Consider the following 221,603-nt stretch of genomic DNA (forward strand, 5'->3'; position numbering starts at 1 on the left):
GCAGTTCGTGCCCGCCGACGAGCCGGAAAAGAGCACGGAGGTCGCCGCAGCCTTCGACGAGGAGCGTCCGCCGGTGCGCGTGCGCGGCGACCTGCCGAAGGCCTATGACGGCATCTACCGCGCCGCCTACTCCTACGGCATGTCGCGCGACATGACCAAGCAGCTGATCCGCATGCTGGCGGCCGACGTCGATTTCCAGTCGCGCATCGGACCGTCCGACCGGATCGACGTGTTCTTCTCCGAGCCGAACGAGGACAACACGGCGTCGGAGGAGTCGCAGCTTCTCTATGTGCAGGCGACGTTCGGCGGCAACAAGCGGACCTTCTACCGGTTTCAGATGACGGACGGGACGATCGATTATTTCGATACCGAAGGGCGCAGCGCCAGGCAGTTCCTACTGCGCAACCCGCTGCCCAACGGGCGCTTCACCTCCGGCTTCGGGCGGCGGCGGCATCCGATCCTCGGTTATACCAAGATGCACACGGGCGTGGACTGGGCAGCACCGGTCGGCACGCCGATCATCGCGGCGGGCAACGGCACGGTGGAGAAGGCCGGATGGGCGGGGGGCTACGGACGCCAGACGATCATCCGCCATTCCAACGGCTACAAGACCTCCTACAACCACCAGAGCCGCATCGCGAAGGGTGTCGTGCCGGGCGCCAAGGTGCGGCAGGGACAGGTGATCGGCTTCGTGGGATCGACGGGACTGTCGACCGGCGCGCACCTGCACTACGAGCTGATGGTCAACGGGACCCGGGTGGACCCGATGCGGGTGCGCCTGCCGACCGGCCGGGTGCTGAAGGACGAGGAACTCGTCGCCTTCAACCGCGAGCGGGAGCGCATCGATGCGCTGCTGAACGAGGACTTGGACGGCTCGCTGAAACTCGCGAGCCGCTGAGGCCTTCGCCCGACCGCCCGGTCAGTCGATGAACTGCACGAAGATGCCGGGCTTCACCATCTTGGCCAGTTCGCGGGCGTCCCAGTTGGTGAGGCGCACGCAGCCGTGGCTGTTGGTCTTGCCGATCTTGGACGGCTCGGGCGTGCCGTGGATGCCGTAGGTCGGCTTCGACAGCGCGATCCACATGGAACCGACGGGGCCATTCGGCCCGGGCGGGATGCGCAGGACCTTGTCGTTGTCGCCCTGCTTGAAGTTGATCTTGGGATTGTAGGTGTATTCCGGATCGAAGGCGATGCGCTCGACCGTCACCGTGCCAGAAGGCGACGGCATGTCGGTCGAGCCGATCGTTGCCGGATAGGCGGCGACCAGATTGCCCTGCCGGTCGTAGGCACGGACCTGCTCGCGTCCCTTGTCGGCGACGATGCGCTCGACTTCCGCGGCCTTCGGAGACCCGGGATTGGCGACCTTGACCTGGGTGCCCGGCCGGCTGAAATCCGCACCGGGATTGATCGACTTCAGATAGTTCTCGTCCATGTGGAAGCGCTCGGCCAGCATCTCGGCGGTCGAGGTGAAGGAGAGCTGCTCAAGCTTGGCCTTGTCGCCGTAATCGGCCGGAACCGACGCGACGTAGGGGCCGGCGGCGTCCTCTGGCGTGATGGTGTAGGTGGTGAAGGCGTCGCCGCCGGTGTCGACGAGCCAGTCGGCGATCATCTGCGGGTCGGACACGTCGAGCCGCTTGCCGGTCATCTCGGTATAGGCGTCGAGCGCCTTCTGCACGTTGCCGCCCATCTTGCCGTCGATGACGCCGGGCGACAGGCCGGCGCGGTCGAGCAGGATCTGGAGTTCGGCCACGTCCTCGCCGGCGGGCTGGCGCGGAGGCGCGGGCTGGATTTCCTCGCCGACGCCGGGGGTCGATCCGGTGACGGGGTTTTCCGCGAAAGGATCGGTGGGCAGCGGCGCGCGCTCGAGCGGCTCGCCGCGCGCATATTCGGGAGGCTCGCGGTACTCCGGCACATCCTCGTATTCGGGAACCTCGCCATATTCGGGAAGGCCGCGGCGTTCGATGCGATCGTCCTGCGGATAGCGCTGAAAACCGTCCTCGACAACAGCCTCGTCGGGCGCCTCGCGCAGGCCGAGCTGGTATTCGCGGTAGCGGCGGTAGCGCTCGGCGGCGACATCCGGATCGCCGGGGCGCGCCGAGAGCACGCCGGATTCGTAAAGGCGATCGTATTGCGGCCACTGGCGCTGGCGCGCGCCCGGCTCCTCGATCGCGATCACCTCGCCGGTGCGCGCATCGAGGATCACGCGACGGCCGCGCGCGTCGAAGAAGATGTCGACTTCACCGTTCTGGGCGAGCAGCAGTTGCGGACGGGAGCCGGCGGCGGGGGAATTCGTCGCGTCGCCGCTTTCGGCGGGTCCGACCGCGGCGGCGGCGATCGAGACGGTTCCCGCCGCAAGGAGGCCGGCGGCCGCGCTGAGGATGAGGTTCCGTCCAGTCATGTCCCGTTCTTCTCCGTGAATCCGCTTCCGAAATGCATCGTCATCATGCACCGTTCCAGATGAACGGGACATGAAGATGGCGCCCCGGCGCTCAAATGCCGAGCGCCGCCCTCGCCTTCTTCGAGAGCTTCGCGGCGACCAGCCGGTGGCTTTCGCGCAGATAGTCGCACAGCGCCGCGTCGTCCATGGCATCGGCCGAAACTCGCTGGATCCACGTCATGCCGCGCGAGGCGAGATAGGGCGCCGGCCTCAGCCCCGGCTGTTCCTTCAGGACGTCGAAGGCCATTTCGGAGCACTTGAAGGTGACGGCGAGTTCCGCGCCGCTGCTCCAGCCGGCGATGGCGAAGACTTTTCCCGCGACCTTCCACACATGCGCGCCGCCCCACTGCACGACATGGCTCGTGTGCGGGAGGGAGGCGCAGAAGGCATTGTATTCGTCGAGCGTCATGGGGAGCACTTTATCCGGGCGAGCCGGACAGGACAGGCGCCCGGACTGTTTTTCTCGGGGCGTTCGTCCGGAACGTCCGCAAACGGCATGGGCCTTTTCGACCGGCGCGCATGATCGTCCGGTCACCCTCGGCGGCCGAGCCTGGTTTCTGCTGGAGAGGGACTGCGGACATCCGGTGGCGCTCACGAGGTGTCGGGAGAATCGAGCGCCCGGCGCGCAAAAAAACTCAGGTCGCGCAGGATTTCGTGGATTTCGTGTTCGGGCCGGCGGCCATTTGCCCGGATCTGGCCCGGTGGACGGCCGCCGCGCAGCGGCGAGATGCGGCGCCACGCTCCTTGCGCCCGGGCGCGGGCGCGCAGCGCCTGCCAGCGGACGAAACGACGGGCCTGGCGCGGCAGGTCGTCGAGGGCGGCGGCCAGCGCCCGCAGCCGCAGCACCAGCCGGGTAGCGTCGAGCCGATCCGTGGGTGACGGCGGCGGTGGCAGGCGATGCGGCACCGCGCCGTCGAAGGAGAGGATGCGAGGGGCGGCATGCGGCGGTACGGTGCGCGGGCGCGGATCGGGATTGCGCAGCGGGTCGGCGAGCGGCAGCGCGATGGAGGCAGCGGGACGGCGCACGACCGGAACGGAACGCTTCGGCGCGCTGGTCGGCGGGACGACGACCGCGATGCCGAGGCTGCGCAGGACGGCGGTCGCGGGATTCTGCCTTGTCCCGACGGGGCAGGCCGGCGGCGGGACGGGCTCGGGTTGCGGCGGCGTCTTGGGAAGGGTTTTGGCCGCGAGGATGATCAGCCGGCGGACGGCGGATTCGGTGGGTCGCAGCAGGCGCAGCACCGCGCGGTGGAGACGGCGGGGGAGAGTTGCGGCAATCGGCAGTCGGCAGTCGGCAGTCGGTGGAGAAGAACCCGACTGCCGACTGCCGATTGCCGACTGTCCGAGACCTGTCATGGCGACGAGCGCGGCCAGCACGCGCTTCAGCGCCGCCTCGTTCCCCTCGATCAGTCCATGCCAGTCCATAGTTGCCTTCCGTTTGTTCGGGCGGGAGGATTATGGGGCGGGGTGGTGGGGGTGTGGACAGAAATAGGGATCAGGAGCGCGAAACACCCCGCAAGACGAAGCGTAGATCCCTTACACGAAGAGCGGCAAGTCAGGCGGCGCACAGAAGCGAGTTGTCGTCGGTCGGGTCGAGCGCGGCGGAAAGGCCCGCATGTTCCACCTGAACGACGCCACGAAGGATACCGTCCGCGACGTGCTGGTCCGCAATGCTGACCGCAAGTCCATCCTCTACGCACACTCGTCGCGCCTCTACACCGTCACCGGAACCGAGTACGCATCTCACAAGACCACGAACCACTCCGCTGGCGAGTACGCCCGCCCCGAGGGTGATGTGGTCGTCCATTCCAACACAATCGAAAGCGTGTTCTCGGTGATTAAGCGCGGCATGGTTGGTGTCTATCAGCATTGCGGCGAAGCCCACTTGCACCGCCACCTTGCCGAGTTCGATTTCCGCTACAATCGCCGCGCCGCGCTCAATGTTACCGACACCGAACGCCATGACGATCTGCTTTCAATGATCGGGGGCAAGCGCCTGACCTATCGGCGGATTGGTGAAACCGCGAACGCCTAAGCAGATGGCGCGAAGACTCCTGCATTTACGAAAACGCGGAAAGGGCTAGCTGGCCAATTCGGCCGCCTTATGCGCCTTCTTTGCGAACATGTTTGCCTGTCGCTCCAGCTTGGCCGCGGCAGGCGGCGCAAAGAAACGGTATACTAGCGCGTCTTCAATATGAATGCCGTTGAGATTGCTACGTCGGATCCTTGCGCGTGACGCACCACTGACACTCACGGCACCCCGCATAATGACATACCATTGCTCGCGGGGCGAGACGAGGTGGACGTCCATAGAAGTAAGATCATCGCCGAAATCGAAGACTTCGAACAGGTCGATTATCGCACCATAGATTTTGCGACGGCCGACCACATCGATGGCGGCACTGGCAACGAGATAGCGCCAGTCGCTCCGCGCGGTGTCATACAGCCAGCCCGCCGACTCCGGAGATAAGCCGAATTCATCAAGTTTTGAGAGGAAAGAGGCGCCCGCCTCGATCATCCCGTCTGATAGATGTTTCTCAGCCATGGCATCACACCGGAAGTGGGATTGTTCACCGCCAAGCACATGTCCTTGGCGTCCTGCGCGCTTACGCGCTGATAGCGCGAGTTATTGTCCCAATCACAGACTGTTCGCCAGTTCATATGGAACGCACGGTTGCCCCTAATGGTTCGCTTCAGTTCTTCGACCAAGCCACAATGCACGGCGATCTTATTCAGATCATGGTGGGGTGTCACCTTGTGGTAATCCGGACTGGTTAACATGGCACGACGTACCCGGATGGCCCAAAGCGCATGCTCCACTGCTAGCCCCGACAGGTAATAGATGTTTGGCCAATCTCGACCATTTTGCCGCAATCGATCGGCGGTCAGTAACGTTTCCTCGGCTCGACCGAACGTCCAATCAGCATGTCCCTCGCCCATAGAACGCAACGCTAGGTGAACACAAAGCCAAGCGCAAGCACACCTTACTTGGCGGGATTCTCACCTTTCGGTTTAGATTTGTCTTTTTTCTTAACCTGTTTAGGCTTGGGCGGCGTTTCGAGCATCCGCTTTAGCGTCTAATTGAATTTCTTTTCGTCGGACTTCTTATCGGTGTCAGACATGCCTCAACCTTTGCGGCCGCCCTCCAGTGAGGGACAGGCAGGAACATCGGTGTCGTTCGGACCGAATGTCATACTACAGCGCCCGGAGCTTGCCGCGCAAATCGGCAACATCATAGCCAACTGGACCTTAGTGGAAGCTGACCTTCTCAGCCTATATGCCATCATGATGGGCGATTACCTTTCTGTGCCGGTACCCGCGCCTGAATGGTCGGCGCCGCCTAGTCACCCAGTTGCTCGACAGATTTTTGAGCAGGTACAATCATTCAATGCTCGCCTCGACCTAGTTGAAGCACTTTTGAAGTGGCGAGGGTTGCCCGAGGAGATCGAGCTTTTCTCGCAAACCCTACGCAAGCGTATCAAAACTGCTTACCACTCCCGAAACAGCGTCGCGCATGACGGATGGGGCATTAGTTCTGCACACACAAATGCTCTGATCCTCTCCAGTATCCACGGACACCCGGTAATCTACAAACTACGTGACTTCGAACAAATCTCTCAAGCGATCTGCGACGTACACCTGGCGCTTGGGAAGTTTTCACATTCTATGTACGAGAGACGTTTGATCACTCGACGCGGATAACAGTGATGATCTCCCGAACAACGCGTTATGCCCTATCGCGCTCCAACTCCGTGATAACCCCATCTACAGAATATGTAGAAAGCAAGATATCAACTCCCCCTCAATCATCTGAGGCATGATCTCGATTCGTTCTAAGTCCTTTGCCGTCCTGTCGGACTCCGTGTCGCACATCGGTCTTACTTTCTCACGTACAAAATTAGGATAATTTTCCTATCGGCGCTATATTGATCGCACGCCACCGTTTAATCCGCACCTATGCGATAAGAGATGCGGATGGGCATCATACATCGCCGCGGTATCGCGCTAACGGGCTCCCCTCCCCCTTTGGGGGGAGGGATTGGGGGTGGGGGTTGGCCCGAAGAGCCAGCGAAGAAGGGGTGTTTTCCTGCGCTGTTCAGGCGAGGTGGAGAGGGCCCCCACTCCGTCTCGGGCTGCGCCCGAGCCACCTCTCCCCCACTCACGTGGGGTTGAGGATGGGCATCGGGCGTTGCCGCGGTATCGCGCTAAAGGCTCCCCTCCCCCTTGAGGGGAGGGGTTGGGGTGGGGGTTGGCCCGAAGAGCCAGCGAAGAAGGGGTGTTTTCCTGCGCTGTTCAGGCGAGGTGGAGAGGGCCCCCACTCCGTCTCGGGCTGCGCCCGAGCCACCTCTCCCCCACTCACGTGGGGTTGAGGATGGGCATCGGGCGTTGCCGCGGTATCGCGCTAAAGGCTCCCCTCCCCCTTGAGGGGAGGGGTTGGGGGCAGGGGTTGGCCCGAAGGGCCAAGGAAGAGACCTAGTTTCCTGCGGTTCAGGCGAGGCGGAGAGAGCCCCCACTCCGTGTCGGGCTTCGCCCGAGCCACCCAGGGCGAGCCACCGGTCTCGCCCGTCCTTCGGACCCCCCACTCACGTGGGGGCGAGGAAAGGCCCCCGAGCCGCCCTCAGTTCACCTGCTTCCAGGTCGGGTTGAGGTACCAGAGCTGGCCGGAATAGTTGGCGCAGGGGGTGAGGTGGGGCTGGTTGTTGTCGGGGCCGCCGTTGAAGATGTCGAGGCACATGCCCGGGCCGCGGAAATCGGTGGTCAGGCGGTAGGCCTGCCCCTCGGGGCGCAGCGCCCAGAACTGGCCCGTGTAGTTGGCGCAGGGCGTCAGGTGCACCTGATTGTCCCGCGCACCGCCGTTGAAGACGTCGAGGCACATGTTGGCGCCGCGGAACATGGTCGACAGGCGCCAGTAGCCGTTTCCGGCCGGCGTGAAGCGCCAGTACTGGCCCGACAGGTCGGCGGCGGGCGCCAGGTGCGTCATGTCGTTCTTCGGACCGCCGTTGAACACGTCGAGGCGCATGTCGCCGCCGCGAAACTCTGTCGAAAGCGTGTAGTAGTGGCCCGTGTCGATGCCCTGCGCCGACGCCTGACCGGCAACCGTTGCGAACGCCGCGGCCGCGGCGATGATAATCCATTTCATCGATTGATTTCCCCACGTGATAAGTCGAGCGTACCGGCGCTCCCGCCGGCCGGGCTCGGTGTTGCCCCAACGGCACCTTGCTAGGACCTCACCTTGCGGAAGTCTATTCCTAAATCACCATCGCCTTATATTTGCGGAGCCCCTCGCCTCAATCCGTCGCCCTGCCCTCGCGCAGGATGACGACCACGCCGCTGGTAATGATGACGGCGGCACCGAGGAAGGTGGCGGTGTCGGGGACTTCCCTCCAGATCAGCCAGCCGAAGGCGGTGGCCCAGACGAGCGCGGTGTAGTCGAGCGGCGCGATGAGGGCAGCCGGCGCCAGGCGGAAGGCCTGGGTCATCATGGTCATGCCCACAGTGCCGAAGAGAGAGATCGCGAAGAAGAGCAGGATATGTTCGGACTGGATCTCCCGCCACACGAAGGGCGCGGCGAGAGCGGCGACCAGGGTGCCTGCGCCGGTGAGGTAGAGGAGCAGGGTCCACACGCTCTCGCGCGGATCGAGCCAGCGCGCGCTCAGCATCAACAGGGCATAGAGGAACGCGGTGGCGACCGGCAGCAGCGCGACGGGCTGGAAGCTGGCGGCACCCGGTCGCACGACGATCAGCACGCCGACGAAGCCGGCGATGACCGCCGACCAGCGCCGCCAGCCGACATGATCGCGAAGGACGAGGGCGGACATGGCGGTGATGAAGAACGGCGCCGCGAAGATGAGCGCGGTGGCCTCGGCGAGCTTCAGGTGCATGATGCTGGTGAAGAACAGCACGGCGGCGGCGAGCCACAGGACGCCGCGCGCAAGGTGGGCGAGCGGCCGGCGCGAGCGCAGCGCCGGCGCGCCGCCCATCCCATAGGCGACGGCAAGGGCGAACGGCAGGGCGATGACATTGCGGATGAACAGGATCTGCACCGGCGAATAGGTGGCCGTCAGCGATTTCGCCAGCGCGTCGTTGACGCTGAGGCACGCGACGCCGGCCAGCATCAGGAGGATGCCGGTCAGCCGGTTCTGCCGCGTCTCCACGATGCCGTGCACTTAGAAACTCCGCGCCTGTCCTCCGCCGCCCGGTTCCGGCCGGCGGCCGGAGCGGGGATCTTTCAGGACCGACGCATAGACGAACGCGACCGCAGCGTCTGCGAAAAAGGCGGCCTGGCACAAGGCTTCGCCGGCGGACGGTTGACGGGGGCAGCCGGTGCCGGGACAATGCCCGGCTGACATGCAAAGGGGTGGCATGCGACTGGTGTGGTATCTTCTGGCGGCGCTCTTCACGGGCCACGCCGTCGCGATGATCGTGCTCGGACCGCCGAAGGGGCCGCTCTACGCCTACTTCTTCGGCGAGGAGCAGGCGGCCGTGGAACTGCGCGGCGGCGACTGAGCCGGAGCGATCCGGGAAAAAGAAACCCCCGGCATCGCTGCCGGGGGCATGTCTTCCAGGCGGTGAGGCAGGCCGGTCAGGCCGCCTCGGCTTCGTTGGCCGCCTGCGGGCGAGGACGGAAGAGAAGGCGATCCGAACCCGCGGCGATGACGATGGTCTGGCCGTCGCGGATGTCGCCCTGCAGGATCTTTTCCGCCAGCGGGTCCTGCAACTCCTTCTGCATGACGCGCTTGAGCGGGCGCGCGCCGTAAGCAGGATCGTAGCCCTTCTCGGCCAGCCATTCGATGGCGGTGCGGTCGAGGTCGAGCGTGATCTTGCGGTCGGCGAGCAGCTTCTCCAGCCGCTTGAGCTGGATTTCGACGATCGCGCCCATGTCCTGCCGGCGCAGGCGGTCGAACAGGATCACCTCGTCGATGCGGTTCAGGAACTCCGGACGGAAGGAGGCCTTGACCACATCCATGACCACGTCGCGCACGCCGTCGACGTCCTCGTTCTCCTTCAGGTTCACGAGATATTCCGCGCCGAGGTTCGACGTCATGATGATCAGCGTGTTGCGGAAATCGACCGTGCGGCCCTGGCCGTCGGTCAGGCGTCCGTCGTCGAGCACCTGCAGGAGCACGTTGAAGACGTCGGGGTGCGCCTTCTCGATCTCGTCGAACAGCACGACCTGGTAGGGCCGGCGGCGGACGGCCTCGGTGAGGGCGCCGCCCTCCTCGTAGCCGACATAGCCGGGAGGCGCGCCGATGAGGCGGGCGACCGAGTGCTTCTCCATGAACTCCGACATGTCGATGCGCACCATGGCGTTCTCGTCGTCGAACAGGAACGAGGCGAGCGCCTTGGTAAGCTCCGTCTTGCCGACACCGGTGGGGCCGAGGAACATGAACGAGCCGATCGGCCGGTTCGGATCCTGGAGCCCTGCCCGTGCCCTGCGCACAGCCTTGGAAACCGCCTGCACGGCCTCGCCCTGGCCGACGACGCGCTTGGCGACCTCGTCTTCCATGCGCAGGAGCTTGTCGCGCTCGCCCTCCAGCATCTTGTCGACCGGGATGCCGGTCCAGCGCGAGACGACGTTGGCGATGTTGTCGGGCGTCACCTCTTCCTGGACCATGGCTCCGGTGCCGTCCTGGGCCTCGGCATCGACGAGCTTCTTCTCAAGCGCCGGGATCTGGCCGTAAGCGAGCTCGCCGGCGCGCTGGAACTCGCCCTTGCGCTGGGCGATGGCGAGATCGTTGCGGGCCTCGTCGAGCTGGCGCTTCAGGTCGGCGGCCAGCCCAAGCTTCTGCTTCTCGGCCTGCCAGCGGGCTGTGATGCCGTCGGACTTCTCCTCGAGGTCGGCCAGTTCCTGCTCGAGCCTTTCCAGCCGGTCCTTCGAGGCGGCGTCCTTCTCGGCCTTCAGCGCCTCGCGCTCGATCTTGAGCTGCATGATGCGGCGGTCGATCTCGTCGAGCTCCTCGGGCTTGGAATCGACCTGCATCCTCAGCCGCGAAGAGGCCTCGTCGACGAGGTCGATCGCCTTGTCGGGCAGGAAACGATCGGCGATGTAGCGGTTGGACAGCGTCGCGGCAGCCACCAGCGCGGAGTCGGAGATGCGCACCTTGTGGTGCTGCTCGTACTTCTCCTTCAGGCCGCGCAGGATCGAGACGGTGTCCTCGACCGTCGGCTCGTCGATGAAGACGGGCTGGAAGCGGCGCGCGAGCGCTGCGTCCTTCTCGACGTGCTTGCGGTACTCGTCGAGCGTGGTGGCGCCGACGCAGTGCAGCTCGCCGCGGGCGAGCGCGGGCTTCAGCAGGTTGGAGGCGTCCATGGCGCCGTCGGCCTTGCCGGCACCGACCAGCGTGTGCATCTCGTCGATGAACAGCACGATCTCGCCCTCGGCGGAAGTGACCTCAGACAGCACGGCCTTCAGCCGCTCCTCGAACTCGCCGCGATACTTCGCGCCGGCGATGAGAGAGCCCATGTCGAGCGCCATCAGGCGCTTGTCCTTGAGCGATTCGGGCACGTCGCCATTGACGATCCGGAGCGCCAGGCCCTCGGCGATGGCGGTCTTGCCGACGCCGGGTTCGCCGATCAGCACGGGATTGTTCTTGGTGCGGCGCGACAGGACCTGGATGGTGCGGCGGATCTCGTCGTCGCGACCGATGACGGGATCGAGCTTGCCGGCGCGGGCGTCGGCCGTCAGGTCGCGCGCATATTTCTTCAGCGCGTCGTAGCCCTGTTCGGCGGAGGCCGAATCGGCAGTGCGTCCCTTGCGGATGTCGTTGATCGCGGCATTGAGCGCCTGCGCGGAGACGCCCGCCTTGGACAGGATGTCGGCGGTCTTGGCGGACTTCTCGATGGCGAGCGCGGTGAGCAGGCGCTCGACGGTGACGAAACTGTCGCCGGCCTTCTTTGCGAGGTCTTCCGCGGTGGAGAATACCTTGGCGAGCGGCTGGGCCATGTAGAGCTGGCCGTTGCCGCCCTCGACCTGCGGCATCGCCTTCAGCGCCGCCTCGACGCCGAGCTGGACGTCCTTCGGCCGGCCGCCGGCGCGTTCGATCAGGTTCGCGGCCAGTCCCTCCTCGTCGTCGACGAGAACCTTCAGGATATGCTCGGGCGAGAACTGCTGGTGATTGCGCGACAGCGCCATCGTCTGTGCGGACTGGATGAAGCCCCGGACCCGCTCGGAGTATTTCTCGATATTCATCTTGTGGTCTCCATTCCTTCCCCGGCCCGCCTGGCGGCACCGGTTCGGCTCAAGGTGACGGCCCGCTTCGATCGAAGCCGGACCAACTCGGCCGGATATGGATATTAGGAGAACAATCCTCAAGATGGGTTGATGCGCGTCAATGACGCAAAAAGGGCGAAGCCGACGGCTCCGCCCTTTCGCGATACGCGGTTATGGGTCGGGACTACTGCGCCGCGACGGCGGGCTCGTCGGAGTTCGCGTCCTGGTCCTCGTTCGCGCCTTCGCCGGCTTCGGCATTGGCGTTGCGGGGGCGGCGGGGGCGGCGCGGCTTGCGCGGCGCGGCTTCCTCGCCCTCGCCCGGCTTGGCCGCCTGGGCGTCATCCTTAGTGGCCTCGGCCTGCTCGGGAGCGGCTGCGGCGTTACGCGGCGGACGCCCGCGGCGCGGACGCGGCTGGCTGGCCATGGCCTCCTGCTCAAGAGCGACCTCGACCGGCATGCCGTCGATCACCGGCTGCGGGCCCGAACCGTCGTTGTTGGCGCGCGGCTGTTCGCGGTTCTGCGCCGCGACGTCCTGATCGTTGCGCGGCGGACGTGCATTGTTGTCGCGCTGGCGATCGTCGCGCCGCCCGTCTCGCTGCTGGTTGTCGCCGCGCGGCTGGTTGTCGCGCTGGCGGCCATCACGACCGTCATTCTGGCGACCCTCCTGCTGACGACCGTCGTTCTGCCGGCCCTCATTCTGGCGGCCGTCGTTCTGGCGCCCATCACTCTGGCGATTGTCGCGGCCATCGTTCTGGCGGCCGTCCTGCTGACGCCCGTCGTGCTGGCGATTCTCGGGCTGCTGGTTGTTGCCCTGATCGAAGTTGTCGTCGCTGTCGTTGTCGTCGTCGTCATACTCTTCGCGCTGGTCGCGCGCCGTGTTGTTGACCGGCATCTGACCCTGGGCGGCGGCAATGATGCGGTTGTAGTGCTCGGCGTGCTGGAGATAGTTCTCCGCCATGACGCGGTCGCCGGCGCTGTGCGCATCCCGTGCGAGCGTGGCGTATTTCTCGGCGATCTGCTGGGCGGAGCCCCTGATCTTGACGTCCGGACCGTTGCTTTCATAGCTGCGGGTCAGTGGATTGGGGCCCTTGCGGTTGTTGTTGTTCCGACCGCGCATGCGCCTGTTCTGCTGTTGTGGCCTCATCCGATACTCTTCATTTTCGATCGCGTTGAGAAAAAGGGCGCTGCGGCCAGAAAAGAGCTCGCCTACGCCATCCGGTTATGGGCAATACGGCGCGTCGAGCCGCTGGCCCTGCCATCTCGCTTCTGGTTTCGTACCGTGGCCGGAAGAGCCCCATACGAAGCAAGTGCGTCCATCACGCAGTCGGCAGTCTGTTTCCTGAAGGGACCGAACCGATACAGCACTGCCTGCTTCGTCTCATCCGGTGGCCGGAAACTATCCGTATTCGAAAGCTATGCCAAGCATTTTTTCGCATGGCACAATTTCAGGTATTCACAGGGTGAACGAGACCGCCCTGTCGCGGCCGCCCAGGTCGCTCTTTTCCGCGTCGAGCCCGAAGCCGAATTCGGAGAAGATCGCGATGACGTCGGCCTTTTGCCGGCTACCGATCTCGACCGCCACCACGCCTCCCGGTTCCAGGTGGCTGGCGGCGTCTTTCGCGATGGCACGATAGGCGTCCAGCCCGTCCGAGCCGCCGGACAGAGCCCGCAAGGGGTCGTGATCCTTCACGTCGGCCGGGAGATCGGCGAGTTCACAGTCGGTGATATAGGGCGGATTGGAGACGATTGCATCGAATCGGCCCGAAATTTCTCCGAACCAGTCGGAAAGTGCCGTATCGAACCGGTCCGCCAGTCCATTGGCCTCGGCGTTCGCATTTGCGGTTTCGAGCGCGCCTTGCGCCACGTCGGCACCGAGGGCACGCGCCTGCGGAACGGTTGATAGGAGTGCGAGCGCGATGGCGCCGGTGCCCGTTCCGAGGTCGAGGATCGAACAGCTTCCCTTCTTCGCGGCGGTGGCGCGGATACGCGGCAGGACGAGGTCGACCAGAGCCTCGGTGTCGGGACGCGGCTCCAGCGTGTCGGGCGAAAGCGACAACCGCATGCCGTAGAACTCGCGCCAGCCGAGGATGCGATGCACCGGTTCGCCGGCAAGCCGGCGCTCCACCGCCTTTTCCAGTTCGGCCGATTGTTCGGGCGCGATGATTCGTTCGGGCGCGCGAATCAGGTCGAGCCGGGTCGTGCCGGTGCAGTGTTCGAGGAGCAGGCGGGCGTCGAGGTCGGGTGTTTCGAGGCCGGCGGCGACGAACCGGCGGCGGGTCCTCTGGTGGAGGTCGGAAAGGGTGGTCATGGGGATGGATGCACCGCCGTGCTGCGAACTTGGTACCAGCGGGCATTGGGGTCGACGGTCCGGTTTCGTGGGCTGGAAGGACCCCCACCCCCCACCCCTCCCCTCAAGGGGGAGGGGGATTTGATCGCGCCCGCTCGGCTTGCCGCCGATGGTGTGGAAGCCGTTCCGCGGGAGTCCCCCTCCCCCTTGAGGGGAGGGGTTAGGGGTGGGGGTCGACGGGCAGGGCCGATAAGCGATCGCGAACAATGCCCGAGCCTCATGCGGAGGTTCGATATGTATCGGGGCAGGATGAAAACCGCCTCAGGCATTCCCGCTCATGTCGGCCAAGAGCTTCGACTGGTGGTCGGAGATGAGCGCGTCGATGATCTCGTCGAGGTCGCCGACCATCACGCGGTCGAGCTTGTAGAGCGTCAGGTTGATGCGATGGTCGGTGACGCGTCCTTGCGGAAAATTGTAGGTGCGGATGCGCTCGGAGCGGTCGCCGGAACCGACCTGCAGGCGGCGCGCTTCGGAGCGTTCGTCGGCGGCGCGGTTGCGCTCCATGTCGTAGAGACGCGAGCGCAGGATCTGCATGGCGCGGGCACGGTTCTGGTGCTGGGACTTTTCCGCCGACACGACCATGATGCCGGTGGGCAGGTGGGTGATGCGCACGGCCGAATCGGTGGTGTTGACGTGCTGGCCGCCCGCGCCCGAGGCGCGCATGGTGTCGATGCGGATGTCCTCGTTGCGGATCTCGATGTCGACGTCCTCAGCCTCCGGCAGCACGGCGACGGTCGCAGCGGAGGTGTGGATGCGCCCGCTCGCCTCGGTGGCGGGCACGCGCTGCACGCGGTGGACGCCCGATTCGAACTTCAGCCGCGAGAACACGCCCTTGCCCGAGACGGTTGCGATGATCTCCTTGTAGCCGCCCGCGTCGCCTTCGCTGGCCGAGACGAGCTCGACCTTCCAGCCGTGGTCCGCCGCGTAGCGCTCGTACATGCGGAACAGGTCGCCCGCGAAGATCGCCGCCTCGTCGCCGCCTGTGCCGGCGCGGATCTCGAGGATGGCGTTCTTCGCGTCGGCCTCGTCCTTGGGCAGGAGCAGCACCTGGATTTCCGCCTCGACGGCCTCGATCCGCTCCTCGACCTCCTTGAGTTCGGCCTCTGCGAGTTCGCGCATGTCGCGGTCGGTCGAGCGGTCTGACAGCATGGTCTTCATGCCGTCGCGGTCCTTCTCCAGCGCCCGCAAGGTCCTGATTCTCGCCGCGAGTTCCTGGATGTCGGAGTATTCGGAGGCGAGCTTGACGTATTTGTCGGCGTCGGGCCCGGCCGCCATCTGCGCCTCGAGCATGTCGAAGCGCTTCAGAACCTGGTCCATCCGGTCGGCGGGGAGAGTGGTCATGTCTGTCGAACTGATGACTTCATTGAGGTGCGGGCGCGCGGAAAACATCGGGCGGCAAACGAGTTGCCGCTGATTACCCATATTTGACCGCGAGTCTAGCCGACCGTCTCGGCGGCAGGCTGTTCCAGCGCCGCCCTTACCGCCGAGAGAACCTCGCCAACGTCATCGTCGGTCGGCAGAGCATCGAGGTCGCCGTGCACGATTCGATTGCGCAGTTCTATCAGCGGCCGCAAGGCGTGCTCGGATTCATAGGAAATGTCTCCGTTCATGGATAGAGCCTGGACAACCGTTCCCGGCAGGCGCGGTCGCTTGTCGGCGTTGGGATGGAGACTGTTGAACGCAGCTTCGAGGAGGCTCCATGCCACGACGAATGCCGCGGCTACGTCTCCCGTTTCCGCGAGTTTCTGGACTTGTTTCACCCGCTCCAGAATTGCTTCCTTTCCCGGAACAGGCATTTCCTGCGTATCGGAAGGTTCCCGACCCATGTTCACGATCGTCAGCCGCCAGTCCGGGCGATCCTCGAACAGGTTCCGAATTCCAGCGATGGACGAGTGAGCTGACGGCGTGGCGCGGGAGATGACTTCGATTGCGACATTATCGCCGTCCTTCATGGCTATGGCGTCGGGAATGTAGGAGTCCAGAAACTCAGGAAGCTCGGACCGGAGCGGATGGACGACGTATCGATATCCCTGTTCCTCGTAATGCGATCGCATGCGCTCCAAGAACGCAGCTTCGGCATCTCCAACGGAACGGTTCGCGGCCAGCGACATCAGATTCGTCTCCAGGCGAGGTCGTCGTCGACACGGACATAAACGACGTCGTCAGTGGTCATTAATGCGGCTTCCAACATCTCGCTAGGCTGGCTGAAGGACCATTCGAGGGCGGGTTCGAACTTCTGCGCGACCACCCTTTCGATCAAACGGTCGTCAGGATACACCACCGCGACCAATGCATCCAATATCGGCTTTATGATGTTGTCCACGTCGCCGTCCATCGGGGCGGACGGGAAGTAATAGATGGTCAGCGCCAGCGGACGCTGGTCCAGCCAGGATTGTTCGACCAGTTCTTCCACTCGGCGCTTCGCGGCCTCCCGCAGACGCTCCTTCCAACGTTGCAGGGATTTTGAACTCGCCTGCACGGACCGCGGCGTTTCGCGGACGATGAATTCGAAGGGGAACAGGCTGGCCGCCACGTGTTCGTCCTCAAAGCGGGATGTCGTGCGCTGCCGCGAAGTCGCGCAGGACGGCGCGGGCGTCGCTCGTGGCGCCGCCTTCGGCGAGGACCGGCTCGATGGCCCGTTCCAGTTCCCGCACCGGAAGCTCGACCAGCATGGCCTTGACCGGGCCGATCGCGGCGGCGGACATCGAGATGGAGCGGAAACCGACGCCGATCAGGGCCAGGGCCGAGATCGGGCGGCCGGCGAGTTCGCCGCACAGCGTGACCGGCTTGCCCGCGCGCGCGCCGGCGTCGATCACCTGCTTCAGCGCGCGCAGGAAGGGGGCCGATATCGGGTCGAAGCGGCCCGACAGCATGCCATTGCCGCGATCGGTGGCGGTGAGGAACTGGAACAGGTCGTTGGAGCCGACCGAGACGAAATCGACGACCCGCATCAACTCGTCGAGCTGGAACAGCAGCGACGGGACCTCGAGCATGGCACCGAGCTTGAGGCTGGTCGGCAGCAGATGGCCGAAGCGGGCAAGGTGGTTGACCTCGCGATCGATGAGCTGGCGCGCCTTGGTGATCTCCGCGATCTCGGTGACCATGGGCAGCATGAGGCGAAGCTCGCCGCCGCCGGCCGCCTTCAGGAGCGCCCTCACCTGGGTCCTGAGAAGGCCCGGACGGTCCAGCGTGAGCCGGATGGCGCGCCAGCCGAGCGCCGGATTCTCCTCCTTCTCGCCGCCGCGGAAATAGGGCAGCACCTTGTCGCCGCCGATGTCGATGGTGCGGAAGGTGACCGGCTTGCCGCCCGCCGCCTCGATCACCTGGCGGTAGAGCGCCTCCTGCGCCTCGGCGCGCGGGAAGGTCGCGGCGACCATGAACTGAAGCTCGCTGCGGAACAGGCCGATGCCCGCCGCGCCCGAATCGGCGAGCTGCGGCAGGTCGACGGCGAGCCCCGCGTTCATCATCAGGTCGACCCGCACGCCGTCCTTCGACACCGAAGGGCGCTCGCGCAGTTCCCTGTAGAGCTCCTGTCGGCGGGCGCGGAAGCGGACCTTTTCGGCATAGGCGGCCTCGACGTCGGGCTGGGGACGCAGGTGCACCTTGCCCTCGTCGCCGTCGACGATGGCCGCATCGCCGTTTTCCGCCATGGAGACCGCGCCCTTGGCCTGGCCAGAGACGGGGATGCCCATGGCGCGCGCCACGATGACCACGTGACTGGTGGCGGCCGCATCCTCCAGCACCAGCCCGCGCACCTTGTCGCGCGGATAGTCGAGGAGTTCGGCAGCACCCATCGAGCGCGACACGATGATCGCGTCCTTCGGCAGCGTGGTCGCCAGCGCGTCGGCGCCGCCGCCCATCAGCTGGCGCAGCAGCCGGTAGGCGAGATCGTCGAAATCGTTCATGCGCTCGCGCATGTAGGGGTCCGTTATGTGCATCATGCGCGCGCGCATGTCGCTCTGGACCTTCTCGACCGCGGCCTCCGCGGTCAGTCCGTTGCGCACGGCTTCCTCCAGCCGGCGCACCCAGCCGCGATCGTGCGCGAACATGCGGTAGGCCTCGAGAACGGCGCGGTGCTCGCCCTCGGAGGCGACCTCGCGGCGCGACAGCATGTCGTCGATCGACAGGCGCAGCGAGCCGAGCGCGTTGTCGAGCTTCCTGAGCTCGACGTCTGCGTCCTCGTTGAAGAGGTTGGTGACGACGATGCGGGGCTCGTGCAGCACGACGTGGCCGAGGCCGACGCCTTCGTTGAAGGGCATGCCCTCGATGGTGACGGGCCGGCTGAGGTCGAGCTCCATGCCCGGCCGGGTGAGGCGGCGCAGGTCTCCGGTGGCGATCATTTCGGCGATGACCATGGCCGTGGTCTCGAGCGCCTCCACCTCGTCGTCGCCGTAGTTGCGCATGGTCTTGTTCTGGACCACGAGTACGCCGAGAGTGCGGCCCGCGCGCAGCACCGGCACGCCGAGGAAGGAGTGGTAGATCTCTTCGCCCGTCTCCGGGAGATAGGCGAACGCCGGATGCTTCTGCGCGTCCTGGAGGTTGAGCGGCCTGGCGCTCGCGGCGATCGTGCCGACGAGGCCCTGTCCCAGGCGCAGTTGCGCGAGGTGGACCGATCCGGGGTTCAGACCTTCGGTGGCGTAGAGTTCGAGCACGGAATCGGCGCGCAGCACGTAGAGCGAGCAGACTTCCGCCACCATGTTGGAAGCGATCTCCCGCACGATCCGGTCGAGCCGGGCCTGCGGCTCCAGCGCCTCCGCCATGAGCTCGCGCAGCCGTCTCAGCAGGACCCGCGGGCTGCCTGCGATTTCACGCATGGGCATGGGCTCCAACGGCCCCGCGCCGCGCCCGCGCGAATCGCGAATACGGCAGGCCGCCCCCTCGAATAGTTACTCTATTGCTTATCCAGACCGTAGACGGAATGCAAAGTCCGCACGGCAAGCTCCGTATAGGCGCCGTCGATCAGGATGGAAATCTTGATTTCCGACGTCGTGATCGCCCGGATGTTGATGCCCTTCTCGGAAAGGGCCTTGAAGGCGGTGGCCGCCACGCCGGCATGGCTGCGCATGCCGATGCCGATGACCGAGATCTTGGCCATACCCTCGTCGTGCTGGAGCACGTCGAAGCCGATCTCGCCGCGTGCCTTGTTCAGCACGGAAAGCGCCTTGTCGACGTCGCCGGACGGCACCGTGAAGGTCATGTCGGTGCGCGACCCGTCCTCGGAGATGTTCTGGACGATCATGTCGACGTTGATGCCGGCCTCGGCCAGCGGTCCGAAGATGCCCGCGGCCACGCCTGGCCGGTCGGCGACGCGCCGCAGCGATATCTGGGCCTCGTCCTTGGCGTAGGCGATGCCGGTGACGACCTGCTGTTCCACGATTTCATCCTCGTCGCAAATGAGCGTTCCGGGCGGGTTCAGGAGATCACCCATGCCCGGAGCATCGGGATCGTCGAAGGAGGAGCGGACGAAGGTCCGGACCTTGTGTACCATGGCGAGCTCGACCGAGCGCACCTGCAGCACCTTGGCGCCGAGCGAGGCCATTTCGAGCATTTCCTCGAAGCTGATCTTGGCCAGGCGCCGCGCCTTGGGGTCGATGCGCGGATCGGTGGTGTAGACGCCGTCGACGTCGGTGTAGATGTCGCAGCGGTCGGCCTTCACCGCCGCGGCGATCGCCACCGCGCTGGTGTCTGACCCGCCGCGGCCGAGCGTTGCGATGCGCTTGTCGGGGCCGATGCCCTGGAAGCCGGCGATCACGGCCACCTGCCCCTCGCCGAAGCGCTCGATCAGGAACGAGCCGTCGATGTCGAGGATGCGCGCGGCACCGTGAGCATTGTCCGTGCTGATGGGGATCTGCCAGCCCTGCCAGGAGCGGGCATGGACGCCCATCGACTGGAGCACGATGGCGAGAAGCCCGGCGGTGACCTGCTCGCCCGATGCCACCACGGCGTCGTATTCGCGCGCGTCGTGCATGGGCGAGGCCTCGCGCGTCCAGGAGACGAGCTCGTTGGTCTTTCCGGCCATGGCGGAAACGACGACCGCCACCTCGTGGCCGGCGTCGACCTCGCGCTTGACATGCCGCGCCACGTTGCGGATGCGCGGAATGTCGGCAACGGACGTCCCGCCGAATTTCATCACGATGCGCGCCATGGAAGCGGAAAGCCTTTGCGGGGACGCGGCGCCGGGCCGCGGGACTATCAATGGAAACGCCGCCTCCCCGGCGGCGCGAATGCGCGGCCTCCATAGCCAAACGGCGGGGCAATCGCAAGCGCAGGGACGGCCCTTGCGCACCGCGGCGGCCTGCGTAAGCTCGGTACGACGAGGATGGAGCGGGACGGCGGAATGGCAGATCGGAGTGCGGCGCGGGAAATGCGGCTGACGCGGCGGCATGTGGAGAGGCTGGTGCGCGAGATCTCCGATCCAGGTTTCCAGCCCTTTCCCGGCGTGCGACCGGCAACGGACGAGGATTTCGACCGTTTGGCGGCCGAACTGCGCCAGGGCGCGCCGGACGAGGCGTTCTGGGTTTTCGCCTACGGATCGCTGATCTGGAATCCGGCTTTCGAATTCGTGGAGAAGCGGGTTGCGCTGGCGCGCGGCTGGCGTCGCATCTTCTGCCTCGGCTGGGACCGCCGCTTCCGCGGCAACAGCGAGAACCCCGGCCTGATGCTGGCGCTGGACCGCGGCGGCCAGTGCAAGGGCATCGCCTTCCGGCTCGAGCCCGAGACGCTGAAGGAGAGCATGGACCAGCTGGTGCGGCGCGAGATGTCGATGGTGCCGAGTTCCTTTCCGCCACGCTGGATCAACGTCGAGACGGAGGAAGGCCCGCTCCGGGCGCTGACCTTCGCCATGGACCGCAAGAGCGGGCGCTACATCGGACACCTGGGCGATGAGGAGACGGCGCAGATGCTGGCGACAGCCTGCGGCTTCCGCGGCTCGATGGCGGAGTATCTGCACGCGACGGTCGAGCACCTGGAACAGCTGGGGATCCACGACCGGCATCTGTGGAAGTTGCAGCACCTGACAGCCGAGAGGATCGAGGCGATGCACGGGGCATGAGAGGTCGGATCGTCTTCCTCAACCCTTGAGCAGGTTTTCCGAGCTCTCGGGGATCTCGCCTCGCGGCCTTTCGGCTGCTTCCCGCGTCTCGCTCTGGAGGTTTCCCTCGCCGATGGTGACGGCCTGATCATCGACGGGCGGGGATTTCTTTTGCTTTGTGGAGGCCGGTGATTTTTCCGCCGGGCGGTCGCGGCGATAGAAGGGGACACCTTGTGGGAAGACAACCTCGCGGGCCGGGTCGGGCAGTTCGATACCACCCGACAGGAGCGCGTTCTTGGAGAGCCTGAGAAGGGCCGAGTTGATCTTGGCCGGAGAATAGGTCGCGCTGTCGAACCAGTACTGAACCTTCAGATCGACGGTAGCGGCGCCGAGTTGGTCGACCAGCACCAGCGGTTCGGGGGTCTCCAGCACGGCCGGATGCTCGCGCAGCACCTCGCTGATCAGGGCCTGCGCCTTTGCGGTGGAGGAATCGTAGCCGATCCCGACCAGGAACTCGGCGCGCCGGCTCGGGATGCTGGAATAGTTCTTGATGATGCTCTTGAACACCATTGCGTTGGGGATCTGCACGTGATTGCCGTCGAGCGTGAGCAGCACGGTGCTGCGCGTATTGAGGTTCTGCACGATGCCGACATGGCCGGCGACGTCGATCAGGTCGCCGGAGCGGAACGGATTGCGTATCGAGAGCAGCAGGCTCGCCAGGAAATTTTCGGCGATGTCGCGGAAGGCGAAGCCGATCACGATGCCGATCAAGCCTGTGCCGCCGAGCACGGTGACGGCGAGGCTGGTGAGGCCCGCGACCCGCAGGACGAAATAGATGCCGAGCAGGAAGACCGGAATGGTGATCGCCCGCACGACGACCGAGCGCAGGAGCGGCGAGGAGATGCGCGTGGACAGGAAGCCGCGTGAGAAGCGGCCGATCAGCGCGGCGACGAGGAAGGTGGCGAGTGCGATGACCAGCGCCAGCAGGACCAGCGGCCAGGCCTGCACCGCCTGCCCATAGAGCCGGGTCGATTCTTCCCCTGCCCTGCCGAAAGTGGAGCGCAGGTCGGCGCGCACCTCGATGCGGTTGACGACGGCGACCGTGCCTTCGGTGTTGGCTGCGAGTTCGCCGGCCCAGCGGCGGTGGTCCTGCGAGCCCGCCGCTCCGTCGAGGAAAACGACGCCCTCGCGAACCTCCACGGTGGCATTCTCGAACCAGCCAGTGGACGAGAGGATGTCATCGAGGCGCTCTGCGATCGCGCGATCCTCGACCGCATTTTCGATGCTGACCGGCTGCCGCGGCGCGGCCGGCGCCTCGCCGGGATCGACGGCAGGCTCCTGGGCGCGCAGGGCCTCCGCTGAAGAAACCATCAGGCATAGCGACAACAGGAGGAGCCCGACCGCCTTGCGGAGACCGCCTACCCGGCATCGGTTTCCCGATCCGCTCCCTTGCCGCGACAGCTTCATCATTGCCGAACGCTCGCGGGCGCGCTGCGTTCCGGTCTCGCCCGTGCTGGATCGGCGATTGCCCGGCGGGCGATCGCAGCGGGCGCGATGGCGGACTTGACATTCCCCCTCGCGCGCCCGACCTCTTGCGCTCGCGAGAGGAGACCCCTGCGATGCCCGAGGCCCGACGAACGACCATCGACACCGCGGAAGTCGAGCGTTTCTCCGCGCTCGCCGCCGAATGGTGGAATCCGAACGGCAAGTTCAAGCCGCTGCACAAGTTCAACCCCGTGCGACTGGCCTATATCCGCGACAAGGTCGCCGAGCGTTTCGGCCGCGACCCGCGCTCCACGCGCCCCTTCGAGGGGCTGCGCTTCCTCGACATCGGCTGCGGCGGCGGGCTGCTGTGCGAGCCCATGGCGCGGCTCGGCGCCACGGTGGTGGGCGCCGACGCCTCCGAGACAAACATCGAGGTGGCGAAGCTGCATGCCGCCCAGAGCGGCGTGTCGATCGACTACCGCGCCACCACGGCCGAGGACCTGGCCGACGCCGGGGAAAAATTCGACGTGATCCTCAACATGGAGGTGGTCGAGCACGTCTCGGACGTCGGGCTCTACATCGGCAAGTGCGCCGAGATGGTGAAGCCCGGCGGCATCATGTTCGTGGCCACGATCAACCGCACGCTGAAGGCGCTCGGGCTGGCGATCGTCGGTGCGGAGTACGTGCTGCGCTGGCTGCCGCGCGGCACGCACCAGTTCGGCAAGCTGGTGCGGCCCGACGAATTGCAGAAGGCTCTGGGCGATGCCGGCATGAGCATCATCGACCGGACGGGGGTGGTCTACAGCCCGCTCTCCGACCGCTGGCAGCGCTCGCGCGACATGGACGTCAACTACATGGTTCTGGCGGAGAAGCCGGCGAACGAGTGAGGCCTCGCGGCGGCAGCCGTCACGCGGCCGCGATGTCGGTCAGCGGAAAGTCGCTTCCCTTGAACAGCAACGGTTGGCCGAAATGCCGGGCGCAGGCGTAGGCGAAGCAGTCGCCCATGTTGAGGCGGGCGGGGTGCCTGCCCTTGCCGAAGCGGTCGAAGGCATCGAGGGCGATTGCGGCGATCTCGGGGGGAAGCGGCAAGGTTCGAATCTCGGCCAGGTCCAAGAACCGCTCCAAAGTCATCCGCGTTTCGGTGACGGATTTCTCCGTCAGGCGCGACAGGGCGACCGACGCCTCCCAGACGGCGATCGCCGATGTCATCCGATACCTGCTTCGCCGCATCCTGGTCATGAGTTCTGCGCCGTCGGCTTCCTCGGCAAGCATGGCGGTCAATGCCGACGCATCGACGAACATCAATCGTCCTCGTAGAGACTGTCGATGAAGTCCTTGTCCACCGGCAATCCGCGGGTCGGATCCACAGTCGAGCGAAATTCGCGCGCGAACTGAATCCAGCGATCGATGTCGCTCGGCTTTCCCTGCTCGCGCTCCAGTTCATGCTGAAGCGCGGTATGGACCGTCTCCGTAAGGCCGGTCTTCTTCAGCGACGCCACCTTGCGGGCGAGAGCGTCGGTCTCTGGGTTCTTGATGTGAAAAGCCATCGCCGTGTGGGTTCAGCTGCTACGGTGTATCCTTATATAGCACGGAGGATACACCGATGCGAGCCGGTCAGCTTTCCCGGCTTTGAGCCTTCGTCGTCATGACGACGCCGATGCCGACGGTCGCGGCACCCGCCCAGGTGAGCAACGCATAGCGCTCGCCGAGGAAGAGCGTGCCCGAGACCAGCCCGACGGCGGCCGCGACGTAGCCGATCTGGCTGAGATAGACCGGGCCGCCGACCGCCTGGAGGCGGAAGAAGAAGACGAACATGCCGGCCGAAGAGGCCGCCTGTGCGACGACGGCGAGCGGCAGGTCCGCCAGCGGCGCGAGATCGAAGTTCGCGGCAGGGACGAGCCCGACGAGGAGAAGGATGACCGCCGCGGCGTAGTGGCTGCCGATGGCGAGCTCGATCGGCCCGGCATGCGCCGGCCAGTCGATGGTGCGGTAGATGTTGCCGATCGCGAGCGCCACCGGGATCAGAAGGCCGAGTGCCACCCAGCCGAGCGCGGCGGGCTGACCGAGTTCGCCACGCGTGGCCGCCACGATCACCGCGCCGACGAAGCCGACCGCGATGCCGGCGATGCCGAGCGGGCTCGGGCGGCGCAGCCCGATCAGCAGCGACAGGGTGAGCGTGATGACCGGAGACAGCGTCAGCATGATCGCGGTGAAGCCGGCGCCCAGATGCGGGATGGCGGCGAAGACGATGATGTTGGGAATGGCGTAGGAGATTGCGCCGGCGATCGCGAAATAGCGCAGCTTGTGTCGATCGAGTTGCGGAAAGTCGCGGCGGACAATCTGGACGAGGATGAGGATCGTGCCGACGCCGAAGGAGATGACGAAGGACCAGACGACGGCGGACACGCCGGCGCCGGTGGCGATCTTGCCGAGCGGGAAGATCATGCCGAGCAGGCCGCCGGTGACGATGAGCAGGGCGGCGGCCGAATCCCAGAGCTGCCTCATGGCCGGGCGGAAGGTTTCATGTGCAGGCGATCCGGGGTCGTTTCGACGTCAGTTCCGGTCGTCCGGAAAGACCGGGATCGGCATGAACTCGACGCCATCCTCGACGAGGCTCCTCGCCTCTTCGCGCGTGGCCTCGCCGTAGATGCCGCGCGCCTCGACCTCGCCGAAATGGATCTTGCGCGCCTCCTCGGCGAACTTGTCGCCGACGTAATCGGCGTTGGCGCGGACCTTTTCGGACAGCTCCTTGAGCTTGGCCAGAACCTGCTTCTGCTCCTCGCCGGCTGCGAGCGCGATCTTCTCGCGCTTGCGCCCGGTGGAGACGGCCGGCGCCATCAGCGACTTGCCGACATGGAGCGAACCGCAGACCGGGCAGGAGACGAGCTTGCGCTCCGCCTGGGCGTCGAATTCCTCGTTGTTGCGGAACCAGCCGTCGAAGGCGTGGCCGTTGTCGCAATGGAGGGAGAAATTGATCACGAGGCGGCTCTCCGGGCGGCAGCCGGGGTTCCGACGTCGCGGACCGTGAATTCGCGGGCGTTCTTCAGGTTCGGGATCTTCTTGCGCGCGGCGGAAACCGCTTCGGTGTCGATCTCGGCCACCAGTACGCCGGGCTCGTCGTGGTCGAGTTCGGCGACGACGCGGCCCCAGGGATCGATCATCATGGAATGGCCGTAGGTCTCGCGCCCGTCCTCGTGCTTTCCCCCTTGCGCGGCGGCGATGAGCCACGTGCCGTTCTCGATGGCGCGGGCGCGCAGGAGGACGTGCCAGTGCGCCTCGCCGGTCTGGCGGGTGAAGGCGGCGGGCACCGTGAGCACCTCGGCGCCGGCCATGGCCTGGGCGCGGAAGAGTTGCGGAAAGCGCAGGTCGTAGCAGACCGACATGCCGAGCTTCGCGAAGGGAAGATCGGCAACGATGGTGCAGACGCCGGGCTCGTAGGTGTTGGATTCGCGCCAGCTCTCGCCATTGTCGAGATCGACGTCGAACATGTGGATCTTGTCGTAGGTGGTGACGAGCGCACCGTCGGGGCCGAAGAGAAAGCCGCGGTTGGCGACCTTGCCGTCGTCGCGGGCGATCGCGGTGGAGCCGACGTGGATCGTGACGCCGAGTTCGGCGGCGAGCCGGCCGGCGGTGGCGGCGATGACGTCGTCCTTCTCGTCGCGGAGGACGGAGCGGAGCGTGGCGCGGTCGCGCACCAGGGCGCCGGTCATCTCCGGCGACTGGATGTAGGTGGCGCCCTGCCCGGCCGCGTCGCGGACCATCGCCTCGAAGGTCTGCGCGTTCGCGTCCGGGTCCATGCCGGTGCGCATCTGGATGGCGGCGGCCTTGAAGACACTCATGATGCCGGCTCCGTCAGGCGCCGCCCTGCAGCATGGCATCGAGGCGGCCGTTGGCCTCGAGCGCGTGCAGGTCGTCGCTGCCGCCGACATGGGTGTCGCCGATGAAGATCTGGGGGAAGGTGGAGCGTCCGGAGCGCGACATCATCTCCTGCCGCAGGTCGGGGGAGAAGCTGGCGTCGTGCTCGGTGTACTGCACGCCCTTCCTGTCGAGCAGGCGCTTGGCGGCGGAGCAGTAGCCGCACATGGCACGGGTGTAGATGGTGACGTCTTGCATGGCGTTTTCCGTGGTGATGCCGCTCTATATAGAGTTGCCGCCGCCGTCTAGGAAGTCCTCCGGAAGCACGCGCGCGAAAGTCAGCACGTCGACGCCGGCCGCGCCCGCCCGCCTCAGCGATCGCGCCATCGCCGAAACCGTCGCACCGGTGGTGTAGACGTCGTCCACGGCGAGCACCCGGCGGCCCCTCAGCCGCTCGCGGTCCGCCGCCGGCACCTTGAAGGCGCCGCGCACGTTCTGCTCGCGTTCGGCGAGGCCGAGGCCCACCTGCTGGCGCGTCGGCTTCGCGCGCACGACAAGGGCCGGCTCGAAGCCGAGGCCCGATAGACCGGCGAGCGCGCGGGCGAGTTCGGCCGACTGGTTGAAGCGGCGTCGCAGGAAGCGCCGCGAATGCAGCGGGACCGGGACGATGACGTCGGCGTCGCGGATCAGCTCGGAGCCCGCGCGCATCATCCACCGCGCCATCCATGGCGCGAGATCGGTGCGATCGTTGTACTTCAGCGCCTGCACCATGCGGCGTGCCACACCGGTGTAGGCGACCGCCGAGCGGGCCCGGTCGAAGGGCGGCGGATTGGCAATCGCGGCCGGCGAGAGGGCGCCTTCGCCCATCTCTACGGTGAAGGGAACACCGAGAACCTCGCACCAGGGGCGTTCGAGCAGCCGCAGTTCGCGCCAGCACGAACCGCACAGCGTGGCGGGCAGGCTGACCGTGCGGCGGCAACCGCCGCAGAGCGGCGGAAACAACGCCCTCCCCGCCTGGGCGGCTGCGACCGAGAATAGGCGCTTGAACTCGAGAGGCAGATCGGCCACGACGCTCACCTTGTCTTAGGGACGCTAGCAGAAAGTCGCGGTGGAGCCTACGGCCGCCGCGACCGTTTCGGCCCGACGAGGAGCGCAGGAAGGCTATGGATCTCATCTTCGAACCAGGACTGGCCGTCCGCCGCAAGAGGCGCGCGCTGTCGGCGGCCATCGCGGGCGCGGATTTCCTAATGCGCCGTGCCGCCGAGGATCTCGAGGAGCGTCTGGGGGCGGTGGAGCGGAACTTCGCCTCGGCCGCGGCGATCCACTGCGTGACGCCGCACGCCGCCGACGTGCTGGCGGCATCGCCGAAGGTCGGCGAGGTAACGCGCGTCGAGGCCGATCCGGCATTCCTAAAAGGCGCTGACGGGGTGGTCGCATCCGGCGACGCGCTGGGTCTGGCGCCCGAAAGCCTCGATCTGGCGGTGTCGCTGCTGGCGCTGCACGAGGCCAACGACCTGCCGGGACAGCTCATCCAGATCAGGCGCGCGCTGAGGCCGGACGGGCTGTTCCTCGCCTGCCTGGCGGGTGCCGGCACGCTTTCCGAGCTTCGCGAGAGCCTGCTCGCGGCGGAGACCGAACTGACCGGCGGCGCGAGCCCCCGCGTCTTCCCCTTCGCCGACGTGCGCGACGTGGGGGCGCTGCTGCAGCGGGCGGGCTTCGCACTTCCGGTCGCCGACGTCGAGACCGTCACGGTCCGCTATGCCGACATGTTCGCGCTGCTGCGCGACCTGCGCGCCATGGGAGCGACGAACGTGCTGGCCGGGCGGTTGCGGCGGCCGACGCGGCGGGAGGTCTTCCTGCGCGCCGCCGAACTCTATGCCCAGCGCCATGGCGACCCGGACGGCCGGGTTCGCGCCACCTTCTCGATCGTCTGGTTGTCTGGATGGGCGCCGCACGAGAGCCAGGCGCGGCCGGCCAAACGCGGCTCGGCGAACGTGTCGCTGGAACGGTTCCTCAACCAGGACAAGCCCGGCTGAGCGACCCGTCAGTTCAGGGTTTGCTGGACCGCCGCGGTGGGCTCGGCAAAGAGATATGCAATGGCATCCTGAACCCTGCCGATGCCGGCCACGATCGAAAGCGACAAAACGGCCGCGATCAGACCGTATTCGATCGCCGTGGCCCCGTCCTCGTCGTGCAAGAATGCCTTGAGCGTCCTCATCGTGCTTTCCTCGATCGCGTGTCCGCTTATAGACGGGCGATCCGCTAGAAAACCTTAAGGCGCCTGGTTAACGGGCGGTTGCGGCCGGCCGTGCCTCAGCGGCAGTCGCCGGAGCGGCGGCCGTCCGTGTGCATGATGCAGACCGCGGTCGGGGAGCTCTGAAGGACGCTGCGGCGCATGGTGTAGATGTCCCGGCTGCCGATCGAGCCGGTGGTCATCCTGTCCACCCCGCCCAATCCGGCGCTGCGCTGCAGCTGCTTTTCGGCGATGGGGGCCACGATCAGGCCGAGCGCGACGGCGGCGGAACCGAAGAGCAGCGCGATGCGGATCGCGCCCATGCCCGCCGAATTCAGACGCGACGCCTGGGTGACCTCCGGATAGTCCCAGTCCTGATCCACGCGCATTTTTCGAATTTCCCCGCCTGAACGTGACACGAAGCCGTTTGTCGACAGCCGCCATGATGGCAAGGCGAGCTAAACGATCCATTAACGCTGTTTTCAAGGCGTTTGGAGGGTCCGTGCGGAGAGTTCGCCGTGAGGGATAGACCGCGCGGCGACTACAGGAGATCGATGAGGAAGGGAATCAGCGGTTCGTCGGCCGGCGGCATGGGGTAGTCGCGCATGGCGCGCGCGCGCACCCACTTCAACTGCTGGCCCTCAAGGCTGCGCGGCGTGCCTTCGAACTTCCTGCACACGAAGAGCGGCATCAGCAGGTGGAAGTTTTCGTAGGCGTGGCTGGCGAAGGTGAGCGGCGCCAGGCACGGCTCGCGCGTGACGATGCCGAGTTCTTCCTTCAGCTCCCGTACGACGGTCTCCTCCGGGCTCTCACCCGTTTCGACCTTGCCGCCCGGGAACTCCCACAGACCGGCGAGCGCCTTGCCTTCGGGCCGCTGCGCCAGGAGCACCCGGCCGTCGGCGTCGACCAGGGCGCAGGCGGCAACGAGGAGAATCGGGCGTTGCGCCGTCACGGTCAGGTTCCGGCCCTGCGGCGGTAGTGGTAGCGGTAGGCTTCGCTAAAGCCGATCGAGCGGTAGAGGCTGGTCGCCGGATCGTTGTCCGCCTCAACCTGGAGCCAGGCCTCGCGCGCGCCCCTGAGCCGCGCCCATTTCAGCGCAGCGAGCACGATGCGCCGGCCGTGGCCGCCGCCGCGCACCGCAGAGGCGGTCGCCACCTCGAACAGCCCGGCGAGATCGCCGTCGTGGACGCAGATGGCGGTTGCGACGGGCTTGCCCTCCGCCTCCATGACGAAGAGACCGGTCTCGGGCTCGATCGAGCCGATGAGTTCGGAGAGCCCCGGCCTGTGGGCCGGCTTCGTGCCGTGGACTTCGAGTGCCGAGCCGACGAAGCGGCCGACGTCCTTGAGCGGGATCTGGTCGAGCACGCCTTCCAGCGGAAGGCGGTCGAGCGGACAATGCATGACGATGGAATCGGCGAAGGAAACCCAGCCTTCGCGGTCGAGATGGAGCGACAGGGTACCGCCCGCAAGCGGGGATATCCGGAAGGTGACGGGACGCCCGTAGGCGTCGAACCGCCGCGCCGCCCGCTCGATGCGCTCGCCGATGTTGAGGCTGTCGGCGGGATCGAGCGGATTGACCGAATTCAGGCGCTTGGCGGGGAGACCGGCGGTAAGGCGGATCGCCCAGGTGCCGTCATAGATGACCGACGAGGCCGGCCATGCGCGAAAGCCGGCCGCTTCGTACCGCCTTACGGTTGAAAGTTCCGGCATGCTGCCGCCGAGTCCCGTCCTCAACATCCGCCTCGTCAGCTTCGGTAGTCGCCGTTGATGGCAACATATTCCTTGGTCAGGTCGCAGGTCCAGACCGTGGCCTTGCCTTGCCCGATGCCGAGTTCGACTCCGATCCTGATGCGGTCGCCCTTCATGTATTCGGAAACCGCCTCTTCCGAATAGGACGGATCGCGTTCGCCCTCGTGGGCGACACGGTGGTCGCCGAAGGAGATCGACAGGAGATCCCGCTCGGCCGGCTCGCCGGCCTTGCCGACCGCCATGACGACGCGCCCCCAGTTGGCGTCCTCGCCGGCGACGGCGGTCTTGACGAGCGGGGAGTTGGCGATCGACAGCGCGATGCGCTTTGCCGAACGCGACGACTTCGCGCCCGCGACGCTGATCTCGATCTCCTTGCGCGCGCCTTCCCCGTCGCGCACCACCTGCAGGGCAAGATCCTTCAGAAGGCGGTTCAGCGCCCGCTTGAACGGGACGAGTTGCGGATCGTCGAGCGCCGTGATCGACGGAGCGCCGCGCCGGGCGGCGGCGCCGGTGGCGAAGATGAGCAGCGTGTCGCTGGTCGAGGTGTCGCTGTCGACCGTCACCGCGTTGAAACTGCGGTTGGCGCCGCGGGTCAAAAGGTCCTTGAGAACCGGCGCGGCGATCGGTGCGTCGGTGGCGACGAAGGAAAGCATGGTCGCCATGTCGGGCGCGATCATGCCCGCGCCCTTGGCGATGCCGTTGATGGTGACCTCGACATCACCGAGCGCCACCTTCGCGGTGGCGTATTTCGGGTAGGTGTCGGTGGTCATGATCGCCTTGCCGGCGTCGGCCCACCGGTCGGGCGAGGCGTCGGCGGCGAGGCTTTCCAGCAGGTGCGAGAACTTGCCCGCGTCGAGCGGTTCGCCGATGACGCCGGTAGAGGCGAGGTAGACCTCGTTCTCACCGCATCCGGCAGCCGCGGCGGCGGCCTTTGCCGTCGCGGCCGTGGCCGTCTTGCCCTTCTTTCCGGTGAAGGCGTTGGCGTTGCCGGAATTGACGACGAGGATGCGCCCCTTGCCGCCGGCCAGGTTCTCACGGCAGAAATCGACCGGCGCGGAGGGGCACTTCGAGCGCGTGAGCACGCCGGCGACCGACGTGCCCTCGTCGAAGGCCATGACGAGGAGGTCGGTGCGTCCCTTGTACTTGATGCCGGCCTCGGCCGTGGCGATCCTGACGCCGTCGACCGGCGGCAGGGTGACGAATTTCTTCGGAGCGAGCGGAGAGACGGAGCTGGACATGGGCGTCGGTCCGGGCGTCGCGAACTACTGCGCCGCGTCGATCTTGCCGACCGCCTCCTTGAGCGCGGGGTCCTTGACGTCGATCTCGGCCGCCGAGCGAGCGGACTGAACCATCTCGAAGTACTTTTCGCGGAACAGCAGCGAGCGGACCTGGTCCTTCACCTGATCGAAGGCCGGAGGCTGCTGCGTGCGCTTGTCTTCCACCTTGATAACGTGGAAGCCGAAGTCGGTCTCGACCGGCTCCTTCGAGTACTCCCCGACCTCGAGGGCAAAGGCAGCCTTCTCGAAGGCAGGCACCATCTGCCCAGGGCCGAAATAGCCGAGGTCGCCGCCCTGCGGCGCCGCGCCGTCGGTGGACTTCTCCTTGGCGATCGCCTCGAAGTCGCCGCCGCCCTCGAGCTGCGCGATGATCGCCTCGGCTTCTTCCTTGGTCTTGACGAGGATGTGCCGGGCGCGGATCTCGTTGGTCGGCGGGGTCGCGGCGACTTCCTTGTCGTAGCGCGCACGGACCGCCTCGTCCGTCACCTCGGCGGCGACCTTCTGCTCGACGAAGGCGCTGTGCAGGGCGCGTTCGCGCAGGAACGCCATGCGCTGCTTGAACGCCTCGTTCTCTCCCAGTCCGGCGTCGGCCGCCTGCTGGGCGAGAAGCCGGATCTCGATGACCGCCGACAGCGCAGCCGCCCGCTTCTGCTCGGCCGGCAGCTGTGCGAACTGCTCGCCCAGGTCGTTGAGCGCCATATCGAGTTCGCCCTCCGTGACGTCGGCGCCGTTGACGGTCGCGATCACGGTGTCGGGCGACGGGGTCTCGGGTGCCGCCGCGGCCGGGGTCTCCTGGGCCGGGGCAGTGCTGTCCTGCGCGAGCGCGCCGAGCGGCGCTGCGACGGACAAGCCCGCGGCCAACGCACATGCGGACAGGAGACGAAGGTCGAAAGGCACACGCATGGAGTTTCTCCAGATGGAAATGACGAAGGCGCAGCCTGTCGCGCCCGAATGAGGCGGAAATTGGCGGCCCGGGCCGCTCGCGGTCAGCGTTGACATCGCTTTCGCCCCCTCTTATCTGTCCTTCGTCCCTGCGTCCAGAACCGTTTCCGGGCGCTTTTTTGATTGTGGATCTGCCCTAAACTCCATACCAGGCACGGTCCTGCCGGTTCCGGCCGGAAGATGTTTCTGTTCGAAAGGACCAGCTGATGGTCAGTCTCGGTGCTCTCGCCCGCAAGGTATTCGGCTCCTCCAACGATCGCCGGATCAAGGGACTTCGTCCCCGGGTGGAGGCGATCAACGCGCTCGAAGCGGAGATGACGGCGCTGTCCGACGAGGCGCTGAAGGGCAAGACGGCCGAGTTCCGCGCCCAGATCGCCGAAGGGCGGTCGCTCGACGATCTCCTGGTGCCCGCATTCGCCGTCGCACGCGAGGCGGCGCGCAGGGCGCTGGGGCTGCGGCCCTTCGACGTCCAGCTCATCGGCGGCATGGTCTTGCACGACGGCGGCATCGCCGAGATGCGCACCGGCGAGGGCAAGACCCTGGTGGCGACGCTTCCGGTCTACCTGAACGCGCTGGGCGGCAAGGGCGTGCATGTCGTCACCGTGAACGACTATCTCGCCACCCGTGACTCCGAATGGATGGGCCGCGTCTATTCCTTCCTGGGGCTTACCACCGGCGTCATCGTGCATGGCATGTCGGACGAGCAGCGCAAGGCCGCCTATGGCTGCGACGTGACCTACGGGACCAACAACGAGCTCGGTTTCGACTACCTGCGCGACAACATGAAGTACGAGCGCGCCCAGATGGTGCAGCGCGGTCACAATTACGCGATCGTCGACGAGGTGGACTCGATCCTGATCGACGAGGCGCGCACGCCGCTGATCATCTCCGGGCCGCTCGAGGACCGCTCCGACCTCTACAACCAGATCGACACGTTCATCCCGCTGCTCAGCGATCCAGACTTCGAGGTCGACGAGAAGCAGCGCACGGCGACCTTCACCGAGGAAGGCACCGAGAAGCTGGAGAACCTCCTGCGCGACGCCGGGCTGCTCAAGGGCGCGTCGCTCTACGACGTCGAGAACGTTTCGATCGTCCACCACGTCAACAACGCGCTGAAGGCGCACCGGCTGTTCCAGCGCGATAAAGACTACATCGTCCGCAACGGCGAGATCGTCATCATCGACGAGTTCACCGGGCGCATGATGCCCGGCCGCCGCTATTCCGAGGGCCTGCACCAGGCGCTGGAGGCCAAGGAGCACGTCAAGGTCCAGCCCGAAAACCAGACGCTGGCCTCGATCACCTTCCAGAACTACTTCCGCATGTATTCCAAGCTGGCCGGCATGACCGGCACGGCCTCGACGGAAGCGGAGGAGTTCGGCAACATCTACGGGCTCGGCGTCTCCGAGATCCCCACCAACCTTCCCGTGGCGCGCCTGGACGAGGACGACGAGGTCTACCGCACCGTCGAGGAGAAGTTCCGCGCCATCGCCCGCGAGATCAAGGACGCCCATTCCCGGGGCCAGCCGATCCTGGTGGGCACCACGTCGATCGAGAAATCCGAACTGCTCGCCGAGCGGCTGCGCAAGGAAGGGGTGTCGACCTTCGAGATCCTGAACGCCCGCCACCACGAGCGCGAGGCGCAGATCGTCGCCCAGGCCGGCAAGCCGGGCGCCATAACCATCGCCACCAACATGGCCGGACGCGGCACCGACATCCAGCTCGGCGGCAATGCCGACATGCGCATCGCCCAGGAACTGGCCGACATGCCCGAGGGCGCCGAGCGCGCTGCGAAGGAACAGGCGATCCGCGACGACGTGCAGCGGCTGAAGGCCGAGTCGCTCGCCGCCGGCGGGCTCTACGTGCTGGCGACCGAACGCCACGAATCGCGGCGCATCGACAACCAGCTGCGCGGCCGCTCCGGCCGCCAGGGCGATCCCGGCCGGTCGAAGTTCTTCCTGTCGCTACAGGACGACCTGATGCGCATCTTCGGCTCCGACCGGATGGACGGCATGCTGCAGAAGCTCGGCCTCAAGGAAGACGAGGCCATCATCCATCCCTGGATCAACAAGGCGCTGGAGAAGGCTCAGAAGAAGGTCGAGGCGCGCAACTTCGACATCCGCAAGAACCTGCTCAAGTACGACGACGTGATGAACGACCAGCGCAAGGTCGTGTTCGAGCAGCGCAAGGACCTGATGGACGGGGAGAACCTCTCCGAGACCGTCGGCGAGATGCGCCAGGACGTCATCGACGACCTGGTGGCCAAGCACATCCCCGAAAACGCCTATGCCGAGCAGTGGGACGTCGCCGGCCTGAAGGAAGGCGTGCGCTCCTTCCTCAACCTCGACCTGCCGGTCGAGGAGTGGGCGCAGGAGGAAGGCATCGCCGAAGAGGCGATCCACGAGCGCATCACGGCCGCCGCCAACGCGGCGGCGAGCGAGCGGGCCGAGCGCTTCGGCGGCGACGTCATGGTCTATGTCGAGAAATCGATCCTGCTGCAGACGCTCGACCATCTGTGGCGCGAGCACCTGGTCAACCTCGACCACCTGCGCTCGGTGGTCGGTTTCCGCGGCTACGCCCAGCGCGATCCGCTGAACGAGTACAAATCGGAAGCCTTCGAGCTGTTCCAGGCGATGCTGGGCAACCTGCGCCAGGCGGTTACGGCACAGCTGATGCGCGTCGAACTGGTGCGCGAGGCGGCCGACGCCCCTCCCCCGCAGGTCCCGCAGGGCGAAGGCCACCACACGGACGCGACGACCGGCGAGGACGAGTTCGACGAGGCCGGAGACACGGCGATGCTGGTGCGCCAGGAGTCCAACCGCATCGTGCCGGCCGAGCAGCGCGATCCCAACGATCCCTCGACCTGGGGCAAGGTCGGCCGCAACGAGGCCTGCCCCTGCGGCTCGGGCAAGAAGTACAAGCACTGCCACGGTACCTTCGCCTGAGGCGAGGCGCTCCCGCCGCGCCCTTCGATCCGGTTCCCCGTACAGCAGCCACCCATAGGCGCTGGTAGCGTTGGGCGTCCGTGTTCGCTGGCGAATGTCTCAGTGGAACTGGTTGTTCACGCTGAAGTCGCAGCCCGACTGCCCATATTGATAGCCGCGCGTGGAGTTGTCGTAGCAGTCGAATCCGTCGACAAGCTCGGATTCGTAGAAGCCGATCGAAGTATAGTTACTGACCAGATTGAGCAGACGATTGCCGGCCACGGTAATGGCGGTGGTATCCCTCGCATGGATTCCGAAATTGCCCCCATAAGCCGCGCCTACATCAAGAATAGTGTTGTCGGATATTTCCACCATCGAGCTGCCGTTCACCGACACGCCGCGAGCTTGGCTCGTCCCGAGGACGTAGCTGATCAGGTTGCCGCGAACGACGGCCCGGCTGGAATCCTTGAGCAAGATACCTATCGCGGTATTGTTCACCAGCGATGCCAATCCGGTGTTCGTGACCAGATTGTTGCGGACGATCCCGTTCGTGCCACCGACTTCGATGCCCGTCTGTGTGTTGCCCTCGATCCGCAGGTCCTCGAGGACATACCCCGTCGAGTCCGTGGTGCCGTCGATGACGATCCCGCGCCGGAACCCCTGGACCGTGCCGTTTCGCAGAGTGATGTTGCGCCTGTTGGTGGCCGCTATGCCCACCGCCTGTGTGTTCGCGCCGGCCGTGAACCCGCCCAGCTTGCGGCCATTCATGTCGATGGTGACGTTGCTGGCGTTGATCTGGATGATGTTTCCGGAGGCAACAGAGGACGTCAGGTCCTTCTTGAAACAATAGATCCCCTGCGCCTTTATCGTGACGGGGACCGAGGTGATCTCGGTACAGAGGGTCGTTTCCGCCGTGGCAGAGCCACACCAGATGGATGTCAATACTGCAAGGCCTGCTGCATATGCATACCGCATGTTCGTGTTTCCGGGGGCGCGACGCACGTTCTGGCTCAGCCCGCCCTCGCTAAACTAGCTTGCTGAAACCTGTTCTTGTCAATCGGCTTGCTGAACCGGCGTGCCGTAGCCGCGCGGCAAGGTCCGCCGAACCGTTTCTTAAACTGTCCCTGCTATCGCTCGACCAAGCACTCGCATGGTTTGGAGTACGGGTAGCGTGCGTTTTTCCGCGGCAACGACAGCCGAGAGACTGCTGCCGGAGCGACTGGCTTCGGCGGTGCAGCCCTGGCTGCGCCATGCAGACGAGCTGTTCCTGGCCACCGACGAGCGCGGCGAAGCCGGCCGCATGTCGGTGATCGCCTTCGCCATCCGCATCGTCAACGCGGCCATCGCCTTCATCAGCCAGGTGCTTCTCGCCCGCTGGATGGGTTCGTTCGAGTACGGCATCTTCGTGCTGGTCTGGGTGACGATGATCATCCTCGGCAACCTCGCCTGCTTCGGCTTCCACACCTCCGTGATCCGCTTCATCCCCGAATACCGGGAGCGCGGCATGTGGGCGGAAATGCGCGGCATCCTGTTCGCCAGCCGGGTCTTCACGCTGCTGTCGTCGACGGCGGTGGCCGGGGTGGGACTGGCGGGGCTGTGGTGGTTTTCCCCGTCGCTCGAAAGCTACTACGTCGTGCCGTTCTATCTCGGCCTGATCTGCCTGCCGATGATCACCCTGTCCGATACCCTGCAGGGCATCTCGCGCGCCAACGCCTGGGCGCTGTCGGCGCTCTCGCCGACCTATCTCGTCCGTCCGATCCTGATCCTGCTGTTCATGGCGACCGCGCTGGCGCTGGGCTTTTCGCCCGACGCGAAGACGGCGATCACGGCGGCCATTCTCGCCACCTACGCCACCACGCTGTGGCAACTCGTGACGGTTTCGACGCGCGCCGACCAGCGGGCGGAACCCGGCCCGCGCCGCTATCTGCCGCGGGCGTGGATCGCGGTGTCGATGCCGATCTTCCTGGTCGAGGGGTTCTTCTTCCTGTTGACCAACGCCGACGTGCTGATGGTCGGCCGCTTCATGGCTCCCGACGACGTCGCGATCTACTATGCGGCCGTGAAGACGCTGGCGCTGGTGCATTTCGTCTATTTCGCGGTCAAGACCGGCGCCGCGCAGCGCTACGCCCGCATCTCGCACGGCAGCGGCGCGGAGGAACTGAGCGACTTCGCCCGCGAGACGGTGTCGTGGACCTTCTGGCCGTCGCTGTTCATGGCGTTGGTGGTGCTGGCGATCGGCGACCCGATGCTGCGGCTGTTCGGACCCGGCTTCGAGGCCGGCTACCCGCTGCTCTTCGTGCTGGTGATCGGCGTGGTGGCGCGTGCCGCCGTCGGACCGGCGGAAAGCCTTTTGACCATGACCGGCAACCAGAACGTCTGCGCCGTCGTCTTCGCGGTGACGCTGGCGCTCAACGTCGCCCTCAACTTCGCGCTCATCCCCTCCTACGGCCTGTGGGGGGCGGCGCTCGCCACCAGCCTGGCGATGGTCGTGGAGGCCTGCGCGCTGGCGCTGGTCGTGTGGAAGAAGCTCGGCATCGTCATGATGATATTCGTCCCAGCCCACCAGAACGGAAAATCCTGACATGGCGGCGGTCCCCATCCTCGAAGAAGCGAGCGGCAGCCCATCGGGCGCGATGATCGCGAGCCTGGCCGGCATCACGACGCAGCCGGCCGAGCAGGCGGCTGCGGAGCTGACCGCGGCCGGCGGCGCGCAACGGCGGCTGGCCATCTATCCGGCCTCGGCGGGTTTCGACCTCGTCGAGGAACTCGACTTCCTGTGCGCGCGCACCATCGAGCCCAACGTCTTCTTCAACCCGCGCTTCATGGCGCCCGCGATGCCGCGGCTCGAAGACCGGGAGGTGCGGTTGGCCGTCATCCGCGACGGCGACGAACAGAGGAACCGGCTGCGCTTCCTGGCGCCGTTCTCGGTCGAGCGGCCGCCGGTGCCGCTCGGCGTGCGCATCATGCGCACATGGTCGAGCCCGTTCGGGCCGCTCGGCACGCCGCTGGTCGACCGCGACGACCCGGTCGGCGTGATCGACGACCTTCTCTCCATGCTGGCGCGACCGCATCTGGGCCTGCCAAAGGTTCTGGTGGTGCCCGAGATCCGCACCGCCGGGCCGGTCGCGGGGCTGATCCGCACGGTGGCGATGAACCGCGACCTGCCGGTGATCGAGACGATGAAAATCGAACGGCCGTTCCTGGAGAGCACGCTCGACGGCGAGGAATACCTGAAGGCCTCGTTGCGCCCGCACCACTACCGCGAGTTCCGAAGACTGAAGCGCAGGCTGGCCGAAATCGGCAGGTTGGAACATCACGTCGCCCGCCAACCGGAGGAAATCCGCCTCGCGACGGAGGAATTCCTATCGCTCGAAGCGTCCGGCTGGAAGGGCCGGGAGGGCACGGCGATGGTAATCGACCGCTTCCGCGCCGCCTTCGCCCGCGAGGCGATCCACCGGCTTTCCCAGCAGGATCTCTGCCGCGTCCATTCGTTGGTGCTGGACGGCAAGACGATCGCCAGCCTGATCGTCTTCATCGAGGCGGGACAGGCCTACACGTGGAAGACGGCCTATGACGAGACCTACTCTACCTATTCGCCCGGCGCGCTGCTGACGATCGAGATGACGAAGAGCCATCTCGAGGACCCCAACATCGTCGCGACCGATTCCTGCGCGGTGCCCGACCATCCGGTGATGAGCCGGCTGTGGAGCGAGCGTCGCGAGATGGGCACGCTGGTGATCGGCCTCACGCCGGGTTCCGACAAGCTCGCCCGGCAGGCGGCGGGGCAGCTTCACCTGCACAAGGAGACGCGCAACTTCGCGCGCATCGTGCGCAACCGCATCAAGGGCCTGCTGTCGCGGCGCTGAGCCGTCAGCCCTCCGCTTCGCGCCGCGCCCGGTCGCGGAAGATGCGGCGGATGACCTTGCCGGTCGTTGTCAGCGGCATGGAATCGACGAAGGCGACCTCGCGCGGATATTCGTGCGCGGAAAGCCGCTCGCGCACCCAGGACTTGATCTCCTCGGCGAGCGGGGCGGACGGCTCCACCCCATCCCTCAGCACCACGTAGGCCTTGACGATCTCGGTCCTGACCGGGTCTGGCTTGCCGACGGCGGCGGCGAGCGCCACGGCCTCGTGACCGGTCAGGCAGTCCTCGATCTCGCCGGGGCCGATGCGGTATCCGGCGGAGGTGATGACATCGTCGTCGCGCCCGAAGAAGTGGATGTAGCCGTCCTCGTCGGCGACGCCCTGGTCGCCGGTGACCATCCAGTCGCCGATGAACTTCTTCTCCGTCGCCTCCGGGCTCTGCCAGTAGCCCAGGAACATCACCGGGTCGGGGCGGCGGATGGCGATCTGGCCCGGCGTTCCGGTCGCGACCGGCTGCCCCTCGGCGTCGATGAGACCCACGTCGTGGCCCGGTACCGGCTTGCCGATCGCTCCGGCTTTGCCGACCCCCAGCGCGCCGCAGGAGCCGATGACCAGATTGCACTCTGTCTGGCCGTAGATCTCGTTGACGGTGATGCCGAGTTCCTGGCGCGCCCATTCCCAGGTCTCGCGGCCGAGCGCCTCGCCGGCAGACTCGATGGTGCGCAAAGTCTTGGGAAAGCGTCTGGCGATGCCGACGGTCGATTTCATCATCCGGAGCGCGGTCGGCGGGATGAAGGCGTTGCGCACCTCCATGCGGGCCATGAGATCGCAAGCGGCCTCGGGTTCGAACTTTTCCGAGCGCGACGACACCACCGGCAGGCCGAGATAGAGCGCCGGCAGGAGCACGTTGAGCAGCCCGCCCGCCCATGCCCAGTCCGCCGGCGTCCAGAACCGGTCGCCCGGCCGCGGTGGAAACTCGTGCGCCATCTCGGTGCCCGGCATGTGGCCGAGCAGGACACGGTGGCCGTGCACGGCGCCCTTGGGCGGGCCGGTGGTGCCGGAGGTGAAGATCATCATCGCCGGATCGTCGGGCGCGGTGTCCTCGGGCGTGAAGGCGACCGGATGGTCGGCGATCAGGCGGTCGAAGCCGATCGCATCGCCATCGCCGCCCTCCACGAGCACGACCGTCTCGAGGTCCCGCAGGCGCCCCTTGATGGCGGAAATCCGGGCATTGCCCGATGCATTGGTGACGATGGCGCGCACGCCGGCGGTCACCAGCCGGTATTCCAGCGCCTCGACGCCGAAGAGCAGCGCCAGCGGCACGGCGATCGCGCCGAGCTTGTAGATGGCGACATGGCTGATCGCGGTCTCGAAACCCTGCGGCAGCAGCAGCGCCACGCGGTCGCCGCGGCGGATGCCCTGGGCTCTCAGCCCGTTCGCCAGTGCGTTCGATCGCTCTGCCAGGTCCGCGAAACTGAGCGTCGCCGGCCCGCCCGAGGGCCTGTCCTCCAGAAGCGCGATGCGGCCGGGATCGCGCGCAGCCCAGGCGTCGGATACGGCGACGCCGATGTTGAAGCGGTCGGGAATCGACCAGCGGAAATCGGAGCGGAGGGCTTCGTAGCTGTCGCGTCGTTCGAGCATCAATGCGGCGCTGCCCTCATCGGCGCGAGAATGGTGCCCCTGGCCGGGATCGAACCAGCACTCCTTGCGGAACTCGATTTTGAGTCGAGCGCGTCTACCAATTCCGCCACAGGGGCACGCGGCGTCCGGAGGTGGCCGGACGGGTGCGGACTATACGGGCAGGCCCCGGCGCGTCAACTGGTCTCGCGCATGCCACGTGCGCAGCGTGCGACGCTTCCTGGCCCTAGAGTGCGGCACGACGGACAGTGAGGGCAGCGAAGCGCGCGGCGCGGCGGATTGTCCGTTGCGCCACGGGCGCATTCCGGCTTAGACAACCGCCGTCACGGGGAAACCTCCATGCTTCGCAGGCTCTACGACTGGACCATGTCGCTCGCCGCCACGCGGCACGCGGAAAAGGCGCTGGCGGGCGTGTCGTTCGTCGAGAGTTCCTTCTTCCCGATCCCGCCCGACGTTCTGTTGATCCCCATGGTGCTCTCGGAGCGGAGGAAGTGGATCCGCTACGCGCTGATCTGTACCGTGTCCTCGGTGATCGGAGCGCTGCTCGGCTATCTCATCGGTGCGTTCCTGTTCGAGGTGATCGGCCAGCCGATCCTGGAACTGTACGACGCGCAGGAATCCTTTGCCCGCATGCAGGGCTGGTACGCGTCCTGGGGCGGGTGGGGCGTGCTGTTCGCCGCCATCACGCCCTTCCCCTACAAGGTGCTGACGATCTTCTCCGGCTTCGTGGGCATGAACATCGTCTCCTTCATCATCGTGTCGATCATCGGCCGCGGGCTGCGGTTCTTCCTCGTGTCGTGGCTGCTCTATCATTTCGGGGCGCCGATCCGCGCCTTCATCGAGCGGAACCTCGGCCTTCTTTTCACCCTGTTCATGGTGCTGCTCGTCGGCGGCTTCGTCGCCGTGAAGTACCTGTTCTGAGGCTCGCATGACCCTGACCGCGCCCGCCGGCCGCCGCCAGACGCTGACCGCCGGCTTTCTCGCCATCGCCATGGCCGGCGTCGTCGGCGGCGCCCTGCTGTTCGAGCATGTCGGCGGCTACATTCCCTGCAAGCTGTGCCTGGAACAGCGCCTGCCCTACTACATCGGGGCGCCGCTGATGCTCGTGGCCCTCGCCGCGTCGGCCATGCGGATGCCGGGCATCGTGGTGCGGCTGCTGATCCTCCCCGGCGCGCTGCTGATGACCTGGGGGCTCTATCTCGGCGTCTACCATTCGGGCGTCGAATGGGCCTGGTGGGCGGGACCGACGGATTGCGGCGCCGTCAGCGGCGGCTCCGACACCGGCGGCAACGGGGTGCTCGATGCGCTGAACAACGTCATCCCGCCGTCCTGCGACGAGGCGGCACTGCGCATCCTCGGGCTGTCGCTGGCCGGCTGGAACGCCATCGCGAGCCTGGTGCTCGGCGCGGTCGCCTATTGGGGCGCGCTTTCGAGGGCGTGAACCCGCCCGGGGTTTCCCAGCGGACTACGGCTCCAGTTCCACGTCCCAGTAGAGATAATCCATCCAGCTCTCGTGCAGATAGTTCGGCGGGAATAGCCGGCCGTTGTTATGCAGGTCGTGCACGGTCGGCGGGAACGGCTTCTGCATCGGGAACATCTTGGCCTGCGCGGGCATCATGCCGCCCTTCCTGAGGTTGCAGGGCGAGCAGGCGGCCACGACGTTCTCCCAGGTCGTCTCGCCGCCGCAGCGGCGCGGGACCACGTGATCGAAGGTCAGGTCCTCGTGCGTGCCGCAGTATTGGCACTGGAAGCGGTCGCGCAGGAAGACGTTGAAGCGGGTGAAGGCCGGATGACGAGACGGCTTCACGTAAGCCTTCAGGCACACCACGCTCGGAAGCCGCATGGAGAAGGACGGCGAGGAGACGGCGTGTTCGTATTCGGCGACGATGTTGACCCTGTCGAGGAAGACGGCCTTGATGGCGTCCTGCCAGGACCAGAGCGACAAAGGATAGTAGCTGAGCGGACGATAGTCCGCGTTCAGGACGAGCGCAGGCAGGCTATCCGGCGAGACGGCAACCGTCACTTCCATCCACTCCTTTTCCCGAGAACGGAACGGCGCGGATACTGTAAGCGACAGATGTCAGGAATGTGAAGCATGCAAATCGTGCTGAGCGTCGCGGGAATGCCTTTTTGACCCGGCTATTTTTCAATGACTTGGGCCGGAACGGCCGCCGGAGCCCCTTCCCTGCCCTTCATCTCGCGATAATACGCCCAAAACAGGCGCGCCGCCACGCCCCTGTGCGGGCGCCATGATTCGGCGATGACCGACAGCGCCTTCGGGGCGGGGCGCGGCGCGATGCCGAGCGCATTCCCGACCGCGCTCTGGAGCGCGATGTCGCCGGCCGGGAAGATGTCGGGATGGCCGGCGGCGAACAAAAGGTAGATCTGCGCCGTCCAGGGGCCGACGCCGTGCAGCGCGGTCATCGCAGCGATCGCTTCGCCGGCTTCGAGGCGCACCACCGCGTCGAGATCGAATCCCCGGTCGAGGATCGCCGCGGCGATGGCGCGCAGGGTCTTCTCCTTAGGACGCGACAGCCCGGCGGCGCGGTAGAGGTCGTCGCCGGCGGCAAGGAGCGTCTCCGGGGTCAGCGGATCGGCAAGTGCCACCAGCCGGCCCATGATGGCGTCGGCGCTTGCCCGCGAGACCTGCTGCGACACGACGATGGAGACGAGGCTGGCGAAACCCGGCTCGACGCGGCGTAGCGGCACCTCGCCCGCCCGCTCGCGCACCGGCACCAGGCGCGGGTCGGCGAGGCAGAGCGCATCGAGCCCGGCGGCGACGTGCTCCAGCGTTTCGATCCTCTGCATGGGTTTCCCTTTCGCGGCGGGAAGGTTAGCAACCGGGCGACGTTCCTCCAATCCGCCGCGCGAAACCTGATGACAGTCCCGACATTCCGCTTCGCACCGAGCCCGAACGGCGAACTGCATCTCGGGCACGCCTGTTCGGCGCTCCTGAACGCCCGGATGGCCGACGAGGCCGGAGGCAGGTTCCTGCTGCGCATCGAGGACATCGATACGGAGCGCTGTACCCCGGAATACGAGCGGGGCATCTTCGCCGACCTTTCCTGGCTCGGGATCGCGTGGGAAAAGCCGGTGCGCCGGCAGTCGGAGCATTTCGACGACTATGGCGAGGCGTTGCGCCGGCTGATCGACGAGGACATCGTCTATCCCGCCTTCATGAGCCGCGGCGAGGCGCGGGCGTGGATCGCGGAGGAAGCAACCGGCGAAACCTGGCCGCGCGATCCGGACGGGGCGCCGCTGTACCCGCCGCGCGACAGGACGCTGTCAGAGCGCGAGCGCCGGGCGCGGATGGACGCGAGCGCACCGTTCACCTGGCGGCTCGACATGGCAGCGGCGATGGAACACGTCTCGGGGGCCATAGAGTGGCAGGAGACTGGCGCTGGGCCGGAAGGCGAGACGGGCGTGGTGCGCGCGAGGCCTGAGGCCTGGGGCGACGTCGTCCTGGCCCGCAGGGACACGCCCGCCAGCTACAATCTGTGCGTGGTAGTCGACGACGCGATCCAGGGCATCACCGACGTCGTTCGCGGGCGCGATCTGTTTCACGCGACCTCGGTCCACCGGCTGCTCCAGGAACTGCTCGGCCTGCCGGTGCCGATCTACCACCATCATGATCTCGTGCTGGGAGACGACGGGCGCAAGCTCTCCAAGAGCCGCCGCGACACCGCACTTCGGTCGCTACGCGAGGCGGGCGCAATGCCGGACGACATTCGCCGCATGGTCGGGTTGTAGCGGGGATCAGAAGCGACTGACCGCGGCCTTGAGCAGGAGCAGCGTCATCAGGATGATGAAGGCGCCGACCACGCCGGCGAACACGGCTTCCTGCAACTGGTAAAGCCGCACGCCGTAGTAGTTGACGCCGTAGATCGAGGCGAAGAAGCCGCCCGTGACGATGCCCATCGTTCCATACGGCCCGAACCCGTCGCGCCCGATGATGGCGTTGAGCCCGAGCGCGAAGATGAACGAGAGAATGGAAACGGTCGCGACCGCCAGGAACAACCACCAGGGGCTAAGATTCCAGATCATCACCTGTTCCTCGAGCTTGCCGGGCCAGTTGCTGGCTCTCCGGAAACCTCACACTGGAGCCTAGCGCGAAAATCTTTCCTTTTGCTTATGCGGTCCACAATGATCGGACGGAACGTCGAATGAACCTTTCGCGCCTGGCGCCGGCCCTGTTCGTGGTCCTGTGGGCCACCGGATTTATCGGCGCGCGTTACGCCATGCCATGGTCGGAGCCCTTCTCCTTCCTCGCGGTGCGTTTCGCGATCGCCTTCCTGCTTCTGGCCGGACTGCTCGCCTTCGTGCGCGCCAAACCGACGCGCCCGCGTGACCGGCTGCATGCGGCCTTCGCGGGCATGCTGATGCACGGCGTCTACCTGGGCGGCGTCTTCTGGGCGATCCGCCACGGCATGCCGGCGGGACTTTCGGCGCTGATCGTGGCGCTGCAGCCGCTGATCACCGCGGTGGTGGCCGGCTTCTCCCTCGGCGAACGCATCCTGCCGCGACACTGGCTGGGGCTGGCGATCGGCTTCGTAGGCGTGGTGATCGTGCTTCTTCCCAAGCTCGGCACGGTCACGAGCGGGGTGACAGCCGCGACGCTGGCCGCCTCCGTGATCTCGGTGGTGGGCATGAGCGCGGGCACGATCTGGCAGAAGCGCTTCATAACCGGCGTCGATCTCGTGCCGGTGACCCTCTACCAGTATCTCGGCGCCACGCTCCTGATGGTGGTCGGATCGTTCGCACTCGAGACGCGCACCTTCGTGCCGACCGGCGAACTCCTGCTGGCGCTGGCATGGTCGGTGCTGGTGCTGTCGCTCGGCGCGATCTTCCTCCTGATGTACCTCATCCGCCACGGCGAGATGTCGAAGGTCTCCTCGCTGTTCTACCTGGTGCCGGCGGTGACGGCACTGATGGCCTGGGCGCTGTTCTCGGAGGAACTGACGGCCCTCCAGATCGCCGGGATGGCAATCGCCACCCTTGGCGTGGCGCTGGCGACCGTTCAGCTGCCGATGCGGGCGCGCGCCTCCCGGTAACGGCGGATCGCGGCGTTGAGTTCGCCGCCGAGGATGAAGATCACCGAGATGATGTAAAGGAAGATCACCGCGATCATGATCGAGGCCAGTCCCGCATAGGTCGAAACATAGGTGGAGAACTGCTCGAGATAGGTGGCGAAGATGGTGGAGCCGGCGACCCAGCCGACCAGGGTGAAGACGATGCCCGGCAGGATGTCGCGGATCCTGCGCTTGCCGGCGGGTAGCCAGAAATGGACGCAAACCAGCCCCACGACGATGACCGAGGACGCGATGATGTATCGCCACAGCGTGATCGTTCCCATGTAGGGCGCGAGCCAGATGAACTCCCTTTCCGCGATCCGCGCCACCAGGGGCGCCAGCACGAGCAGGATCGAGATGGCGAGGAAGCCCATGGTGGCGATGAGCACGAAGGCGAAGCTCTGCAGCCGCCGCATGATGAGGGAGCGGCTTTCGGCGACGCGGTAGGCGCGGTTGAGCGAGACGCGCAGCGCCTCGATGCCGTTGGAGGCGAAGAAGGCCGCGAAGATGACGCTGATGGTGAGGAAGTCGCCGCGCTGCACGGTGAGCACGTTGGTGACCTCGCGCGCGATCGGCTCGGCGATCTCCCGGGGCCAGGTGTCGAAGACGAGATGCACCGCGGTGTCGGCGAAGGCGTTGGCGCCGAGGAAGGAGGCGAGCGCGGTGGCGAAGATGAGGAAGGGAAACAGCGCAATGAGAGCGGAAAGCGCGAGATGGCTTGCCATAGACCAGCCGTCGTCCGTATCGAAATGGCCGATTGCGTCGGCCAGGATCCGCCGGGTCGCGGCGACCTTGCGCATGAAACCTCCTTGCGGCTGCCGTCCAGTGCCGACTATGTGAAGTTCAACCGCCAGCAAGGCAAGTCGCTCCCTCACTCCAGGAGAAAAGATGGCTTCCAGCCGAACGATCATCGTGACCGGCGCCTCATCGGGGATCGGCGCATACTGCGCCCGGGCGCTGAAACGGGACGGCTGGCGCGTCTTTGCCACGGCGCGCAAGCCGGCGGACCTGCAGCAGCTGGAAGCAGACGGCATCGAAGCCTTCTACATGGACTACCGCGAGGCGGAATCAATCGCCGCGCTCATGGACGAGGTGCTCGAGCGGACGGGCGGGACGCTCGACGCGCTCTACAACAACGGCGCGCACGCTCAGGCCGGCGCGGTCGAGGACCTGCCGATGGCGGCGCTGCGCGAGCAGTTCGAGGTGAACTTCTTCGGCTGGCACGACCTGACGCGGCGCACCGTGCCGGTCATGCGCCGGCAGGGTCACGGCCGCATCGTGCACTGCTCGTCGATCCTGGGACTGGTGCCGGTGAAGTTCCGCGGCGCGTATGCAGCGTCCAAGTATGCGATCGAGGGGCTGATGCTGTGCCAGCGTGCGGAGCTCCAAGGCAGCGGCATCCATGTCAGCCTCATCGAACCGGGCCCGATCGAATCGCGGCTCGCCGCGACCGGGCTCGGCTGGTTCGAGACCCATATCGACGTCGAGAACTCGCCGCACCGCGAGGAATACCAGGCGCAGCTCGCACGCCTGAGGGCCGGCGGCTCGAAATCGCGGCTCAAGCTGAAGCCGGACGCCGTCTACACCGCGCTGAAGCACGCTCTGGACAGCCGCGCACCGCGACCGCACTACCTGGTCACCACGCCGGCGCGGATCGGCGCGGCGATGAAGCGGCTGCTGCCGGCGCGGCTTTTCTACCGCATGCTGACTTCGCAGGCCTGACGCCCTAAATCGTCGCCATCGTCCCTCCGAACCGGAAAGAACGCCATGTCCACCGTCTTCAACATCCTTGCCATCCTCGTGATGGTGGCCGTGGTGGTCGTGCTGGTGCGCGGTCTCGTCAACATGATGCGCGGCGGCTCGGGCAACACCTCCAACAAGCTGATGCAGGCGCGCGTGTTCCTGCAGTTCATCGCGCTGGTGCTGATCATGCTGGCGCTGTGGTACAGCCGCAGCGGCGGCCCGGCCTGAGGAGGCCGACGGCATGGTCAAGCTCAACAAGATATACACCCGCACCGGCGACGACGGGACCACGGGACTGGTGCACGGCGCGCGGCGGCGGAAGTCCGATCCGCGCATCGAGGCATTCGGCACGGTGGACGAGGCCAACGCCTGCATCGGGCTGGCGCGTCTTCATACCGGGACGGACCACCCCGAGATCGACCGGATGCTGGCGCTGATCCAGAACGACCTGTTCGACCTCGGCGCCGACCTCGCCACGCCCGGCGACGACCCGACCCAGGGCTACGAGCCGCTACGGATCGTGGCCGCGCAGGTGGAGCGCATCGAGGCCGACATCGACCGGCTGAACGAGAGCCTCAGCCCCCTGCGCTCCTTCGTGCTGCCGGGCGGATCGCCGGCGGCCGCGGCGCTGCACCTGGCGCGCACGGTAGCGCGGCGGGCCGAACGGGCGATGGTCGAGGCGGGCAGCACCGATGAAGCGCCGATCGGCGCCGAGGCGATGAAGTACATCAACCGCGTGTCCGACTTCCTCTTCGTGGCCGCCCGGGCCGTCAATGGCAACGGAACCGCGGACGTGCTATGGGTTCCGGGGGCAAATCGCTGATTCCGGGAGGGGGCTTCGGGGAATGTTCATTCCACTTCACGATGCGAACAACCTGAAGCACATCAAACTCCAGTACATCACCTTCGGGCTCATCGCCGCAAACGTCCTGGTTTTCCTGACCATGTCGATCGCGGGCAGCGGAAGCTCGCAGGCCGCCGCCTACGGCTTCGGCTACATCCCCGCCGTGGTCAACGACGTGGCGGAACTGCCGCCGAACCTGGTGCTCCTGCCCGAGGGCTTCACCTACGTCACCTATGCCTTCCTGCACGCCGACATCATTCATCTCGGCGGCAACATGCTGTTTTTGTGGGTGTTCGGCGACAATGTCGAGGACGCGCTCGGGCACTTCCGCTTCCTGCTCTTCTACTTCGCCTGCGCGGCGGCGGGTGCCGCGCTGCACGGGGCGATCGATCCCGGCTCCGGCATCCCGCTGATCGGCGCCTCGGGCGCGGTGGCCGGCATCGTCGCGGCCTACCTCATCCTTCACCCGAAGGTGAAGGTGTGGGTGCTCGCCTTCGGCCGCATACCGCTCAGGATTCCCGCCTTCATCCCGCTCGTGCTGTGGGTCGGCTTCCAGGTGCTGATGCTGGGCGCGGGAGACGACAGCGGGATTTCGTGGGCGACCCATGTCGGCGGCATCGTCGCCGGCGCCGTCCTGATCCTCATCTTGCGCCGGCCGGGCGTGCCGCTCTTCGACCGCGCCATCGTGACGCCCGATGCCGTGGTGACTGAGGCGGATGCGCCCCCTGTGGTACGATCGGGGAAGGTGCCGCGCTGGGGGCGGTGAGGTCCTCGAATGGTCGCCCCTTTCGGGACGTCACGAAAACACTATCGCGCCGTCCATTTCCCCGTGCCGTTGTGACATTGCACATTTCCCGAGGAGGCGAATTTGCACCAGCCTCCGGGTGTCTTGATCGAGATCATGCTTTTGGTGTGCCCGGTGACGGGCCGGTCCTTCAGCATGTTCCGCTTTTCATTGTAGCGAAGACGGAACGTCTGGCCTTTCAGATTGCCGGTCGAGAACGATGCCACCACCGTTTGGCCGTCGCGCAGCAGCGGGCCAGCGATCGCGGGCGCCGATGCGAAAGCAGTCGCAGCGGCGAGAACGAGTGCCGGTAGAACTCTTGTCATCAAACTCCCCTTCGATGTGCGATCCGGCAGGGAGAGTGACTTGACGGTGCCGGCCTGTCACTACCGAACTGCGTGAAAATAGGAAGGCGACGGAAAAAATTCGGCAAAAGCATAGAAAATCCAGTTGGATATCCTAAGATCGGCGTAAGGGTGCAACGGGAGGGTGAAGCTTTGGGGGAAAGGACACCGTGGGGCCACCACCAGCGGTGGCACGAACTGCTCGATGCCGTCTGCATCGAAGAAGGTCATGACGACAACATGGCGCTCGCCAACGACCTGAGCGCGGTTTCGGGCAACCGCAGCGGCGAGGCCTTCGAAGCCGCGCTGAAGAACCTTCGCAATTGGCGCAATGGCACTCACCTGCCCCAGAGACGCAATTTCATCCTTCTGACGAAGGCGCTGCATGTCGATTCCCACGAGGGTTTGAAGAAGCACTGGACGCATCTCTATGCGGAAGCGCGACGGGATGCGAAGCGGGAACCCGCGCATTCCAGAGCGGTCCCATCGATGCGCGCCTTGCCCGCCGCGACGATGCTTGCCACGATTGCGGTCCCCATGATGATCGTCGGGGCGGGTCTCGTCTTCATCATGGGATTCGAGGTTTCCGCGCAGGACGGGGCATCGGCGGACGTCGAATACCGCAAGGCCGTATCGCTGAAAGTCGGCGAGTCCATCGTCGTCCACGGGGCGCGGGGCAAATGCGGCGAGGAGCCGCCCGTATGGGAGAAGGTGCTCCCGATGTTGCCGGAACTGGAGATCGGTCACTGGTCGGAAGGCAATATCGGCACACGCTACAGCCGCAAATGCGGCGGCCCGACCCCCGCCCGGGGAATCGTGCTGAATGCAACGAGATCCGGCCAGGCGGAGGTCACGCTGTTCGGGGATCCGGTGAAGATCGAAGTCGACTAGGGCGAAGTTTCGTCGTGCCGGCATCAGGCTCGTCGATCCAGGCGAAGTCCACCGGACGGCCGATCTGCGCTGAACTCGTCGGGTCTGCGGGCAAGGCAATCGGGTGTCGTCTGGGCCGCCCTTTCCAGCCCCCGTATTGACGTAAACGTCAATGGACCATAGGTTCCGCCGCGATGGTGCGCGGGCGCACGGCCGGTTTTCGGGGCCGAATGTCGGGTTCGGGCTAGCGGGCGCCGCGGTGGCAGTGTTAAACGCCGCCCAGCATATTTCACGAGAAAGGTTCGACGCCGATGAAAGTACTTGTCCCCGTGAAGCGGGTGGTTGATTACAACGTCAAGATCCGCGTCAAGTCGGACGGCTCGGGCGTCGAGCTGGCGAACGTCAAGATGTCGATGAACCCGTTCGACGAGATCGCCGTGGAAGAGGCGATCCGCCTCAAGGAGGCCGGCAAGGCGGACGAGATCATCGCCGTCTCCGTTGGGCCCCAGCAGGCGCAAGAGACCATCCGCACCGCGCTCGCCATGGGTGCCGACCGCGGCATCCTGATCAAGACCGACGGCGTGGTGGAGCCGCTGACGGTGGCCAAGCTGCTCAAGGGCGTGGTCGAGGCCGAGGGGCCGGAACTCGTCATCCTTGGCAAGCAGGCGATCGACGACGACGCCAACCAGACCGGCCAGATGCTGGCGGCGCTGCTCGGCTGGAGCCAGGGCACCTTCGCCTCCAAGCTGGAGCTCGACGGCGACAAGGCCAAGGTGACGCGCGAGATCGACGGCGGCCTGCAGGTCATCGAGCTGAAGATGCCGGCGATCGTGACGACGGACCTGCGCTTGAACCAGCCGCGCTATGCCTCGCTGCCCAACATCATGAAGGCCAAGAAGAAGCCGCTCGACGAGAAGAGCCCGTCCGACTACGGCGTGGAAGTGGCGCCGCGGCTCAAGGTGCTGAAGACCGAGGAGCCGGGCGGCCGCAAGGCGGGCGTCAAGGTCAAGACCGTCCAGGAGCTCGTCGACAAGCTCAAGAACGAAGCCGGCGTGCTTTGATTTCGGTGCCAGGAAAGGAATAGAACAATGGCCATTCTCCTCGTCGCCGAACACGACAACGAAACCGTCTCCGACCAGACCGCCAAGGCGCTCTCGGCCGCGCTGAAGATGGGCTCGGAAGTCGACATCCTCATCGCCGGCAAGGGCGCGAAAGCCGCCGCCGACGGCGCGGCGAAGCTCCAGGGCGCCTCCAAGGTGCTGCTGGCCGAAGCCGACGAACTCGCCGAGCGCCTCGCCGAGCCGCTGGCGGCGCTGGTGGTGTCGCTGGCCGGCAAGTACGACGCGCTGGTCGCGCCCGCCACCACCATGGGCAAGAACGTCATGCCGCGGGTCGCCGCGCTTCTCGACGTCATGCAGGTGTCGGACGTGATCGAGGTCGTGTCGGCCGACACGTTCAAGCGCCCGATCTACGCCGGCAACGCCATCCAGACCGTCCAGGCGACCGATGCGAAGAAGGTGATTACCGTGCGCACGGCGACCTTCCAGGCGGCGGGCGAAGGCGGCTCTGCGTCCGTCGAGAGCATCGCGGCGGCAGGCGATCCCGGCCTCTCGTCTTTCGTCGAGAACAAGATCGCCCACACCGACCGTCCCGAACTGACCTCGGCCCGGATCATCATCTCGGGCGGCCGCGCGCTCGGCTCCTCGGAGAAGTTCCAGGAGGTGATCACGCCTGTGGCCGACAAGCTGGGTGCCGCGATCGGAGCAAGCCGCGCGGCCGTCGACGCGGGCTACGCTCCCAACGACTGGCAGGTCGGCCAGACCGGCAAGGTGGTCGCGCCCGACCTCTACATCGCCTGCGGCATCTCCGGCGCGATCCAGCACCTGGCCGGCATGAAGGATTCCAAGATCATCGTCGCCATCAACAAGGACGAGGAGGCACCGATCTTCCAGGTGGCCGACTACGGCCTCGTCGGCGACCTGTTCCAGATCCTGCCGGAACTCGAAAAGGCGCTTTGACGTCCGTCACGCGCAACGCGTAGAATGACTCCAGGCCGGAGCGGCGGACAGCCGCTTCGGCTTTCGCTTCGCGGCTGACTAGGATAGAAGCGCAGGGGTTCACAGGGTCACCCAGATGGCAATCCAGACCGTAGGCATCATTGGCGCTGGACAGATGGGCAGCGGCATCGCCCATGTCGCGGCGCAAGCCGGCTACAAGGTCCTCCTGCACGACATTTCCGGCGATCGCATCGAGAAGGGCATCGCCACCATCAACGGCAACATGGCGCGGCAGGTATCGTCGGGAAAACTCGACGAATCGGTACGCTCGCAGGCCATGGCCAGCATAAGCTCCGCGCCGAAGATCGAGGATCTCGCCGGCGCCGACCTCGTGATCGAGGCGGCGACCGAGGACGAGACGGTCAAGCGCAAGATCTTCACGCAGTTGTGCCCGGTGCTCAATCCCGAAGCGCTGCTGGCGACCAACACCTCGTCCATCTCGATCACCCGCATGGCAGCGCAGACGGACCGACCGGAACGCTTCATCGGCATTCATTTCATGAACCCGGTGCCGCTAATGAAGCTGGTGGAGCTGGTGCGCGGCATTGCGACGGAGGATTTCACCTTCGAGGCTGCGAAGTCGTTTGTGGTCAGCCTCGACAAGACGGTGACGGTGGCAGAGGATTTTCCCGCCTTCATCGTCAACCGCATCCTCCTGCCGATGATCAACGAGGCGATCTACGTGCTTTACGAAGGCGTGGGATCGGTCGAGGCGATCGACACGGCCATGAAGCTCGGCGCCAACCATCCCATGGGACCGCTGCAGCTGGCCGATTTCATCGGACTGGATACCTGTCTGTCGATTATGCAGGTGCTGCACGACGGGTTGTCGGATTCCAAGTACCGCCCCTGCCCGCTGCTCGTGAAATATGTCGAGGCGGGCTGGCTCGGCCGCAAGGCCGGCCGGGGCTTCTACGACTATCGCGGCGAGAACCCGGTTCCCACGCGCTGAATCGATAAGGATTTGAAAAGGCTATAGGGGCCGCGGCGGGCTGCCGCGGCCTGGGCGGTCAGTGGAGCGGCTGCCTGAGATCGTTCGAATCGTAGGCCTGGACGTGGGTCAGTTCGATGCGGTTGCGGCCGCCGTTCTTGGCCTGGTAGAGACGCCGGTCTGCAATGCGATAGAGCTCGACGAACTCGAGCTGGTCCTCGAAGCTCACCCCGCCGACGCTCACCGAGAGCGGATGGTGCGTGCCGCGCGGCCGGAACGACATCTCGTTGACGGCCCGGCGGATGCGCTCGGCGACGGCCACGGCGTTCTGCTGGCTTGCGCCGGGCAGGAACACGCCGAACTCCTCGCCGCCGAGTCGGCCGACGAGATCGCCCTTGCGGACCTGGCCGCGGATTTCGGCGGCGATGATGCGCAGCGCCTCGTCACCGTGGTCGTGGCCGTAGGTGTCGTTGATCGCCTTGAAGTGATCGGCGTCGATGATGAGCAGAGCGCCCTTGATCCGCTTGGACTTGCCGCTGTGCTCGCCGAGCTGGAGGTCGACCTTCTCGGAGAAGCTTCCCCGGTTGAGGCAGGCGGTCAGGCTGTCGGTGGAGGCTACCACGCCCAGGCGCTGGTTGGCGATGCCGAGCTCGCGCAGCTTTAGCACCAGGAACAGCAGGATTGGCCCCGCCAAGATGACCGAAAGCGCCACCGCTCCAGCCAAACCGTGCGTGAACTGCAGATCGCCCAGACCCGAGCGCCAGAGATACTCGTAGCTGCTCGAGACGACGACGCACCACAAAGTTCCCAGAACCGTCCACCGGAACAGCCTCGAAGCTGCAAGCCGGGAAAGACTGAAATCGAATATTCCTCTTAACGCCTCAGGCATGCCTGCACCCCCTTCTGGTAATGACTTACCGCAGGATAAGGAACGCCGATAAACACCCGATTAGCGATTCGGTAAGGTTTTGAACCGTGCTGCTAACCGGTGGTTAAGCAGATCCGCAAGTACGGCATGGGCATGGCTCCGGCAGCGTCGGCGCGGCCGGCGTTTCCAAGTGGAATCGGGCGGCCCGGCACCGTCACTCGCGGCGGTACAGGAGCCAGTTCTTGGAATTCTTGAGATCGGGAAGGGAGGAGTAAAGCGTGGTCTGGTTGCGCCCGTTGGCCTTCGACATGTAGAGGGCGCGGTCGGCCTTGGCGTAGAGGTCCTCGGGGTTCTTGGCCATGGAACCCATGCAGATTCCCACCGAGACCGTCACTGCGCCGCCGTTGGCGGCGATCTGGCCGTTCAGCGGAACCAGTTTCTCGATCGCGGCCCGGAGGTTTTCGGAGAAGTCGAAGACCGCCGTTTCGGTCAGGCCTTCGACGATGACCGCGAATTCCTCGCCGCCGGTCCGGGCGACGATCATGTTCGGAGAGGCGGAGGTGCGGATCAGGCCCGCCACGTGCTGGATGATCTTGTCGCCGACGGGATGGCCGTAGCGGTCGTTGATCTGCTTGAACCGGTCGATGTCCAGGATCATCAAGGCGCTGAAGACCGCCTTCTTCGCATCGTCGTAGACCTGCCCGATCGCCTTGTCGAAGGCGCGGCGGTTGAAGAGCTGCGTCATCGGATCGGTGTCGGCGAGCCGCTTGTACTCCTCGAGCTTGGTCTTGACCTCCTCGAGCTCCGCCGACTTGTCGATCATGGCATTGGCGAAGTTCCTGCCCTGCTCGACCTTGGAATCGGTGGCGGACGACATGATGCCGGCGATGCGCTGCAGGATCTCCTGGGTGACGACGTCGCGTTTGCGCAGTCCGTCCGAACTCTGGGTCAGGATCGAACCGTAGCGCTCGAGCTGGAGCCGTTCCTTGTCGAAGAGGATCATGACCTCCTCGACCTTGTTGGCGATCTGCTCGCGGACATTGTCGACGAACAGCTGGTTGCTCGTCTGGATGAAGTACTTGATGCTGAGACGGTCGAGGTCCTCCTGGCGCGGACGGTTTCCCAGCGCGCCCAGATCGGCATTCAATGCTGGGTTGCAGCCGGCAAAGACCTCGTAGAAAATTTCGTAGTTCCTGGGTGAACCGATGACACCCATTGCGCGCATGGCGAGGGCGATCTTCGTCGCGATATCGGAAACCGGAGCGGTAGGAGCGTTGCCGCCCGACGACCTTGCACTGGAGACCTGCGTATTCATCCGCCCTCACCCGAATATCACGCGGGATGGCCGGCGGCGGATCCATATCCACCACTCGACCCCACATCCCGTCGAGGACGGAACATGTTCTGCGCGTCAGTCCGGGTCCCCACCCACCAGGTTCCCTCGCTGCATCTGACGTTAAGGTAAGCTGCCTAATTCTCCGTAAACGGTACCAACAAATCGACGGGAGCGCTCGTAATCTAATCGTAGAGGTTGCAGTCTTCAGACCCGCAGCGGCTTCGCTACCCTCTCCTCGGTGCCGAAAACGCGCAGGTATCGGGCGATCGCCGCCGGGTCCCCGGTTGCCTTCTCCGGATTGTCGGAAAGCTTCACCGCCGGCCGGCCGTTCGCCTCGCTGACCTTGCAGACGATGGAGATCGGCTTCAGCCCCTCGATCTCGACCGGCGCGCAGCCTTCGAAATCATTGGTCAGGTTGGTGCCCCAGCCGAAGGTCATGCGGACCTTTCCGTGGAAATGGTGGTAGGCGCGTTCGATCGTCTCCACGTCGAGCCCGTCGGAAAAGACGATGAGCTTCTCGCGCGGGTCGCGGCCATGCTGCTTCCACCACGCGATGATCCGCTCGCCGCCCTCGATCGGCGGGGCGCTGTCGGGCCGGAAACCCGTCCAGTCGGCGACCCAGTCGGGCGCGTGGCGCAGGAAGGAGGCCGTGCCGAAGGTGTCAGGCAATACGATCAGGAGGTTGCCGCCGTAGTAGCGGTTCCAGTCCTGGAGCACCTTGTAGGGGGCTGCCACGAGCGCCTCCTCGCTGTCGGTCAGCGCGGCAAGCACCATGGGCAGTTCGTGCGCGTTGGTTCCGAGTGCCTCGAGATCGGCGTCCATGGCGAGCTTGACGTTGCTGGTGCCGGTCAACGCGGAGCCCAGGCCTTCCTTGAGCGCCTCCACGCACCAGCGCTGCCACAGGAAGGAATGCCTCCGGCGGGTGCCGAAGTCGGAGATGCGCAGGTCGGGAAGCGCGCGCAGCCGCTCCACCTTGGACCACATGCGCGCCTTGGCGCGGGCGTAGAGCACGTCGAGCGTGAACGGCCCCATGGATTTCATTGCCGCGCGCGAGCGCAATTCGTTGATGATGGCGAGCGCGGGGATCTCCCACATGCTCGTTTCCTTCCACTTGCCGTGGAAGTGGAGCTCGAACTGGCCGTCGCGGCGGGTCAGTTCGTATTCGGGGAGCTGGAAATCGGCGAGCCAGGCGAGGAACTCGGGCTGGAATATCTGCTTGCTGCCGTAGAAGGTATTGCCGGCGAGCCAGATCATCTCCTTCTTCGACATGCGCAAGGTGCGGGCGTGGTCGAGCTGCTCGCGAAGTTCGCTCTCGGCGATCTCGTCGGAAAGCCGCACCGACTGGGTCCGGTTGATCAGCGAGAAGGTGGCGTCGACCTCCGGATAGAGGCCCCAGATCATCTGGAGCATCAGGAGCTTGTAGAAATCGGTGTCGAGGAGGCTGCGGATGATCGGGTCGAGCTTCCAGGTGTGGTCGTGCACCCGCTTGGCGATGTCGTTCTTGGTCAAGTCAGCACCCTCCTCCGGAGCCGGCATACGGCGCCCGAACCGCGCGAGCGGTCTAGGATGAATTCCGACATGCGGCAAGGCACGGCTGGGCGGATCGAGCCCACGGCGCGCGTTCAGCGGGTGTGCAGGCGCACCTTCTCGCGGATCTGGGCCAGCGTGAACGGCTTCGGCACCACCTCGACGATGATGTCGCGCAGATCCTCGGCCTGCTCGCGCTGTTCGGCATAGCCGGTGACGAGCATGATCTTGAGCTTCGGAAAGAGACGGGCCGCTGCCTTCGCCATCTCGATGCCGTCCATGGCGGGCATGCGGATGTCGGAGACCACAAGGTCGTAGCCGCCGTCGTTGTGGCGAATGCGGTCCAGGCCGAGTTCGCCGTCCTCGGCGGTCTCGACGTCGTGTCCGTCGCGCTCGAGGGCGCGGGCGGCGAGGGTGCGGACGGGTTCGTCGTCTTCGACGATCAGTATCTTGCTCATATCGCTAAAATGCAGCGTAGAATCTTGTGGTTCCGTAAAGCAAGAGCCGAAAATGGCTCAACCGGCGGCGTCGCCCTTGACCACGCCGACGAATGGAAGTTCGCGGAAAGCGTGCGCCACGTCCATGCCGTAGCCGACGACGAAGTAGTCCGGGCAGTCGAAGCCGACATAATCGGCCGCGATCTCGGTCTGGCGGCGGCTGTGCTTGTCCAGAAGCACGGCGATGGAGACGCTGCGGGCGCCGCGCGACAGCATGAGCTCGCGCGTGAACTTCAGCGTCTTGCCGGATTCCAGGATGTCGTCGATCAGCAGGATGTCGCGGTCGGCGACATCGTTGTCGATGTCGCGCAGTACCTTGACCTCGCCGCTGGTGGTTCCCGTGCCATAGCTGGAGATGAAGATGAACTCGACTTCCGGCGAGGCGCCGGCATCGTGCATGGCCCGGATCAGGTCGGCGGCGAAGATGAAGGAGCCCTTGAGGATCGAGATCACAAGGAGGTCCTTGTAGTCCTTCGAGGCGATGTCCTTGGCGAGTTCGAGGTTGCGCCGCGCGATCGCGGAGGCGCTGAAAAGGATCTCGATGTCTTTTCTGCGCACCACCGGCATCGGCCTTACCTTTCGCTCATCTTCACGGACACGCCAGCGACGCCTCCGATCGGCACGTCGACCCGGCTGGAAAACCTGACTTCGGCGCCGGGTGCGATTCCCGTTCCCGCCGGGTCGAGGGTGTAGCGGGTCACGCGGCCGCCGTCACCCGTTACCTCGATCAAAAGCGGGGGAACGGCGTCGGCCACGGTTCCCTGGTTGACGACGGCGCCGTCGATGACAAGCAGCTTGCGGCCGCCATGGCTCTCGACGCGCGAACTGAGTTCGGCGATCCGCAGCCGCTCGGGCTTGGCGGCGAAGCTGGCGAGAACGGGTCCGGCCAGCACGTGGCCGCCGGAGATCCAGAAGGCCGCCAGCACCATGAACGCGCCGCAGGTCCAGAAGGCGACGCCGCCGCGACGGCTTGGCCGCTCCTCTGGCGCGCCGGCGGCGCGGCGCAAGATGTCCATGCCGGCGACCGAGCCCTCTGCGCCGGGCCGCGGCACGTTTTCGGAGGAGGCGCGTGTCTCCTCCCGCAGCGGCGGGCGCGGCTCCTGCGCGGCAACGGTTTCATATTCGGCGTCGACGATGTCGTCGCCGGCCGCGCGGGCGGACCTTGCGTCGCGCTCGGCCGTCATGATTTCGCCCGAGACAGGGCGGACTTGTCGTTCGACCATCGGGGGCGGCAATCCTTTCGCGAATCCCTTACAAGGGGTAAATGGAATTGGTTAACGTTTCGCTGCCCGCACCAACGCTCGCGACGCGGTGCCGGACAGCGATTTTACACTCCGTTAACCATGCGGCGGGAATGTCGTCGGCTCCGCACCAACCGCGCAAGGACAAGTCGAGGCCGCAGACAAAGTGATCCGATTCGAAAACGTCGGCTTGAGATATGGAATGGGTCCGGAGATCCTCCGCGACATCTCGTTCCAGATTCCGAAGGGCTCGTTCCAGTTTCTCAGCGGTCCCTCCGGGGCCGGCAAGACGACGCTGCTCAGGCTGCTTTTCCTGGCGCTCGCGCCGACGCGCGGGCTTATCACCGTGTTCGGCAAGGACCGCACGCTGATCAAGCGCAACGAACTGCCGCATCTGCGCCGCAAGATCGGCGTCGTCTTCCAGGATTTCCGGCTTCTCGACCACATGACCACCTACGAGAACGTGGCCCTGCCGATGCGCGTCCGCGGCCGCGACGAATCGAGCTACCGCAACGACGTGGTGGAGCTACTGAAATGGGTGGGGCTCGGCGAGCGGATCAACGTGCTGCCGCCGGTGCTCTCTGGCGGGGAGAAGCAGCGCGCCGCGATCGCGCGCGCCCTGATCGAGCAGCCCGAGATCCTGCTCGCGGACGAGCCGACGGGCAATGTGGACCCGACCCTGGCGCGCAGGTTGCTGCGGCTCTTCATCGAGCTGAACCGCTCGGGCACGGCCGTCGTCATCGCCACGCACGACCTGCAGCTCATGGACCAGGTCGACGCGCGGCGCATGGTGCTGGCCGAGGGGAGGCTCACCCTGCATGACTGACACCGGCGCCGCGAGCGGACCCCGCACTTCGACGGACGCGACGTTGCGCCGCCGCACGCCGATCGTGCCGCAGCAGAGCGTGGCAGGACGGGCCCTCATCATCGTCATCGCCATCATGACCTTCCTGTCATGCCTGACGCTCGGCGCCGTCACGCTCGTGCGCGATACCGCCGCCGTCTGGCAGACGCAGATCGCACGGGAGGCCACCATCCAGATCAAGCCCGACGACGATTTCGACATCGAGCAGGCGCTGGTGGAGGCGCGCGACGTCGCGGCGGGTTTCGCGGGCGTGCGCTATGCCACCATCGTGGACCGGGAGGCGACGGCGCGGCTGCTCGAACCCTGGCTCGGCGCGGGGCTCGACATCGACGAGCTTCCTGTGCCGCGCCTGGTGATCGTGACGATCGACGAATCGGCACCGCCCGATTTCGCCGCCATGCGCAGTTCGCTGCAGGCCGCGGTCGAGAACGTGAGCCTGGACGATCACCGCAACTGGGTCGACCGGCTGATAACCATGGCGCGCACGACCGTCACGATCGGATTGGCGGTGCTGGTCCTGATGCTGTCGGCGACGATCATGACCGTCGTCTTCGCCACCCGCGGCGCCATGGCCGGCAACGAGCCGGTGATCGAGGTGCTGCATTTCGTCGGGGCCGAATCACGCTTCATCGCGGCGGAGTTCCGGCGCCATTTCCTCTGGATCGGGCTCCAGGGCGCGGCCGTCGGGGGCCTGGCGGCGGTCATCGTCTTCGTCGGCTTCGGCTGGTGGTCTTCGATGAACCTCGCAACGCCGGAGGCGGACCAGGCGACCGCGCTGTTCGGCAATTTCGCCATCGGTGCGACCGGCTATGCCGGCGTGGTGATCGTGCTGGCGATCGTGGCGGCACTGACGGCGGCGACGTCGCATGCCACCGTGGTTTCGCGGCTGAACCAGATCGAGATCGGCCGTACCGACCATGGCTGAGGCGCCGAGATCGCTGGCAGCAGATGAAGAGCCGTCCGATCGTCCGGGCGAACCCATCCGGCATCTACCGAAAGCCGCAATTGCGGGATATGTCTTCGACATGGCGAGCGAAACGACGGGCGACGGCGCCGATCGTGTGGAGAATCAGGGCAAGAAGCACCCCTCGGGCCGCGGGTCGCGCGGGCTGATGTGGCGCGGCGCGCTCGTCTGCCTGGCCCTCGCCTCGCTCTGCTTCGTGATCGGCTTCGGCTGGTTCGCCAACAGCATCAGCCTGCTGAAGACCCCCGCCGACCCGCCGCCGGCCGACGCCATAATCGTGCTGACCGGCGGACAGTTCCGGCTGGATGCCGCCATCGACCTGCTGAGGTCCGGCAAGGGAGAGAGGCTTCTGATCAGCGGCGTCAATCCGGTGGCGCGCGACGCCGAACTGCGCGAGGTGACCGGGCTCGACGAGAGGCTCTTCGCCTGCTGCGTCGACATCGACCGCGCGGCGCTCGACACGATCGGCAACGCGACCGAGAGCGCCAAATGGGTTCACGAGCATGCCTACCGCTCGGTGATCCTCGTCACCAACAACTACCACATGCCGCGCAGCCTGCTGGAAATGCGCCGGCTGCTCGGCGACACCCGTCTACAGCCCTATCCCGTCGTCAACAGCCGGCTGGACGGAGGCGACTGGCTGATGAAGCCGGATGCCGTACGGGTGCTGTTCACCGAATACACGAAGTTCCTGACGGCGGTGGCCCGCAGCGTCTTCATCGCCAGCGATGGGCACACGACGGTCGCATCCTCGCGCATGAGCGGGGATTGACGGACCGTCCGCTGTTCCCCTGAGCCCGGGTGGGTGATACCAACCCGCAGAACGAACCGGACCGGGCGCCTTTCATGATTGTTCTGCGATCGCTGGCATTCAACATCGCATTCTATGTCAGCCTCATTTTCCAGATGATCTTCTGGACGCCCTTCTATTTCATCTCGCCGCGCCGCATCGCCTGGTTCGTGCCGAAATTCTGGTCGCGCTCCAGCATGTGGCTCCAGACGGCCATCGTCGGCACCAGATTCGAGATCACCGGGCTGGAGAACCTGCCGGAGGGTTCCTTCATCCTGGCGCCGAAACACCAGTCCTTCTGGGACGCCATCGCCTTCTTCCCGTACCTGAAGGACCCGCTCTACATCCTGAAGCGCGAACTGATGTGGATCCCCTTCTTCGGCTGGTACATCGCCAAGATGCGCATGATCCCGGTCAACCGCGGCAAGCGTTCCGCGGCGTTGAAGGCCGTGACCGAGGCGACACGCCGTGAGTTCGCCCGCAATCCGCGTCAGCTGATCATCTACCCCGAAGGGACCCGCCGCGCGCCCGGCGCGGAGCCGAACTACAAGTGGGGCATCGTGGAGCTCTACTCCGAACTGGGCATACCGGTGGTACCGGTCGCGCATGTGGCGGGGCTCTACTGGCCGCGGCGCAAGTTCATGCGCTATCCCGGCACCATCAAGGCGCGTTTCCTGCCGGCGATCCCTCCTGGCCTCAGCAAGGAGGAGTTCATGAAGCGTCTGATCGCCGAGACGGAAGCGACGGTGGACGAACTGCTGATCGATGCCGCCGAGGCCCCCGACGCCCCGCCCCTGCCGCCGACCGCGGTCGACCGGCTGGAAAAGCTCGGGCGCTCGCCGCGCGCTTCTTCCGCGCCGGCTGCGTGAGGCGGACGTCATGTCCGACGGTCGGCTTCTGACCACGATCGGCTTCGATGCCGACGACACGCTGTGGCAGAACGAGCAGTTCTTCCGCATGACGGAGAAGCGCTTCGCCGAACTGCTTGCCGACTTCGCCGAGCCGGACCATCTTTCCGAGCGGCTGCTGGAAGCCGAGCGGCGCAACCTCGGCGTCTACGGCTTCGGCATCAAGGGCTTTACGCTCTCGATGATAGAGACGGCCATCCAGGTGACCGGCGGCCGCGTGCCGGCCGGGGTGATCGAGAAGATACTGGATGCCGGGCGCGAGATGCTGTCGCATCCGGTCGAGACCCTGCCGCATGCCAGGGAGGCGCTGGAGCGGATCGCCGGCAGCCATCGCATCCTGCTGATCACAAAGGGCGATCTCTTCGACCAGGAGCGCAAGCTGGCGCAATCCGGCCTCGGCGAGCTGTTCGACGGGGTCGAGATCGTCAGCGACAAGAAGCGCCAGACCTACGAGCGCGTCTTCGCCGAGTACGGGGACGGCCCCGAACGCGCGATGATGGTGGGCAATTCGCTGAAATCCGACGTGGTACCGGCGATCGAGGCCGGCGGTTGGGGCGTGCACGTACCGCACGAACTCACCTGGGTGCTCGAGCATGTCGAACCGCCGAGCGGCGAGCCGCGCTTTAAGGCGATCGAGCATCTGGGCGAACTCGCCGGGATCGTCGAAGAGATCGGCTGAGCGGCGATGGCGCGCGCATGATCCGGGCGCTGATGCTCGACGTCGACGGCGTGCTGGTCACCGGCCGGCCAGAAGACGGACTGAACTGGGCCACCGATCTCGAACGGGATTTGGGCGTGTCCGGGAGACCTGCATAAGGAATTTTTCGCTCAGCACTGGGACGAGATTATCGTCGGGCGGGCCGACCTCCCGGAGCGCCTTTCGGCTTCTCTGACGAGGATCGCTCCGCATGTCTCGTGCGACCGGCTCATTGCTTACTGGTTTGAAAAGGATTCCGGGCTGGACACCGCCATCGTGGACGACATCGCCGCGAGCCGGGCCGCTGGACTGAAGGTCTGGCTCGCGACGAACCAGGAGCATATGCGCGCCAGATACCTGATGGATGTGCTGGGCCTGGCGGAACGCGTCGACGGGATCTTCTACTCCGCCGCACTGGGCTGCCGGAAACCCGAAGGGCGGTTCTTCCGCGCGATCGAGGCAGCGACCGGGTTCGCGCCGGAAGAGCTGCTGCTGGTGGACGACACGCCCGCGAACGTCCATGCGGCCAGGGAGGCCAAGTGGCACGCCGTCCGCTGGGACGGCAAACGACCCCTCTCGGCTATTTTGGACGACTATCGCTAACCGGTCGCGCCGCCCGGCTGGATCTGCGCAGACGGAAGCAGCCTGGCGACCTCTTCCAGCCAGTGGTCGCGGATGCCAAGGGCCTTGAGGTGCTCGACCGTGTTGAGAACGTATTCCTCGTTGGGCCCCGAGCGGCCGACCGCGCCGTTTACGCGGGCGGCGGCGTCTTCGGCGGCGAGGGCGCCGGCATATTGTTCGTGCTTGCGATCGACCACGTAGGACACCCCTGTGACCCGCTCGCCGGTCTGGAGCGTGAGCGGCAGTTGCCGCTCGAGATAGACGGCGGTGACCAGTTCACGCTCGCGCAGATAGGCCATCACCTCGTCGCGCAGGTCGCCCGGAACGCGGAAGGCGAGCCCGATGCATGAGCCGCCGCGGTCGAGACCGAGCACCAGGCCCGGCCGTTCCGGCGAGCCGCGATGCACGAAGGAGCGTACGCAGAGCGCGCGCCGGAAGCCGTGTAGACGGGCGCGGACCGTCTCGGTATGGGCGAATCCGGGCCGCCAGATCAGCGAGCCGTAGCCGAACACCCAAAAATCGCCCATATGCAGACACCTGATCGCCGAGGAACCGGAGCAATCCGGCCGGCGAGGGTTAGCGAGGGCAAACCGATGGCGTCAAGCGAAAGACCCGCGAGGAGCTACAGCCGGAGGTTCGCCTGGCTGGCGGTAGCGATCGTCGCCGTCATCGGGCTCTACACCGCCGGCTGGTTCTACGTGGCGTCCCTGCTGGAAGCGGAGGCCGGCGAGGCGATCGCCCGCGTCGAGCGCGATGGTGGCGTGGCGCTTTGTGCCAACCGGGAGACGCGGGGCTATCCCTTCCGCATCGGGCTCTTCTGCGACCGCATCGGCGTCACCGATGCCGAGGGCAAGGTGGAGATCAGGGGCGAGGGCTTGAGGACCGCCGCGCAGATCTACGATCCATTCCGGATCGTCGGGGAACTGGACACGCTGCGGATCGGCTATCCCGGCCGGCAGCCGGGCGTGAACGCCAGCGCGAGCGACATGCGGTTCAGCGCATCGGTGGCACAGCCGCTGCCCGAACGCGCATCCGTCACGTTGCGCGGGATCTCCGTGGACGCCGAGGCGACGGGGAACGATCTTCCCGTCTCGCTGAAGGCCGCGACGGGCGAGGCCCACATGCGGCGCAACGCCGGCGACCTCGACGTGGCCATGCAGGCGCAGGACGTCAGCATCACGCCGCCGGGCATGGACGGAGCGGTGCTGTTGCCGCTGGTCAGCCTCGACCTGACCGTCGAGGACGGGGTGGAGCGGATCGCGCAACGTATGGAGAGCCTCCGCGGCACGAGCATCGTGCTCAGAAGCGTGACGGTGTCGCTCAGCGAGGACGCGGGCGTAACTGTCTCTGGTCCGGTCGCGATCGATTCGCAGGGGCTGGTGGACGCGAGCCTCCAGATCACCGTCAACAAGCCGGCGGTCGTCGCTGCCCGGCTCGGCGAGGCGCTGCCGGCGCAAAAGGACACCATCCAGTCGGCGATGAGCGGCTTCGCGATGCTGGGCGACAGCCCTTCCCTGCCGCTATCGATCGAGAAGGGCGTCGCACGGATCGGATTCATCACCTTGGGGCGGGTGCCGGCGCTGAAGTGAGACTGCCTTGACCCTGCCGCTCCCAACGGTCGATCCGTCGAGCTCAGACCTTCTCCGGATGCGCCGCCACCTGGCGGCCGAAATCGGGGGCGTCGATTTCCTGGCCGGCTTCGATGATGGAACGGCGGATGGCGCGGGTGCGGGTGAAGAGGTCGAAGAGCTTGTCGCCGTCGCCCCAGCGGACCGCGCGCTGCAGCGAGGCGAGGTCTTCGGAGAACCGCGCCAGCATTTCGAGGATGGCGTCGCGATTGTGCAGGCACACGTCGCGCCACATGGTGGGGTCGGAGGCGGCAAGGCGCGTGAAGTCGCGGAAGCCGGAGGCCGAATACTTGATGACCTCCGACTTGGTCACCGATTCCAGATCGTCCGCGGTGCCGACGATGTTGTAGGCGATGATGTGCGGAAGGTGGGAGACGATCGCTAGCACCATGTCGTGGTGCTCGGGGTCCATCGTGTCGATGTTGGAGCCGCAGCGGCGCCAGAACTCCGACAGCCTCGCCACGGCTTCGGGATCGGCGCCGGGGGGCGGGGTGAGGATGCACCAGCGGTTCTCGAAGAGTTCGGCGAATCCCGCATCCGGACCGGAGCGTTCCGTGCCCGCGATCGGGTGGCCGGGGATGAAGTGCACGCCGTCCGGCACCTCGGGCATCATCTGCGCGATGACGGAGGCCTTGGTGGAGCCGACGTCGGTCAGGATCGCGCCGGGCTTGAGGGCCGGCGCGATGGCGCGCGCGACCTCGCCCGACGATCCGACGGGCACGGAGACGATGACGAGGTCCGCGCCTGCGACGGCGTCCTTCGGGTCGGCGTGGTACTCGTTGCCCAGGCCGAGCTCTTCCGCGCGGGCAAGCGTGGCGGCGCTGCGGCTCGAGATCGAGACCGTCCCGGCGAGGCCCTCGCGGCGGATGACATGCGCCAGCGAGGAACCGATGAGGCCGATGCCGATGAGCGCGACGCGGGCAAAAAGCGGCTCGGCCATCACGGTTTCAGGAACTCGGTCAGCGCCGAGACGACGCCCCGGTTCGCCTCTTCGGTGCCGATCGTCATGCGCAGCGCGTTCGGGAAGCCGTAGCCTCCGACGCGGCGCAGGATGTAGCCGCGCTGCGTGAGATAGTCGTCGGCAGCCGCGGCGGAGTGCGCCTCGTCGGGGAAGTGGATGAGAACGAAGTTGCCGACGCTCGGGGTGACCCGGAGGCCGAGCTTGGTCAGTTCCTCCGTCAGCCAGACGAGCCATTTGTCGTTGTGGGCGACGGCCTCCTCGACATGGGCGCGGTCGCGGATCGCGGCGATGCCGGCCTCGATCGCGACGGCATTGACGTTGAAGGGACCGCGCACGCGGTTCAGCGCGTCGATGATGTGGGCCGGGGCGTACATCCAGCCGAGGCGGGCGCCGCCGAGGCCGTGGATCTTGGAGAAGGTGCGCGTCATGACGACGTTCTGGGAGGACGCGACGAGTTCCATGCCGGACTCGTAGTCATTGCGCCGCACGTACTCGGCATAGGCGGCGTCGAGCACCAGGAGGACGTGCTTCGGCAGGGCGGCGTGCAGACGGCGCACCTCCTCGAACGGGATGTAGGTGCCGGTCGGGTTGTTCGGGTTGGCGAGGAAGACGATCTTCGTCTTCTCCGTGACCGCTGCCAGGATGGCGTCGACGTCCGCCGTCTCGTCGGTCTCCTTGACGGCGACCGGAACCGCGCTCGCGGCTTGGGTATAGATGCGGTAGACGAGGAAGCCGTGCTCGGTGAAGATCGCCTCGTCGCCCGGCTGCAGGTAGGTGAGCGCCAGCAGGCCCAGCACCTCGTCCGAACCGTTGGAGCAGATGATGTTGGCCGGGTTCAGCCCGTGCACCTCGGCGATCGCTTCGCGCAGGCGCGTGGCCGAACCGTCGGGGTAGAATTCGAGCTTGCCGGCGACGTCGCGCACCGCGTCAACCGCCTTCGGCGAGGCACCGAGCGGGCTCTCGTTGGACGAGAGCTTGTAGACCGTCTTCACGCCGGCCGGCGCCGCGCTCTTGCCGGGCACGTAGGCCGCGATGTCCATGACGCCGGGTTTCGGCTCGGGGCGCTGTAGCTCGGTCATGATGGCGGTCCTGTCGGATGGAGCTGGCTGTGCCGGAAGGCGGCTTCCTCTAGCAAAGCTTTGAAGTTGACGCAAAGGGACGGCGGGGATATTAAGCGGGCGAACGTCGTGGTGATTTGGCCGGTCGGCTTGCAGCCACGTTAAACAACTCGCTAAAGGGCCGATTGCGGATCGTAACCGGCTTGCCTTAGCGCAATGCCGGTTTTTTTTGGTCGGCAGAAGGAAGCACCATGGCCGCCCCGCGCGTCCGCACCTCGAACAACGAAGCCAACGAGCCGACGAGCCTCGTCGTTCGCTTCGGACCCGACCACCCGCTCCGGCTCGATTCCGGCAAGACGCTGTCGCCGTTCCAGATCGCCTACCAGACCTACGGCACGCTGAACGAGGCGCGGTCCAACGCCGTGCTGATCTGCCATGCGCTGACGGGGGACCAGCACGTCGCCAACCCGAATCCGGTGACGGGCAAGCCCGGCTGGTGGGAAGTGCTGATCGGCCCCGGTAAGATCATCGACACCGACCGCTTCTTCGTCATCTGTTCCAACGTCATCGGCGGCTGTCTCGGTTCGACCGGACCGGCCTCGATCAATCCGCATACCGGGAAGCCCTGGGGGCTGGACCTGCCGGTGGTGACCATCCGCGACATGGTGCGCGCCCAGGTCATGCTGGTCGACCATCTGGGCATCGACAGGCTGTTTTCGGTGATCGGCGGCTCGATGGGCGGCATGCAGGTGCTGGAATGGGCGGCGAGCTATCCCGAGCGCGTTCTGACGGCGCTGCCGATCGCCACCGGCGCGCGGCATTCCTCGCAGAACATCGCCTTCCACGAGGTCGGACGGCAGGCCGTGATGGCCGACCCGGACTGGTGCGGCGGGCGCTATATCGAGGCCGGCAAGCGGCCCGAGAAGGGGCTGGCGGTGGCACGCATGGCCGCGCACATCACCTACCTCTCCGAGGCGGCGCTGCACCGCAAGTTCGGCCGCAACCTGCAGGACCGGGAGGCGCTGACCTTCGGCTTCGACGCCGATTTCCAGATCGAGAGCTACTTGCGCCACCAGGGCATGAGCTTCGTCGACCGCTTCGACGCGAACTCCTACCTCTACATGACCCGCGCGATGGACTATTTCGACCTCGCCGCCGACCATGGCGGACGACTGGCGGACGCATTCACGGGCACGAAGACGCGTTTCTGCCTGGTCTCCTTCACCAGCGACTGGCTGTTCCCGACCGAGGAAAGCCGCACCATCGTGCATGCACTCAACGCCGCCGGCGCCTCCGTCTCCTTCGTCGAGATCGAGACCGATCGCGGCCACGACGCCTTCCTGCTGGACGAGCCGGAAATGTTTGCCGCCGTCAGCGGCTTCCTGCGTTCCGCCGCCCGCGCGCGCGGACTGGAGGAACTCGCATGACCGGCCGCAACGGACCCCGCATCGACCTCAAAGTCATCGCAGACTTCATCAAGCCGCGCGCGCGTGTTCTCGACGTCGGCTGCGGCGACGGGGAACTGCTGGAGTATCTGGAACTCGACAAGCAGGTGGACGGGCGCGGCGTGGAAATCTCCCAGCGCGGTGTCAACGAGAGCGTCGCCCGCGGGCTCTCGGTGATCCAGGGCGACGCCGACACCGACCTCGTCTTCTATCCGGACAAGGGCTTCGACTACGTGATCCTGTCGCAGACGCTGCAGGCGACGCGCAATCCGAAGGAGGTACTGACGGATCTCCTGCGCATCGGCGAACGGGCGATTGTCTCCTTCCCCAATTTCGGCTTCTGGCAGGTGCGTCTCTCGCTGCTGTTTCGCGGCCGCATGCCGGTGACACGGGAACTTTCCTACAGCTGGTACAACACCCCCAACATCCACTTCTGCACCATCCGCGACTTCATCAACCTGTGCGACGAGATCGGCGCGACGGTGGAGAGCGCGATGGCGCTGGATCGGGACGGACACCCGATCGGGGTGTCGATGCCGTGGTGGTTCTGGAATTTCTTCGGCCAGCAGGCCGTGTTCGTGCTGAAGCGCTGAATGGCGCTCAGGCGGCGACGGGGTCGCGATCGGCGAGCTCCTTCGCCACCTCGTCGAAGCACTCCCGCAGAAGGTCGAGGTCGACCGGCCCGATCTCGCAGAGCCTCACGTCCATGTCGTCCAGCGACACGCCGCGCGCATGAAGCTCGCGCACGATGGTGAGGAGTGTCGTCTTCTGATCAAAGCGCCAGAAAACCATCGCCGATTCCCCCGGAAGCCCGAAGGAATGATCCGGAAACATGGTTAACGCTGCGTTAAGTCTCCCTCGCGCGCCGCGCTTGCGCCTTGGGGTGCGAGTACGGGCACGAAGACGCGGCGCGAGGCACGCTGCGCGACCGGCAGGCCCTGGTAGAGGCGCTTCTGGGCTTCCACGATGAGCACGCCGCAGAACATCGGCCAGAAGCGGCGCCCGCTGCGTTCCAGTATCTGGTGGAAGCGCAAGACCCAGCGCTTGCGGGATGGCGGGAAGAGCAGCGCCTCGCTCCAGGCCGAGGGCGTGAAGTTGGTTTCGCGCAGCAGCGTGGTGAGCTGGCCGCGCGACCAGGGGCGACCGGTGCCGAAGGGCGTGTGCTCGAAGCGCGCCCAGACGCCGCGCCGGTTGGGCACGACGATGATGAGCCGTCCGCCCGGCGCCAGCACGCGCCAGATCTCCATCAGGGTCTCGCGCGGATTTTCCGCGTGTTCGAGCGCGTGCACCAGGAGCATGCGGTCGATGGAGGAATCGAAGAGCGGCAGTTCTTCGTCGAAGACCAGCGCGGTCGCGGAAGGGCCGTTGGGCGGCCAGTTGATGGCGCCCTGGGAGGCCGGCATGAAGGCAAAGACGCGCTCCGCCTCGGTTCCGAAACGGTCGAGCCACGGCAGGGCGTAGCCGAGCCCGACGAGGCGTTCGTTCGGCAGACCGGCCCAGACGCTGGACAGGGCCATGGCGATCGATCGCTCGGCGAGGCGGCCGAGGGTGGTAGAATAGAAGGAACGCAGGTCGACGATGTCGGAGTACATGGTCCGGGACGGTATCCGTGCCCGCCGCGCTCCGCAAGGAAGGGGTGGCGCGACCGGGGAACGCGCCCTATCGTTTCATCGAAATCACGAGGAGATGCGAATGGCTCTGCAGATCGAGCAGTTCATGTGCCGCAGCGACAATTTCGGGGTGCTCGCGCACGATCCCGAGAGCGGCGAGACCGCGATCATCGACGCGCCGGAGGAACGTCCGATCCTGGCGGCGATCGAGCGCACCGGCTGGAAGCCGACCATGATCCTGACGACGCATCACCATGGCGACCACGTCGAGGCCAACATGGCGCTGAAGGAGAGGTTCGGGCTGACCATCATCGGGCCGGAGGCGGAAGCGGCGAAAATCCCAGGCATCGACCGCACGGTGAAGGACAACGACACCTTCATGTTCGGCAAGGAAGAGGTGCGGGTCATTTCCACGCCGGGGCATACGGCGGGACACGTTTGCTATCACTTTCCCGAATCGCATGTCGCCTTCACCGGCGACACGCTGTTCGCGCTCGGCTGCGGGCGGCTGTTCGAATGCAAGCCACCGCAGATGTTCGATTCGCTGAAGAAGCTGGCGGCACTGCCGCTGAGCACGGTGGTTTATTGCGGGCACGAATACACGCAGGCGAACGCCCGCTTCGCGCTGTCGGTCGATCCGACGAACTCGGCGCTGAAGGAGCGCGCGGCGGGGATCGACCGCTTGCGGGCGGAGGACAAGCCGACGCTTCCGACCACGCTGATGGAGGAGATGGCGACCAACCCCTTCATGCGCGCGCACGACCCGGTCATCCGGCGCAACCTCGGCATGGAGAGCGCCAGCGACGAGGCGGTGTTCGCCGAGATCCGCAAGCGCAAGGACGTGTTCTGATGGGCGAGGCCGATCCGCGCCGGATCGTGGAAGCGCTCGGCATGCAACCGCACCCCGAGGGCGGCTGGTATGTCGAGACCTTTCGCGACGGGGCGGGCGGCGAGCGCGGCCATTCGACGGCGATCTATTTCCTGCTCGAGCGCGGGCAGGTATCGGCCTGGCACAAGGTCAGGGACGCGGCTGAGGTCTGGCATTTTTACGCCGGTGCGCCACTGGAACTGCTAGTTTCGGACGGCCAGGCGCCGGCAAGAGCGACTGTCCTCGGGCCGGACATTCTCGGCGGGCAGCGACCGCAGGCGGTGGTTCCGGCAGGGGCGTGGCAGGCGGCGAGAAGCCTCGGCGATTTCACGCTGGTCGGCTGCACCGTGGCACCGGGTTTCGCGTTCGAGGCCTTCGAGATGGCGCCCGAGGGGTGGGAGCCGGGGATCAGCCGAGCAGGAAGCCCAGCGTGATCGCCACCTGCGCGAGATAATAGAGGATCCACACCGCGGGGCGGACGATTGCCTGCCGCGGCGAGGTTTCGGCGATCAGGAACCGACCGGCGGCCAGAATGGCATCCGACGCCATGAACAGGACCGCACCGGCGATCACCACCCATGATGGAAGCGTCAGCGCGAAGACGCCCATGCCGAGGATCGCGGCAACATAGACGGCGACCGGTGCGAGGAGGCCCGGCGGCAGCACCGGCCGAAGCTGCCGGAACATGACCACGGAAAAGGCGAGCATCAGCAACGCGGCGGCAAGACGCCATGGTTCGGCGGCCAGCGCGGCGAGACCGGCACCGGACTGCGCGAAGAGCACGATGTAGGCGAGGTGGGCGGCAAGGAAGCTGCCGAGCCCGGCCATGAAGGCGGGTTCGCCCTCATGGGCGAGAAAGGCGTCTCCGGCCGCGCTCAGCGCCAGCGCCACGACGAGCAGGACGGGTCCACCGACGAGGAAGGCGAGCACTGCGAGCAGCGCCGTGGATGCGGTCTTGGCCAGCGTGCGCCGCCAGGAGGGCTCGCGCCCCGTCATGAAGAGGTAGAGCACGGCCGCCACGACCGAGAGCAGCAGCGTGCCGTTGGGCAGCGCTTCCGGGCCTCCGGGGAACGGCATCATTCGCCCGGCTCCGCCACGGCGGATCTCGCCGGTCTGAAGAGCATATTCTTTGCCGCGAGCGCCGCGCCTGCTGTGATGAGCAGGCAGGCGCCGACGATCGGGAGAGTGGGTTCGGCGAAGCCGAAGGCGATCAGGATGACGGTGGAAAGCAGCGGAGCGGCATAGCTCGCCGCGCCCAGCACCTGGATGTTGCCGCGCTTGACGCCGTGGTCCCAGGCGTAAAAGGCCGCACCCACCGGCATGAGGCCAAGACCCGCGACCGCCAGCCACTCGCCCGCGCCCGCCGGCCAGACCGTCTCCTCGAGCGCCAGATGGCAGACGAGCGACAGAAGCGCGGTCGCCGCGCAGAACCAGGTCACGATGGCGGTCGGCACGTCCTCGAAGCGGCGCGACAGCAGCGAATAGGACGACCAGAAGAGCGCGCAGATGCCGGCCATGGCATAGCCGAAGGCATAGCGGCTCTCGAACTCGAAACCACCGCCCTTCGATACGATCAGCCCGGTGCCGGCGAGCCCCATCAGCGCGCCGACGACGTGATGCCAGCCGAGCCGCTCGCCCGGCATCAGGGCGGAACCGAGCACGATGAGCAGCGGCCACAGATAGGCGATCAGGCTCGCCTCGACGGCCGGCGCGTTTCGTAGCGCAGTGAAGTAGAAGAAGTGGTAGCCGAACAGGCCGCCGATGCCGACCACCCAGACCACCGGCGGGATCGGCGCCGCGGCTTTCGCCGACGGACCGAAGGCGCGCGCCACGAGACCGACGCCGGCGCCGATGGCGAAACACATGGCAGAGAGCTGGAACGGCGGCACTGCGCCGGAGGCATCGGTGAAGAGCGCCAGCAACGCCCACATCATCACCGCCGAGAAGCCGATCAGCGTCGCCCGTCCCATTCCATGCTCCAGCAGGGCCGGAGCGGCTGGCTCCCGGCTATTCGATGGCTTCGAAGCGCAGCGCCCTGACCTTGACCGTGCCGATCTGGGTCGAGACCGAGGCTTCGACGGGCGCATATACACCTGTCGCGCCGACCGGCGCAAAGGCCACAGTCATGCGGGCCCTGTCGCGCAGGTATTTGATGGAGTCCTTGCCCTGCTGGAAGCCGGAGACCGGGACGAAGCTCGCCGTGCACCGGACCGTCGCGCCCTCGTAGCCCGGGATGGAAATCTCGCCGCGGCCGGCCGGCGCCAGCCGCAGGTCGGCCCGCATGGCCCCGTCGAAGATGCGGATGGTGCGCCGGCAGACCTCGTCGGGACTGCCGGCCGGCACCAGGGTCGCGGACAGGGGATCGGCCACGTTGGCGAGATGTCCCGAAGCGATGGGAATCCAGCCCGGCCGGTTGGTGCGCACCGGCGGCGTGTTCTGCGCGCTGACGACGTTGCCGCCGGCAAAGGTGATACGGGTGTTCTTCTTCTTCTTTCCCGAAACGTAGTCGACGGTATAGGCGTCGGGGCGCGGCATCTCGGCGCCGAAGCGACCGCTGACCCGGACGGTGCCGACGGTGTCGTCGAAGACGCTGGCGAGCCCCGCGCTGCGCAGCGTCCCGTCGAGTTCGTAGCCCGATGAGGTGATCGTGCTGCGGAAGCTCGATTTGGCCAGCGTCAGGCCGTACAGCGAGACGGCATATTCCGACTGGACGGTAGAGGGCGCCGCCACGGCGGCCTGGGGTCCGGCGGCGACGAGCAGGGCCGCAAGCGCGGGACCGGCGAGAAGGGGCGATCGTGTCATTCTGTTCATGGTTCCGGAAATAGGGCGCGACCGGCCCGGTTCATCCCTTCCGAGCATCCCGAATAACGGCTTGAATGCGGCAAAGGTTTGGATATCCATGCGCACGATGCGAAATGCACGGACCTTTCGCATGCGGGCTGTCTTCGGAGGCGCGGGTACGCTTGACGATCCGGCCGTTTGCCACTATGCAGGCGCGACTTTTTCCAATGAGGCCGCCTGACATATCCCGCGCGCCAACCGGTCTGGCGCGGGTGGGTCGATTGGTCCGGCAGAGAACCGAAGGTAAGAAACCATGTCACGCGCTTGCGAACTGACCGCCAAGGCCGTCCTCTACGGCAACAATGTGAGCCACGCCAACAACAAGACGCGTCGCCGCTTTCTCCCGAACCTCGTCAACGTGACGCTGATTTCGGAAGCGCTGAACCAGAACGTGCGCCTGCGCATCTCCGCCAACGCGCTGCGTTCGGTCGAGCATCGCGGCGGCCTCGACGCCTTCCTGATGAAGGCCGACAACACCGAGCTCTCGCAGCGGGCGCGCCTGCTGAAGAAGCAGATCACCAAGAAGCTGGCGGAACAGCAGGCGGCCTGATCCGCCCTCTTCCGTCCGATTCATCGCGCAAGGCGGGCTCTCGGCCCGCCTTTCTGGTTCCATCACCCAGGATAAAAAAATGACCAGCACGCATCGCATACTGCCGTTCGTCGCGGCCATGGCGGCCGTGGTCGCCGCCTCCAACTTCCTCGTCCAGTATCCGTTCGCGCATTTCGGGCTCGGCGAGATCCTGACCTGGGGTGCCTTCACCTATCCGGTCGCCTTCCTCGTCAACGACCTGACCAACCGCCGCTTCGGCCCCCGCGCCGCGCGGAGGGTGGTGCTGGCCGGCTTCGTCATCGCCGTCGTCCTCTCGGTCTGGCTGGCGACGCCGCGCATCGCCATTGCCTCCGGCACGGCTTTCCTGGCGGCGCAGTTCCTCGACGTCTCGGTATTCGAGCGGCTGCGCGGCAACGCGTGGTGGCAGGCGCCCTTCATCTCGACGCTGATCGGCTCGGTACTGGACACGGTCCTCTTCTTCGGGTTGGCCTTCTCGGCTGCCTTCTCGGGCATCGATGCCGTGTTCGGCATGGAGGACGGGTCGCTCGGCTTCCCGGTGGCCTTCCTGGGCGGCGAGGTGCCGCTGTGGGTTTCGCTGGCCATCGGAGACTTCTGCGTCAAGATCCTGATCGGCCTCGCCATGCTAGTGCCGTACGGCGCGCTGCTTTCGGTGCTGCGGCCCGAGCCTCACGCTGCGTCGCGGTAGCCGGATAGGCTGTGATCCCCTGGGTCCATCTCGCCTCCGCGGCCGTTCCGGGAGAACCCGGAACGGAATTGCGCCTCAAGCGGCGCGGCGCCGAGTTCTCCATCATGCTGGGCACCAACGAGCTGATGAACAGCCGCATGGGCGGCTCGGAGGAGGCGCTGGCGAGGCTGGCGCTCGCAAGGCTCGGCGACCGCCCGGAGCCGGCGGTCCTGATCGGCGGGCTCGGCATGGGTTTTACCTTGCGCGCGGCGCTCGCGGAGCTCGGGCCAGCCGGCGTGACAGTGGCCGAACTGGTGCCGGCCGTGGTTGCCTGGGCGCACGGACCGATGGCCGAGGTTTTCCAAGGCTGCCTTGACGACCCGCGGGTGAGGGTCGAGGAGACGGATGTCTGCCTTCTGATCCGCGCCGCCGAGAGCGCTTGGGATGCCATCCTTCTCGACGTCGACAACGGCCCGGAAGGTCTCAGCCGCAGGTCGAACGACGCGCTCTACGACGCCGCCGGCCTCGCCGCCGCCTTCCGCGCGCTGCGGCCGGGCGGAGTGTTGTCGGTCTGGTCGTCGGGACCGGACGCGGGCTTCACCCGGCGGCTGCGGCGGGCGGGCTTCGAAGTCACGGAGGAGAAGGTACGCGCCAGCGGCAAGCGCGGCGCGCGGCATGTGGTGTGGGTGGCGGTCAGGCCGGCGTAGCGGAAGGCGGGCGCGCTCGGCGCTACAGGTGCGCCAGCACGTTGACCAGGCGCCCGAACGGATCGCGCACGAAGAACCGTCGTACTCCCCAGGGCTCGTCGATCGGACCGTATTCGATCGCGTAGCCGCCTTGAACGACGCGCGCCAAGGTCTCGTCGAGGTCGGCGACTTCGATCGATATGTCGGGAACCGGCGTCCCGGCACCGCCCTCGGTCATGACGCTCAACTGCACCTGCATTCGCTCTTCGGAACCAAAGGTGACGATCCAGCCGAGGTCCATCAGGATATCCAGTTCGAAGACACCGCCGTAGAAACGTGCAGCCGCTTCGGCATTGTCGGCGGCGATGTTGGCAACGATCCGCCTGACTGTCATTCGCTGTCTCCGATGGATCCGCGCGGCAAATCTTCCGCGCATGTGCGAAGAACGTAGACGGATCGGCGGGTGAGGGCTTGAAGAATTGTAACCGGTAATTCAGACCGGGCGCGGCGTCGGATAACCGGATGGTGCCAGCCGGTTTCCCGCGTCAGGACCGGGAAGCCAACCGCTCCCACATTACTTGCCGATCCGATCGAGATCTTCGCATCATTCCTCGTGCAGGACGAACTCCAGGTAGAGGTTCCTCTGAAGGAGCGAGTGGTTGTCGTCGGAAACGACTGACACCATCAGGGCGCCGTCGCCGCGGCGCCAGACGTCCATGCCTTCCATGTTGTCGATCTGGTAGCCCATGTCGGCTTCCATCAGGATCGGGCCGTCGGCCAGCGCGCCGGGCATGATGCTTTCGCCGTGAATGCGACGCAGGCGCATCCCGACGCCCTTGCCGACGGAGTAGCTGCGTTCCAGCAGGAGGAGGTCGCCGCCGGGCAGGAATGCCCCGTCGGTGATGTCGAACTCGCCCCGGCGCGCGACCGTGAAGACACCCTTGGCCGGACCCTCGATGATGGCGGCGAAGATGTTGCCTCGTCTGTCGAGGCTCTTTTCCGACACCACGACGCGGGCGCCCTCGTGAATGCCGTGCGGGTGGGCGAAGGCAATCGTCTCGAAGCCGCGATTGCGGCGCAGTTCGTGGGCCGGGACGAGGAAGTCGAGGTCGCGCAGCGGCGCCTTCATGTCCTCCGGCGTCAGGCGGAACTCGGAGACGCGGTGCTCTCGTTCGAAGCCGACGGTGGCGACGCCGTCCCGCACCGCGAGACCCTCGGCGTCGGTGTTCCACTTTTCGCCGATGATGTCGCCTTTCTCGTCCACCATCTGCTGCATGGTGAAGTCGTCGAAGCCGACGGGGCGGCCGGTCTCGTCGCGCGCGACGGTGCCGAAGAACCAGAAGCCGGTATCGGCCACGCCGACGAAGCGGGTTCCGGCTTCGAGGAAGCGGAAGGCCGACAGCGCGCCGAAATCCCAGTCCGAGGAGGACATTTCGAGGCCGCCGACGAATTCCAGCGGGCCGAAGCGCGTCTCGTCCGAACCGATCCTGAAATGCCCGATGGGCCAGGCCCTGATGGCGGGGTGTTCGACCTCGGCGGGCTTCGCGGCCGCCGGCAGCGGCGCCAGGGCGCAGGACGCGGCCAGCGAGACAGCGACGAGGCGCAGGAGCGGCCGGGGCACCAAGCGGGTCAGCCCGCGCGGCGCATCGGCACGCCGCCGCGCCGCGGAGCGTCCGCCCCTTGCTCGGCGAAGAGCGAGGCGAGCTGCTCGGTCATGGCGCCGGCGAGTTCCTCCGCGTCGACGATGGTCACCGCCCGGCGGTAGTAGCGCGTCACGTCGTGACCGATGCCGATGGCGATGAGTTCGACCGGCGAGCGGGTCTCGATCAGGTCGATGACGGCGCGCAAATGGCGCTCCAGATAGTTGCCTGGATTTACTGACAGCGTGGAATCGTCGACCGGCGCGCCGTCCGAGATCATCATCAGGATCTTGCGCTGCTCGCGCCGCGCAATCAGGCGGTGATGCGCCCAGAGCAGCGCCTCGCCGTCGATGTTTTCCTTGAGCAGGCCCTCGCGCATCATCAGGCCGAGATTGCGCCGGGCGCGGCGCCATGGCGCGTCGGCCGACTTGTAGATGATGTGGCGCAGGTCGTTGAGGCGGCCCGGATTGGCCGGTTTGCCGTCCTTGAGCCACTTCTCGCGGGCCTGTCCGCCCTTCCAGGCGCGCGTGGTGAAACCGAGTATCTCGACGGAGACGCCGCAGCGCTCCAGCGTGCGCGCCAGGATGTCGGCGCAGGTGGCGGCGACCGTGATCGGCCGGCCCCGCATGGAGCCGGAATTGTCGAGCAGCAGCGTCACCACGGTGTCGCGGAAGCGGGTGTCGCGCTCCTGCTTGAAGGAGAGCGGCTGCATGGGGTCGATGACGACGCGCACGAGCCGCGCCGGATCGAGATACCCCTCTTCCAGGTCGAAGTCCCAGGACCGGTTCTGCTGCGCCATCAGGCGGCGCTGCAGCCGGTTGGCGAGCCGGCCGACGACGCCCTGCAGGTTGGTCAGTTGCTTGTCCAGGAAGGCGCGCAGCCGATCGAGCTCCTCCTCGTCGCAGAGTTCCTCCGCGCCGATCATTTCGTCGAAGGCGGTTGTGAAGACCTTGTAGTCGAAATCTGGCGGCAGGTTGGCATATGGAAAGTCGGGACGCTTGGATTCGCCGGGCGTCTCGGCGTCGACATCCTCCTCCTCGGCCAGATCCTCGGCCGTGGCGTCGCTCGCCTCGCTCTCGCCGGCCTCCTGGTCCTCGCTCGATTGATCGGACTCTTCCGATTCGGACTGGTCGGCGCCCGTGTCCTCCTCGCCGCCCTCCTCGCTCTGGTCCTCGCCCTCGGGCTGGTCGTCTGAGTCGTCGCTCTCGTCCGACTGGTCCTCGTCGCCGAGTTCCTCGGCCATGTCCATGGAGGCCAGCATGTCTCGTACAACGCGGGCAAAGGCGTTCTGGTCTTCCAGCTTGCCGGCCAGACCCTCGATGTTCTCGCCGGCCTTGTCTTCGATCCAGTCGCGCCACAGGCCGACAAGGTTCTCGCCGCTCTTCGGCGCCGCGCGCCCGGTCAGCTTCTCGCGCACCATGAGGGCGATGGCGTCCTCGAGAGGCGCGTCGGCCTTTTCGGTGACGCCGGCGAGGTTGGCCTTCTGGAACTTGTCCTCCAGCATGGAGGCGATGTTGTCGGCGACGCCCGTCATGGCGCGCGAGCCGATCGCTTCCACGCGCGCCTGCTCGACGGCGTCGAAAATGGCGCGGGCCTGCTTGCCCTCGGGCGCGAGGCGGTTGTGGACGGCGCTGTCGTGGCAGGCGCGGCGGAGCGCCATGGAATCGCCGAGCCCGCGGGTGATGGCGATGTCGGCCCTGGTTGGACGCTTGGGCAGCTCGGGCAGGCGGGCGCGCGCGCCGGCCAGCGCCGGCTTGTCCTTGGCGAAGGAGATTTCCATGTCGTGGTCGCCGGAAATCGCGCGCATGCACACGGTCACGGCGCGCTTGAAGGCCTCGCCCTCGCCGCCCGATTTCGGCTTGCCGCCGCGCTGATTGTCTCCGGGACCTGCCATCTCGTCGTTCTTACTCTGCAGCTACTGCTTTTTGCGTCGAAGGCGCAGGGACCCGCTCGCCATCGTTCATTGCCGCATGGGCCCATTCGAGCGCTGCCAGCCTGACATCCTTGATCGCTTCCATTTCGGTTTCCCCATCGCCGGTACAGCCGGGCAGCGCCGGAATGGTCGCAAGCCAACCGCCTCCTTCCGAGGCGCCGAGTGGCCGCAATACAACCTCATAGGCGGTCGGGTCGAACAGAGATCCATCCGATACGGTGACGTTCGAATTGTCCATCATCGTGTTCCCTCCTCATCAAGGAACTTCACCAGCATCACTATGTATACCGGCTTTATCGGGCGTCGTGCCGGTATCGTAAGCCGACGACCACCCTGCGGATTGCCGATCTTGTAATGTGAACCGCCGCTTGGTTTCCGACAGGCGATACCAGCTTCCGCGCAAGCCCTTTCCACATCCTTGATCCGCCAATCGGCGAGTGGATTAGACCGCATCCGCTCGATAGTCTTACCCATCGCAGCGAACCGCGTGAACCATCCTACCCCAGCACCACGTTCGCCGCGCTCTCCTTCAGTTCCTCGCCGAAGACGCGTTGGTAGAACTCGGCGACCAGGGCGCGTTCGAGTTCGTCGCACTTGTTGAGGAAGGTCAGGCGAAAGGCGTGGCCGACGTCGCCGAAGATCTCGGCATTCTCGGCCCAGGTGATGACGGTGCGCGGGCTCATGACGGTGGCGAGATCGCCGTTCATGAAGGCCGAGCGGGTCATGTCGGCGACGCGGACCATGCGGTTGACGATGTCGCGGCCCTTGTCGTTGCGGTAGTGCTTGGCCTTGGCCAGCACGATGTTCACTTCGTTGTCGTGCGGCAGGTAGTTCAGCGTGGTGACGATGGACCAGCGGTCCATCTGCGCCTGATTGATCTGCTGCGTGCCGTGGTAGAGGCCGGTGGTGTCTCCGAGGCCGACCGTGTTGGCGGTGGCGAAGAGGCGGAAGGCCGGGTGCGGCCGGATGACGCGGCTCTGGTCGAGCAGGGTGAGGCGGCCGGAGGACTCCAGCACCCGCTGGATGACGAACATGACGTCCGGCCGGCCGGCGTCGTACTCGTCGAAGCAGAGCGCAACGTTGTGCTGGTAGGCCCAGGGCAGGATGCCGTCGCGGAACTCCGTGACCTGCTTGCCCTCCTGGAGAACGATCGCGTCCTTGCCGACCAGATCGATGCGGCTGACGTGGCTGTCGAGGTTGACGCGCACCATCGGCCAGTTGAGGCGGGCCGCAACCTGCTCGATGTGGGTGGACTTGCCGGTGCCATGGTAGCCCGAGATCATGACGCGCCTGTTGAAGGCGAAGCCGGCCAGGATGGCCATCGTCGTCTCGCGGTCGAACAGGTAGTCCGGGTCGACGTCCGGCACGTGCGGGTCGGCGACCGAATAGGCCGGGACCACCATGCTGGATTCGAAGCCGAAGACCTCCTTGACCGAAACGGTGGTGTCGGGAAGATTGGCGATATCGCGGTCGATCTTGTTCATCATGCCTCCGGCGCACCGGCCGTACGGGCGCTGCCGTTCATATTGTCCTTGCTTTTCGGGGGCTGTCCTTAGCAGACGCCGCGCTCAACAGAAACCCGATTGTTTGAGCACACGGTAGGCCTGGACCACGTCGCGGAACCGGTCTTCCGAACCCCGGTCGCCACCATTCGCATCGGGATGATGGCGCTTCACCAGTTCCTTATAGCGCGCCTTGATGTCGGCGCCAGTCGCTTTGTCATCAAGTCCAAGCGTTTCCAGCGCCTTGGCCTCAAGCGGCTTGGCGCGGCGCTGTTTGGGCTGCGGGCGCTCCTCGCCGCCGAACAGGTTGAATGGATCGCGCACGCTCCTGTAGTAGCCGGCACGGCCCGACCGCTTCTGCGCGATGTCGGGGCTGCTCCTGGTGCTGCTGTTGATCCCCATCGTCCAGGTCGGGCGATGGCCTGTCAGCGCCTCCTTCTGGAAGCGCGCGATGTCGGTGTCGCCGAGCCCGGAGAAATAGTTGTAGCCCTTGTTGTAGGCGCGCACGTGGTCGAGGCAGAAGCGGAAATACTCCCCTTCCTTCATGCGGCCGACCGGAGCCTTGTGCAGCCCCGCTTCCGCACAGCCATCCCACTGGCACTGCGGCGCGCGCGACTTCACCTCCGCATCCGGGTCGGGCCGGATGCGAATCCGGTCGAAGAGTTTCGAGTTCGGCTTCATGGCGGATCGATTATGGGTGCTTCGCACTGCGATACAAGAATTGACTTTTCGGGAAGGATGACCCTAACCCCCGATTTGCGCCCCCCGGCGCAGAGTTTTTTCGCATATGGTGGGAGCACTTCATCATGTCCATCCAGTCGCGCATCGAATCCAAGCTCCGGGACAGGTTCTCGCCCGAACGCCTGACGGTGATGAACGAGAGTCATCTGCACGCCGGCCACCACCATGCAGAGTCCGGCCACCACGAGGAATTCGACGGCAAGGGCGAAACCCATTTCCGCGTCCGCATCGTCGCCCCCGCCTTCTCGGGGATGAGCCGTATCGAGCGCCACCGTGCCGTCAACGAGTTGCTGGCCGACGAACTGGCCGGCGGGGTGCATGCGCTGGCCGTGGAACCCGCCGCGCCGGGCGAACCGACACGGTGGTGAGCGGGGACTACCAGATGGTCCTTACATGCTCGTAATGAAGGATCTTGTCGTCGGCCGTCACCACCGGAACACCGATGTGGCGGCTGGTGGCCACGATGAAGCGGTCGGCCGGATCCTTGTGAAAATCGCCGGGCAGGCGAGTGGATTGGACGGCGATCGAATTGTCCAAGGGCACAAATTCGACGGCCTTCGACCGACCAACCTCATCGAGCCATGCCTGCGGCTCCAGAGCCAGACCGATCCGGCCGCGAGCCACTAGTGCCGCGATCTCCCAGGCGGAAATCGCCGAGACATATATTCGCCCGTCGTCCTGCGCGGCCGCCAACGCACGCGAAGCCTGTTCGCTCAATTTCTGGATGTCGCCTCCTGCCCACCATACCAGAACGTGCGTGTCCAGCAGGATCATCCGAGCGATTCCCACTCCTCCTCGTCCACCGCAGGAGCGAAAGGATCATCATACCAAAGCACGCTTCCCTTGAGTGCTTCGCTGGGACCAGGTTGCTCGGCTTGAAGGCGCCGTAGTTCGAGCGTCGGCTTTCCCCGCTCGGTGATGACGATGGGTTCGCCACTGGCCTCCACTCGCCTGAAATACTCGAGCGCCTTTGCCTTGAACCTGGACTTTGAGACATGCTCGGTCATCGCCGCATCCCTTCCGTCCCATAAGGGTAAGGCTAGAAGTGACCATGGTCAATGACCATGGTCACAAGATCAGAAAGCGCAGCAGGCCGCCCTAGACCCCTTTCACCAGGTTAGTTTCCAGCGGCCGGATCCTGAGCTTTACGATGCGGTTGCGGTTGCGTTTCATGACGATGAAGCGCTTGCCGTGGAAGGTGAAGGCCTGCTTCTCCTCCGGGATCATCTGCGCCTCGTGGATGACGAGGCCGGCGATGGTGGTCGCCTCGTCGTCGGGAAGCTCCCAGTCCAGCGCGCGATTCAGGTCGCGAATAGGCACGCCGCCGTCGACCACCACCGATCCGTCCGCTTCCTGCTTGACGCCCTGCATGTCAACGTCGTGCTCGTCGGCGATCTCGCCGACGATCTCCTCGATGATGTCCTCGAGCGTCACCAGCCCCTCGACCTCGCCGTACTCGTCGACGACGATGGCGATATGGGCCTTGCGGCGCAGGAAGGCGTTCAGCTGGTCGCGCAGCGTGGTCGTGTCGGGCACGAACCAGGCTTTCCTGGCCACCGCCATGATGTCGATCTGTGCCGGATCGTTGCCGACCTCGTGCAACGCCCGCAAAAGATCCTTGGCGTGGACGACGCCGACGATGTTGTCGGTCTCGCCCTTGAAGATGGGCATGCGGGTGTAGGGGCTTTGCAGGATGTCGCGGACGACCACGTCCGCCGGGGCGTCGGCATTGACCATCCGCATGGCCGTGCGGTGGATCATGATGTCGGAGACTTCGAGTTCGGCGAGGTCGAGCAGCCCGCCGACCCTGTCGCGGTCCTGCTTCACGAAGGCGCCCTCGCGGTGCAGGACCTCGACCGTGCCGCGCAGTTCCTCATGGGCGGAGACCATGGGCGCATCCCGCCCAAGGTTGATGCCGAAGAGCTGCAGGAGGCCGCGCACGACGAAGTTCGCCATGCTGGAGACCGGACCGAAGATGAAGACGACGACCCGCGCGAAGGGCGAGACGAAGAGCGCGAACTGTTCCGGCCTAAACAGCGCCAGCGACTTCGGCAGGATCTCGGAGAAGATGACGAGAAGCACGGTCATGCCGATGGTGGCGTAGACCACGCCTCTGTCGCCAAAGATCGACAGGAGCACGCTGGTGGCGAGCGCCGATGCAAGGATGTTGACGAGGTTGTTGCCGATGAGCAGCGCCCCGACCAGCCGGTCCTTGCGCTCGATCATGCGCTCCACGGTCGTGGCGCGGGGATCACCCCCCGCCGCCAGCGAGTGGAGGCGCGCCCGCGAGACGGCCGTCATGCCGGTCTCGGTGCCCGAGAAGAGGAACGAGAAGATGATCAGCACCAGGATGATACCGCCGATCACCCACAATTCGGTCGTCATCCTGGATGGTTCTCCCTGAGGAACGATAAGACTTCCGAGGCCGGCACGTCCTTCGCGACGAAGGATTGCCCGATCCCGTGGGTCAGGATGAAGGTTAGTGCGCCGCGCGTGACCTTCTTGTCCTGCGCAATATAGGAAAGAAGCCGCTCCGCGTCAGGGAGGCTGCCGGGAATGTCTTGCATGCGCGTCGGCAGGCCGACGGCGGAGAGATGTCTTTCCACCCGCGTGGCATCATCCGGGCTGCACTGGTTGAGCCGCGCCGAAAACCGGTGCGCCAGCGCCATTCCGATCGCCACGCCCTCGCCGTGCACGAGGCGCGCTCCGTCGTAATCGACGGCCGCTTCCAGCGCATGGCCGAAGGTGTGGCCGAGATTGAGCAGAGCGCGGTCGCCCGTCTCGAATTCGTCGCGCGCCACCACCTCGGCCTTGGCGCGGCAGGATTCGGCGATTGCTTGCGTGCGCGCCTGACCGCCGGCGAAGACCTCGCGCCAGTTTGCCTCCAGCCATTGGAAAAACTCCGGCCGGTCGATCAGCCCGTATTTGGCGACTTCGGCGTAGCCGGCGCGGAACTCGCGCTCCGGCAAGGTGTCGAGCACGCCGGTGTCGGCGAGCACGAGTTGCGGCTGATGGAAGAGACCGACGAGGTTCTTGCCCTGCGCCGTGTTGATGCCGGTCTTGCCGCCAACGGAGGAATCCACCTGGGCGAGCAGCGACGTCGGCACCTGGACGAAGCGCATGCCGCGCCGCACGATGCCGGAGGCGAACCCCGCGAGGTCGCCGACGACGCCGCCGCCCAGCGCTACGACGATATCTCGGCGCTCCAGACGCGCTGACAGGATGCCGTCGACCACGTCCTGGAGGCGTTCGAAGCTCTTGGTGCGTTCGCCGGGCGCGACGACGATGGAGGTGGAGGCAATGTCGGCCGCCGCGAGGCCGGCCGCAAAGGCTTCCAGATGGGCGCCCGCGACGTTCTCGTCCGTGACGATGGCCGCGCGCACGCCGGGCATGCGCGCCGCGATCTCGGCGCCCGCCCGCTCCGTCAGGCCGGGGCCGATCAGGATGTCGTACGCGCGATCCCCGAGCCCGACCTCCACGCGCACGGGTTCGCTACCGACCGGGTCGCCCGTCATGCGTCGTCCTTCACCGTTTTCGATCCGTCGAAATACGCGGCCAGCGCCGCAATCGCCTCCGCGGCGATGACTTCCTTGGACTCCGCGCGGGTCGGCACCGTGACGTCCGCCAGTGCGTAGACGGGATAGCGGTCTTTCATGAGCCGCTGCATCACCGCCCTCGGGTCCGGGTTCTTGAGCAGCGGCCTGTTGCGGTTCTTGACGACCCGTTCCATGAGCACGTCGAGGTCCGCCTTCAACCAGATCGAGACGCCGTTCGCGGCGATCGCGGCACGCGTATCCTCGTTCATGAAGGCGCCGCCACCGGTGGACACGACACGTCCGCCTTCCTCGATCAGGCGCGCGATCACGCGGCGCTCCAGCGACCGGAACTCCGGTTCGCCATAAAGCTCGAACAGGTCCGGCACGGTCAGGCGCGACACGCTCTCGATCTCTTGGTCGCTGTCGATGAAGGGCATGCCCAGCATCTGCGCGACCTTGCGTCCGATCGCCGTCTTGCCAGCGCCCATGAGCCCCACGAAGACGATCGAGCGGCCGCCGAGTTTTTCTCGCAGCTTCAGGTCGATGGCTTCGGCCACGGCGTTCATCGGTCTCGTTCCCTCAAGCGGCGTATGCACATGAAAAGGCCGCTGGCGTCAAGCAAGCCGCGCCGGAACCGCCACCCCTGCCAGGGTTGAATTAGGTCGACCCGCGACGCATAAGGAAGGCGGCGGGACATGAATGGGGTTAGAAAAAGCAGTATGCCGACCCTTTTTCGGTTTCTTGTGACGATCGCAATACTGGTTGGGATCGCCTACGGCGCAATGTTCGCGCTTGTTACGTTCGTCGAGCCCAACAAGGGCGAGATGACGGTTCGCATCCCCGCCGAAAGGCTCAATCCGCGCGAGTGACGCGCGTCCCGCACCGATGAACAGCAACGCCGCGATCGAAGCATTCCTGGAAATGATGAGCGCCGAACGCGGCGCGGCGGCCAACACGCTCGACGCCTATCGCCGCGACCTCGAGGACGCCCATGGCGCGATGCCGAAGGACCGCGGCCTAGCGCACGCTTCGGTGCTCGACGTGCGGGCGCACCTCGAAGGGATCGCCGCGCAGGGCTTTGCCGCCTCGACCCAGGCGAGGAAGCTCTCCGCGCTGCGGCAGTTCTTCCGCTTCCTCTATTCGGAAGGCATCCGGCCCGACGACCCGACCGGCACGGCGGAGGCACCGCGGAAGCCGCGCTCCCTGCCCAAGACGCTGAGCGAAGCCGAAACCGGCCGGCTGATCGAACGCGCCGAAGCGGAGGCGGCAGCGCCCCCGCCGGGCGTTTCCAGGGAAGCGGCGGTCCGGCTGCACGCCCTCGTCGAGGTGCTCTACGCTACGGGCCTGCGCGTTACCGAGCTCGTCGGGCTGCCGCTCGGCGTGGCGCTGCGCGACGACCGCTTCTTCGTCGTGCGGGGCAAGGGCGACAAGGAGCGCATGGTGCCGCTCTCGGCCAAGGCGCGCGCGACGATGTCCGCCTGGCTGCGCGTGAGGGCGGAGAATCCGGCGAGCGCCGAAAGCCCCTGGCTGTTTCCGGCCCGCTCCGAGACGGGATACCTGCCGCGCCAGGTCTTCGCGCGCGACCTCAAGGCGCTCGCCGCGCGGGCCAGCGTTCCGGTGTCGGCTATATCCCCGCACGTCATCCGCCATGCCTTTGCCAGCCACCTGCTCCAGAACGGCGCCGATCTGCGCGCCGTGCAGTTGCTGCTCGGCCACGCCGACATATCCACCACCCAGATTTACACCCACGTGCTGGAGGAACGGCTGGTCAGGCTGGTGAACGAACACCATCCGCTTGCCGACTAGCCCCCCGAACGCTATGTGGAGGCAACTTTTCAGCCCGTAGGGACGTTCAGCCAGCGTTCCGGTACGCGATTTCACGGGCTCGAGGCGGCGTCGGTCCAGTAGCGAATGTACAATTATCTAGAATTCGAAAAACCCGTTGCCGATCTTGAAGGCCAGATCCTGGAGCTGAAGAAGCTCTCGGAAAGCGGCGAATCCGTGAACGTCGCGGACGAGATCGCGCGGCTCGAGAAGCGTTCGAGCGACGCGCTGCGCGACATCTACAAGGCGCTCCAGCCCTGGCAGAAGGCGCAGGTGGCCCGCCATCCCGACCGGCCGCATTGTCTCGACTACGTCGGGTCGCTCTTCACCGACTTCACGCCACTCGCCGGCGACCGCCTCTACGGCGACGACGAGGCGATCATCGGCGGATTCGCCCGCTTCCGTGGCGAGCCCGTCGCGATCCTCGGCCAGGAAAAGGGCGCCGACACCAAGAGCCGGCTCCGGCACAATTTCGGCATGGCGCGGCCGGAAGGCTACCGCAAGGCCGTGCGGATCATGGAGCTCGCCGACAGGTTCAAGGTGCGCCTGGTGACGCTGGTGGACACGGCGGGAGCCTATCCCGGCATCGGCGCGGAGGAGCGCGGACAGGCCGAGGCGATCGCGCGCTCCACCTCGGCCTCTCTCGGCCTCAAGGTGCCGGTGGTGTCGGTCGTCATCGGCGAAGGCGGCTCGGGCGGCGCCATTGCCATTGCCACCGCCAACAAGGTCTACATGCTCGAGCACTCGATCTATTCGGTCATCTCGCCGGAGGGAGCAGCCTCGATCCTGTGGCACGATTCGACCCGCGCCCGCGACGCCGCGACCTCGATGAAGATCACCGCCAAGGATCTGCTCGACATGAAGGTCATCGATGGCATTGTCGCCGAACCGCTAGGCGGCGCCCATCGCGGGCCTGAGGCGGCGATCAGGTCGGTGGGCGAACAGATCGACAAGGCGTTCGTCGAACTCGCCGGTTCCAACATGGACTACCGCGAGCATCGCCGCGACAAGTTCCTGGCGATCGGGCGGAACATATAGCCGTCAGCGCCGGGCGCGCCTTCGCTATTTCGCAAGCTTTCCAGCGCTCCCGCCATAAAATCGACAATCCTGTGGCCCTATGACGTTTGCGTGAGAGGGGCGGACGGGACCTTGCGGTAAGCAATTCTCAAGGTTAACGGCCGTAACGTCCCCGCGGATCGGTCGCGGCAACTGCCCGGCCTCCCGTACCGCGAACGCAGGTTTTGAAGTCTTGAGCATGATTGCCAGCCTTACCCGGATCAGCATCCTCGCCGCCGCGCTCGCGGTTGCGGGCTGCACCGAAACCGCCCTGAATTCCGCCGGCATCAAGGCCAACAAGCAGCTTCCCAGCCAGATCCTTGCCTCCATGCAGGCCAAGGGCATGGAGAAGGACGCCCCGGTGATGGCGCGCGTCTTCAAGGAAGAGGGCAAGCTGGAAATCTGGAAGCAGAAGAAGTCGGGCCGCTACGACCTCATCGCGACGTACGACATCTGCAAATGGTCGGGCAAGCTCGGGCCGAAGTTCGTCGAGGGCGACCGGCAGGCCCCGGAAGGCTTCTACGACGTGCGGCCTTCGCAGCTGAACCCGCAATCCAACTATCACCTGGCGTTCAACATGGGCTATCCCAACGCCTACGACCGCGCCCATGGCCGCACCGGCTCCAACCTGATGGTGCACGGCGCCTGCTCGTCCTCGGGCTGCTATTCCATGACCGACGCACAGGTGGAGGAAATCTACGCCTTCGCCCGCGACGCCTTCCGCGGCGGCCAGACAGAATTCCAGATCCAGGCGTTCCCGTTCCGCATGACGCCCGAGAACATGGCGCGCTACAAGGACGACCCGAACTACGAATTCTGGACCATGCTGAAGGAAGGCTACGACCACTTCGAGATCACCAAGGTTCCGCCGAAGGTCGACGTCTGCGAGAAGCGCTACGTCTTCAACCGCATCCCGGGAAACGGCGCGGTCTTCCAGCCGACGGCAGCCTGCCCTCCGATGAGCCAGCCAGACGCCCTGATGTCGGCCTACCAGAGCTACAAGAGCCAGTTCGACAGCGCCTTCGCCTCGCATGCTGCCAGACGCGCGTCCAATCCGCCGAGCCCCACGATCGCCGGCCTCCAGGAGGCGAAGCTCGTGGCCGAATGGTCGAAGAAGCGCTCTCGCGGCGAACGCGTGCCGGTGGAGCCGCCGTCGCTCGCACCCGACGGCACCGTGGTTTCCACCACGGCGCGGATGGGCCGCATCGATTCGCCCGCCGGACGCCGCATGGCCGAGATCGAGGCCAAGGAAGCCGAAAAGAAAAAGGCCGAAGAAGAAAAGAAGGCTGCCGCCGCGCTGAAGGTAGCGGAGGCGGAAGCGGCCAAGGTCGCGGCAGCCCAGGCGGCGGAAGCCGCGAAGGCCGCCGAAACCGCGGCCGCCGAACCGGCGCCGGCGGCCGAGACGGTTGAGACCGACGAGGCCGGCGGCGGCCTCTTCGGCGCGGTGCGCAAGCGCGTCGGATCGATCGGCAATCTCTTCGGCAGCTGACGCCGTCCCCGTGACCGGGTCCGAAGACGTCTACGACCTCAGGGGACTCAACTGCCCCCTGCCCGTGCTGAAGACGCGGCGGCGGCTGGCCGACCTGCCCTCGGGCGGCCTGCTCTGGGTCGAGACCACGGACCCGCTCGCCGTCATCGACATCCCCGCCTTCTGCACCGAAGCAGGCCACCGGCTCGTCGAGAGCCTGAGCGTGGCGGGCGGGCACAGGTTCTTGATAGAACGGGCCTGAGCGGCGGCTGAACTCAGCCCCTGAAGCCGGCGATCGCGAGCGGATTGTCCTCAAGCGCGGCGCGATCGGGAGTGTCGATCCGCGGCTGGCCGGCGAAGGCGTCGAACAGGCGCCGAACGTAATCCTGCGGCATGTCGAGCGTGATCATGACGATTCGCACCCCGCGCGGGCCCTCAGGCCACCTCTCAAGCCGCACCGGCGGATGCAGCACCTTCTGGACGCCGTGGATGACGAGCGGCCGGTCGCGGTTCTCGACCGTCTCGATGATGCCCTTCATGCGCAGCAGCTGATCGCCGTGGGTGGAGCGCAGGAGATCGAGGAAGTTTTCCACCGTGGCCAGCGGCAGCGGCCGGTCCAGCACCAGCGAAACGGTGCGGATGCGCTCGTCGTGCCGGTGGCCATGGTCATGGTCATGGTGGTGATCGTGGCCGTGATGGTCATGCGCATGCGCATGAAGAGCCTCGTCGCGCAGCCAGCGCGCCACGTCGACGCTCTTGGTCGCCGGATCGTAGAGGCCGCAGTCCAGCAGTGCCGCGGGCCCGGCGTCCGGGCCGAGGACCGGGGCGCCGGGGTTCAGCGCCGCGATCCGCGAGCGCAGCTCCGCGACAGCGGCTTTGTCGGCCAAGTCCGTCTTGGTCAGCACGATTCGGTCGGCGACAGCAACCTGCTTCACGGCTTCGGCGTGGCGATCGAGCGTCGCGGCGCCATTGACCGCGTCGACGACGGCGACGACGCCGTCGAGGCGATAGGCGGCGACGATCGCCGGGTGGGCCATGATCGACTGCAGGACGGGCACCGGGTCGGCGAGGCCCGTGGTCTCGACGATCACCCGCCGCAACGGCTGGATGCGGCCGGTCTGCATGCGGTCGGCGAGGTCGGCCAGCGTATCGACCAGTTCGCCGCGCACCGTGCAGCACAGACATCCGTCCGAAAGTTCGATGACGCCGTCGGAGGACTGCTCGACGAGAAGGTGGTCGATGGCGACGTCGCCGAACTCGTTGATGATGACGGCGGTGTCGGTGAGCGCCGGATCTTTCAGAAGTCGGTTGAGCAGCGTCGTCTTGCCAGCGCCGAGGAAGCCCGTGAGGACGGTGACGGGGACCGGGGCGGCGGGGGTGTACACCGCCGCGCCTACTGGACGACGCTCGCCTTCACCGGGGTGTAGTCCGGGCGAGGCGTCGGGATCGGGACGTCGGCATATTCGACCGGCGCGGCAAAGGGCGAGCGCGGTCCTGTGGCGCCGCCGAGCCCGACGGCGACGAGGATAGGCTCGCGGGACGGCTCGTGCAGGTTGGGCGAAGAGATGATCACCTTGCCGTTCTTGTCGACCTCGCCCGCGTCGAGGCGCGCCCTGTAGGCGGCCTTGGTGCAGATCCGCTCGCGCATGTTGATCGGCTGGTCGAGCCCCTCGCCCTGAGGCTTTATGGTGGCGAGCGTCGGCGCATTTGCGGTGGCGGCGCCGAATCCCGCGGCCAGGAGGTCCGCGGCCTTGACCGCGCGCTCCTCGGACGAGCGCTCGCCGATGACCACCGCCAGCAGCGTCCGGTCGTCACGGGTCGCGGTCGCAACGAGGTTGAAGCCCGCCGGGCAGGTGTAGCCGGTCTTCATGCCATCGGTGCCGTCGAAGCGGCGGATCAGATCGTTGTGGTTCTTGATCTTGGCATTGCCGGCGACGATGCCCTCGAGCTTGAAATAGGATTCGTACTGCGGAAATTCCGTGCGCAGCGCCCGGGCAAGCACGGCGAGATCGTGGGCGGTCGAATACTGCTCTTCCGAATGCAGGCCGTGCGCGTTGACCCAGTGCGACCCGGTCATGCCGAGACGCAGGGATTCGGCGTTCATGCGCGCGGCGAAGGCCTTTTCCGAACCCGCGATGCTCTCGCCGATGGCGGTGGCGACATCGTTGGCCGACTTGACCATGATGATCTTCAGAGCATTGTCCAGGGTGAGTTCCGAGCCCGGCGCATAGCCCATCTTGCTCGGCGGCTCCTTGGCGGCGTTCTTGGTCATGCGCACCGGCGATTCAAGCGTCACTTCCCCCGCCTGGATGGCACGGAAGACGACATAGGTCGTCATCAGCTTCGACAGCGACGCCGGGTACCAGCGCTGGAAGGCATCCTCCTGCTCGATGACCTTGCCGCTGCCGAGATCGACGAGGATGGAAGGCCCGGCCAAGGCGGGTCCGGCGGCCAGCAGCGCGGCAGCGAACGCGGTACCCGCGGCGCTCAGGACGAACTGTCGGGCGATCTGCCTGACGATGGGTCTGGTCGATTTCACTTTCGCCTCGCGAGGAAATTGCGATACGGTCGCCCAAATCCGGCCGGAAGGCCGAACCGCGGGCATTGCGCTCGTATCTATCGCATGTGGCGCCGGAATGGCAAAACGCCTCCGATCACGAAATCGCGGGGCGGCCGGACGCGGCGCGCGCACCAGACGGAGTTTGACCGAATGCCGATACTGAACCGGGCCGCCGAGATGCAGAAGGAAGTGGCGGAGTGGCGCCGCCATCTTCACCGAAACCCCGAGCTCAACTTCGACCTATTCACGACCTCGGCCTTCGTGGCCGACAAGCTGCGCGAATTCGGCTGCGACGAGGTGGTGACCGGGATCGCCAAGACCGGCGTGGTGGGCATCATCAACGGCCGGCTGGGCTCGGGTCCGACGCTCGGCATGCGCGCCGACATGGACGCCCTGCCGATCCGGGAGACGAGCGGCGTCGAGCACACATCGCAGAACGCCGGCGCCATGCACGCATGCGGCCATGACGGCCACACCTCCATGCTCCTGGGCGCCGCGAAGTACCTCGCCGAGACGCGCAACTTCGCGGGCCGGGTGGCGGTCATATTCCAGCCGGCGGAGGAAGGCGGCGGCGGCGGCAACGTGATGGTGCAGGAGGGCATGATGGAGCGCTTCGGCATCGAGCGCGTCTACGGGATGCACAACGAGCCCGGCCTGCCGGTCGGCCAGTTCGCGACCCGCACCGGACCGATCATGGCCTCGACCGCGGAGTTCACCATTACCGTGCGCGGCAAGGGCGGGCACGCCGCCTTCCCGCACCAGACGGTCGACCCGATCGTCATCATGAGCCAGATCGTCGGCGCCATGCAGACGGTGGTCTCGCGCAGCGCCGATCCGCTCGACGCCCTCGTGGTGTCGGTGACCAAGTTCCACGCCGGCGACGCCTACAACGTCATTCCCGAGACCGCCGAAATCGCCGGCACGGTGCGCACCCTGCGCAAGGACGTCGCCGCGCTGGCCGAAAAGCGCATCCGCACCATCGTCTCCAGGATCGCCGAAGCCGGCGACGCGGTGGCCGAGATCGACTACGACGCCAACTATCCCGTCACCTTCAACCACGCCGACGAGACCGCCTTCGCCGTCGCGGTGGCCCGGGAAGTGGCGGGCGAGCCCAACGTCGAGGACGACATGCCGGCGGTGATGGGCGGCGAGGATTTCTCCTACATGCTGGAGGCCCGGCCTGGCTCATTCATCTTCATCGGCAACGGCGACACGGCCAACCTCCACCACCCCGCCTACGACTTCAACGACGAGGCAATCCCGCACGGCATCTCCTACTGGGTGCGTCTGGCGGAGAAGTCGCTGGCGGCCTGAGCGGCGGCCCTTCCGGAAACGTGCGGCGGCGCCCGCCGGGGCACGTCGCAGGCGTAGCGCCTCGCCGCCGAAATGGCGCGAACCTATTGGCGAATCCGCCGCGAGAGGGTATTGAAACGCCCGGGGTCCCGTAGCTCAGTAGGATAGAGCATCAGATTCCTAATCTGAGGGTCACAGGTTCGAATCCTGTCGGGATCACCACTGAGATAACTGGCCAAGTCGGGCGTCGGCGGGAAGATCGGGCTTCGCGGCGAGGTGTCGCGGAACGTCTTGCGTCTTCACCGGCCCTGTCCATCTTCGGGGATACCTTTTGAAAATCCCGCGCCCCTACAAGGCGGTTGAGCTTTTCGGGCGGACATGCCAAACACGACTTTTAACGGAGCGCAAACAGCCTTGCAGGATGCAGCCGACGTCAAGCCGTCTTTCGGGTTTACTCGGATCGCGACCAAGCGCCGAGAGTACCTGAAACCCCACGCATCCGGTCGCATTCTGGAGATCGGCCCCTTCGACAACCCGACATTCCGCCGAGAATTTGGAGATTCGGTCGAGTATCTCGACTACTTTTCAAGGGAAGAGTTGCGGGCCATGCATGAAGGCAACCCGCGTCGGAAGCTGGAAGCGATGGTTGACGTCGATCATGTCGTCAAGTCCCGAGACTTTACCTCCAGTATCGACGGGCGGTTCGACCTCATCGTCGCAAACCACGTCATTGAGCACGTACCCGACACGATACATTGGCTGAACCAGCTGGCCGGCCTTCTGAACCCCGGCGGCAAGCTGTTCCTGGCCGTCCCCGATCGCAGATACACCTTCGACTATTTCAGGCAAGAATCACGCGCGAGCGAGATGCTTCGGGCTAACCAGGAAGGGCTGGAGAAACCAAGCGTCTGGCATCTGACCGACGCCTATTACTACCATTGCCGGATCGATCTGAACGAGCTTTGGGAAGGAAATCTTCCCGTGTTCCGGCCTCGTTTCAGCTTTGCAAAGGCGCACGCCATGGCGCGGGAGCGTAGCGTCGAATACACGGATGCGCACTGCTGGGTGTTTACGCCGGACAGTTTCAAGAAGTGCATCGCGGAACTCAAGTCCGCTGAGGTGGTGAAGCTGGACATTTCGGACGTACGCCCGCCAGCACGGATGACGAACGAGTTCTGGGCTTTGCTTGCCTAGGCTGGTGCCGCTCTCGCGGGATCATCGATCAGATACCACGAAGAGCTTGCCCCGCCGCTGACCGCTCGCGGTCGTTCGCCGTATTCAAAATTTCATCGCCTTCGGCGTCAGTACCTAACCGCGGCTGCCGGAATCAGCCCATCTCCCCCGAATGATCCTTCAGCGCGGTGGCGAGCTGCATGGCGAAGCGGGCCGAGGCGACGGGGAGGGTGCGGCCGCGCATCTGGCCGAGGATGAGGTTGCCGGGCGGCAGGTCGCGTTCCGAGATGGGGCGGAAGACGATCGAGCCGTCGCCGGGATCGCGCAGGCCGATGGGAATCTGAAAACCGATCACGCCTTCGTGCAGGACGTAGTGGCGGATGAGCTCGAAGCTCTCGGTCTCGACCACTGGCGAGACGCGGCGGGTGCCGCGGCGTGCGGCGAAGTCGAGGAGGTGGCGTACGCCGAACTTGGCCGAGGGCGCCACGTGCGGCGTGTCGAGGCAGTCGCGCAGGCGCAGTTCCGGCTTGCGCGCGAGCGGGTGGTCGGCTCGCATCACGACGTTGACGGCCTGCGGCGCGACGTGGACGACCTCGAAATCGACGAGATAGACCGGCTCGAACACCAGCGCGAGATCGCTCGAATAGGTCGCCAGTTCCTGTTCGGCCTGGGCGCGGTCGCGCACGTTGACGCTGAAGGTGACGCCCCGGTGTTCGGCGCGGTAGCGGGCGATCTGCTGCGGTAGAAAATAAGGCAGCAGCGCCTGCGAGCAGGCGATGGAGACGCGGCCGCGCCGCTCGCCGGAGAGGTCGGCGACCTGCCCCTGCACGCGCGAAAGGTCCGACAGCGTGGCGCGGTAGTGGTGCAGGACGAGTTCGCCCGCCGGGTTGAGGCGTACCCCGCCGGCCAGCCGCTCGAAGATCTCGGCGCCGAATTCGTCCTCGAAACGGTTGATGCGGCGGTTGAGCGCCGAGGCAGTGATGTTCATGTCCTCCGCCGCCCTGCGCATGGAGCCGGCCCGGGCCACGGCCTCGATCAGGCGAAAAGTCTGCAAGTGCCTCATGCGGCTTGCCTTTTCCGAAGGCGGTGCATTTTCTGCACCACATCGGTGAAATCATAGCAGTTTGAGCGAACGGGAAAAGCTGCAAGCTGTCGGCGAACGTCTTTTCCTGTTCCAGAGGGGCTCCGCCAATGCAGATAACCAGACGAAACTTCCTCGCGTCCGGCGCCGCACTTGCCGGCACGCTTCCGTTCGCCCGCGCCTTTCCCGCCTTCGCTGCCGGCGACACGCTGGTTGTCGTCAACGGCCAGACCGTCAATTCGCTCGACCTTCACCGCACCGGCACCAACCGGGCGAGCTACGAGATCGCCATCAACTGCTACGACCGCCTCGCCCGCTTCGGAACCAAGCCGACGGAGGATGGCGGCGTCAGCTTCGACTATTCCAAGATCGAGCCGGAACTGGCCGAATCCTGGGAGATCTCCGACGACGGGCTGACCATCACCTTCAAGCTCAAGCCCGACGCGTTGTTCCAGGACGGCACCCCGGTGACCGCGCACGACGTGAAGTGGTCGTTCGACCGCGCCGTCTCCGTCGGCGGCTTCCCGACCACCCAGATGCAGGCCGGCGGCTTCGTGCGGCCCGACCAGTTCGAGGCGGTCGACGACGCGACCTTCGTGGTCAAGCTCGACAAGCCCTCGAAGCTGTCGCTGCCCGACCTCGCCGTGCCGGTTCCCTTCGTCATCAACTCCAAGCTTGCCAAGGAGAACGCCACCGAGGCCGATCCCTGGGCGATGGAATACCTGCACCAGAACACGATCGGCTCGGGCGCCTACAAGGTCAGCCGCTGGGACAACGGCCAGCAGGTCGTCTACGAGCGCTTCGACGGCTGGGTCGGCGGACCGCTGCCAGCCATCCGTCGCATCATCCGCCGGGAGGTTCCCTCCTCCGCCACCCAGCGCGCCCTGGTCGAGCGCGGCGACGTTCAGATCGCCTTCGGCATTCCCGACAAGGACGCGGCGGAACTGGCTGAAATGCTGAAGGTCGATTCGACCCCGATCGCCAACTGCGTCCATGCATTGTGCCTGAACACCAAGTTCGAGCCGTTCACCGACCCGAACGTGCGCAAGGCGATAGCCTGGGCGCTCCCCTACGAGGACATCTTCAAGACCGCCGCCTATGGCCGCGGCGCGCCGTTGTGGGGCGGCGAGACGGAGATCACCGACACGGCCTGGCCGCGCAAGTCGCCCTATTCGACCGACATCGAGAAGGCCAAGGAACTGATGGCCGCCTCGGCCTATCCCGATGGCTTCGAAGTGCCGCTGTCGATCGCGCTCGATCTTGCCGGCTGGATGGAACCGGCGGCGCTCCTCATCCAGGAGGCGGTGGGCAAGCTCGGCATCAAGACTGAGATCGAGAAGATCCCCGGCGCCAACTGGCGCACGGCGAGCCTGGTCGAGAAGCGGCTGGCCTTCCACCTCGAGAACTTCGCCGGCTGGCTCGACACGCCCGACTACTATTTCTTCTGGGCCTACCAGGACGGGCATCTCTTCAACTCGTCGAACTACGTCAATCCCGAGATCGAGATGCTCACCAACGAGACGCTGCACATGGCGATGGACGACCCGGAATATGCTCCGAAGATCAAGCGCATGTTCGAGATCGTGCTCGACGAGCTGCCGCGCATCCCGCTCTACCAGCCGGCGCTCAACGTGGCGATCAACGGCGCGGACGGGTACCAGTTCTGGTTCCACCGCCAGCTCGACGTGCGGACGCTCGACCGGGCGGAGAGCTGAGCCATGAACGGACGCGGCACCGCCATCCTGATGCGCATCGCGCAGGCGGTGCCGGTCATCCTCGGCGTCGTGATCATCAGCTTCGTGCTGACCCGCGCGCTGCCTGGCGATCCGGCGGTGCAGTTCGCCGGGCTGACCGCCACGCCCGAATCGATCGAGCAGACGCGGGTCAAGCTCGGGCTGGACCGGCCGCTGCCGGAACAGTTCTTCCTCTATGTCGGCCAGCTTCTCCAAGGCGACCTCGGCCAGTCGGTCTCGACCGGCCGGCCGGTGGCAGCCGAACTCGCCGCCCGCCTTCCCGCCTCGCTCGAACTGACGCTGGTGGCGCTGATCGTCTCGTGTTCGATCGCCATCCCGCTCGGCGTGCTCGCCGCGACCCGACCCGGCAGCTGGATCGACCAGCTGTGCCGACTGTTCGTCACCGCGGGCGTGTCGCTGCCGACCTTTTTCACCGGGATCGTGCTCATCTACGTCTTCTATTATCTGCTGGGCATCGCGCCCTCGCCGCTCGGCCGGCTCGACTTCGTCTATCTCGACCCGCCGCACGTGACCGGTTTCTTCCTTATCGATGCGGCGCTCGACGGCGACTGGGAGACGTGGACGGGCGCGGCGCGGCAGCTCGTGCTCCCCGCCACGACGCTCGCCCTCTTCACCATGGCGCCGATCGCGCGCATGACGCGCGCGGCGATGCTGTCGGCGCTGTCGGCCGACTATATCCGCACCGCGCGGGCGGCGGGGCTCGGCGCCGGCAAGGTGCTCTACGGCTATGCCTTTCGCAACGCGCTGCTGCCGGTCGTCACCACGCTCGGCATGGTGTTCTCCTTCGCGCTCGGCGCCAACGTGCTGGTCGAGAAGGTCTTTGCCTGGCCAGGCATCGGATCCTACGCGGTGGAGGCGTTGGTCGTGTCCGACTACGCCGCCGTGCAGGGCTTCGTGCTCGCCATGGCGCTGCTCTTCGTGCTCCTCAACCTGATGATCGATCTCGCCTATTCTGCAATCGATCCGCGCTTCGGGACGGCCGCGAAATGACCGACACCCTCGCCACGGCCACCCTCGCCGCGCCGAAGCGCAACTCCGGCACCTTCGGGCACGTGCTTTACGTGCTGAGGGAGAACCCGGTCACCGCCCTCGCCTTCGGCATGTTCGCCTTCCTCATCGGTTCGGCGATTCTCGGGCCGAGCCTGGTGCCATACGATCCGCTCGCCACGGATTCGGCCATCGCGCTGCAGCCGCCGTCGCTGGCCCACTGGTTCGGCACCGACAATCTCGGCCGCGACGTCTTCAGCCGCGTCATCGTGGCGACGCGCCTCGACCTGATCATCTCGGTCGCCGCCGTTTCGATATCCTTCGTCGTCGGATCGGTGCTCGGATCGCTCGCCGGCTATCGCGGCGGCTGGACGGACGTCATCCTCAACCGCTGCCTCGACACGATCATGGCCTTCCCGCTCTTCGTGCTCGCCATGGGCATCGTCGCCGCGCTCGGCAATTCCGTCGCCAACATCATCTACGCCACCGCCATCATCAACGTGCCGTTCTACGCGCGCCTGGTCCGAGCCGAGGTCAACATCCGTCGCGAGGCGGGCTTCACGCTGGCCGCCAAGCTGGCCGGCAATTCGGATGCCCGCGTGCTGGCCATGCACATCTTTCCCAACGCGCTGCCGCCGATGATGGTGCAGGTGTCGCTGAACCTCGGCTGGGCGATCCTCAACGCCGCCGGCCTCTCCTTCATCGGGCTCGGGGTGCGCCCGCCAACGCCCGAATGGGGCATCATGGTGGCCGAGGGCGCCAACTTCATCATTTCGGGCGAATGGTGGCTGGCGCTCTTTCCGGGCCTCTGGCTGATGCTCGCCGTCTTCACCTTCAACCTGATGGGCGACGGGCTGCGCGACATCGTCGACCCGCGGCGGAGGACCTGAGATGCTGTCGGTTCAGGATCTCAACGTCTCCTTCCGCACCCGGCGCGGTGAGGTGAACGCCGTCAAGGGCATCAGCTTCGAACTGGCCAAGGGCGAGCGGCTCGGCATCGTCGGCGAGAGCGGCTCGGGCAAGTCGGTCACGTCCTACGCCCTGATGCGCATCCTCGACGCGGGCGGCACGATCAAGACCGGCGAGGCGGTCTACGACGGCGTCGACCTGCGGCGCGCCAACGAGGCCGCCATGAAGGACATCCGCGGCCGCGAGATCTCGATGATCTTCCAGAATCCGCGCGCCGCCCTCAATCCCATACGCAAGGTGGGGCACCAGATCGAGGACGTTCTCGTGCGGCACGCACGGGCGACGCGCGCCGACGCCAAGGCGAAGGCGGTCGAAGCGCTCGAGGCGGTGAAGATCAACGACGCCGCGGCGCGCTACGAGGCCTACCCGTTCGAACTGTCCGGCGGCATGTGCCAGCGTATCGTCATCGCCATCGCGCTGGCCTGCGACCCCAAGCTGCTGATCGCCGACGAACCCACGACAGGGCTCGACATCACGACGCAGAAGGCGGTCATGGACCTAGTCGACGATCTGGTGCGCGCGCGCGGCATGTCGTCGATCCTGATCACCCACGACCTCGGGCTGGCCTCGCAATACTGCGACAGGATCGTGGTTATGAAGGATGGCGTGATCGTGGAGGATGGCAAGCCCGCCGATCTCTTCACGCAGCCGAAGCACCCCTACACCAACAAGCTGGTCGACGCGACGCCGCGGCGCGGCGCATCGATCCGCTCACTGCTGCCGCAGGACCAGAGGACACCGCTCGCCCCGCGCTCGATCGGTAACGCGGCCATGCTCGAAGTGCTGAACCTCACCAAGACCTACGATGGAAAGTCCGGACCGGTGCACGCAGTCAAGGGCGTCAGCTTCTCGATCCGCAGCGGCGAGAGCGTCGGGCTGGTCGGCGAATCCGGATGCGGGAAATCGACGACCTCCTCGATGATTGTGCGGCTGCTCGACATCTCCTCCGGCAACATCCTCTACAAGGGCGAGGACATCGCTGCGATCCCGTCGGCCGGTTTCGCCCGCAACCCGCTGCGCGGCAAGATCCAGATGGTGTTCCAGGACGCCACCGACAGCCTCAACCCGCGGCACTCCGCCCGGCAGTCGATCGCCGAGCCGCTGCGGCGCCTGTGCGGACTCAAGGGCGCGGCCGTGGACGAACGGGTGGAGGAACTCGCCGACCTGACCGGGCTGCCGCCGCACCTGCTCGACCGTTTCCCGCACCAGCTTTCGGGTGGCCAGAAGGCGCGCGTCGGCATCGCGCGTGCGATCGCCCCCGACCCCGATCTCCTGATCCTGGACGAACCGACGGCCTCGCTCGACGTGTCGATCCAGGCGGTGGTGCTCAACCTTCTGGCCGACCTAAGGGCACGGCTCGGCATGAGCTACCTCTTCGTCAGCCACGACCTCAACGTCGTGCGGCTGCTTTGCGACCACGTGGTGGTGATGAAGGGCGGCAGCATCGTGGAAGCCGGACCGGTGGAGAAGGTCATGGACGATCCGCAAGACGCCTATACCCGCGAACTGCTTTCGGCCGCACCGCAGGCGCCGTCCCGCAAGGCCGCATGAACGACAGACACACGGAAACAGTGCATTGAACATCGAAGACCTCCCCTTCACCCTCACCGCCCTGAGAGAGGCATATGCCGACGGCCTGCGGCCCGAAGACGTCGTGCGGGAAGCGTTCCGCCGGCTCGATGCGGTGACGGATCCCGGCATCTTCATCCACGAGGCGCGGGAGGCGGCGCTGGCAGAGGCGCGGGCGCTCGGCGCCAGTGCAGGTCTTCCACTCTGGGGCATCCCCTTCGCCGTCAAGGACAACATCGACGTGACGGGAATGCCGACTACGGCAGCCTGCCCGGACTTCGAATACCGGGCCGAGAGCGACGCCTTCGCCGTCGCGCGGCTGAAGGCGGCGGGCGCGATCTGCCTGGGCAAGACCAATCTCGACCAGTTCGCCACCGGGCTGGTCGGCGTGCGCACGCCCTACCCCGTCCCGCGCAACGCCGTCGACCCGGATATCGTGCCAGGCGGCTCGTCCTCGGGTTCGGCCGTCGCCGTGGCGCATGGCATCGTGGCGTTCGCGCTGGGCACGGACACCGCCGGCTCCGGCCGCGTGCCGGCCGCGCTGAACAACATCGTCGGGCTGAAGCCGACGCTGGGCGCGCTGTCGTCCACCGGGGTGGTGCCGGCCTGCCGGACGCTCGACACGATCTCGGTCTTCGCCTTCACCGTCAGCGATGCATGGGAGGTCTTTGAGGCAGCAGCCGCCTACGATGCGGCGGATCCGTATTCCCGTCTCCTCCCGGCACCCGTCGCCTCGCCGCCGCCGCCCGCCGTTCGCATCGCGGTTCCCGATGCGGCAACCCTGGAAACCTTCGGCGACGGCGTGCAGGCCGACCATTTCCGCGCCACGATCGCGCGCCTCCAGACCGGCGGCGCGGTCGTCAAGGAGATCGATTTCGAGCCGTTCTATGCGGTTGCGCGGATGCTCTACGAAGGCGCGTGGCTCGCCGAGCGGGTCGTGGCCGTCGGGGACAGGCTGGTCGAGGCGCCTCAGACGCTCCACCCGACGACGCGCGCTATCCTCGAACCCGGTCTGGGCCTGACCGCTGTCGATGCGTTCGGTGGTCTCTACCGCCTGAAGGAATTGCAACGCCGTTGCGAGGAACTGGTCCAGGACGCGGACGTGATCTGCGTCCCGACGATCCCCACCTTCGTCACGATGGCCGAGATCACCGCCGACCCGATCGGCGCGAACAGCCAGCTCGGCACCTACACCAATTTCGTGAACCTCCTGGACATGTGCGGCATCGCGGTGCCGGCCGGAACGCGAACCGACGGGAGACCCGGCAGCGTCACCTTGCTCGCCCGCAAGGGGCGGGACGCGCTGGCCGCTGCCGTGGCGGCGAAGGTAGAGGACGGGCTGCTCGGTGCCACCGGGGGATCGCGTCCCGCCGCTTCGGCGAAGGTCTCGGACGTCGAGGCGGACGAGATCGCAGTTGCGGTCTGCGGCGCGCACATGTCGGGCCTGCCGCTCAACCGCGAACTCACGTCGCGGGACGGCCGCTTCCTGCGCGCATGCCGGACGGCACCAGGCTACACGCTGCATGCCCTGCCCGGCGGTCCGCCGTTCCGCCCCGGCCTGGTCCGCACCCCCGGCGAGACGACGGCGATCGAACTGGAGGTCTGGGCACTTCCGCGCAAGCGTTTTGGGGATTTCATCGCCGGCATCCCCGCGCCGCTCTGCATCGGCAGCGTCGCCCTCGAGGACGGCTCCAGCGTGAAGGGCTTTCTCTGCGAGAGTTCGGGCCTCGAGGGGGCGAACGACATCAGCCGGTTCGGTGGCTGGCGCGGCTACATGCGCGCCCAGTCGCAGCCGCCGGCGCGCGAGGAACGGGCCTATGCCGTCTAGAGCGCGAGCACCACGCCAAGCATCGGGGAGGATCGCCCGATGAGCGGGACCATTCCCCTGATCGACGTCTCGGCACTTGCCGGCGGCAGCCCGGCGGCGGTTCGCGCACTGGCGGACGAGATCGGCCGCGCCTGCCGCGATATCGGCTTCTTCTATGTGACGAACCACTCGGTGCCCGCCGACCTGATCGACCGGGCCTTTGCCGCATCGGCGGACTTCTTCGCACGCGAGGAGGCGGAGAAGATGCGTGCCGTCTATTCGGCCAGCGGCAACCGCGGCTACGTGCCGATGAAGGGCGAAGCGCTGGACCCGACGCGACCTGCCGATCTGAAGGAGGCCTTCAACATCGGGCTGGAACTGCCGCCTGACGATCCCGAGATCGTCGAGGGCCGCATGTTCCGGGCGGAGAACCGCTGGCCCGAGATGGCGGGCTTCCGCGACACCATGCTCGCCTATTTCGATGCCTGCCACGGCCTCGGACGCGCCATCCATCGCGCATTCGCGATCGATATCGGGATCGACGAGGACTTCTTCGAGGACAAGCTCGACCGGCCGATGGCGGTGTTGCGGCTGCTGCATTATCCGCCCGCGCCAGAGCGCCTCGACGAAGGGCAGCTCGGCGCCGGCGAACACACCGACTACGGCTGCGTGACCCTGCTCGCCACCGATGGCGTCGGCGGGCTGGAGGTGCGCAACCGGGCGGGCGAATGGCTGAAGGCGCCGCACGTTCCGGGCGCGTTCGTGTGCAACATCGGCGACTGCCTGATGCGCTGGATGAACGACATCTACGTCTCCACGCCGCATCGCGTCGTTAGCCCGAGCGGGCGCGAACGCTTCTCGATTGCCTTCTTTCTCGACCCCAACCCGGAGGCCGAGATTGCCTGCCTGCCGAACTGTGCCAGCGACGACCGGCCGGCGCGATACGTGCCGATCCGCGGCGACGCCTTCCTGCTCAGCCGTCTGTCGCCGACCTACGAGACATCCGGGCTCGGCAAAGGCGCAAAGGAGGCATCGAAGACCCATGCCTAGTCCGCAGGCATCAAACGATCGGTGCACAAAGCTTGTGCTAGCGGCGTGCTGCAGGCTGCTGGAAAGACAGGCCGCAGCCGCGAAAGAATCTTTCGTGACAATGACTTGGCCGGCGCCCCGCATGGCTGCGCCGGCTGGCATACGGCTTGCCTCCCTGAAGCAGGATGGCCGCCGCGCAACCGGCAATTCGAACTCAACCGCTAACCCGTGGAGCCTCTCATGACGCAATTTCTCTCCCGCCGATCCATCCTCAAGGCCGGCGCCGCCGGCCTCGCCGCATCGGCCCTGCCGCTCGGCCTGGCCGCCCGCGCGCAACAGCCCATCGTGCTCGGCGCCGTCTATGTCGGACCGCGCGACGACTTCGGCTGGAACCAGGCCCATGCGGTGGCCATGGACATCCTCAAGCAGGTGCCCGGCGTGACCGTCATCGAGGAGGAGAACGTGCCCGAGACCGACGCGGTCTCGCAATCGATGGAATCAATGATCAACCTCGACGGTGCGAACCTGATCCTCGCCACCTCCTTCGGCTACTACAACCCCTTCGTGGTGGAGTCGGCGAAGAAGTATCCCGAGGTCCAGTTCCGCCACGCCGCGCCGCTGTGGAAGGAAGGCGATCCGACGAATGCCGGCAGCTACTTCTGCTACCTGAACCAGGCGCACTACGTGAACGGCGTCGCTGCCGGCCTCTCCACCACCACGAACAAGATCGGCTTTGTCGCCGCCAAGCCGATACCGTCGGTGCTGTCCAACATCAATTCGGTGCTGCTCGGTGCAAGGAGCGTCAATCCGGAGGCGACGGTCCAAGTGATCTTCACCGGCGAATGGTCGCTGCCGGTGCGCGAGGCGGAAGCCGCGAACGCGCTGATCGACGCCGGCTGCGACGTCATCACCTGCCATGTCGACGGGCCGAAGGTCGTGGTCGAGACCGCGGAGGGACGCGGCGTGAAGACCTGCGGCCACAACGCCAGCCAGGCCCCGCTCGCGCCGAACGGCTTCATCACCGGCGCGGAATACAAGTGGGAGACGATCTACAAGATCTACGCCGACGCGCTCGCCAAGGGCGAGGAACTGCCGAACTTCATCGCCGGCGGCTACCACAACGACATGCTGCGCAACACGCCCTACGGCGCCGGCGCGACGCCGGAGGCGATCAAGGCGGCCGACGCAGCGATCGAAGGCCTCAAGGCCGGCAAGCCGATCTATGTCGGCCCCCTCAAGGACAACACGGGCAAACTCGTCATCGAAGGCCCGATGGACAACTACGACCCGGTGCTGGACGGAATGGGCTACCTGCTCGAAGGCGTCCAGGGCTCGACCACCTGATGCAAGCTTGCTGAGCGGCGGCTCGCGCCGCCGCTTTCCGGCAAACAGATTCGAGGGCAGCGGATATGTCGATACCTCCACCCCTGACCTATCCCCACGAGGGGGAAGGGGACTGTCTGACCGCAAGGTTTCCTTCAGTCGAAGCGCGGGCCTCCCCCTTGTCTATCGCATTCACACATTTCCTGCACGGCCGGTGGGCTGAAGGAAGCACCCCCTCACCGTCTCGCTTCGCGAGCCACCTCTCCCCCTGCCCGGGGGAGAGGAATCGCAGCTTAGACTTCGCGCCGGTACGACGACGAAAGAGCGAGATCGGGACGGCGCGTTTCCTCTCCCCCGGGCAGGGGGAGAGGTGGCCCGAAGGGTCGGTGAGGGGGTGCTTGGCCGCAACCTCGAGGGTCCGGAAAGAGACGTGCGAATGGGATAGCTTCCCCTCGTGGGAAGGCGTCAGGGATGGGGATGCGGCCTTGCTTGGGATCCTCTCATGACCACCGTCGTCTCCCCGCTTCCCGCGCGCTCGATCAGCTTCGGCCCGAGCGCCATGCGCGCCGTCGAGGCGCTGGTGATCCCGCTCGGGGCGCTCGTCGCCTCGGCGATCCTGTTCTCGGTCTTCCTTCTCGCGCTGGGGAAATCGCCAGCGACCTTCTTCAGCCTGATCTGGACCGGCGGCTTCGGGTCGAGCTTTTCGATCCAGAACACCTTGCAGCGCAGCGCGCCGCTGGTGCTGACCGGGCTCGCCTTCGCCATTCCCGCCCGGATCGGGCTGACGATCATAGGGGCGGAGGGCGGGCTCGTGCTCGGTGGCTTCTCCGCCGCGGCGGTGGCCATTCCGCTGGTCACCAACGGCTGGTCGCCGGTCCTGACCATGCCGATCATGGCGCTCGCCGCCATGGCCGCCGGCGCCGTCTGGATCGGGCTTGCCGGCTGGCTGCGGCACTATCGCGGCGTCAACGAGACCATCTCGTCGCTCCTCCTGACCTACATCGCCATCGCCATCATGAACTTCTTCGTTGAGGGCGCGCTGCGCGATCCGGCCTCGGCCAACAAGCCCTCCACCATGCCGATCGGCGACGCCTACAGGGTCGGCGCCATCCCCGGCACGTCAGTGCACTGGGGGCTCGCGGCCGGCATCCTGCTCGCGGTTTTGCTCTACGTGCTGATGACGCGCACCACCTTCGGCTTCGCCGCGCGGATGACCGGCGGCAACGTGCGCGCGGCGCAGGCGCAGGGCCTGCCGGTCGGCCCGCTGGTGGTCGCCTGCTGCGCCATCGCGGGCGCCTGCGCCGGGCTCGCCGGCTATTTCGAGGTCGCGGCGGTGCACGGGCAGGCCAATGCCTCGCTTGTCGCAGGCTACGGCTTCACCGGTATCCTCGTCGCATTCCTGGCACGGCAGAACCCGCTGGCGGTGGTTCCCGTCGCCATCATGTTCGGAGCGCTCGCCGCGTCGGGCGGTCTTATCCAGCGGCGCATGGGAATGCCCGACGCGACCGTTCTGGTGCTGCAGGGCATCATCTTCGTGGTGCTTCTGGTCAGCGAGACCTTCTACGGGCGTATCCCCTTCCTGCAGGCGCGGACGACGGGAGACAGGACATGAGCGGCGGCGAACTCTTCATCGTGCTGATCGCCATGCTGGGCGGCGCGATCCGCGTCTCGACGCCCTTCATGTTCGTGGCGCTGGGCGAGTGCCTTACGGAGAAGTCCGGGCGCATCAATCTCGGGCTCGAAGGCAATCTCGTGCTCGGCGCCATGGTTGCCTATGCCGGCTCCTATTCCACCGGCAGCCCGTGGCTCGGCGTCCTGATGGCCGGATGTTCCGGCCTCGTGCTCGGCGCCATGCACGGCTACATCTGCAAGCTGCCGAAGGTGAACGACATCGCGGTCGGCATCGCCTTCATGAGCTTCGGCACCGGCCTCGCCTTCTTCTTCGGCAAGCCCTACATCCAGCCCACCGCGCCGCGGCTCGAAGCGATCCACCTGGCCGACTGGTCCGGCGACCCGCTGGTGGCGCAGGCGCTCCAGGTCAATCCGCTGTTCTTCGTCGGCATCGCGCTCGCCGCCTTCATGGCATGGGCGTTCCGCAACACGCGCTGGGGCCTGATCGTGCGCATGACCGGCGACAGCGCCGCCTCGGCCAAGGCTATGGGCGTCTCAGTCGACCTCGTGCGGCTGCTCGCGACCTCGGCGGGGGGCTTTCTGGCCGGCGTCGGCGGCGCCTTCCTTTCGCTCTACTATCCCGGAAGCTGGAACGAGGGCCTGTCCTCGGGCCAGGGGCTGATGGCCGTCGCACTTGTGATCTTCGCGCGCTGGGACCCGATCCGCTGCATCTTTGCAGCACTCCTGTTCGGCGCGGCGGGCGCCATCGGGCCGGCGCTGCAATCGGTCGGCATCAGCCAAGGCTACTACTTCTTCAACGCCGCCCCCTACATCCTGACCCTTTTCATCATGATCGCCTCGGCACGCTCCAAGAGCGCGGCGCGTGAAGTGCCGGGCGAACTCTCCATCGTGAAGTGAGGAAGAAGCCATGAGCCTGGTCGACGAACGGATCGAGAAAGCCCTCGTGGCCGGAGCCGTCACGGTTGCCGCCGATCCCTATCCCTGGCCGTTCGACGGCGACATCGGACCGCACAACACCTGCCTGATCGTCATCGACATGCAGACCGATTTCTGCGCGCCGGGCGGCTACGTGGATTCGATGGGCTACGACATCTCCCTGACCCGAGCGCCGATCGGGCCTATCGCCAAGGTGCTGCAGGCGCTGCGGGCCAAGGGCTATCCGATCATCCATACCCGCGAGGGCCACAAGCCGGACCTTTCCGACCTGCCGGCGAACAAGCGTTGGCGATCGCAGCGCATCGGCGCCGGCATCGGCGACCAGGGGCCGTGCGGGCGCATCCTGGTCCGTGGGGAGCCCGGATGGGAGATCATCCCCGAACTGCAGCCCGAGCCGGGCGAGGCGATCATCGACAAGCCAGGCAAGGGTTCGTTCCTGGCGACCGACCTCGAACTGGTGCTCCAGACCCGGCGCATCCGAAACATCGTGCTGTCTGGCGTCACCACGGACGTCTGCGTGCACACGACCATGCGCGACGCCAACGACCGCGGCTACGAATGCCTCCTGCTGGAGGACTGCTGCGCGGCGACGAAGCTCGAAAACCACCTCGCGGCGATCGACATGATCAAGATGCAGGGCGGCGTCTTCGGTGCGGTCGCAACATCGGACGCCTTCCTGGAGGCCTTGCCATGAGCGCTGCGACCTCTCTGGACACGACCGCCGAGGCGCGACGCGCGCCGTCGCTCCAGACTGTCGGCATGACCAAGATCTTCGGGCCCCTGGTGGCGCTGGACGACGTCTCGATCGACGTCAAGTCCGGCTCGTTCCATGCGCTGCTGGGCGAAAACGGCGCCGGCAAGTCGACGCTCGTCAAATGCATCATGGGCTTCTACGACGCCACGCGCGGTTCGGTGCTGCTCGACGGCCAGGAAGTGGCGGTGAACAGCCCGCGGGACGCGCGCGATCTCGGCATCGGCATGGTCTACCAGCATTTCACGCTGGTGCCCTGCCTGACCGCGGCGGAAAATCTCGTGGTGTCGCGCGCCGACGCCCCGGCGATCGTCGACTGGAAGTCGGAGAAGCCGAAGCTCGAAGCCTTCATGGAGCGCTTGCCGTTCAAGGTGCCGCTGAACGCGCAGGTCTCGACGCTGTCGGCGGGCGAGAAGCAGAAGCTCGAAATCCTCAAACTGCTCTATTTGGACCAGCGCTTCCTGATCCTCGACGAGCCGACCTCGGTGCTGACGCCCGGTGAGGCGGACGAGGTGCTCGGCCTTCTGGGCGAGATGGCCGCGCGGGGCGAGATCACCGTCTTGATGATCAGCCACAAGTTCCGCGAGGTGAAGGCCTTCTGCGACAGCTTCACCGTGCTGCGGCGCGGACGGCTGACCGGGACCGGCGACGCCCGCTCGGCCACGGTGGCCGAGATGAGCCGCATGATGATCGGCGACACGGAGGTGCGCGAGCGCGCCGAGCGACGCATCCACAACGACCAGCCCGTGGTGCTGGAGCTCGCAGGGCTCTGCGCACAGGACGAGGAAGGGCGCCCCGCGATCGACGTCGTCAACCTCAAGGTCCGCGCGGGGGAGATCGTCGGCATCGCTGGCGTATCGGGCAACGGGCAGAGCGCGCTCGTGGAGGCGCTGGCCGGCCAGCGGCCACAGTCGGACGGGCGCATCTTCATCCACGGTAAGCCGTTCGAGCCGAAGCGTTCCGACTTCGACCGGTTCAAGGTCTTCGGCCTGCCCGAGGAGCCGCTGAAGAACGCCACGGTTCCACGTATGAGCGTGGCCGAGAACATGGCCTTCCGCTCCTTCGACAAGCCGCCGGTGGCGAGCCTCGGCTGGTGGCTGTCGCCGGGGCCGATGCGCAAGAAGGCGGAGGAACTGATCGCGCTCTACCGGGTCAAGACGACTTCGCCGGACTCGCCCATCGAGGCGCTGTCGGGCGGCAACGTGCAGCGCGCGGTGCTGGCGCGCGAACTGTCGGGCGACGTCGACGTTCTGATCGTCGCCAACCCGTGCTTCGGCCTCGACTTCGCGTCGGTCTCGGAAATCCGCAGCCAGATCATGGAGCAGCGCAACCGCGGCGCGGCGGTCCTGCTGGTCAGCGAGGACCTGGACGAGATCCTGGAACTCTCCGACCGGGTGGCGGTGATGTCGGGCGGCACTATCAGCTATGTGGCGCCCATCGGCGAGACCGACCGCAACACGATCGGCCAGCACATGGCGGGGCATTGAGGATGGCGATCTCCGTCCCCGCCCGCCCTTACGACTTTTCCCTCGATCCGCGGAGTGTCGCCCTCGTCGTGATCGATATGCAGCGGGATTTCATCGAGCCTGGCGGCTTCGGCGCGGTGCTGGGCAACGACGTGTCGCGGCTTCTGCCGGCCATCCCGGCGGTGGCAAGACTGCTCGAACTGTTCCGCGCGCGAGGCTGGCCAGTGATCCACACCCGCGAGGCGCACCGGCCGGACCTTTCGGACTGTCCGCCGGCGAAACGGCTGCGCGGCGCGCCGGGGCTGCGGATCGGCGACGACGGCGCCATGGGGCGTATCCTGATCGCCGGTGAACCGGGCAACCAGATCGTGCCGGAACTCGCGCCGGTGAAAGGCGAGATCGAGATCGACAAGCCCGGCAAGGGCATGTTCTGGGCGACGGGGCTGCACGAGCGTCTGCAGGAGATGGGCATCACGCAGCTCGTCTTCGCCGGTGTGACGACGGAGGTCTGCGTCCAGACCTCGATGCGCGAGGCGAACGACCGCGGCTACGAATGCCTGCTGATCGAGGAGGCGACTGAGAGCTATTTCCCGGAGTTCAAGGCCGCGGCGATCGAGATGATCGTCGCGCAGGGCGGCATCGTCGGCTGGGCGGCGGGCATCGCCGGCCTTGAGCAGGCACTTTCGGAGGAAGTCGCGCATGCGTGAGGAAGGCCGCTGGGCCGGGCGCAACCCCGGCAAGGACCTCCTGCGCCACGACATCTGGCGCAGGCTGGAGGACGAGGGCGTGGCGGTCGGTCCCGCCTGGAGCATGATCCCGAACTTCGTCGGCGCCGACGTCGCGGCCTGGCGCCTGGCGCAGACGCCGGCGTGGAAGGAGGCACGGACGGTCAAGACCAATCCCGACCATCCGCAGATCCCGATCCGCGTTCGCGCGCTCTACGAAGGCAAGACCGTTTATACGCCGGTGCCGTACCTGACGCGGGAGTTTCCCTATCTGCGGCTCGACCCGAAGAAGCTCTCCGATGCCGGCATATCGTTCGAACTCGCCGCGACCGCGCAAGGGTTCATGGAACATGGCGAGCGCATCGAATTCGAGGACATCGAGCCGCTGGACTTCTGCGTCGTCGGCTCGGTCGCCGTCAGCCGGGCGGGCGGGCGCACAGGCAAGGGTGCCGGCTTCGCCGATCTCGAGACCGGCATCTTTCGCGAACTCGGCATCGTGACCGCCGACACGCCGATGGCGACGACCGTGCATTCGGTCCAGATCGTTTCCGACGAGCGGGTGGTGATCGAGGCGCACGACACGCCGCTCGACTTCGTCGCCACGGAGCTGGAGCTGATCGAGACCCGTAACGCGATGCCCCGGCCGCAGGGCGTGTCGTGGGACAAGGTGCGGCAGGACCAGTTCGAGACGATCCCCTTCCTGGCGCGCCTGCGCGATCGGATGCTGGCGCGACGGGCGGGGGTCTGAGGATGGTGGTCGACGATCCCGAGACGCTGACGCAGGTGACGGCGGTCTTTCATGACTACGAGACCGCGCTGCTGGAAAACGACGCCGCAACGCTGGATGCCATGTTCCTGCACTCGGATGCCACGGTCCGGTATGGTGTTGCGGAGATTCAGTACGGGATCGAGGAGATCCGGCGCTTCCGCTCCGTCCAGTCGCCCTTCACGCGTACGCTCTCCCGCACGCTCATCACCACCTACGGGCACGACATGGCAATCGCCTCGACGCTGTTCCGGCGCGACGACTTTCCCGGACAGGTGGGGCGGCAGATGCAGACCTGGATCCGGACGGCCGACGGCTGGAAGGTCGCGGCGGCGCATGTCAGCATGCTCGAGGACGCGGCCGAGCCGCTCTGAGCACACAAGACACTCAGAAAACACAAAACCCGACTGCCGAAGCAGCCGGGTCAAGGGTTCGACGCGGGGGCATGAAACGCGTCGACCGCAATTTCGCTTCGTTTCGTAACAGGCGTGTGTCGCGGCGGTGGAGAAAAGAGGTTACCGAGCGTTACATGGACGCGATCAGTCGGCCATCGCCACCAGCGCGTCGGGATCGTAGGCGAGCCTGATATCGGTCCCGACGGGGATGTCGTCGGCGCCGAAATCGTTGGTCTCGGTCACCGACAGCGGCTTTTCCATGCCGGGGATCTCCACCACGAGATGCGTGATCTCGCCGAAGTAATGCCGGTCGATCACCTTGCCGGCGAGTTCGCGCGGGGCGGTCTCGTCGTCCCACAGCACCCGAAGCCGCTCAGGGCGTATGCCGAGCGTGGCTGCATTGCCGTTCGGCGCCCAGACGGTCGGGCGGTCGGTCGTGATGCGGCCGAAACTCTGCGTTTCCACGACGATCGACTTGCCGTCCTCGCCGACGATCTCGGCCTTGATGAAGTTCATGCCGCCGAGGAAATCCGCCACCTGGCGATTTACCGGCCGCTGGTAGATTTCCTTCGGCGTCGCCGTCTGGGCGATCCTGCCGCCGAACATGACGGCGATGCGGTCGGACATGGCGAGCGCCTCGTACTGATCGTGGGTGACGAGGACGAAAGTGATGCCGACCGCCTTCTGCAGGCTCCTGAGTTCGACCTGCATCTGTTCGCGCAGCTTCTTGTCGAGCGCCGACAGCGGTTCGTCGAGAAGCAGCACTTTGGGCCGCATGACAAGCGCGCGGGCGAGCGCGACGCGCTGGCGCTGGCCGCCCGAAAGCTCGTGCGCGGCGCGCTTGCCGTAACCTGCCAGCGACACCTGCGCCAACGCCTCCTCGACGCGGCGCTTCTCCTCGCCGGCATCGAGCCTCAGGCGCTTCAGCCCGTAGCCGACGTTCTGCTCCACGTTGAGATGCGGGAAGATGGCATAGCTCTGGAAGACCATGTTGGTGGGGCGGCGGTTGGCCGGGATCCCGTCCATCGGCTGCCCGTCGATCGATATCGATCCGCGCGTGGGCGAATCGAATCCGCCGATCATGCGAAGCAGCGTGGTCTTGCCGCATCCGGAGGGGCCGAGCAGTGAGAAGAACTCGCCGGCGCGGATGCCGAGCGAGGCGTCGTCCAGCGCATTGAAGTTGCCGTAGGTCTTGGTGACGTGATCGACGTCGATCATCGGCCGTTCAGCCAAACAGGCCTCCCTCGACTTGGGTGCGGCGCGCGTTGCGGCGCCGGAAGATTTCGGCGATGGTGAGAAGGATGAAGGAGGCGACCAGCATGACGGTGCCGAGCGCAAGCACGGTGGGCAGGCGCGCGGCAAAGCGCAACTGGCCCCAGATGTAGACCGGGAGCGTGGAGTCCGTGCCGGTGAGGAAGAAGGCGAGGATGAACTCGTCGAGCGAAATGGTGAAGGAGACGAGCAGGCTGGAGACGATTGCCGGGGCGACCATCGGCAGCGTCACTCGCCGAAACGTCCCGAACGCCGTCTCGCCGAGGTCGGTCGAGGCCTCCTCCAGGCTGCGGTCGAACCCCTCGAAGCCGGCGATGAGCACCGTCACCGAATAGGGGACGCAGATGAGGACGTGGCCGAAGACCACCGACAGGAGCGACAGGTCGAGGCCGAGACGCAGGAGCACGACCAGCAGCGCCACCGCGATGATGATCTCGGGCAGCACGAGCGGCGCCATGATGAGACCGCTCATGGCCTTCTGGCCGCGGAAGCGGTAGCGGGTCATCGCACGGGCCGCGCAGATGCCGAGCAGCGTGGCCATGACGGAGGCGGCGGTGCCCACCATGGCGCTGTTCCACGCGGCGTCGAGCAGCGCCGGGGTCTCCGCCATGCTGGCGTACCATTTCCAGGTGAAGCCTGTGAGCGGGAAATTGGGAATGGCGGAATCGTTGAACGAGAAGAGCGGAAGCAGCAGCACCGGCAGATAGAGGAAGGCGACGTAGAGGACGGCATAGAGCCTGAGCCCGTTCGCGCCTCCGAAGATCCGCCCTGCCCTCATCGGATCCGCCTCGCGGTCCAGCGCAGGACCGCCACGCAGGCGCCGGCCATGATGGTGATGATGACCATCGTCGTCACGGACAGGGCCGAACCGAGCGGCCAGTTGGCGCCCTTCTTAAACTGGACCTCGATGGCGTTGGCGATCATGACGCCGTCCTTGCCGCCGACGAGCCGCGGCGTGACGTAGTCGCCGACGGTCGGGATCATGACGATGATCAGCGCCGCGATGATGCCGGCCATCGTCAGCGGAAGCGTCACGCGCAGGAAGCGGCGGATCGGCCCGTCGCCGAGATCGGTGGCGGCTTCGAGCAGGGTGCGGTCGACCTTCTCGAGGGACACGTAGATCGGCAGGATGGCGAAGACCGCCCAGGCATGGGTGAGCGTGATGAGCACCGCATTGGTATTGTAGAGGAAGGCGGTGGAGGGTTCGTCGATGACGCCGATCCCGAGCAGCGCCGAGTTGAGGACGCCGTTGTAGCCGAGGATGACCTTCCAGGACATGACGCGCAGGAGATAGCTCGTCCACGCCGGGATGGTAACGAGGAACAAAAGCAGCGACTTGTGCCGCCCGCCATGGAAGGAGATGTAGTAGGCGACCGGATAGGCGAGCAGCACGGTGAGCGTGCTGACCGTGAAGGACAGGATCAGCGAGCGCCCCAGGAGGTCTCGGTAGATCGGCTCCGTCAGCGCGATCCGGTAGTTCTCGAGCGTGAAGGTCCGGTCGATCGTGAGGTAGTCCTGCGTCCAGAAGGAATGCGCGATGACCACCAGGATGGGTGCCGCCAGCATGGCGAGCGCGAACAGGAAGGTGGGGCTGATGAGGGCGAGGCCCTGGGCTTCCTCCGATCGCAGGAAGGAGCCGCGGCGCGGAGCGCTTGCGGCGGCGGCTCGGCCCGCGCCTTCCGCGGCGGCCGTCAATACGGCTCTCCGGGCCGGCTGTTCTTCCTGGGCGAGGGACTTCGCGTCACTTGTCTCCCCGGTCGCAAAACCCGCGGTTCCCCATGCGACCGCGCATTCGGCAATCAAGAGCCCATCCTCGGATTGAAATCAAGCGCTATTTCTGCAATATTGATTGAACGGACATTCAATACGAACCGATTTCCGTCGGTTTTCCGGTGATTTGCGGCTTGCATGTCATCGGGCACGGAAAAGCATTATCGAGGTGGTGAAATGGCGGCCGTCGAAAAGGCACAATCCAGGCGCGGCGACGCGGCATCCGAGCGGCGCGACGGGCCTCAGTGGAACGCCGAGCGCCATCTGATCCAGCCTTGGCCCTATGCCGGCTCGATCGGCAACGAGGCGCGCACGCCGATCGGCAGCGGCGACGGCATCTACATCACCGACGGCGAGGGCCGGCGGCTGATCGACGGACCGGCGGGCATGTGGTGCGTCAATGTCGGGCACCGCCGCGAGGAACTGGCGCGTGTCATGTACGAACAGGCGATGACCCTCTCCTACAACACGCCCTGGTACACGATGAGCGATCCCTCGGCCGAACTCGCCGAACGGCTGGCGGCGCACGCGCCGGGCGACCTCGACCACGTCTTCTTCACCACCGGCGGGTCGTCGGCGGTCGAGACCGCGCTGCGTTTCATGCAGTTCTACAACAATGTGCGCGGTCGGCCGGAAAAGAAGCTCATCCTGTCGCGCGGCGGCGCCTATCACGGCTCGACCTATCTCTCCGCCTCGCTCAACGGCCGCCCGCGCGATCGCGACTGGATGGACGGCGCCGACGACCTGGTGGTCAAGCTGACCAGCCCAGACCCGTTCCGCCGCCCGGCGGGGATGAGCGTGGAAGCCTTTTGCGACTTCCTGGTGGAGGAGTTCCGCGAAACCGTCACGCGCCGGGGTGCTGACAGGATCGGCGCCTTCGTCGGCGAGCCGGTGCAGGCTTCCGGCGGCGTCATCGTCCCGCCGCCCGGCTATCTGCCGCGCATCCGCGAGATCTGCCGCGAGAACGACATCCTCTACATCTCCGACGAGGTGGTGACCGCCTTCGGGCGGATCGGCGAGGTGTTCGCCTCGCAGGACGTGTTCGGCATCGAGCCCGACATGATCACCTTCGCCAAGGGCGTAACCTCGGGCTATTTCCCTCTCGGCGGGGTGATGATCTCGTCACGCCTGACGGAGGTGCTGCGCAAGTCCAACCACGCAGCTGCCATGTTCGGCCACGGCTACACCTATTCCAGCCACCCGATCGGCTGCGCCGTGGCGCTGAAGAACCTCGACCTGTTGGAAGGCGGCATCCTGGAGCATGCGCGGCAGGTCGGGCCGTATTTCCAGGAGCGCCTGAAGACGCTGGAGGACCTGCCGCTGGTGGGCGAGGTGCGCGGCGCCGGCCTGATGGCCTGCGTGGAATGCGTGGCCGACCGGGAGAGCCGCAACCCGCTGGCGCTCGACAACGACGTCGGCAAGCGCATCGACCGGCACTGCCACGAACTCGGCCTGCTGGTCCGGCCGTTGATCAACATGTGCGTGATGTCGCCGCCGCTGACGATCACCCGCGAGCAGGTCGACGACATGGTCGCCATCTTGCGCGAGGGAATCTCGCGGACGATGGACGAATTGCGCGCCGAGGGCGTCTGGAACGGCTGACATGCGGCGGGCATCGTGCCCAGCCAGTACGCGACGGACCGGGCAAGAGCTTGCGGAGGTCCGCAACCGCTACTATCGAGTTCGTGTCGCTTGATATCGGGGGGGAGGTGCTCATGGATTCTGCAGCATCGTTCAGCCCGGTGGCTTCCGCGGGCCAGCTCGTCCAGACGGCCTTCGTCACACTCGACATTCATTCCACGATCAAGGAGATGACGCGCCGCCTGGGTGTCGGTCCCTGGTTCCTGCGCGAGCGCGGCGTTTTCCCGCGTCAGAACTATCGGGGAAAGCCGACGGATACGGCGCTGGCCATCGCCATGGGTTACGCCGGAGACATGCAGTTCGAACTGATCCAGCAACTCGACGATACGCCGTCCGTCTACCGCGAGATCCTCGACCGTAGCGGACCGGGACTGCACCATTTCGGCATGGCCGCGAAGGATTATGGAGCCGCGCTCGACCATTATGCTTCCGCCGGTTACGAACTGGCGTACGAAGCCGAAGTCGCGAATGGCGCGCGGGTGGGATACTTCGACACGAAGGGCGCGTTGCCGGCAATGATCGAGGTGATTGAGTTTCTGCCGGCGACCGCCAAGATGTTCGCCGGATTCCGCGAGGCCGCATGCGGATGGGACGGCCGGGACCCGGTCCGGCCACGAACCTAGCCGGAACCGGATCGGCCGCTCGACCTATCCCGGGACTACGCCCGTGTAGAGCGAGGCCGGCCGCAGCAGGCGGCCGGTCCGCTGCTGTTCGCGTGCGTGCGCGGTCCATCCGGCCGCCCTGCCGGTCGCGAAGACGGGCGTGAAGGCGGCGCGGGGAATGCGCAGCGCATCGAGCAGGATGGCGGTGTAGAACTCGACATTGGTATCGAGCGGCCGGTCGGGTTTGGCCTTCGCCAGCGCGTCGCGGCCATAGGCCTCGACTTCGGCCGCGAAGCCGAGATCGACGCCCCGCCCGCCGAGCAGGCCGACCGCCTTCCTGAGCACGTCCGCGCGAGGATCGCGGACGCGGTAGATGCGGTGGCCGAAGCCCATCAGCCGCTCGCCGCGGGAAAGCGCGGCATCGATCCATCCGGCGATGTTCTCGCGCGACCCGATCGCGTCGAGCATGGCGAGCACGGGCTCCGGCGCGCCACCGTGCAAAGGACCCGTCAGGGCGCAGTAGCCCGCCGTCACCGCCATGAAGAGGTCGGCATTGGTGGAAGCGACGACCCGCGCCGCGAAGGTGGAAGCGTTCATGCCATGGTCGCAGACGGTGACGAGATAGGCGTCCAGTGCCTTCGCCTCGGCTTCCGCGGGCGCTTCGCCGCGCAACATGCGCAACGTGTCGGCGGCATGGCCGAGCGAGGGGTCCGGCGCGACAGGCGAAAGCCCCGCGGCGCGCCTGGCGAGCGCCGCGGCGATCACCGGCATCGCGCCGACGATGGCGGCCTCGTCCGGCAGACCTTCGACCGGCCCGAGCGCCGCGACGGCCGCGCGGAAACCTGAAACCACCGGCAGCCCCTCGCTCGCGGCAAGGAGACGCGGCAGGGTCTCGAAGGCGCGTTCACGGGCGATACCTAGATCGACCTTCACGCGCTCGGGGCCGATCTCCTCGCCCTTTGCCAGGGACCAGAGCCGCGCCGTCACCGCCTCGAAGGAGGCCGACTGAGCCAGTTCGCCGAGGCGATGGCCGGCGATGACGAGTTCGCCGCGCTCGCCGTCCACGTGCGATAGGGCCGTGGCCGCGGCGATGACGCCGTCGAGTCCGGCCGGGGTCTTCGAGTGCAAGGTCATGGGATCAATCTCCTATTGCTGCGCAGAAGATGTTGGAGACCCTTTTAATGTTGATCAATCTTGATTAGCTTGATCAATATGAAAAATCTTGACGAACCGCTCTATCTCAGCGCTCGCGAGGCGGCCGGCGAACTCGCCGTCTCGCCCGCTACCCTCTATGCCTATGTCAGCCGAGGGCTGATCCGCTCCGAGCCGGTGCCGGATTCGCGCGCCCGGCGCTACCGGGCCGACGACGTGCGGGCTCTGAAGAACCGTCGCTCGCCGTCCGGGACGGCACGGGAGGCTGGTAACGAGCTTGCGATGATCGAATCCTCGATCTCGACCATCACCGAGGCGGGACCGATCTACCGCGGCGTGCCCGCTGTCGCGCTTGCCGCGCAGGGCACCCTGGAACAGGCAGCGACGCTTTTGTGGGGCATCGACGACATCGATCCCTTCGAGCCGGACAATCTGCCGGTGCTGAGCGGCGCCATGCGCATCGTGGCCGGCGCGATCGAACAACCCTCCCCCATCGGCCGCGCGGTGGCGGTGCTGTCGCTCGCCAGCGACAGCGATCCGCGCGCCTTCAATCGGACGCATGACGGCCGCGCACGCGTCGGCGCCCGGGTGATGCGGCTGGTGACGTCCGCGATCCTCGACCGCGCACCCGGCGGCGCTCCGCTGCACCGTCAGGTGACGCAGGCTTGGGCGCCGGACGACCGGAAGGCGGAAGACCTGCTACGGCGGGCGCTGGTGCTGCTGGCCGACCACGAACTCAACGCCTCGTCGTTCACCGTGCGCTGCGCCGCATCGACCGGGCTCAACCTCTACGATGCCACGATCGCGGGCCTCGTCGCGCTCAAGGGGCCGAAGCATGGCGGTGCGGGTCCGCTCGCGGCCCACATGGTGGCCGATCTCGCCGAGGGCGACATGGCGCGCAAGATCCGCGACCGCGTGGCGCTGGGCGAGCCGATGCCCGGCTTCGGCCATACGGTTTACGAACGCGGCGATCCGCGGGCCGAACATCTGCTGGCGGAGCTTGCTCGGTCGGGCGGCCAGCAGAGGCTGGCCGTGGACGCCCCGGCGATGATCACCGAAGCGACGGGGCTGCACCCCAATATCGACTTCGCGCTGGCGGTGACCATGCGCTCGCTCGGCCTGGCGATCGGACACGAACTGGCGTTGTTCGCCATCGCCCGGACGGCCGGCTGGGTGGCGCATGCGATGGAGCAGCTCGCCACCGGAGCGCTGATCCGCCCGCGCGCCCGCTACATCGGACCGGCTCCGGGCCGGGCCTGACAAACCGTTCGGGGATGGAGACACCGATGGCTAGGACCGGCTGAGCAGGGCTTGGTTGAGGTTCCAGACGTCCTTTTCGTCGGGGGCGGTCTCGAGGTTGAGGATCGGTAGCAGCCGGCGCAGATGGTCGTGATGCGAGCGTACGCCGTATTCGAGGTCCGACAGGTAGAACCCCTCGAAGGCCTCGGACTGCATGGATTCGTTCGACCAGACGGTGAGTTGCACGTCCTCGGCCTGGGTGTCGCGGTCGATCCGGTAGGCGAGATAGCGCGCCGCCGCCTGCTCCCGGCTCTCGACCGGGTAGCGGTAGATCGCACCACGCAGGATGGTCTCGCCCGTCGAGAGGGGAAACTCCTGGTAGAACTGCGTGGTCTCGGGCGTCATGGCCAGCACGGTGTTGGGGAAGATGCCGTAGTAGACCCAGGCCTTCTTCAGATCCTCGGGCAGGTGCTCGGGCTGCGGCGACAGCTTGACGTAGTTGCGCACGCTCCAGCGCCGTCCGGCGTGGGGATTGTAGGTGGCGTAGGACCGCGACACGCCGTTGACGAAGGGCTCGTCGTAGTAGGTCGCACCGTAGAGGTCCTGTAGCGCCGGATGCGCCATGGCGACGTGATAGCCTTCGTTGTCGACGTCGCGCACCGATTTCCAGTTCACGGCTGATTGCTGGGTCCAGATGCCCCAAGCCGGCACCATCTCGGCGGCGCGGTAATGCGCCATCTCGGCCTCGACCGGCCGCATCAGTTCGGCGACGGAAGGCTGCGGACCCTGGCGGAAGCGGATGAAGATGAAGCCCATCCAGATTTCGAGATCGATCGGCTTCAGCCCGAACTCTACCTTGTCGAGTTCCGGGAAGGAGCGCGGACGGGCCGCCCCGCGAAGCGTGCCGTCGAGATTGTAGACCCAGCCGTGAAAGGGGCAGACGAGCGCGTTCTTGCAGCTTCCCTGCTGGTCGGCGACGACGCGGCTGCCGCGATGCCGGCACAGATTGTGGAAGCCGCGCACGACGCCGTCCTTGCCGCGAACCACCAGCGCGCGCTCGCCGACGACGTCCATGGTGAGATAGGCGCCCGCCTCCGGCACGTCCGAGACATGGCCGATGATCTGCCAGTGACTGCGGAAGACGTGCTCCTTCTCCAGCTCGAGGAGGGCCGGGCTGTGATAGGTCCAGCCGGGGAGTCCGCTGCGGTCCCAATCGTTCGGGATCGCCACGTCACGAAGCGGGCGGTTCACGGCAATGCTCCCATTGTTGTTGAATGTTCATTCAATTCAAGCACATTTATCGATCAATTGCAATGGTTTAGAGTTTTCTTGACTCGGATGGACAGAGATCGAGGGCGGCCCGGAAAAGCGCTGGCGGCTCCACGACTTAGCCGGAGCCCCTTTTTCCCCAGGTCCTGCGAATGAACCCTTTCCGTGCGAAAGACGGCGCGCGCGTTACCGGGCGAAACAATTGTGTGAAGTTTTCGGCATTCACGCGAAACGGCAGGTGATTAACACATTCCTAATGACGACGAATTCGAAGGCGCTTCCCATGACACGCGAACTCGACATGACGGACTTTCCTGCCGAGGCCGCTGCCGCCCGGTACCAGGCCTTTGCGCTCGGCCGGCTCCGCCGCGGCGCGGCGCGGCGTCCGATGGGCCTTTTCGCGGCGGTCTCGACCGCGGCGCTGGCCTCAATCCTGGTCCCGCTGACAGGCGCGGTGGCGCTGTCACCCGCCGGACAGCGCACGCAGGAGCAGCGGCTGACCCCGGCGGCGGAGGAGAGGATGCCCGCGAGCGAGATTGATGTCGCTTGTTCGGGCCAGTCCTGGGGCAATGAAACGACGAAATGCCTGGTCGCGATCTCGAAAGATGGCGGAAAGACGATCTCTGCCAGAATAAGGACAATATCTGGCGCTTGAATGCGGACGGTTGGAGGAATCGAAGATGACCAAGCTTCGCGAGGAAATTCCCTACAGCGCCTTCCAGGCGGCGCGTGCGGCCTGCGAACTGATGAAGGCATCCGACGTGCGCCGGCAGGATCTGGCTGATCTCGATTGCGAGTTTCCCTTCCCGCCGCGCGAGACGCGCTACGACCGGGACGACGACGTCGTCGTGATGACGATCAACTGAGCCGCGGTCCCTCTCCGGATCGCCTCCCTTCGCGTCGGGGCGATCCGTGCCGTCTTCTCACTGACCGGTTCGGTCCCCCAGCAAGGCCAGCACGCCGCGCAGTTCCAGTGTACTGAAGGGCTTTTCCAGCACGAGCGGCCGCTGATCGAGCGGCAGAGCCTCGATCTCGCCTTTTGCCCCCAGCATGTCGCCGGTGACGATGACGAAGCGGCGCGCCAGCAGCGGCGACCGTTCGCGAAACTGCTGGTAGATCGTCATGCCGCTCGCCTCGGGCATGCGCAGGTCGCTGAAGATGATGTCGGGCATTGTTCCCGCCAGCACATCGTCGACCGACGACCAGCGCGTGAGAATCGAGGCCTTGACTCCCATCATCTCCAGTATGTCGGCGAGCGAACTCGCAACGTCCGGCTCGTCGTCGATGATCAGCGCCCGGGCGATCGCCGTGGTGCGTGCGGCCACGGTCTGCACGGCGTCCGCATGCGCCTGGGCGACCGGAAGTTCGACGCAGAACCGCACGCCCCGCGGTTCGACATCGTCGAACCAGATCCGGCCGTCGTGGCGCTCGACGATCGAGCGCGATATCGACAGGCCGATGCCGGTGCCGACGCCGACCGGCTTGGTGGTGAAATAGGGCTCGAAGATGCGCTGCGCGATCTCGGCGGGTATTCCCGGACCGGTATCCTCGACCGAAAAGCCGACGACGCCTGCTCCGCGCCAGGTGCGTACGCGCAGCTTCCGCTCGCCGGAGACCGCCGTCAGCGCATGCTGGCCGTTGACGAGGAAATTCGCTGCGACCTGGGTAATGTGGTCGGCGTCGACGAAGACCGTCAGCGGGCTCGGCGCGAGGTCTGTCTCGACCGTGACACCCGTGCTGCGCGCGCCGTAGGCGGTCACCTCGAGCGCGGAGCGAATGACCTGGTTGAGGTCCGTCTCCTCGTGCTGGGCGGGGTGAAGCCGCACCATGCCGAGGAAGCTCTTGACGATGCGGCCACAGCGTTCGGCCGCAGCGCGGACCTTTTCTGCGCGCGACTTGACCTGAGGGTCGCCGGCGAATTCGAAGAGCAGCGTCGACTGCGCGACGACGACGGCGAGCGGATTGTTCAGTTCGTGCGAGACGCCGGCGAGCAGCGACCCCATCGCCGCCATCTTCTCGTTCTGGTGCAGCCTGTCGCGCTGACGATTGATCTCCTCCTCGGCGCGCTGCCGCTCCCTGAGGTCGCGGATGGAGCCGACGAACAGGCGACGGTCGGCGGCGCGGACCTCCGAGATCGTCAGCTCGATCGGGAAGGACGCTCCCTTCGCGTCGATCGCCTGGGTCTCGACGCGCCGGCCGATCATGATTGGAAACCCGCCTTCGAGATAGCGGCGGATGCCTTTGGTGTGGCCCTTGCGGTGTTCGTCCGGGATCAGGGTGCGGGCGATGTTCTTCCCCAGGAGCTCAGCCTTGGACCAGCCGAACATGGCCTCGGCAGCCGGATTGAATTCGATGATCCCGCCCGATTCGTCGATGACGACGATGCCGTCGAGCGCGGCCTGCACCATAGTGGTGCGGAAGACCTCGCTGACGTGCTGTTCGGAGGAGGAACGCTGGATGGAGTCGCCGATCGCGGATGCGACCAGTTCCACCGCCGCGGCCTCGTCGTCGTTCCAGTCGCGTTCCCGCACGCAGTCGTTGACCGCGAGCGTGCCCCACAGGTAGCCGTGGGCGAAGATCGGGACCGACAGGAAGGACCGGATCTGGTTCTTCTCGAAATCGTCGCGCAGGAAGCCTTCGAGGTTGCGGGTGTGGCCGGCGAAGACCTTGCCCTGCCGCTCCTCCTCGCCAATGCGCTTGAGCAGCGGATCGTCGACCAGGATGGCCTCGCGGATCAGCGTCGGGCGCTCGGCCGCCTTCAGAACGGCGAGATCGACCCAGTAGGATGCGATGGATTGGGAAAAGCCTGACTTCGGCAGCGGCTTGAGCTGGAAGACGATGGTGCGGTGGCAATCCAGCGCCTGGCCGAGGATAGCCAGAACGTCGTCGATCTCCTGGAGCCACTCGTTGGCCTCGCGCAGGCGACGCGAGATCCGCGAGATCGCGACCGGCAGGCTCATCGCGTGCGATCGGCCCGCAAGCGGGACAGCCGAGGCTTCGTTCATGCCGGCGCGACCTCCCTGCCAGGCGTATCCGGATCAGTGGCCATCGCCGCCAGGAAGCGAGAAGACGTAGCCCTCGCCGCGCACCGTCTTGAGGAAGCGCGGGCTTGCCGGATCCGGCTCGATCTTCTTGCGCAGGCGCATAATGCGGATGTCGAGGGCGCGCGAGGATTCCAGGTCCTCGCTGAAGCCGATCGCTTCCGAGATCGCCGAACGCGTCAGCAGACGGTTCGGCCGGGTGAGGAAAACCTCCAGGACGTCGAACTCGCTCTTGGCGAGTTCGATCGGCGAGCCGTCGGGGCCGATCACCAGCCTGCCGTCGAGATCGGCGCTATAGGATCCGAAGGAGACGACCTTGTTGGCGGGACGTTTCGAGGCCGCCGGTGCGGGGGCGTCCGCCGCCGCGGCGTCCGCCTGCGGCACCCGCCGCAACACGCTGCGCACCCGCGCCAGGAGTTCGCGCAGTTCGTAGGGCTTGACGATATAGTCGTCGGCGCCGAGTTCGAGCCCGACGATGCGGTCGATCGCGGTGCCGGCGGCGGTGGCGAAGATGATGCCGAGCGGCATCTGCGAGCGAAGCCATCGCCCGAGCGCCAGCCCGTCTTCACCGGGCATGGCGATGTCGAGGATGGCGAGATCGAAACTGTGCACCGCGACCAGCTCGCGCATCTCCGCGGCGCTCGCGGCGGTCATGACGTCGTATCCGCTCGCCGCGAGATACTCTGCCACCGCATCACGCAGATCGGGCTCGTCGTCGACGACTGCGATACGCGACCGCATCGCTGTATCCCCCTGGTTTCCGGCAATAAGTAGATTGGGTATAAACATCTTGTCCAGCCTGTTCATCGGGCGTGTGTATCAAGGATCCGGAAGTGGGCCGAAGACCGGTCGTAGCGCGCATCTGCAGCAGGAACGAAGCCGACGAGGCGCTGGCCGACTATCTCGACCGGCGCGGCTACGACGTGCGATTCGCGCACGAGGAATGGAGCGCGATGGCGCTTCTCGGCGCGGACGACGTCGACGTGGCGCTGGTCGACCTGCGGCTCGGCGGTCTGAGCGGAACCGACCTGCTGCGGAAATTCTCCGGAAGCGGCACGACGGCCTTCGTCATGATCGGCACCAACAGCGAGCCGGTCGACCGCATCCTGGCGCTGGAGCTCGGCGCTGCCGATTTCCTGGATGCGCCGGTGGTGCCGCGCGAACTCGCGAGCCGCCTCAATCGTCTGCTGGCTCGGCGCGGCCGGCCGATCGGCGATCTGGTGACGCTGGAAAATTCCAGCGTGGACATGAGAGCGGCGCTGGTCATGCGCAATTCCGGCGAGGAAGAGCAGCTCTCCCCAGGTCAGATCGCCCTGCTGCGGCTCTTCGTCGGAAATCCGGGCCGCGTGCTCGGCCGCGAGGACATCATGGCCGCGGCACCGGCCGAAAGCTTCGATGCGTTCGACCGCTCCGTCGATTCGCGCATCGTGCGCCTGCGCCGCAAGCTCGACACCGAGAGCATCGTGACGGTGCGCGGCGCGGGCTACCGTTTCGATCCACCGGTCTGATGCGGACGGCCTAGCCGAACCCGCGCGCATCAAGCGCCCACCAGCGTGCCAGGCACCGCTTCGCCGTGCCGAACGGAATGCACCGCCACGTCATGTTCCGCGGGCGCTGGACCCGAAAAAACGGAGTATCCGTGGTAGCCCATCATCTCACCATGGCGCCGGTTTCGGCGGCGGCGGAAAGGGTGCGGGTCTCCGGCATGACGCGCTGCGGCGCCTCGTCCTTCATCGCGAGCGCGGCAACCGCGGCGGCGCCGAAGACGATCTGGCCTGCCAGGAGAGCCTGGAGCACCATTCCGGCAAATCGGGTGCGCATTTTCTTCGTTCCTCGAAGCTTTGAGACGGGCCCATGCGGTCCGATCTTGTTGGCACAGCATCGCCGCATTCTGTTTCCGGACCATGCCGCTCGACCGGGCCGGCGTTGCAAGCCGGTGACACCGCAAGCCGTTGTGGTGAAACGCCAAATTGAGCCTCGCCGAGTCCGCCGTCCTAGTGCCCAAACGGAAACGGGGAGCCGAGGGGTTACGGGTGAGACGGGTCGTCGCGACCAAGCGTCCTTGGCCGTCCCTTTTTGGGGCGCGTTCATGCCAAACTTCGCTTGACGAGCAAGCTGTGCTGGAATACAAAGCCTTAAATCTGGAATTTTGGATATATGGATAAGACCACGGCTCTGGCCGCCCTGGCGGCACTCGGGCAGGACACGCGTCTGGAGGTATTCCGGCTGCTGGTGAAGTGTGGCGAGGCCGGCCTGCCCGCAGGGGAGATCGCGACGCGGCTGAACATCGTCCAGAACACTATGTCCGCGCATCTCAAGGTCCTGGCCCATGCGGGCCTGATCCGGCCGGAGCGGGACGGTCGCACGATCCGATATCTCGCGGACATGACCGGCCTGCGCGACCTGCTCGCCTACCTGATGGAAGACTGCTGCAACGGTTCTCCGGAGCTTTGCCGCCCCGTCATCAACGCCATCACTTGCGACTGTTGAGAGGCTTTGCAATGAGCGATCCCATATACAACGTGCTTTTCCTCTGCACCGGCAACTCGGCCCGGTCCATTCTCGCGGAAGCGATCCTGAACCGCGTCGGCCAGGGCCGCTTCCGGGCCTTTTCGGCGGGCTCGCAGCCGAAGGGCGAGGTGCATCCCTTCTCGCTGGAACTCCTCAAGAGCCTCAACCACGACACCTCCTTCGCCCGCTCAAAGAACTGGGAGGAGTTCGCGCAGGCGGGCGCGCCGGAGATGAACTTCGTCTTCACGGTCTGCGACAATGCCGCCAACGAGGCCTGCCCGGTATGGCCGGGCCAGCCGATGACAGCGCACTGGGGCGTGCCCGACCCGGCGGCGGTGGAGGGCACGGAGGCGGAGAAGCGCCTTGCCTTCGCCGACGCCTACCGCATGCTCAACAACCGCATCTCGATCTTCACCAGCCTGCCCCTGAACTCGCTCGACCGCCTGGCTCTGCAGAAGCGGCTGTCCGAGATCGGCGGCAACCTTGCAGAGGCGGGATGACCCGTGAAACGACGGCGAGCGGCGACATGACAGATCAGACATTGGACGCCTCGGCGAATGCCGCCGGGGGAATCGGCTTCTTCGAAAAGTGGCTTTCGGCATGGGTGGCGCTGTGCATCGTGGCCGGCATCGTTCTTGGCAACCTGCTGCCGGGCCTGTTCAGCGTCCTCGCCGGCCTGGAGTTCGCGTCGGTCAATCTCGTCGTGGCGGTTCTCATCTGGGCCATGGTCTTCCCGATGATGGTCAACGTCGACTTCGGCAGCCTCAGCCATGTTGGCGACCGACCCAAGGGACTGGTGCTGACGATCGTCGTGAACTGGCTGATCAAGCCGTTCACAATGGCCGCACTGGGCGTGCTGTTCTTCGATTATGTGTTCGCTGCATGGATCGCGCCGGCCGACGCGCAGCAGTACATCGCCGGCCTCATCCTCCTCGGCGCAGCACCCTGCACCGCGATGGTGTTCGTCTGGAGCCAGATGACGAAGGGGGATCCGAACTATACCCTGGTGCAGGTTTCGGTGAACGACATCATCATGATCTTCGCCTTCGCGCCGATCGTCGCGCTGCTGCTCGGCGTGACCGACATAACCGTGCCATGGGAGACGCTGCTCCTGTCGGTCGGGCTCTACGTGGTAATTCCGCTGATCGCCGGCGCGCTTACTCGCAAGCGGCTGCTGGACCGGGCCGGCGGAGGTCCGAAGGCGGAGGCGGCGGTCTCGGAGTTCACCGGGCGCCTGAAACCCCTGTCGGTGATCGGACTGCTGGCGACGGTCGTGCTCCTGTTCGGCTTCCAGGGAGAAGTCATCACCGGCAACCCGCTGCTGATCGTGCTCATCGCGGTGCCGCTGCTGATCCAGTCGTACGGCATCTTTTTCATCGCTTACGGGGCGGCGAAAGCGTGGAAAGTGCCGTTCAACGTCGCGGCGCCCTGTGCTTTGATCGGAACATCGAACTTCTTCGAACTCGCCGTCGCGGTGGCCATCAGCCTCTTCGGACTGAACTCGGGCGCCGCGCTGGCAACCGTCGTCGGCGTGCTGGTGGAGGTGCCGGTGATGCTGTCGCTGGTTGCTTTCGCCAACCGAACCCAGCACTGGTTCCCCAAGGCATGAACGACATGACGATCACCATCTATCATAATCCCGCTTGCGGCACGTCCCGCAACACGCTCGCAATGATCCGCCAGTCGGGCGAGGAGCCGGAGGTGATCGAGTACCTGAAGACGCCGCCATCGCGCGCGAGGCTGGTCGAACTCATCGACGCGATGGGGATCACGCCGCGCCAGCTCCTGCGCGAAAAGGGAACGCCCTTTCACGAACTCGGGCTCGGCGACCCGAAATGGACCGACGACCAGATCGTCGACTTCATGATCCAGCACCCGATCCTCATCAACCGGCCGATCGTGGTGACACCACTCGGCACGAAGCTCTGCCGTCCCTCGGAAGAGGTGCTTTCGATCCTGCCCAACCCCGTGGGCAGCTTCGAGAAGGAAGATGGCGAAGTCGTGAACGACCCCAGGCGCGGAACTGCCTGACCGGCAGGTCGACCACTGCGCTCACTTCGGCTGGAGCGTGTCCATGTAGTCTATGATCGCGCCGATCTGCTCCGGCGACGCCTTGAATTCGGGCATGTCGGGGTGACCAGTCGAGACGCCTTCCACGAAGGCCTCCTCCAGGGCGTCGAGCGGGTATCGCTCGGACAGGGTCCGGAATGGCGGCGCCTCCGGATGCGTGCTCTCGTCAGACGCGCCCACCGCGTGGCAGCGCGCGCAGTTGGTCTCCACCAGGGCCTTGCCATAGGCGACCTGATCCTCGGCGAAGGCGGACGACGCCATACCGACGAGCGTTCCCGCGAGGTAGATCGCGCCGACTGCCAGCCGCATTGTGTGGTTCGTGTTCATCTTCCCAGATTGTCACAGCCCGGCGATGGTTCATTGACCTCGGTCAAGAACCGGCCGGTAGCGGCCGTTTCGCAATGTCGCGCGGACCCCGGCGCCTGTCCCACCACTTCTCGAGCTCCATCACCACGACGAGGGAGGCAGCGATCGAGAGCAGCACGCCCCACTGGAGCGGCGTCACCGGCGCGATGCCAAGCGTGTCGCTGAGGACCGGAACATGCATGGCGGCGATGTGCAGCAACTGCGCGCCGGCGACGCCGACGACGAGGAAGGGATTGGCCATGAGGCTCTGGCCGAACACGGAGTGGCGCTCCGAACGGCTGTTGAACGTCTGGACGTTGGCGAAGAGCACGAAGAGCAGCAGCAGGAGATTGCGCGCCTCGAACTCGGAATAACCGTTCTCGAGCAGCCACCAGAAGACGCCGAAGCCTCCGAGGCCCATCACGGCGGTGGAGTGCAGGATGCGCCGCAGCATCACGCGGTCGAAGATCGGCTCGCGCGGATCGCGGGCGGAATAGGAAAGTTCGTCGCCCTCCGCGCCTTCGGTCGCCAGCGCGACGTCCTGGATGCCCTGCGTGACGAGGTTCAGCCACAGGAGCTGCACCGCCGTCAGCGGCATAGGCATGCCGATCGGAATGGCGAGCAGGAACAGGACGACCTCCGCCGCGCCGGTCGAGACCAGCATGAACACCACCTTGCGGATGTTGGCATAGGAGACTCGGCCCTCCCGGATACCGGCGACGATGGAGGCGAAATTGTCGTCCGTGACGATGATGTCGGCGCTTTCCTTCGCGACGTCCGTTCCCTTGCGCCCCATGGCTACGCCGACATGCGCGTGTTTGAGGGCCGGCGCGTCGTTGACGCCATCGCCCGTAACCGCGACGAAATGGCCGTTGCGGGCCATCGACAGCACGATGGCGAGCTTCTGCGCCGGCTCGACGCGCGCATAGATGCGCGCGCTACGGGTGAGTTCGTCCAGCGCGGCCTCGCCCGCTTCCTCCGCCTCGCGCACGGCGATGCCGGTGACCACCTGATCGTCCTCGAAGGGAATGCCCGCTTCCCGCGCGATGGCGCTGGCGGTCCTGGGGTCGTCGCCGGTCACCATGGCTATCCCGACGCCCGCCGCCGAGCAGGCCTCGATCGCCTCGCCGACGCCGGGCCGCAGCGGGTCCTGCATTCCCGCGAGGCCTAGGAAGACCAGGTCGACGAGATGACCGTGCCCGTACTCGCCGTTCTCCTGGCGCGCGATCCGGCCTTCGGCGAAGGCGAGTACCCGAAGACCGCGCCCCGCGAGGTCCTCTTTCTGGGCGATGAGGGCATCGCGGTCGATCGGAACCGCCGCGTCGCCGCGGTCCATGCGGCTCGCCATGTCGATCAGCGTATCGGGCGCGCCCTTGACGAAGATGCGCACCTCTTCCTCAGCCTCGTGAAAGGATGCGGCGTATTTGAGGTCCGGCTCGTAGGGGATGCGCGCGACCAGCCGGTGCTGCTCGGCAACCTCCTCGCGGGCGAAGCCGCCCTTCCTGGCCGCCGCAAGGAGGGCGACGTCGACCGTGTCGCCTATGCCCTTCCAGCCGTCCTCCTCATGGCGCAGATGCCCTTCGTTGGGCAGCACCGCCGCCTTCAGAAGTTCGGACGCGCGCTCGTTCGCCCGCGCGTCGTCCACGTGCGGCGAGCGCAGGGAACAGGCGTCGAGGTCCTCGCCCGTCTCGAAGGTAACGACCGTGCCGTCCGGCAGCGACACCTCGGTTACCGTCAGCTCGTTCATGGTGAGGGTGCCGGTCTTGTCGGTGGCGATCATCGTGCAGGAGCCCAGCGCCTCGATCGCCGCCATGCGCCGCACGATCACGTGGGCCCTGGCCATGCGCCGCATGCCGATGGCCAGCGCGATCGAGATCGCGACCGGCAGGCCTTCCGGTATCGCGGCGACCGCCAACCCGACCGACATCAAGAAGAGGTCGTGATAGCCCATCCCGCGCAGCAGCCCGACCGAGAAGAGCGCGGCGATGGCGATGCCGACCGTAACGGCGATGGTTCGCGAAAAGCGTTCGAGACGCAGCATCAGCGGCGGCCGCGAAACCGACCGTTTCGCGATCATCTCGGCGATCCTGCCGATCTCGGTCGCCGCACCCGTGGCCGTGACAATACCCCGGCCGCGCCCGCGAACGGCGATCGTGCCGGCGAACGCGAGCGAGCCTTGCGCGGCATCCGCATCCGCACCGGCTCCCTTGGCAAGCGGATGCGACTCGCCCGTCAGCAGGGATTCGTCGCACTGGAGGTTCTCGGCCGAATCGAGCTCCAGGTCCGCCGGAACGCGGTTTCCTGCTTCCACGAGGACGAGGTCGCCGGGCACGAGGTCGCGCGCATCGATCTCGCGCTGCATGCCGTCGCGGATGACGGTCGCATGCGGCTGTTCCAGGCTGCGCAGCGCAGCGGCGGCGCGCCCGGCCGAATATTCCTGGATCGTGCCGATCGTTCCGTTGATCAGGAGCACGGCGCCGATGAAGACGGCATCCTTGACGTCGCCGAGCGCCATGGAGACGAGCGCGGCGGCAAGCAGGATGTAGATCAGCGGGCTGAGGAACTGTCGCAGGAAGACGGCTGTCAGCGACGGAGGCCTCGCCTCGGGCAGCGCGTTCGGCCCGATCTCGAGCAAGCGCCCGGCCGCCTCGGCCTGCGTGAGTCCGCGCTCGCGCGATACTGGAAAGGTCTCGGCGTTCATGCGGGGAGGCTTAGCGCCGGGACGCCGCACCGGTCCTTGACCCGGGTCAAGTTCGGGGGCCAACGGGAGAATTCACGAGCAAGTTTCTCCGCAACGCTACTTCTGGAAGGAGCGCGGGGCCAGGGGTGCGGGATTGATCGGCGTCAAGGCCGGTTCGGCTACACGCGGTATGTGTCGTTCGTCCAGTTCCGCGAGGGAGAACTCATGATCAAGCAGATCGCCGCCGCCGTCTCGATGCTCGCGGCGCTGGGTGCCCCTGCCTCCGCCCAAGAGGAGATGCCCTACGGAGAGGCCGAGTTCCTGAATTCCTGCGCCGCTTGCCATGGCGAGCGGGGAATGGGCGACGGTCCGCTGGCGAGCGTCCTGACAACGCCTCCCGCCGACCTGACCCGGCTGAGCGAGGGTAACAAGGGCGCCTTTCCCTATTACCGTGTCTTTTCCGTCATAGATGGGCGCTATCTCGTTCCCGGTCATGGCGAACGCGAGATGCCGGTGTGGGGACAGCAGTTCGTCGAGGAAGACGCAAAGACCTACGGCCCGAACGGCGGGGAACTGATCACCACCGAACGAATCCACGAGCTGACCAGTTATATCGAGACGTTGCAGCGGTGAACGGATCCGCACTTGCAGATGCGACGGCCAAACTGGAGGAGCGCAGATGATCGTCGAGGACCAGAGCGCTACGGTGGCCTTTCTCCAGGACCCGTCTTGCGTCGGCTCGGCAGCGCCCGTGGAGACGATCGACACCCATATCTCCCGCATCTTTCTCGCCGGCGACCATGCCTTCAAGATGAAGCGGGCGGTGAAGCTGCCCTATGCCGATTTCTCGACCCCTGCCCTTCGCCTTGCGGCCTGCGAGAAGGAGATCGAGCTGAACGGCGCCACGACGCCTGAAATCTATCTCGGCGTCCGCCGCATCACGCGCATGCCGGACGGCGGAGCCGAGTTCGACGGAGATGGCGAACTCCTGGACGCAGTGGTCGAGATGAAGCGTTTCGACCAGGAATGCATCTTCGACCATCTGGCGAGCGAGGGCCTCCTGACGCACGGGTTAATGACTGAGACCGCGCGCATGATCGTGCAGTTTCACCGCACCGCGCCGGTAGTCCACATGACCAGCGGTTCGCAAAACATCGGCGGCGTGCTGGACATCAACGAGGCGGCCTTCGCCGGCAGCCATGTCTTCGGCGACGCGGAGGTGGCAGATCTGAACCGCGCCTTCCGCGAGGCTCTGTCGCGTCATTCGCCGCTGCTCGACCGTCGCGAGGCGGCGGGCAAGGTGCGTCGCTGCCACGGCGATCTCCACCTGCGCAACATCTGCCTGCTGGACGGTGCTCCTCGCCTGTTCGACTGCATCGAATTCAACGACGCGATCGCCACGGTGGACGTGCTCTACGACCTCGCCTTCCTGCTGATGGACCTCTGGCATCGCGGCTTCCCGGAGCATGCGAACCTCGTCATGAACCGCTACCTGGACGAGGCGGACGACGAGGACGGGTTCCCGCTGCTGCCGTTTTTCATGGCGGTTCGCGCGGCCGTGCGCGCCCATGTGACGGCCACGCGCATCGAGGACGGCGGCGCCTCGGGGACGCTGACCGACGAAGCGCGGTCCTATTTCGATCTCGCGCGGACGCTGCTGGGCGATCAGCGGCCTCGCCTGGTCACGATCGGCGGGTTGAGCGGCACGGGCAAGACGACCGTCGCCGAAGCGCTGGCGCCGCGGCTCGGCCCGCCGCCGGGCGCCCGGATCGTGGAGAGCGACCGCGTCCGCAAGGCCATGCACGGGGTTCCGGCCGAGACCCGCCTGCCTGCAAAGGCCTATGCGCCACAGGTTTCGGAGCGGGTCTACCGAGAGATGGCCTGGCGATCGGCGCCGATCCTCGCCGAGGGAGGGTCCGTCGTCGCCGACGCGGTCTTCGACAGGAGCGAGAACCGCGAGGCGATCGAAAAGGCGGCCGGCAACGAGCATGCCCCCTTCACCGGCATATGGCTGCAGACCGATCCCGCCATCCTGTGGGATCGGGTGGGCGCGCGCCGGGACGGTCCTTCGGACGCGACGGTGGATGTCCTGTCGCGGCAGCAGGAGCGCCGCATCGAAGGCGTCACCTGGCACCGGATCGACGCAGGCAGGCCCGTCGAGGACATCGCCGACGCGATCCTGTCGCTCTGCCGGCTGCACGAACCGCCCTGACGTCTCCGCCGGCCGGGGACGTTCAGACGAGGTCCAGCGTGGCGAGGCTGACGCCGGCTTCCTGCGGGTGGCGGTCGAGCGTGAAACCGAAATCGCGGCACATGTCGAGCATCCTGCGGTTTTCCGTCAGCACGATACCCTCCACCCGGCGGATGCCTTCCGATCGGGCATAGTCGATGATGCGGCGAAGCAGGGCGAAGCCGAGGCCGTGTCCCTGGAGATCGGTGCGCACCAGCAGCGCATATTCGGCGGAGACGTGGTCGGGATCGCTGGAGAGGCGTCCGATGCCGGCAAGCTCGCCGGTATCCTGTCTTATGGCGACGAACGCCATGTCGCGCTCGTAGTCGAGTTGGGTCAGCCGCTTCAGCATGTCATCGGTGAAGCGCTTGCGCGGGGCCAGAAAGCGGAAGCGGATGTCGTCGGGCGAGGTCTTGTCGAGAAATTCCGGATAGAGCGCGATGTCGGCCGGCTTGATCGGCCGGATCAGGAAATCCATGCCACCGGCCGAGAAGGTCTGCTCCCATTCCGCGGGATAGGGGCGGATGGCGAGGTCGGGGTTGGGGCCGGCCTCCTCGACGCGGGCGGGATCGATCTCGACGCGCGCATCGAGCGCGATGACGCCTTGCGGATCGGCGAGCAGCGGATTGACGTCGAGCGAGGCGATGCAGGGAAAGTCGACGATCAGCTGCGACAGGCCGTTGAGGGCCAAGGCGATCGCGGCGCGGTCGGCCGGCTTTCGGTCGCGGTAGCCCTTGAGCAGCCGTCCGATACGGGTGCGATCCATCAGGTCCCCGGCGAGCACGTCGTCGAGCGGCGGTAGCGCAATGGCCGTGTCGTCCATGATCTCGACCGCCGTGCCGCCGGCGCCGAACAGCACCACCGGCCCGAAGATCGGATCGCGGCTCATGCCGAGGATGAGTTCCTGCGCGTGGCGGCGGACCACCATCGGCTGCACTGCGAAGCCATCGACGGCGGACCCCGGCGCCTTTTTCGCGACGCGGTCCCGGATGGTCTCGGCGGCCTCGAAGGCGGCCTCCTCGCTGTCGATGTCGAGGACGACGCCGCCGATGTCGGACTTGTGCGAAATCTCCCTGGAGAGGAGCTTCACGACGATCCTGTCCCAATCCTTCAGCAGTTTGCGCGCCGCGTCCCGCGCTTCTCCCGGCGTCTCCGCGACGATCGTCTCCGGGACCGGGATGCCATAGGCGCCGATGACCGCCTTTGCTTCCGGCTCGGTCAGCATGCGCCGGCCTTCGCGCGCGACGGTGCGGAAGATTTCGAGGACGGCGGCGCGATCGCTCGGCGCGTCCTCGCTGCGGCTCGACGGCACGCGCATGAGCGCTTCCTGGGCGCGCGACCAATCGCTGAGGTAAGAGACAGCCATGGCCGTGTCGGCCGGGGTCGCATAGCTCGCCACGCCGGCATCGTGGAGGATCTGGCGGCCTTCCCTTGCCGTATGTTCGCCAAGCCAACAGGTGAGCACGGGCTTGCGGTTGATCGTGCCGTTGTGTGTCAGCGCCGCGACCGCCCGGGCCGCGTCCACCGGCGAGGCTAGGCCGGTCGGGCAGTTGAGCACCATGATCGCGTCCGTGCCCGGATCGTCCGCTACGGCCTGCACCGCCGCGACGTAGCGCTCGGGCGGCGCGTCGCCGATGATGTCGACGGGATTGGCATGGGACCATGTCGCCGGCAGCGACGCGTTCAGCTTCTCGATCGTTTCGGGAGAGAGTTCAGCCAATTCGCCCTTGCAATCGATCAACTGGTCTACGGCGAGAACGCCGGCCCCACCGCCATTGGTGACGATGCCGACACGCGATCGGGCGAGCGGCGAGAACCGCGCCGTCGTCTCGGCGGCGTCGAAGAGTTCGGCCAGTCCCTCGACGCGCAGGATGCCGGCGCGCGACAGCGCCGCGTCCACCACCCGATCGGCACCCGACAGCGCGCCCGTATGTGTCGCGGCCGCGGCCGCAGCCTGTTCGTGGCGGCCCGACTTTACCACGATGACCGGCTTGATGCGGGCCGCCGCGCGGGCGGCGGACATGAACTTCCGCGGATTGGGGATCGTCTCGAGATACATGACGATCGCCTTCGTGCCGGCGTCGCCCGCCAGCATGTCGAGATAGTCGCCGACGTCGACGTCGGCCATGTCGCCCAGCGAGACGAGATGGGAAAAGCCGAGATTGTTGTCGGCGGCCCAATCGATGAGCGAGGTTGCGATGGCGCCGGACTGCGAAAGCAACGCGATCTTGCCCGCCCTCGGGGCCATGTGGGCGAAACCGGCGTTGAGCTTCAGCGGCGGGATCATGAGGCCGAGCGTGTTCGGCCCGATGATGCGGAAAAGATACGGCCTGGCCGCATCCAGCATCGCCTGCCGAAGCCCGTTCTCCCGCGTGAGCCCTGCGGTAATGACCACGGCCGCGCGCGTGCCCTTCTCGCCGAGTTCGCGGATCACCTGAGGCACCACCTGCGGCGGCGTTACGACGACGCCAAGGTCGGGAACACCCGGAAGCGATGCCGCATCGGGGTAGCAGGGGATGCCAGAAACCTCCCCGTACTTCGGGTTCACCGGCCAGATATCGCCCTCGAAGCCGCCATTGACGATGTTGTCCGTGACCACGCGCCCCACCGACCCCGGCTTGACCGAGGCACCGATTATGGCGACCGAGCGTGGGCGCACCGCGAATTCGAGATTTCTGATCGTCACCTGTCTGCTCTCCTTCGCGTCGTCTCATGCGGCGGGGCGGTGCCGGGCGTCGTTGTCCTGGATCAATGCCGCGCTGCCGTTCGCAGCCTAGCAAGGTAACCTGCGAACGCGACCGTCTTGCAAATGCAGGACGGATGCAAGCTGCGTCGGCCGCAGCAACCCAAAACGAGACAAAGAGAGGAAACGACCATGGGCTACTATTTCAGCAAGACCGTCAGCATGCCGTTCGACGAGGCGGTCGACCATGTCACCAAAGCACTGGCCGACAAGGGCTTCGGCGTGCTCACCACCATCGACGTGAGGGCGACGATGAAGAACAAGCTCGGCGTCGACGGCAAGCCCTACACGATCCTCGGCGCTTGCAATCCCCATCTCGCCTGGCGTGCGCTGCAGGCCGAGGACAAGATCGGGACCATGCTGCCTTGCAACGTCATCGTCACCGAACATGCACCGGGCGAGGTGGAGATCGCCGCGGTCGATCCGGTCGCTTCCATGCAGGCGATTGAGAACCCGTCCCTGGGCGAGGTCGCCGAGGAGGTCCGGACCATGCTTTCCGAGGTGATCGACAGCCTTTGATGCGGTCGTCTGCCGTGGCCGCTCCGAATGAAAGCTTGCTGCGCAGGGCGTTGCTGCTCCTTGCAGTGGGCGGCCTTCTCGCGGGCTTCCTTCTACCGGCAGATAGCGGCCGGCTTTCGCAGGACCTCGTCTGGACCGCCGCGACGCTGCCGCTGGTCCTGACACTTGCAGTCTCCATCGTGCGGGACTTCTGGATCGGGCGCTTCGGTGTCGACGCGATCGCGCTGGTCTCCATGTCGGCGGCGCTGCTGCTCGACCAGGCGCTGGCCGCCGTGGTGGTGGCAATCATGTATGCCGGTGGCAGCGTTCTGGAGGACTTCGCCAGAGGCCGGGCCGAGCGCAACCTGAAGGCGCTCACCGACCGGTCGCCCCGCTTCGCGCGGCGGCTCGCAGGCGGCAAGCTGGAGGAGATACCGGCCGATGAGGTGGCGGTCGGCGACGAACTCCTGGTCCGCGCCGGCGAAGTGCTTCCGGTCGACGGGGTCCTGCTCGATGAGCATGCCTCCATCGACGCGGCGGCGGTGACGGGCGAGCCGCTTCCCGAGCGGTGCCGGCTCGGCGACGTTCTCCTCAGCGGCACCGTGAATGCCGCCGAGAGCTTTCGCATGCGGGCGACCGCCATCGCGGGCGAAAGCACCTATGCGGGGATCGTGCGGATGGTGCAGGCCGCGCAGACCGCCAAGGCGCCCTTCATGCGCATGGCGGATCGCTTCGCCCTCCTGCTCCTGCCCGCCACGCTCATCATCGCCGCAGCCGCATGGCTTGGTTCGGGAGACCCGATCCGTGCGCTGGCCGTGCTGGTGGTCGCGACCCCCTGCCCGCTGATCCTGGCCGCGCCGGTGGCCTTTATCTCCGGCGTCTCGCGTGCCGCGCGCGCCGGCGTCCTGATGAAGGGAAGCGCGGCGCTCGAGGCGCTGGCCCAGACGAAAACCGTCATCTTCGACAAGACCGGAACGCTGACCCATGGCGGTGCCGGGCTGCTCGAGATCGAGGCCGCGCCGGGACGTGACGGCGACGAGGTTCTGCGACTGCTCGGGTCCCTCGAGCAGGCCTCGGGCAACGTGGTCGCCCTCGCGGCGGTGGAAGCTGCGAGGAGCCACGCGCTCGCCCTGTCGCCGCCGCGCGAGGTGAAGGAATCTCGCGGCTCGGGGTTGCAAGGCATCGTGGACGGGGTCCGCGTGATCGCCGGGTCGCGCGCATTCGTGTGCGGCACGGAACCACTGCCGTTGTGGGCGGAGAAGACGATCAAGCGCTACGAAGGTCAGCCGGTGCTTACCGTTTATCTGTCGGCGAACGGGATGCTCGTGGGCATATTCGTGTTCGGCGACGGCGTGAGGGCAGATGCGCACGCCACCATCGCCGCGCTGCGCCGAAACGGCATCGGCCGCGCAGTGATGCTGACGGGAGACGACGAGGCCGCGGCCGCGCGCGTCGCGGCTCCGCTCGGCCTCGACCGGGTGCTCGCCGGCGCGACCCCGTCCGGCAAGGTGGACGTCGTGCGCGAGGAGCGCGCGAGCGCGCCGACGCTGATGGTCGGCGACGGCATCAACGACGCACCGGCGCTCGCAGCCGCCACGGTGGGGATCGCGATGGGCGCGCGCGGCGCGACCGCCTCCTCGCAGGCGGCCGACATCGTGATCCTGACCGACAGCCTGAAGCCGGTGGCCGAGGCCGTCGCGATCGCCCGCCGCACCCGTGCCATCGCCTATCAGAGCGTCGTCACTGGCCTCGCCCTTTCCGGTATCGCGATGCTCTTCGCCGCCTTCGGCTATGTCACGCCGGTCGCCGGGGCGCTTCTGCAGGAGGGGATCGACGTGGCGGTGATCGTCAACGCCCTGCGGGCGCTACGCGGCGGCGTGGGCCAGTCGTCGTTTGACGCCAATCAAGGACGCATGCGGCAGCCGGCCTAGAGTGCGATAGTGGTGCGGGTGGGGAGTGATCTATGAAGACCAAGGAGCTTGCAGTCTGTGCGGCACTGGCGCTTACCTGCGGCAGCGCGATCGCGGGCGATGCGGAGAGCGCCTTCCGCGGCAAGCGGATCGCCGAGGCGAACTGTGCCGAGTGCCACGCCATCGCGCGGTCCGATGCAGGCGCAAATCCGAGGGCACCGGCCTTCGGGGACCTCGGCAAGCTGCGGTCGCTGGAGACCCTGCGGCAGGAGATGCTCGGCGGATTGTTCCTGCGCCACGCGGTGATGCCGGATTTCGAGCCGGATGCCACGCAAGCGGATGACATCGTCACCTATATGGAGAGCATCCAGGAATGATCCCGGGCGCGAGGAGGAACCAGGATGCTTGAGGAAAGCCTGATCGTTTGCAGCAAGTGCGCTGGCGTCAACCGGGTGCCGGCTTCGCGCCGCCCGGAGGACGCCAAATGCGGCAAGTGCCACGCGCCGCTGTTTTCGGGACATCCGGAGGACGTTGACGGGGCGACCTTCGAGCGGCAGATCGGCCGCAGCAGCGTGCCGGTGCTGGTCGACGTCTGGGCCCCGTGGTGCGGCCCCTGCCGGATGATGGCGCCCGCCTTCGAGGCGGCGGCGCGCGAACTGGAGCCGAGTGTGAGGCTGATCAAGCTCAACTCGGATGCCGAACAGGCCGTGGCAGGCAATCTCGGCATCCGCGGCATCCCGACGATGATCCTCTACCATGGCGGCAAGGAAATCGGCCGCGCCTCGGGCGCGATGAACACTTCCCAGATCGTGCGCTGGACCCGCGACCACCTTCCCATGGCGGACGCCTGAAGAAGCCCAAGCGATGGATCCCCTCATTCCGCGGCTCGGGCTGGCGCTGGCGATCGGACTTCTGGTCGGGCTGGAACGCGGCTGGCGCGAGCGCGACGCGCCGGACCGAAGCCGCACGGCGGGCATCCGCACCTACGGAATTTCGGGGCTCACCGGCGGGATCCTGGCGGCACTGGCGCAGCAGTTCGCAAGCGGGCTGATCCTGGCGGCAGGCTTCCTCGGCTACGGCGCGGTGCTTGCCTGGTTCAAGGCGCGCGAAGCCGCGCACGACGAGGACTACAGCGTCACCGGGGTGGTGGCCGGGCTCGCAGTCTTCGCGCTCGGTGCATTGGCCGTGGTCGGCGACTACGTCGCGGCGGCGGCGGGCGGCGCGTTCCTCGCCGCCGTGCTGGCGAGCCGCGAGGTGCTGCACGGGCTGCTGCGCCGCCTCACCTGGATCGAACTCCGCTCCGCCCTCGTGCTCGCCGTAATGACGGCGATCGTGCTGCCGATCCTGCCCGACCGCACCATCGACCCCTGGGGAGGGCTCAACCCCCACGAGATCTGGTTCTTCACCGTGCTGACGGCAGCCATCTCCTTCCTCGGCTATGCCGCGACGCGAATCTTCGGCGCGGCGCGGGGGCTCCTCGTCAGCGCCCTCACCGGCGCCATCGTCTCGTCCACCGCCGTGACGCTCGCGCTCGGCCGCGCCGCGAAGGCGGAGGGCGGGGCGGAGACGGGACGGTTCGCCGGCGCGGCCTGCTTCGCGGCCATGGTCTCGGTCCTGCGCGTTGCGGTGGTGACGCTGATCATAGAACCGGGCGTGCTCGCATATACGGGGCTGCCGATCCTGGCCGCCGCGGCGGTCCTCGCCGGAGCGGGGACCTTGCTGCTCATCCGCGCCGCCGGCGGGAGCGCGCTCGAACCCGCAACCCGCAACCCGTTCGACGTCGGGCCCCTGCTCCTGTTCGCCCTCCTATTTGCGATCGTCTCCACGGCGAGCGCGGCGATCGCGGGGCTGATCGACGACCGGGGCCTCGTCGCGGTGTCCGCCATCTCGGGCACGTTCGACGTCGACGTGGCGGTGCTGAGTTCGCTGCGGCTGGTAGGCCAGGCGGTTCCGGCGGAGACTGTCGCGGTCGCGGTCCTGCTGGCGCTGGCGGCGAACGCGCTCGGCCGCCTGTTCGTCGCGGCCGTGGCCGGCCCCGTCCGCTACTGGACGCCCCTCGTCGTGGCGAGCGCCGCCGCGGCGGCGGTCGGATACGGCGCGTTCGTGCTTGCGCCCCATCTGCGCCTGGTACTCGCCCCGGCCGGCTGACCGCCGCTTTTGATGCCGATCAAGGCCCGGCTTTCCCGCCTCGCTAACAGTCGCGGCAGGAAAGGAAACCACCCATGACACAGTTGAAGGACCTCACCCCGAAATTCCGCCACGTGCGCCTCCTGCTCGCGCGGGAGAAGGGGCACCCTGACGGTGACCGCGAGGAGGGCTACGACATCCTCGTGCCGCTCGAAACCGAAGGCCACCTCGACCCGGCCGAGTGGAAGAAGCATCAGGACGTCTGCCGGGTGAGGCATTTCCGCCATGGCGCCGACGATCGCATCGGCCGGCTGCGCCGCAAGCCCGGCGGCCAGTGGTACTTCGACTATGCTGAAGGCGATCGCGACGACGAGGTCGGCTTCCGGCTCGGCGAGGAACGCTTCGTGACCGGCGAATACGTGTCCGTCAGCAGCGGCGGCGCCATGCACACCTATCAGGTGGCCCGCGTCGAGAAGCCCTAGCGCTACGCAGGCGGCCGACACCGGACCCCGGCCTGGCCGATCTGCCCGGCCGGGGTCTGCCGTTATCCCCGCTGCACCTGCCTTTGCCCGGATGGATCATTGACCACGCAGGGTGGAAGTTGCCAGTATCGGCGCATCGAGGAGTGGTTGCGCAGTGATGCCGGTCGAGATTGCGCCTTTGGACGAAGCGTTTCCCGCGCGCGTGCGCGGCAAGGCCGTGAGCGGAGGGAGCAGGCGGACGGCCGGACGGGCCGATGCGTTCTAGCCCCGGTTCCGAGACCGTGCGGCGGAGTGCTTCCGCGACGTTGCTTGCCGAATGCCGCGGCGCGACCGCCTACGGCGTCGCGGCCGGAGCGGTGCTCGTGCTCTTCGTCATCCGCTATCTGCTTCACGGGTTCCTGGAGGACGGTGCCGTCTTCACGCCCTTCGTTCCGGCGATCCTGATCGCGGCAACGTTATGTGGTCTCGGGCCCGCGGTGCTGTCGCTGGCGCTCTCGCTCGGCGGCGCCTGGTACTTCGGCACACTCGACGCCGCCGGGACCATCGGCCCGGTGGAATTCGCCGTCCACGCGGCGGTTGGCCTGGCCACGATCGCGATCGGCGAAGGCGTGCACCGTGCCCGCACCATCGCCGCCCGCACCCAGGCGATGCTCGAGGAACGCGAGGCGCATCTCAAGTCGATCCTCGACACGGTGCTCGACGCCACCGTCGTGATCGAGAAGGACGGCACGATCGTCTCGTTCAACTCCGCCGCCGTTCGCCAGTTCGGATACAAGTCCGACGAGGTGATCGGGCAGAACGTACGCATGCTGATGCCCGAACCCTATCGCGGCGAGCACGACGGCTACATGCATCGCTATCTCGTGACCGGCGAAAAGCGGATCATCGGCACCGACCGCGTTGTGGTCGGCCGGAGGAAGGACGGTTCGACGTTTCCCATGAAGCTCGCGGTCGGCGAGATGAAAGCCAAGGACAGGCTCTACTTCACCGGCTTCATCCGCGACCTGACGGAGCGGGAGGAATCGGAAGCCCGCCTCCAGGAGGTGCAGGGCGAGCTCGCACGGCTGGCGCGTCTGAACGAACTGGGCGAAATGGCCTCGACGCTGGCGCACGAGCTCAACCAGCCGCTCTCGGCGATCGCCAACTATGCGCAAGGCTGCAGCCGGCTCCTGCGCAATGTCGAGGACGAAATGGCCTCGCGCATGCGCGAGGCGCTGGAGGAGATATCACGGCAGTCGCTGCGGGCCGGACAGATCATCCGGCACCTGCGCGAATTCGTCATGCGCGGGGAAACCGAGAAGACCGCCGAGGACATCCGCAAGGTGGTGGAGGAAGCCGGCGCGCTGGCGCTCGTCGGCTCGCGCGAGCGTGGTGTCCGCACCGTCTTCGACTACCACCCCGGCGCGAGCCTCGTGCTCGCGGACCGCGTCCAGGTCCAGCAGGTGCTGATCAACCTGATGCGCAACGCCATGGAAGCCATGCGCGACAGCGACAAGCGCGAATTGACGATCCGGACCTTGCCCGACGGCGGCGAAATGGTGGCCGTGGAGGTGTCGGACACCGGACCGGGCGTCTCGGAGGAGATCGCGGCGCGACTGTTCCAGCCCTTCGTCACCTCGAAGGCCGGGGGAATGGGGATCGGGCTTTCGATTTCGAAGCGAATCATAGAGTCCCATGGCGGCCGCATGGAAGCGAGCCCCAATGCCGGCGGCGGGGCCACCTTCCGCTTCACCCTGCCGGCAATCAGGAACGAGGGCTCCGATGGAGAGAGGTGACTACATCGTCCACATCGTCGACGACGAGGAACCGGTGCGCAAATCGCTGGCCTTCATGCTGACCGTTTCCGGCTTCGCGGCGCGCCTGCATGAGTCGGCGACGGCCTTTCTTGCGGCCGCACCGACGATCCGCGACGGATGCCTGGTGACAGACCTACGCATGCCCGACCTCAGCGGCGTCGACCTGATCCGGAAACTGAAGGATGCGGGGGTGAACATTCCGGCCATCGTCATCACGGGCCACGGCGACGTGCCGATGGCTGTGGAGGCGATGAAGGCTGGGGCGCTCGACTTCATCGAGAAGCCTTTCGAGGACGAGGTGCTGATCGCGGCGATCGAACGCGCGGCGCGGGAACTCGACCGCAACGCCGGCGGCCAGGATGTCCATGCGATCCTCGAGCGGCTCGGCCAACTGAGCGAGCGGGAGCGCGAGGTGCTCTCGGGCGTGGTGGCGGGCCATGCCAATAAGACGATCGCCTACGACCTCGACATCAGCCCCCGGACCGTCGAGGTCCACCGCGCCAACGTGATGGCCAAGATGGAGGCGCGCAGCCTGCCGGAGCTGGTGCGGATGGCGCTCGCGGCCGGTTTCGGTCTGAAATAGCTTCTGCCCCAGCGCAATTTTGATTTGGCTCAAGGTGCATTCCGCCGCATCGGTGTAGACGATTCCCCCTTGCCGGACCTTTCGTCCGCGCATGCGCGGGAGAAAAGACGTTGCAGCCGCCGAAGACCGTTCTGGTCGTAGTTCCAGCCGCGGAACTTCGCAGATCGATCGAGTTCACCCTCGAAGCGGAGGGCCTGAAGGTCGTTTCGCACGACGGCTTCGGCACGTTCTTTTCCGCGCCGGAGGAGGTCGGCTTCTCGTGCGCGATCGTGGACGAGGATGCGATCGTGGGCGGGGAACAGAGCCTGGCGCGGCTGGCCGAACTGGCCGGCGCCTCGCGCCCCGTCGTGGTGCTGCTGGACAAGCTTCCCGTCCCAGCCGGAAAGTTCGTGTTCCGGTCGCTGCCGAAGCCGCTCCTGGGCCCGGCGCTCATCGAAGCGATCTCGGACGCTGCCCTCGAAGCGGTGACGACGACACCGTCTACGTAGTTCCCCGTAGGGACATGACCGAATTTCGCCCGCCGCCGATTTGGGCGAGGTTCTTCCCGACACCAAGAGCGGGAGCGATCGATGACCATCCACACCTCCAGGGAATTCCGTAGCGCCACTCCCCTCGGCACCGGAGCCGGGACGGGCTTCGAGGCGCTGCTGCCACCATCTTCTGTGCAACCCGCTACGCTCTACGCGGCCGGGTCCGAGATCTATGCCCAGGGCGAGAAGGCCGGCGACCTCTATCAGGTGGAATTCGGCGCGGTTCGCGTCTACAGGCTCCTGGCCGACGGACGCCGCCAGATCGCTGCCTTCCATCTCGCCGGCGAGGTCTTCGGATTCGAGACCGGCAAGACGCACCACTTCTTTGCCGAGACGATCGGCGCGACCGGCATCCGCGTGATCCGCCAGCATGCCGGTGCCGACGCATCCCGCGAACTCCTTCCCCTCGCCCTCGAGAGCCTTGTTCGGGCACAGGAACATCTCCTGGTGCTCGGCCGCCAGAACGCCGCCGAACGCGTGGCAGCCTTCCTGATGGACATGGCGGCGCGCCAGGGCGATCTGGAGGAGATCGAACTGCCGATGTCGCGCGGCGACATCGGCGACTATCTCGGTCTCACCATCGAGACCGTGTCGCGCGTTTTTTCCAAGCTGAAGGAGAAGGGCATCGTGCGCCTTCCGAGCCTTCGCAAGGTGAAGATCGTCAAGATGCAGACCCTTCGCGACATGAGCGAGTAGACCGGGACAGACGGCTCAGGCCTGCGAAAGAAGCCCCATGACCTGGCGCGCCGCCGCGCGTCCGGCGATGATGGCGCCTTCCACGTAGCCGGGGAAGCTCGGCGAGAGTTCCGAGAAGGCGAAGCGGATGCGCGAAAAGCCTTCGCGCAGAACGGCCTCGGCGTCCGTCGCCGCGACATCCATGATCACGTCGCCATAGCCGCCGTCTTCCGGCGCCATCCAGACGCGCAGGTCGAAGGCAGCTTGGTTGCGCGCCTGCGGTCCGAGCGCCGCGGCGAGGCGGGCGGAGATGTCGTCACGCATCTCCTGTTCCGACAGCCCCCTCATCGCCCTCGCGGCCGGGCCGCCGGCAAAGAAGGAAAGGGTCGGTCGATCGTCGGACTGGCTGGTGTCGCAGGCGAAGAGCCCGACCGGATCGTGCCACATGACCACACCGCTCCTGCCCGCCTCCCGCCAGAAACGGCGGGATAGCGGATTACGGCCTTGACGACGCTGCCCGAGGCCCAGGCGTCGAGCGCGTGGCGCAGCCGCGGCGCCGGCACGGGATCGAACGCGATACGCGCAGCCGCCGCCGGGGGAACGGCGAGGACGACGGCCTTTGGCTCGACGAGCGACTGCGCTGTCCTGACTTCGACAAAGTTCCCGGATTGGCGGAGGGCGATCACCCCTTCCCGCAGCCGCACGTCGAGGCCTTCGGCAAGGTCCTCGGCGAGCGAATGCATGGTCTCGGTGATCTGGTACTGCAACTCCGACTGTTGGTTGGTGATGCGGCGGTCGGTCTCGGCGAGATGCCACAACGGCATGTCCTCCAGTGCATGGCACCAGAGGCCTTCGATCATGGATCGAAAGCCGGCTTTCTGAACCGCACTCTCCGGCTGCTTTGCCAGCCACCCGGCAACGGTGAGCCCGGCGATCGCGGGATCGGCGGGGTCGATACGGTTCAGCCTCTCGCGAAGCGCGGTGGCCCCCTGCCCGGCCAAGGCGAAATCGCGCTGCGGCAGGGGCGGCTGCGCGATGTCGTCGCCCTCAAAGGAGGTCTCCGCCAGCGTCTTTCCATGGCGGCGCGCGAGAGCCATCACCTCCGGCATGTCGTCGCACAGGAACTGTCCGCCCGTGTCGAAGCGCTCGCCGAGCCCGTTCACCGCCGATTCCACGCGCCCGCCGACGCGGTCGCGTGCCTCCAGCACCAGTGTGCGAAAACCCTTGTCCGTCAGTTCCCGCGCGGCCGAAAGGCCAGCGAACCCGGCGCCGACGACGATGACATCCATCATGATGATTTCCTGTTCCGGTATCGCTTATCCACAGACGCCGAACCTGGCCAGCATCGATGGCAAGCCCTCGTTGCCGCGCGTTTGCGCGGCGCAGCGTCGCTGCCGGGTTCGCTTCCTTTTCGTCAGCCGGCGAATGTCATCGAAGTGAAACAAAACTGTTGTCCCGGCGTCGCACAGGAACGATACTCCCATCCGCGGAATTCCCCTCCGCCAATGAAGACATCGGGAGTGAAACATGTCTCTTCGCACCACGACAGCGGCTTTGTCAGCCGGCTTTCTCATCTTTTCCGCCGTCCCTTCCCTAGCCGTAACGGACATTTCCTGGTGGCACGCCATGACGGGTGCCAACAACGAGGTCGTCGAGACCCTGTCGAAGGAGTTCAACGAGAGCCAGTCCGAATACAAGGTCACGCCCGTCTTCAAGGGCACCTATCCCGAGACGCTGAACGCCGGGATCGCGGCGTTCCGCGCCAACCAGACACCGCACATCATCCAGGTCTTCGACGTCGGCACCGGCGTCATGATGTCGGCCGAGGGCGCCGTGAAGCCTGTTGCCGAGATCCTGTCCATGGGCGGCGGCACGTTCGACAAGAGCAAGTACCTGCCGGGCATCGTCGCCTACTATTCCAAGCCCGACGGCACGATGCTCTCCTTCCCCTACAACTCCTCCTCGCCAATCCTCTACTACAACAAGGACGTCTTCGAGAAAGCCGGCCTCGATCCGGCCAATCCGCCCAAGACCTGGCCGGAAGTGTTCGACGCCGCCCGCAAGATCAAGGAAAGCGGCGCGGCGGCCTGCGGCTACACCACGACCTGGCTGACCTGGATCGGGCTCGAGAACTTCTCGGCCTGGAACAACCTGCAGTACGCCACCAACGAAAACGGCCTGGCGAGCACGGACATCGAACTGACGTTCAACACCGAGCCCTTCGTCAGGCACTTCCAGAACATCGCCGACCTGGCGAAGGAAGAGGTGTTCCGTTACGGTGGCCGCACCTCCGAGGCCAAGCAGCTCTTTCTCTCGGGCGAATGCGGCATCTTGACTGAATCGTCGGGCGGTCTCGGCGACGTCGTGAAGTCGGGCATCAACTACGGCATCGGCCAGCTGCCTTACTATCCCGACCTCGAAGGCGCGCCGCAGAACACCATTCCCGGCGGCGCCAGCCTCTGGGTCTTCGCCGGCCATGACGACGCCGAGTACGAAGGCGTGTCGGCCTTCTTCCAGTTCCTCTCGCAGCCCGAGATCCAGCAGCGCCTCCACCAGGCGTCGGGATATCTCCCGGTGACCATGGAGGCCTACGAGGCGACGAAGGCGTCGGGCTTCTACGACAAGAACCCCGGCCGCGAGACCCCGATCACCCAGATGATGGGCAAGGAGCCGACGGCGAACTCGAAGGGCATCCGCATCGTCAACATGCCGCAGGTCCGCGACATCGAGAATGAGGAATTCGAGAAGATGCTCGCCGGCGAACAGACCGCGCAGCAGGCCCTCGACAACGCGGTGGAACGCGGCAACGCGGCCATCCAGCAGGCGCTCGGCAACTAATAGAAGCCGGCATTCGATCCCCTTCCCGCCCGCGTGGACAAGCCGCGCGGGCGGACATCGATTTTTTCCGAAGGATAGCCCGTGACGGCACGCGGCACATTTCCCCACCGTCTGCTGCCCTACCTGCTCCTGGCGCCGCAGCTCGCCATCACCCTGGTTTTCTTCTACTGGCCGGCCGCGCAGGCGCTCTATCAGTCGCTGCTGCGCGAGGACCCGTTTGGGCTGAAGTCGCGCTTCGTGGGGCTCGCCAATTTCAAGCGCGTGCTCGCCGAGCCGAGCTATCTCAATTCGGTCGAGGTGACCGTGATCTTCTCCGTCGCCACCGCCGTCAGCGCCATGGCGATCGCGCTGCTTCTGGCGACCATGGCCGACAAGATCGTCAAGGGCCGCGGCATCTACCGCACGCTGATGATCTGGCCCTATGCGGTGGCACCGGCGATCGCCGGCATGCTGTGGCTGTTCCTGTTCAACCCGACCATGGGAACCTTCGCCTACATGCTGCGCTCCACCGGCTACAACTGGGACCCGCTGCTCAACGGCAACCAGGCGATGGTGCTGATCATCGCGGCGGCGGCGTGGAAGCAGATCAGCTACAATTTCCTGTTCTTCGTGGCGGGGCTACAGTCCATCCCCAAGACGCTCATCGAAGCCGCCGCGATCGACGGGGCCGGCGAGACCAAGCGGTTCTGGACCATCGTCTTTCCCCTGCTGGCGCCGATCACCTTCTTTCTGTTGGTGATCAACACCACCTATGCCTTCTTCGATACCTTCGGCATCATCCATGCCGTGACCGGCGGCGGACCGGGCAAGGCCACAGAGACGCTGGTCTACAAGGTCTACAACGACGGCTTCGTGAACCTGCAGCTGGGCACTTCGGCCGCGCAGTCGGTCATCCTGATGATCATCGTCATCGCGCTGACGGCCGTGCAGTTCCGCTACGTCGAAAAGAAGGTGCACTATGGCTGACGCCGGCCTGCTCTTTCACGGCAGAGGGCTGGCGCCGTGATCGGACAGTCGCGCAGCCGCACCGTCGTGGCGCATCTGGTGATGATCGTCGGGATCCTCATCGTCGCCTTCCCGATCTACTACACCTTCGTCGCCTCGACGCTGACGCTGCGAGAAATCCTGCGGCCGCCATTGCCGCTGCTGCCGGGCGGCGAGTTCTTCCACAACTACTACACGGCCCTTTTCGGCGGCATCGGGCGGATCGGCGGCGTGGGCGTCGACCGGTTGCTGATCAACAGCACGATCATGGCGCTTGGCATTGCGGTCGGGAAGATCGTGATCTCGATCCTGTCGGCCTACGCGATCGTCTTCTTCCGGTTTCCGCTCCGGATGTTCTTCTTCTGGACGATCTTCATCACGCTCATGCTGCCGGTCGAGGTGCGCATCCTGCCGACCTACAAGGTGATGGTCGACCTCAACCTGATCGACACCTACACCGGGCTCATCCTGCCGCTGATCGCGTCCGCGACCGCGACGCTCTTGTTCCGGCAATTCTTCATGACCATCCCCGCCGAACTCCTGGAGGCGGCGCGGGTCGACGGAGCAGGTCCGTGGCGCTTCTTCAAGGACATCCTGCTTCCCCTGTCGCGCACCAACATCGCGGCGCTGTTCGTGATCCTCTTCATCTACGGCTGGACGCAGTATCTGTGGCCGCTGCTGGTGACCAACAGCAACGACATGAACACGATCGTCATCGGACTGCGCAAGATGATCTCCTTTGCCGACGCCGACACGGAATGGCACCTGGTGATGGTGACCTGCATGCTGGCCATCCTGCCGCCGGTGCTGGTGGTGGTGCTGATGCAGCGCTGGTTCGTGCGCGGCCTCGTCGAAACCGAGAAGTGATCTGAATGGCAACCGTCGATCTGAAGAACGTCAGGAAAACCTATCCGGGAGGCGTCGAGGCGGTCAAAGGCGTCTCGATCGACATAGCCGATGGTGCGATGTGCGTGCTTGTGGGCCCGTCCGGCTGCGGGAAGTCCACGCTGCTGAGAATGGTCGCGGGGCTGGAGACGATCACCGCCGGCGACATCTCGATCGACGGCAAGGTGGTGAACGCCATCGGTCCGGCCGAGCGCGACATCGCCATGGTGTTCCAGAACTACGCGCTCTACCCGCACATGAAGGTCTACGACAACATGGCCTACGGGCTGCGCAACCGGGGCATGGACAAGGCCGAGATCGACAGGCGGGTGAACGAGACCGCCCGGATCCTCGAACTGTCGAACCTCCTGCAGCGGCGACCGCGCGAGCTTTCCGGCGGGCAGCGCCAGCGGGTCGCCATGGGGCGGGCGATCGTGCGCAGCCCCAAGGTGTTCCTGTTCGACGAGCCGCTGTCGAACCTCGACGCCAAGCTGCGCGGCCAGATGCGGGTCGAGATCAAGAACCTGCAGCGGTCGCTCGGCGTGACCTCCGTCTACGTCACCCACGACCAGCTGGAGGCGATGACGCTGGCCGACAAGCTGGTGGTCATGAACGCCGGCATCGTCGAGCAGGTCGGCGCGCCGCTCGACATCTACGAGAAGCCGGCGAGCACCTTCGTGGCGAGCTTCATCGGCGCGCCACCGATGAACCTGCTGCCGGTGACGGCAAATGGAACGGGGCTCGCCTTCGCGGACGGCTCCGCCGTCGCGGGCGACGGATTCGCGGGAAGCAAGGTGGCGCAGGTCGGCTTCCGGCCGGAGGACGTGGTGGTGGGCCAGGCGGACGGCGGGCTGTCGCTGGACTTCAAGGCCGTCGCGGTGGAGCCCGTGGGAGCGGAGAGCTTCCTGCACGGCACCGCGGCGGGAAGCCCGGTGATCGTGCGCGTCGCGGGCCGGGCGAGCGCCAGGCCGGGAGACAGCATTGCGATCTCCGTACCCAAGGCGAAGCTCCACGCCTTCGACGCGGCTGGCAAGAGGATCGAGCCGTCGCATCCATGATGCGACGGCTCGCTGCGGACGCCGGCCGCGATCCGCCCCCGCGAAGACCGGCAGCGGCGCCCGCGAAAGGTCAGTAGCCGGCTTTGATCTTCTCGAACTCGGCGATCATCTTGAGCTTGAGTTCCGGCGGCAGGGGCGACTGGAAGAGCGTCTTGTCGACGAACTTGTCCACGCTCGCATAGCCCTTCTCCTCCAGCACCGCGGGATCGACGGCGGACATGGACTTGGCGTTGCCGTGACCGTAGCCCCAGTCGTTGACGAGGTACTTGGCGACTTCCGGATCGGCGTTGACGGCGCTCAGGTAATCATAGGCCTTGTCGAGGCTGCCGGGCGCATCCTTCAGGAGAACGTAGCCGCAGACCCAGGTGGTCACGCCTTCCTCCGTGTTCTTGTTCATGGCTACCGGCTTGTCGTCGAGCTGGAGCTGGGTCGCCGCGTCGTTCCAGGCCCAGGCGAGATCGACCTCGCCGCCGCCCATCGCCTGGACAATCTCGGTGTTGTCGGTCCAGTACATGCGTACGTTCTTGTGTACCTCGCGCAGGAAGTCCGACGCCTGCTGGAACTGCTCGTCCGTCATCTGCGTCCAGTCCGTGAGACCGATGGCGAGCGAAGCCAGCGCATAGGCATCGTCGACATTGTCGGGAAGCGAGACGCGGTCCTGGAACTTGGGATCGGCGAAAGCCTTGAGGCTTCCAACATCCTCGAGCGCGATCTTCTCGGTGTTGTAGGTGAGCGAAGTGTTGCCCCAGTCCCAGGGCATGAACCACGCCTTGCCGTCTTCGGTCGTGGCGAGATCCTTCATCGACATCAGGCCCGGCAGGAGATCATCCCATCCTTCGATCCGGGACGTGTCGAGCGGCTGCAACAGGCCCGCCTCGCGCCATTTCGAGACGCTCTGCGAGCATGGATGCGACAGGTCCGCCTTGAAGCCGGAACGCAGTTTCTCGAACGCCTCGTCCTCGTCGCCGAAGAAGGTGAAGGTCGGCGAATCGCCATACTTTTCGGTGTAGCGCGGATGGAAGGCGGGGTCCTCATAGCCGGACCAGTCGAAGATGACGAGATCGCCGTCGGCGGCGAGCGCCGGCCCGATCACAGGCAGTGTCAGAAGGCCGGCGAGCGCCAGCGCGGTGGAATGTCCCAGTCGTTCCCTGAAGGTCTTCATCATGCATGCTCCCATTTTTCGTTTGATTTTCATGCTGGTTTGATCTTCCCGCCTGCCTCCCTTGCGAAATGCTTCGGGAAGGTGGCCGAGAGCATCTCGGCCGCCGCGGCGAAAGCGGTTTCGCGGGAAACTTCCTCGGTGCTCATCATCAGGCGCAGCCAGAGCCCTTCCAGCATCGCATTGATGGCGAGCGCCGTCGCGCGCGGTTCGATGGCGTAGCCGCCCTGGTCGCGAAGCCGCGTGCAGATGTCGACAAGCACGTTCTGATAAGTCTGGTCGCGCGATCCACAGAGCGCCTGATAGGTCGGGCGCGACTTCGCCTCGCCCCAGAAGGCGCACCATGCGGCGAGCTTGCGGCGGTTGCACACCGCGCGATCGAAATCGGCCGCGCAGAGCGCCCAGAGCTGGCGCGCCGGATCCTCGCCGGCCTTGTCGAGCGCCGCGCGCCAGTGCGCCGCATACTCCTCCGACATGAACTGCAGGGTGGCGACGAGCAGCTTTTCCTTGCTCTCGAAATGGAAGTTTACGATGCCGCGCGACAGGCCGGCGCCGTCGGCGACGTCGGCCAGCGTCGTCTCGGCATAACCGCGCTTCGCGAGCGAATCGATCGTGGCGTCAATTAGCTGCTGCCTGCGGACTTCCTTCGAGGCCTTGCGTCCCTTCTTCTCGGCATCGGGCCGGCGGTCGCTGACCGTCGTTTCGGACATGATGGCGTCACTCTGTTTGGGTGCGAGCAGCATCAGCCCGGCTTCCTCCCTCTCAGATGAGTGGGACGGTGCTCGCCGCTGTCAAGCACCTTCTGCATCGCTTCCCATGTGTGGATGTTCTTGTCGACATAGGCTTCGCCGACGGCCGCCGCTGCTCTTTCGTAGAGCGGACCCTTCAGTTTCTCGAGCTCGGCGCGGGCGACATCGCGGTACCACGGATTGCGGTCGACCGTGGTGACGGCGACGAACCCCGCCTTCTCCATCGCCGCGCGGTAGCGTTTGGGAGAGGCCATGGCGAAGCTCAATCCCTCCGCCGCGACATAGGCCTTCATGTCCTCGGACGGCTCTCCGTCATGGGAGATCATCCAGTCGCTCGCAGCGAATTCACCGCCCGGCCTGAGGATGCGGAAAATGTCCGCGAACAGCGCGTCCTTGTCCGGCACGTGCAGGAGAGCATCCTTGGAAAAGACGACGTCGAAGCTGGCGTCGCGAAAGCGCAGCCGGCCGGGCGGGGCCTGGATGAAGTCCACCCGACCCGAAAGGCCGCGCCGCCAGGCGCGGTCGCGCGCCGTCACGATCACCGGCTCCTCCACGTCGAAGCCGGTGGCGTGCGCCGCGTCGTGGCGCTCCACCAGATGCATGGTGATGCCTCCGGCCCCGCAGCCGATGTCGAGCACAGTCTTGCCCATTAGAGACATGCCGGTGAGCACCCGGTCGACCTCTTCGGGACCGCCCGGCGACAGATAGCCTTCGCCCCACAGCGCCTCGAGGAAGCGGATGGCGGCATCGTCGTATTCGGGCTCGCTCACCAGCGGTTCATCCATACTCCTATTCCCGGTCTCCGATCTCGTGCGACAAGGATGAAAAACTACCGCAAAGCCTAGCGCACCATGAGGAAAACGCAACCTCGTTTGTTGAACATTCAATCAAAATGGCTGGACAGGCGCGGATCGCTCATGCCAGATTTGCGCCGAGAGAGCAGGTTTCGTCAGGCAGACGCATGAAGGAATGGGACGCCATCGTCGTCGGTGCGGGGCATAACGGCCTCGTCAACGCGTGCTATCTGCAGCGCGCCGGTCTCGACGTGCTGGTGGTCGAAAAGAACGACTGGATCGGCGGCGCCGCGGTCAGCCGTTCGCTGACACCGGGCTTCACCTATTCGAACTGCTCTTATGTCTGCTCGCTGTTCCGGCCCGAGATCATGCGCGACCTGGAACTGCCGCGGCACGGGCTGCAGGTCATCGCCTACGAGGGCGGCGCGGTGTTCACGCGCGACGGCGACTATCTCGCCAACTACCGCGACCACGACGCGCACCGGCGCGAGTTCGCCCGCTTCTCCCCACGCGACGCCGAGGCCTACGACCGCTATTCACGCGACGTGACGCGCCAGTGCCGCTTCATCCAGCCGCTGCTCATGCGCACCGCGCCCGACCCCACCTCGCTCCGGCCGCGCGACCTCGGCGAACTCCTGTATCTCGGCCGGAAGTTCGCGGGGCTAGGCGCCGACGAGATGGCGCGGACGCTACGGTTCTGGACCATGTCGATCGCCGACTTCCTCGACGAGTATTTCGAGACCGACGTCATCAAGGCGTATTTCGCCCTCTCGGGCATCATCGGCACCGCGCTCGGGCCGATGTCGCCCGGCACCGCCTACATCCTGCTGCACCACTACATGGGTGAGGTCGACGGCTCGGTCGGCGCATGGGGTTTCGCGCGCGGCGGCATGGGCGCGGTGAGCAACGCGCTCGCCGCCTCCTTCCAGGCGTCCGGGGGAACGATCCGCACCGGCGTGGAAGTCGCTAGCATCCTCGTGCGAGACGGCAAGGCGCAAGGCGTGGTCCTGGCCGGCGGCGAGGAAATCCGTGCGAAAATGGTGGTATCGAACGCCGACGTGAAGCGGACTTTCCTGACCCTGGTCGAGGAACGCGACCTGCCCGAAACCTTCCTGCGCCAGGTGAAGAACTTCAAGATCCGGGGCTCGTCGGGCAAGGTCAACATCGCTCTGGACACGATGCCGGAGTTTCCCGCCCTGCCCAAGGATTCGCCCTGCATGCAGGCCGACCTGCACTTCACTGATTCGATCGAGCGGATGGAGCGCGCCTACGACGACTGGAAGGACGGGCGCTGGTCGGCCGACCCGTTCCTCGACGTCGTCATTCCGACCACGCTCGACCCGACGATGGCGCCGCCGGGAAAACACTTCATGTCCTGCTTCGTGCAGTACTGTCCGCCGAAGGTGGAGGGCCGCGACTGGACGGACGCCGACCGCGACGCCTTCGGCGAGACTGTGATCTCGCAGATCGCGGAATATTCGCCGGGCTTCCGCGACCGCATCGTGCACATGGAGGTGCGCACACCGCGAGAACTCGAGGCGGAGGTGGGGCTGACCGAGGGCAACATCTTCCAGGGCGAACTGACCTTCGACCAGTTGCTGTTCAACCGCCCGGTACCGGGATACGCGCAGTACCGCTCGCCGATCGGCGGGCTCTATATGTGCGGCTCGTCGACCCATCCCGGCGGCGGCGTCATGGGCGCGCCCGGGCGCAACGCCGCGGCCGAGATCCTGCGCGATTTGAAGCGCGGCGCCAAGCACATGAGCCCGGCCCATGACGTCATCTGAGGCGACGAAGTGGGACACGATCGTCATCGGCGGCGGCCATAACGGCCTCGCCTGCGCCGCGGCACTCGGCCGCAGCGGCCGCAAGGTGCTGGTTCTGGAGGCGGCGGACGCACCGGGAGGCGGCGCCTGCACGCACGAATTCGCGCCCGGCTTCCGCGTCTCCGGGCTGGCGCATATCGTCAACCGGCTGCACCCGGAAATGGTGAAGGGTCTCGACCTAGCCCGGCACGGTCTCGCTTTCGAGAGCGGCCCCGGCGCGTCGTCAACGGCACTTTCGCCGGACGGCAATCCGCTGACGCTTTCCGGCGCCTATGGCGAGACGCTGGAGGGCGCGGTGGACGGCACGGAAAAGGCGGCATGGTCCGAACTGCGGGCGCTGCTCTTCCGCCAGGCCAGAATCCTGAAGCCGTTTTTGTCGCGCCGCCCGCCGGATCTCGCCTCCATGAACCTGTCGCAGGCGTCCGCGCTCGGCTCCGCCGCGCTGTCGCTGCGCCGTCTCGGCAAGGAGGACATGCGCGAGTTCCTGCGCATGATGCTGATGAACGTCGCGGACGTTCTCGACGAACACCTCGCCGACGACCGGTTGAAGGGACTGGTCGCCTTCGACGCGACGCTCGGCGCGCATCTGGGGCCACGTTCGCCGACCTCACTGCTCGGACTCTATTACCGACTGGCAGGGGAGACGGGAGGTGTCCCCGGCGCACAAGCGATGCCGAAGGGCGGGATGGGCGCGGTTGTCGCGGCGATCGCCAGCGCGGCGGGTGCCGCGGGCTGCACCGTGCGCTGCGGCGCCGACGTGCGGCGGATCATCGTCGAGAACCATCGGGCAGCAGGCGTGATCCTCGAAGACGGCGAGGAGATCCGCGCCCGCACGGTGGTTTCTGCCATCAATCCGCGTACGACGTTCATCGATCTCGTCGGCGCGCGCCATGTCGGCACCGGCTTCGTGCGCGCGCTTAACAACGTCCGGATGAAGGGGGACGCGGCCAAGCTGCATCTGGCGCTGGACCGGCCGCCCAAGATTGCCGGCGTGAGCCCGGAGGCGATGCGCGGGCGACTGGTGATCGCGCCGTCGGTCGACCACGTCGAACGCGCCTTCAATCCGTGCAAGTATGGTGAATTCTCGCCCGAGCCGGTGATGGAGATCACCCTGCCGAGCCTGACCGACGCCTCGCTCGCGCCAAGCGGCGCCTGCGTGCTTTCGGCGGTGGTGCAGTATGCGCCGTATGCCTTGAAGGAGGGGTGGGAAACGGGCAAGCCGAAGTTCCAGGCGGCGATCCTCGATGTGCTGGAGCGATACTCGCCCGGCATTGGCAAGACCGTTCGCCACGCCGAACTCCTGACCCCGGCCGACATCGAGGCGCGGTTCCGCATGCCGGGCGGGCACTGGCACCACGGCGAGTTGCAGGTCGACCAGATGCTGATGAACCGGCCGGTGCACGGCGCCGACGGCTACGACACGCCGCTGGAGGGGCTGTTCCTTGCCGGCGCTGGCTCACATCCGGGCGGCGGCATCTCCGGCGCGCCGGGATGGAACGCGGCCAAGCGTATCATCGAGATGCGGGTGTGAAGATGACCGTCGGTTGCGTCAGCTTTCCTGTATTTGCCTATGCCATCGCGTCGCGCTCGGTCGCCTTCGCCGGCACGAAGCAGAAAGGCGCGGCGGCATGATCGCGATCGAAGAAAGCGCCACCGCGGCCCGCATCGCACGCCAGGATCACTGGCGGACCTTGCGCCGCGAGACGCCGTTCCACCCGCGGCTGGCCGCACTCGCCCACACCAACGACTGGTACAACTGGGCCGGCTGCAAGGCGCCGCACTCGCTGTGGGACGAGGAGCTCGAATACTTCGCCATCCGCAGCCAATCGGCGCTGTTCGACATCTCGCCGATGGTCAAGTACCGCATCGAAGGACCGGAGGCCGAGGCCTGCCTGGAACGGGTGATGGTGCGGAACGTGGGCAAGCTCAAGCCCGGCCGCGTGCATTACACCTGCTGGTGCGACGACGAGGGGCACGTGCTCGATGACGGCACGCTGTTCCGCCTCTCCGAAACGCGGTTCCGGCTCTGCTGCCAGGAGCGGCACCTGCCCTGGTTGCTCGACAGCGCGGCCGGCTTCGACGTCACGGTCGCGGATGAGACGGACGAGGTCGCCGGGCTGGCGCTGCAAGGTCCGACCTCCTGTGCCCTGCTGCGCGACGCCGGCTTCGAAGGCATCGAGCGGTTGAAGGCGTTCGACATCGCCGAGTTCGCGCATGAGGGCGGCGCGGTGACGATCTCGCGGACCGGCTTCACCGGCGATCTCGGCTACGAGCTCTTCGTGGATGCCGCAGCGGCGCTTTCTCTGTGGGACCGCCTGTGGGAAGCCGGGCGGCTGCGCGGTCTGCGCGCCATCGGCTACGCTGCACTGAACCGGGCGCGGATCGAGGCAGGTTTCATCGTCGCCAATGCCGACTTCGTGACTGCCGAGCACGCGGTGCGCCAGGATCGCGTGCGCATGCCCGACGAGATCGGACTCGGGTGGATGGTGGACGCGGAAAAGCCCTTCTTCAACGGCCGGCGCGCCATTCTCGATGCGCGGCGGAAGGGTACGCTGAAGCACATCCTGCTGGGGCTGGAGGTCGAGGGCAACGTGCCGGCCGAGCACGCGATCGTCTATCACGGGAAGAAGAAGGAGGCGGGGCTCGTCTCGGCCGCGATCTGGTCACCGCTCGCCAAGCGCAACATCGCCATCGCCAGCCTGACGCGCCCATACGGCGACACTCGCAACGACGATCTCTGGGTAGAGATCTATGCCATGCGCGAGCAGCAATACATCAAGATGATGAAGCGGGCGAAGGTGGTGCCGCGCCCGTTCTTCAAGCTCGACCGGCGCACGGCCACACCGCCCGCGGATTTCTGAGATGCCCAACGAAGCCGACGCCGCGCGCGAGGACGCGGAGAACTGGGACCTGATCCGGACGCCGCTCGGCGAGCCGTGGTCCGGCCGCACGCGCTATGCGGCCGCCATGTACTTCTACAAGAAGGGCGACATGAACGCCGAGACGCTGGAAGTCTATCGCCTCTCCTCGCGGCTGGACCATCAGGACCCGCTGTCGATCATAAGGGATCGGGGGGTCGGGAAGGCTTGGTTGGAGCGAGTAGGGAGTAGGGAGTAGGGAGTAGGGAGTAGGGAGTAGGCAAAAGTCTTTGGGCTCGAAGCAAGCTGCAAGGATGGATTCTTGCTGCCCGCGATAGGATCGCTCCGTCCCTACTCCCTACTCCCTACTCGCTCCCTCACCCGATCGTCCGCTCCAGCATTCCCACCCAGTTCCGCCAGGCGATCTTTTCGACCAGCTCGCGGCCGTAGCCGTGCTCCAGCATGGCGTCGATCAGCCTCGGCAAGCCGGTGACGTCTCGGATCGAGGCGGAAACGAGGGCGCCGTCGAAGTCGGAGCCGAGGCCGACGCCGTCCTCGCCGAGCGCTTCAAGCAGGGCGTCGATGTGGCGCAGCATGATGACCAGGCCGGTGTTGGAGACCATGCGGCCGTCCTCGCGCAGGAAGCCGGTGGCGAAGTTGAGGCCAACCATGCCGCGGCTTTCGCGGATCGCGCCGAGCTGCCAGTCGGTCAGGTTGCGCGCGGAGGCGCAGATGGCGTGGACGTTGGAGTGGGTGGCGACCAGCGGGACGTCGGTGATGGCAGCAACGTCGCGGAAGCCCTTCTCGTTGAGGTGGGACAGGTCCACGAGGATCCTCCGCCGGTTGCAGGCCTTGACCAGCGCCTTGCCGGCGTCGGTCAGCCCGTCACCGGTGTCGGGGGAGGATGGAAAGCGGAAGGGGACGCCTTCGCCGAAGATGTTGCGGCGGCTCCAGACCGGGCCGATCGAGCGCAGCCCGGCGGCGTGAAGCACGTCCAGCATCTGAAGATCGGGATCGATGGCTTCCGCACCCTCGATGTGGAACACCGCGGCGATGGAGTTCCGCTCCATGGCCAAGCGGATGTCGGCCGCGCTCCGGCAGATCGTCAGCGCCCCTTCGGAGGCCCGTTCCAGCCGAAAGAGGATCGAGGCCATGGCGAGCGTCGATTGCGTCGCGTCGGCCTGGGAGAGTTCGGCGGGCAGGCCGGCGTTCCTGCCGGCGCCCGGAGGCGGCCCTGAAATGTCCATGGACCGGCCGACGGGCGGTGGGAAGATGGCGAAGAACCCGCCGGCGAAGCCGCCCTGTCGCGCGCGCGGCAGGTCGATATGGCCTTTGGGCGTGCCGTCGAGGAACATGCGTTCCGGCTCCGCCCCGCCCAAAGTCATGAGCTTAAGCAGCACGTCGTTGTGGCCGTCGAAGACCGGTATGAGCTCGCGTTCTGTCATGAGGGCGCTTCAGGTTCCGGAGAGAGCCCGACGCGAAACGCACAGGCACCCGACCCTCCTAGCCGATGCCGGCGGAGGGGGCAAATCGGCTGGGACGCGGGCGAGTGGCTGCAATAGGATCAGCGCGCCAGCACGTCGTCCCATTCCGGGGTGTGACGCTTGAACTCGTCGGCGACGAACCAGCAGGTCGGCGTGATCGTGTAGCCGCCGGCGCGCGCGTCGGCGATGAGCCGCTCGACCATCCGTTCCGCGATCCCCTGCTCGCGATAGGGCACCGGCACGAAGGTATGATCCGCGATGACGCGGTCTTGGCTCACCCGCACGAAGGTGAGCCGCGAATCCTCGCCGTTCGGCATGGGGACGAAGTAGCGGCCGCCTTTCAGCGTCTCCTCGAACTGGATTTCCTGTCCGGTCATGTCTTCACCTCTTGAGGACGTCTGCCCATTCGGGATGCTTCTTGAACTGCGCGTTCGCGAAGGGGCAGAGCGGGATGATCTTCTTTCCGGCAGCGCGGGCATCTTCCACGGCGCGGGTGACCAGCCGCAGGCCGGCCCCCTGCCCTCGGAAGGAGTCCGGCACTTCGGTGTGATCGATGATCAACTGGTGCTGGCCGACATTGGAATAGGTCGTCTCGGCAATGGAACCGTCGGGTGCGCGCAGGAAGTAGCGGCCCTTGGAGCCATTGTCCTCGTGCTCGATGGCGATGGGTGCGTCGGTCATGCCTGTTCTCCTTGCGCCTGTGTCGGCGTGCTCCCGGCCAGAAAGGCCTTCGCTGCGGAAAGTTCCCCGGGACGGACTTCATGGCCGCCCGAATGCCAGTCTAGCGTCACGTCGGCTTCCGCCGCGATCAGCCAGGATTCCAGCCGCGCCGTCAGGTTCGGCGGGCAGATAGGATCGTGCCGCCCGGCCGTGATGAGGATGCGCTTTCCCTTGAGCGAACCTTCGATCCGCGGCTGGAACGGGATGAGCGGATGCATCAGAACAACAGCGTCGAAGAGGTCGGGGCGAGCGAACATCGTGGTGGCGAGGATGTTCGCGCCGTTGGAATAGCCGATGCCGAGCACCTGGCCAGACCCGGTGTCGGCTGCGTGCGCCTCGACGAAGCCGATCATCTTGGCGGTCGCGCGGGCGAGGTCGTCCATGTCGTAGACGCCCTCCCCGGTGCGGCGGAAGAAGCGGGCGGCGCCGTGCTCGGAAACGTCTCCGCGCGGCGAGACGATCGTCCCGCCAGGTACGAGATCCCACGCCATCGCCAGAAGCTGGTCTTCGCCGCCGCCGGTGCCGTGGAAGGCGAAGACGAGCGGGCGGCCGGGCTCCCCGGGTTCTAAACGGTGGATGTAGATGTCTTTCGACATGGTGTGCTCCATGGACGGGCCGGCGGCCGAAGCCGCCGCCCTCCTCAATCGGTGATCGGCTGCAGATGCTCTTCCAGCGACTTGCGCAGGTGCTCGTGCTGGGTCGGCAGCTTCAGCGCCTCTCCGAGATGCGCGGTGTCCTCGTCGCGGTCGAAACCGGGTTCGTTCGTGGCGACTTCAAACAGGACGCCGCCCGGCGTGCGGAAGTAGATCGCCCAGAAATAGTCGCGGTCGATCACCGGCGTCACCTGGTAGCCTGTGTCCATCAGCGACTTGCGCACCTCGAGCTGCTTTGCGCGGTTCTCGACGGCGAAGGCCACGTGGTGCACCGATCCGGCACCGAGGCCGGCGCGGTTGCCGCCCGGCATCGTCTCGATGTCGACGAAATCGGCTCCGTTGCCGCCTGGGATCGCCAGGCGCTTGACGTTTCCGGACGTGTCGACCGGCTGGTAGCCCATGAAACCGAGAAGTTCCTCCGTCGCACCGCCGTCCTTGAGCCGCAGCGACACCGAGTGGAAGCCGCGGATCGCCTCGTCGGCGGGAACGTCGCTTCTGGTCCACGGCTCGCGCGGGTCATCCGCGGTCTCGACGAGGGCGAAGGCATCGCCGTCGGGACCGGCGAAGGACAAGCGCTTCTCGCCGAAACTTTCATCGAGAGACAGCCCGTCTACCCCTTCGCTCTCGAAGCGGTTCTGCCAGTAGCCGAGCGTGCCCTGCGGAACGGAGAAGACCGTGGTTCCGACCTCGCCGGTGCCGGGATGCCTGCGGGCGATGTTCGGAAACGGGAAATAGGTCATCACCGTGCCCGGCGTGCCGACTTCGTTGCCGTAGTAAAGATGATAGACGTCGGGCGCATCGAAATTGACGGTCTTCTTGACCCGGCGCAGGCCGAGATTTCCGGTGAAGAAGGCGTTGTTCTGCCGCGCTTCCTTCGCCATGGACGTGACGTGATGCAGGCCCCTGATCTGGTCGAGCATGCTGGTGCTCCTTTCCGGTTCACTCATGGATCGCGATGGCGATCCCTTCGTGACACAATGTCGGGTCTTGCCACCCGGAATGGAAGCATCGTGACTTGGAATACATCGTTCGATAATAATGAACGATGAGGGACGCTTCGTTCAGGCATCCTGCTCTGGCCGGCGGGTGTATCCGATGGGGCAAGACGCTTCCCGCGTTCTCGAAAAAGAAAAGGACCCGCCGCGATTGCGACGGGTCCCTTCGTTCGTGGGTAGAGCGAGAGATTAGCTGCGCGGGACGACCAAGCGCATCTCGTCACGGCGCTCAGCGTAGGAGCCTTCGTCGTAGGCCGGCTGGGCCTCGAGCTGCTCTTCCGTGAAGTTCGTGTAGAGATAACGATTGCCGTCCTCGTCGGTCAGGAACTCGAGCTGGTCCATGCCGACCGCGACTTCCTTCTCGCCAATGCCGAGGAAACCGCCGACGTCGATGATGAAGGCATCGATCTGCCCGTCCTGGCCGAGCACGATGTCGCCGATTTCGCCGACATTGTCATCATTGGCGCCATAGACGGTCGTGCCGATGAAGTCCTCGGCCGACATACCCGTCGCATCGACAGGCTGCAGGGTCGAACGATCGATCGCAGCGGTCTCCATCTGATCCGCGTTGTCGTTCATCGGAGCAACTTCCTCGGCCGGAGCCTGGGCAGTCTCCTCGTTCGCGTCCTCGCCTTCGGCGGGCTCGACCACGACGACATCGACATCAGATTCGCCTTCGGCGGCGGCCGGAGCGGTCTCTTCGGCGGGCGCGGCAGCCATGGTGTCGGTCTGCTCAGTCTCTGCGGCCGGAGCCTCAGCCATCGTTTCCGTCTCAGTGGTGGTGGCACCATCGGCCGGAGCAGTGGCTACGGTGTCGCCCTCTGCCTGGTCAGCTTCGACCGGAGCGTTGGCAAGGTCTTCCGCCGTCGCCGGCTTGGTTTCGGCGACATTCGCATCAGCCGGCATCGGCTGATAAGCGAGACGGTCGAATTCCTGCTGCGCCTTCAGCGCGTCAGCGGTGGTTTCGACGACCATCCAGCGGTCATCGTCGCGGTCGACCCACTCGACGAGATTGTATTCGATGGCGACGTCCTTCTGGCCGATGCCGAGGAACCCGCCGACGCCGATCACGACGGCCTGGATGCTGCCGTCCTTGCCGATGACGAGATCGTTAACTTCGCCGATGTTCTCTGCATCGTCGCCGGTGCCGTTGTAGACTTCCTCGCCGATGATGTTGGATGCGAGGTTGCCTTCAGCCTTGATCTGCATCGGGGCGTCCTGCTGCATCGTCGCTGCTGCGGGATCCTGCGTCGCCGGCTGGGTCGGGGTGGTGGTCTGCGCAATAGCGCCGGTAGAGATAAGAGTTGCGACCGCAGTGGTCGCCAAGAGGTTGCGGATCATGTTAGTCTCTCCTTGTGCATTTCACATGCATGGCCGCGCAACAGTCCGATCGTCGCTGTGAGGGTTTGGTGCGCGGCCTATTCAACGCCGGGTCAACGCGGCTCTCGGAAAGTTGTTCCGACAGTGAAGTACCGCCGAAACATTTTCTGCAGCCGCTAGAAAGCCGCACTTTCGCGGGGAACCTGCCAGCCTTGCGTGCGTTGCTGCCTGTTCGATTCTCCAGCCAGAAACCTGTTCATCCGGGACCATCCTGAATGCATTTCCTCGCGATCCTGAACCGCGAAGGCGGGACCCTGCGGACCACCGACCTCGACGCGCTTTCCGACTACATGCGCCGGATCTTGAGCGATGCGGGACACAGCATCGAGATCGAGATCGTTCAGGGAGCCGAGATCTCCGACGCATTGGAGAAGGCCGCCGCACGCGCGGACGTGGACGTGGTAATGGCCGGAGGCGGAGACGGAACGATCTCGGCCGCGGCCGCCACGCTGATGGACACGGGCAAGGCGCTCGCCGTCCTGCCGGCGGGCACGATGAACCTCTTCGCGCGCGGCTTGCGAATCCCGTTGACGCTAGAGGAGGCGATCGACGCCTACGCGCACGGCGAGGAACGGGCGGTGGACATCGCCACCGCGAACGGGAAGCCGTTCGTGCACCAGTTCTCCATCGGTCTTCACGCACGCATGGTGCAACTCAGGTCCCGCTTCGAATACGGGTCGCGGCTCGGCAAGATCGTCGCTTCATGGCGCGCGGCGTTCACCGTGATGGCTCACCCACCGGCAATCGACATCTCGCTCGACATCGGTAGCACCGAGATCCGGACGAGAACCACCGGTCTCGGCATATCGAACAACGTGTTCGGGGAAGGCCACCTGCCCTATGCCGACAAGCCCGATGCAGGGGTGCTGGGCATCTACATTGCCAGCGCCGCGAACCGGCTGGAGATCCTGTGGTTCTTCCTGGCCATGATGATTGGACGGTGGAAGGACCTGGAGAAGGTCGAAATCCACGAATGCGAGACGGCAGTTCTGACGATCCGCTCGCGCCTGCGCCGCCACCCTTGCGTCATCGACGGCGAGTTGCGGGAGCTGGAAAAGAAGACCGTGCTCGAGATCCGCCCGAAGGCGCTGCGCGTGCTGGTGCCCTCGGTCGAGGCCATGGCGGAGAACTGAGGCCCGCGGCCAGGGCCGGAGCAGGCTCCGGTCAATAGTAGTCGTCGTCGCGCTCTTCCGGGTACTCTTCCGTCCGCCCGCGGTTCTTCTGATAGATCGCATAGGCGGCGATCGCCGCCAGCGGAATTGCCACGGTTCCCACCCATCCGGCAGAGCGTATCAGGGCAGGCGCCGCGGCCACCGCGGCGGCCGTCGCCATCGACCTGAACTGATCGGAACGTTCCTCACGCTTGCGGCGGCGGGCGCGCATGGCCGAGATGGTGCGGTGGACGACCAGGATGACGGCGGAAATCGCGAGAAACCCGAGACCAAACCAGAGAGCGGCATAAAAGCTACCGTAGCGCTCCGCGACGTAGATGAAACCCGCGGCGATGAGGAAACCGAAGCCGAGCAGGAAGGCGACACCGGCGAGGGCGAAGTCGAGCACAGCGCGCCTGATGCGCCGCGCCGTGCGCGCCGCATCCAGATTGATGATCATGTCGAAGATGGAGCCCAGCACGAACCGGCTCTAGCGGCGGGTGATGAGCGCGAAGAGAAAGCCGACGCCCGCCGCAATCGCCAGGGAGGTCACGGGCTTCTCGCGCACCGTCATGACGATCTGGGCTTCCATGTCGCGGGCATTGGCGCGAATGTCGTCTAGGGCAGCCTCGCCCTGGGCACGAAGATGCTCGGCGCCGCTGATAGCGGCCCGCCGCGCCGCCGCAGCGGAGCGCTCGCCGGAGCTGGACAGTTGCGCCTTCAGAAGCGCCATTTCTTCGCGAAGAAGGGCGATCTGCGCTTCAAAATCCTCGCGGGAATCGACCTTCTCGACCTCCGGGTCGTTGGTCGGCTTGTCGCTCTTGGCTTGTGTCGCGCTCATGAAATTGCTTGTCCTCTTCCAAATAGAAGGTGGAACGCGGATAAAGCCGCCCGGTTCCGGAATGTCCATTAAGGAACCGGGCCATATGAAAGTGCGTTTCGTCGCGGGAGTCCAGCCGGAAATAGCCTGATGCAGTCCCGCCTCCCCGAGAAGCCGTCCACGCGACGTCTTCCGCCCAAGTCCAACATTGAACTCCTGATCTCCAAATCGGCCGAAGTGGCGGCGATCGCGGTCGGCGTCGTGGCGGTCGTTTTTGCCCTCGACGCAGCAGAATTCGTCCTGGCGCCGGTGGTCACCGCCATCGTCGTCGGCTTGATGCTAGGCCCCGTTGCGACAAGCCTCGAACGCCATGGCGTGCCTGCGACGGTTTCGGCAGGCGCGGTGGTCATCCTTTTCCTGGTCATTCTCGCGATCGCCGCGGCGGCGCTCGCCGCGCCGCTCTCGACCTGGATGAGCCGGGGGCCGCAGATCTGGCAGGAACTCCAGATCCATCTCTCCCAGTTGCGCGAGCCGCTGGCGACCCTCCAGGACCTCCGCGACCAATTGCGCTCCACTGTTGGCGGCGAGGGCGTGACGGTCTCGGTCGAAGAGGAGTCGGCCATGGAGAGCGTCGCGACCCTGGCCCCGGCGATTGTCGGGCAGGTCCTGCTCTTCCTCGCCAGCCTCTATTTCTTCGTCGCCACCCGCTATCAAACGCGCCACTCGATCCTGCAGGTCTGCGTATCCCGCAAGCTCCGCTGGCGGGTGGCGCACATCTTCCGCGACGTCGAGCGCAGCGTATCGCGCTACCTGCTGTCGATCTCGATCATCAACGTGGGACTCGGCGTCGCGGTGGCGATCGCGATGCTGGCGATCGGCATGCCGTCGCCGGCGCTCTGGGGCGCGCTGGCCGGTCTCCTGAACTTCGTGGTCTATCTCGGACCCGCGGTGATGGCGGTGATCCTGTTCGCGGTCGGCCTCACGCAGTTCGACACGCTGGGCGGGAGCCTCGTTCCGCCGCTGGTCTATCTGGCGCTCAATCTCATTGAGGCGCAGTTCGTAACGCCGCACGTCATCGGACGCGCCATGACGATGAACCCCTTCGTAGTAATCCTGTCCATCGCCTTCTGGATATGGATCTGGGGCCCGCTCGGCGGCTTCATCGCCATCCCCGTCCTGCTTGTCCTCTACTCTATCGCCGCGAACATCATCCCGGGGATCGCGTGGATACCCGAGGAACGTACCGTGGTCATGCGCCCGGCGGACCCGAGGAACGTCCGCCGCTGAGCATCCGGCCGCCCGCCCCGTGGACTTCCGCGTTTGCTGCTGCGATGAAGGCGCACGGACGGACTAGCGGAGACGGCAAGCCTCATGGAAGACTACGCGCAATGGATAGGCAGGACGGAGACACGGCGAGACATCGTCGCCGCAGGTCCACTCGACCGCCTCGCAGCCACGCTTGACCGCTCCGACCCGCCGTTGCGGCCGGGCGACCCCGCCCCTCCCCTCGCCCACTGGCTGATGTTTCTGCCGGGCGAACCCCAGTCCGCTCTCGGACAGGACGGCCATCCGAAGCGCGGCGGCTTCCTTCCTCCCGTCCACGAATTGCCGCGCCGGATGTGGGCTGGAAGCCGGATGAGCTTTCCCGGCACCTTGCGCGTCGGGATGGAGGTGGAACGAAGGTCGGTTATCGCGGACGTGAAGCAGAAGGAGGGTGGAACGGGTAGCCTGGTCTTCGTCACTGTGCGGCACGAGATCGGCGAGCCGGGTGGGCCGGCGCTGGTGATCGACGAGCATGACATCGTCTATCGCGGCCTGTCCGGCGCCGCCGCCAAGGGCGCCACCCCTGCCCCGGCGGCGGGCGGGTGGCGGCGCGAACTTATGCCGGACCCGGTCCTCCTCTTCCGTTACTCCGCGCTTACCTTCAACGGCCACCGCATCCATTACGACCGCGAATACACCGTGCGTGAGGAAAGTTATCCGGGGCTCGTGGTGCACGGCCCGCTGATCGCGACGCTCCTGCTCGATCTCGTGCGTCGGGAGCGCCCGGAGAGCCGGATCGAAGCGTTCTCGTTCCGCGCGATGTCTCCGCTTTTCGACGGGCGCCGGATGGCTGTCAACGGCACCTCGCCGGATGCGGAGGGAAATGTCACCCTATGGGCCGAGAACGCCGATGGCGGCCTGGCGATGAAGGCGGAAGCGAGGATCGAGTGAGGCGGGGGCAAGTACAGGGAAGACGGGAGAGCGCTTAGACCTGGCTGGCGAACGATCGTCTGCGCGCGACGCCCCCTTTTCAGCAGGGCTTGGAATCAGACCAGCGGCCGCTTGGTCTCGGCGGGAAACTCCGAATGGGCGATATCGCGCAGGCGGTCCAAGTCCAGCACCTCGCAGCCGCGGTCGCGCCAGCGAATCAGGCCGCGGTCGGCGAGCTTGCGCATCGTCTTGTTGGTGTGAACCAGTGACAGCCCGAGTGTATCGGCGACGAGCTGCTGCGTGATCGGCAGGCCGACGGCAGCGTTGCCGTTCAAGCCGACGGCCTTCGCGCGCATGGTCAGCGACGCGATCAGAAAGGCGGCGCGCTCGAGAGCGGTACGCCTGCCGACGCTGAGCAGGTTTTCGTCAAGCATCTGCTCCTCGCGGGCGGCGAGCCAGGTGATGTCGAAGGCGAGCCCCGGATGGCATTTGTAGAGTTGATCCAGCTTGCTGCGTTCGAACACGCACAGGAGCAGCGGCGAAAGCGCCTCCACCGAATGCTGCATCTCGCCCATCAGGGTTCCCTGCAAACCGATGAGATCGCCGGGCATGACATAGTTCAGCACCTGGCGGCGGCCGTCTCGCAACATCTTGTAGCGAAAGCCCCAGCCGGAAAGAACGGTGTAGAGATGCGCGTTGTGGCTGCCTTCGATGAGCACTGAGGCGCCGCGCTCGGCGGTCAATTCACCCTTCTTGAACGACGCCACGAAATCGAGCTCGCTCTCGGCGAACTCCCTGAAGATCGGCAGCGGCCGCAGCGGACACCGCTCGCACGTGTGCTGCCTGGTTGCCTGCTGCCTCTGCTCGTTCACGCGTTTACCCCGGTGACGCGGCGACCCGAATTGCACTGCGGTGCACGGCGGGCGCCTCTACGTCTTATTTAAATGACTTTGCGAGCCACCGGTGGCATGAAAACGCCTTCGCCACAAGATTTTCGGGAGACAAGAAATTGGCCGAACGCCAACTTGCGGGACGTTCGATTCTCATCCTGGAGGATGAGTTCCTGATTGCAATGGACGTGGAGCAGACCTGTCTCGACTGGGGAGCGGACAAGGTCACCATCATCCGCGCGCTCGACCAGTTGGGGCAGGATCCGTTCCGCCAGCACGAGTTCGACAGTGCCATCCTGGACGTCAGGCTCGGCGGAAACTCGACCGTGGAATTCGCCCGCGAACTCCATTGCCGCGGTATCCCGTTCGTGTTCGCCACCGGAATGAGCGACCAGAACGATTTCGCCACGCGCTTTCCCGGCGTGGCGATCGTTTCCAAGCCCTACTCCGGCGAAGAGCTTCTCAAGATGCTCGTCGCCGCGATCGATGGAACGGAACTAAGCCGCAGCGCCTGAGCCGAGAACCTGCGAGGCGATCGCATCGGGACCGAATTCGCCCTCTCCGTCGATCGACAGAACCTCCTGGAGCCGCACGCGCGCCCGGCTGACCCGGCTCTTGATGGTACCGACGGCACATTCGCAAATCTCGGCGGCTTCCTCGTAGGAGAAGCCCGAAGCGCCAATCAGGATGATCGCTTCGCGCTGATCCTCCGGAAGCGTATCGAGCGCGGCGCGGAAATCCTTAAGATCGAGCGTACCGTGCTGGCTGGGGTGAACGGCGAGTCGTGCCGTCATCGTGCCTTCGCTGTCCTGGACCTCGCGGCCCCGCTTGCGCATCTGCGAGTAGAATTCGTTGCGCAGGATGGTGAACAGCCAGGCCTTGAGGTTCGTCCCCGGCTGGAAACTGCTCTGCTTGTCCCACGCCTTCACCAGCGTTTCCTGCACGAGGTCGTCCGCCTTGTCGCTGTTGTGCGACAGCGACACCGCGAAGGCACGCAGACTCGGGATGGCTCCCAGCAGGCCCGTCTTGAACGCGGCTGCATCGCTCATTGAGCGTCCCCATCCTTGTCCTTGGACGCCTCGGCGTGTTCCAGCTTGCTCAAGAGGTCCGTGAACCGATCCGGCACGTCGTCCGACATCAGATCCTGGTAGTACTCCCGCAACTTGCGGCCGATCTCCGAATTCGTGCCCAAGGGATCATCCCCCCGGCGCGGCTTCGGAGCGGCCGTAGCCGACTTCTGCTCTGTCATTACTGGTAACACCCCTGCCTGTATACGCGGCTTTCGCCACCCCTTCTTCTTCGAGACTCGCGCCGCCGCACGTGCCATATTCCGATCCAGAATGTATGTTGTGCGAAAAAGTTCCCGTCGTCCGGAACTTTTTTCGGCAACGCCCGTTTTAACGCGATATGCCGCGGTGGCGCATGCTGCCCGGATCTGAGTGAGGGAGACTATCTGGAATGAGCCTGTCCGCAAGTATCGCACCGCACTTGCCCTATCTGCGCCGCTTCTCGCGAGCGGTTTCCGGCTCCCAGGCAAGCGGCGACGCTCTTGTTGGCGCCGTACTGGAAGCCATCATTGCCGACATCAGCATATTTCCGGAGGCAAGCAGCCCCAAGGTCGGGCTCTACAAGGTCTTTACGAAGCTTTTTTCCTCCATTGCCGTTCACATCCCTACCGGGACGCCGTCCTCGGCCTGGGAGGCGCGCGCCGCCGCCAACCTCTCGGCGATCGCACCGCTTCCGCGCCAGGCTTTCGTCCTCGTTGCCGTGGAAGGCTTCAGCGACAGTGAGGCGGCAGAGATCCTCGATGTGACGGAAGAGCGGTTCGCCGCCCTACTCGGCGAGGCCTCGAAGGAAATTTCCCGCCAGGTCGAAACCGATATCATGATCATCGAGGACGAACCGCTCATCGCGATGGACATCGAAGAGATGGTCGAGAGCCTCGGCCACAGGGTGGTGGGCACCGCCCGCACCCACTCGGAGGCAACCGCCCTGTTCCGCAAGACCCAGCCGCGGATGGTTCTTGCCGACATCCAGCTCGCGGACGGCAGCTCGGGTATCGACGCGGTAAACGAGATCCTCGCCAACGCGCCGGTTCCGGTGATCTTCATCACCGCCTTCCCGGAACGTCTCCTCACCGGCGAGCGCCCCGAACCCGCCTTCCTGGTCACGAAGCCCTTCAACCCAGACATGGTGAAGGCGCTGATCAGCCAGGCGCTGTTCTTCGATCGCCAGGCCAAGGCCGCCGCCTGATCCGTCGCCAGTGCGCAAAAGTACCGAAAGCCGCCCCAGGGCGGCTTTCTTTTCGACCGTTTCCGGGTGAAGCAAGCGCAAACGCTGCGATCTAGCCGCGAAGTTACGGGGAGAAGCTAGGACGCTCAAATGAGCCGGCATCCTCCTGGGGCAGTCAAAATAGGCTTTACATCACCAACGCGGTGGCATCCGCGCAGCGCGTTCGCCTTGACGGCCTCATGGACCGTGGCTCTGCAGGTACTTGGGAGAGCCGTTCTTGTGGAACTGAATACGAGCATCGCCCGTTGGCCTGCCACGACATCAGCGAAACAGGGCGAACATGGGTCCCAGAGCGGAAGACGGCGCGAGCTTCGGAATCGATGCCGCGCCGGCGCATTCCGGTGGCGGCCGGACCGAAGGGTTCGAGCGCAACCTGCTACGCGCACTGGAAAACACGAACATTTCCGTCCTGTATCAGGATTGCGATTTTCGCTACCTGTGGTCGAAGAACGTTCCCAGTCTGTGGTCGACCGCTCCCCTCGCCGGAACCACCGACAGTGACCTGTTTCCCGAATCGGAAGCCAAACGGCTTACCGAAGCGAAACATCTCGTCATGGAAACGGGAGATCAGGCTCGCCTCGAAATCAAGTTACGTGAGGATGACGTTTTCCGCTGGTTCGACCTGTGGATCGATCTGGACCGGGGCGCGGACGGCGCGGTAGCCGGTGTCGTCACGACCTCCGTCGAAATTACCGAGCAGAAAAGGCGTGAGCAAACGCTGCGCGCACTCTTGCGCGAGGTGAGCCACAGATCCAAGAATCTGCTTGCCATAATCCAGTCGATCGCCACGCAGACCGGACGCTATTCGGGGACCGTCGGCGATTTCCTGGAGCGGTTTCGGGGCCGCCTGCAATCCCTTGCCGCCTCGCAGGATCTGGTGACCTCCTCCAACTGGCGCGGCGCCGACCTGCATGAACTGATTGCCGGCCAGGTGGTGCGGTTCTGTGCCGATCCCCTGCGCAACGTCAGACTGGAAGGCACGAACCCGTATCTGAACCCGAACGCCGCCTTGCATGTGGGGTTGGCCCTTCACGAGCTCGCGGTCAACTCGGTGAGCTACGGAGCCCTTTCGCAGAGCGACGGCGTCGTGGTGATATCGGCAACGACCGCCACCCATGACGACCGCTCGGTGCTCGAACTCGCCTGGAAGGAGAAGTCTGGCGGCAGGCCGGACCTTTCCGGTCGGCGCCGCTTCGGCAGCGTCGCCCTGGAAAAAATCGTCCCGGCTTCGCTCAACGGCACGGCGACCATGACGAGCGATGAAGACGGTCTCACCTACCGGCTCGCGATTCCCGCCGAGAACTTCGAGCTGGATTGACGCCGCGCCTCTCCGCGCACCCCATGCTCCGGACAAAAAGAAAGCCGGCGCGAGCCGGCTTGAATAAGGCGGAGAAGACATGGGCGGGGGGCGGGTCTGTCTTCTTCCGCAACGTGCCGGCTTCTGGGGGGTGCCGCCACGCTTTACCGGGCATGAACGACGCAAAGCTGCTTCGGTTCCATCCCGCCGACGATTTTTTTCGGAACACCTGATTTTTGACATTGATACAGAACCGCCGCCGGCACAGCGCGGGTGCGTTACATCGCCCGACTAGACACTACCGTGAGACGGACCGGTGCCGCTTTCGCCGCTATGCGGGAACCAGCGGCGCTTCGATCCGTTAATGGCTCCGAAGGAGTTTGGTCATGGAACACATTGCTGCATTGCTGATGGTGATAGGCTGTTCCGGCGATCTCAAGGTCTGCGAAGAGATTCCGACCGAGGTTTCCGTTTTCGAGACGCGACAGGATTGCGCCGCAGAGCTCGTCTCGGCCCAGCGCCTTTACGGGCGCCATCACGACACCGCGTTCTTCAAGTGCGTCAGCGTCGATCCGGCAGTGGACGACGCGTCCGCTGACCTCGTATGGGACATCAATCCGGACGGCGTCCTGCATGCAGCGGTCGAGACGCTGGAGGAGCCGGGCGCGATGGTGGCCTATGCCGAAACCACGCCGCGCCACAATCGCGCCATGCCGAACACATTTGCGGCCAACTGATTTGGCAGTGTGAGACCGGACGGGACTTCGAAGCAGTAACCAGGAGAGAGAAGACAATGCGGAATACAATTTTTGCGGCGCTGGCAGCAATCTCGCTGACAGGAACCGCCTGCACGACGGCGGAGCAGGCGGGAACCGTTGGCGCTGTCGGCGGCGCGCTCATCGGCGGCGCGGCGGGCGGTACGGAAGGCGCCCTGATCGGCGCTGTGGCCGGCGGTGTCGGCGGTTATCTCATCGGCCGCACCGCGGATGGCCGTTGCCAGTATCGTACGCGGACGGGCGCGATCGTCTACGATCGCTGCTACTAAGCGACGGCGTACGCGGAATCAGGAAGCGGACCCAGCCATGGCCGGGTCCGCTTTTTTGTATCGAGAGTCCGGTCTTGATCAGGCAGCCTGTTCCGCGGTCATCGCCCCGGGGCCGGGCACCGCACCGGGCGGGCATTTGCCCAGGATGATCATTCCGAGCACCTCATCCTTTGTCACGTCGTCCGTGTTCGCCGTTCCGACCACCTGACCGTTCTTCATCACGCAGACGCGGTCAGCGAGGTCGAAAACGTCATGGATGTCGTGACTAATCAGGAAAATTCCGATGCCGTCGGCCTTCAGCTGCTTGACCAGTTCGCCGACCTGGGCGGTCTCCTGTGGCCCGAGCGCCGCCGTCGGCTCGTCCATGATCAGGATGCGGGCATTGAACAGGATGGCACGGGCGATCGCCACCGATTGCCGCTGCCCGCCAGAGAGCGACTTGACCGGATCCTTGAAACGCTGGAAGCGCGGATTGAGGCGGCCCATGACCTTGCGCGCTTCCGATTCCATGGCGGCGTCGTCTAGCGTTCCCCACTTCGTCTTCAGTTCGCGGCCGAGGAACAGGTTGGCTGCCGCGTCGACATTGTCGGCGAGCGCCAGCGTCTGGTAGATCGTCTCGATGCCGTAGTTCTTGGCGTCGCGCGGATTGTTGATCTGAACGACGTCGCCGTTGACGCGGATCTCGCCGTGGTCGCGCTTGTAGGCGCCCGACAGGACCTTGATCAGTGTCGACTTGCCGGCGCCGTTGTGGCCGAGCAGGGCCACCACCTCCCCCGCGTGCAGATCGATCGAGGCGTCGTCCACGGCGCGGATGCCGCCGAAGGCGATGGAGATGTTCTTCAGTTCGACGAGTGGCGTACCGGTCCGTTCCATCCTGCTTCTCCCGTCCCTACTGGACCGTGCGGCGGTAGATCGTGTCGAGCCACACGGCGACGACCAGCACCAGGCCGACCACGATGTTCTGCAGCGGCGTGTCGACGCCGAGCAGGATCATGCCGGTCGCCAGCGATTGCATGAGCACGGCCCCCAGCATGGCACCGGCAACGGTTCCCGAACCGCCGGCAAGCGAGGTGCCGCCGATCACCGCCGCGGCGATGACGAGCAGCTCGTCGAGCGTCCCCTGGGCATTGGTGGCGGCGTTGAGCCGGGCGGTCGAGATCGCCGCGCCGATTGCCGCGAGCGCGCCCATCAGCATGAAGATCTTCATGGTGACCCAGCGGGTATTGATGCCCGCCAGTTCCGCGGCTTCCGGATTGCCGCCGATGGCGAAGACATAGCGGCCGAAGCTTGTGCGGGTGGACAGGAACGTCATGACGATGCCGACGCCGATGGCGATCAGTACGGGAATGGCGATGCCGTGCGCGATGAACAGCCCGCCCTCCGGCATGGTGAGGCCGTTTTCCTGCACGTAGCGCCGCACGATCCCGATCGGCCAGGGATAGGAATTGGCGACGGCCACCGCGCCGAGGATGACCGCGCAGGCGACGATCCCGAGGAAGTACTCCGCCCAGACGGGGCGCAGAGGGAAGTCGAAGCGCTTGCGCTGATTGCGGCCGACATAAAGCAGCAGCAGCACCGCGACGCATGCGACGATGCCGACGATCCAGCTCGCCGTCGCGCCGATCGAGCCGGCGGGGCCGCCGCCCATGAGTCTGAAGGTTTCGTCCATCGGCGCGACCGTGCGCCCGCTGGTTACCCACCACGCCGCGCCGCGCCAGACCAGCAGCCCCCCGAGCGTGACGATGAAGGCAGGAACGCCAAGATAGGCGATGACGTAGCCTTGCAGGCCGCCGATGATCACGCCGACCGCGATGCCGGCGGCCAGCGCCAGCACCCAAATGACCGGATTTCCGAAGTCGAGATATTGCGGCAGGATCTCTGCCTGCGTCACGCCCATGATCATCCCGACGAAGCCGAGGATTGAACCCACGGACAGGTCGATGTTGCGCGTGACGATGACCAGGACCATGCCCGTGGCCATCACCGCGATGGAGGAGGACTGAACCGAGAGGTTCCACAGGTTGCGCGGCGTCAGGAAGATGCCGCCGGAGAAGATGTGGAAACCGAGCCAGATGATGAGCAACGCGCCCACCATGCCGAGCATGCGCGTATCGAGTTCGGTGGCCTTGAGGAAGCTCCCGACGGGGCCGAGTTCATTGGCGCGGGCGCGATCGGCAGGCGCCGTCGAGGTCGCTTCGGACATCGTTTCCTCCCCCGCTGGGGCTGTCTCCGGCGGTCCGGATTGTTCTTGAAGGTAGTTAAGCCTGCGCCGCGGCTTTCGTCAAACCGCGGCGCAGATTCCGTTCGAACGCAATGATCAGTCGCAGACGGCGACCTTGCCGGCGTCGACGCCCTGGCAAAGCGCTTCCTTGGAGATCCAGCCGGCGTCGACGACGACGTCGAGATTGTCCTTGGTGATCGGAACCGGGGTGAGGAACACCGCGTCGACTTCCTTGCCGCCGGGGGTCGTGAACTTCACGGCGTTCGCAATGGCGCTCATTTCGGTTCCGTCGGCCAGCGCCGAAGCGATCTCGGCCGCGTTCTTGCCGAGTTCGCGCGCGTCCTTCCACACCGAAACGGTCTGGGTGCCGAGCGCGACGCGGTTCAGCGCGGCGTGGTCGCCGTCCTGACCCGAAACCGGAATGCCCGCCATGCCCTGGGCAGAAAGAGCTGCCACGACACCGCCGGCCGTGCCGTCGTTCGAAGCGACGACCGCGTCGACCTCGTTGTTGTTGGCTGTCAGGATCTGCTCCATGTTCTTCTGGGCGTTGGCCGGAAGCCAGCCGTCCGTATAGGCCTCGCCGACGTTCTTGACCTTGCCCGAATCGATGGCTTCCTTCAGCACTTCCATCTGGCCGGAGAACAGGAAGTCCGCGTTCGGATCGGCCGAGGAACCCTTGATGAAGGCGTAGTTGCCTTCCGGCTGGACCTTGAACACTTCGCGGGCCTGCATGCGGCCCACTTCCTTGTTGTCGAAGGTGAGATAGAAGGCGTTCTCGTTTTCGATCAGGCGGTCGTATCCGACCACCGGAATGCCTTCGTTGACCGCCTTCTCGACGGCCGGGCCGATGGCCGAGGCGTCCTGGGCGAGAATGATGAGCGCATCCGCGCCCTGGGCGATCAGCGCTTCCACGTCAGTCAGCTGCTTGGCTGCCGAGGACTGCGCGTCGGCGGAGATGTACTTGTCGCCGGCTGCCTCGATGGCGGACTTCATCGCCGCTTCATCGGTCTTCCAACGCTCTTCCTGGAAGTTCGACCACGAAACGCCGATGGTCTTGTCCTTGGCGAGCGCCCCGCCGGCGAAAGAAATGCTGAATACGGCGCAGCTAAGCGCCAGCATCGTCTTGTTCATGCTATCCTCCCGGTGCATCGTTGCACATGACATGCCGACGGTCCCGCAAGGGGTTTTCGCCAGCCCAGCCTCTTTAATTCGAGGCTCGAAAAAAATAGTGACTCACCCACCGCGCTGTGTCAAGATGAATCTCGATCGAGCTAACGTATTGCAGCGCAACAATAAATCGCCGCACTGCAAACGTTGGCTGACAGGGAGGGATACGCCGCGATGACGGCGGTGACGCGCTCGGACGATGTGCGCCGGCAGAACCGGCGGGTGGTGATTGGGACGCTGCGCAATGGCGGCCGCCTCTCCCGTACCGACATCTGCGCGCAGACCGGCCTGAGCGCCTCCACGGTCTCGGCCATCACGGCCGACCTCATCGAAGAGGACATCCTGCGCGAGATCCGCGACGGCGAGGCTGCCACGTTGCGCAGGGGCCGGCCGCAGGTCGCGCTCGGCCTCAATCCCGACGCGGCGACGGTCGTGGCGGTGGTGCTGTCGATGAACTCGCTTTCCGCGGCCCTCATCGATTATGCCGGCGAGATTGTCGATGCCAGGCAGATGCGGCTGGAGACGTTGCGCCTTTCGAAGGGCGAACTCGTCGATGCGGCGAGCACGGTGATCGGCGAACTGGTCGCGCGATCGAACAAGAGCGGCCGGCGGGTGCGCCGTATCGCTTTCGGGGTCCAGGGAATCACCGATTCCGGCGCGCGCAAACTGCTGTGGTCGCCGATCACGCCGCATACCGACATCGCCTTCGCCGACCTGCTCGAAGACGCGTTCGGCATTCCGGTCACCGTGGAGAACGACTGCAACATGATCGCGCTCGCCCTGCGAACGAGGCGGCCGGAGCGCTATTCGGAGAACTTCATCGCGATCCTTCTCTCCCACGGCATCGGTATGGGGCTGATGCTGAACGGGCAGCTCTTCACGGGCACCACCTCCTCCGGCGCCGAGTTCGGCCACATGAACCACGTTCCCGACGGCGCGCTGTGCCGCTGCGGGCGCCGGGGATGCGTGGAAGCCTACGCCGGCAACTATGCGATCTGGCGCAACGCAAGGGGCCTCAACGAGGAAGACGCCTACGCAACCGACATAGGCGACGAGGAGATGCTGGCCCTGGCAGGTGCCGCGCGAGACCACCCGGGCGCCGAGCGAGAGGCGTTCCGGCGCGCCGGAGAAGCGATCGGCTTCGGGCTCGGCAGCCTTTTCGCCCTGATCGATCCCGCGCCCGTCGCCATCGTCGGACAGGGTGCGCTGGCCTTCGATCTCGTGGAAGGCCCGATGATCGAGGCGCTGTCCAAGACCGCCGGCGGTCAGCATCATGCGCTCCCCACATTCGAGACCGAACCGGACGAGATGCCGCTGATCCGCGAGGGCTGCGCCCTGCGCGCGCTGGCCTTCATCGACCGCGAAATCTTCGCCGCCGGCGCGGCGGGCCTATCAAGCCGGACAGGAAAGGAGATCGCATGAAACCGCTGATCACAACCGCATCGTTCGCGGCGCTCGCGACCGCCATTCTGCTGCCTGGGACGGCGCCGGCCAATCCCTGGTCGGAGCGGGTCGTCACCGAACACGTCGATCAGACCGGTCTGGCCGGGACGCTGGACCGCGACGCCCTGATAGCGCTGCGCGAGAAGGGCGAGCATCTCTTTACGGGCCGCTTCACGACGCTGGACGGGGTCGGCCGGCCGCTGGCCACCCAGGCGATCATTCCCACCAAGCGCAAGCATGCGCCGGAGACCTCGTTCGCCCGGACTTCCGGCATGGACGCGAACGCCTGCTCGTCATGCCACAACCAGCCCGTCGTGGGCGGCGCAGGCGATTTCGTCACCAATGTCTTCGTGTCCGAGGGTTTCGAGAGCGCCGATTTCGATTCCACCGACCCGCAGTTTTCCAACGAGCGGGGCTCGAACCACCTGTTCGGCGCCGGCCTGATCGAGCTTCTGGCGCGCGAGATCACCGCCGATCTTCGCGAGATACGCAGGAAGTCGCTCGCCGATGCGCGCGCGGGCGGCGCCGACGTGCGTCGGAAGCTCGTCTCCAAGGGCATCGGATACGGCTGGATCACAGCGGCGCCCGACGGGGTGCTCGACATGTCGGAGATTGAAGGCGTCGATGCCGACCTGACGGTCAGGCCCTTCAGCCAGAAAGGCGTCATGACCTCGCTGCGGCAGTTCACCGTCAACGCGCTCAACCACCACCACGGCATGCAGTCCGACGAGCGCTTCGGGTTGCGCTGGACAGGCGAACGGGACCACGACGGCGACGATCACGACGACGAAATCCGGGAAGGCGACGTCTCCGCGATGGTCGCCTGGCAGGCGACCTTGCCGCCGCCCGGCCGGATGGTGCCCGACAGTGCCGAATGGCGCGCCGCCGCCGAGCGCGGCGAGATGGTCTTCGGCTCGATCGGCTGCGAGGGCTGCCACAAGCCGTCCCTGCCCCTTTCGTCCCTATCCTTCGCCGATCCCGGGCCGTTCGACATGGCGGGAACTCTGCGGACCGGGGACGTGCGGGCGCCGGCCGTCTACGATCTCGCCCTGCTCGAATGGGCCAGGCACCTGCCCCGCAACGACAAAGGTGAAGTTCTGGTGCCTTTGTTCGGCGACCTGAAGCGGCACGCCATCGCGGATCAGTACGTCGCGACGCTCGGCAACGAACTGCTCGCCCAGCGTTTCGTGGAACGCAACGTCTTCATGACCGCGGAACTGTGGGGCGTCGGATCGACCGATCCCTACGGCCACCGCAACGACATCGCTTCGCTCGACGGCGTCATCCGCGCCCATGGCGGCCAGGCGCGCGACACCCGCGACCGCTACATCGCGCTTCCCGATGAGGATCGCCACGCCATCATCGCTTTCCTGAAGACGCTGGTGATCGAGCCGGAGGAGGTGAAATGATCAGGCATCGAAAACTCCTTCTGGCGCTGGCGGCAGTCGCCGCGATGTCGTCGGTTTCCGCAGCACACTCGGAAGACGCTTTCCCCGCCCCGATCAGCACCGACATTCCGCTGATGCATGAGGAAGCGGCGGCGGCAGGCATCGTGCATGCCTATCGCGGACCGTGGGAGTACTTCGTCGGCGGCGGCGGGGCCTCGCTGGACTGCAACGACGACCGCATGCCCGACATCTTCCTGGCCGGCGGCCGCGACGCGGCACGCTTCTACGTCAACCGGAGCACCGCCGGAGGACCGCTGCGTTTCGAGGAGAAGCCGATCGCCATCGATCCAGAAGACCTTGAAAAGGTGCTCGGCGCCTATGCGCTCGACATCGACGGCGACGGCATGCGCGACCTCGTTCTGATGCGGGTCGGCGAGAACGTGATTCTCAAGGGCGGGCCGGAGTGCACCTACTCGAAAGCCAACCGGGAATTCACCTTCGACGGCGGCAAGGCCTGGACGACCTCGTTCGCCGCGACCTGGGAAGCCGGCCAGAAATTTCCCACCCTCGCCTTCGGCAACTATGTCGACCGCCATGCGCCGGGCTCGCCCTGGGGCACGTGCCACGACAACGACCTGTTCCGGCCGGAGGCCGGCGACAGGCCCGACTATTCCGACCGCCAGGCATTGCGGCCCGGTCATTGCGCGCTTTCGATGCTCTTCACCGACTGGAACCGCTCCGGCACGCCGTCGCTGCGGATCACCAACGACCGCCAGTATTATCGCGGTGGCGAGGAACAGCTCTGGCGGGTCGAGCCGGACCGGCCGGCGAAGCTCTACGGCAAATCGGACGGCTGGCAGCATCTGACGATCTGGGGCATGGGCATCGCCGAGGGCGATCTCGACGGCGACGGTTTTCCGGAATACGCGCTCACTTCGATGGGCGACACCAAGCTGCAGAAACTGTCGGAGGACGCAGACGAGGACGAGCCGCTCTACACCGACATCGCCTTTGCCAGGCATGCCACCGCCCACCGTCCCTATGTCGGCGACGACCTGAAGCCCTCGACCGGCTGGCATTCGGAGTTCGCCGACTTCAACAATGACGGCCTGCTCGACCTCTACATCGCCAAGGGCAACGTGGAGCGCATGCCCGACTTCGCCGGTTTCGACCCTGACAACCTGCTGCTCGGCCAATGGGACCAGACATTTGCCGAGGCCGGCCACCAGGCGGGGATCGACCTGCCGACCAAGGGGCGCGGCGCCCTTGTCGAGGACTTCAACGCCGACGGCATGCTCGACCTGCTGGTCGTGAACCGCGAACAGAACGTCTCGCTGTTCCGCAACTCAGGTGCAGTGACCGAATACGGCTCACGGCCGATGGGCAATTTCGTCGCGATCGAACTCGAGCAGCCGGCGCCGAACGGAAACGCCGTCGGCGCGCTGATCTCCGTCAAGGCCGGCAATTCCACCTTCAACCGTACGGTCCAGGCCGGTGGCGGCCATGCGTCGGGCCATACCGGCTTCGTCCATGTCGGGGTCGGCACCGCCGAGCGCGCTGAAATCCGCGTCAAGTGGCCGGACGGCGAATGGAGCGCGCCCTACCGGGTGTTCGCCAACAATTTCGTCCTCATCGGCAGGGAAGCGAAGGCCGCGCGCTACTGGTATCCGCCGGAAGACGATTCCTGGCAGGCCTCGTCGGCGCAGTAGCGATCCGCCGTGCGTTCCGCGGCCAAACTGCTTCTCGCCACCCTGACGGCGGGCTGGCTGTGCGCGGGTGCGGCCCCCGCCCTTTCGGGCCCGACGGCCGATCATGCGTGCCCGTCCTTTGAAGACGCGGTCAAAGCAAGTGGCGAGCAGCTCGTCACGCTCGCGGCGACACGCGGCCTGACATACGAGCTGCAACCCTTTCCCAACGATCTGCGCGGCGCGATCCTCTCTTATGTCGGCTTCCGCGTCTCGCCCTCGGATGACCGGAGCAACGGCCTCATCTTCTATCTCCGCAGCGGCAGGATCGTCTGCGGCTATCTCTGGCGCGATCGCACCGGGGGAGCCGATGGAGCGCATCGTGGCACGGGGAAACCGCATGCGGACGTCCGGGAGCCGGATGCAATCTTCCGATTGCCGGTGCGCGACGTGGGCGAACTGGTCGACCTGATCGAACGGGTGCGCAATGCACTGACGGCGGGCGGCAACAGCGCAGAGCGCAGCCCCAGGCTTCGCGATGAAAACTCGTTCGGTACCACGCGCGGCGCACGGGCTTTGGCAGACGCATCCGAACCTTCCGGAGAGCAGCGAGCGGCAATGCTGGCGGACCTGTCACAAAAGCTCTTCGGAGAAACCGAAAGCATCATCGAGGAATTCGCCAACCTGACGGTCGTGCCGGCGCTCAACATCGGCACGGTGCCCTTTGGCGTCCTCGACCCGAATGGCGACGGGATTCCGCTGGTCCACTCGACTGCAGTCAACGTCGAGGCGTCGATGAACGACGTGGCGGCGGGACGGCTGTTTGCGATCGCGCCCGAAGTGCGGCCCCAGACGATCGCCGGCGATCCGGACGCCACGGGCGATCCGGAATGGATCTTCCCGCGGCTGCCTGGTGCCGCGGCCGAGGCGCGCACGATCGCCGCCCGCTTCGAGGCGACGCCGATCATCGGCTCCGACGCGACGATCGAGACGGTGACCCGCCACCTAGCCGAGGACACCTACATCCACCTCGCCGCCCATGGCCTCAGCAGCATCACGGATCCGGTGGACGGCAGCTTCATCGCGCTCAGCGATGGCAGGCTCACGGCCCGCGCGATCCAGGAGATGCGGCTTTCGAACAACCCGCTCGTGGTGCTGAGCGCCTGCCAGACCGGGCTGGGCAACCCGCTCGACGCCGGGATCGTCGGGCTTGCGCGCGCCTTCATGCTTGCCGGCGCGAGCAGCGTCATCGTCAGCCTCTGGAACGTCGACGACGAGGCGACCTCGTGGATCATGACGCGCTTCGTCGATTTCCTGACCAACCACCCGCCGGGCACGGCGCTACGCCTGGCGCAGGACGCGGCGCGCGAGCGCTGGCCCGAACCCTCGAAGTGGGGCGCTTTCGTGCTGTTCGGGTCACGCACGGTGGTGCTGGCTCCCGCGGACGACGACCGCCCCATGTCGGTAGCGCTGAACGTGCTTCCTCTGGTGAAGCGCGTGGGCAGCGAGGACATGGACCCTATCGGACCAGGCGCGGCGGTTCGGGTCGGCGCCGGAGACGAGCTTCATCTCGACATCGCCAACCTCGGCGGCAAGCCAGTCGATCTCGACGTCCTCTATGCGGACGCGGAGGGGACGGTCTCGCATCTCCTGTCGGAGCGCGTGCCGGCGGGCGACGAAGAGCGCCTTGGCCTCGTCCGCTTCACCGACACGACGGTGGGAATGGAACGGGCGATCATCGTGGTACGTGAAGCCGCGCCCGCATCGCCGCTGCGTCCGCTGTCGGATTTTGAAAGCGTGCCGGGCACGATGCTGGCGCACCTGCTGCTCAGTCCCGCGTCGCTGCGGACATTGCTGCCCGGCGGCATCCGCAAGGTCTCGCAGTTCGGCGGACGGGAGTTCCTCGGGTCGTTCGTGGGAGCGAGCGAGCGCTTCGAACTGGCGCTGTCGGAGGCCCGGCACATGGGTGCAAGGGGGTCGCCCTCGCGCGAACAGCCATCCGCCGCCTCTCGGCGGCGGGCGGGCGTGATGGTCGTGCCGTTCGAGGTGTCGCGGTAGCGCCGGTCAGGCCTCGCGGATCGCGTAGCCCGCGCCGCGGATCGTGCGGATGACGTCGGGCATGCGGCCGTTGTTGACCGCCTTGCGCAGGCGACCGACATGGACGTCGACGGTGCGTTCGTCGATGTAGATCGTCTCGCCCCAGACATTGTCCAGAAGCTGCCCGCGCGAGAAGACGCGACCGGGATGCTGCATCAGGAATTCGAGCAGGCGGAACTCGGTCGGTCCGAGCTTGATCTCGCTCTTCTTGCGATAGACGCGATGGGACTCGCGGTCGAGCACGATGTCGCCGACCTTGAGCACACTCGACAGGACCTCCGGCTTGGCACGGCGCAGCAGAGCGCGGACGCGGGCGATGAATTCGGGGGTGGAGAAAGGCTTTACTAGGTAATCGTCGGCGCCGGTGGAGAGGCCGCGCACGCGATCGCTCTCCTCGCCGCGCGCCGTGAGCATGATGATCGGCAGGCGTTCCGTCTCAGGGCGCATTCTCAGCCGCCTGCACAGTTCGATGCCCGAAATCGCGGGCACCATCCAGTCGAGCACCAGAAGATCCGGCACGCTCTCCTGCAGCCGTATCTCGGCCTCGTCGCCGCGGGTGACGATCTCGACCTGATAACCTTCTGCTTCGAGGTTGTATTTGAGGAGGACGCAGAGCGGCTCCTCATCCTCGACCACCATGACCTTTGCTGCAATCATGCCGCGTCGTCCTCAGGCGTTCGCCCCGGCCATCACCGTCTCGTCGGTCTTGGGCCGCGCCATGGGCAGTTGCTTGCCGGTCATGACGTAGTAGGCGTTTTCCGCGATGTTCGTGACGTGATCGCCGATGCGCTCCAGGTTCTTGGCGCAGAACAGGAGATGGGTGCACGACGTGATGTTGCGCGGGTCTTCCATCATGTAGGTCAGGAGCTCGCGGAAGATCGCCGTGTACTTGATGTCGATCTTCTCGTCCTCGACGCGCAGCGGTACCAGCGCCTCGGCCTCGCGCGCGACGTACAGGTCGACCACCTTCTTGACCTGGCGGTGGACGAGCTCGGCCATGCTCTCGATCGAATAGGACAGGCTGGTCGGCGTCGAGGTCAGCCCCACAGCACCGACACGCTTGGCGATGTTCTTGGCGAGATCGCCGATGCGCTCCAGATCGCCGGCCATGCGGATGGCGCTGACGACGGCGCGCAGATCCTGCGCCATCGGCTGGCGGCGGGCGATCAGCGTGATTGCCTTGTCGTCGAGCTCGCGCTGCTTGGCGTCCATGATGGCATCGTCGGAGATGATGCGCTGGGCGAGCGCCGCGTCGGTGGAAAGCAGCGCGCGGGTGGCGTCGTCCACCATCGAGGCCGCGAGTTCGCCCATGTCGCACAGAAGGCGATCGATACTTTGAAGTTCCTCGTCGAAGGAGGCAACGGTGTGCTCGCCCATGGTCCTGTCCTCGTATCCTGGTGCCGGATCAGCCGAAGCGACCGGTGATGTAGTCCTGGGTGCGCTTGTCGTCGGGGTTGGTGAACATCTTGTCCGTCGGGCCTTCCTCCACGAGGTAGCCGAGATGGAACATCGCGGTGCGCTGCGAGACGCGGGCGGCCTGCTGCATCGAGTGCGTGACGATAACGATCGTGTAGTTCTGGCGAAGCTCGTCGATCAGTTCCTCGACCTTGGCGGTGGCGATCGGATCGAGCGCCGAGCACGGCTCGTCCATGAGGATGACCTCCGGAGAGACCGCGATGGCGCGGGCGATGCACAGGCGCTGCTGCTGGCCGCCGGACAGGCCGGTGCCCGGCTCCTGAAGCCTGTCCTTGACCTCGTTCCAGATCGCCGCCTTCTGCAGGCTGGATTCCACCACGGCGTCGAGCTCGGCCTTGTTCGTGGTCAGGCCGTGGATGCGGGGGCCGTAGGCGATGTTCTCGTAGATCGACTTCGGAAACGGGTTCGGCTTCTGGAACACCATGCCGACACGGGCCCGGAGCTCCACGACGTCGATCTTCGGATCGTAGATGTCCTCGCCGTCGAGCGTGATCTTGCCGCCGATCCTGGCGATGTCGATGGTGTCGTTCATCCGGTTCAGGCAGCGCAGGAAGGTGGACTTGCCGCAGCCCGACGGCCCGATGAGTGCCATCACCTGCTTTTCCGGAACGTTCAGGTCGACGTCGAACAGCGCCTGCTTTTCCCCATAGTGCACCGTGACCTTTTCGCCCCGCATCTTGTAGCTGGTCATGGCATCGGGGGTCATGAGCTTCTTCTCGACTGCGGCTTCGCTCAGCATGTTCATGTCCTTGTACTCCATTACCAGCGGCGTTCGAAGCGCCGGCGAAGTATGATAGCGCCGATGTTCATGACCGCCAGGAACATCAGCAGGATGATGATGGCGCCCGACGTGCGCTCCACGAAGGCGCGCTCGGCTTCGTTGGCCCACATGTAGATCTGCACCGGCAGCGCCGTTGCGGGATCGAGCGGCGAAGTGGGATAATTGGCCACGAAGGCCACCATGCCGATCAGCAGCAGCGGCGCCGTTTCGCCGAGCGCCTGCGCCAGGCCGATGATGGTGCCGGTGAGGATACCGGGCGCGGCGAGCGGCAGGACGTGGTGGAACACCATCTGCGTCTTCGATGCGCCGAGCCCGAGCGCCGCGGCGCGGATCGAGGGCGGTACGGCCCGCAGGGCGGCGCGCGTGGCGATGATGATCGTCGGCAGGGTCATCAGGGTCAGCACCAGCCCGCCGACGAGCGACGCGGAACGGGGGAGTTCCATGAAGTTGATGAAGACCGCCAGCCCGAGCAGGCCGAAGACGATCGACGGCACCGCGGCCAGGTTGTTGATGTTGACCTCGATGAGATCGGTGAAGCGGTTCTTCGGCGCGAACTCTTCCAGGTAGATGGAGGCCGCGACGCCGATCGGCAGCGCCAGGATCAGCACGATCAGCATCATGAAGAGCGAGCCGATGATCGCCACACCCATGCCGGCGGTCTCGGGACGGCTGGACGCGCCGTAGGTGAACAGGCCGGTATTGAACTTCTGTTCGATCACGCCCGCCTGCTGGAGCTGGCGTATCCACTCCAGTTGCTGATCGGAGACCTTGCGACGGGATTCCTCGACCGTCAGGTCCACCTGTCCCTTCACCGCGGAATCCACGTCGGCGGTGGCCAGTACCCAGACGGTCTGCGTCGTTCCGATCACGGACCAGTCGCTGGTAACGAGATTGCGCAGCTGGTTCCTGACGCCGTTGGAGACCAGGCCGCCGGCCTCGCGCATGAGCTTCCGGTTCTCGGGATCGATGCCGAGCACCTTTGCGATCGCGGCATCGGCCAGCCTGGGGTAGTTGGCGGTCAGGAGCACGTTCGGATCCGTGTCGCGCTCGTTGTCGGGATCGATGATGCTTTCCTCGATCTCGATCGGCAGCTGGATCGAGGTCTGCCAGAAGGCGGTGTAGCCTTTCGAGAACACCGACCACATGAGCGCGAACAGGAAGAAGATGCCGATCGCGATGGCGACGATCCCGTAGATGCGGAACCGGCGTTCGGCCGCATACCGCTTCTTGATGCCGATGTCGCGGCGCGGATGGGGAGCCGCCGCGGTTTCGAAGGTGGCGTCGGTCATTCGTACTGCTCCCGGTACTTGCGCACGATGTAGAGCGCGAAGACGTTCATGCCGAGCGTGAGCACGAACAGGGTCATGCCCAGCGCGAAGGCGACGAGCGTCTGTGGCGACGTGAACTCGAGATCGCCGGTCAGCTGGTTGACGATCTTGACCGTGATCGTGGTCATGGCCTCGAACGGATTTGCCGTCAGGTTGGCCGCCACTCCGGCCGCCAGCACCACGATCATGGTCTCGCCGATGGCGCGCGATGCGGTGAGCAGAAGCGCCCCGACGATCCCCGGCAGGGCGGCCGGAAGGATGACGCGCTTGATGGTTTCCGAACGCGTGGCGCCGAGCCCCAGCGATCCGTCCCGCATGGAACCGGGAACGGCGGTGATGATGTCGTCGGACAGCGACGACACGAACGGGATGAGCATGATGCCCATGACGAGGCCCGCGGTCAGCACGCTCTGCGCCTGGATGAAGCTGAAGCCGGCGATCGCCGCCGAGAGATCGCGCAGGAACGGACCGACCGTGACGAGCGCGAAGAAGCCGTAGACGATGGTGGGAATGCCGGCGAGGACCTCGAGCAGCGGCTTGACGATGGAGCGGACGCGCTTGGAGGCGTACTCGGCCATGTAGATCGCCGCCATCAGGCCGATCGGAACCGCGAAGAGCATCGCGACGAACGCGATGTAGAGCGTTCCGGCAAGCAGCGGGATGAGCCCGTACTGCCCTTCCGCACCGCCCGAACCGGCGGCCGCGAAACGCGGATCCCAGACGGTCCCGAAGAAGAAGTTCGTGAGCGACACCGACTGGAAGAAGTGGATCGTCTCGAACAGCATCGAGAACACGATGCCGACCGTCGTCATGATGGCGATCGTCGAGGCGGCGATCAGCAGCCAGAGGATCACCCGTTCGACATTGTTGCGGGCGCGCGAACGCAGATGGATGCGCGAAACCGCGAGCCAGGCGCCACCGAGCGCCATGGCGATCGCCAGGATCGAACCGATCCAGGCCAGCGTCGACTGCATCGCGTTCATCTCGAGCGCCAGCTCGATCATGTAGTCCTGTGTGCCGGAGGCGAGCGCGACACCACGCTCGGCCAGCATCGGCCGGATTTCCTCGAATGTCTGCGGGATCGTGACGCCGGCATCCTGGAGCCGCTCCAGCCCGGCGGCGAGGCTCTTGACCATGCCGAACGCCAGGCCGCGGCTGGCGACAGCGCTTTCCGCGGTCTGGGCCGGCAGGCGCGCCTCGACCGAGCGCTCGATGTAGAATGCGCTGCCGACGAGCCAGATGCCCAGGAACAGGAGCGCGGGAAGCACAGCGAGCGTGAACGCCCACCAGCCGTGGTAATGAACCCGCGAATGGGGTTTTTCGCCCCCTGAAGACTGCTGGGCTACTGCCCGCCGCCTCCCGGCGAAATAGCCTATGACGCCGATGATGACGACGACCAGCAATACGACTGAAGCTGACACCGATTTCCCCTCATCGGTTCGCCGCGTTGGCGGCTGCACGAATTCGTCGCGGACGACGTATGCCGTCCGCGACGCTTGCCATTGCTGGCTTCTTACATGGTCTCGCCGCTCTCGAAGCCATCGCGGACCGCGTCACGCTCGGCATCGGGAGCCGGGACGAGGCCGTAGTCGGCGAGCGGGCTATCGGGGCCGACCATCTGGTCGTCGAGGAAGAACTCGACATATTCCTTGAGACCAGGAATGACGCCGATATGCGCCTTCTTGACGTAGAACTGAAGCGGACGCGACACGGGATACTCGGCCGACGAGATCGTCTCCACCGAAGGGGTAACGCCGTTGATGGTGGCGACCTTCAGCTTGTCGGCATTGTTTTCGTAGAACGAGAGGCCGAACACGCCGACACCGGTCTTGTTGGAGTCGATGCGGGCGAGCGTCTCGGTGTAGTCACCGTCGATGTCGACCGCACCGCCGTCCTTGCGGACCTGCTTGCAGGCAGCCTCGGCGGCTTTCTCGTCCATGCCGCCGGCCACGGCGGCCTCGATGCCACCGGCTTCCTCGCAGCCGGCGATGAGCAGCTTCTCTTCGAAGACTTCACGCGTTCCGTGCTTTTCGCCCGGGATGTAGGCGACGATGTCCCAGTCCGGGAGCGAAGGATTGACGTCGCTCCACTTCTTGTTCGGGTTCTCGACGAGCTTGCCGTCGACAGCCACCTGCGCGGCGAGCGCCTTGTAGACGTCCTGCGGGGTGAGCGCCCAGTCCTGGCCGGCGGCGTCGGTCGCGAAGACGATGCCGTCATACCCGAACTGCACTTCCTGGATGTCGGTCACGCCGGCGGCCTTGCAGGCCTCGACTTCCGAATCGCGGATCTTGCGCGAGGAATTGGCGATGTCGATCGTGTCCTCGCCGACGCCCTTGCAGAACTCCTTCAGGCCGGCGGACGAACCGCCCGATTCGACCACGGGGGTGGGGAAGTTCGGGAAGGTCTCGCCGAAGTTCTCGGCGACGATCTTCGCGTAGGGGAGCACGGTCGAGGAACCTGCGATCTGGATCTGGTCGCGCGCGGCGGCGAAGCCGGCGGAAGCTGTCAGGGCGACGGCCGCAGCCGACGCCGTGAGGAAAACTTTCATCATTGGGGCCTACTCCTGTTCGGAATTCCACTGGCACCTTGGCCGGTGCCATTCCTTCGGCGCCGATGAGCAGCGCCGGGGCCCGATTAGCCTTCCCATGTTACAGTTGCATGACAGTTTCGTGTCGCCCGGGTGAAGTCCCCAGGGGAGAGCCAGAAAGCGAGATTAGCCGGCTATCGAACGGGGCTCGTGTCGGTTTTCGCCGAGGATCAGACGTCCGCCGCGGGGCCGGCGTCAAGGACAGGATCAGAGAAAAAAGCCGGGCAAGAGAGCCGTGCAACGGCACGATAGGCCGTACACCGGCGGGTCTTTCTTGGAACAGGATCGGTTGGAGCTCACGAAGCCGTGTTCAACCCGTCGTCGCTCATCTGCCCGGTGTATCCCCGTTACCAGAGATGAGTATGGTATGCCTAACGCGCCGGTGCGCGAAAGTCATATGGTGCGATCACGCCATATCGCTGTGTGAATATCGTGGGCCGGGATTTCAGGCCGTCCGGTGCAATGCCTTTTCGGGGGCGTCCAGCCAGCGGTGGATCTTCTCGAGCAGCATGTTGGGGCTGATCGGCTTCGACATGTAGTCGTCCATGCCGGCGGAGAGGCAGCGCTCACGGTCGCCTTTCAGGGCATGGGCGGTCACGCCGACGATCGGCACGTGGTTGCCCTCCCCTTCCGCCTCCCTGATCGCGTTGGTGGCTTCCAGCCCGTTCATCTCGGGCATCGAGACGTCCATCAGGATCATGCCCGGCCGCATCTCGGCATGCGCTTCGACGGCGAGCCGGCCGTTGCGGACGATCTCGAAACTGTAGGGCGTGTCGGAGAGTATCTGCGCGAAGACGAGCTGGTTAACCTCGTTGTCCTCGGCGACCAGAATGTCCAGCCTGCGGGATTGCCGCTCCGGATGCCCGGCCGGCGAAACGATGGCCGCGGGAGCGGCCTCCTCCGCGGCCGCGGGGCGGCGCGGCTCCTGCGCGACGGGAGCCTGTTCGGCTGGTCTGGCCGATGGGGCCGTGACGGCGATGTCGTCGTGATGCTGCTGTATGTGCGAGACGAGCGCTTCGAGGAGAGCGGAGGATCGCGCCGGCTTGATGAGCTGCGTGCCGATGCCGAGATCGCGGTTCTGCGCCAGGCTGAGCGACTGGTCGACGGAAGTCAGCATGATGATCGGCGTGTGAGCGAGCGCCGGCACGGTGCGCATGGCGGCAGCGACGTCGCTGCCGCTCACCCCCGGCATCTGGTAATCGAGCACCACGCAGTCGACCCGCACCCCGAGACGCGCCGTCTCCTTGAGCACGGCCAGTGCCTCGGGACCGCTCTCCGCGGCGCAGGCGTCGAAGCCCCAGGCGTTCATCTGCTCCATCAGGATCGCCCGGTTGACCGCATTGTCGTCGACGACGAGGACGCGCGCGCCGGTCACGTCGTGCGGCGTGGCCTTGCGCCTCGTCTCGGCCTCGCCGAGCGGCAGGAGGACGTCGAACCAGAAGGTGGATCCCTTGCCGAACTCGCTCTCCACGCCGATCTCCCCGCCCATGAGGGCGACGAGCCGCGAGGTGATCGCCAGCCCGAGGCCGGTGCCTTCGTGGCGGCGAGTGGAGCTGGCGTCCACCTGGCTGAACTTTTCGAACACGTGGTCGAGCTTATCCGCGGGGATGCCGATGCCGGTATCGGTCACCTTGAAGCGCAGCTTGACACTCTCGTCCTGGGCTTCGCCCGAGACGTCGACCAGCACGTGGCCCGAGTCGGTGAACTTGACAGCGTTGCCGACGAGGTTCGTCACGATTTGGCGCAGGCGGCCCGCATCGCCGACGACCGTGCGCGGCAGTTCCGGATCGACCCGTACGATGAGCTCGAGGTCCTTCTCCTTGGCGCGGGTGGCCATGAGGGTCGCGACATCCTCGACGGATTCGCCGAGATGGAACGGCGCGGGATCGAGCACGAGCTGCCCGGCGTCGATCTTGGAGAAGTCGAGGATGTCGTTGATGATCGTGAGGAGCGCGTTGCCCGACTTCACGATGATGTCGGTGAACGTCTTCTGCTTCTGGTTCAGCTCCGTCTTTGCCAGGAGTTCCGCCATGCCCAGCACGCCGTTCATGGGTGTGCGGATCTCGTGGCTCATGTTGGCGAGGAATTCCGACTTGGCTCGATCGGCGAGAACGGCGCGCTGTTCGGCGGCGCGGAGTTCCTCCTCCCGCCGCTTCATCTCCGTGACGTCGGAACTCGAGCCGATCAGGTAGAGCGATCCGTCGGACGCCGTCATCAGCCCCTTGCGGGCGATCTGGTGCCGGATGCTGCCGTCGGCGGCGGTCGCCACTTCCTGGATCTCGAGGAGTTCGCCGCTCTCCAGGACCTTGCGGTCGCTTTCCATGAAGATCTCGCCGTCCGGTCCGAACACCTCGGCGTCGGTGTGGCCGATCGCGCTTTCCTTGGGGATGCCGGTCAGATCCGACCAGCCCTGGTTCACGTAGAGGATGCTGAGATCCGGGCGCTTGGCGTAGATCGCGACGGGCACGCTGTCGATGAGGCTGCGGAAGAGCTCATTGTCGCGCATGCTCTCCTTGAGGGCCGTCTCGCGCTCCTTGAGTTCGGTGATGTCGACCCGGACCCCGACGAACAGGCCGTCCTTCGTGCGCGTGTCGTAGACCTGAAACCAGCGTCCGTCGGCGTTCTTCCTTTCCGACACGTGTTGGTCGGTGTGATAGCGCTTGATGTATCCTTCGAGCCACGCTTCCGGGTCGGTGTTGTAGAGCGCGTCGAGTTCGGGATCGTCCGTGTGCCGGAAGTAGCCAACCTTTCTGCCTTCCTCGATGGCGGGGCGAAGCGGACAGCCGGGCTGCATGAGATGCGCGATCGCCGGAAGCGATTCATGGATGTTCCGGTTCGAAAGAACGAACCGGTCGTCCTTGTCGTAGATGACGACGCCTGCCGGCAGGGTTTCGAGAACGTGGGCAAGCTGGCTGCGCGCCTGTTCGGCCTCCCTCTGGCGCCGGCGGATCTCGGTGACGTCGAAGACGAAGCCGCTCACATAGGTGTTGCCGCTATCGGTGCTCACGAGATTCTTGCGCACCAGCCGCGAACGCCCGATGCCTCTGGACTCGAAATCCTCCTCCGTCTCGTAGGTCTCGCCGGTCTCCAGCACCCGCCGCTCGCTGGCTTCGAACAGTTCGGCTTCCTCGGGCGATGCAAGTTCTCCCACCGTCAGGCCGAGTACTTCGCCGGGCAGTCTGTCGAACATCGCGGCGAACGCCTTGTTGACGAAGACGAACCGCAAATCCTGGTCCTTGACGAAGATCGGGTCCTTGACCGCGTTGATCACGGCATCGGCGAGCCCCATGCGCTCGATGGCAACGTTGAGTGCGGCCTCGCGCTGCTTCATGTCGGTCACGTCGTAGTAGCAGACGAGACGCTTACCGCCCGAAAGCGAGGTCACCGAATAGATGAGGGTCGAACCGTCGGCGCGGTGGAACTCACGCGGCTCTACGTTACCCGCTCGAATCTCGGCGATACGCCGGCCGACATACTCCTCCCACCGCGACTCCGTCACGTCGTAGATGCCGTTATGGCGATTCACGTCCATGAGGGTGCGGAAATGGTCGCCCACCTTCACGGCATCCCGGTCGAGCTTCCACAGGTCGTAGAAGGCCTTGTTGATAATCTCCGCCTCGAGATTCGGATCGAGGAGAACGACACCCATGCGCAAGGTGTTCAGCGTGTGCTCGAAGTCCGCGACGAGATGTTCGGCGCGGCGGTTGGCTTCCGCGAGTTCTTCCTCGCGCCGCTTTATCTCGGTCACGTCGGTGCGGATCCCGACGCGATCGCCGGTCGCCGTCAGGCGGTCGCGGCGCAGCATCCAGCGGCCGTCAGGCGACTGGTAGAGTATCTCCTGATCGAGCTCCCCGCCGCGCGCCTCGACCTGTTCGCGGACCCATGCGTCTTCCCGTCCGCGCAGGCTCGGGACCGCGCCGGAATGCGCATATTCCGACAGGAGTTCCTCGAAGCTGCGGCCGAGCTTGGAGCCTTCCAGCACCGCGTATTCGCGCCGGAAGGCGTCATTGTAGACCCGAAGCCTGTCGTCCTTGTCCCAGAGAACGAAGCCGTCCGCCAGCGCGTCGATGCCGGCCTGCATCCGATCCCGCATGTCGGCATCGGAGGTGACGGTCTGCGACCCCGGAAGGACTTCCGACGCGCGTGCCTGCCCGGCCGCCTTCGCCATCAACGACGTCACGTTGCGCGCGGTGCCCTGATATCCGGCGAAGCGGCCTTCCGCGTCGAAACACGGGACGCCGGAGAGTTCGACGTATCGGCAGCCGGGGTGGCTCGCCTTCAGTTCGTCGATGAAGCTGCGGAAGGGCCGGCGGGTGTCGAGATCGGCAAGGTGCGAAGCCGCGAGCGGATCGTCCTGGGCCCGCATCGTCAGCGCCTGGATGCGCGACCGTCCGACAATGGACGATCGCTTTATGCCGGTATGGTCAATGCAAGCGTCGCCGACCCACGTCCAGCGATGGGCGGCATCAGTCTCCCAGAGCCAGTCGCTGCCGATCTCGACGAGCAGCGCGATCCGGTCCCGATCGGCACCCGACGGAAAACCGCCATCGCCGGGGCGCGGGTTCGCGGCGGTCCTTTCGTGCTCCTGGCTGGTCGGCGGCACATTCGCCTCCGCCGCCACCTCGCCCTTCTTCACCCGCTGCGCTCCATCCCCTTCACAGGTCAGTGATAGGAAAGGATGCCGCAGAAGCGTTAATGAGCGGCTAACCTTAATGGCTGGCCGCGGGAAATCCGGGTGTTCTCAACCGCCATTGACGTCAAAACGCAGCGGCTTGGCCGAATCGATCTTCGGGTTGTCTCGCAGCTCGGCCAGCACGTCCTGCGGGAAAGGCTCGTCGAGGTACAGCAGCGCGATGGCATCGCCGCCCGGCCGGTCGCGTCCGAGGTGGAAGTTGGCGATGTTGACGCCGTTGGCGCCGCAGATCGAGCCGAGCAGGCCGATGATGCCGGGGGCGTCGGCATTGGTGGTGTAGAGCATGTGCTGGCCTACTTCGGCGTCGAGATTGATGCCCTTGATCTGGATGAAACGCGGCTTGCCGTCGGAAAAGCAGGTGCCGGCGATGGAGCGCGTCATGTGCTCGGTTTTCACCGTCAGCTTGATGTAGCCGTCGAACACGCCCGACTTGTCGCGACGCACCTCCGACAGGATGATGCCGCGCTCCTTCACCATGATCGGCGCGGAGACCATGTTGACGTCGGAGACCTGCGGACGGATCAGGCCGGCGAGCGTGGCGCTGGTCAGCGCCTTCGTGTTCATCGACGCCGTCGAGCCGTCGAACAGGATCTCGACCTGCTTGATCGGGTCCTCGGTGACCTGCCCGACGAAAGCGCCGAGCACTTCCGCGAGCTTGACGAAGGGCTTGAGCCGCGGCGCTTCCTCCGCGTTGATGGAAGGCATGTTGATGGCGTTCGAAACGGCGCCCTTGATGAGGTAGTCCGACATCTGCTCGGCGACCTGCAGCGCGACATTCTCCTGCGCCTCCGAGGTGGAGGCGCCGAGATGCGGCGTGCACACGACATTCGGCATTCCGAACAGCGCGTTCTCGGTCGCCGGCTCCACCTCGAACACGTCGACGCCGGCGCCGGCGACCTTGCCCGACTTCAGCGCAGCCACGAGGTCGGCCTCCACGATCAGCCCGCCGCGGGCGCAGTTGATGATGCGAACGCCGTCCTTCATCTTCGCGATCGAGGCGGCGTTGATGATATTGCGGGTCTTGTCGGTCAGCGGCGTGTGCAGCGTGATGAAGTCGGCCCGTGCGAAGAGCTCGTCGAGCTCGACCTTCTCGATACCGAGTTCGGCCGCGCGGCTTTCCGACAGGAACGGATCGAAGCCGACGACGTGCATCTTGAGCCCGATGGCGCGCGTCGCCACGATGGAGCCGATGTTGCCGCAGCCGATCACGCCCAGCGTCTTGCCGGTGATCTCCACGCCCATGAACTTGTTCTTCTCCCACTTGCCGGCGTGGGTGGAGGCGTTGGCCTCGGGGATCTGGCGTGCCACGGCAAACATCAGCGCCACCGCATGCTCGGCGGTGGTGATGGAATTGCCGAAGGGCGTGTTCATCACGATGATGCCCTTGCGCGAGGCGGCCGGGATGTCGACGTTGTCGACCCCGATCCCGGCGCGGCCAATCACCTTGAGGTTTTCGGCCGCCGCGATCAGCTTTTCGGTGACCTTGGTCGCCGAGCGGATCGCGAGACCGTCATACTGCCCGATGATTTCGGCGAGCTTTTCCTTATCCTTGCCGACCTCCGGCAGGTAGTCGACCTCGACGCCGCGATCCTTGAAGATCTGCACGGCGGTCGTGGAAAGCGCATCGGAAACGAGAACGCGGGGTGCCATGGTGCCATTCCTTGGTGTTGCGGAGCCGAAGCCCCGTTGTTTGTCGAGCCCGCCCATGGGACGGAGGGTTGAAGGTCAGTCTCCCAGCGACATCGGCTTCTGCCCCGGGCCGTGAAGGCCGAACAGCCGGCGGACGGCTTCGAGCCAGAGGCCATAGGGACGACCGAGAATCAGCATCAGGAGGGCAAAGCCGAAGATGCCCTTCACGATGGCCATGCCTTCCGCGCCAGCCGCCGCCAGGATCGCGGCATAGATCGGAACCTGGAACGCCATCAGCGCGAACGCGTCGGCGAGAAGTCTCGGACGTCCGCCCTTCGAGCCGGCCTTCCCCACGAACCAGTCGCGCCAGAGCCCATAGGGTCGCGCCGTCAAAACCATGAGTGGAGCGCCGATAGTCCGCGAGACCATGACTTCCTGCCAGGACATGCCGGCCACGAACCGTTCGTTGAGGCCGCTTGCGACGGTGAAGAAGAGGACGAGCGCCAGCGTGTCGGCGACGAAGCTCCTGACGCCGGGAGAGAGGATCATCTTGCCGGCACCCGTCCCGAGCGAAGCCCCGCTACGCCGCCGCCTTGAGCGCGGCTTTCTGCGTTGCAAAAGCCCAGTCGAGCCAGGGGAGCAGCGCCTCGAGGTCGGCCGTCTCGACGGTCGCGCCCGCCCAGATACGCAGACCTGGAGGCGCGTCGCGGTAGGCGCCGATGTCGTAGGCCGCGCCTTCCTTGTCGAGCACAGCCGCGAGGTTCTTGGCGAAGGTGGCCTGAGCGTCGCCGTCGAGCGCCGCGATATCGGGGTCGACGATCGACAGGCAGACCGAGGTATTGGACCGCGTCGCGGGATCGACCGCGAGGTGGCCGAGCCAGGACGACGCTTGGACGAAACGGTCGAGCACGGCGAAGTTGGCGTCGGCGCGGGCGACCAGTCCGTCGAGCCCGCCGACGGACTTCGCCCATTCGAGCGCGTCGATGTAGTCTTCCACGCAGAGCATGGAGGGCGTGTTGATCGTCTCGCCCTTGAAGATGCCCTCGATCAGCTTGCCGCCCGAGGTGAGGCGGAAGATCTTCGGCAGCGGCCAGGCCGGCTTATAGCTTTCAAGCCGTTCGACTGCGCGGGGCGACAGGATGAGCATTCCGTGCGCACCCTCGCCGCCCAAGACCTTCTGCCAGGAGAAGGTAACGACGTCGAGCTTGGAGAAGTCGAGGCGCTGGGCGAAGGCCGCCGAGGTGGCGTCGCAGATCGTCAGGCCCTTGCGGTCGGCGGGAATGAAGTCGCCGTTCGGCACGCGGACGCCCGAGGTCGTGCCGTTCCAGGTGAACACCACGTCGCGGTCGAAGTCGATGGTCGACAGGTCCGGCAGTTCGCCATACGGCGCCTCGATGATCCGAGCGTCCGTCAGCTTCAGTTGCTTGACGACGTCGGTGACCCAGCCGGCGCCGAAACTCTCCCAGGCGACCATGTCGACGCCACGCTCGCCGAGCAGCGACCAGAGCGCCATCTCGACCGCGCCGGTGTCGGAGGCGGGCACGATACCGATGCGGTAGCCGGCGGGAACGTGGAGGATTTCGCGGGTGAGTTCGATGGCCCGTTCGAGCCGGGCCTTGCCGACCTTGGCACGGTGCGAGCGGCCGAGCGGCGCGTCCTTCAACGCCTGCGGCGACCAGCCGGGACGTTTTGCGCAGGGACCTGAGGAAAAATTGGGGGATTCCGGACGGAGTCCGGGCTTGGAAATCGTCATCGTGGTCTATCCTTCCAGATAGTAAGCCCGCTCGTTGGGGAGGGGTGGCCCACGGACGGCGATATTCCTTTCGCCCCCGCGGCGTCAAGGGCAAAGTTCTCGTCGCGGGAAGGACAGCGGCAGGCCGCTCCGTAGCCGGCGAAACGAAAAACGGCGGCCGAGGCCGCCGAGATTTCGTTTCTGTGAAGTTTGCAACTACTACCAGAGGTCGTAGCGCAGGCCGACCTTGACCTGGTGAATGTCCACGCCTTCGCGCACCACCGGCAGACCGTTGCTGATCTCGGAGTATTCGAGATCGGGCGCCGAGAGGAACTGGTAGCCGACGTCCAGCGAGAGGTTGTTGGTCAGCCGGTAGGCCGCGCCGGCGTTCAGCGTATAGGCGAAGCTGAACTGGTTCTTGTCGTCGGTGAGCGCAATGTCCAGCACGTTGGGATCGACGAAGTTCTGATAGTACCCCTGCTCGCGCTGGGAGTAGACGAACCCGACACCGGCGCCGATGTAGGGCGTCAGGCCGACGAACGTGCCGAGGTCGACATAGGCATTGGCCATGCCGGTCCAGGCCTGGTTGTCGACGCCGACGGTCGTCGTGCTGACGCCGGGATTGCTGAAGGAGAGGTTCTGGTCGTTCTTGGACAGGAAGCCGAAATTGACGTCGGTCCGGAAGTAGTCAGACCAGTGGTAGCCGAAGCCTACTGAGCCGCCGAGCGCGGTGTGCGACTCGTCCCAGGACGGATTCGCGATCGTCGGCCCGCCATAGTCCAGGTTCCGGAACGGATTGTCGGTGTTGTAGGTGAGATCGCCGCGCAGATACCAGCCCGAGCCGACCTCGACCGGAACGACTTCAGGTGCTTCCTCGACGTAGATCGGCGGATCGTAGTCGGCGGCCAGCGCGTGGGCGACAGGCCACCCTGCCAACGCGAAGGTCGAAAGCACGATTCTGGACAGGATTCTCATCGCCTCACTCCGGATGTTTCCGCCGGGCCCGCAATACTGGCGCGCGCCGTTTCATGAGGCATTGTTAACCATATTGGTTAAACGCGGGTTAAGCATGGCGTCGGCTCGCCGCCAGCGAAATCAATTACTTGCCACCGAATGCCCGATCAAAACGAAAGGCCGCCCGGACGAGCCGGACGGCCTTGTTCAAGATCGGATGATCGTCGAATTTTACTTGTAGACAGGCAGGATCGGCTCGGGCTCGTAGGCGATCTGCTGGGGAGCGGCACAGTTCGGGTTGCCGCCGCCGAAGGACCAGCGCAGACCCGCCCTCACCTCGTGCGCGTCGATGCCCCGGTCGAAGCCGGGTCCGACGCCAATCGAGGTGCCGCCGGGCGTGAATTCCTCGAACATCCGTCCGCCTTCGATACGGGTGTAGCGGTATCCGACGTCGGCCTGCAGGTTGCTCGTCAGGCAGTAGGAGGCGCCCGCCATGAGCGACCACGCGAAGCGCCAGTCCTTGGCGCCCTTGTGAGTGATGGTGCCGCCATTGACCGTGTTGCGAAGGTCGTCCCACTTCAGATGCGCGCCGCCGATACCGGCGCCGACGTAAGGCGTCACGCCGTGATAGGTGCCGAGATCGGCATAGGCGTTGGCCATCAGCAGGATCGCCGAGTAGCTGGTCTGGTCGACCGAGGTACAGGTCGTCCCGCCGCAGGTGCCGATGGTCGTTCCCTCGAAATCCGACTTGGCCCAGTAGTCGATCGTCGTGTCGACGCGCAGATACCGGGTCGCCTGGTAGCCCACGCCGCCGCCGAAGGACCATGCTCCGTCGAGATCGCCGTCGAGGCTGCCGGTGCCGGGCGTCGGCGTGCAGCAACCGTAGGTGATGTAGTCGGAGCCCTTGAACTTGGACCAATGATAATCGATGTCGCCGCGAATGTACCAGGCGCCATGGTCGACCTGCTCGTAGACCACCGGCGGCGGGACTTCCACGATCGGCGGCTCGTAGAGATCCGCTGCGTGCAGTGTGGACGCGCTCAAGAGGAACAGCGCGCCGGTCATCAGCCTGGCTGACATCAGCATGAGGACTATCCTTGCAATTCCCCGGACATGATTCCCTGCCGGGTCCGTTAAACTCGCGAGGATAATGGAAGGGAAAAGTTAAAGCCGGCTTAACCGTGTTCGTTTACCAGTGAGCATCGGCTAAAACACAAATGGCTCACCGAAATGCGGCGTCGTGGTGGAGCTGAATTTTCAGGAAGCGAGGCGTGCTCAGGCGGCGGTCTTGATACTTCCGATCACGCCGACCAGGTCGTTGACTACCTTTTCGACCAGCCCGGGATCGTCTCCCTCGGCCATCACGCGGATCAGCGGCTCCGTGCCGGAGGGACGAATCACCAGACGCCCCTGCTTGCCGAGACGGCTGCGGGCCTCGTCGATCATGGCGCGCACCGGATCGCTCTCCAGCGGGCGGCCGCCATCGAAGCGCACGTTCTTCAAGACCTGCGGAACGGGTTCGAACTTGCGGCAGACCTCGCTCGCCGGACGGTTCGAACGCTTGATGCAGGCAAGCACTTGCAAGGCAGAGACCAGCCCGTCACCAGTGGTGGCGAAGTCGGAGAGCACGATATGCCCGGACTGCTCGCCGCCGACGTTGAAGCCATGGGCGCGCATGTGTTCGACGACGTAGCGGTCGCCGACCTTCGTGCGCTGGAGGGTCAGGCCGAGATCGCCCAGATGGCGCTCCAGCCCGAGGTTCGACATCACCGTTGCGACAACGCCGCCGCCGGCGAGCCGGCCCGCCTGGTGCCAGGATTCCGCGATCACGGCCATGATCTGGTCGCCGTCGACGATCTCGCCGTTCTCGTCGGCGATGATCATCCGGTCCGCGTCACCGTCGAGCGCGATCCCGATGTCGGCCCGCACCTCGCGCACCTTCTCGCAAAGGCTGGCAGGGCTGGTCGATCCACACGCGTCGTTGATGTTGAAGCCGTTCGGCTCGTCGTGAATGGCAAAGACTTCCGCACCGAGTTCCCAAAGCGCTGCCGGCGCAACCTTGTAGGCGGCACCGTTGGCGCAGTCGATGACAATGCGCATGCCGGCGAGCGACATGGAGCGCGGCAGCGTGCGCTTGGCAAACTCGATATAGCGGTCGTGGACGCCGTCGATGCGCTTTGCGCGGCCGAGCCCTTCCGAACTCGCCAGTTCCGCCCCGAGATCCTTGTCGAGCATCCCCTCGATGCGCGTTTCGATCTCGTCGGAAAGCTTGTAGCCGTCAGGCCCGAAGAGCTTGATGCCGTTGTCGTAGAAGGCGTTGTGGGAAGCCGAGATCATCACGCCGATGTCGGCGCGCAGCGACCGCGACAGCATGGCGACGGCCGGCGTCGGCACCGGTCCGAGCAGGAACACGTCCATGCCGGCGGCGCAGAAGCCCGCGACCATGGCGTTCTCGATCATGTAGCCCGAGAGCCGCGTATCCTTGCCGATCACCACGCGGTGCCGGTGCTTGCCGCGCTGGAAGGAGAGGCCGGCTGCCATGCCGACCTTCATCGCCACCTCGGCGGTCATCGGAAAGGTATTGGCCCGTCCCCGGATACCATCCGTACCGAAATACTGCTTTGCCATTCCTGTCGGTTTCCCCACCGCTTCTTCCGGCCCCACGAATCGGTGTGCCATAGAGCGGTTTGCTAGCGGAATCACAATATGTGAGACTGTGTAACCGAAGATTCAGCTTCCGAGCATAGACCGGACCAAATTGACGGCCGGTTAACGCAGCGACGAAATCCACTCGCGCAAAAGTTTCACCGCATCGTGGTCGGCGAGCACGCGGCCCAGTTCCGGCATCATCACGCCAGGCTCGGTGCTTTCGACGCGATGGATCAGGATCGATCCGTCCGGATCGCCCGGCTTCACGTCGAACGCGCGGTCGCCCGAACCCCGCCCCGCGGCGACCGGCCGCTTGCCGATGCCGAGCGCAACCGGATCACGTTCGCCAAACGTGAGGAAGAGGCCCGAATTGCTGGCAGGACCTTCCCGGCGGTGGCAGTGGGCGCAATTGACGTCCAGCCAGGCACGCGCGCGAGCCTCCAGGGGCGCCATTTCGTCGCGCGAGTCGGGCACCGCAGGAGCGTCCTCGGGAGCAGGCGCTCCCGCGAGTGCGCCGGCGTCGCTCCAGAAGGCGAGCTGGTTGTGAGCCCCCTCGGGATAGTCGTAGTCGCGGTTGAGGTTGCGCGCCTTGGGCCCGAGCGGCGAGATCTCGCCCGACAGGGCATGGCAGCCCTTGCATTGGTTCTTGTTCGGCACCGAATATGTGAAGGAGACCGGATCCTTCCCGATGCCGGAGAGCGTGACCGGTACTTTCGCGCCGGCGATCTTGAGGACCGCGTCCGCCTGGTCTTCGTTCCAAAGATAGGCCCAGGCCTGCCATCCGTCCTCGTGGCGCAGGAGAACCCGAGTCTCGATCAGCCGGACGTTCTCGTCAGGTGCGTCGAGGTTGGCGGGAAAGGCGAACGTCTTGATCAGCGCCGAACCGACGGGAAAGGCGAATGCCTCCGTTGCGTCATAGGCTGCGGCTTTTCCGGCCGGAACATAGACGAAGCGATGTTTGCGCGCGTGGTCGGAGAAGAGCGGCGTGTTGAGATCGTAGGGGATGACGCCGTCGACGGGAGCCTGCGCGCGGGCATCGGAGAAGAACCCGAAGCCGGACAGGAGCTGCGGCGGCCTGTCCGCCGTGATCGCCTCGTCCGACACCGCATGGCTAGGGCTTGTGAAGCCTAGGAAGGCGGCGAGCGCGGCGGCGACCCCGAGGATGGTCCGGCTGACGAATGGCATCCGTTGACGGCTCACGCACCGCCGTCCTGAGGCAGCTTCACCGGTTCCGGTTCGGGCAGGGAGCCGGCATGGGCGGCGATGTCGGTAGACGGCCACCAGCCCCAGGGCAGAAGCAGCTGCGAGATCATCTTGAGATTGACGAAGGTCGTTCCCTCGGCCTCATCGACATAGACGCCGTTCTCGCTCGCGGTCCAGGAAAAGTACTCGGGAATCGTCGTGACGCCATCCCAGACGATGTCCGGTACGGGCGTTCCCGAGACGTCTGAAATGGTCTTGCCGACCTCGCCGTCGGGCTCGAACCCGCCCTCGCCATAGGAATTGTCGTGAACGTAGACGCCTCGCGGCACGAAGACGTAGTTCTCGTCCTCGTAGTCGTTCGGATAGGCCGCGATGAGGACATGCGCGGTCGCGTTTCCGTCGAGCTTGTTGTCGAAGACGTGGACGTTGCGGTTGGCCATGACCATGATGCCCATGCCCTTCGGCACGATGGCGACAATGTTGCCTTCCGGCGCGAAGTTGGGCGTGTCGTTGTCCACCACCTCGTTGTCGAAGACCCGGATGTCGTGGCCGCCCTGTACCGGCAGATTGGGGAGGTCGAAGACCAGGATGCCACCGGTGTTGTGGGTCGCGACATTGCCGTGGACGTCGGCCCGGAAGGAGTTCTCGATCTCGATGCCGGCGACGTTGTATTCGGCGAGGCTGTTGCGAACGATGATGTTCTCGCTCTGGCCGACATAGATACCGGCGTCGGATGCACCGCGCACGGTGACACCATCTATCAGCACGTTCTTCGACGAGACCGGATAGACGCCGTAGGCGCCGTTCTCCGCCTTGGGGCCGCCGGTCCACTCCACGCGCAGGTTGCGGAAGGTGATCTGGTCGGAGCCCTTCGACTTGACGCCGTCGCCCTTGCTGTCCTCGACCGCGAAATCCTCCAGCACCACGCGGTCGGACGTCACCAGCAATCCCTCGCCCGAACCGGTCTGCCCCTTGAAGGAGAGCACCGTCCGGTCGGTGCCCGCGCCGCGGACCGTGACGTCGTCGACGTCGAGGGAGAGCCCGTCGGTGAGTTCGTAGCGGCCTTCCGCTATCATCACCGTATCGCCGGGCTGGGCCATGATCAGCGCCTCGAGCAGCTTCTCGCTGGCGCCTTCCCCCGGCTCCACCGTGATTTCGGCCGCGAACGCCCCACCCCAAAGACTGAAGGTCAGCGCGGCAGCGAACCCGATCGGCTTCGTTGCTTGCAGGAACATTGGACGGGCTTGCATCATGCTGTTCCACTCCCGGATGAAAGCTTGACGATGCCGCCGATCCGGTGCCAAGTCAACAAAGATGAAAGAGTTTCATTTTTCAGGCTCGCGATGTTGAACGGCGGCGCAACAGCGGCGGACACTCCGCCCAAGCCCCGGCAGAAGCGCTCCCTGCGCACCGAGGCGGCGCTCCTGGCCTCGACCGAGGCGCTGGCGGCCGCGGAGGGCGAGGCGGCGGTGACGACGTCGCGCATCGCGGCCGAAACCGGCGTCGCCGTCGGCACGATCTATCGCTACTTCGCCGACCGGGACGCACTGCTCTTGGCAGCCTACGATGCGACCGTCCTTCGGATCGTCGAGGCGTGCGGCGCGGCACTCGCAGACCTCGACCCGGCCATCGGCGTTGAGGCCGCCGCGCGGCACCTGCTCGCCGTCTATCTCGCCGCCGCGCGAGCAATTCCCGGCCACGCCGCGCTGCTGCGCGCCATGCGGCGCATCCGTTCGGTCGAACAGGACGACGACAGGAACCGCAACCGCATCGCGGACGGGCTGCTGGCACCGTTCCTCGAACGCTTCGGGATGGATGCGGCCGGCGATCAGGAAGCGCTGCACTTTCTCAACGTGCTTCTCAGCACACTCGTCGACCTCTATCTCATCGCCGACGACGACGCCGCGCGCCAGACGATCCACGGGCATATCGAGGCCCACATGCTGCTGGCGCTGTCGCGCCTGATGCCGGGCCGCTGAAGAATGGAACTTGCCGCCGCTCAGCGCGCCATGGCGTGGTATTCGTCGTTCGGTCGCATGTCGACCGCGGCCGCCACCCGGTTCGACATGTTGAAGAAGGCAGCGGTGGACGCGATGTCCCAGATGTCGCGGTCCGTGAAGCCGGCCACGCGCAGCGCGGCGCGGTCGGCCTCCACCATCTTGTCGGGGCTCTCGGTGAGCTTCACGGCGAAGTCGAGCATCGCCTTCTGGCGCGGCGAGAGATCGGCGGCGCGGAAGTTCATCGCCATCATCTCTCCGAGCTTCGGATCGCCGGAGAGTTGCCGCACCGCCGCCCCGTGTGCGGTCAGGCAGTAGTAGCAGTGGTTCACCGACGAGACGGCGACCGCGATCATCTCGCGCTCGAGCTTCGACAGCCCTGATTCGCCGAGCATCAGGTCGTTGTACATGTCTGTGAAGGCGCGCAGCTTCTTTTCATCGAACGCATAGGCGAGGAGAACGTTGGGGATCATGCCAAGCTTCTCCTCGCACTTGGCGAAATAGGCCTTCGTCCCTTCCCCGAGGTTGGCGGCCGGCTGCAGATCGAGCGCCGTGGTCTTCCTGTTCATGTCCGTCATCTTCGCTTCATCCCTGCATATCATTTTGCCAAGGCGGCGCGCCGCCAGGGTCGCATTCACGACTTTGTCTGTTACGATAGCCAAAAGAAATGCCCGGAGGAAATGCAATGGCGGCGCATGACGGCGGCGGCACTGGCGCCGACCACGAACCCACCATGGGCGAAGCCGGCACGATCGACGGCTTCGCGGGCTTGCTGTTCTCGCGGGCTTCGCGCGAGGACGTCTCGGCCTATGACCCGGCCATGCTCAAGCGCGCAGCCGAACTCGCCCGCAAGGCTGTCGAACGGCACCACAAGGGCGAGAGCATCGTCGCGATCGAACAGCAGTCCGGCGTCGAGCGAGCGGATCGGCCGGTGACGGTCATTACCGTCGTCAACGACAATATGCCCTTCCTGTTCGATTCGATCATGGGTGAGATCGGCGACGGCGGCGTGGCGCCGCTGCTGGTGACCCATCCCGTCATCTACGTGACGCATGATTCGCAAGGGGTTCGTTCGATCGAGGGCGAAGCCGATGCCCGGGCTGACAGCGATCGCCTGAGCGTCATCCATGTACACGTCTCGCCCATGAGCGAGGCGCAGGCGCAGGATCTCGAGACCCGCATCGGCCGCGTCCTGACCCAGGTCCGCGCCGCGGTCCGCGACTGGAAGCCCATGCTCGCGCGACTGGAGCATACGATCTCCGACTACCGCTACATGCCGGTCCCGCTCGACCGGGGCGCCGTGACCGAGGCGGTCGCGTTCCTCGAATGGCTGCGCGACGACAACTTCACCTTCCTCGGCATGCGCGACTACAGCTACACCGACCAGGGCGAGAGCGGGACGCTGGAACGGACCGACCAGCGCGGACTCGGCATTCTTTCCGATCCCAACCTGCTCGTCCTGCGCGGCAACACCCAGACCTCCGTGACCACGCCGGAGATCTTGGAATTCCTCAACGGTCCCGAACCGCTCATCGTCACCAAGGCGAACGCCCGCTCGCTGGTCCACCGCCGGGCCTATCTCGACTATGTCGGCGCCAAGACTTTCGATTCCGACGGAAAACTGACGGGCGAACTGCGCATCGTGGGGCTGTTCACCTCGACCGCCTACACGCGCTCGATCCTGAAGATCCCCTACCTGCGCTCCAAGGCGGAGGCCGTCATCGCCGCGTCCGGCTTCGACAAGAACGACCATTCCGGCAAGGCGCTCATCAACGTGCTGGAATCCTATCCGCGCGACGAACTCTTCCAGATGGACACGGACCTGTTGCGCCAGCACGCCATGACGGTTCTGGCGCTCGGCGAACGGCCGCGCGTCAGGGTGCTGCTACGCGTCGACCAGTTCGACCGCTTCGTCTCGATCATCGTGTTCGTGCCGCGCGATCGCTACGATTCCCGCGTCCGCGCCGAGATCGGGGAGTATCTGAAGAACATATACGAAGGCCGGCTTTCGGCCTATTACCCGGCCTTCCCGGAAGGATCGCTGGCGCGCGTGCATTTCATCATCGGGCGATCGGGGGGCAAGACGCCGCAGATCCCGGCGGCCACGATCGAGGCCGAAATCCGCAACATCGTCCGTACCTGGGACGACGTCCTGCGCGAAGCCGCGGTCGAGACCGGCGCCGACGCGCGTTTCGCGGCGATCGCGCAGCGCTTTCCCGACACCTATCGCAACAGCTTCACGCCCCTGGAGGCCCTGACGGACGCGGGCCGCATCTGGGCCCTGTCGGCGGCCAACCCGATCGCCATCGACTTCTACCGCCACGCCGACCAGCCGCCGGAGCAGGTCGCCCTGAAGATCTTCCATCACGGAGCGGCCGTCTCGCTCTCGCAGCGCGTGCCGCTGCTGGAAAACATGGGCTTCCGCGTCATCAGCGAGCGCACCTTCGAGATCGGGGCCGGGGATGGCGGCAAGGTCTTCATCCACGACATGGAACTCGAAAGCGCTTACGCGAAGCCGGTGAACCTCTCCACCGACGGCGCCCTCTTCGAGGACGTCTTCCTCGCGGTGTGGAACCGCACCGCCGACAATGACGGTTACAACGGGCTCGTTCAGACGGCCGGGCTCCGCTCGCGCGAGATCATCATCCTGCGCGCCTACGGCCGCTACCTCCAGCAGGCAGGCATTCCGCAGAGCCAGGATTTCATCGCAGCGGTGCTGAACCGGTATCCGGAGATCGCGGCCGACCTCTTCCGGCTGTTCACCGTCCGCTTCGACCCCTCCGTCCCGCACGGGACCTCGGCGCACGACCAGCAGGAAATCGCAGGCAGGATCGAGGCGGCTCTGGACGACGTGCCGGTTCTCGACGAGGACACGATCATCCGCCGCATCCTGAACCTGATCCAGTCGACGCTGCGCACGAACAGCTTCAAGCCGCCGGAGACCGGGAAGACCCCCTCGCTCGCCTTCAAGCTCGATTCGCGGCAGCTCGCTGGGCTGCCCGATCCGAAGCCCTGGCGCGAGATCTTCGTCTACGGGCCGGAGGTGGAAGGCGTACACCTGCGCTTCGGTCCGGTGGCGCGAGGCGGGCTGCGCTGGTCGGACAGGGCACAGGATTACCGCACCGAGGTGCTCGGTCTCGTCAAGGCGCAGCAGGTGAAGAACGCCGTCATCGTGCCGGTTGGCGCCAAGGGCGGCTTCTTCCCCAAGCAGTTGCCGCAGGGCGGCACGCGCGACGAGGTCTTCCAGGCCGGCAAGGCGGCATACGTCAACTTCGTCTCCAGCCTGCTTTCGATCACCGACAATCTCAAGGGCGACGGCGTGGTTCCGCCCGAAGGCGTGGTGCGGCACGACGGCGATGATCCATACTTCGTCGTCGCGGCCGACAAGGGCACGGCGACCTTCTCCGACACCGCCAACGAGATCAGTCAGGCGCACGATTTCTGGCTAGACGACGCCTTCGCCTCGGGCGGGTCGGCTGGCTACGATCACAAGAAGATGGGCATCACCGCGCGCGGCGCCTGGGAGGCGGTGAAGCGCCACTTCCGCGAGATGAACCGCGACATCCAGACCGAACCCTTCACGGTGGTCGGCGTCGGCGACATGTCGGGCGACGTCTTCGGCAACGGCATGCTCTTGTCGAAGGAGATCCGCCTCATCGCCGCCTTCGACCACCGCGACATATTCATCGATCCGGATCCCGATCCGGCGGCTTCCTTCGCGGAACGTGAGCGCATGTTCGCCCTGCCCCGGTCCAGCTGGCAGGATTACGACCGGTCGACGATCTCGGCCGGCGGCGGCATTTTCCCGCGGTCGCAGAAGGCGATCACCCTGTCGCAGGCCGCCGCTAGCGCGATCGGCATGACAAAGACGGTGGCCTCGCCGACCGAGATCATGAACGCCATCCTGAAGGCGCCCGCGGACCTCCTTTGGTTCGGCGGCATCGGCACCTATGTGCGCGCGACCTCGGAGTCCAATCCGGAGGTCGGCGACCGCGCCAACGACGCGATCCGCGTCACCGCGCCCGAGATCGGCGCCAAGGTGGTGGGCGAAGGCGCCAATCTCGGCATGACCCAGCGCGCCCGCATCGAATACGGCTTGCATGGCGGACGCTGCAATTCCGATGCCATCGACAATTCGGGCGGCGTCAATTCCTCCGACGTCGAGGTCAACATCAAGATTGCGCTCGCCGCCGCCATGCGAAGCGGCAAGCTGACCAGGCCCGACCGTAACGCGTTCCTGGCCGAGATGACCGGCGAGGTCGGCGACCTCGTCCTGCGCAACAACTACGACCAGACGCTGGCCATCTCGCTGTCGCAGCTGCGCGGAATGGCCGACCTGCCGCACCAGCAGCGCTTCATGGCGGCGCTGGAGGCGAGCGGCGATCTCGACCGGATCGTCGAGACCCTGCCGAGCGACGCGGCCCTCGCCGACCGAGCGGCGCGCGGCGAACCGCTGACGCGCGCCGAGATCGGCGTGCTGCTTGCCTACGCCAAGATCGTGCTCTTCACCGACATCGTCGAAAGCGACCTGCCCGACGAGAAGTATTTCGACGAGGACCTGCTGTCCTATTTCCCCGACAGGATGGCGCAGGAATACCGCCCCGAAATCGAGGGGCACCGGCTGCGGCGCGAAATCATCGCCACGCAGCTGGCCAACGACGTCATCAACCGCGGCGGGCCGTCCTTCGTGAACCGCCTGCAGGACGTCACCGCCTGCCCCGCCTCCGAGGTCGTCGCGGCCTTCTCCGTGGTGCGGGACGGCTTCGAGCTGCCGGCGCTTTTCGCCGAGATCGACGCGCTCGACACCAAGGTCGACGGGATGGCGCAGCTCGGTTTCTACCAGTCGGTCGTGCGGCTGATCTATGCCGCCTCCTACTGGGACCTGAAGAATGCCGACCGGGACGTCCCGGTCAGCGGCAGGATCGACGAGCTTCACCGTGCGCGAAGGGCGCTGGAGCCCAGGCTGGCGGAGATGCTGCCGGCGTTCCTGAAGGAACGGCTGGACGAGCGGCAGACCCGCTTCGTCGAGGCAGGCGCGCCGTCGGGACTGGCAGGGAAGCTCGCCTTCCTGCATGTCGCGGAACTCATTCCCGACATCGACCTCGTCGCCAGCCACGCTGCGGCGGACCTGATCGCCGCCGCCGGGATCTACCTGCGGATCAGCGAGGCCTTCCGCATCGGCCGTATCGAGGAAGCCGCCCGTGCGGTGGTTCCGGCCGACTACTACGACGGGCTGGCGCTTTCCCGCGCGAACGACATGATCGGCGCCGCTCGGCGCGGGATGGCGGTCGCGGTGCTGAGCGGGTATGGAAACGAGGAGGATCCGGTCGCGGCCTGGATCGAAGCCGGCGGACAGCGGCTCGCGCGTGCACGCGACCGGCTCCAGGCACTCACGGAGGGCGGCGACATCAGCGTGTCGCGCCTCACAGTGGCGGCGGGCATCATGGCGGATCTCGCCGGTTAGCGAACGAGCCCGGCAGGGCGGAGGGCGGAAATGGCTGAGGGGACGGGCGAGCGGGCATCGCGGCGCGGCATCTGGGGCTGGATGCTCTTCGATTGGGCGCAACAGCCCTTTCACACCCTGATTATCACCTTCGTCTTCGCGCCCTACTTCGCGGCGGCCGTCGCACCCGACGCGGCACGCGGACAGGAGCTCTGGGGCTATGCCACTGGCATCGGCGGCCTTCTGATTGCACTCTCCTCGCCCGTGCTCGGCGCCATCGCCGACGCGGCGGGGCCACGTAAACCGTGGATCGTCGCCTTCTCCATCCTCGGCGTCGTGGGCTGCTGGATGCTCTGGTTCGCGGTGCCCGGCGCGGAGAACATGGCGATGGTGCTGTTCTTCATCGCGCTCGCTGTCTTCGGCATGGAGTTCGCGGCCGTCTTCAACAACGCCATGATGCCGACGCTCGTGCCCCGTTCGGAACTCGGACGGCTATCCGGCTCCGCCTGGGGGCTGGGTTACGCCGGCGGCCTGATCTCGCTGGTGATCGTGCTCGGCCTGATGTCGGCCTCGCCAGAAACCGGCCGCACCCTGCTCGGCCTCGACCCGATCCTTGGGCTCGATCCGGCGATGCGCGAGGGCGACCGCGCCGCCGGGCCGTTCACGGCGATCTGGTACGTCGTCTTCGTCCTGCCGATGTTCCTCTTCACGCCCGACGTCGCCCGGCGCGCCTCGGCGAAGGGCATGGTGAGCCGGGGTCTCAGGCGTCTCGGCGACACCTTGAAACGGCTTCCCTCGGAGCGCAGCTATTTCAGCTTCCTCATGTCCTCGATGTTCTACCGCGACGCCCTCAACGCGCTCTATGCCTTCGGCGGCATCTATGCCGCCGGCGTGCTCGGCTGGTCGATCATCCAGATCGGCATCTTCGGTATCCTCGCCAACCTGACGGGCGCGGTCGGCGCCTGGTACGGCGGCATCCTGGACCAGCGCTACGGCCCGCGCTTCGTCGTCGCGATCTCCGCCACCCTGCTCGCGCTCTGCTGCCTTCTCGTCATCTCCACGACGGATACGGAGGTGCTTTTCGTGACAGTGGCCGCCGCGGGCGAGACCTCGGGCATTCCCGACATCGTCTTCTACTGTGCCGGCGCGCTGATCGGCGCCGCGGGCGGATCGCTGCAGGCCGCTTCGCGCACCCTGCTGGTCGATCAGGTGGACAAGGAGCGGGTGACGGAAGCCTTCGGCCTCTACGCCCTTTCCGGCAAGGCGACGACCTTCATCGGCCCGTTCGCCGTGGCGCTCGCCACCGGTTTCTTCGCCTCGGAAGCCTTCGGTTTCTCCGCCCAGGACGCCCAGCGCCTCGGCGTCACGCCGATCATCCTTTTGTTCGTGATCGGGCTGGTGCTTCTGCCGATGGTGAGGTCGCGCGACTATCAGGTGTCGAACAAGGCGTGAGTTTCCTCAGTGCCTGAAATGCCGCATCCCGGTGAACACCATGGCGATGCCGTGCGCGTCCGCTGCGGCGATGACCTCGTCGTCGCGCATCGAGCCGCCCGGCTGGATGACGGCGGTGGCGCCGGCCTCGACGGCCGATACGAGCCCGTCGGCGAAGGGGAAGAAGGCGTCGGAGGCAACGACCGAGCCTGACGTTCCCGGCTGTTCCAGGCCGGCGGCCACTGCGGCGTCCTGTGCCTTGCGCGCGGCGATGCGGGAGGAATCGACACGGCTCATCTGCCCGGCCCCGATGCCCACTGTTGCGCCGTCCCTCACATAGACGATGGCGTTCGACTTGACGTGCTTGGCCACCCTGAACGCGAACTTCAGGTCGGCCAGTTCCGCCTCGCTCGGCGCGCGCTTCGTGACGACCTTCAGGTCGAGATCGTCGACGACGCCGTTGTCGCGCGACTGGACGAGCAGTCCGCCGGACACCGTCTTGGCGGTGAGCCCCGCCGCCCGCGGGTCGGGCAGGCCGTCGGTGACAAGCAGCCGCAGGTTCTTCTTCGCTGCGATGATCGCCTCCGCCTCCGGGCTTGCGCCCGGCGCGATGATCACCTCGGTGAAGACCTTGGCGATCTCCTCGGCCGCCTCCGCATCGAGCGGCTGGTTCAGCGCCACGATCCCGCCGAAGGCGGAGACCGGATCGCAGGCGAGCGCCTTCAGGTAGGCGTCCTTCAGGCTCGCGCCCTCCGCCACGCCGCAAGGGTTGGCATGCTTGATAATGGCCACCGCCGCGGAGCGGGCCGGATCGAATTCGGCGACGAGCTCGAAGGCGGCATCGGTGTCGTTCAGGTTGTTGTAGGAGAGCTGCTTGCCCTGCACCTGGCGCGCCGTCGCAACCCCGGGGCGCCGTTCGCCGGTCACGTAGAACGCGGCCTGCTGGTGCGGGTTCTCGCCGTAGCGGGTGACCTCCGCGAGACGGCCGCCGAGGGAGCGCCAGGCGGGATGTTCCACGTCGAGCGCTTCCGCGAACCAGTTGGCGATCGCCGCGTCGTAGGCGGCGGTGCGGGCGAACGCCTTGGCGGCCATCTTCTTGCGGAACTCCAGCGAGAGGCTGCCGGTGTTCATTTCCAGCGCATTGAGAACGGCGGCGTAGTCGCCCGGATCGGTCACCACCGTGCAATAGGCGTGGTTCTTCGCGGCGGCCCGCACCATCGCGGGGCCGCCGATGTCGATGTTCTCGATGGTCTCGGCGTAGGCACCGCCGGCAAACCGCACTTCCTCGAAGGGATAGAGATTGATCACCACGAGGTCGAAGGGCTGAATGCCGTGCTCGTCCATCGCGGCGGCATGTTCTGGATCGTCGCGCACGCCGAGCAGCCCGCCATGCACCAGCGGGTGCAGGGTCTTGACCCTGCCGTCCATGATCTCGGGAAAGCCGGTCACCTCGGAGACGTCCGTCACCGCGACACCGGCATCCGCGATCGCCCGGGCGGTCCCGCCGGTGGAGACCAGTTCGACGCCCCGATGCGCGAGTTCCGAAGCGAATTCGACCAGGCCGGTCTTGTCCGAGACCGACAGCAGCGCGCGGCGAACCGCGACCAGATCCGGCGCGGGAATGTTCTTGGAAGCGACGGCCATGCGCGGGGTAACTCCGTGGATGCGGGGACGCCGCGCCCTAGCACATGCGAGGGCGAAAACAAACGCTCAGCGACGATACCCGACGGCCTGCGAACCTATCCGCGCAGGCGCAAGAAGCGCCAGCGCACTTCCCGGTTCTGCGAGGCCCGGAAGTGGAGAACGATCTGCAGGTTGCGCCGCGGCCCCGTGAGGCCGGCGAAGAAGATCGATTCCTCTACGGCAGGTTTCACGGCCTCGCATTCGAAGCGCCAGTGATTGTCCTCTCCTGCCGAAAGCACGAGCCTCTGCGCCTTGTCGCGCAGCAGGTTGACGTCGGGGTGGACATGGAAGCGGACGGCGACCGCATCGTCGCGGTCGCGCGGAGCCGAGCCGTCCGGCCGGTGAAACCGGTCGACGCCGTCCAGCACCGCTCCCTCCGCGCCGAGCGAAAGCTCCCGCTCGTGCACGACGCCGACCTGCGAGACGTAGCCATCATGCGAAGCCACGAAGCCCTGGGTTCCGGCGGCATCGGTGCGCCGCGAGCGCACGCGGCTCGGACCACCCACCAGCAGCGGCCCCAGAAACGCGCGCAAGCGCGGCGAGGAAAGGATGCGGCTGGACGAGGTGTCGTTGAGGACCGCGGTCGAATGCGCCGCGGTCGCCCGCGCGAGTGCCAGGAAATCCTTCGGCCCGTAGGTGTCGACGCCGGAGTTCGCGACGAGAACCCTGCGCTTGGAGGAGAATTCGAATGACAGGCACCCGGCATGCGCCTGTGCCGACACGTCGGGGCTGACCGGCGCGCCGGTGTCGGCGATGACCGTCGTGGCGCCCATCGTGAGGCGTTCGAAACCGGAATGCGGCGCGTGCAGGAGCGGCTGCCCGATGGCATCGTCGTGCCGCAGGATCGCGACGATCCTGTCTGGAATGGTGGCACCCATGCCATTGAATCGGGCGAGATTTCCGTCTTGGTGGCGGAAGAAGCGAAGCGCCGGCAGCATGCGGTCGATGGCGCCTATCAGGGCCGGGGGCGGCGCCTCGGCCTGGTTGGCATAGGTCTGGCGCAGCGGCAGGAGATCGGCCAGAAGTTCGAGAATGGCCAGGGGATTGCGCGAGATGTGGCCGCCGTCTGCGAGGACCTGCCGGTCGAGTTCGCGCGCGAGATTGCGCGTGGCATTGCGCAGAGTGGTCGAAGCGGTGGGCAAGGACAGGGCGGAGAAGGCCAGCGCGATGCGCGCCCGCAGCCGCTCCTCGCCGTCCGGCATTTCCCGCACCATCGCGCGCAGGTAGCGGATCTGCAACGAGAGCGATCGCAGGAAGGCACGATAGAACTGGAACTCCGCGCCCTGCAGCACGATCGTCGAATGCTGCAGCCAGGCGATGATACGCTTGGACGTCACGTCCGGCTCCCACGCGATGCCACGCAGGCGCGAGCCGTCCGTTTCGATCCAGTCCGCGATCAGCGCCCGGGCGTTGGCCGACGCGAGGTCCGTTCCCGCCTCGCGCATGTGCCTCAGCCAGCGGAAGCCGTGCAGCGACTTCAGCCAGGCCTCGCTGGCGCCTTCCACACCGAAGGGCGATTCGCCGCCGGTCTCGACCATCCGTCCGGCGAGCGGGAAGCGGCCATGGTACATTTCCGAAGCGAGATACGCATCCGCCAGCCGCAGGTCGGGCGGCGCGATCAGGACGCGGTCGGGCGTACGTCCGGCATAACGCCAGCGATACGCGGGACCCGTGCGCAGGCTGCGACGGAGGCGGCGCCATGCCTCCTTCGCGACAAGTCTCCACAAGCGCGGTGAATGCCCCCCCGCCTTCGCCAATGATCCTGTCCCTCGAACGTCCCGCCCGGGCAGAGTCTATCTGATTCAAACCGCTGCGCGACATCGTTTTTGAAGCGACGGGCGATGTCCTAGGATATTCGCCTGAGACGTGCGGCGAAGAAGCCGTCGAGACCGGAAATCCTGGGGTCGTCGAGGGAAAATCCGGCCGGCGTGGTGCGGAGTTCGCCCCGTTCGTTGATGAAGTCCTCCGCTCCAGGAACATCGTCCGGCTTCAGCGGATCGCGCTCGTAGCCGGCTGATTCGGCAAGGAATGCGGCGATGACCGCCTCGCCCTCGGCGGGATCGAGCGAACAGTTCGAGAAGACGAGGCGCCCGCCCGGTCGCACCAGCAGGGCCGCCCGCGAAAGCAGCCGCGCCTGCACGCCCGCCAGTTTCTCGATGTCCTGCGGCGATTTCGTCCAGACCACGTCCGGATGGCGGCGCACCGTTCCCGTCGACGAGCAGGGCGCATCGAGGAGCACGGCATCGAAGAGAGACGAGGGCTCCCACGTCATGAGGTCGGCCTCGACGATGTCCACGTCGAGCCCGAGCCGTTCCATGTTCTGGCGCAGCCGCCTCAGCCGGCTCGCCGAAACGTCCACGGCGGTCACGCTTGCACCCGCGCCCGCCAGTTGCGCTGTCTTGCCGCCGGGCGCGGCGCACAGGTCGGCCACGCGCAGTCCGCGAACGTCGCCGAGCATGCGGGCTGGCAGCGAGGCCGCCGCGTCCTGCACCCACCATGCGCCTTCGGCATAGCCGGGCATGTCCGCGACCGCCCCGTCGAGCGAGGTGACGCGCACCCCGCCGGTCGGCAGCACGATCCCGCCAAGCTTCTCCGCCCATTCCTGCGGATCCGACCGGACGGTGAAATCAGTTGGCGCCTCGATGCGGTGCATGGCGAGGATGGCCGACGCAGCCTCGGCCCCATAGGCCGCTTCCAACCGCTCGGCGAACCAGGCGGGCGCATCGCGGTTCGTTGCCAGGGCAGCGGGAAGGGATCGATCCTTGCGGCGCGCCACCTCGCGCAGGACGCCGTTCACCAGGCCAGAAAAGCGCGCCGTTCGCGGGTCGTCCTTGGCGTGCAGCACCGCGAGGTTCACGGCCGCGCTGTCGGGGATGTCGAGAAACAGGATCTGCGCCGCCGCCACATGAAGGACATGGGCGAGCGCGGTGGCGTTTGCCGGAAGCGGCCGGTCGAGGCGGCTGCCGATGAGTGCGGCGATGGTGTTGCGATAGCGCAGCGCAGTGGCGAGGATGGCGCGCACCAGCGCCCGGTCGCGCGCTTCCAGCGCCAGGTATTGCGGATGCCCATGCTCGTTGTCGGTCAACCCGTCGAGCGGCGTCTTCTTGTCGATCACCGCCGCGAGCAGTCTTGCGGCCGTCTTCCGCGCCTGGAGGCCCGGCGCGTCATCCTCCGGATTGGCTCGTGTCGATCGGCCTCGGTTCGGGGTGGCGGGCTTGCGACCGTCCCCTGCCCTCACGACCACGGGCCCTTTGGCCCGTCATCGTTGCGGCGTTCGCGTCCGGCGCGCGGGACGGAGGTACGCGACGGCTCCTGCGAAGCCGCGCGCGGCATTTTGGTGCGGGCAGCGCCGTTCCAGGGTCCTTCCGGCGCCGCCTGTGGCGCGGTGCTGCGGCCCATGCCGTTCTGTGCCATCTCCTCCAGCGCCGCGATCCGATTCTCGGTGTTGGGGTGCGTGGAGAAGAGGTTGTCCATCCGCTCGCCGGACAGCGGATTGATGATGAACATGTGCGCGGTGGCAGGGTTGCGCTCCGCGTCGGGATTGTGGACGCGCTTGGCGGCGGTCGAGATCTTGTCCAGCGCCGAGGCAAGCCAGATCGGGTTGCCGCAGATCTGCGCGCCGAGGCGGTCGGCGGAATATTCGCGCGTACGGCTGATCGCCATCTGCACCATCATGGCGGCCAGCGGGGCGACGATCATCGCTGCCAGAACGCCGACGATGCCGAGCGGATTGTTGTTGTCGCGGTTGCCGCCGAAGAAGAAGGCGAAATTGCCGAGCATCGAGATCGCGCCGGCGAGCGTGGCGGTGATGGTCATGGTGAGCGTGTCGCGGTTCTGCACGTGCGCGAGTTCGTGCGCCATCACGCCCGCGACCTCCTCGTAGGAGAGCCGTTCCAGGAGCCCGGTCGTGGCTGCGACGGCGGCGTTCTGCGGATTGCGCCCTGTGGCGAAGGCGTTCGGCTGCGGGTTCTTGATCAGGTAGACTTTCGGCATCGGCATGCCGGCGTTGCGGACCAGTCCCTGCACGATGCCGTAATACTCTGGCGCGCTGCGCTCGTCGACCTCGACCGCGTGGTGCATCCGAAGCACCATCTTGTCGGCGTTCCAGTAGCTGAAGAGGTTCATGCCGGCGGCAATGAGGAAGGCGATCAACATGCCACCCGAACCGCCGATCATGTAGCCGATGCCCATGAACAGCGCCGTCATGGCGGCGAGCAGCATCGCGGTGCGTATCATGTTCATCGACGTCTCCGATCCTGCGCTCCGGGCATGGGCTCGATCCATATTCCGAACCGCTCTATATGATGGGAAGCAGCGATTGCCACTTCAATATTCGGGACGGTGCGAACGTGACGGAAAGAACGGCGGCGAAGGACGAGACATCCGGCGGAGACGAACATGCCGCGCGGGACAAGTCGCTCAGCGAAGCGGCCAGACGCGCTCTCGCCGAAGCAGAGCAGCGGCGCGAGGCCTATCTTCGCAAGGAAGCGGAGATGCCGAAGGAACTCGGCGGGCGCGGCGGCAAGGAACCGGGCCGCTACGGCGACTGGGAGGTGAAGGGGCTGGCCACGGATTTCTAGGCGCCGCCGCGCCGTTCGACTTGCCTGATAAGGAAAATAGGACTATTTTCCTGAAATGGCGATTCCCTTCCCGACGCCCATTCCGGCATGGCGCCCGCGGTTCATAGCGGCCGCCGTCACCGTCGTCGCCATGATATTTCCGCATAGCCGCTCGCTCGCGGCGGACGTGTTTCCCGGTCCCGTCATGGCCCATGTCCTGAAGGTCATCGACGGCGACACCTTCACCGCGCAGGCGCTGATCTGGCCTGGCCAGATGCTGACCGTGAACGTTCGACTGCGCGGCGTCGATGCGCCCGAGCTGCGCGCCTGCTGCGAGCAGGAACGCGAGGCGGCGATGCGGGCGACCCATGCGCTCGAGCACCTGATTCAGAGCGATGCGCCGGTTGCGATCTCCAACATCGCGTCGGACAAATATTACGGCCGCGTGGTCGCGGACGTCACCACGGGCGCCGGAGACCGGGTCGCGCAACGGCTTCTCGATGCCGATCTGGTAAAGCCCTATGCGGGCGGAGGGCGGGCCGGCTGGTGCTGAGCCCGCCCGCGCCGTTTCGGCACAGCGCTCCCGCAAGCCGGCCGCCCGGGCATTGTCCAGCATTGCTGAAACCTGGCCGTCGGGCTAACGGTTAACCAACCGGTAACCATACCACCGGGAAGTTTCTCGATCCTTCAAAGACTTGGCCTTTCCGTGCCCGGTCGGCCCCGTTTGCCGGCGGGACCGGCAAGGAACTTGCTTGACCTGCCTGGAAACGGCTTGCCGTGGATGGAGTTGGGCCATGTCGAGGAAACTGTCAGTTGCCTGGATGAAGCGGTTCTGGAACGACCGGAGCGGGAACTTCGCCGTCGCGACCGGCGCCGTGATTTCCGTCCTGATGCTGGCGGGCGGCTTTTCGGTCAACATCGCCCAGCTGACGTTGACAAGGTCCAATCTGCAGCAGGCGCTGGATACGGCCGTGACGTCGACGGCCCGCGACCTGACCACGCACAAGATCGACCCGGACGACGCGGACGCCATGGTTCTCGCCTTCCTGCGCGCGAACGGAACCAGAGCCTTCGCGCAGGCAGGGCGCGTCGCGCTCAATGGCGTCGACGTCGACCGCTCGACCCGGATGGTGACGGCCAAGGCGAGCGTCGTCGTCGATCTCGCCTTCCCGGTCTTCCAGTCTTCGGCCACACGCCGCATCACCGTGGAATCGGCCGCGCTCTATTCCGACAAGCGGATCGAGGTGGCGATGATGCTGGACGTGACCGGTTCGATGGCCGGCCAGAAGATCAAGGACCTGAAGAAGGCGGCCAAGGGCGCCGTGTCGACGTTCCTGACCGGACAGGATCCGGCCGATCCGCGCGTGCGCGTAGCCATCGTTCCTTACGCGGATTCCGTCAATGTCGGAGCCCTGGCGAACGTGGTCAACGTGGAGACCGGCTACACGACCGACGAGCCGCCGGCCATCGACAGTGCGCGCTCCGCCTCGTCTTCCTCCCGTCCCGACACTTGCGCGACAGAACGCAAGGGCCGCTACCAGTTCTCAAATGCCAGCCCGTGGAAGGCGATGCCGAGCCGCGACTATCGGCTCCAGTTCTGTCCGGGTGCGCAGCTCTCGCCGCTGACGGCGGACAAGGCGAAGCTCGACAGCCGCATCGATTCCTTCTCGGCCGACGGTGCCACCGCGGGACACATCGGCGTCCAGTGGACCTGGTACATGCTGACGCGCGAGTGGAAGGATTTCCTTCCCGCGGCTTCCGCGCCCGCCAGGGCTTCCGACGACAAGGCGGCGAAGTTCGCGATCCTCATGACAGACGGGGAATTCAACACGGCGTTCGCTGGGGTGGGCCGCCGGGAGCAGCCCCGCACGCAGCAGCAGGCGCGCTCGCGCAACCATGCCGAAAGACTGTGCGAGGAGATGAAGAAGGACGGCATCGAGATCTTCACCGTCGGCTTCATGCTCAAGGAGAGCGCCGCCAGGCAGGTGATGGCCAAGTGCGCCTCGCCGGACAAGGCCTCGACGCAGCACTATTTCGAGGCGGCCAGCGGCGCCGAACTCGACGCCGCCTTCCAGGCGATCGCGACCAACATCGAACGGCTGGCGATCGTCAAATAGGCGACGCGAAAGTTCACGCGGCGCCGGTAGCGCGCAAAAGGAAAGGGGCCGCCCGATGAGGCGGCCCCCCGTGTTTCCGTCCGCGGCGCGGCTCGTGGCGACGGCAAGGCCGTCAGCCGCGCGTCACGCCCTTCGTCAGGAAGACTGCTTCCCGCAAAGGCGATCCGCCGAAGCCACGCTCTGGGAAACGAAACCACTCGACATCGGATCACCTCCTTTCAGTTCGTTGAACACGAAGGAGAGGATGAGGTGATCCGGCGCGGAATGCAAGTGCGTGGCTGCAACAGGTTTCGCACTCCCGCTACGGCGTCGTAGAGCCGGTATTCGAAACGATCTACCTGTGGTAGAATTCGGCATGGATAGCGATGACAAGGTTGCGGTTCATCCTGCCCGCGCCACGTTGACCCTGCTGCTCTTCGCCAGCCTTTGCGCGCCGACCATCGCTTCGCCACCGTGGAGCGAGCCCATCGCGACCGCTCCCCTTGCGATTCCGGTGGCCGCGCGCACCTGCAAGCAGGTCTCGTCCTGCGAGGAGGCAGTGCGCTTGTGGTGCGGGGGATATCGGCGCGCCGATGGCGATGGCGACGGAATTCCCTGCGAGAACGTCTGCAGGACCAAGGAAGAGGTCGACAGGATCCGCGCGGCGATCGGTTGCTGAGGGCGCAGCCCCGCCGGCCTAACGCGCGGCTATGGCCGCAGCCGCGCCCGCCATCATCGTCGCGCTGGCACGGTTCGCGGCGCGCATCGCGCGCGCACTGCGCAGGAGCTTTCGCGCGCCGCCGGCGGCCAGCACCCAGCCGAAGTCGACCGCCACCAGCACCAGCACCATCGTCGACGTCAGTTCCGCCCAGCCGAGCAGCGTGACCGAGTTGAGGTCGATGATGGTCGGCAGCAGCGCCATGTAGAACATCATGATCTTGGGATTGCCGAGCGTCACCGCCATACCTGCGGCGAACATCTTCCACGGCGAGCCGGAAGCCGGGGCCTGCCCGCCCTCCGTTGCAACGGGCGCGGTCCACATCTTCCAGGCCAGCCAGGCGAGATAGGCGACACCCGCCCATTTGATTGCCAGGAAGACGGCGTGGAAGCTCTGCGCGATCAGCGCCAGCCCGAAGATCGCGAAGGAGAGCCAGATCGCCTCGCCGAGCCACATCGCCGCCAGGAAAGGCAGGACGTCGCGGGGTCCACGCGCCAGCACCCGCGCCACCAGCGCGGCGATGCTGGGGCCGGGCGAGCCGGCCGCCACAAGGAGCGCGCCGGCGAAGATGGCGAGGGAGGCGAGGTCCAAGGCGGTTACTTCTTCTTGTTCTGCCGGTTTTCCACCAGATCGTCCACGACCGCCGGGTCGGCGAGCGTCGAGGTGTCGCCCAGCGCGCCGAAATCGTCCTCGGCGATCTTCCTCAGGATGCGGCGCATGATCTTGCCCGAGCGCGTCTTCGGCAGGCCGGGCGAAAACTGGATCTTGTCGGGCGAGGCGATGGGGCCGATCTCGTGGCGCACATGCGCCACCAGTTCCTTGCGCAGTTCCTCGCTCGGCTCGACGCCGGACATCAAGGTGACGTAGCAGTAGATACCCTGTCCCTTCATGTCGTGGGGATAGCCCACCACGGCGGCTTCCGAGACCTTGTCGTGGCTGACCAGCGCGGACTCCACCTCGGCCGTACCCATGCGGTGGCCCGACACATTGATGACGTCGTCGACCCGGCCGGTGATCCAGTAATAGCCGTCGGCGTCACGGCGGCACCCATCGCCGGTAAAGTACTTGCCCTTGTAGGTCGAGAAGTAGGTCTGGACGAAGCGCTCGTGATCGCCGTAGACGGTGCGCATCTGCCCCGGCCAGGAATCGGTGATGCAGAGGTTCCCGTCGGCCGCGCCCTCGAGCACCTTGCCGTCATTGTCGACCAGCTGCG

Annotated in this window: 219 protein-coding genes, 2 tRNA genes, 3 pseudogenes and 1 riboswitch (2 of these 225 only partly in view); of the genes and pseudogenes, 108 read left to right on the top strand and 116 right to left on the bottom strand. The window is 66.0% G+C overall.

The annotated features are described in order from the left end of the window. Window positions 1-898, top strand: the end of a protein-coding gene (locus tag BSQ44_RS22845) for a M23 family metallopeptidase (RefSeq protein ID WP_072607357.1). It extends 1,046 nt beyond the left edge of the window; the window shows 898 of its 1,944 coding nt (coding positions 1,047-1,944); its start codon lies beyond the left edge, outside the window; its stop codon occupies window positions 896-898. A 21-nt stretch (window positions 899-919) separates the two neighbouring features. Here BSQ44_RS22845 and BSQ44_RS22850 read toward each other — a convergent pair whose 3' ends face one another. The 3 genes from BSQ44_RS22850 to BSQ44_RS22860 all read right to left on the bottom strand — a co-directional run bounded on the left by BSQ44_RS22850 (window position 920) and on the right by BSQ44_RS22860 (window position 3,862). Then, the gene (locus tag BSQ44_RS22850; protein WP_072607358.1) at window positions 920-2,398 is read right to left on the bottom strand and encodes a L,D-transpeptidase family protein; all 1,479 of its coding nucleotides are present in this window, start codon (window positions 2,396-2,398) and stop codon (window positions 920-922) included. Window positions 2,399-2,489: 91 nt separating this feature from the next. Then, entirely contained in the window at window positions 2,490-2,846 is a 357-nt protein-coding gene (locus BSQ44_RS22855) for an MmcQ/YjbR family DNA-binding protein (protein ID WP_072607359.1), read from the bottom strand. A 182-nt stretch (window positions 2,847-3,028) separates the two neighbouring features. Beyond that, window positions 3,029-3,862 (bottom strand): hypothetical protein, encoded by an 834-nt coding sequence (locus BSQ44_RS22860; protein WP_072607360.1) that lies wholly within the window; start codon window positions 3,860-3,862, stop codon window positions 3,029-3,031. A 74-nt stretch (window positions 3,863-3,936) separates the two neighbouring features. Here BSQ44_RS22860 and BSQ44_RS22865 point away from each other — a divergent pair. Beyond that, window positions 3,937-4,472: pseudogene (locus tag BSQ44_RS22865) on the top strand (IS1595 family transposase); the annotation flags it as partial. Between the two features lie 45 nt (window positions 4,473-4,517). Here BSQ44_RS22865 and BSQ44_RS22870 read toward each other — a convergent pair. Together BSQ44_RS22870 and BSQ44_RS27040 are read right to left on the bottom strand one after the other, a co-directional pair. Then, entirely contained in the window at window positions 4,518-4,982 is a 465-nt protein-coding gene (locus BSQ44_RS22870; RefSeq protein ID WP_157894668.1) for a hypothetical protein, read from the bottom strand. Next, window positions 4,952-5,377 carry a hypothetical protein gene (locus BSQ44_RS27040; RefSeq protein WP_157894669.1) on the bottom strand — a complete coding sequence of 142 codons (426 nt, stop codon included), beginning with the start codon at window positions 5,375-5,377 and terminating at the stop codon, window positions 4,952-4,954. Before BSQ44_RS27040 ends, BSQ44_RS22870 begins: the two co-directional genes overlap by 31 nt. Window positions 5,378-5,608: 231 nt before the next feature. Here BSQ44_RS27040 and BSQ44_RS27045 point away from each other — a divergent pair, with 231 nt between their 5' ends. Further along, window positions 5,609-6,139 (top strand): hypothetical protein, encoded by a 531-nt coding sequence (locus BSQ44_RS27045; protein ID WP_157894670.1) that lies wholly within the window; start codon window positions 5,609-5,611, stop codon window positions 6,137-6,139. A 916-nt stretch (window positions 6,140-7,055) separates the two neighbouring features. Here BSQ44_RS27045 and BSQ44_RS22875 read toward each other — a convergent pair. Together BSQ44_RS22875 and BSQ44_RS22880 are read right to left on the bottom strand one after the other, a co-directional pair. Further along, complete coding sequence (locus BSQ44_RS22875; protein ID WP_083534878.1) at window positions 7,056-7,577, bottom strand: RICIN domain-containing protein; 522 nt, start codon at window positions 7,575-7,577, stop codon at window positions 7,056-7,058. A 148-nt stretch (window positions 7,578-7,725) separates the two neighbouring features. After that, the gene (locus tag BSQ44_RS22880) at window positions 7,726-8,604 is read right to left on the bottom strand and encodes a DMT family transporter (RefSeq protein ID WP_235633294.1); all 879 of its coding nucleotides are present in this window, start codon (window positions 8,602-8,604) and stop codon (window positions 7,726-7,728) included. A gap of 181 nt (window positions 8,605-8,785) precedes the next feature. On the opposite strand from BSQ44_RS22880, the gene BSQ44_RS27050 reads away from it, so the two are divergent. Then, window positions 8,786-8,944, top strand: coding sequence for a hypothetical protein (locus BSQ44_RS27050; RefSeq protein WP_162276748.1), 159 nt, complete (start codon window positions 8,786-8,788; stop codon window positions 8,942-8,944). Window positions 8,945-9,020: 76 nt separating this feature from the next. On the opposite strand, the gene clpB is transcribed toward BSQ44_RS27050, so the two are convergent. From clpB to BSQ44_RS22920, 8 genes are all read right to left on the bottom strand, one after another. Further along, window positions 9,021-11,627 carry an ATP-dependent chaperone ClpB gene (gene clpB, locus BSQ44_RS22885; RefSeq protein ID WP_072607362.1) on the bottom strand — a complete coding sequence of 869 codons (2,607 nt, stop codon included), beginning with the start codon at window positions 11,625-11,627 and terminating at the stop codon, window positions 9,021-9,023. 205 nt (window positions 11,628-11,832) lie between these two features. Continuing rightward, window positions 11,833-12,792 (bottom strand): DUF4167 domain-containing protein, encoded by a 960-nt coding sequence (locus BSQ44_RS22890; protein WP_072607363.1) that lies wholly within the window; start codon window positions 12,790-12,792, stop codon window positions 11,833-11,835. A 309-nt stretch (window positions 12,793-13,101) separates the two neighbouring features. Then, a complete protein-coding gene (prmC, locus tag BSQ44_RS22895) occupies window positions 13,102-13,956 on the bottom strand; it encodes a peptide chain release factor N(5)-glutamine methyltransferase (protein WP_072607364.1) in 855 nt (284 codons plus the stop codon). 300 nt (window positions 13,957-14,256) lie between these two features. Beyond that, window positions 14,257-15,336, bottom strand: a complete 1,080-nt coding sequence (gene prfA, locus BSQ44_RS22900; protein WP_072608236.1) for a peptide chain release factor 1 — start codon at window positions 15,334-15,336, stop codon at window positions 14,257-14,259. Window positions 15,337-15,431: 95 nt separating this feature from the next. Further along, window positions 15,432-16,106 carry a hypothetical protein gene (locus BSQ44_RS22905; RefSeq protein ID WP_072607365.1) on the bottom strand — a complete coding sequence of 225 codons (675 nt, stop codon included), beginning with the start codon at window positions 16,104-16,106 and terminating at the stop codon, window positions 15,432-15,434. Further along, window positions 16,106-16,528, bottom strand: a complete 423-nt coding sequence (locus BSQ44_RS22910; protein ID WP_072607366.1) for a RusA family crossover junction endodeoxyribonuclease — start codon at window positions 16,526-16,528, stop codon at window positions 16,106-16,108. The genes BSQ44_RS22905 and BSQ44_RS22910 overlap by 1 nt, the downstream gene beginning before the upstream one ends. A 10-nt stretch (window positions 16,529-16,538) precedes the next feature. Further along, complete coding sequence (gene ptsP / locus BSQ44_RS22915) at window positions 16,539-18,809, bottom strand: phosphoenolpyruvate--protein phosphotransferase (RefSeq protein ID WP_072607367.1); 2,271 nt, start codon at window positions 18,807-18,809, stop codon at window positions 16,539-16,541. 77 nt (window positions 18,810-18,886) lie between these two features. Beyond that, the gene (locus tag BSQ44_RS22920; RefSeq protein WP_072607368.1) at window positions 18,887-20,140 is read right to left on the bottom strand and encodes an aspartate kinase; all 1,254 of its coding nucleotides are present in this window, start codon (window positions 20,138-20,140) and stop codon (window positions 18,887-18,889) included. Between the two features lie 192 nt (window positions 20,141-20,332). Here BSQ44_RS22920 and BSQ44_RS22925 point away from each other — a divergent pair, with 192 nt between their 5' ends. Continuing rightward, window positions 20,333-21,046, top strand: a complete 714-nt coding sequence (locus tag BSQ44_RS22925) for a gamma-glutamylcyclotransferase (RefSeq protein WP_072607369.1) — start codon at window positions 20,333-20,335, stop codon at window positions 21,044-21,046. 18 nt (window positions 21,047-21,064) lie between these two features. On the opposite strand, the gene BSQ44_RS22930 is transcribed toward BSQ44_RS22925, so the two are convergent. Beyond that, window positions 21,065-22,396 (bottom strand): mechanosensitive ion channel family protein, encoded by a 1,332-nt coding sequence (locus BSQ44_RS22930; RefSeq protein ID WP_072608237.1) that lies wholly within the window; start codon window positions 22,394-22,396, stop codon window positions 21,065-21,067. Between the two features lie 248 nt (window positions 22,397-22,644). Between BSQ44_RS22930 and ubiG the strand changes: the two genes are divergently transcribed. Beyond that, window positions 22,645-23,397 carry a bifunctional 2-polyprenyl-6-hydroxyphenol methylase/3-demethylubiquinol 3-O-methyltransferase UbiG gene (ubiG, locus tag BSQ44_RS22935; protein WP_072607370.1) on the top strand — a complete coding sequence of 251 codons (753 nt, stop codon included), beginning with the start codon at window positions 22,645-22,647 and terminating at the stop codon, window positions 23,395-23,397. 19 nt (window positions 23,398-23,416) lie between these two features. On the opposite strand, the gene BSQ44_RS22940 is transcribed toward ubiG, so the two are convergent. The 7 genes from BSQ44_RS22940 to BSQ44_RS22970 all read right to left on the bottom strand — a co-directional run bounded on the left by BSQ44_RS22940 (window position 23,417) and on the right by BSQ44_RS22970 (window position 27,433). Next, window positions 23,417-23,812: a type II toxin-antitoxin system VapC family toxin gene (locus BSQ44_RS22940; protein WP_072607371.1), complete on the bottom strand. Its 396-nt coding sequence runs from the start codon at window positions 23,810-23,812 to the stop codon at window positions 23,417-23,419. Continuing rightward, entirely contained in the window at window positions 23,812-24,057 is a 246-nt protein-coding gene (locus BSQ44_RS22945) for a type II toxin-antitoxin system VapB family antitoxin (protein ID WP_072607372.1), read from the bottom strand. The genes BSQ44_RS22940 and BSQ44_RS22945 overlap by 1 nt, the downstream gene beginning before the upstream one ends. A 67-nt stretch (window positions 24,058-24,124) precedes the next feature. Further along, entirely contained in the window at window positions 24,125-25,015 is an 891-nt protein-coding gene (locus BSQ44_RS22950; protein ID WP_072607373.1) for a DMT family transporter, read from the bottom strand. A gap of 48 nt (window positions 25,016-25,063) precedes the next feature. After that, complete coding sequence (locus BSQ44_RS22955) at window positions 25,064-25,489, bottom strand: DUF1178 family protein (protein WP_072607374.1); 426 nt, start codon at window positions 25,487-25,489, stop codon at window positions 25,064-25,066. After that, window positions 25,486-26,349, bottom strand: coding sequence for a carbon-nitrogen hydrolase family protein (locus BSQ44_RS22960; RefSeq protein ID WP_072607375.1), 864 nt, complete (start codon window positions 26,347-26,349; stop codon window positions 25,486-25,488). The genes BSQ44_RS22955 and BSQ44_RS22960 overlap by 4 nt, the downstream gene beginning before the upstream one ends. 13 nt (window positions 26,350-26,362) lie before the next feature. Beyond that, window positions 26,363-26,623, bottom strand: coding sequence for a glutaredoxin 3 (gene grxC / locus BSQ44_RS22965; protein WP_072607376.1), 261 nt, complete (start codon window positions 26,621-26,623; stop codon window positions 26,363-26,365). A 24-nt stretch (window positions 26,624-26,647) separates the two neighbouring features. After that, window positions 26,648-27,433 carry a ComF family protein gene (locus BSQ44_RS22970; RefSeq protein ID WP_072608238.1) on the bottom strand — a complete coding sequence of 262 codons (786 nt, stop codon included), beginning with the start codon at window positions 27,431-27,433 and terminating at the stop codon, window positions 26,648-26,650. A 95-nt stretch (window positions 27,434-27,528) separates the two neighbouring features. Here BSQ44_RS22970 and BSQ44_RS22975 point away from each other — a divergent pair, with 95 nt between their 5' ends. Continuing rightward, window positions 27,529-28,401, top strand: a complete 873-nt coding sequence (locus tag BSQ44_RS22975; RefSeq protein ID WP_072607377.1) for a methyltransferase domain-containing protein — start codon at window positions 27,529-27,531, stop codon at window positions 28,399-28,401. Window positions 28,402-28,409: 8 nt separating this feature from the next. Here BSQ44_RS22975 and BSQ44_RS22980 read toward each other — a convergent pair whose 3' ends face one another. From BSQ44_RS22980 to BSQ44_RS23005, 6 genes are all read right to left on the bottom strand, one after another. Further along, on the bottom strand, window positions 28,410-28,583 hold the full coding sequence (locus BSQ44_RS22980) for a Flp family type IVb pilin (protein ID WP_072607378.1): 174 nt from the start codon (window positions 28,581-28,583) through the stop codon (window positions 28,410-28,412). A 95-nt stretch (window positions 28,584-28,678) separates the two neighbouring features. Further along, the gene (locus BSQ44_RS22985; RefSeq protein WP_072607379.1) at window positions 28,679-28,987 is read right to left on the bottom strand and encodes a hypothetical protein; all 309 of its coding nucleotides are present in this window, start codon (window positions 28,985-28,987) and stop codon (window positions 28,679-28,681) included. Between the two features lie 152 nt (window positions 28,988-29,139). Then, window positions 29,140-29,550: a (deoxy)nucleoside triphosphate pyrophosphohydrolase gene (locus BSQ44_RS22990; protein WP_072607380.1), complete on the bottom strand. Its 411-nt coding sequence runs from the start codon at window positions 29,548-29,550 to the stop codon at window positions 29,140-29,142. Between the two features lie 2 nt (window positions 29,551-29,552). After that, window positions 29,553-30,308: a GNAT family N-acetyltransferase gene (locus BSQ44_RS22995; protein ID WP_072608239.1), complete on the bottom strand. Its 756-nt coding sequence runs from the start codon at window positions 30,306-30,308 to the stop codon at window positions 29,553-29,555. 35 nt (window positions 30,309-30,343) lie between these two features. Next, entirely contained in the window at window positions 30,344-31,585 is a 1,242-nt protein-coding gene (argJ, locus tag BSQ44_RS23000) for a bifunctional glutamate N-acetyltransferase/amino-acid acetyltransferase ArgJ (protein WP_072607381.1), read from the bottom strand. 24 nt (window positions 31,586-31,609) lie between these two features. Next, window positions 31,610-32,527 (bottom strand): peptidylprolyl isomerase, encoded by a 918-nt coding sequence (locus BSQ44_RS23005; RefSeq protein WP_072607382.1) that lies wholly within the window; start codon window positions 32,525-32,527, stop codon window positions 31,610-31,612. Window positions 32,528-32,772: 245 nt separating this feature from the next. Here BSQ44_RS23005 and secA point away from each other — a divergent pair, with 245 nt between their 5' ends. Then, window positions 32,773-35,508, top strand: a complete 2,736-nt coding sequence (secA, locus tag BSQ44_RS23010) for a preprotein translocase subunit SecA (protein ID WP_072607383.1) — start codon at window positions 32,773-32,775, stop codon at window positions 35,506-35,508. Between the two features lie 99 nt (window positions 35,509-35,607). On the opposite strand, the gene BSQ44_RS23015 is transcribed toward secA, so the two are convergent. After that, window positions 35,608-36,462, bottom strand: a complete 855-nt coding sequence (locus tag BSQ44_RS23015) for a right-handed parallel beta-helix repeat-containing protein (protein WP_114580020.1) — start codon at window positions 36,460-36,462, stop codon at window positions 35,608-35,610. A 196-nt stretch (window positions 36,463-36,658) separates the two neighbouring features. On the opposite strand from BSQ44_RS23015, the gene BSQ44_RS23020 reads away from it, so the two are divergent. Together BSQ44_RS23020 and BSQ44_RS23025 are read left to right on the top strand one after the other, a co-directional pair. After that, the gene (locus BSQ44_RS23020; protein ID WP_072607385.1) at window positions 36,659-38,068 is read left to right on the top strand and encodes a lipopolysaccharide biosynthesis protein; all 1,410 of its coding nucleotides are present in this window, start codon (window positions 36,659-36,661) and stop codon (window positions 38,066-38,068) included. 1 nt (window position 38,069) lies between these two features. Next, a complete protein-coding gene (locus tag BSQ44_RS23025; protein WP_072607386.1) occupies window positions 38,070-39,353 on the top strand; it encodes a GNAT family N-acetyltransferase in 1,284 nt (427 codons plus the stop codon). Window positions 39,354-39,357: 4 nt separating this feature from the next. On the opposite strand, the gene BSQ44_RS23030 is transcribed toward BSQ44_RS23025, so the two are convergent. Then, window positions 39,358-40,992 carry an AMP-binding protein gene (locus BSQ44_RS23030; protein WP_072607387.1) on the bottom strand — a complete coding sequence of 545 codons (1,635 nt, stop codon included), beginning with the start codon at window positions 40,990-40,992 and terminating at the stop codon, window positions 39,358-39,360. Window positions 40,993-41,023: 31 nt separating this feature from the next. Further along, window positions 41,024-41,108 (bottom strand) — tRNA-Leu (locus BSQ44_RS23035). Between the two features lie 220 nt (window positions 41,109-41,328). On the opposite strand from BSQ44_RS23035, the gene BSQ44_RS23040 reads away from it, so the two are divergent. Both BSQ44_RS23040 and BSQ44_RS23045 read left to right on the top strand, forming a co-directional pair. Next, window positions 41,329-41,910, top strand: coding sequence for a YqaA family protein (locus BSQ44_RS23040; RefSeq protein ID WP_072607388.1), 582 nt, complete (start codon window positions 41,329-41,331; stop codon window positions 41,908-41,910). A 7-nt stretch (window positions 41,911-41,917) separates the two neighbouring features. Then, window positions 41,918-42,430, top strand: coding sequence for a disulfide bond formation protein B (locus tag BSQ44_RS23045; protein WP_072607389.1), 513 nt, complete (start codon window positions 41,918-41,920; stop codon window positions 42,428-42,430). A 24-nt stretch (window positions 42,431-42,454) separates the two neighbouring features. Here BSQ44_RS23045 and BSQ44_RS23050 read toward each other — a convergent pair whose 3' ends face one another. Together BSQ44_RS23050 and BSQ44_RS23055 are read right to left on the bottom strand one after the other, a co-directional pair. Next, complete coding sequence (locus BSQ44_RS23050; RefSeq protein WP_072608240.1) at window positions 42,455-43,012, bottom strand: HNH endonuclease; 558 nt, start codon at window positions 43,010-43,012, stop codon at window positions 42,455-42,457. Between the two features lie 116 nt (window positions 43,013-43,128). Beyond that, the gene (locus BSQ44_RS23055; protein WP_072607390.1) at window positions 43,129-43,797 is read right to left on the bottom strand and encodes a DNA-3-methyladenine glycosylase family protein; all 669 of its coding nucleotides are present in this window, start codon (window positions 43,795-43,797) and stop codon (window positions 43,129-43,131) included. A 69-nt stretch (window positions 43,798-43,866) separates the two neighbouring features. Between BSQ44_RS23055 and gluQRS the strand changes: the two genes are divergently transcribed. Continuing rightward, complete coding sequence (gluQRS, locus tag BSQ44_RS23060) at window positions 43,867-44,739, top strand: tRNA glutamyl-Q(34) synthetase GluQRS (RefSeq protein WP_072607391.1); 873 nt, start codon at window positions 43,867-43,869, stop codon at window positions 44,737-44,739. Window positions 44,740-44,745: 6 nt separating this feature from the next. Here gluQRS and BSQ44_RS23065 read toward each other — a convergent pair whose 3' ends face one another. Next, window positions 44,746-45,033 (bottom strand): hypothetical protein, encoded by a 288-nt coding sequence (locus BSQ44_RS23065; protein WP_072607392.1) that lies wholly within the window; start codon window positions 45,031-45,033, stop codon window positions 44,746-44,748. Window positions 45,034-45,152: 119 nt separating this feature from the next. Between BSQ44_RS23065 and BSQ44_RS23070 the strand changes: the two genes are divergently transcribed. After that, a complete protein-coding gene (locus BSQ44_RS23070; RefSeq protein ID WP_072607393.1) occupies window positions 45,153-46,040 on the top strand; it encodes a DMT family transporter in 888 nt (295 codons plus the stop codon). On the opposite strand, the gene BSQ44_RS23075 is transcribed toward BSQ44_RS23070, so the two are convergent. Beyond that, the gene (locus BSQ44_RS23075) at window positions 46,007-46,858 is read right to left on the bottom strand and encodes a YihY/virulence factor BrkB family protein (RefSeq protein WP_072607394.1); all 852 of its coding nucleotides are present in this window, start codon (window positions 46,856-46,858) and stop codon (window positions 46,007-46,009) included. The two genes, BSQ44_RS23070 and BSQ44_RS23075, sit on opposite strands and share 34 nt — an antisense overlap. An 88-nt stretch (window positions 46,859-46,946) precedes the next feature. Between BSQ44_RS23075 and BSQ44_RS23080 the strand changes: the two genes are divergently transcribed. The 4 genes from BSQ44_RS23080 to BSQ44_RS23095 are packed head-to-tail and all read left to right on the top strand — an operon-like array spanning window position 46,947 to window position 49,411. After that, a complete protein-coding gene (locus BSQ44_RS23080; protein ID WP_072607395.1) occupies window positions 46,947-47,780 on the top strand; it encodes an SDR family oxidoreductase in 834 nt (277 codons plus the stop codon). A 45-nt stretch (window positions 47,781-47,825) separates the two neighbouring features. Continuing rightward, on the top strand, window positions 47,826-48,029 hold the full coding sequence (locus tag BSQ44_RS23085) for a twin transmembrane helix small protein (RefSeq protein WP_072607396.1): 204 nt from the start codon (window positions 47,826-47,828) through the stop codon (window positions 48,027-48,029). A 13-nt stretch (window positions 48,030-48,042) separates the two neighbouring features. Then, window positions 48,043-48,624 (top strand): cob(I)yrinic acid a,c-diamide adenosyltransferase, encoded by a 582-nt coding sequence (locus tag BSQ44_RS23090; RefSeq protein ID WP_072607397.1) that lies wholly within the window; start codon window positions 48,043-48,045, stop codon window positions 48,622-48,624. A 22-nt stretch (window positions 48,625-48,646) separates the two neighbouring features. Continuing rightward, complete coding sequence (locus BSQ44_RS23095; RefSeq protein ID WP_072607398.1) at window positions 48,647-49,411, top strand: rhomboid family intramembrane serine protease; 765 nt, start codon at window positions 48,647-48,649, stop codon at window positions 49,409-49,411. 41 nt (window positions 49,412-49,452) lie between these two features. Here BSQ44_RS23095 and BSQ44_RS23100 read toward each other — a convergent pair whose 3' ends face one another. After that, the gene (locus BSQ44_RS23100; protein ID WP_072607399.1) at window positions 49,453-49,755 is read right to left on the bottom strand and encodes a hypothetical protein; all 303 of its coding nucleotides are present in this window, start codon (window positions 49,753-49,755) and stop codon (window positions 49,453-49,455) included. 171 nt (window positions 49,756-49,926) lie between these two features. Between BSQ44_RS23100 and BSQ44_RS23105 the strand changes: the two genes are divergently transcribed. From BSQ44_RS23105 to BSQ44_RS23120, 4 genes are all read left to right on the top strand, one after another. Next, window positions 49,927-50,664, top strand: a complete 738-nt coding sequence (locus BSQ44_RS23105; RefSeq protein WP_072607400.1) for a hypothetical protein — start codon at window positions 49,927-49,929, stop codon at window positions 50,662-50,664. A gap of 290 nt (window positions 50,665-50,954) precedes the next feature. Further along, entirely contained in the window at window positions 50,955-51,704 is a 750-nt protein-coding gene (locus tag BSQ44_RS23110; protein ID WP_072607401.1) for an electron transfer flavoprotein subunit beta/FixA family protein, read from the top strand. A gap of 27 nt (window positions 51,705-51,731) precedes the next feature. Further along, window positions 51,732-52,661, top strand: a complete 930-nt coding sequence (locus BSQ44_RS23115) for an electron transfer flavoprotein subunit alpha/FixB family protein (protein ID WP_072607402.1) — start codon at window positions 51,732-51,734, stop codon at window positions 52,659-52,661. A gap of 115 nt (window positions 52,662-52,776) precedes the next feature. Next, window positions 52,777-53,652 carry a 3-hydroxybutyryl-CoA dehydrogenase gene (locus BSQ44_RS23120; RefSeq protein WP_072607403.1) on the top strand — a complete coding sequence of 292 codons (876 nt, stop codon included), beginning with the start codon at window positions 52,777-52,779 and terminating at the stop codon, window positions 53,650-53,652. Window positions 53,653-53,710: 58 nt separating this feature from the next. Here the strand turns inward: BSQ44_RS23120 and BSQ44_RS23125 are convergent, their stop codons facing one another. The 6 genes from BSQ44_RS23125 to BSQ44_RS23150 all read right to left on the bottom strand — a co-directional run bounded on the left by BSQ44_RS23125 (window position 53,711) and on the right by BSQ44_RS23150 (window position 59,082). Continuing rightward, entirely contained in the window at window positions 53,711-54,520 is an 810-nt protein-coding gene (locus BSQ44_RS23125) for a GGDEF domain-containing protein (RefSeq protein ID WP_072607404.1), read from the bottom strand. Between the two features lie 193 nt (window positions 54,521-54,713). Then, window positions 54,714-55,814 (bottom strand): GGDEF domain-containing protein, encoded by a 1,101-nt coding sequence (locus BSQ44_RS23130; protein WP_072607405.1) that lies wholly within the window; start codon window positions 55,812-55,814, stop codon window positions 54,714-54,716. Window positions 55,815-56,039: 225 nt separating this feature from the next. After that, window positions 56,040-57,344, bottom strand: coding sequence for a nicotinate phosphoribosyltransferase (pncB, locus tag BSQ44_RS23135; protein ID WP_072607406.1), 1,305 nt, complete (start codon window positions 57,342-57,344; stop codon window positions 56,040-56,042). 113 nt (window positions 57,345-57,457) lie between these two features. Beyond that, window positions 57,458-57,820, bottom strand: a complete 363-nt coding sequence (locus tag BSQ44_RS23140) for a response regulator (RefSeq protein ID WP_072607407.1) — start codon at window positions 57,818-57,820, stop codon at window positions 57,458-57,460. A gap of 57 nt (window positions 57,821-57,877) precedes the next feature. Then, window positions 57,878-58,426, bottom strand: coding sequence for a hypoxanthine phosphoribosyltransferase (gene hpt, locus BSQ44_RS23145; protein ID WP_072607408.1), 549 nt, complete (start codon window positions 58,424-58,426; stop codon window positions 57,878-57,880). A 5-nt stretch (window positions 58,427-58,431) separates the two neighbouring features. Next, window positions 58,432-59,082, bottom strand: a complete 651-nt coding sequence (locus BSQ44_RS23150) for a hypothetical protein (protein WP_072607409.1) — start codon at window positions 59,080-59,082, stop codon at window positions 58,432-58,434. A gap of 184 nt (window positions 59,083-59,266) precedes the next feature. Here BSQ44_RS23150 and ftsE point away from each other — a divergent pair, with 184 nt between their 5' ends. From ftsE to BSQ44_RS23180, 6 genes and pseudogenes are all read left to right on the top strand, one after another. Next, on the top strand, window positions 59,267-59,926 hold the full coding sequence (ftsE, locus tag BSQ44_RS23155; RefSeq protein WP_072607410.1) for a cell division ATP-binding protein FtsE: 660 nt from the start codon (window positions 59,267-59,269) through the stop codon (window positions 59,924-59,926). Next, a complete protein-coding gene (locus tag BSQ44_RS23160) occupies window positions 59,919-60,890 on the top strand; it encodes a cell division protein FtsX (RefSeq protein WP_072607411.1) in 972 nt (323 codons plus the stop codon). Before ftsE ends, BSQ44_RS23160 begins: the two co-directional genes overlap by 8 nt. Window positions 60,891-61,077: 187 nt before the next feature. After that, window positions 61,078-61,701: a YdcF family protein gene (locus BSQ44_RS23165; RefSeq protein WP_072608241.1), complete on the top strand. Its 624-nt coding sequence runs from the start codon at window positions 61,078-61,080 to the stop codon at window positions 61,699-61,701. Between the two features lie 74 nt (window positions 61,702-61,775). Then, the gene (locus BSQ44_RS23170) at window positions 61,776-62,588 is read left to right on the top strand and encodes a lysophospholipid acyltransferase family protein (protein WP_072608242.1); all 813 of its coding nucleotides are present in this window, start codon (window positions 61,776-61,778) and stop codon (window positions 62,586-62,588) included. 10 nt (window positions 62,589-62,598) lie between these two features. Next, window positions 62,599-63,306, top strand: coding sequence for an HAD family hydrolase (locus BSQ44_RS23175; RefSeq protein ID WP_072607412.1), 708 nt, complete (start codon window positions 62,599-62,601; stop codon window positions 63,304-63,306). Between the two features lie 20 nt (window positions 63,307-63,326). Next, window positions 63,327-63,927 (top strand): annotated as a pseudogene (locus BSQ44_RS23180) (HAD-IA family hydrolase). On the opposite strand, the gene BSQ44_RS23185 reads toward BSQ44_RS23180, so the two are convergent. Further along, complete coding sequence (locus BSQ44_RS23185) at window positions 63,924-64,472, bottom strand: gamma-glutamylcyclotransferase (RefSeq protein WP_072607413.1); 549 nt, start codon at window positions 64,470-64,472, stop codon at window positions 63,924-63,926. The pseudogene BSQ44_RS23180 and the gene BSQ44_RS23185 sit on opposite strands and share 4 nt — an antisense overlap. A 66-nt stretch (window positions 64,473-64,538) precedes the next feature. Between BSQ44_RS23185 and BSQ44_RS23190 the strand changes: the two genes are divergently transcribed. Further along, window positions 64,539-65,534, top strand: coding sequence for a DUF2125 domain-containing protein (locus tag BSQ44_RS23190; RefSeq protein ID WP_072607414.1), 996 nt, complete (start codon window positions 64,539-64,541; stop codon window positions 65,532-65,534). A gap of 43 nt (window positions 65,535-65,577) precedes the next feature. On the opposite strand, the gene BSQ44_RS23195 is transcribed toward BSQ44_RS23190, so the two are convergent. Together BSQ44_RS23195 and hisC are read right to left on the bottom strand one after the other, a co-directional pair. Continuing rightward, window positions 65,578-66,513 carry a prephenate/arogenate dehydrogenase family protein gene (locus BSQ44_RS23195; RefSeq protein WP_072607415.1) on the bottom strand — a complete coding sequence of 312 codons (936 nt, stop codon included), beginning with the start codon at window positions 66,511-66,513 and terminating at the stop codon, window positions 65,578-65,580. Next, window positions 66,513-67,613 (bottom strand): histidinol-phosphate transaminase, encoded by a 1,101-nt coding sequence (hisC, locus tag BSQ44_RS23200; RefSeq protein ID WP_072607416.1) that lies wholly within the window; start codon window positions 67,611-67,613, stop codon window positions 66,513-66,515. Before hisC ends, BSQ44_RS23195 begins: the two co-directional genes overlap by 1 nt. 98 nt (window positions 67,614-67,711) lie before the next feature. Continuing rightward, window positions 67,712-67,789, top strand: a riboswitch (SAM riboswitch). Between the two features lie 54 nt (window positions 67,790-67,843). Here hisC and metX point away from each other — a divergent pair. After that, a complete protein-coding gene (gene metX, locus BSQ44_RS23205; RefSeq protein WP_072607417.1) occupies window positions 67,844-69,019 on the top strand; it encodes a homoserine O-acetyltransferase MetX in 1,176 nt (391 codons plus the stop codon). Continuing rightward, entirely contained in the window at window positions 69,016-69,630 is a 615-nt protein-coding gene (gene metW / locus BSQ44_RS23210; protein ID WP_072607418.1) for a methionine biosynthesis protein MetW, read from the top strand. The genes metX and metW overlap by 4 nt, the downstream gene beginning before the upstream one ends. 7 nt (window positions 69,631-69,637) lie before the next feature. Here the strand turns inward: metW and BSQ44_RS23215 are convergent, their stop codons facing one another. Both BSQ44_RS23215 and BSQ44_RS23220 read right to left on the bottom strand, forming a co-directional pair. Beyond that, window positions 69,638-69,829 carry a hypothetical protein gene (locus tag BSQ44_RS23215; protein WP_072608243.1) on the bottom strand — a complete coding sequence of 64 codons (192 nt, stop codon included), beginning with the start codon at window positions 69,827-69,829 and terminating at the stop codon, window positions 69,638-69,640. A 44-nt stretch (window positions 69,830-69,873) separates the two neighbouring features. Next, a complete protein-coding gene (locus BSQ44_RS23220) occupies window positions 69,874-70,629 on the bottom strand; it encodes a class I SAM-dependent methyltransferase (protein ID WP_072607419.1) in 756 nt (251 codons plus the stop codon). A 100-nt stretch (window positions 70,630-70,729) separates the two neighbouring features. Here BSQ44_RS23220 and gloB point away from each other — a divergent pair, with 100 nt between their 5' ends. Next, on the top strand, window positions 70,730-71,497 hold the full coding sequence (gloB, locus tag BSQ44_RS23225; RefSeq protein WP_072607420.1) for a hydroxyacylglutathione hydrolase: 768 nt from the start codon (window positions 70,730-70,732) through the stop codon (window positions 71,495-71,497). Continuing rightward, window positions 71,497-71,949 (top strand): cupin domain-containing protein, encoded by a 453-nt coding sequence (locus BSQ44_RS23230; RefSeq protein ID WP_072607421.1) that lies wholly within the window; start codon window positions 71,497-71,499, stop codon window positions 71,947-71,949. Before gloB ends, BSQ44_RS23230 begins: the two co-directional genes overlap by 1 nt. On the opposite strand, the gene BSQ44_RS23235 is transcribed toward BSQ44_RS23230, so the two are convergent. From BSQ44_RS23235 to BSQ44_RS23245, 3 genes are read right to left on the bottom strand one after another with little or no spacing between them, the layout of a single operon-like run. Next, complete coding sequence (locus tag BSQ44_RS23235; RefSeq protein ID WP_083534883.1) at window positions 71,924-72,595, bottom strand: lysoplasmalogenase; 672 nt, start codon at window positions 72,593-72,595, stop codon at window positions 71,924-71,926. The two genes, BSQ44_RS23230 and BSQ44_RS23235, sit on opposite strands and share 26 nt — an antisense overlap. Continuing rightward, entirely contained in the window at window positions 72,592-73,485 is an 894-nt protein-coding gene (gene yddG, locus BSQ44_RS23240; protein WP_072607422.1) for an aromatic amino acid exporter YddG, read from the bottom strand. The genes BSQ44_RS23235 and yddG overlap by 4 nt, the downstream gene beginning before the upstream one ends. A gap of 37 nt (window positions 73,486-73,522) precedes the next feature. After that, complete coding sequence (locus tag BSQ44_RS23245) at window positions 73,523-74,317, bottom strand: DUF3108 domain-containing protein (protein WP_072608245.1); 795 nt, start codon at window positions 74,315-74,317, stop codon at window positions 73,523-73,525. A gap of 292 nt (window positions 74,318-74,609) precedes the next feature. On the opposite strand from BSQ44_RS23245, the gene rpmB reads away from it, so the two are divergent. The 3 genes from rpmB (at window position 74,610) to BSQ44_RS23260 (ending at window position 76,298) form a co-directional block, all read left to right on the top strand. Next, complete coding sequence (gene rpmB, locus BSQ44_RS23250; RefSeq protein WP_072607423.1) at window positions 74,610-74,906, top strand: 50S ribosomal protein L28; 297 nt, start codon at window positions 74,610-74,612, stop codon at window positions 74,904-74,906. A gap of 79 nt (window positions 74,907-74,985) precedes the next feature. Further along, entirely contained in the window at window positions 74,986-75,612 is a 627-nt protein-coding gene (locus tag BSQ44_RS23255) for a queuosine precursor transporter (RefSeq protein WP_072607424.1), read from the top strand. 11 nt (window positions 75,613-75,623) lie between these two features. Beyond that, window positions 75,624-76,298: a spermidine synthase family protein gene (locus BSQ44_RS23260; protein WP_072607425.1), complete on the top strand. Its 675-nt coding sequence runs from the start codon at window positions 75,624-75,626 to the stop codon at window positions 76,296-76,298. Between the two features lie 22 nt (window positions 76,299-76,320). Here BSQ44_RS23260 and BSQ44_RS23265 read toward each other — a convergent pair whose 3' ends face one another. The 6 genes from BSQ44_RS23265 to BSQ44_RS23295 all read right to left on the bottom strand — a co-directional run bounded on the left by BSQ44_RS23265 (window position 76,321) and on the right by BSQ44_RS23295 (window position 82,033). Continuing rightward, window positions 76,321-76,671, bottom strand: coding sequence for a VOC family protein (locus tag BSQ44_RS23265; RefSeq protein ID WP_072607426.1), 351 nt, complete (start codon window positions 76,669-76,671; stop codon window positions 76,321-76,323). Between the two features lie 210 nt (window positions 76,672-76,881). Next, window positions 76,882-77,898, bottom strand: a complete 1,017-nt coding sequence (locus BSQ44_RS23270; RefSeq protein ID WP_235633295.1) for an esterase-like activity of phytase family protein — start codon at window positions 77,896-77,898, stop codon at window positions 76,882-76,884. Between the two features lie 8 nt (window positions 77,899-77,906). Next, window positions 77,907-79,811 carry a cobaltochelatase subunit CobT gene (cobT, locus tag BSQ44_RS23275; RefSeq protein ID WP_072607427.1) on the bottom strand — a complete coding sequence of 635 codons (1,905 nt, stop codon included), beginning with the start codon at window positions 79,809-79,811 and terminating at the stop codon, window positions 77,907-77,909. Window positions 79,812-79,821: 10 nt separating this feature from the next. Beyond that, on the bottom strand, window positions 79,822-80,091 hold the full coding sequence (locus BSQ44_RS23280; protein WP_235633296.1) for a type II toxin-antitoxin system HicB family antitoxin: 270 nt from the start codon (window positions 80,089-80,091) through the stop codon (window positions 79,822-79,824). Window positions 80,092-80,347: 256 nt separating this feature from the next. Beyond that, the gene (gene cobS / locus BSQ44_RS23290; RefSeq protein ID WP_072607430.1) at window positions 80,348-81,334 is read right to left on the bottom strand and encodes a cobaltochelatase subunit CobS; all 987 of its coding nucleotides are present in this window, start codon (window positions 81,332-81,334) and stop codon (window positions 80,348-80,350) included. 84 nt (window positions 81,335-81,418) lie between these two features. Then, on the bottom strand, window positions 81,419-82,033 hold the full coding sequence (locus BSQ44_RS23295; protein ID WP_072607431.1) for a J domain-containing protein: 615 nt from the start codon (window positions 82,031-82,033) through the stop codon (window positions 81,419-81,421). A gap of 125 nt (window positions 82,034-82,158) precedes the next feature. Here BSQ44_RS23295 and BSQ44_RS23300 point away from each other — a divergent pair, with 125 nt between their 5' ends. Continuing rightward, the gene (locus BSQ44_RS23300) at window positions 82,159-82,461 is read left to right on the top strand and encodes a BolA family protein (RefSeq protein ID WP_072607432.1); all 303 of its coding nucleotides are present in this window, start codon (window positions 82,159-82,161) and stop codon (window positions 82,459-82,461) included. A gap of 7 nt (window positions 82,462-82,468) precedes the next feature. Here BSQ44_RS23300 and BSQ44_RS23305 read toward each other — a convergent pair whose 3' ends face one another. The 5 genes from BSQ44_RS23305 to BSQ44_RS23325 form a co-directional block, all read right to left on the bottom strand. Beyond that, complete coding sequence (locus tag BSQ44_RS23305; protein ID WP_072607433.1) at window positions 82,469-82,867, bottom strand: type II toxin-antitoxin system VapC family toxin; 399 nt, start codon at window positions 82,865-82,867, stop codon at window positions 82,469-82,471. Then, complete coding sequence (locus BSQ44_RS23310; protein WP_072607434.1) at window positions 82,864-83,100, bottom strand: type II toxin-antitoxin system Phd/YefM family antitoxin; 237 nt, start codon at window positions 83,098-83,100, stop codon at window positions 82,864-82,866. Before BSQ44_RS23310 ends, BSQ44_RS23305 begins: the two co-directional genes overlap by 4 nt. Window positions 83,101-83,191: 91 nt before the next feature. Further along, the gene (locus BSQ44_RS23315) at window positions 83,192-84,478 is read right to left on the bottom strand and encodes an HlyC/CorC family transporter (protein WP_072607435.1); all 1,287 of its coding nucleotides are present in this window, start codon (window positions 84,476-84,478) and stop codon (window positions 83,192-83,194) included. After that, on the bottom strand, window positions 84,475-85,608 hold the full coding sequence (gene aroB, locus BSQ44_RS23320; protein ID WP_072607436.1) for a 3-dehydroquinate synthase: 1,134 nt from the start codon (window positions 85,606-85,608) through the stop codon (window positions 84,475-84,477). The genes BSQ44_RS23315 and aroB overlap by 4 nt, the downstream gene beginning before the upstream one ends. Next, a complete protein-coding gene (locus BSQ44_RS23325) occupies window positions 85,605-86,195 on the bottom strand; it encodes a shikimate kinase (protein WP_072607437.1) in 591 nt (196 codons plus the stop codon). The genes aroB and BSQ44_RS23325 overlap by 4 nt, the downstream gene beginning before the upstream one ends. Window positions 86,196-86,348: 153 nt before the next feature. On the opposite strand from BSQ44_RS23325, the gene BSQ44_RS23330 reads away from it, so the two are divergent. The 5 genes from BSQ44_RS23330 (at window position 86,349) to BSQ44_RS23350 (ending at window position 90,239) form a co-directional block, all read left to right on the top strand. Further along, window positions 86,349-86,498, top strand: a complete 150-nt coding sequence (locus BSQ44_RS23330; protein WP_072607438.1) for a histidine kinase — start codon at window positions 86,349-86,351, stop codon at window positions 86,496-86,498. Window positions 86,499-86,514: 16 nt separating this feature from the next. Further along, window positions 86,515-87,435, top strand: a complete 921-nt coding sequence (locus BSQ44_RS23335) for a site-specific tyrosine recombinase XerD (protein ID WP_072607439.1) — start codon at window positions 86,515-86,517, stop codon at window positions 87,433-87,435. 105 nt (window positions 87,436-87,540) lie between these two features. Next, a complete protein-coding gene (locus tag BSQ44_RS23340) occupies window positions 87,541-88,491 on the top strand; it encodes an acetyl-CoA carboxylase carboxyltransferase subunit alpha (RefSeq protein WP_072607440.1) in 951 nt (316 codons plus the stop codon). A 217-nt stretch (window positions 88,492-88,708) separates the two neighbouring features. Beyond that, window positions 88,709-89,998, top strand: a complete 1,290-nt coding sequence (locus tag BSQ44_RS23345; protein WP_072607441.1) for a L,D-transpeptidase family protein — start codon at window positions 88,709-88,711, stop codon at window positions 89,996-89,998. A 10-nt stretch (window positions 89,999-90,008) separates the two neighbouring features. After that, on the top strand, window positions 90,009-90,239 hold the full coding sequence (locus tag BSQ44_RS23350) for a sulfurtransferase TusA family protein (protein WP_072607442.1): 231 nt from the start codon (window positions 90,009-90,011) through the stop codon (window positions 90,237-90,239). Window positions 90,240-90,252: 13 nt separating this feature from the next. Here BSQ44_RS23350 and BSQ44_RS23355 read toward each other — a convergent pair whose 3' ends face one another. Further along, on the bottom strand, window positions 90,253-91,362 hold the full coding sequence (locus tag BSQ44_RS23355) for a CobW family GTP-binding protein (RefSeq protein WP_072607443.1): 1,110 nt from the start codon (window positions 91,360-91,362) through the stop codon (window positions 90,253-90,255). An 8-nt stretch (window positions 91,363-91,370) separates the two neighbouring features. Next, window positions 91,371-92,516, bottom strand: a complete 1,146-nt coding sequence (locus BSQ44_RS23360) for a D-alanyl-D-alanine carboxypeptidase family protein (protein WP_235633297.1) — start codon at window positions 92,514-92,516, stop codon at window positions 91,371-91,373. A 171-nt stretch (window positions 92,517-92,687) separates the two neighbouring features. On the opposite strand from BSQ44_RS23360, the gene BSQ44_RS23365 reads away from it, so the two are divergent. The 3 genes from BSQ44_RS23365 to BSQ44_RS23375 all read left to right on the top strand — a co-directional run bounded on the left by BSQ44_RS23365 (window position 92,688) and on the right by BSQ44_RS23375 (window position 95,024). After that, complete coding sequence (locus BSQ44_RS23365; protein ID WP_072608248.1) at window positions 92,688-93,851, top strand: M20 aminoacylase family protein; 1,164 nt, start codon at window positions 92,688-92,690, stop codon at window positions 93,849-93,851. A gap of 124 nt (window positions 93,852-93,975) precedes the next feature. After that, window positions 93,976-94,052: transfer RNA gene (locus tag BSQ44_RS23370), tRNA-Arg, on the top strand. Window positions 94,053-94,244: 192 nt separating this feature from the next. Then, complete coding sequence (locus BSQ44_RS23375) at window positions 94,245-95,024, top strand: class I SAM-dependent methyltransferase (protein ID WP_072607444.1); 780 nt, start codon at window positions 94,245-94,247, stop codon at window positions 95,022-95,024. A gap of 133 nt (window positions 95,025-95,157) precedes the next feature. Here the strand turns inward: BSQ44_RS23375 and BSQ44_RS23380 are convergent, their stop codons facing one another. After that, the gene (locus tag BSQ44_RS23380; RefSeq protein ID WP_072607445.1) at window positions 95,158-96,066 is read right to left on the bottom strand and encodes a LysR family transcriptional regulator; all 909 of its coding nucleotides are present in this window, start codon (window positions 96,064-96,066) and stop codon (window positions 95,158-95,160) included. 128 nt (window positions 96,067-96,194) lie between these two features. Here BSQ44_RS23380 and BSQ44_RS23385 point away from each other — a divergent pair, with 128 nt between their 5' ends. From BSQ44_RS23385 to hpxZ, 14 genes are all read left to right on the top strand, one after another. Then, window positions 96,195-97,799 (top strand): ABC transporter substrate-binding protein, encoded by a 1,605-nt coding sequence (locus BSQ44_RS23385; protein ID WP_072607446.1) that lies wholly within the window; start codon window positions 96,195-96,197, stop codon window positions 97,797-97,799. Window positions 97,800-97,802: 3 nt separating this feature from the next. Then, window positions 97,803-98,828, top strand: a complete 1,026-nt coding sequence (locus BSQ44_RS23390; protein ID WP_072607447.1) for an ABC transporter permease — start codon at window positions 97,803-97,805, stop codon at window positions 98,826-98,828. Continuing rightward, window positions 98,825-99,715 carry an ABC transporter permease gene (locus tag BSQ44_RS23395; protein ID WP_072607448.1) on the top strand — a complete coding sequence of 297 codons (891 nt, stop codon included), beginning with the start codon at window positions 98,825-98,827 and terminating at the stop codon, window positions 99,713-99,715. The genes BSQ44_RS23390 and BSQ44_RS23395 overlap by 4 nt, the downstream gene beginning before the upstream one ends. 1 nt (window position 99,716) lies before the next feature. Next, on the top strand, window positions 99,717-101,345 hold the full coding sequence (locus BSQ44_RS23400) for a dipeptide ABC transporter ATP-binding protein (protein WP_072607449.1): 1,629 nt from the start codon (window positions 99,717-99,719) through the stop codon (window positions 101,343-101,345). 25 nt (window positions 101,346-101,370) lie between these two features. Further along, window positions 101,371-103,191, top strand: a complete 1,821-nt coding sequence (gene atzF / locus BSQ44_RS23405; protein ID WP_083534887.1) for an allophanate hydrolase — start codon at window positions 101,371-101,373, stop codon at window positions 103,189-103,191. 39 nt (window positions 103,192-103,230) lie between these two features. Next, window positions 103,231-104,220, top strand: a complete 990-nt coding sequence (locus BSQ44_RS23410; protein ID WP_072607450.1) for an isopenicillin N synthase family dioxygenase — start codon at window positions 103,231-103,233, stop codon at window positions 104,218-104,220. A gap of 219 nt (window positions 104,221-104,439) precedes the next feature. After that, window positions 104,440-105,543: a BMP family ABC transporter substrate-binding protein gene (locus BSQ44_RS23415; RefSeq protein WP_072607451.1), complete on the top strand. Its 1,104-nt coding sequence runs from the start codon at window positions 104,440-104,442 to the stop codon at window positions 105,541-105,543. Between the two features lie 481 nt (window positions 105,544-106,024). Beyond that, window positions 106,025-107,134 carry an ABC transporter permease gene (locus BSQ44_RS23420; RefSeq protein WP_072607452.1) on the top strand — a complete coding sequence of 370 codons (1,110 nt, stop codon included), beginning with the start codon at window positions 106,025-106,027 and terminating at the stop codon, window positions 107,132-107,134. Next, window positions 107,131-108,051 carry an ABC transporter permease gene (locus BSQ44_RS23425; RefSeq protein WP_072607453.1) on the top strand — a complete coding sequence of 307 codons (921 nt, stop codon included), beginning with the start codon at window positions 107,131-107,133 and terminating at the stop codon, window positions 108,049-108,051. The genes BSQ44_RS23420 and BSQ44_RS23425 overlap by 4 nt, the downstream gene beginning before the upstream one ends. Before the next feature lie 10 nt (window positions 108,052-108,061). Continuing rightward, the gene (gene biuH / locus BSQ44_RS27345) at window positions 108,062-108,784 is read left to right on the top strand and encodes a biuret amidohydrolase (RefSeq protein ID WP_072607454.1); all 723 of its coding nucleotides are present in this window, start codon (window positions 108,062-108,064) and stop codon (window positions 108,782-108,784) included. Beyond that, window positions 108,781-110,328 carry an ABC transporter ATP-binding protein gene (locus BSQ44_RS23435; RefSeq protein ID WP_210187900.1) on the top strand — a complete coding sequence of 516 codons (1,548 nt, stop codon included), beginning with the start codon at window positions 108,781-108,783 and terminating at the stop codon, window positions 110,326-110,328. The genes biuH and BSQ44_RS23435 overlap by 4 nt, the downstream gene beginning before the upstream one ends. Window positions 110,329-110,330: 2 nt before the next feature. Continuing rightward, window positions 110,331-111,014: a cysteine hydrolase family protein gene (locus BSQ44_RS23440; protein ID WP_072607455.1), complete on the top strand. Its 684-nt coding sequence runs from the start codon at window positions 110,331-110,333 to the stop codon at window positions 111,012-111,014. Beyond that, the gene (locus BSQ44_RS23445) at window positions 111,007-111,780 is read left to right on the top strand and encodes a 5-formyltetrahydrofolate cyclo-ligase (RefSeq protein ID WP_072607456.1); all 774 of its coding nucleotides are present in this window, start codon (window positions 111,007-111,009) and stop codon (window positions 111,778-111,780) included. The genes BSQ44_RS23440 and BSQ44_RS23445 overlap by 8 nt, the downstream gene beginning before the upstream one ends. A 2-nt stretch (window positions 111,781-111,782) precedes the next feature. Then, window positions 111,783-112,172 (top strand): oxalurate catabolism protein HpxZ, encoded by a 390-nt coding sequence (gene hpxZ / locus BSQ44_RS23450; RefSeq protein WP_072607457.1) that lies wholly within the window; start codon window positions 111,783-111,785, stop codon window positions 112,170-112,172. Window positions 112,173-112,337: 165 nt separating this feature from the next. Here hpxZ and BSQ44_RS23455 read toward each other — a convergent pair whose 3' ends face one another. Genes BSQ44_RS23455 through BSQ44_RS23465 form a run of 3 tightly spaced genes read right to left on the bottom strand, consistent with a single transcriptional unit; the run spans window position 112,338 to window position 115,160 of the window. Continuing rightward, window positions 112,338-113,411: an ABC transporter ATP-binding protein gene (locus BSQ44_RS23455; protein WP_072607458.1), complete on the bottom strand. Its 1,074-nt coding sequence runs from the start codon at window positions 113,409-113,411 to the stop codon at window positions 112,338-112,340. A 7-nt stretch (window positions 113,412-113,418) separates the two neighbouring features. Then, entirely contained in the window at window positions 113,419-114,243 is an 825-nt protein-coding gene (locus tag BSQ44_RS23460) for an ABC transporter permease (RefSeq protein WP_072607459.1), read from the bottom strand. Then, a complete protein-coding gene (locus tag BSQ44_RS23465) occupies window positions 114,240-115,160 on the bottom strand; it encodes an ABC transporter permease (RefSeq protein ID WP_072607460.1) in 921 nt (306 codons plus the stop codon). Before BSQ44_RS23465 ends, BSQ44_RS23460 begins: the two co-directional genes overlap by 4 nt. Window positions 115,161-115,412: 252 nt before the next feature. Here BSQ44_RS23465 and BSQ44_RS23470 point away from each other — a divergent pair, with 252 nt between their 5' ends. Together BSQ44_RS23470 and BSQ44_RS23475 are read left to right on the top strand one after the other, a co-directional pair. Then, the gene (locus tag BSQ44_RS23470; protein WP_072607461.1) at window positions 115,413-116,837 is read left to right on the top strand and encodes an aminotransferase; all 1,425 of its coding nucleotides are present in this window, start codon (window positions 115,413-115,415) and stop codon (window positions 116,835-116,837) included. 113 nt (window positions 116,838-116,950) lie between these two features. After that, on the top strand, window positions 116,951-117,499 hold the full coding sequence (locus BSQ44_RS23475) for a VOC family protein (RefSeq protein ID WP_072607462.1): 549 nt from the start codon (window positions 116,951-116,953) through the stop codon (window positions 117,497-117,499). Window positions 117,500-117,523: 24 nt separating this feature from the next. On the opposite strand, the gene BSQ44_RS23480 is transcribed toward BSQ44_RS23475, so the two are convergent. After that, the gene (locus BSQ44_RS23480) at window positions 117,524-118,612 is read right to left on the bottom strand and encodes a citrate synthase/methylcitrate synthase (protein WP_072607463.1); all 1,089 of its coding nucleotides are present in this window, start codon (window positions 118,610-118,612) and stop codon (window positions 117,524-117,526) included. A gap of 78 nt (window positions 118,613-118,690) precedes the next feature. Here BSQ44_RS23480 and BSQ44_RS23485 point away from each other — a divergent pair, with 78 nt between their 5' ends. Further along, a complete protein-coding gene (locus BSQ44_RS23485) occupies window positions 118,691-119,890 on the top strand; it encodes a citrate/2-methylcitrate synthase (RefSeq protein WP_072608251.1) in 1,200 nt (399 codons plus the stop codon). 30 nt (window positions 119,891-119,920) lie between these two features. Here the strand turns inward: BSQ44_RS23485 and BSQ44_RS23490 are convergent, their stop codons facing one another. Continuing rightward, entirely contained in the window at window positions 119,921-121,120 is a 1,200-nt protein-coding gene (locus BSQ44_RS23490) for an aromatic ring-hydroxylating oxygenase subunit alpha (protein WP_072607464.1), read from the bottom strand. Window positions 121,121-121,421: 301 nt separating this feature from the next. On the opposite strand from BSQ44_RS23490, the gene BSQ44_RS23495 reads away from it, so the two are divergent. Then, the gene (locus tag BSQ44_RS23495) at window positions 121,422-121,793 is read left to right on the top strand and encodes a hypothetical protein (protein WP_157894672.1); all 372 of its coding nucleotides are present in this window, start codon (window positions 121,422-121,424) and stop codon (window positions 121,791-121,793) included. 25 nt (window positions 121,794-121,818) lie between these two features. After that, complete coding sequence (locus BSQ44_RS23500) at window positions 121,819-122,004, top strand: hypothetical protein (RefSeq protein WP_157894673.1); 186 nt, start codon at window positions 121,819-121,821, stop codon at window positions 122,002-122,004. A 57-nt stretch (window positions 122,005-122,061) separates the two neighbouring features. Here BSQ44_RS23500 and BSQ44_RS23505 read toward each other — a convergent pair whose 3' ends face one another. Both BSQ44_RS23505 and BSQ44_RS23510 read right to left on the bottom strand, forming a co-directional pair. Beyond that, window positions 122,062-124,143, bottom strand: coding sequence for a PAS domain S-box protein (locus BSQ44_RS23505; protein ID WP_072607467.1), 2,082 nt, complete (start codon window positions 124,141-124,143; stop codon window positions 122,062-122,064). 33 nt (window positions 124,144-124,176) lie between these two features. Continuing rightward, complete coding sequence (locus tag BSQ44_RS23510; protein WP_072607468.1) at window positions 124,177-124,920, bottom strand: response regulator; 744 nt, start codon at window positions 124,918-124,920, stop codon at window positions 124,177-124,179. Window positions 124,921-125,012: 92 nt separating this feature from the next. On the opposite strand from BSQ44_RS23510, the gene BSQ44_RS23515 reads away from it, so the two are divergent. Further along, window positions 125,013-125,687 carry a response regulator transcription factor gene (locus BSQ44_RS23515; protein ID WP_072607469.1) on the top strand — a complete coding sequence of 225 codons (675 nt, stop codon included), beginning with the start codon at window positions 125,013-125,015 and terminating at the stop codon, window positions 125,685-125,687. A gap of 142 nt (window positions 125,688-125,829) precedes the next feature. Here the strand turns inward: BSQ44_RS23515 and BSQ44_RS27055 are convergent, their stop codons facing one another. After that, complete coding sequence (locus BSQ44_RS27055) at window positions 125,830-126,000, bottom strand: hypothetical protein (protein ID WP_157894674.1); 171 nt, start codon at window positions 125,998-126,000, stop codon at window positions 125,830-125,832. A 336-nt stretch (window positions 126,001-126,336) separates the two neighbouring features. On the opposite strand from BSQ44_RS27055, the gene BSQ44_RS23520 reads away from it, so the two are divergent. Genes BSQ44_RS23520 through arsC form a run of 4 tightly spaced genes read left to right on the top strand, consistent with a single transcriptional unit; the run spans window position 126,337 to window position 128,721 of the window. Then, window positions 126,337-126,669, top strand: a complete 333-nt coding sequence (locus tag BSQ44_RS23520; RefSeq protein WP_072607470.1) for an ArsR/SmtB family transcription factor — start codon at window positions 126,337-126,339, stop codon at window positions 126,667-126,669. An 11-nt stretch (window positions 126,670-126,680) separates the two neighbouring features. Then, a complete protein-coding gene (locus BSQ44_RS23525; protein ID WP_072607471.1) occupies window positions 126,681-127,190 on the top strand; it encodes an arsenate reductase ArsC in 510 nt (169 codons plus the stop codon). Between the two features lie 26 nt (window positions 127,191-127,216). Continuing rightward, the gene (gene arsB, locus BSQ44_RS23530; protein WP_072608252.1) at window positions 127,217-128,299 is read left to right on the top strand and encodes an ACR3 family arsenite efflux transporter; all 1,083 of its coding nucleotides are present in this window, start codon (window positions 127,217-127,219) and stop codon (window positions 128,297-128,299) included. Window positions 128,300-128,304: 5 nt separating this feature from the next. Then, the gene (arsC, locus tag BSQ44_RS23535) at window positions 128,305-128,721 is read left to right on the top strand and encodes an arsenate reductase (glutaredoxin) (protein ID WP_072608253.1); all 417 of its coding nucleotides are present in this window, start codon (window positions 128,305-128,307) and stop codon (window positions 128,719-128,721) included. Between the two features lie 21 nt (window positions 128,722-128,742). Here the strand turns inward: arsC and BSQ44_RS23540 are convergent, their stop codons facing one another. Next, window positions 128,743-129,021, bottom strand: a complete 279-nt coding sequence (locus BSQ44_RS23540; protein ID WP_418202145.1) for a c-type cytochrome — start codon at window positions 129,019-129,021, stop codon at window positions 128,743-128,745. 109 nt (window positions 129,022-129,130) lie between these two features. After that, window positions 129,131-131,806 carry a cation-translocating P-type ATPase gene (locus BSQ44_RS23545; RefSeq protein ID WP_072607473.1) on the bottom strand — a complete coding sequence of 892 codons (2,676 nt, stop codon included), beginning with the start codon at window positions 131,804-131,806 and terminating at the stop codon, window positions 129,131-129,133. A gap of 204 nt (window positions 131,807-132,010) precedes the next feature. On the opposite strand from BSQ44_RS23545, the gene BSQ44_RS23550 reads away from it, so the two are divergent. Together BSQ44_RS23550 and BSQ44_RS23555 are read left to right on the top strand one after the other, a co-directional pair. After that, on the top strand, window positions 132,011-132,418 hold the full coding sequence (locus BSQ44_RS23550; protein ID WP_072607474.1) for a c-type cytochrome: 408 nt from the start codon (window positions 132,011-132,013) through the stop codon (window positions 132,416-132,418). 46 nt (window positions 132,419-132,464) lie between these two features. After that, entirely contained in the window at window positions 132,465-133,997 is a 1,533-nt protein-coding gene (locus tag BSQ44_RS23555; protein WP_072607475.1) for a bifunctional aminoglycoside phosphotransferase/ATP-binding protein, read from the top strand. A 22-nt stretch (window positions 133,998-134,019) separates the two neighbouring features. Here the strand turns inward: BSQ44_RS23555 and BSQ44_RS23560 are convergent, their stop codons facing one another. After that, the gene (locus BSQ44_RS23560) at window positions 134,020-136,701 is read right to left on the bottom strand and encodes a bifunctional acetate--CoA ligase family protein/GNAT family N-acetyltransferase (protein WP_072607476.1); all 2,682 of its coding nucleotides are present in this window, start codon (window positions 136,699-136,701) and stop codon (window positions 134,020-134,022) included. Between the two features lie 189 nt (window positions 136,702-136,890). Between BSQ44_RS23560 and BSQ44_RS23565 the strand changes: the two genes are divergently transcribed. The 10 genes from BSQ44_RS23565 (at window position 136,891) to BSQ44_RS23610 (ending at window position 145,380) form a co-directional block, all read left to right on the top strand. Further along, on the top strand, window positions 136,891-137,277 hold the full coding sequence (locus BSQ44_RS23565) for a DUF302 domain-containing protein (protein WP_072607477.1): 387 nt from the start codon (window positions 136,891-136,893) through the stop codon (window positions 137,275-137,277). 35 nt (window positions 137,278-137,312) lie between these two features. Beyond that, the gene (locus BSQ44_RS23570) at window positions 137,313-139,187 is read left to right on the top strand and encodes a heavy metal translocating P-type ATPase (protein ID WP_335622602.1); all 1,875 of its coding nucleotides are present in this window, start codon (window positions 137,313-137,315) and stop codon (window positions 139,185-139,187) included. A 32-nt stretch (window positions 139,188-139,219) separates the two neighbouring features. Next, on the top strand, window positions 139,220-139,543 hold the full coding sequence (locus BSQ44_RS23575) for a c-type cytochrome (protein ID WP_072607479.1): 324 nt from the start codon (window positions 139,220-139,222) through the stop codon (window positions 139,541-139,543). 24 nt (window positions 139,544-139,567) lie between these two features. Then, entirely contained in the window at window positions 139,568-140,017 is a 450-nt protein-coding gene (gene trxC, locus BSQ44_RS23580; protein ID WP_072607480.1) for a thioredoxin TrxC, read from the top strand. Between the two features lie 13 nt (window positions 140,018-140,030). Further along, a complete protein-coding gene (locus tag BSQ44_RS23585) occupies window positions 140,031-141,314 on the top strand; it encodes an MgtC/SapB family protein (RefSeq protein ID WP_072607481.1) in 1,284 nt (427 codons plus the stop codon). Window positions 141,315-141,388: 74 nt separating this feature from the next. Next, a complete protein-coding gene (locus tag BSQ44_RS23590; RefSeq protein ID WP_072607482.1) occupies window positions 141,389-141,775 on the top strand; it encodes a hypothetical protein in 387 nt (128 codons plus the stop codon). Between the two features lie 254 nt (window positions 141,776-142,029). Continuing rightward, entirely contained in the window at window positions 142,030-143,550 is a 1,521-nt protein-coding gene (locus BSQ44_RS23595) for a PAS domain S-box protein (protein ID WP_083534888.1), read from the top strand. After that, a complete protein-coding gene (gene fixJ / locus BSQ44_RS23600) occupies window positions 143,537-144,154 on the top strand; it encodes a response regulator FixJ (RefSeq protein ID WP_072607484.1) in 618 nt (205 codons plus the stop codon). Before BSQ44_RS23595 ends, fixJ begins: the two co-directional genes overlap by 14 nt. A gap of 110 nt (window positions 144,155-144,264) precedes the next feature. Continuing rightward, window positions 144,265-144,642: a response regulator transcription factor gene (locus BSQ44_RS23605; RefSeq protein WP_072607485.1), complete on the top strand. Its 378-nt coding sequence runs from the start codon at window positions 144,265-144,267 to the stop codon at window positions 144,640-144,642. An 81-nt stretch (window positions 144,643-144,723) separates the two neighbouring features. Continuing rightward, window positions 144,724-145,380 (top strand): helix-turn-helix domain-containing protein, encoded by a 657-nt coding sequence (locus tag BSQ44_RS23610; RefSeq protein WP_072607486.1) that lies wholly within the window; start codon window positions 144,724-144,726, stop codon window positions 145,378-145,380. 15 nt (window positions 145,381-145,395) lie between these two features. Here BSQ44_RS23610 and BSQ44_RS23615 read toward each other — a convergent pair. Continuing rightward, window positions 145,396-146,651, bottom strand: a pseudogene (locus BSQ44_RS23615) (flavin monoamine oxidase family protein). A 235-nt stretch (window positions 146,652-146,886) separates the two neighbouring features. On the opposite strand from BSQ44_RS23615, the gene ugpB reads away from it, so the two are divergent. The 4 genes from ugpB to BSQ44_RS23635 all read left to right on the top strand — a co-directional run bounded on the left by ugpB (window position 146,887) and on the right by BSQ44_RS23635 (window position 151,124). Beyond that, window positions 146,887-148,197 carry a sn-glycerol-3-phosphate ABC transporter substrate-binding protein UgpB gene (gene ugpB / locus BSQ44_RS23620; protein ID WP_072607487.1) on the top strand — a complete coding sequence of 437 codons (1,311 nt, stop codon included), beginning with the start codon at window positions 146,887-146,889 and terminating at the stop codon, window positions 148,195-148,197. A gap of 81 nt (window positions 148,198-148,278) precedes the next feature. After that, window positions 148,279-149,163, top strand: coding sequence for a sn-glycerol-3-phosphate ABC transporter permease UgpA (ugpA, locus tag BSQ44_RS23625; protein ID WP_072607488.1), 885 nt, complete (start codon window positions 148,279-148,281; stop codon window positions 149,161-149,163). Between the two features lie 81 nt (window positions 149,164-149,244). Further along, complete coding sequence (gene ugpE / locus BSQ44_RS23630) at window positions 149,245-150,048, top strand: sn-glycerol-3-phosphate ABC transporter permease UgpE (RefSeq protein ID WP_235633445.1); 804 nt, start codon at window positions 149,245-149,247, stop codon at window positions 150,046-150,048. A 5-nt stretch (window positions 150,049-150,053) separates the two neighbouring features. Beyond that, window positions 150,054-151,124, top strand: a complete 1,071-nt coding sequence (locus BSQ44_RS23635) for a sn-glycerol-3-phosphate import ATP-binding protein UgpC (protein ID WP_072607490.1) — start codon at window positions 150,054-150,056, stop codon at window positions 151,122-151,124. A gap of 70 nt (window positions 151,125-151,194) precedes the next feature. Here the strand turns inward: BSQ44_RS23635 and BSQ44_RS23640 are convergent, their stop codons facing one another. From BSQ44_RS23640 to BSQ44_RS23650, 3 genes are read right to left on the bottom strand one after another with little or no spacing between them, the layout of a single operon-like run. Next, on the bottom strand, window positions 151,195-152,286 hold the full coding sequence (locus BSQ44_RS23640) for an ABC transporter substrate-binding protein (protein ID WP_072608254.1): 1,092 nt from the start codon (window positions 152,284-152,286) through the stop codon (window positions 151,195-151,197). Between the two features lie 29 nt (window positions 152,287-152,315). Beyond that, window positions 152,316-152,993: a TetR family transcriptional regulator C-terminal domain-containing protein gene (locus BSQ44_RS23645; protein WP_072608255.1), complete on the bottom strand. Its 678-nt coding sequence runs from the start codon at window positions 152,991-152,993 to the stop codon at window positions 152,316-152,318. A gap of 32 nt (window positions 152,994-153,025) precedes the next feature. Further along, window positions 153,026-153,817 carry a methyltransferase domain-containing protein gene (locus BSQ44_RS23650; RefSeq protein ID WP_072607491.1) on the bottom strand — a complete coding sequence of 264 codons (792 nt, stop codon included), beginning with the start codon at window positions 153,815-153,817 and terminating at the stop codon, window positions 153,026-153,028. Between the two features lie 176 nt (window positions 153,818-153,993). On the opposite strand from BSQ44_RS23650, the gene BSQ44_RS23655 reads away from it, so the two are divergent. The 4 genes from BSQ44_RS23655 (at window position 153,994) to BSQ44_RS23670 (ending at window position 158,769) form a co-directional block, all read left to right on the top strand. Further along, window positions 153,994-155,613: a phytoene desaturase family protein gene (locus BSQ44_RS23655; RefSeq protein WP_072607492.1), complete on the top strand. Its 1,620-nt coding sequence runs from the start codon at window positions 153,994-153,996 to the stop codon at window positions 155,611-155,613. Beyond that, on the top strand, window positions 155,600-157,183 hold the full coding sequence (locus BSQ44_RS23660; protein WP_072607493.1) for a phytoene desaturase family protein: 1,584 nt from the start codon (window positions 155,600-155,602) through the stop codon (window positions 157,181-157,183). Before BSQ44_RS23655 ends, BSQ44_RS23660 begins: the two co-directional genes overlap by 14 nt. 97 nt (window positions 157,184-157,280) lie before the next feature. After that, a complete protein-coding gene (locus tag BSQ44_RS23665; protein WP_072607494.1) occupies window positions 157,281-158,513 on the top strand; it encodes an aminomethyl transferase family protein in 1,233 nt (410 codons plus the stop codon). A 1-nt stretch (window position 158,514) separates the two neighbouring features. Further along, window positions 158,515-158,769: a hypothetical protein gene (locus BSQ44_RS23670; RefSeq protein WP_072607495.1), complete on the top strand. Its 255-nt coding sequence runs from the start codon at window positions 158,515-158,517 to the stop codon at window positions 158,767-158,769. Between the two features lie 118 nt (window positions 158,770-158,887). Here BSQ44_RS23670 and BSQ44_RS23675 read toward each other — a convergent pair whose 3' ends face one another. The 6 genes from BSQ44_RS23675 to BSQ44_RS23700 all read right to left on the bottom strand — a co-directional run bounded on the left by BSQ44_RS23675 (window position 158,888) and on the right by BSQ44_RS23700 (window position 163,703). After that, entirely contained in the window at window positions 158,888-159,955 is a 1,068-nt protein-coding gene (locus BSQ44_RS23675; RefSeq protein WP_072607496.1) for a dipeptidase, read from the bottom strand. A 119-nt stretch (window positions 159,956-160,074) separates the two neighbouring features. Next, window positions 160,075-160,371, bottom strand: a complete 297-nt coding sequence (locus tag BSQ44_RS23680) for a GNAT family N-acetyltransferase (RefSeq protein ID WP_072607497.1) — start codon at window positions 160,369-160,371, stop codon at window positions 160,075-160,077. A gap of 4 nt (window positions 160,372-160,375) precedes the next feature. Continuing rightward, entirely contained in the window at window positions 160,376-160,675 is a 300-nt protein-coding gene (locus BSQ44_RS23685) for a GNAT family N-acetyltransferase (RefSeq protein ID WP_072607498.1), read from the bottom strand. After that, window positions 160,672-161,310 carry an alpha/beta hydrolase gene (locus tag BSQ44_RS23690; protein WP_072608256.1) on the bottom strand — a complete coding sequence of 213 codons (639 nt, stop codon included), beginning with the start codon at window positions 161,308-161,310 and terminating at the stop codon, window positions 160,672-160,674. Before BSQ44_RS23690 ends, BSQ44_RS23685 begins: the two co-directional genes overlap by 4 nt. A 44-nt stretch (window positions 161,311-161,354) precedes the next feature. Further along, window positions 161,355-162,287, bottom strand: a complete 933-nt coding sequence (locus BSQ44_RS23695; protein ID WP_072607499.1) for a VOC family protein — start codon at window positions 162,285-162,287, stop codon at window positions 161,355-161,357. 264 nt (window positions 162,288-162,551) lie between these two features. Next, window positions 162,552-163,703 carry a PRC-barrel domain-containing protein gene (locus tag BSQ44_RS23700; protein WP_072607500.1) on the bottom strand — a complete coding sequence of 384 codons (1,152 nt, stop codon included), beginning with the start codon at window positions 163,701-163,703 and terminating at the stop codon, window positions 162,552-162,554. Between the two features lie 254 nt (window positions 163,704-163,957). On the opposite strand from BSQ44_RS23700, the gene BSQ44_RS23705 reads away from it, so the two are divergent. Next, a complete protein-coding gene (locus tag BSQ44_RS23705; RefSeq protein ID WP_072607501.1) occupies window positions 163,958-164,875 on the top strand; it encodes a diacylglycerol/lipid kinase family protein in 918 nt (305 codons plus the stop codon). Window positions 164,876-164,906: 31 nt separating this feature from the next. Here the strand turns inward: BSQ44_RS23705 and BSQ44_RS23710 are convergent, their stop codons facing one another. Both BSQ44_RS23710 and BSQ44_RS23715 read right to left on the bottom strand, forming a co-directional pair. After that, window positions 164,907-165,374, bottom strand: coding sequence for a hypothetical protein (locus BSQ44_RS23710; protein WP_083534890.1), 468 nt, complete (start codon window positions 165,372-165,374; stop codon window positions 164,907-164,909). A 9-nt stretch (window positions 165,375-165,383) separates the two neighbouring features. Beyond that, complete coding sequence (locus tag BSQ44_RS23715; protein WP_335622603.1) at window positions 165,384-165,803, bottom strand: ElaB/YgaM/YqjD family protein; 420 nt, start codon at window positions 165,801-165,803, stop codon at window positions 165,384-165,386. A gap of 60 nt (window positions 165,804-165,863) precedes the next feature. On the opposite strand from BSQ44_RS23715, the gene BSQ44_RS23720 reads away from it, so the two are divergent. Next, window positions 165,864-167,000 (top strand): AI-2E family transporter, encoded by a 1,137-nt coding sequence (locus BSQ44_RS23720; RefSeq protein ID WP_072607503.1) that lies wholly within the window; start codon window positions 165,864-165,866, stop codon window positions 166,998-167,000. Between the two features lie 84 nt (window positions 167,001-167,084). Then, window positions 167,085-167,927, top strand: coding sequence for an HTD2 family dehydratase (locus BSQ44_RS23725; RefSeq protein ID WP_072607504.1), 843 nt, complete (start codon window positions 167,085-167,087; stop codon window positions 167,925-167,927). Between the two features lie 95 nt (window positions 167,928-168,022). On the opposite strand, the gene BSQ44_RS23730 is transcribed toward BSQ44_RS23725, so the two are convergent. Then, on the bottom strand, window positions 168,023-168,778 hold the full coding sequence (locus BSQ44_RS23730) for a Crp/Fnr family transcriptional regulator (protein ID WP_072607505.1): 756 nt from the start codon (window positions 168,776-168,778) through the stop codon (window positions 168,023-168,025). Between the two features lie 137 nt (window positions 168,779-168,915). On the opposite strand from BSQ44_RS23730, the gene BSQ44_RS23735 reads away from it, so the two are divergent. Further along, on the top strand, window positions 168,916-169,311 hold the full coding sequence (locus tag BSQ44_RS23735; RefSeq protein WP_235633301.1) for a response regulator: 396 nt from the start codon (window positions 168,916-168,918) through the stop codon (window positions 169,309-169,311). Here BSQ44_RS23735 and BSQ44_RS23740 read toward each other — a convergent pair. Further along, window positions 169,294-169,845, bottom strand: a complete 552-nt coding sequence (locus BSQ44_RS23740; RefSeq protein ID WP_072607506.1) for a sigma-70 family RNA polymerase sigma factor — start codon at window positions 169,843-169,845, stop codon at window positions 169,294-169,296. The genes BSQ44_RS23735 and BSQ44_RS23740 overlap by 18 nt on opposite strands. Then, window positions 169,842-169,988, bottom strand: coding sequence for a NepR family anti-sigma factor (locus BSQ44_RS23745; RefSeq protein ID WP_335622604.1), 147 nt, complete (start codon window positions 169,986-169,988; stop codon window positions 169,842-169,844). The genes BSQ44_RS23740 and BSQ44_RS23745 overlap by 4 nt, the downstream gene beginning before the upstream one ends. Window positions 169,989-170,254: 266 nt before the next feature. Here BSQ44_RS23745 and BSQ44_RS23750 point away from each other — a divergent pair, with 266 nt between their 5' ends. The 4 genes from BSQ44_RS23750 (at window position 170,255) to BSQ44_RS23765 (ending at window position 173,430) form a co-directional block, all read left to right on the top strand. After that, window positions 170,255-171,049 carry a response regulator gene (locus BSQ44_RS23750; RefSeq protein WP_072607508.1) on the top strand — a complete coding sequence of 265 codons (795 nt, stop codon included), beginning with the start codon at window positions 170,255-170,257 and terminating at the stop codon, window positions 171,047-171,049. 475 nt (window positions 171,050-171,524) lie between these two features. Then, complete coding sequence (locus tag BSQ44_RS23755; RefSeq protein WP_335623246.1) at window positions 171,525-172,406, top strand: sensor histidine kinase; 882 nt, start codon at window positions 171,525-171,527, stop codon at window positions 172,404-172,406. A 365-nt stretch (window positions 172,407-172,771) separates the two neighbouring features. Continuing rightward, window positions 172,772-173,122 (top strand): hypothetical protein, encoded by a 351-nt coding sequence (locus tag BSQ44_RS23760; protein WP_072607509.1) that lies wholly within the window; start codon window positions 172,772-172,774, stop codon window positions 173,120-173,122. Window positions 173,123-173,178: 56 nt separating this feature from the next. After that, complete coding sequence (locus tag BSQ44_RS23765) at window positions 173,179-173,430, top strand: glycine zipper domain-containing protein (protein ID WP_072607510.1); 252 nt, start codon at window positions 173,179-173,181, stop codon at window positions 173,428-173,430. A 78-nt stretch (window positions 173,431-173,508) separates the two neighbouring features. Here BSQ44_RS23765 and BSQ44_RS23770 read toward each other — a convergent pair whose 3' ends face one another. The 3 genes from BSQ44_RS23770 to xylF form a co-directional block, all read right to left on the bottom strand. Then, window positions 173,509-174,303 (bottom strand): ATP-binding cassette domain-containing protein, encoded by a 795-nt coding sequence (locus BSQ44_RS23770; RefSeq protein ID WP_072607511.1) that lies wholly within the window; start codon window positions 174,301-174,303, stop codon window positions 173,509-173,511. A gap of 16 nt (window positions 174,304-174,319) precedes the next feature. Then, complete coding sequence (locus tag BSQ44_RS23775) at window positions 174,320-175,633, bottom strand: sugar ABC transporter permease (protein ID WP_072607512.1); 1,314 nt, start codon at window positions 175,631-175,633, stop codon at window positions 174,320-174,322. Between the two features lie 114 nt (window positions 175,634-175,747). Further along, on the bottom strand, window positions 175,748-176,782 hold the full coding sequence (gene xylF / locus BSQ44_RS23780; protein WP_072607513.1) for a D-xylose ABC transporter substrate-binding protein: 1,035 nt from the start codon (window positions 176,780-176,782) through the stop codon (window positions 175,748-175,750). A gap of 210 nt (window positions 176,783-176,992) precedes the next feature. Here xylF and BSQ44_RS23785 point away from each other — a divergent pair, with 210 nt between their 5' ends. Genes BSQ44_RS23785 through BSQ44_RS23800 form a run of 4 tightly spaced genes read left to right on the top strand, consistent with a single transcriptional unit; the run spans window position 176,993 to window position 183,392 of the window. Continuing rightward, window positions 176,993-178,240, top strand: coding sequence for an ROK family transcriptional regulator (locus tag BSQ44_RS23785; protein WP_072607514.1), 1,248 nt, complete (start codon window positions 176,993-176,995; stop codon window positions 178,238-178,240). Continuing rightward, complete coding sequence (locus tag BSQ44_RS23790; protein WP_072607515.1) at window positions 178,237-179,670, top strand: cytochrome c family protein; 1,434 nt, start codon at window positions 178,237-178,239, stop codon at window positions 179,668-179,670. Before BSQ44_RS23785 ends, BSQ44_RS23790 begins: the two co-directional genes overlap by 4 nt. After that, window positions 179,667-181,358 carry a CRTAC1 family protein gene (locus BSQ44_RS23795; protein WP_072607516.1) on the top strand — a complete coding sequence of 564 codons (1,692 nt, stop codon included), beginning with the start codon at window positions 179,667-179,669 and terminating at the stop codon, window positions 181,356-181,358. Before BSQ44_RS23790 ends, BSQ44_RS23795 begins: the two co-directional genes overlap by 4 nt. A 9-nt stretch (window positions 181,359-181,367) precedes the next feature. After that, on the top strand, window positions 181,368-183,392 hold the full coding sequence (locus BSQ44_RS23800; RefSeq protein WP_072607517.1) for a CHAT domain-containing protein: 2,025 nt from the start codon (window positions 181,368-181,370) through the stop codon (window positions 183,390-183,392). Window positions 183,393-183,398: 6 nt separating this feature from the next. Here the strand turns inward: BSQ44_RS23800 and phoB are convergent, their stop codons facing one another. The 15 genes from phoB to BSQ44_RS23875 all read right to left on the bottom strand — a co-directional run bounded on the left by phoB (window position 183,399) and on the right by BSQ44_RS23875 (window position 203,698). Next, window positions 183,399-184,088: a phosphate regulon transcriptional regulator PhoB gene (gene phoB, locus BSQ44_RS23805; protein ID WP_072607518.1), complete on the bottom strand. Its 690-nt coding sequence runs from the start codon at window positions 184,086-184,088 to the stop codon at window positions 183,399-183,401. 12 nt (window positions 184,089-184,100) lie between these two features. Further along, on the bottom strand, window positions 184,101-184,808 hold the full coding sequence (gene phoU, locus BSQ44_RS23810) for a phosphate signaling complex protein PhoU (protein ID WP_072607519.1): 708 nt from the start codon (window positions 184,806-184,808) through the stop codon (window positions 184,101-184,103). A 28-nt stretch (window positions 184,809-184,836) separates the two neighbouring features. Then, window positions 184,837-185,652, bottom strand: a complete 816-nt coding sequence (gene pstB / locus BSQ44_RS23815) for a phosphate ABC transporter ATP-binding protein PstB (protein WP_072608260.1) — start codon at window positions 185,650-185,652, stop codon at window positions 184,837-184,839. A 14-nt stretch (window positions 185,653-185,666) separates the two neighbouring features. Next, complete coding sequence (gene pstA / locus BSQ44_RS23820) at window positions 185,667-186,977, bottom strand: phosphate ABC transporter permease PstA (RefSeq protein WP_072607520.1); 1,311 nt, start codon at window positions 186,975-186,977, stop codon at window positions 185,667-185,669. Then, window positions 186,974-188,437, bottom strand: coding sequence for a phosphate ABC transporter permease subunit PstC (gene pstC, locus BSQ44_RS23825; RefSeq protein WP_072607521.1), 1,464 nt, complete (start codon window positions 188,435-188,437; stop codon window positions 186,974-186,976). The genes pstA and pstC overlap by 4 nt, the downstream gene beginning before the upstream one ends. Window positions 188,438-188,529: 92 nt before the next feature. Further along, entirely contained in the window at window positions 188,530-189,567 is a 1,038-nt protein-coding gene (locus BSQ44_RS23830) for a PstS family phosphate ABC transporter substrate-binding protein (RefSeq protein ID WP_072607522.1), read from the bottom strand. A gap of 481 nt (window positions 189,568-190,048) precedes the next feature. Continuing rightward, window positions 190,049-193,771 (bottom strand): response regulator, encoded by a 3,723-nt coding sequence (locus BSQ44_RS23835; protein ID WP_378216236.1) that lies wholly within the window; start codon window positions 193,769-193,771, stop codon window positions 190,049-190,051. 573 nt (window positions 193,772-194,344) lie between these two features. Next, a complete protein-coding gene (gene serA, locus BSQ44_RS23840; protein ID WP_072607523.1) occupies window positions 194,345-195,946 on the bottom strand; it encodes a phosphoglycerate dehydrogenase in 1,602 nt (533 codons plus the stop codon). Between the two features lie 75 nt (window positions 195,947-196,021). Then, window positions 196,022-196,474, bottom strand: a complete 453-nt coding sequence (gene alaE, locus BSQ44_RS23845) for an L-alanine exporter AlaE (RefSeq protein WP_072607524.1) — start codon at window positions 196,472-196,474, stop codon at window positions 196,022-196,024. A gap of 31 nt (window positions 196,475-196,505) precedes the next feature. Then, a complete protein-coding gene (locus BSQ44_RS23850; RefSeq protein ID WP_072607525.1) occupies window positions 196,506-197,678 on the bottom strand; it encodes a phosphoserine transaminase in 1,173 nt (390 codons plus the stop codon). Window positions 197,679-197,876: 198 nt separating this feature from the next. Further along, window positions 197,877-198,632, bottom strand: a complete 756-nt coding sequence (locus tag BSQ44_RS23855) for an outer membrane protein (RefSeq protein WP_072607526.1) — start codon at window positions 198,630-198,632, stop codon at window positions 197,877-197,879. Window positions 198,633-198,842: 210 nt separating this feature from the next. Further along, window positions 198,843-199,697: an outer membrane protein gene (locus BSQ44_RS23860; protein ID WP_072607527.1), complete on the bottom strand. Its 855-nt coding sequence runs from the start codon at window positions 199,695-199,697 to the stop codon at window positions 198,843-198,845. 189 nt (window positions 199,698-199,886) lie between these two features. Beyond that, a complete protein-coding gene (glmM, locus tag BSQ44_RS23865) occupies window positions 199,887-201,239 on the bottom strand; it encodes a phosphoglucosamine mutase (RefSeq protein ID WP_072607528.1) in 1,353 nt (450 codons plus the stop codon). Window positions 201,240-201,380: 141 nt separating this feature from the next. Further along, complete coding sequence (locus BSQ44_RS23870) at window positions 201,381-202,460, bottom strand: SO2930 family diheme c-type cytochrome (RefSeq protein WP_210187901.1); 1,080 nt, start codon at window positions 202,458-202,460, stop codon at window positions 201,381-201,383. After that, window positions 202,457-203,698, bottom strand: coding sequence for a parallel beta-helix domain-containing protein (locus BSQ44_RS23875; protein ID WP_072607530.1), 1,242 nt, complete (start codon window positions 203,696-203,698; stop codon window positions 202,457-202,459). Before BSQ44_RS23875 ends, BSQ44_RS23870 begins: the two co-directional genes overlap by 4 nt. Window positions 203,699-203,806: 108 nt before the next feature. On the opposite strand from BSQ44_RS23875, the gene BSQ44_RS23880 reads away from it, so the two are divergent. Continuing rightward, complete coding sequence (locus tag BSQ44_RS23880; RefSeq protein ID WP_072607531.1) at window positions 203,807-204,442, top strand: TetR/AcrR family transcriptional regulator; 636 nt, start codon at window positions 203,807-203,809, stop codon at window positions 204,440-204,442. 20 nt (window positions 204,443-204,462) lie between these two features. Here the strand turns inward: BSQ44_RS23880 and BSQ44_RS23885 are convergent, their stop codons facing one another. Beyond that, the gene (locus tag BSQ44_RS23885; RefSeq protein ID WP_072608262.1) at window positions 204,463-205,029 is read right to left on the bottom strand and encodes a peroxidase-related enzyme; all 567 of its coding nucleotides are present in this window, start codon (window positions 205,027-205,029) and stop codon (window positions 204,463-204,465) included. Between the two features lie 164 nt (window positions 205,030-205,193). On the opposite strand from BSQ44_RS23885, the gene BSQ44_RS23890 reads away from it, so the two are divergent. Both BSQ44_RS23890 and BSQ44_RS23895 read left to right on the top strand, forming a co-directional pair. Next, window positions 205,194-209,924: an NAD-glutamate dehydrogenase gene (locus BSQ44_RS23890; protein ID WP_072608263.1), complete on the top strand. Its 4,731-nt coding sequence runs from the start codon at window positions 205,194-205,196 to the stop codon at window positions 209,922-209,924. Between the two features lie 30 nt (window positions 209,925-209,954). Next, window positions 209,955-211,355, top strand: coding sequence for an MFS transporter (locus tag BSQ44_RS23895; protein WP_072607532.1), 1,401 nt, complete (start codon window positions 209,955-209,957; stop codon window positions 211,353-211,355). Window positions 211,356-211,361: 6 nt separating this feature from the next. Here the strand turns inward: BSQ44_RS23895 and purH are convergent, their stop codons facing one another. The 4 genes from purH to htpX form a co-directional block, all read right to left on the bottom strand. Then, entirely contained in the window at window positions 211,362-212,978 is a 1,617-nt protein-coding gene (purH, locus tag BSQ44_RS23900; RefSeq protein ID WP_072607533.1) for a bifunctional phosphoribosylaminoimidazolecarboxamide formyltransferase/IMP cyclohydrolase, read from the bottom strand. A gap of 95 nt (window positions 212,979-213,073) precedes the next feature. Further along, window positions 213,074-214,774 carry a heparinase II/III family protein gene (locus tag BSQ44_RS23905; RefSeq protein ID WP_072607534.1) on the bottom strand — a complete coding sequence of 567 codons (1,701 nt, stop codon included), beginning with the start codon at window positions 214,772-214,774 and terminating at the stop codon, window positions 213,074-213,076. Window positions 214,775-214,863: 89 nt separating this feature from the next. Next, a complete protein-coding gene (locus BSQ44_RS23910) occupies window positions 214,864-216,261 on the bottom strand; it encodes an RsmB/NOP family class I SAM-dependent RNA methyltransferase (RefSeq protein ID WP_072607535.1) in 1,398 nt (465 codons plus the stop codon). After that, complete coding sequence (gene htpX / locus BSQ44_RS23915; protein WP_072607536.1) at window positions 216,252-217,259, bottom strand: zinc metalloprotease HtpX; 1,008 nt, start codon at window positions 217,257-217,259, stop codon at window positions 216,252-216,254. The genes BSQ44_RS23910 and htpX overlap by 10 nt, the downstream gene beginning before the upstream one ends. Before the next feature lie 107 nt (window positions 217,260-217,366). Here htpX and BSQ44_RS23920 point away from each other — a divergent pair, with 107 nt between their 5' ends. The 4 genes from BSQ44_RS23920 to BSQ44_RS26405 all read left to right on the top strand — a co-directional run bounded on the left by BSQ44_RS23920 (window position 217,367) and on the right by BSQ44_RS26405 (window position 220,351). Then, window positions 217,367-217,597 (top strand): DUF1674 domain-containing protein, encoded by a 231-nt coding sequence (locus BSQ44_RS23920; protein WP_072608264.1) that lies wholly within the window; start codon window positions 217,367-217,369, stop codon window positions 217,595-217,597. A gap of 55 nt (window positions 217,598-217,652) precedes the next feature. Further along, complete coding sequence (locus BSQ44_RS23925) at window positions 217,653-218,129, top strand: thermonuclease family protein (protein ID WP_072607537.1); 477 nt, start codon at window positions 217,653-217,655, stop codon at window positions 218,127-218,129. A gap of 241 nt (window positions 218,130-218,370) precedes the next feature. Continuing rightward, window positions 218,371-219,693 (top strand): vWA domain-containing protein, encoded by a 1,323-nt coding sequence (locus BSQ44_RS23930; protein WP_072607538.1) that lies wholly within the window; start codon window positions 218,371-218,373, stop codon window positions 219,691-219,693. Window positions 219,694-220,048: 355 nt separating this feature from the next. Next, a complete protein-coding gene (locus BSQ44_RS26405; RefSeq protein ID WP_083534895.1) occupies window positions 220,049-220,351 on the top strand; it encodes an excalibur calcium-binding domain-containing protein in 303 nt (100 codons plus the stop codon). 18 nt (window positions 220,352-220,369) lie between these two features. On the opposite strand, the gene BSQ44_RS23940 is transcribed toward BSQ44_RS26405, so the two are convergent. Beyond that, a complete protein-coding gene (locus tag BSQ44_RS23940) occupies window positions 220,370-220,981 on the bottom strand; it encodes a LysE family translocator (RefSeq protein WP_072607539.1) in 612 nt (203 codons plus the stop codon). A gap of 5 nt (window positions 220,982-220,986) precedes the next feature. Continuing rightward, window positions 220,987-221,603, bottom strand: the final stretch of a protein-coding gene (gene acs, locus BSQ44_RS23945) for an acetate--CoA ligase (RefSeq protein WP_072607540.1). It continues 1,339 nt past the right edge of the window; 617 of the gene's 1,956 nt are visible here — the last part of the coding sequence; its start codon lies off the right edge, out of view; its stop codon occupies window positions 220,987-220,989.

The organism is Aquibium oceanicum, from assembly GCF_001889605.1.
Classification (GTDB): Bacteria; Pseudomonadota; Alphaproteobacteria; order Rhizobiales; family Rhizobiaceae; genus Aquibium; species Aquibium oceanicum.

What these genes read in the sequence shown, in the direction of transcription:
- BSQ44_RS23645 (WP_072608255.1), bottom strand. Translation starts at nt 152,993, where the DNA reads ATGTCCGAAACGACGGTCAGCGACCGCCGGCCCGATGCCGAGAAGAAG.
- BSQ44_RS22975 (WP_072607377.1), top strand. Translation starts at nt 27,529, where the DNA reads ATGGATCTCATCTTCGAACCAGGACTGGCCGTCCGCCGCAAGAGGCGC.
- BSQ44_RS23855 (WP_072607526.1), bottom strand. Translation starts at nt 198,632, where the DNA reads ATGAGAATCCTGTCCAGAATCGTGCTTTCGACCTTCGCGTTGGCAGGG.
- BSQ44_RS23440 (WP_072607455.1), top strand. Translation starts at nt 110,331, where the DNA reads ATGGCGATCTCCGTCCCCGCCCGCCCTTACGACTTTTCCCTCGATCCG.
- BSQ44_RS23185 (WP_072607413.1), bottom strand. Translation starts at nt 64,472, where the DNA reads ATGGGCGATTTTTGGGTGTTCGGCTACGGCTCGCTGATCTGGCGGCCC.
- BSQ44_RS22980 (WP_072607378.1), bottom strand. Translation starts at nt 28,583, where the DNA reads ATGAGGACGCTCAAGGCATTCTTGCACGACGAGGACGGGGCCACGGCG.
- BSQ44_RS23485 (WP_072608251.1), top strand. Translation starts at nt 118,691, where the DNA reads ATGAAAAATCTTGACGAACCGCTCTATCTCAGCGCTCGCGAGGCGGCC.
- ptsP (WP_072607367.1), bottom strand. Translation starts at nt 18,809, where the DNA reads ATGCGTGAAATCGCAGGCAGCCCGCGGGTCCTGCTGAGACGGCTGCGC.
- BSQ44_RS23410 (WP_072607450.1), top strand. Translation starts at nt 103,231, where the DNA reads ATGAGCGGGACCATTCCCCTGATCGACGTCTCGGCACTTGCCGGCGGC.
- hpxZ (WP_072607457.1), top strand. Translation starts at nt 111,783, where the DNA reads ATGGTGGTCGACGATCCCGAGACGCTGACGCAGGTGACGGCGGTCTTT.
- BSQ44_RS23695 (WP_072607499.1), bottom strand. Translation starts at nt 162,287, where the DNA reads ATGCTCGACCAGATCAGGGGCCTGCATCACGTCACGTCCATGGCGAAG.
- BSQ44_RS23700 (WP_072607500.1), bottom strand. Translation starts at nt 163,703, where the DNA reads ATGATCCGCAACCTCTTGGCGACCACTGCGGTCGCAACTCTTATCTCT.
- cobS (WP_072607430.1), bottom strand. Translation starts at nt 81,334, where the DNA reads ATGAACAAGATCGACCGCGATATCGCCAATCTTCCCGACACCACCGTT.
- BSQ44_RS22930 (WP_072608237.1), bottom strand. Translation starts at nt 22,396, where the DNA reads ATGGTTTCTTCAGCGGAGGCCCTGCGCGCCCAGGAGCCTGCCGTCGAT.
- BSQ44_RS23395 (WP_072607448.1), top strand. Translation starts at nt 98,825, where the DNA reads ATGACCGACACCCTCGCCACGGCCACCCTCGCCGCGCCGAAGCGCAAC.
- BSQ44_RS23765 (WP_072607510.1), top strand. Translation starts at nt 173,179, where the DNA reads ATGCGGAATACAATTTTTGCGGCGCTGGCAGCAATCTCGCTGACAGGA.
- BSQ44_RS23690 (WP_072608256.1), bottom strand. Translation starts at nt 161,310, where the DNA reads ATGTCGAAAGACATCTACATCCACCGTTTAGAACCCGGGGAGCCCGGC.
- BSQ44_RS23575 (WP_072607479.1), top strand. Translation starts at nt 139,220, where the DNA reads ATGAAGACCAAGGAGCTTGCAGTCTGTGCGGCACTGGCGCTTACCTGC.
- BSQ44_RS23675 (WP_072607496.1), bottom strand. Translation starts at nt 159,955, where the DNA reads ATGACAGAACGCGAGCTCATACCGGTCTTCGACGGCCACAACGACGTG.
- BSQ44_RS23295 (WP_072607431.1), bottom strand. Translation starts at nt 82,033, where the DNA reads ATGAAGCCGAACTCGAAACTCTTCGACCGGATTCGCATCCGGCCCGAC.
- BSQ44_RS23255 (WP_072607424.1), top strand. Translation starts at nt 74,986, where the DNA reads ATGACCAGCACGCATCGCATACTGCCGTTCGTCGCGGCCATGGCGGCC.
- fixJ (WP_072607484.1), top strand. Translation starts at nt 143,537, where the DNA reads ATGGAGAGAGGTGACTACATCGTCCACATCGTCGACGACGAGGAACCG.
- gluQRS (WP_072607391.1), top strand. Translation starts at nt 43,867, where the DNA reads ATGACAGTCCCGACATTCCGCTTCGCACCGAGCCCGAACGGCGAACTG.
- BSQ44_RS23325 (WP_072607437.1), bottom strand. Translation starts at nt 86,195, where the DNA reads ATGAACGCCGTGGCCGAAGCCATCGACCTGAAGCTGCGAGAAAAACTC.
- BSQ44_RS23545 (WP_072607473.1), bottom strand. Translation starts at nt 131,806, where the DNA reads ATGAACGCCGAGACCTTTCCAGTATCGCGCGAGCGCGGACTCACGCAG.
- BSQ44_RS23150 (WP_072607409.1), bottom strand. Translation starts at nt 59,082, where the DNA reads ATGGTCGAACGACAAGTCCGCCCTGTCTCGGGCGAAATCATGACGGCC.
- BSQ44_RS23095 (WP_072607398.1), top strand. Translation starts at nt 48,647, where the DNA reads ATGTTCATTCCACTTCACGATGCGAACAACCTGAAGCACATCAAACTC.
- BSQ44_RS22940 (WP_072607371.1), bottom strand. Translation starts at nt 23,812, where the DNA reads ATGTTCGTCGATGCGTCGGCATTGACCGCCATGCTTGCCGAGGAAGCC.
- BSQ44_RS23130 (WP_072607405.1), bottom strand. Translation starts at nt 55,814, where the DNA reads ATGAATACGCAGGTCTCCAGTGCAAGGTCGTCGGGCGGCAACGCTCCT.
- BSQ44_RS23830 (WP_072607522.1), bottom strand. Translation starts at nt 189,567, where the DNA reads ATGATGAAAGTTTTCCTCACGGCGTCGGCTGCGGCCGTCGCCCTGACA.
- BSQ44_RS23025 (WP_072607386.1), top strand. Translation starts at nt 38,070, where the DNA reads ATGGCGGCGGTCCCCATCCTCGAAGAAGCGAGCGGCAGCCCATCGGGC.
- BSQ44_RS23220 (WP_072607419.1), bottom strand. Translation starts at nt 70,629, where the DNA reads ATGTACTCCGACATCGTCGACCTGCGTTCCTTCTATTCTACCACCCTC.
- BSQ44_RS23590 (WP_072607482.1), top strand. Translation starts at nt 141,389, where the DNA reads ATGACACAGTTGAAGGACCTCACCCCGAAATTCCGCCACGTGCGCCTC.
- aroB (WP_072607436.1), bottom strand. Translation starts at nt 85,608, where the DNA reads ATGACGGGCGACCCGGTCGGTAGCGAACCCGTGCGCGTGGAGGTCGGG.
- yddG (WP_072607422.1), bottom strand. Translation starts at nt 73,485, where the DNA reads ATGGGACGGGCGACGCTGATCGGCTTCTCGGCGGTGATGATGTGGGCG.
- BSQ44_RS23085 (WP_072607396.1), top strand. Translation starts at nt 47,826, where the DNA reads ATGTCCACCGTCTTCAACATCCTTGCCATCCTCGTGATGGTGGCCGTG.
- BSQ44_RS23315 (WP_072607435.1), bottom strand. Translation starts at nt 84,478, where the DNA reads ATGACGACCGAATTGTGGGTGATCGGCGGTATCATCCTGGTGCTGATC.
- BSQ44_RS23555 (WP_072607475.1), top strand. Translation starts at nt 132,465, where the DNA reads ATGATCGTCGAGGACCAGAGCGCTACGGTGGCCTTTCTCCAGGACCCG.
- BSQ44_RS23785 (WP_072607514.1), top strand. Translation starts at nt 176,993, where the DNA reads ATGACGGCGGTGACGCGCTCGGACGATGTGCGCCGGCAGAACCGGCGG.
- BSQ44_RS23345 (WP_072607441.1), top strand. Translation starts at nt 88,709, where the DNA reads ATGATTGCCAGCCTTACCCGGATCAGCATCCTCGCCGCCGCGCTCGCG.
- BSQ44_RS22960 (WP_072607375.1), bottom strand. Translation starts at nt 26,349, where the DNA reads ATGAGTGTCTTCAAGGCCGCCGCCATCCAGATGCGCACCGGCATGGAC.
- BSQ44_RS22850 (WP_072607358.1), bottom strand. Translation starts at nt 2,398, where the DNA reads ATGACTGGACGGAACCTCATCCTCAGCGCGGCCGCCGGCCTCCTTGCG.
- BSQ44_RS22870 (WP_157894668.1), bottom strand. Translation starts at nt 4,982, where the DNA reads ATGGCTGAGAAACATCTATCAGACGGGATGATCGAGGCGGGCGCCTCT.
- prfA (WP_072608236.1), bottom strand. Translation starts at nt 15,336, where the DNA reads ATGACCACTCTCCCCGCCGACCGGATGGACCAGGTTCTGAAGCGCTTC.
- BSQ44_RS23235 (WP_083534883.1), bottom strand. Translation starts at nt 72,595, where the DNA reads ATGATGCCGTTCCCCGGAGGCCCGGAAGCGCTGCCCAACGGCACGCTG.
- BSQ44_RS23565 (WP_072607477.1), top strand. Translation starts at nt 136,891, where the DNA reads ATGGGCTACTATTTCAGCAAGACCGTCAGCATGCCGTTCGACGAGGCG.
- BSQ44_RS23390 (WP_072607447.1), top strand. Translation starts at nt 97,803, where the DNA reads ATGAACGGACGCGGCACCGCCATCCTGATGCGCATCGCGCAGGCGGTG.
- BSQ44_RS23670 (WP_072607495.1), top strand. Translation starts at nt 158,515, where the DNA reads ATGCCCAACGAAGCCGACGCCGCGCGCGAGGACGCGGAGAACTGGGAC.
- BSQ44_RS23110 (WP_072607401.1), top strand. Translation starts at nt 50,955, where the DNA reads ATGAAAGTACTTGTCCCCGTGAAGCGGGTGGTTGATTACAACGTCAAG.
- BSQ44_RS26405 (WP_083534895.1), top strand. Translation starts at nt 220,049, where the DNA reads ATGGATAGCGATGACAAGGTTGCGGTTCATCCTGCCCGCGCCACGTTG.
- BSQ44_RS23885 (WP_072608262.1), bottom strand. Translation starts at nt 205,029, where the DNA reads ATGAACAGGAAGACCACGGCGCTCGATCTGCAGCCGGCCGCCAACCTC.
- BSQ44_RS23070 (WP_072607393.1), top strand. Translation starts at nt 45,153, where the DNA reads ATGAACCTTTCGCGCCTGGCGCCGGCCCTGTTCGTGGTCCTGTGGGCC.
- BSQ44_RS23215 (WP_072608243.1), bottom strand. Translation starts at nt 69,829, where the DNA reads ATGGTTTTCTGGCGCTTTGATCAGAAGACGACACTCCTCACCATCGTG.
- BSQ44_RS23310 (WP_072607434.1), bottom strand. Translation starts at nt 83,100, where the DNA reads ATGACCGAGCATGTCTCAAAGTCCAGGTTCAAGGCAAAGGCGCTCGAG.
- rpmB (WP_072607423.1), top strand. Translation starts at nt 74,610, where the DNA reads ATGTCACGCGCTTGCGAACTGACCGCCAAGGCCGTCCTCTACGGCAAC.
- BSQ44_RS23090 (WP_072607397.1), top strand. Translation starts at nt 48,043, where the DNA reads ATGGTCAAGCTCAACAAGATATACACCCGCACCGGCGACGACGGGACC.
- xylF (WP_072607513.1), bottom strand. Translation starts at nt 176,782, where the DNA reads ATGAACAAGACGATGCTGGCGCTTAGCTGCGCCGTATTCAGCATTTCT.
- BSQ44_RS23520 (WP_072607470.1), top strand. Translation starts at nt 126,337, where the DNA reads ATGGATAAGACCACGGCTCTGGCCGCCCTGGCGGCACTCGGGCAGGAC.
- BSQ44_RS23140 (WP_072607407.1), bottom strand. Translation starts at nt 57,820, where the DNA reads ATGAGCAAGATACTGATCGTCGAAGACGACGAACCCGTCCGCACCCTC.
- BSQ44_RS23475 (WP_072607462.1), top strand. Translation starts at nt 116,951, where the DNA reads ATGGATTCTGCAGCATCGTTCAGCCCGGTGGCTTCCGCGGGCCAGCTC.
- BSQ44_RS22905 (WP_072607365.1), bottom strand. Translation starts at nt 16,106, where the DNA reads ATGTCGCTGGCCGCGAACCGTTCCGTTGGAGATGCCGAAGCTGCGTTC.
- BSQ44_RS23860 (WP_072607527.1), bottom strand. Translation starts at nt 199,697, where the DNA reads ATGCTGATGTCAGCCAGGCTGATGACCGGCGCGCTGTTCCTCTTGAGC.
- BSQ44_RS23750 (WP_072607508.1), top strand. Translation starts at nt 170,255, where the DNA reads ATGAGCCTGTCCGCAAGTATCGCACCGCACTTGCCCTATCTGCGCCGC.
- BSQ44_RS23055 (WP_072607390.1), bottom strand. Translation starts at nt 43,797, where the DNA reads ATGCAGAGGATCGAAACGCTGGAGCACGTCGCCGCCGGGCTCGATGCG.
- BSQ44_RS23875 (WP_072607530.1), bottom strand. Translation starts at nt 203,698, where the DNA reads ATGTTCCTGCAAGCAACGAAGCCGATCGGGTTCGCTGCCGCGCTGACC.
- BSQ44_RS23330 (WP_072607438.1), top strand. Translation starts at nt 86,349, where the DNA reads ATGCCGACCCTTTTTCGGTTTCTTGTGACGATCGCAATACTGGTTGGG.
- BSQ44_RS23725 (WP_072607504.1), top strand. Translation starts at nt 167,085, where the DNA reads ATGGAAGACTACGCGCAATGGATAGGCAGGACGGAGACACGGCGAGAC.
- BSQ44_RS23470 (WP_072607461.1), top strand. Translation starts at nt 115,413, where the DNA reads ATGGCGGCCGTCGAAAAGGCACAATCCAGGCGCGGCGACGCGGCATCC.
- BSQ44_RS23195 (WP_072607415.1), bottom strand. Translation starts at nt 66,513, where the DNA reads ATGGCCGAGCCGCTTTTTGCCCGCGTCGCGCTCATCGGCATCGGCCTC.
- metX (WP_072607417.1), top strand. Translation starts at nt 67,844, where the DNA reads ATGGCCGCCCCGCGCGTCCGCACCTCGAACAACGAAGCCAACGAGCCG.
- BSQ44_RS23125 (WP_072607404.1), bottom strand. Translation starts at nt 54,520, where the DNA reads ATGCCTGAGGCGTTAAGAGGAATATTCGATTTCAGTCTTTCCCGGCTT.
- BSQ44_RS23080 (WP_072607395.1), top strand. Translation starts at nt 46,947, where the DNA reads ATGGCTTCCAGCCGAACGATCATCGTGACCGGCGCCTCATCGGGGATC.
- BSQ44_RS23715 (WP_335622603.1), bottom strand. Translation starts at nt 165,803, where the DNA reads ATGGACATTCCGGAACCGGGCGGCTTTATCCGCGTTCCACCTTCTATT.
- pstB (WP_072608260.1), bottom strand. Translation starts at nt 185,652, where the DNA reads ATGAACATGCTGAGCGAAGCCGCAGTCGAGAAGAAGCTCATGACCCCC.
- BSQ44_RS23680 (WP_072607497.1), bottom strand. Translation starts at nt 160,371, where the DNA reads ATGACCGGACAGGAAATCCAGTTCGAGGAGACGCTGAAAGGCGGCCGC.
- BSQ44_RS27040 (WP_157894669.1), bottom strand. Translation starts at nt 5,377, where the DNA reads ATGGGCGAGGGACATGCTGATTGGACGTTCGGTCGAGCCGAGGAAACG.
- argJ (WP_072607381.1), bottom strand. Translation starts at nt 31,585, where the DNA reads ATGTCCAGCTCCGTCTCTCCGCTCGCTCCGAAGAAATTCGTCACCCTG.
- BSQ44_RS23665 (WP_072607494.1), top strand. Translation starts at nt 157,281, where the DNA reads ATGATCGCGATCGAAGAAAGCGCCACCGCGGCCCGCATCGCACGCCAG.
- BSQ44_RS23850 (WP_072607525.1), bottom strand. Translation starts at nt 197,678, where the DNA reads ATGACGATTTCCAAGCCCGGACTCCGTCCGGAATCCCCCAATTTTTCC.
- gloB (WP_072607420.1), top strand. Translation starts at nt 70,730, where the DNA reads ATGGCTCTGCAGATCGAGCAGTTCATGTGCCGCAGCGACAATTTCGGG.
- BSQ44_RS22890 (WP_072607363.1), bottom strand. Translation starts at nt 12,792, where the DNA reads ATGAGGCCACAACAGCAGAACAGGCGCATGCGCGGTCGGAACAACAAC.
- BSQ44_RS23770 (WP_072607511.1), bottom strand. Translation starts at nt 174,303, where the DNA reads ATGGAACGGACCGGTACGCCACTCGTCGAACTGAAGAACATCTCCATC.
- BSQ44_RS23160 (WP_072607411.1), top strand. Translation starts at nt 59,919, where the DNA reads ATGACTGACACCGGCGCCGCGAGCGGACCCCGCACTTCGACGGACGCG.
- BSQ44_RS23720 (WP_072607503.1), top strand. Translation starts at nt 165,864, where the DNA reads ATGCAGTCCCGCCTCCCCGAGAAGCCGTCCACGCGACGTCTTCCGCCC.
- BSQ44_RS23650 (WP_072607491.1), bottom strand. Translation starts at nt 153,817, where the DNA reads ATGGATGAACCGCTGGTGAGCGAGCCCGAATACGACGATGCCGCCATC.
- BSQ44_RS22950 (WP_072607373.1), bottom strand. Translation starts at nt 25,015, where the DNA reads ATGAGGCAGCTCTGGGATTCGGCCGCCGCCCTGCTCATCGTCACCGGC.
- BSQ44_RS23790 (WP_072607515.1), top strand. Translation starts at nt 178,237, where the DNA reads ATGAAACCGCTGATCACAACCGCATCGTTCGCGGCGCTCGCGACCGCC.
- BSQ44_RS23305 (WP_072607433.1), bottom strand. Translation starts at nt 82,867, where the DNA reads ATGATCCTGCTGGACACGCACGTTCTGGTATGGTGGGCAGGAGGCGAC.
- BSQ44_RS23065 (WP_072607392.1), bottom strand. Translation starts at nt 45,033, where the DNA reads ATGATCTGGAATCTTAGCCCCTGGTGGTTGTTCCTGGCGGTCGCGACC.
- BSQ44_RS23550 (WP_072607474.1), top strand. Translation starts at nt 132,011, where the DNA reads ATGATCAAGCAGATCGCCGCCGCCGTCTCGATGCTCGCGGCGCTGGGT.
- hpt (WP_072607408.1), bottom strand. Translation starts at nt 58,426, where the DNA reads ATGCCGGTGGTGCGCAGAAAAGACATCGAGATCCTTTTCAGCGCCTCC.
- BSQ44_RS23170 (WP_072608242.1), top strand. Translation starts at nt 61,776, where the DNA reads ATGATTGTTCTGCGATCGCTGGCATTCAACATCGCATTCTATGTCAGC.
- arsC (WP_072608253.1), top strand. Translation starts at nt 128,305, where the DNA reads ATGACGATCACCATCTATCATAATCCCGCTTGCGGCACGTCCCGCAAC.
- htpX (WP_072607536.1), bottom strand. Translation starts at nt 217,259, where the DNA reads ATGAACATGATACGCACCGCGATGCTGCTCGCCGCCATGACGGCGCTG.
- pstA (WP_072607520.1), bottom strand. Translation starts at nt 186,977, where the DNA reads ATGACCGACGCCACCTTCGAAACCGCGGCGGCTCCCCATCCGCGCCGC.
- BSQ44_RS22995 (WP_072608239.1), bottom strand. Translation starts at nt 30,308, where the DNA reads ATGCCGGAACTTTCAACCGTAAGGCGGTACGAAGCGGCCGGCTTTCGC.
- BSQ44_RS23280 (WP_235633296.1), bottom strand. Translation starts at nt 80,091, where the DNA reads ATGATGGACAATTCGAACGTCACCGTATCGGATGGATCTCTGTTCGAC.
- cobT (WP_072607427.1), bottom strand. Translation starts at nt 79,811, where the DNA reads ATGGCAGGTCCCGGAGACAATCAGCGCGGCGGCAAGCCGAAATCGGGC.
- hisC (WP_072607416.1), bottom strand. Translation starts at nt 67,613, where the DNA reads ATGACCGAGCTACAGCGCCCCGAGCCGAAACCCGGCGTCATGGACATC.
- BSQ44_RS23120 (WP_072607403.1), top strand. Translation starts at nt 52,777, where the DNA reads ATGGCAATCCAGACCGTAGGCATCATTGGCGCTGGACAGATGGGCAGC.
- BSQ44_RS23040 (WP_072607388.1), top strand. Translation starts at nt 41,329, where the DNA reads ATGCTTCGCAGGCTCTACGACTGGACCATGTCGCTCGCCGCCACGCGG.
- trxC (WP_072607480.1), top strand. Translation starts at nt 139,568, where the DNA reads ATGCTTGAGGAAAGCCTGATCGTTTGCAGCAAGTGCGCTGGCGTCAAC.
- BSQ44_RS27055 (WP_157894674.1), bottom strand. Translation starts at nt 126,000, where the DNA reads ATGCGCACCCGATTTGCCGGAATGGTGCTCCAGGCTCTCCTGGCAGGC.
- BSQ44_RS23895 (WP_072607532.1), top strand. Translation starts at nt 209,955, where the DNA reads ATGGCTGAGGGGACGGGCGAGCGGGCATCGCGGCGCGGCATCTGGGGC.
- BSQ44_RS23460 (WP_072607459.1), bottom strand. Translation starts at nt 114,243, where the DNA reads ATGAGGGCAGGGCGGATCTTCGGAGGCGCGAACGGGCTCAGGCTCTAT.
- BSQ44_RS23230 (WP_072607421.1), top strand. Translation starts at nt 71,497, where the DNA reads ATGGGCGAGGCCGATCCGCGCCGGATCGTGGAAGCGCTCGGCATGCAA.
- BSQ44_RS22925 (WP_072607369.1), top strand. Translation starts at nt 20,333, where the DNA reads ATGGCAGATCGGAGTGCGGCGCGGGAAATGCGGCTGACGCGGCGGCAT.
- BSQ44_RS23385 (WP_072607446.1), top strand. Translation starts at nt 96,195, where the DNA reads ATGCAGATAACCAGACGAAACTTCCTCGCGTCCGGCGCCGCACTTGCC.
- BSQ44_RS22945 (WP_072607372.1), bottom strand. Translation starts at nt 24,057, where the DNA reads ATGGCTTTTCACATCAAGAACCCAGAGACCGACGCTCTCGCCCGCAAG.
- BSQ44_RS23660 (WP_072607493.1), top strand. Translation starts at nt 155,600, where the DNA reads ATGACGTCATCTGAGGCGACGAAGTGGGACACGATCGTCATCGGCGGC.
- purH (WP_072607533.1), bottom strand. Translation starts at nt 212,978, where the DNA reads ATGGCCGTCGCTTCCAAGAACATTCCCGCGCCGGATCTGGTCGCGGTT.
- BSQ44_RS23595 (WP_083534888.1), top strand. Translation starts at nt 142,030, where the DNA reads ATGCGTTCTAGCCCCGGTTCCGAGACCGTGCGGCGGAGTGCTTCCGCG.
- clpB (WP_072607362.1), bottom strand. Translation starts at nt 11,627, where the DNA reads ATGAATATCGAGAAATACTCCGAGCGGGTCCGGGGCTTCATCCAGTCC.
- BSQ44_RS22920 (WP_072607368.1), bottom strand. Translation starts at nt 20,140, where the DNA reads ATGGCGCGCATCGTGATGAAATTCGGCGGGACGTCCGTTGCCGACATT.
- BSQ44_RS23835 (WP_378216236.1), bottom strand. Translation starts at nt 193,771, where the DNA reads ATGGCGAAGGCGGCCGGGCAGGCACGCGCGTCGGAAGTCCTTCCGGGG.
- BSQ44_RS23005 (WP_072607382.1), bottom strand. Translation starts at nt 32,527, where the DNA reads ATGCGTGTGCCTTTCGACCTTCGTCTCCTGTCCGCATGTGCGTTGGCC.
- arsB (WP_072608252.1), top strand. Translation starts at nt 127,217, where the DNA reads ATGACAGATCAGACATTGGACGCCTCGGCGAATGCCGCCGGGGGAATC.
- BSQ44_RS23925 (WP_072607537.1), top strand. Translation starts at nt 217,653, where the DNA reads ATGGCGATTCCCTTCCCGACGCCCATTCCGGCATGGCGCCCGCGGTTC.
- phoU (WP_072607519.1), bottom strand. Translation starts at nt 184,808, where the DNA reads ATGGGCGAGCACACCGTTGCCTCCTTCGACGAGGAACTTCAAAGTATC.
- BSQ44_RS23740 (WP_072607506.1), bottom strand. Translation starts at nt 169,845, where the DNA reads ATGAGCGATGCAGCCGCGTTCAAGACGGGCCTGCTGGGAGCCATCCCG.
- BSQ44_RS23760 (WP_072607509.1), top strand. Translation starts at nt 172,772, where the DNA reads ATGGAACACATTGCTGCATTGCTGATGGTGATAGGCTGTTCCGGCGAT.
- BSQ44_RS23890 (WP_072608263.1), top strand. Translation starts at nt 205,194, where the DNA reads ATGGGCGAAGCCGGCACGATCGACGGCTTCGCGGGCTTGCTGTTCTCG.
- phoB (WP_072607518.1), bottom strand. Translation starts at nt 184,088, where the DNA reads ATGATTGCAGCAAAGGTCATGGTGGTCGAGGATGAGGAGCCGCTCTGC.
- BSQ44_RS23685 (WP_072607498.1), bottom strand. Translation starts at nt 160,675, where the DNA reads ATGACCGACGCACCCATCGCCATCGAGCACGAGGACAATGGCTCCAAG.
- BSQ44_RS23610 (WP_072607486.1), top strand. Translation starts at nt 144,724, where the DNA reads ATGACCATCCACACCTCCAGGGAATTCCGTAGCGCCACTCCCCTCGGC.
- BSQ44_RS23525 (WP_072607471.1), top strand. Translation starts at nt 126,681, where the DNA reads ATGAGCGATCCCATATACAACGTGCTTTTCCTCTGCACCGGCAACTCG.
- BSQ44_RS23495 (WP_157894672.1), top strand. Translation starts at nt 121,422, where the DNA reads ATGACACGCGAACTCGACATGACGGACTTTCCTGCCGAGGCCGCTGCC.
- BSQ44_RS23500 (WP_157894673.1), top strand. Translation starts at nt 121,819, where the DNA reads ATGACCAAGCTTCGCGAGGAAATTCCCTACAGCGCCTTCCAGGCGGCG.
- BSQ44_RS23795 (WP_072607516.1), top strand. Translation starts at nt 179,667, where the DNA reads ATGATCAGGCATCGAAAACTCCTTCTGGCGCTGGCGGCAGTCGCCGCG.
- BSQ44_RS23100 (WP_072607399.1), bottom strand. Translation starts at nt 49,755, where the DNA reads ATGACAAGAGTTCTACCGGCACTCGTTCTCGCCGCTGCGACTGCTTTC.
- BSQ44_RS23585 (WP_072607481.1), top strand. Translation starts at nt 140,031, where the DNA reads ATGGATCCCCTCATTCCGCGGCTCGGGCTGGCGCTGGCGATCGGACTT.
- BSQ44_RS23425 (WP_072607453.1), top strand. Translation starts at nt 107,131, where the DNA reads ATGAGCGGCGGCGAACTCTTCATCGTGCTGATCGCCATGCTGGGCGGC.
- BSQ44_RS23540 (WP_418202145.1), bottom strand. Translation starts at nt 129,021, where the DNA reads ATGGCGTCGTCCGCCTTCGCCGAGGATCAGGTCGCCTATGGCAAGGCC.
- BSQ44_RS23245 (WP_072608245.1), bottom strand. Translation starts at nt 74,317, where the DNA reads ATGACACGATCGCCCCTTCTCGCCGGTCCCGCGCTTGCGGCCCTGCTC.
- BSQ44_RS23655 (WP_072607492.1), top strand. Translation starts at nt 153,994, where the DNA reads ATGAAGGAATGGGACGCCATCGTCGTCGGTGCGGGGCATAACGGCCTC.
- BSQ44_RS23265 (WP_072607426.1), bottom strand. Translation starts at nt 76,671, where the DNA reads ATGACAGTCAGGCGGATCGTTGCCAACATCGCCGCCGACAATGCCGAA.
- BSQ44_RS23340 (WP_072607440.1), top strand. Translation starts at nt 87,541, where the DNA reads ATGTACAATTATCTAGAATTCGAAAAACCCGTTGCCGATCTTGAAGGC.
- BSQ44_RS22855 (WP_072607359.1), bottom strand. Translation starts at nt 2,846, where the DNA reads ATGACGCTCGACGAATACAATGCCTTCTGCGCCTCCCTCCCGCACACG.
- BSQ44_RS22860 (WP_072607360.1), bottom strand. Translation starts at nt 3,862, where the DNA reads ATGGACTGGCATGGACTGATCGAGGGGAACGAGGCGGCGCTGAAGCGC.
- BSQ44_RS23300 (WP_072607432.1), top strand. Translation starts at nt 82,159, where the DNA reads ATGTCCATCCAGTCGCGCATCGAATCCAAGCTCCGGGACAGGTTCTCG.
- BSQ44_RS27050 (WP_162276748.1), top strand. Translation starts at nt 8,786, where the DNA reads ATGCAAAGGGGTGGCATGCGACTGGTGTGGTATCTTCTGGCGGCGCTC.
- BSQ44_RS23880 (WP_072607531.1), top strand. Translation starts at nt 203,807, where the DNA reads ATGTTGAACGGCGGCGCAACAGCGGCGGACACTCCGCCCAAGCCCCGG.
- prmC (WP_072607364.1), bottom strand. Translation starts at nt 13,956, where the DNA reads ATGACCACCCTTTCCGACCTCCACCAGAGGACCCGCCGCCGGTTCGTC.
- secA (WP_072607383.1), top strand. Translation starts at nt 32,773, where the DNA reads ATGGTCAGTCTCGGTGCTCTCGCCCGCAAGGTATTCGGCTCCTCCAAC.
- serA (WP_072607523.1), bottom strand. Translation starts at nt 195,946, where the DNA reads ATGGCACCCCGCGTTCTCGTTTCCGATGCGCTTTCCACGACCGCCGTG.
- BSQ44_RS23455 (WP_072607458.1), bottom strand. Translation starts at nt 113,411, where the DNA reads ATGATCGACGTCGATCACGTCACCAAGACCTACGGCAACTTCAATGCG.
- BSQ44_RS22985 (WP_072607379.1), bottom strand. Translation starts at nt 28,987, where the DNA reads ATGCGCGTGGATCAGGACTGGGACTATCCGGAGGTCACCCAGGCGTCG.
- BSQ44_RS23165 (WP_072608241.1), top strand. Translation starts at nt 61,078, where the DNA reads ATGTGGCGCGGCGCGCTCGTCTGCCTGGCCCTCGCCTCGCTCTGCTTC.
- BSQ44_RS23115 (WP_072607402.1), top strand. Translation starts at nt 51,732, where the DNA reads ATGGCCATTCTCCTCGTCGCCGAACACGACAACGAAACCGTCTCCGAC.
- BSQ44_RS23045 (WP_072607389.1), top strand. Translation starts at nt 41,918, where the DNA reads ATGACCCTGACCGCGCCCGCCGGCCGCCGCCAGACGCTGACCGCCGGC.
- BSQ44_RS23075 (WP_072607394.1), bottom strand. Translation starts at nt 46,858, where the DNA reads ATGCGCAAGGTCGCCGCGACCCGGCGGATCCTGGCCGACGCAATCGGC.
- grxC (WP_072607376.1), bottom strand. Translation starts at nt 26,623, where the DNA reads ATGCAAGACGTCACCATCTACACCCGTGCCATGTGCGGCTACTGCTCC.
- BSQ44_RS23400 (WP_072607449.1), top strand. Translation starts at nt 99,717, where the DNA reads ATGCTGTCGGTTCAGGATCTCAACGTCTCCTTCCGCACCCGGCGCGGT.
- BSQ44_RS23705 (WP_072607501.1), top strand. Translation starts at nt 163,958, where the DNA reads ATGCATTTCCTCGCGATCCTGAACCGCGAAGGCGGGACCCTGCGGACC.
- BSQ44_RS23190 (WP_072607414.1), top strand. Translation starts at nt 64,539, where the DNA reads ATGGCGTCAAGCGAAAGACCCGCGAGGAGCTACAGCCGGAGGTTCGCC.
- BSQ44_RS23445 (WP_072607456.1), top strand. Translation starts at nt 111,007, where the DNA reads ATGCGTGAGGAAGGCCGCTGGGCCGGGCGCAACCCCGGCAAGGACCTC.
- BSQ44_RS23775 (WP_072607512.1), bottom strand. Translation starts at nt 175,633, where the DNA reads ATGTCCGAAGCGACCTCGACGGCGCCTGCCGATCGCGCCCGCGCCAAT.
- BSQ44_RS23930 (WP_072607538.1), top strand. Translation starts at nt 218,371, where the DNA reads ATGTCGAGGAAACTGTCAGTTGCCTGGATGAAGCGGTTCTGGAACGAC.
- metW (WP_072607418.1), top strand. Translation starts at nt 69,016, where the DNA reads ATGACCGGCCGCAACGGACCCCGCATCGACCTCAAAGTCATCGCAGAC.
- biuH (WP_072607454.1), top strand. Translation starts at nt 108,062, where the DNA reads ATGAGCCTGGTCGACGAACGGATCGAGAAAGCCCTCGTGGCCGGAGCC.
- BSQ44_RS23510 (WP_072607468.1), bottom strand. Translation starts at nt 124,920, where the DNA reads ATGCGGTCGCGTATCGCAGTCGTCGACGACGAGCCCGATCTGCGTGAT.
- BSQ44_RS23365 (WP_072608248.1), top strand. Translation starts at nt 92,688, where the DNA reads ATGCCGATACTGAACCGGGCCGCCGAGATGCAGAAGGAAGTGGCGGAG.
- BSQ44_RS23015 (WP_114580020.1), bottom strand. Translation starts at nt 36,462, where the DNA reads ATGCGGTATGCATATGCAGCAGGCCTTGCAGTATTGACATCCATCTGG.
- BSQ44_RS23335 (WP_072607439.1), top strand. Translation starts at nt 86,515, where the DNA reads ATGAACAGCAACGCCGCGATCGAAGCATTCCTGGAAATGATGAGCGCC.
- ugpB (WP_072607487.1), top strand. Translation starts at nt 146,887, where the DNA reads ATGTCTCTTCGCACCACGACAGCGGCTTTGTCAGCCGGCTTTCTCATC.
- BSQ44_RS23480 (WP_072607463.1), bottom strand. Translation starts at nt 118,612, where the DNA reads ATGACCTTGCACTCGAAGACCCCGGCCGGACTCGACGGCGTCATCGCC.
- BSQ44_RS23635 (WP_072607490.1), top strand. Translation starts at nt 150,054, where the DNA reads ATGGCAACCGTCGATCTGAAGAACGTCAGGAAAACCTATCCGGGAGGC.
- BSQ44_RS23435 (WP_210187900.1), top strand. Translation starts at nt 108,781, where the DNA reads ATGAGCGCTGCGACCTCTCTGGACACGACCGCCGAGGCGCGACGCGCG.
- BSQ44_RS22875 (WP_083534878.1), bottom strand. Translation starts at nt 7,577, where the DNA reads ATGAAATGGATTATCATCGCCGCGGCCGCGGCGTTCGCAACGGTTGCC.
- BSQ44_RS23415 (WP_072607451.1), top strand. Translation starts at nt 104,440, where the DNA reads ATGACGCAATTTCTCTCCCGCCGATCCATCCTCAAGGCCGGCGCCGCC.
- BSQ44_RS23640 (WP_072608254.1), bottom strand. Translation starts at nt 152,286, where the DNA reads ATGAAGACCTTCAGGGAACGACTGGGACATTCCACCGCGCTGGCGCTC.
- glmM (WP_072607528.1), bottom strand. Translation starts at nt 201,239, where the DNA reads ATGGCAAAGCAGTATTTCGGTACGGATGGTATCCGGGGACGGGCCAAT.
- BSQ44_RS23420 (WP_072607452.1), top strand. Translation starts at nt 106,025, where the DNA reads ATGACCACCGTCGTCTCCCCGCTTCCCGCGCGCTCGATCAGCTTCGGC.
- BSQ44_RS23030 (WP_072607387.1), bottom strand. Translation starts at nt 40,992, where the DNA reads ATGCTCGAACGACGCGACAGCTACGAAGCCCTCCGCTCCGATTTCCGC.
- BSQ44_RS23380 (WP_072607445.1), bottom strand. Translation starts at nt 96,066, where the DNA reads ATGAGGCACTTGCAGACTTTTCGCCTGATCGAGGCCGTGGCCCGGGCC.
- BSQ44_RS23175 (WP_072607412.1), top strand. Translation starts at nt 62,599, where the DNA reads ATGTCCGACGGTCGGCTTCTGACCACGATCGGCTTCGATGCCGACGAC.
- ugpE (WP_235633445.1), top strand. Translation starts at nt 149,245, where the DNA reads ATGATCGTCGGGATCCTCATCGTCGCCTTCCCGATCTACTACACCTTC.
- alaE (WP_072607524.1), bottom strand. Translation starts at nt 196,474, where the DNA reads ATGATCCTCTCTCCCGGCGTCAGGAGCTTCGTCGCCGACACGCTGGCG.
- BSQ44_RS23505 (WP_072607467.1), bottom strand. Translation starts at nt 124,143, where the DNA reads ATGAACGAAGCCTCGGCTGTCCCGCTTGCGGGCCGATCGCACGCGATG.
- ubiG (WP_072607370.1), top strand. Translation starts at nt 22,645, where the DNA reads ATGCCCGAGGCCCGACGAACGACCATCGACACCGCGGAAGTCGAGCGT.